Origin of the sequence: Mesorhizobium sp. M0954, assembly GCF_040319155.1 — a bacterium.
Classification (GTDB): domain Bacteria; phylum Pseudomonadota; class Alphaproteobacteria; order Rhizobiales; family Rhizobiaceae; genus Mesorhizobium.
Map to the genome: position 1 here is coordinate 1 of NZ_JAMYNR010000009.1, position 228054 is coordinate 228054.

Genomic DNA, 228054 nt, shown 5'->3' on the forward strand with positions numbered 1-228054 from the left:
CCCAATGTTGTGGGCCCCCCCCCCGGCCCCTCGGGGGGTGGTGGGGCCCGCCCCGCGCCCGGAGAGGGGGCTTTCGTAGAGCGCGGTTCCCCTCTCCGTCTCGGCTTCGCCGAGCCACCTCTCCCCACTTTCGTGGGGCGAGGAACCCAAGCTGGAACTAAGCTGCGAACCTTCAAGGCTGAAGGCGCCTTATTTTGTTCTTGCTTTGTGCCGGCAGCTATGCTACTAATTTCGGTATGGTGCTAATTGGCTCCAACGACCCGCCGCATGGTGGGTTTTTTGTTTCCGCTCGATCTCGAGCGCAGATCACGCCAAGATAACAACCATCGCGACCACGCCGAATAGCGCGATCAGCAGTAAGTCGGCGACACGGTAGAGTTTGAGGGCCCGTCGGATGTCGGTGCTCTCGACATCATCGCGCCGGCCGCCTTCGCCCATCAACGCGTCTTCGACCATGACGCCATCGTAGGAACGGGGGCCGGCGAGCGCCAGGCCGAGCGCGCCGGCCATCGCTGCCTCCGGCCAGCCGGCATTGGGCGAGCGGTGTTTTTTCGCATCGCGCCGCACGGCGTGCCAGGCGCCCTTGGCGTCGGCGCCCTTGACCAGGAAAGCGGCGAGTACGATCAGCAGCGCCGTCAGCCGCGACGCCGGCAGATTGATCCAGTCGTCGAAGCGCGCAGCCGTCCAGCCGAAGGCTTCGTGGCGCGGGGTGCGATGGCCGATCATCGAATCGGCGGTGTTGGCGGCCTTGTAGGCGACGCCGCCGGCGAGCCCGCCGATACCGAGCCAGAAGGCCGGAGCGACGACGCCGTCGGAGAAATTCTCGGCCAGGCTTTCGATCGCGGCGCGGCAGACAGCGGCCCTGTCGAGCTTTTCCGGGTCGCGACCGACGATCCGCGAGACGGCAATTCGGCCCATGTCCAGTCCGCCGCTGTCGAGGGCATCGGCGACCGCTTCGACATGCTCGGCCAGGCTCTTCTGCGACAGCAGCGACGTCGCCAGGATTGCGGTGACCAACCAGCCGAGGGGAATGCTCCAAAGCAAGGTTTCGAGCCAGAGGGCGAGGGCGGCCGGCACCAGCACGATCACCAGCAGCGCGAAGACGCCCCAGCCGCCACGATGGGCGTCGGAATCAGTGGCGCGGTTGAGCCTGCGGTCGAGAAAGGATATCAGCCTGCCGAACCAGGTGACGGGATGGCCAATGGCATCGAAGAGCCGGGCCGGGTAGCCGAGTACAAGTTCGATGGCCAGCGACAGGAAAGTGATCAGGATCGGCATGAAGTCTCTTGATGGAGTGACGGCGGCAGTGGACCACGGCGGAAGCCTTGGCCGGGCGAGGGCGCTTTTCCCTCGCGCGCCGCTGCCTTTCGTCGACCTCTCGACCGGGATCAATCCGCACTCCTACCCGCTTTTCGATTTGCCCGCCACCGCCCTGTCGCGATTGCCGGAAACAGCGCGCAGCCGCGACTTGGCTGAACGCGCGGCAAGCGCCTATGGCGCCCCGTCGGCGGCGAATGTCGCAGCGGCGCCCGGCACGCAGATCCTGTTGCCGCGCGTCGCTTCCCTGGTCAGCCCGGGCACGGCGCTGGTGCTCGGGCCGACTTATGCCGAGCATCGGCGGGCAGCGGCGATCGCCGGCCATGCGGCGGCTGAAGTCGATGATTTCGAAGCCCTGGCGGCGGCCGACCTTGCCGTCGTCGTCAATCCCAACAACCCGGACGGGCGCGTCGTCGAGCGCGAAAGATTGCTTCGACTTGCCGGGACATTGCGCGCCAGAGGTGGGCTGCTGGTGGTCGACGAGGCCTTCATGGATGTCGGCCCGCGCAGCGAAAGCCTGGCCGGCGACGTCGACCAGGGCGGCATCGTCGTGCTGCGTTCGTTCGGCAAGTTCTTCGGCCTGGCCGGCCTGCGGCTTGGCTTTGCACTGGCCGATGCGCTGACGGTCGAGCGGCTGGAGGCGCAATTCGGGCCATGGGCGGTTGCCGGGCCGGCGCTCGAATATGGCATAAGGGCGCTTGCCGATACCGGCTGGCAGGCCGGGATGCGGCGCCGTCTGGCCGAGGATGCCGCACGGCTCGATACGCTGTTCGGCCGCTTCGGCGTGCCTGTCGCCGGTGGCACCACGCTGTTCCGCTATATCAGGCTGGCGGGCGCCGCCGGCCTGTTTTCGGTGCTCGGCCAGCGCGGCATCCTGCTTCGGCATTTCGCCGGCCGGCCGGATGTGCTGCGCGCCGGCCTGCCGGGAGCCGACGAAGAATGGCGGCGGCTCGAATCGGCACTTGCCGGCTGGGCCTCGCGGCGCGACGATGGGTCCAAGGAGACTTCGCGATGATCCATGTTTGTTCCCTGGCAAAAATCGAGGAAACGGTGGCAAGGACCGGGGCCGGGCGGCTGCTTTCGCTGCTTGCCGCCGGAACGGAGGTGATGCGACCGGCCTCGATCACCAGGGAAAACCATCTGCATCTGGTCATGCATGACATTGCGGTGGCGCAAGAGGGCATGACCATGCCGGGCGAGGAGCATGTTCTGAACCTGCTCGATTTCGCACGGCAATGGAATCGGTCGCGGCCGCTGGTGGTGCATTGCTATGCCGGCATCAGCCGCTCGACCGCCTCGGCCTACATCATCGCGGCAGCGCTGGCGCCGAAGCGCGACGAGGCCGAGTTGGCCGAGACGCTGCGCGCGCTGTCGCCCACGGCGACACCCAATCCTCGGCTGATCGCAATTGCCGACGCACTGCTCGATCGCAGAGGCCGGATGATCGAAGCGATCCAGGCGATCGGGCGCGGCGCGGATGCTTTCGAAGGCACGCCGTTCGAATTGAAAATCTGAGCCTAAAAACAAATTCCAGGAAAAGTGCGCAGGAGTTCTAGCACACGGCCAAGGGGCGAATGATGATCGGGAGAATTTTGGCCATGGTTGTTGGCGTGGTCTGCGCGACAGGCAGCGCCATGGCCGCGTCCGTGCCGGCTCTCAAGTCGATCGACCTGGCAGCGCTCCAAGCCACTGTCGAGGGTTTGGCCAAGGAACTTATGCTGCCCGGTGCCATGGTTTTGCTCAAGACTCCGCGGGGCAACCTCGTCTTCGGCTACGGTACGACTGAACTGGGTGCCACGAACCCGCCGCGCGCCGATACCCACTTCCGTGCGGCCTCGAACACCAAGACGATGACCGCCGCTGTCATCGTGCAACTGGTGCAGGAGGGGAAACTGAGCTTCGCCGATCTGATCTCGAAATACGTCCAGCGCGTTCCCAACGGCGACGAGATAACCATTCGGCAGCTCATAACAATGCGGAGCGGCCTCCCTAACTTCACCAATGCGCCGGAACTTGCCGAAAGCCTGGACAAGTATCCTTACAGGGTATGGACCGCTGATGAAGTACTCGGCATGGCGTTCAAACGGCCGCCGGACTTCGCGCCGGGTGCCGAATTCGAGTACAACAACACCAACTACTATCTGCTCGGCCTTGTTGCCGAGAAGATCGACGGCAAGCCGCTCTCGACCATCTTCCGGGACCGCCTGTTCGGGCCGCTCGGCATGAAGAACACCGCGTTGCCGCCGAGCACGTCGAACGCCATCCCTGAGCCATACTCAAACGGCTATCTCTATGGCAGTACTTCGTACGCCCTGGCTGATGCGCCCTATCCGGACGACCTCCAGGCTGCGGCCAGGGCGGGAACGCTCAAGCCCAACGACGACACATGGCAGAACCCGTCCGCCTACTTTGCGGCTGGCGGAGTCATCTCCACCGCGGATGACCTCGCGACCTGGATGCGCGCGCTGGTCGGGGGCAAGCTCTTCAATGCCGACTTCCAGCGGCAGTGGCTTGCAAGCCCTGAGGCGCCGGAGCCGGGCGAACCCGCCATGCAAAAATACGGCTATGGCATCCTAACGCTGACTTTCGGGCCTAACGAAATCTACTATCACGAAGGCGAGATGCCCGGTTACCAGTCCTTCATGGGCTACGATCCGGCCAATGATGTCACCCTGGTCATATGGACCAACCTGACTCTCGCGCTCGACGGCCAGGCGACCGCCAACACCTTGATGGTGAAGATACTCGACGAAATCTACACGGTGTCGCCGCTTCAAGACGTGAAGTGAGGATCCTCGCGCCCGAATGGAATCGCCCCTCGTGAGCGAGGCCTGAGGTGGTGGGATCAAACACCTACGCCAACCAATCCGCCAGCTTTGCCTTGCCCACGTCCCTCAGCAGGCCGATGAAGCCGTCGGCCTGATGTTCGGCGGTCAGCCGGCCTTTTTCGGCGGTGGCAATGCTGGCGTCGCCGACCACGCCATTCGGGTTGAGGTCGCTGGCGATCCAGGCGAAGGCGTGCGTTCCGGTGTGGCGCAGCAGCGAAAATTCCTTTTCGGCGCGGGCGACCTTGGACACGAAATTGTCGGCCTTGGCCATGTCGACGAGGTCGGGCCGGAAATGCAGCATCAGCGAGGTCTCGACGTCGCCGCCATGAATGCCGTGGCGGTCCTCGAGCTCGGTGTACATGCCGGCCGGCCGGCCAAAACGCTGCCAGCTGGTCTTTACCGCCAGCATCTTTGCCCGCACGCGCAATTCGCGGGTGATGATGCCCATGATCTCCTCATTGCCGCCATGCGAGTTCACGACAATCAGTTTTCGGACGCCGGCGCGCGCGACCGACAGGCCAAGTTCGGTCCACGCCTCGACCAAGGTCGTCGCCGGCAGGGTGAGGGTGCCCGGCGCATGCAAATGCTCGTTCGACTTGCCTACCGCCTGGACCGGCAGGATGCGGATGTCGAGATCGCCGGGCAGGCGCGCGATCACCGTTTCCAGCATGCCGTTCATGATCGAGGTGTCGGTCGAGACCGGCAGATGCGGGCCGTGCTGCTCAATCGCCGCCAGCGGCAGAACGGCAATGGTCGCCTCAGGATCGACGGTCGCGTATTCGGTGGTCCGGTAGTCACCCCACCATACGCGTTTTTTTGCAGCGGTCATGTCATGCCCTCTTGAACCGACAAGCCCAGACCTAACGCGGGAACGATCGGCTGTCGATCATCCCGCCGCAATGACCTCGATCTCGACCTTGAATTCCGGCCGGGCAAAACCGGACACGATCATCAGCGTCGAGGCCGGCGCCGGGCTGGCAAACAGCCGGTCGCGAACCTCCATATAGGGCCGCAGGAAGGCGCGGTCGGTGACGTAGGTGTTGATGCGGACGATGTCGGACAGGCCGAGCCCGGCCTCGCCGAGAATCGCCGCTATGTTCTGGAAACAAAGCTCGGCCTGTGCGCCGGCCTCCTCGGGGATCTGGTCGTCCGGGGTGATTGCGACTTGGCCCGAACACAGCACCAGCCGCTTGCCGGGCGGCAGTTCGACACCATGGCTGTAGCGGGCGAAGGGCGGCTTGATCGACTTCGGCGTGAGAAATTTGAACATGGCAATCTCCGTTCACGGCAGCCTAAAGCGGGATCGATGCGGGCATCAAGATGGCGGTGCATGTCACGAGGGCGATTGTGGACAGGCGATCAAAAAATAGGCACGATGCCTTTCGTACAGCATGACCCGTCCGGCCTTCGCGCCGCCATTGCTCAGGCGGGCATTGCACAAGCGGGCGGTCCCGGCGCAACGCGCCGGTGGCATGTGTCTTGCTTCTTGAAACAATGGTGTCGAGCCCGACGCGTGACGCGCCGGAGCGAACAAAGGGTGGTGTGGATGTACGGAAAACTCAAGATTTCGGCGGGCGTGATCGTGCTGCTTGGCGCAGGCACGCTTGCCGCGGCAGCGAACGAAAAAGTCACCTTCGGCACCAACTGGCTGGCCGAGCCGGAGCATGGCGGTTACTACCAGGCCGTGGTGGACGGCACCTATGCCGCCTGCGGCATCGACGTGACGATCATGCAGGGCGGCCCACAGGTCAGCGGCCGGCCGCTGCTGCTGGCCGGCAAGATCGATTTTTACATGGGCGGCAACCTGCTGTCGGCCTTCGATGCCGTGCAGCAAGGCATACCGATGCGCGTCGTGGCGGCCGACTTCCAGAAGGACCCGCAGGTCATCATGTCCCATCCCGGGCAGGGGCTGGATAAATGGGAAGACCTGAAGAACGCCGACCAGTACATCCTCGGCGACGAAGGTGCGCAGACCTTCTTCCAGTGGATGGTCACCGACCTCGGCTTCGATGCCGCCAAGCGCGTGCCCTACACCTTCAACCCGGCGCCGTTCATCGCCAACAAGAAGTCGATCCAGCAGGGTTACGTCACCTCGGAGCCATTCGCCGTCCAGAAGCAGGGCGGTTTCACGCCGAACCAGTTTCTGCTGGCCGACTATGGCTGGGACACATATGCAACGACGGTCGAGACCATGCAGGAGACGATCGACAAGCGTCCCGAGGTGGTCCAGTGCTTCGTCGATGGCTCGGCCAAAGGCTGGTACAATTATCTCTACGGTGACAACAAGGCCGCCAACGAGATGATCAAAAAGGAAAATCCGGACATGACGGATGAGCAGATCGCCTTCTCGATCGAGCAGCTGAAGAAGTTCGGCGTGGTCGATTCCGGCGACAGCGAAAAGCTCGGCATCGGCGCCATGACCGATGCGCGCATCCAGAGTTTCTACGACAAGATGATCAAGGCCAAGGTCACGCCGGCGGGCATCGACATCAAGAAGGCCTACACGCTGGCCTTCGTCAACAAGAGCGTCGGGCTCGACCTGAAGAAGTAGGCCGTGAAGCTGGAGAAAGTGGCGCAACAGCCAGGAAGCATACCAGGGCCGACGCTGTTGGCGCTGCGCGGTGTCGGCAAGGTGTTTTCCAACGGCGTCACCGCGCTCAGCAATGTCGAGCTGACGATCCGGGAAGGCGATTTCCTCAGCCTGCTCGGACCGTCCGGCTGCGGCAAGTCGACGGCGCTGCGGCTGATTGCCGGCCTGTCGACGCCGACCTCGGGCGTGCTCGACTGGCGCGGCAGCGGTGCCCTCGAGCGTTCGAATATCGGCGACCGTTCAAATATCGGCTTCGTCTTCCAGGAACCGACGCTGCTGCCCTGGGCCGACGTCTTCGACAATGTCTGGCTGCCGCTGCGGCTGAAGGGCGTGTCGCGTGCCAAGGCGGCGCCGGCGGTGATGGAGATGCTGGCGCGGGTTCACCTGACCGGCTTCGAGAAGGCCGTGCCGCGCGAACTGTCGGGCGGCATGAAGATGCGCGTCTCGATCGCCCGCGCCATGGTAACCAAGCCGCGCATTCTGTTGATGGACGAGCCGTTCGCCGCACTCGACGAGATCACCCGCTTCAAGCTCAACAACGACCTTCTCGAGCTATGGCAGGATGAGCGTTTTACCGTCGTTTTCGTCACCCACAGCGTCTTCGAAAGCGTATTCCTCTCCAACCGCATCGTCGTCATGGCGGCGCGGCCGGGCCGGGTGTTTGCCGAGCTTGCCGTCGATGCATCCTATCCGCGCGACGAGGCGTTTCGCACCTCGCCCGACTATGCCGCGCTCTGCCGCCAGGCATCCGACGTGCTGATCGGCGCCATCAACTCAACTGCCGGACCGCATTATGACGGCCATTGAAGAACCAGTCCTGGCGCTCGACCCGGAGGAGGCGCGCCGCGTCCGCCAGGAGCGCTTCGAGCGCATCGGCAGATGGCTGCTGCCGCTGGCGATCATGATCCTGGCCATCTGGCTGTGGGACCGCATCTGTGTCTGGAACGACATTCCGAAATACATCCTGCCGCGCCCCGGCGTGGTGTTGCAGACGCTGCACGACGATGCCGGGCTGCTGTTCTCCTCGCTGCTGGTGACACTCAGGATCACCTTCTTGAGCCTGCTTCTCGCCGTGGTCGGCGGTGTCGGGCTGGCGGTGCTGTTCGCTCAGTCGAAATGGGTGGAGATGTCGTTCTTTCCGTTCGCCATCGTGCTGCAGGTGACGCCGATCGTCGCGATCTTTCCGCTGATCAATATCTATGTCGACAACCAGACGACGAAGCTTTTGCTTTGCGCCTGGATCGTCGCCTTCTTCCCGATCCTCTCCAACACCACGCTCGGCCTCAATTCCGTCGATCGCAATTTGCGCGACATGTTCAAGCTCAACGGCGCGACCCGCTGGCAGCAATTGCGCTATCTGCGGCTGCCGGCGGCGATGCCTTATTTCCTCGGCGGGCTGAAGATCGCCGGCGGCCTGTCGCTGATCGGCGCGGTGGTGGCAGAGTTCGTCGCCGGGGCCACCGGCCAGTCGTCCGGCCTCGCCTCGCGCATCATCGAGGCCGGCTACCGGCTCAACGCGCCAAGGCTGTTCGCGGCGCTGATCCTGATCTCGCTCACCGGCATCCTGATCTTCCTGGTGCTGTCGCTGATTTCGCATCTCATTTTGCGGCGCTGGCACGAGAGCGCGCTGAGGCAGGAGCGGTGATGGTGAGCAGCGCCGCCTTGATACCGGCTTCTGGTTCCTACCATCTTTCCAACGTCCGGCTTCACGCGTCGCTGACGCCGGGGCTTGCGGCTGCCTTTGACGCCGACGGATTTGCGCTCGCGGACATTGCCGTCGCCGATGGCAAGATCTCCGGGATTACGGCGCATCGATCCAACGCACCGGCGGACGCCACCGACCTCGGCGGCCGCATCGTGCTGCCGTGCTTTGTCGACTGCCACGCCCATATCGACAAAGGCCATATCTGGCCTCGAAAGCCCAACCCGGACGGCACCTTCATGGGCGCGCTGAACGCAACGGGCGCCGACCGGGCGGCGCGCTGGAGCGCCGACGACGTTGCCCGCCGCATGGATTTTTCGCTGCGCTGCGCCTACGCGCACGGCACCAGGGCGCTGCGCACGCATCTCGACAGCGTCGCGCCGCAGGAAGAGATCTCCTGGCCGGTGTTCGAGACGATGCGGGAGAAATGGCGCAGCCGCATCGAGCTGCAGGCGGCCTGCCTGCTCGGCATCGAAGGCGTGCGCGACAGGAAATGGTTCGAGAGGCTGGCCAAGCGGGTGGCTGCCGCCAAGGGTGTCCTCGGGGTCGTCACCTACATGGTGCCGGATCTCGAAGAATTGCTCGACCAGGTGTTCGCGCAGGCGATCAAGCACGGCCTCGACCTCGATTTCCACGCCGACGAGACCGACGATATCGCGGCGATCTCGCTGAAGAAAATCGCCGAAGCCGCCCTTTGGAACGGTTTTGACGGGAACATCCTGGTCGGCCATTGCTGCTCGCTGGCGCGCCAGCCCGATCTCGACGTGCTCGACACCCTGGACAAGGTCGCCAAGGCCGGCCTGGCGGTGGTGTCGCTGCCGATGTGCAATCTCTATCTGCAGGACCGGCGAGGCGACAGGACAACGCCGCGCTGGCGCGGGGTGACGCTGCTGCACGAGATGAAGGCGCGCGGCATTGCCGTCGCCGTCGCCTCCGACAATACGCGCGACCCGTTCTACGCCTATGGCGATCTCGACATGCTGGAGGTCTATCGCATGGCGACGCGCATCCTGCATCTAGACCATCCCGTCGCGGACTGGCCGCAAGCTGTCACCGCAACGCCGGCCAAGGTGATGCGGCTCGATGGTTTCGGCACGCTTGCCGCCGGAGCGCCGGCCGATTTCGTCGTCTTCAGGGGGCGAAGCTGGACGGAATTGCTGTCGCGACCCGAATCGGACCGCATCGTGGTGCGCGACGGCCAGGCGATCGAGCGCCAGCTGCCCGATTATGCCGAACTCGATGATCTGATGGTGGAATGATGGATATTGCGGCGCTCAAGCGCGACCTGGACGGTTTGAAGATCGACGACCATCCGGCGATCGTCCAGCAGAAGAGCCGCGACTTCTACTGGTACAGCCCGGTGCTGAAGCAGCAGCTCGAGCACGTCACCGGCGACCTGATCGTGACGCCGAAAACCGAAGACGAGGTCGTCCGCATTCTCGCCGCCTGCCACCGGCACGGCGTCCCGGTGACGCCGCGCGGCAGTGGCACCGGCAATTACGGGCAGGCGATGCCGCTGTCCGGCGGCGTGGTGCTCAATCTCGCCGAAATGAACGCGGTCAAGACGATCGCCCCCGGCCGTGTCGTCACCGGCCCCGGCGCCGTGCTCGCCGACATCGACAGAGCGACGCGGGCGCATTCCGGCCAGGAGCTCCGCATGTCGCCGTCGACCTACAACACCGCATCGATCGGCGGCTTCGTCGCCGGCGGCTCCGGCGGTATCGGCTCGATCCGCTGGGGCGGACTGCGCGACCTCGGCAACGTCATCCGGCTGAGGACCGTGACGATGGAGGCACAGCCGCGGGTCATGGAGCTCACCGGCGAGGACGTGCTGAAGGTGATGCACGCCTACGGCACCAACGGCATCATCACCGAAGTCGAGATGCCGCTGACCGCCAGCTATGACTGGATCGACGTCATCGTCGGCTTCGACGATTTCATGGATGCGGCCGGCTTCGGCAACGATCTCGCCATCCAGGACGGCATCCTGGCGAAACTGATCACACCGATCGCAGCACCCATCCCCTACGATTACTTCAAGCGCCACCAGCGGTTTTTCCGGCGCGGCCAAAGCATCGTCGTCCTGATGATCGCGCCGCATGCGATGGATGCCTTCCTCGCCTTCACGGCGCGCAGCAAGGGCGAGATCGTCTTCCGCGCCGACAAGGAGGCCGATCTCAAGGGATTGCCGCCGGCCTATGAGGTGACCTGGAACCACACGACGCTGCGTGCCATCCGGGTCGATCCGACGATCACCTATCTGCAGACCCGCTATCCGTCGCCGGACCACCTCGGCCACGTCAAGGCGATGGTCGACCGCTTCGGCGACGAGGTGCCGGCGCATCTCGAATTCATCCGCTTCGACGGCGCAATCGGCATTGCAGGGCTGCCGCTGGTGCGCTTCACCACGGCGGAGCGGCTCGACGAGATCATCCGCATCCACGAGGACAATGGCTGCTGGATCTTCAACCCGCACCGCTACACGCTGGAAGAAGGCGGCATGAAGCGCACCGACGAGGTGCAGCTCGCCTTCAAGCGCGAAACCGACCCGCAAGGGCTGCTCAATCCGGGCAAGATGATCGCCTGGGAAAACCCGGACTATGATTATCGCTCGGGCAAGTCGTTCCTGTTCAAGGGGCTGGAGAAGGCGGGTTGAAAATCCTCGTCCTCTACGCTCATCCGGTGGAGACCAGCTTCAACGCCGATCTGCACCGGACGATCGTCGAGCGGCTGAAAGCGGCCGGCCATGTGGTCGACGATTGCGATCTCTATGCCGAGGGTTTCGATCCCAGGCTGACGCGGGCCGAGCGGCTGTCCTATCACGACGCGCGCAGTGCCGGCGATCCGGCGGCGCCTTATGTCGAGCGCCTGTTGCGGGCCGAGGCGCTGGTGCTGTCGTTTCCGGTGTGGAACTTCGGCTATCCGGCCATTCTGAAAGGCTTTTTCGATCGCGTCTTCCTGCCCGGCGTGTCGTTCAAGCTGGTCGACGGCAAGGTGCAGCCGTCATTGCACAACATCCGCAAGGTGGTCGCGGTCACGACCTATGGCGGCAGCCGGTTCCGAGCCATGCTGATGGGTGACCCGCCGCGCAAGCTGGTCAAGCGGGTGCTGCGTGCGACGATCAAGCCCGGCGGGTCGGTTTCCTACCTTGCGCATTACTCGATGAACCTGTCGACAGAGGGCAGTCGGACGAGGTTCGTGGCGAAGGTCGCGGCCAGGATCGACGCGTTCTGAGGTGCGCTACATCCGCACCCGTTCCGACTTCGGATCGTACATCGGCTTGAGCGAGGCCTCGGCGGCAAAGCGCTCGCCGGCGATCTCGATCTCGTAGGACGACGACAGGACATCCGCCTCGCTCTCGCCCTTGCAAGGCACGTAGCCAAGCCCGATTGCGCCGCCGAGATGATGACCGTAATTGCCCGAGGTGATCGGACCAACGATCTTGCCGTCGCGCAGGATCGCCTCGTTGTGGAAGAGCAGCGGCTCGGTGTCGTTCAGGCGGAACTGCACCAGCCGGCGTGACAGGCCGGTTTCTTTCTTCTTCAGCACCGCATCGCGGCCGAGGAAGTCTCTCTTGGCAGTCTTCACCGCGAAACCCAGCCCGGCCTCCAGCACATTGTCCTCGTCGGTGATGTCGTGGCCGAAATGCCTGAACGCCTTTTCGATTCGGCAGGAATCCAGTGTGTGCAGGCCGCATAGCTTCAGGCCGACGTCGGCGCCGGCTTCTTCTATCGCCTCGAAGACGTGGGCGGCCTGGTCGGTCGAGACATAAAGCTCCCAGCCGAGCTCGCCGACATAGGTGACGCGGTGGGCGCGGGCCAGGCCCATGCCGATTTCGATCTCCTGAAACGTGCCGAACGGATTGTTCCCGTTGGAGAAATCGTTGGGGCTGACCTTTTGGATCAGCTTCCTCGAATCCGGGCCCATCAGGCAAAGCACGGCTTCGGCAGCGGTCACATCGGTGATGACGACGAACTCGTCGGCAAGGTGTTTTCGCAGCCAGGCCAGGTCGCGCTGCAGCGTGGCGCCGGGCACGACGAGCAAGAAGGCTGTTTCGGATAGCCGCGAGACGGTGAGGTCGCTCTCTATGCCGCCGCGCTGGTTGAGCATCTGGGTGTAGACGATCTTGCCCGGCGCCACGTCGATGTCGTTGGCGCAGAGCCTTTGCAGGAAAGCGCAGGCGTCGCGGCCCTCGACGCGGATCTTGCCGAACGAGGTCATGTCGAACAGGCCGACGCCGTTTCGGACCGCCAGATGCTCCTCGCGCTGGTTGTCGAACCAGTTCTGCCGTTTCCAGGAATAGCGGTATTCGCGCTCCTGGCCCTCCCGCGCAAACCAGTTGGCGCGCTCCCAGCCGGCGACCTCGCCGAACACCGCGCCGCGCGCCTTCAGATGTTCGTGCAGCGGCGAACGGCGGACGTTTCGCGAGGTTGCCATCTGCCGGTACGGAAAATGATCGGCATAGAGCAGGCCGAGCGTTTCGGAGACGCGCTCCTTGAGATAGCGGCGGTTCTTCTGGAACGGCTGGGCGCGGCGGATGTCGACCTCCCAGAGGTCGAAGGGCGCCTCGCCGTCATTGATCCATTGCGCCAGCGCCATGCCGGCGCCACCGGAGGAGACGATGCCGATCGAATTGTAGCCGGTCGCCATCCAGTAGCCGGAAAGCTCCGGCGCCTCGCCGAGATAATAGCGATCGTCGGGGGTAAAACTCTCGGGGCCGTTGAAGAAGGTGTGGATGCCGGCGGTGGCCAGCATCGGCATGCGGTTGACGCCCATTTCCAGGATCGGCTCGAAATGGTCCATGTCCTGCGGCAACTGGTCGAAGCAGAAATCCTCGCTTATGCCGTTCATGCCCCAGGGCTTGGCCACCGGCTCGAAAGCGCCGAGCATCATCTTGCCGGCATCTTCCTTGTAGTAGGCGCACTCGTCCGGCACGCGCAGCACCGGCAAGCGGGAAAGCCCGGGGATCGGTTCCGTGACGAGATAGAAATGTTCGCAGGCGTGCAACGGGATGGTGACGCCGTTCCGGGCGCCAAGTTCGCGTGCCCACATGCCGGCGCAGTTGACGACGATATCGGCCTCGATCAGGCCTTGCTCGTCGCCCTGCGCCCAGGAAACGCCGGTGACGCGGCCGGCCCTGGTATGCACCTTGGTCACCTTGACGTTCTCGACGATCGTCGCCCCGCGCTGGCGCGCGCCCTTGGCCAACGCCATGGCGATATTGGCCGGGTCGCACTGACCGTCGAGCGGCAGATGCACGGCGCCGACCACATCGGAAACATTGAGATGCGGGTACATCTGCTTGACTTCGTTGGGCGAAATCTCGCGCACGTCGACATCGAAGGCGCGGGCGAGAGATGCCTGCCGATAGATCTCGTGCTTGCGCTCCTCGGTCAACGCCACCGTGATCGAGCCGACCTGGCGCATGCCGGTGCCGACATCGGTCTCGGCCTCCAGCTTGACGTAGAGGTCGGCCGAGTATTTCGCCAGCCGCGTCATGTTCTGCGAGCCGCGCAGCTGGCCGATCAGGCCGGCGGCGTGCCATGTCGTGCCCGACGTCAGCTGCTTGCGCTCGAGCAGCACGATATCGGTCCAGCCGAGCTTGGCCAGATGATAGGCGACCGAGCAGCCGGAGACGCCGCCACCGATGATGACCGCCCGCGCTTTGGGAGGAATGGCCTTGGTCGGAATGGTTTTGGTGGGCGGGGCGTTCATGCGGCCTCGCGACCATAGCTGGAGGCGAAGCGGCGCAGGCGCGTGGCAGCCTCCATCAGCACCGGCTCAGGCTGGCAGAGGCTGAAGCGGACGTGGCCGGCTGCAGCCTCGCCGAAGCTCGAGCCGGGCATGACGCCGACCTTTTCCTGGTCGAGGAAGGCCCAGGCGAATTTTTCGTCGTCCGGCTCGATCGCCGATATGTCGAGCATGACGTACATGCCGCCTTCGGAGCCGCGCACGGTGATGTTGTTCATACCGCGCATGGCATCGAGGACGACGGTGCGCCTCGCGGCGTAGCGCTCGGCGATCTCCTTGACGCCGTAGCCATTTTCGAGCGCCTCGGCGCAGGCGAGGCTGATGAAGGCCGGCAGGCCGTAGGTCATCACCAGATTGAGGTCGGTCAGCAGCGAGACCATCGGTTCCGGCCCGGTCAGCCAGCCCATGCGCCAGCCGGTCATGCCGTGGCTCTTGGACATCGAATTGATGACCAGCGTGCGTTCCGCCATGCCGGGCAGCGAGCGTGGTGAGACGTGCTCGCCGCCGCCCAGCGTCCAGTAGACCTCGTCCGACAGCAGCCAGAGGTCATGTTCGCGGCAGATCTGCGCCAGCTCTTCCAGGCGCTCGCGCGAATAGACGGCGCCCGTGGGATTGTTCGGCGTGTTGATCAGGATGGCGCGGGTGTTCGGCCGAAGGGCGGCGCGAATGTCGGCGGCGCGCGGCTGAAAGCCATCCTCGGCGGGGGTCTCGACGACGCTGAACTCGGCGCCCGCCGCACTGAAGGTGTTGGGATAGGTGGCGTAATAGGGCGCGACGACGATGGCATGGTCGCCCTGGTCGAGAACCGCTTGTATGGCCGCGTAAAGCGCGGCCTGCCCGCCCGGGGTGGCGATGACCTGGTCGGGATTTGTCGCAACCCCGGTGCACCGCGTCGAGGCCGCCGCCATCGCCTTGCGCAGGCGCGGAACGCCGGCAAGCGGGGTGTAGTGGTGATTGCTGGCGCGAACCGCCGTCACGCAGGCTTCGATCGTCTCGCTCGGCGTGTCGAAATCATGGTCGCCGACCGACAGCATGATGATGTCCTCGCCGGCCTGCTTGCGCGCCCAGGCAGCGGAATGAACCTCCCAGCCATCCTTGCCCGAAGGCACGATGCCGGAAATGCGCGAAGATGGCTTGGGCATTATGCTGCTCCCGAAATTTCATAACCGGCCTGTTCGAGCCGGTCGCGCAGCGCGGCGATGTGGGCCGGTCCGACTTCGCAGCAGCCGCCGACGATGCCGGCGCCGGCCTCGACCCAATCGACCGCCTGGCCGGCATAGGCATCCGGATCGAGGTCGTGGCGGGCGTGCAGCACTTCCACCGTACCGCCATGCTTGAGCGCCTCAATCGAGGTGAAGCCGTTGGCATAAGCGCCGACCGGACCGCCGAGAGCGATCAGTTCGGGCAGCGCTGCAGCGATCGCTTCGGGCCGGCAGCAATTGATCAGCCGGGCCGCGACGGGCAGGCCGGCAAGAGCGCCCGCCGCCGCCGCAATGGCTTCGCCGCTGCGCAGGCGCGGCGTGCCGTGGTCGGCAAGCGTCCACGACACCCATACGGGCTTGCCGCTTTCCGACGCCGCGGTGACGGCGGCGCGCGCCTCTTCGGCCGACGCCATGGTTTCGCACAGAAACAGATCGACGCCGCCCGCCTGCTCGGCAACGATACGGCGATAGATGTCGAGCGTATCCTGGAAGGATATCGTCAGCGCCGGCGCATAGCTGCCGAACAGCGGCGACAGGCAGCCGGCGATCGCCGCGTCGCCAGCCTGGTCGCGGGCTTGCCTTGCCAGTTCGATGCCGCGCTTCTGCAGGGGCTTGAACAGCTCTTGCGCGCCTTCGCGTGCCAGCCGCTCCGGCGTGGCTGAATAGGTGTTGATGGTGATGACGCGGGCGCCGGCGCGGATGAATTCCGCATGCAGGTCGCGCACCAGATCCGGTTCGTCGATCAGAACCCTGGCCGACCACAGCGGCGTCGGCTCGGAGCTGCTGCGGCGGACCAGCTCCTGGCCCATGCCGCCATCGGTTAGGATGACAGTCTTCATGCTCTGAGCCTTTCGTTCTTCGGATCCCATAACGGCTCATCCTTCTGCACGATCGCCCGAAAACGTTCGCCGAAGATCTCGACCTCGACCGCGGTTCCCGGCTCGGTGAGGTCGGCGCGCAGCATGCCGAGCGCGATCGACTTGTCGATGCGATGACCCCAACCGCCGGATGTCGTCTCGCCGACGATCCGGCCGTCATGCCACAGCGTCGACATGTAGGGCGCATCGCAGTCGCCGGGGTTTTCGACGACCAGCGTGACGAAGCGCCTCTTGATGCCCTGCTGCTTCTCGTTCTGCAGCGCCGCCTTGCCGCGGAAGTCGGGCTTATCCCATCTGACGAAGCGCTCCAGCCCGCCCTGCAGGATCGAATAGTCGGTCGACAGGTCGCCCTTCCAGGTGCGGTAACCTTTTTCGAGCCGCAGCGAATCCAGCGCGTACATGCCGAACGGTTTCAGGCTGTGCTTCTGGCCGGCTGCCCAGAGGGCGTCGAAGATGGCTGCGGTATCGTCGACCTTGCTGTGGACTTCCCAGCCGAGCTCGCCCGCGAAGGATACGCGCACCAGCTTTGCCCAACGTCCGGCGATACTGGTTTCCTGATGCGTCAGCCAGGGCAGGGTGAGGTCGGCCGCGCAGAGTTCGGCGAGGATTTTTCGCGAGTTGGGGCCGGCGAGGATCTGGGTGGAGTATTCCTCCGTCCGGTCGACCAGCTTGAAAGTGGCGTCCTTCGGGATGCGCGATTTCAGCCATTCGAAATCATGCCACTGAGCCACCGCGGCGGTGATCAGCGTCATCAGGTTCTCGTCGTGGCGGACCACCGACATTTCGGTGACGATGCGGCCCTTGTCGTCGGCAAAATAGACGAGGCCGATGCGGCCGGGTTTCGGCACCAGGCCTGTCACCTGGAGGCTCAGCCATTCGGCGGCACCCGGACCATCGAGATTGAAACGGGAAAACCCCGGCAGGTCCAGAATGCCGGCGGCATCGCGCACGGCGAGGCATTCCTCGCGCGCACGATGCTGCCACGGCCCGTCGCGGCGGAAGGTCAGCGTGGATTGTTCGGAGATGTCGTCGCCTGGCTTCGCATACCAGGTGGCGCGTTCCCAGCCATTATAGGCGTCGAACCGGGCGCCGAGTGCCTTGATGCGGTCGTGGAGCGGCGACAGCTTGCGGTCGCGCCCGGCCGGCCAGGCATGGCGCGGGAACTGGATGGCATATTCGTTGTCATAGATCTCCATGCCCTTGGCGACGCAATAATCCGGGGCCGAGGCAAAGGCGGTGAAACGGCGCGGATCGCACGACCACATGTCCCATTCGGTCTGGCCCTCGGTCACCCATTCGGCCAGCACCTTGCCGGCGCCGCCGCCCTGGGCGATGCCGAAGGTGAAGACGCAGGCCTCGAAGGCGTTGGGCGCGCCGGGCATCGGGCCGATCAGCGGGTTGCCGTCCGGCGCATAGGGGATCGGCCCGTTGATGACCTTGGACAGGCCGGCGGTGCCGAGGATCGGCACGCGGGCGACAGCATCGGCCAGGTAATGTTCCAGCCGGTCGAGATCGTCGGGAAACAGCTGGAACGAAAAGTCGTCGGGCATTGGGTCGTTGTGGCCGACCCAGTGGGCGCGGCAATTGCGCTCATAGGGGCCGAGATTCATGCCGTTCTTTTCCTGGCGCAGATAATAGGACGTATCGACGTCGCGCAGCAGCGGCAGCTTCTTGCCCTGCTCCTTCGACCATGCGGCCAGTTCGGGGATTTCCTCAAACAGGATGTATTGATGGCTCATCACCATCATCGGCACCTCGCGGCCGAACATCCTGCCGACCTCGGCGGCGCGGTAGCCGGCGGCGTTGACGACGATCTCGCAGCGGATCTCGCCTTGCGTTGTCTCGACCACCCACTCGTCGTTGTCGCGGCGCACGCCGGTGACCGGACAGAAGCGGATGATCTTCGCGCCCATGTCACGCGCGCCCTTGGCCAGTGCCTGGGTCAATTGCGCTGGATCGATATCGCCATCATTCGGATCGTAGAGCGCGCCTTTCAGCTCATGCGTCTCGATGAAGGGGTAACGGCGCTTGATCTCGTCGAGCCCGACCACGTCGATATCCATGCCCTGGTAACGGCCCATGCCCTTGGCGCGCTGGAATTCCTGCATGCGCTCCGCGCTATGGGCTAGCCTGAGCGAGCCGGTGACGTGGTAGTTCATGGGATAGCCGACCTCGTCGGCCAGCCGGCGATAGAGCTCGGTCGAATAACGCTGCATGTTCATCAGCGACCATGACGAGGAGAAAGTCGGCACGTTGCCGGCGGCATGCCAGGTCGAGCCGGAAGTCAGCTCGTTCTTCTCCAGAAGCACGCAGTCGGTCCAGCCCGCTTTGGCGAGATGATAGAGCGAGGAGGCGCCGACGGCACCGCCTCCGATGATCACCACGCGTGCCGTGGTCGGCAAACCGGCCATGTTCTTCTCCGACTATTTGTTTTGATGCATGTCGTTGTCCCAAAACCGCCACGCACTTTTGGGCGACATGCATTCGTTCAATAGACGGGCGGCGAAACCACCCAGATCACCACAGCCGGTTCCGCTCCAGGATTGCGCCAGCGGAACGGCTTGCCGTCGAAGCGGAAGGAATCGCCTTCGCCAAGCCGGTGCCACACGCCGGCAATTTCGATGTCGAAACTGCCGGAAGCGACGTAGCCGGCTTCCTCGGTCGGCCGGCGCGACTCGGTCTGCAGCTCGGCACCCGGGGCGAAGACCGAACGCAGCATCTCGAAGCTACCGCCGAGATCGGGCGACAGAAGCTCCTCCACCAGGCCGGAATCGCTTGTGCCAAGCGTGCGCCGGTTGCCGGCGCGCACGACCACGCCGCGCTCGGTCTCGACAGGTACGTCATGGCTGAAGAACAGGCTGACCGGCACGCCGAACAATTCGGCGAAGGCCCTGAGATCGCCGAGCGACGGGACCGACAGACCGCGCTCGACCTGGCTGACCCAGCCGACGGAACGGCCGAGCTTCAGTGCGATTTCGGCAAGCGTCAGGCCGCGCGCCTTGCGCAACGCGCGAATGTCGCCGGCCAGCAGCCGTTCGCCGCTGTCCTGTTCCGATCTGGCGGCGGTTGAGGGCAAAGCCATCCCTGTCTTGGTGAAAAATTCCCAGCAAATTTCATTTGATGGCGGGTTCATGAAAAAATCAAGAGGATTTTCACGAAATCACAAGATTTACTTGCGCCATTTTGACGGTTCGGGCAAAGGCTCGGCGCACGAGCGGCGAGTGGGGCGTCCGGTCGAGGCGGGTAGGCTATCGGGCGTTCAAAAAGACGCGCAAGGATGCTCCATCACTTCTAGTCGGCGCATGATCCTTCCGGAAAATCGGGTTCGGGATCATACGCAAAAGGACGGCCCATGCTGGAAAACAACTCCCGGATTGCGGCGGCGATCGTCGATGACGCGATCACCTCGCGGCGGTCGGTACGCGCCTTCTTGCCCGATATGGTCGACGACGAGACCATCCGCGATATTCTCGCCGTTTCCGCGCGCGCGCCCTCAGGCACCAATATGCAACCCTGGAAGGTCTATGTGACCAAGGGCGAGGTCAAGCAGCGCATCACCGACGCCATCCTCAGCTCGGGCATCCGCGCCGAAAAGGCCGAGTGGGACGAGTACCGCTACTATCCCGACCAGTTCTTCGAACCCTATCTGACGCGACGGCGCGCCAACGGCTTCGGCCTCTACGGCGTGCTCGGCATTGGCCGGCGCGAGGTCGACAGGATGCGTGCGCAGCACGACCGCAACTTCGTCTTCTTCGATGCGCCTGTCGGCATGATCTTCACCGTCGACCGGCGGCTGAACAAGGGGTCGTGGATCGACTACGGCATGTTCCTGCAAAACATCATGGTCGCCGCGCGGGGCAGGGGCCTGCACACCTGTCCGCAAGCCGCCTTCGCGCCCTATCACCGGCAGATCAGGCCGGTGCTCAACATTCCCGACGAGGAGATCGTCGTCTGCGGCATGGCGCTCGGCCATGAGGATACGTCCAAGCCCGAAAATGCCTTCCGCACCGACCGCGCGCCGCTGGAAGAGTGGGTGACGTTCGCGGAGTGACGTGAAGCGCCGTCCGGCTCTACTGCACTTCGTAGCCGACTTCCTCGCTCGCATGGCAGAGCGCTTTCCAGAACGAGCGGGCAAACGAGCGGAACACATAGATGTCGAACTGATCGGCGCCGGTGCGCTGGATTTGCGCGAAGATGTCGTGATGCATGGTCGAGCGGCCGGCGCCGATCGGGAAGGCCGGCAGCGCGAAGTCGATTGCGAAGAATTTCGCCAGCACCCACTCGGCCTTCGGCCCGGCGATACGGATCGCGGTGCGGCCGTGCGAAAGGTCGGTCACCGTACCGATGGCCGAAGTGACGACATCGGCAAAGGCCGGCGCCAATCCCTCGGCTTCATCGACCACAGTGAACTTTCCCGGCGCAAAGCCGAACACCGACCTGGCGCCGTTCGTCACACCGCCACCGGCGCCGTCGGGCAAAGCCAGGCCGGTGACCGCATGGATGCCGGCCATCAACGTCTTCTCCTCGCCGGGCCAGGCGGCGAGCTGCAGGATCGAACCCGGCCTGGTTTCGGAGAGGATGATTTCGACACCATGCTCGAAATTGCCATGCGAGCCCGGATGCAGCACCGGCTCAAGCGGTGATTGGCGTTCAACCATGCATGCGGCTCCCGTCCGGATCGAAGAAATGGTTGGAGACGATCTCGACCGGCCCGAACCGGTTGCGCAACGGATCGGAAACGTAGGCACGCGAGCCGCGCCGCGCCTTGCCGCCCTTGACCAGGGCAAGCGCGATATATTTGCCGAGCGCCGGCGAATAGCAGCAGGCGGTGATGTGGCCAAGCGAGCCGTGTGGATTGGCTTCGTCAAGCTCCTCCACGATATGTGCGCCCCCATTGAGCGGCTGGTTGTCGAGCGAAACAATACCGACGAGTTCCAGGCGGTCGGGTGCGATCAGCCCCTCGCGATCCATCATCGCCGAGCCGATGAACGACTTCTTCTTCGACAGCATCCAGTCGAGATGCAGGTCGCGTGCCGTGGTACGGCCGTCGATCTCGGCACCGGTGACGTGGCCTTTCTCGATGCGCATGGTGCCCAGCGCCTCCAGCCCGTAGGTCACCAGCCCGAACGGCTTGCCGGCTTCGATCAGCGCCTCCCAAACATGGGTGCCGTAGCCGGCGCCGGAATAGACCTCGAAGGCCATTTCGCCGGAGAAGGACAGCCGGCAGATCATCACCGGCACGCCGGCGATTTCGCCGTGGACGATGCCCATGAAGGGCAGGGCGGCATTGTCGACGGCGGTGCCGCTGACGCAAGCAGCCAGTATCTGCCTTGCCTTCGGCCCACCGATGGCGGCACCGGCCCATTGGTCGGTGACCGAGGCGACGTGGACTTTCAGCTCCGGCCAGATCACGTCGAGGAAATATTCCAGATGCTGCATCACCTTGCCGGCATTGGCGGTGGTGGTGGTCATCAGGAAATCCTGCTCGCCGAGCCGCCATGTGGTGCCGTCGTCAAAGGCGAGACCGTCCTCGCGCAGCATCAGCCCATAACGCGCCTTGCCGACGGCCAGCGTCGAAAACACGTTGGTGTAGACGCGGTCGAGGAATTCCGCCGCGTCGGGGCCTTGCACCGCGATCTTGCCCAGTGTCGAGACATCGACGATGCCGGCGCTCTCGCGCGTGGCTCTCGCTTCGCGCACATAGGCCTGCTCGATCGTCTCGCCGGGATGGCCGTAGATCATCGGCCGATACCACAGGCCGGCGGAATACATGGTGGCGCCGTTGGCGACGTGCCAGTCATGCATCGGCGTCAGCCGCTCGGGCTTCAGATCGCCGAAGCGTTCGGCGGCTAGCGAGCCGATCGACACCGCCGAAAAGGGCGGGCGAAAGCGCGTCGTGCCGACCTCTGGGATCGGCTTGCCGAGCGCCTCGGCCATGATGGCGAGGCCGGGTATGTTGGAGCTCTTGCCCTGGTCGGTTGCCATGCCGAGCGTGGTGTAGCGCTTCAGATGCTCGACCGAGACGAAGCCTTCGCGATGCGCCAGCCGCACGTCATCCGCCGTCACGTCATGCTGGAAGTCGACGAAACTCTTTCCCTTGGCCTTGATCTCGAGCACCGGCGCCGGATCGGGATCGCCAGGTGCTGCCTCGACGGCAGGCAAGGCCGCCGGCGTGGCGGTTGCGCCCGCTGCGGAAAGGCCGGCGGCGCGGCCTTCGGCGATCGCCTCGGCGGTGGAGAAACTGCCGGTGAAGGCGCCGGCGCCGATCCATTGCCGCGTCGTCGGCTTGGGCGGCAGGAACGCTTGCAATGCTTCGTTCCATTCCGCTCTCGCGCCGGCCTGGCTGGCCAGATGAATGGTCGGCGACCATCCGCCCGACATCAGCAGGCAATCGGCGTGGATGCTGCGCGCTTCGCCGGAAAGCGCGCCGTTGACCATGTCGAAGCGCTGCACCTTGAAGCCGGAAAGCGCCTTGCCGCCCTCGGTGGCGATTACCGCGTGGCCAGAAAGGATCTCGGCCTCCGCTTCGCCGGCCAGCTTGCGCATTTCGCTCGAAAGTTCTGGGCGCACGTCGACGATGGCGACGACGACGGCGCCGGCCTTCTTCAGCGCAAGCGCGGAGCGATAGGCGCTGTCATTGTTGGTGAACAGCGCGACCCTGTCGCCCGGCAGCACGCCATATTCATTGGCAAAACGCTCGGCAGCATGCGCCAGCATCACGCCTGGCCGATCGTTGCCCGGAAAGACCAGCGGACGCTCCAGGGAGCCGGTGGCCAGCACCACCGACTTGGCGCGGATCGTCCAATAGCGATGGCGCGGCTCGCCCTTGCCGGCCTTTTCCTTGTGGTCGGTGACACGTTCGAGCGCGGCAAGCGTGTTGCCGTCATAATAACCCCAGACAGTAGTGCGCGGCAAAAGGCGGATATTATCACGGCCTTCAAGCTGACCGGCGGCGCGCGCTGCCCAGTCGGCGGCCGGCATGCCATCGATCGTCTCGCGCGACCAATTGGCCGAGCCGCCGAAATGCGGCTCGAGCTCGGCCAGGATGACGCGTGCACCCTGATCGGCAGCCGCCCTGGCGGCCATCAGCCCCGCCGGGCCGGAGCCGACCACCAGCACATCGCAAAACGCGTTCATACGTTCGTAGCGCGCCGTATCGGGAGCCGTGCCTGCCTTGCCCAGGCCGGCGGCACGGCGGATGAAATGCTCACAGAACATCCAGAAGCGAGTGCCCTTCAGCGGACCGATCACCGGTCCCATGAAGGTTTTGTAGTAGAAGCCGGCCGACAAAAGCTTGCCGCCGAGCTGGTTCACGGCACTGACGTCCCAGGCAAGCGAAGGGAAGCGGTTCTGGCTGACTGCGGCCAGCCCGTCATAAATTTCGACCATTGTGGCGGGGATGTTCGGCTCGCGAACCTCGCCCCTCAACACTGTGACCAGCGCGTTCGGTTCCTCGACGCCGGCGGTCAGCACGCCGCGCGGGCGGTGATATTTGAACGAACGCCCAAACAGGGTGACGCCGTTGGCCAGCAGCGCCGAAGCCAGCGTGTCCCCGGCATGGCCGGTATAAGGCGCGCCGTCGAAGGTGAAACGGATGGTCCGCAGCCGGTCGATGCGGCCGCCGGCCTCGGTACGGCGCGGGCTCATGGCTTGTCCTCGGCCCGGTGCCGCGCAACCGAGTTGTGGTCGCCGCGCGCGAACGCGGTGCTGGAGATCTCGTGCGTCAGCGTGTTGCGCACGACCCTGAGATGGGCGCGGCAGCCGCCGGAATGCTGCCAGATCTCATTGTGGTCGCCGGCCGGGTTAAGCCGGTCGTAGACATAGGCGTTCCAGGCGTCGAGGTTCTGCGAGGCGGGCTGTGGGCGCTGGCGGTTGCCGTCGCCCTGATAGGTGAATTCGATCACGTCGCGGGGGCCGCAATAGGGGCAGGTGATGAGCATGGATCTCTTAAACTTCTCGTTTGACCATGATCTTGTCCGAAAACCGGTTTCCACTTTTCGGGATCATGGCCTAATGCAGCCGGGGCGTGGCGCCCTGGCCCTTGTCGTCGATCACCATGCCACGGTAAAAGCGGTCGAGCGTGAAGGCCGCGTTGAGACCGTGCGGCTCGTCCTTGGCAATGGTCCAGGCAAAGCACCAGCCGGAAGCCGGCGTCGCCTTGAAGCCGCCATAGCACCAGCCGCAGTTGAGATACATGCCCGGCAGCGGACCGGTGGTGATGATTGGCGAGCCGTCCATCGACATGTCGCAGACGCCGCCCCATGAGCGCAGCATGCGGACACGGGCCAGCCCAGGGAACAGCGCCAGCATCTCGCTCATCACCTCATCGACGATAGGCAGGCTGCCGCGTTGGGCGTAGCTGTTGTAGCCGTCGAGATCGCCGCCATAGACAAGCCCGCCCTTGTCAGATTGCGACATATAAAAATGGCCCATGCCGAAGGTCAGGACCGTATCGATGAACGGTTTTAGCGATTCCGTGACGAAGGCCTGCAGCACGTGGCTCTCGATCGGCATCGTCTCGATGCCGGCAAGCCGCATGACCCGCCCGGTGCTGCCGGCAACCGCGACCGCTACCTTTTTTGCGCGGATTTCGCCGCGCGTTGTCGTGACGCCGATGATGCGGTCGCCGTCGCGCAGGAAGCCGGTGACCTCGCAATTTTCGATGATGTCGACGCCGCGGCGATCTGCGCCGCGCGCATAGCCCCAGGCGACGGCGTCGTGGCGGGCGGTGCCGGCGCGCCGCTGCATCAGGCCACCGACGATCGGGAAACGCGCGGTGGCCGAGACGTCGAGCGCCGGCACCAGGCGCGCGATTTCGGCCGTGGTCATCAGTTCGGCGTCAACGCCGAGATGGCGCATGGCGTTTCCGCGCCGGGCATAGTCGTCGAGCTGAGCAGGTGTGTGGGCGAGGTTCAGGCAGCCGCGCTGCGAGAACATGACGTTGTAGTTGAGGTCATGGGCCAGGTTCTCCCACAGCTTCATCGAATGTTCGTAGAAACGCGTGTTGGCCGGCAGGAGATAGTTGGAACGGACCGCCGTGGTGTTGCGGCCGACATTGCCGGAGCCGAGCCAGCCCTTCTCCAGCACCGCGACATTTGTGATGCCGTGCTCCTTGGCGAGATAGTAGGCGGTCGACAGGCCATGGCCGCCGCCGCCGATCACGATCACGTCGTAGGACGCTTTCGGGTCGGGCTTGCGCCAGGCCGGCCTCCAGTCCTTGTTTCCGGTCAGCGCGTTCTTGAGAAGCGAAAAGGCCGAATATTCCGCCATTCTTATTGTCATCCATTTCAGGCTTTACGGCAGAGTATAGAGCAGGCTGCAAACGCAAAGCCAAGATTGCGCCATCGCTTTTCGACTCCCCGACTTCGATTGGATTTGGCCGACTTCGATTGGATTGGCCGACTTCGATTGGCGGGACTTCGAAAAACGAGACGCCTGGGATGACTTGCCCCGTGATATGAGCCTCTTTATCAAGGACGTGCTTCAAAACTGCCGATGCCGCCCGCGAGTCGCCAGAAAAATCATGTTCTTTCGTTTATTCCGCCTGGTCTTGATTCTTGCGCTTGTTGTCTCGGCGCCGCCGTCGCTCGTTGCTATGGCGCAGGCACTCGGGCAGGGCGCCGCCGGGTTGATCGCAGACCAGCAGAAGGTCATCCAGAGTCTGACGGCCAAAACCGACGGTCTCGAGAAGAAGATACAGCAGGACGGCCAAGACGATGCCACCCTCGTGGAAATCCGTCTGCAATTGGAGGATCTGTCGCGGGCGGCGCTCACCAGCGCGCTAGCGTTCCGATCGCGTCTCGGCGATATCAACGATCGGATTGAGATGCTGGGACCTCCGCCGGCCGCGGGCCAGCCGGCCGAGCCAGACATCGTAACCGGTGAACGCCAGGCCTTGGCTTCCGAAAAAGCCGAGATCAACGCCGTTATTGCCAGCGCGCAGAACCTGTCGATCCGCATCAGTGGGCTGATCGAGAAGATCGGCAACATGCGCAGCGAGCTGTTCCGCAATGTGCTTACCAAACGCTACGTGCTGTCCGATGCGCTTAGCCCCGAAGTCTTTTCCGACGCCAACGCTGAGTTTTCCGGCTTCTATAAGGCGGTCTCGTCCTGGCTGAGTTTCGCCTTCAAGTTCAAGTTCCAGGCCATTCTTGCCGCGACTTTGATGGCGCTCGCATTCGCTGCAGTGCTTTTTATCGGCGGCCGACGCCTGTTCGGCCGCGTCTTCGAAGCGGATCCCTCCGTCGAGGACCCCTCTTATCTCAGCCGCCTGTCGGTGGCGTTCTGGTCGACGTTGCTGCCGACGCTGGCGGTCGGCGCCTTCCTTGTCTCGACGATCTTCTTCTTCGATTATTACAATGTTTTACGCGGTGACATCGGCATCTTCCTGAATTCGCTGGTTGCCGTTATCGCGGTGGTGTTCTGCGTCAACCGCCTGACCAACGCAGCGCTCGAGCCCCGACTGCCGAACTGGCGTTTGATCCCGGTCGAAACCGGCCCGGCGCGCTGGCTGGTGCGGCTGACGACCGCCATGGCTGTCGTCATCGGCAGCAACAACTTCCTGTCTGTCGTCAACGACAAGATGGGCTCGCCACTGTCGCTGACCATCGCCAGAAGCTTCATCGCCACCATCGTCGTCGGCATCATCCTGATCCTTATGGGCCTGCTGAAGCCGTTCAAGGCCCCCGACGGAAGCTGGCGCCCGTGGCCGGCGTGGCTGCGCTACACCGCCGTCGCGCTAGGCCTATTCACCATCGCATCGGCACTGCTTGGCTATATCGGCCTTGCAATTTTCGTCTCGCTGCAGGTCGTGGTCACCGGCACCATCCTGGTCACCGCCTATATCGGCTTCCTGTCGGCGCGAGCGATCGGCGAGGAAGGCGGTTTCGCCAAAACTTCGATCGGGCGCTGGCTAGCGGCCAATTCAAGCTACGAAGAGACCGCCCTCGACCAGCTCGGGCTTGTCGTCAGCGCCGCCATCAACATCATGATTGTGCTGGTGTTCCTGCCGCTGATCCTGTTGATGTGGGGCTTCCAGCCCGGCGACATCCAGGCCTGGGCCTACAAGCTGGCGACCGGCCTCACCATCGGCTCGGTGACGATCTCGGTCACCGGCATTCTCACCGGCGTCGTCGTCTTCATCATTGGCTATTTCCTGACGCGCTGGTTCCAGGGCTGGCTCGACGGCTCGGTGATGGCGCGCGGCCGGGTTGACACCGGCGTGCGCAATTCGATCCGGCTGGCGGTCGGTTATGCCGGTGTCGCGGTCGCGGCACTGGTCGGCATCTCGGCGGCCGGTATCGACCTCTCCAATCTCGCGCTGGTCGCCGGCGCCCTGTCCCTCGGCATCGGTTTCGGCTTGCAGAATGTCGTCTCGAATTTCGTGTCGGGCCTGATCCTGTTGGCCGAGCGGCCGTTCAAGGTCGGCGACTGGATCGTCGCCGGCGACATCAGCGGCACGGTCAAGAAGATCAGCGTGCGCGCCACCGAGATCGAGACGTTCCAACGGCAATCGGTGATCCTGCCCAATTCAAACCTGATCAACAATGCGGTCGGCAACTGGACGCACCGCAACAAGCTCGGCCGCGTCGACATCAAGGTCGGCGTTGCCTATGGCAGCGACGTCAAGCACGTGCATGGCGTTCTGTTGGAGATCGCACGCAGCCATCCGCTGGTGCTGAAGAACCCGGAACCCTTTGTGCTGTTTTCCAATTTCGGCCCGGCCGCGCTCGAATTCGAGATCCGCGTATTCCTGGCAGACGTTCTTAGTGGCAATATCGTCCAGAACGACATCCGCTTTTCCATCTTCGATGTGTTCGCCGACCAGCATATCGAAATTCCGTCGACACCGCGCGCCGTCGTCGAGATCAAAAAGCACGAGGCGTGGCCGATCGACGACGACAAGATCGAAGTCGAATTCGCCGAGCGGGAACAAGCAAAAGCCCTAGCGGCGGTCGAGGCGAAACGTCTCGCCAAGTCGGGACGCAAGGTACGGAAGCCCGATCCTGACTAGCTGATTGGAGCTTGCCTTCAAGCCTTCGGAAACCAATTGCGGCATGAATGCGGCATTCAGTTGCCGTTCAGCTTGCATTGCATATAAGCTCACCTGCAAACGGCGAGAATGCCTTGCGAAATGCAACAGAGGCGGTGGCAACACCGATACTGCAAAATGTGGAAGTCTCTCGTCGCCGCCGTCGCTTTTCTGGCCGTGGGCGGCTCGGCCCATGCCGCCAGCGCGGTTAACAAGGACGCCGAGACCCGCACGCTGATCGTGACGGAAGGCGGCGGCAAGACCGAGCTGGCGCTGGCCGCTGGCGAAACCGTGGAATTTTGCCCGAGCGGCTGTTTTGTTACCTTGCCGAATGGCGACCTCGAGGCGCTGACCGGTTCGGAGACGATCGAGATCTCGGGCGGCGTCGCGCGCATCAAGTAAAGTCGACGCCATGATTTTTGAAGGCCGGGCAAACACCCGGCCTTTTATTTGCTTCCGGTAATCGGCGATGAAGGTATGCATTTTTCTTCGAAGCTGCGCAGGACGGGCTCTAGCAGCGTCTTCGTACCGAGCAGGGCGAAGGCGTAGGTCTAACTGCATTCGACGGGCTGGTGGCGCGGGCTTTTTTGGCGATGTCGCAAACAGGCTGCAAGCGCGGCGCCGCGCCGCCCTATAGTCTGCTCGCAATAGCATCTTGGAGTCGCGGGCAATGGCAGGGTTTCCGGAAAAGGCGAAGGTCGTCATCGTCGGGCTGGGCGGCATCGTCGGCGCATCGGTCGCCCATCACCTGATCGAGCGCGGATGGGACGATATTGTCGGCATCGACAAATCGGGCATCCCGACGGATATCGGCTCGACGGCGCACGCTTCCGACTTCTGCTACACGACCAGCCATGATTTCCTGTCGTGCTGGACGACGCTCTATTCCATCGATTTCTACGAAAAGATGGGTCACTACGCGCGGATCGGCGGCCTCGAGGTCGCCCGCGTCGGCGACGACGCCCGCATGGCGGAGATCAAGCGCAAGATCGCCTCGGCGAAGGCCTTCGGCACACGCGCCCGCCTGATCGATCCCGCCGAGATCAAGGAAAAATTCCCGCTGATCGAAGAACAGATGGTACAGGGCGGCCTGTGGGATCCCGACGCCGGCCTCGTCATCCCGCGCTCGCAGACCGTCGCCGGCAAGCTTGTCGATCAGGCGGAAGCTTCCGGCAAACTCAGGGCGTTTGCCAATACGTCGGCCAGGTCGCTCGTCATCGAGAACGGCCGCATCAAGGGCGTGGTGACCGACCGCGGCACCATCGAGGCCGACTATGTCGTGGTCTGCACCGGCATCTGGGGACGGCTGATCGCGGAAATGGCGGGCGAGGACCTGCCGGTCATGCCGATCGACCATCCGCTTACCTTCTTCGGGCCGTACACCGAGTTCGCCGGCACCGGCAAGGAGATCGGCTGGCCGCTGCTGCGCGACCAGGGCAACTCGGCTTACATGCGCGATACCGGCGACCCCAAGACCGCCGAAGGCGGGCAGATCGAATGGGGTTATTACGAAGAGACCAATCCGCGCCTTTGCCATCCGCGCGATATTCTCGAGAAAAACGAGGCGCGGCTTTCGCCGTCGCAACGCGATCTCGACATGGAACAAATCCTGGCGCCGCTCGAGCGCGCCATGGAACTGACGCCGATCCTGGGCGAGCTGGGCTACAATGAGAGCCATTCCTTCAACGGCCTATTGCAGGTGACGGCGGACGGCGGCCCCTCGATGGGCGAAAGCCAGAAGGTCAGGGGCCTATGGTATGCCGTTGCGATCTGGGTCAAGGACGGCCCCGGCATGGGCAAGCTCATCGCCGACTGGATGACGGACGGCCGCACGGCGATCGACCACCACGCCATCGACTATTCGCGTTTCTATCCGCACCAGACGAAAGAACAGTTCATCTGGGATCGCTGCACCGAAACCGCGATGAAGGTCTACAACCCGGCGGTCCATCCGCGCGAGCCCTTCTCCAAGGCTCGCAATGTCCGCCGCTCGCCCTTCTGGGAGCGCGAGAAGGAACTCGGCGGCTATTTCATGGAGCTCGGCGGCTGGGAGCGCGCCCATGGCTACGCCGCCAACGAGCATCTGCTCGAGAAATACGGCAACCGGGTGCCGGTGCGCCAAAACGAATGGGATAACCGCCACTTCTGGCGCGTCTCGAACGCCGAGCATCTCGCGATGAGCGAGGATTGCGGCATTGTCAATCTGTCGCATTTCGCCATGTACGACGTGGAAGGCCCGGACCATGTCGCGCTGATGGAATGGCTGTGCGCGGCAAAGATCGGCGGTGACGGCAATATCGGCAAGGGCATCTATACCCATTTCCTCGACGAGGAAGGCATGGTGCGCGCCGACCTGACCGTCATCCGCATGGCCGACCGCTGCCGCGTCATCGACGGCGCCGATGCCGGGCCGCGCGACTTCCAGTACATGCGCCGGACGGCAGAGGACAAAGGCTTCGACGTTAGCGTCACCGATGTGACCGAGAGATATGTGACCGTCGGCATCTGGGGTCCGAACGCGCGGGCGACATTGAGCAAGTGCGTGGAAAACCCCGACGGGCTGACGCCGGAGAATTTTCCCTTTGCCGCGATCAAGCCCGTCAGGATCGCCGGCAAGGACGTGACCGCCTTCCGCATCTCCTATGTCGGCGAGCAAGGCTGGGAACTACATATGCGCTACGAGGACGGTCTGGCTGTCTGGGACGCGCTGCGGTCGACCGGCGTGATGGCCTTTGGCGTCGAGACCTATGCAAACAGCCGCCGCATGGAGAAGAGCCTGCGCCTGCAGAATGCGGACCTGTTGACCGAATACAATCTGCTGGAAGCCGACCTTGCCCGTCCGAAAGTCAAGGAGGCCGATTTCTGCGGCAAGGCAAAGCATCTGGAATATCGCGCCCGGGTGCATCAGCCGGCCATGCTTTGCACGCTTATCATGACGGACAATACCGATTCCGATGGCGTTCTCCGCTATCCGGTCGGCACGATGCCGGTGATGGACCCGCAAACCGGTGAGACGCTCGTCGACGAGCTCGGCCGACGCTCCTTCACGACCTCGGTGGCCTATGGTCCGACCCTCGGCAAGAACATCGCGCTCGCCTACCTGCCCTGGGCGTATTGCCAGGAGGGCCGCAAGCTGAGCGTCGAATATTTCGGCGAGAAGTACCCGGTCGAAGTGGCCGCCGTCGGTTACAGGCCGCTCTACGACCCGGAGAACGTCAATCCGCGCAGCTAAACGTTGCTTGCCTGCCGATTCTCCACACAGGCAAGCCGAGCAGGACCTGAATGCAGAAGCCCGATTCATCGTCGGGTTTTTCGCTTTGTGGAGCGATGATTCTCGCTTACCGTCGCGCTGCGATTGGGGGGTGCCTTTGCGGCGGATCGGCTGGGACAGAAAAAACGATGCGCTTGTGTTTCAGCTGAACCGGAATATCCCGGTTCGCGTCAGCTGGACCTTCGCAATTCCCATTGTGCTGCCCTTCCTGAACGAGTGGGCGAGCCGACCCAAGGATGCACTGATCCATACCTCTATCTTTGCAGCGCTTCTGTTTGCGTCGATATTTCTGCACGAACTGGCACACGCCTGGATCGGACGCCGACAAGGCGTCGCCACCGACAGGATAGAATTATATCTCTTCGGCGGGCTCACGCGTTTCAAACGCGCCGCAGCGCCATCGCCTGCCTGGGCGCGGATTGCGATAGCGGGTCCCCTGGCGAACGTCGCGCTCGCCGCGTTTTTCGATGCGGCCTATTATCTGGTTTTTGGAGAACTCATCCCAGTTGCGCCCGAAAGGCCATTCGGGTGGCTGCCGTCAAGGTCGGCCGGTCCTCTGGAATGGACGCTTTGGATTGGCGCATTATTGAACATGTCACTTATCATTCTCAACATCCTGCCCGCCTACGATCTGGATGGCGGCGTGATTGCAAGACATTTGTTCCTGAGACGCTTCGGCGTCCGCCGGGCCGCGCAGATCGTCGGCATGTGCGGCATCGTACTTTCAATTCTGCGTTTTGCGATCATCTTGCCTGCCGCGGTTGCAGGTATTCTGTTGTGGCTTCCGCCGTCATTCAAGCCGAACTGGAGGGCAGCGCGCGGAGTCGGTGCTAGAAAACCGAAGCCGGACCCATTCTCCGAGACGGATGTCGAGAAGGCCGTGGAGTGGCGGGGACGGGGCGGGCACCGCATCTACAAATGAAATTCGCTTTCCGGCGGTTCGCAAGAATGTGACCGGATGAGCCCGGCTCTTCACCGGGCTTTTCTCTTTGTCGATCGGCGATTTTCGCTTACCGTGCGGCATGTCTGGTTTTGCCCGTGCAAGACATCTCGTCTCGGGTGCCGCCGCGCTGGCGTCGGTGCTATGGCTGACTGCAAACTCCCGCGCCGCCGAGCCGGTCGACGTCGAACTGGTGCTGGCAGTCGACGTTTCGCTGTCCATGTCGCCGGACGAGCTCGAAATCCAGCGTCATGGCTACGCGGCGGCGCTGACGCATGACTATGTCCTGCAGGCAATCGGCGAAGGCGCTCATGGCAAGATTGCCGTCACCTATGTCGAATGGGCTGGCGCGACCTGGCAGCAGGTCGTGGTGCCGTGGACGGTGATCGCCAATCGTGCCGACGCCGAGCGGCTGGCAGCGCAGCTTTCCGCTCATCCGCCGGCCAGTGCCAGGCGCACCTCGATCTCCGGCGCGCTGGAATTCGCCAGCGATCTCTTTGCTGAAAGCGGCTTCCAGGGCGTCAAGCGGGTGATCGACATTTCGGGTGACGGCCCCAACAACCAGGGCGCACCTGTCGATATCACCCGCGACGCCGTGATCAAGCAAGGCATCACCGTCAACGGCCTGCCGCTGATGACCAGGGGCGGGTTCAGCAGCGCTTACGATGTCAACAATCTCGACCGCTACTACAGCGACTGCGTCATCGGCGGGCCGGGCTCCTTCATGATCCCGGTCAATGACTGGACGCAGTTTCCGGAGGCCATCCGTCGCAAGCTGGTGCTGGAGCTTGCCGGTCCGGCCTCGCCGCAGCGAGCGGCGGAAGAGGCGGCGCATCCGCCATTGGTGCTGGCACAGGACATCCCCGTCACCGACTGCCTAGTCGGCGAAAAAATGTGGCGCGACCGCAGCTGGATGTACGACAGCCGCTGATGGCGGAGTTTGCTGTCGATGGTGACATACCGCAGTGCAGCATCTGCTTCATTGACAAGCCTGCGGGCGTCTGTGACACAATTCCGCATCCGAACACATTAAAGGGGAACCGACATGAACAGGATTGGAATTCTTGCCGCAAGCTTGACGCTTGCCGTCGGATTGTCCGCGCCGGCGATGGCCGCCACATCGGTCAGCATCGGCATCAGTGGGTGGACCGGCTTTGCGCCGCTGACGCTCGCCAAGCAGGCCGGCATCTTCGAAAAGCACGGCCTCGACGTCACCTTGAAGAAGGTGCCGCAAGCCAGCCGGCCGCTCGCCATCGCCAGCGGCGACCTGCAATGCGCCGCCACCACGGTCGAGACCTGGCTGGTCTGGAACGCCAATGGCGTGACGACCAAGCAAATATTCCAGCTCGACAAATCCTACGGCGCCGACGGCATCGTCGCCCGCAACGACATCAAGACCGTCGCCGATCTCAAAGGTAAGTCGGTCGCGTCTTCGGCGCCGGGCACCTCGCCCTATTTCATGCTGGCCTGGGTGCTCAACAAGAACGGCATGTCGACCAAGGACGTGACGGTCGTCAACCTGGAGCCGGATGCGGCGGCGCAGGCGTTTCTCGCCGGCCAGAACGATGCGGCGGTCACCTATGAGCCGTTCATCTCGGCGGTGCGCGAAAAGTCCGACCAGGGCCATATCCTTGTCACCACTCTCGACTATCCGATGGTGCTCGATACGGTCGGCTGCACGCCGGAGTTCCTCAAGGCCAATCCGGATGCGGGCAAGGCGCTTGCCGACAGCTATTTCGAGGCACTCGACCTGATCAAGAGCGATCCGGCGAAATCCTATGAGACGATGGGTGCCGACGTGAAGCAGTCGGCCAAGGAATTCGAAGAGTCGGCCAAATACCTGAAATGGGCCGACAAGGCTGAAAACAAGCAGTTCTTCACCAAGGAATTCCAGGACTTTTCCAAGACCGCTGGCGAGCTTCTGCTGCAGATGGGTTTGATCAAGGAAGCGCCTGACGTCTCGACGTTGGCCGACACCAGCGCCGTCGCCGACTAACCGCCAGGATTGTCGCCCGGCGGCGGCGCGTGCGCCGCCGCTTTTTCATTCAGATCAGAGGACGGTCGAAGATGCCGCGCCCCTTGCATCCGGTCTCGCCGGGCATTCGAACCGTGCTCGGCATTTCGTTCTTCGTGCTGTTCGTGGCGTTCTGGGCATGGATCACGCTTGGCGGCCACGTCAATCGCATTTTCCTTGCCGATCCGCTGTCGATGGTGAGAGACGGCTGGCGGCTGCTGGTCGAGGACCGCTTCTGGCTCGACATCCTTATCACCATCTGGCGCGTCTTCGGCGGGTTCCTGATGGCGGCCATCGTTGCCGTGCCGCTCGGCATCTTGATGGGTGCCTGGAAGCCCGTGGAGGCGTTCCTGGAGCCGTTCGTCTCCTTCGCCCGCTATCTGCCGGCATCGGCCTTCATCCCGCTGCTCATCCTGTGGGCGGGCGTTGGCGAGCTCGAAAAACTGCTGGTGATCTTCGTCGGCTCGGTGTTCCAGATCATCCTGATCATCGCGGTCAAGGTCGGCGGCACACGGCGCGACCTAGTCGAGGCGGCCTACACGCTTGGCTCGTCCGACAACGGCATCGTGCGGCGCGTGATCATGCCGGCCAATGCGCCGGAGATTGCCGAGACCCTGCGGCTGGTGCTCGGCTGGGCCTGGACCTATGTCATCGTCGCCGAGCTGATCGGCTCGTCGTCGGGCATCGGCTACATGATCATCAACAGCCAGTCGCGGCTGGCGACAGGGCAGATCATCTTCGGCATCATCGTCATCGGCCTGATCGGGTTGTTGTCCGATTTCGCCTTCAAGGCGCTCAACCGTTGGCTGTTTCCATGGAGCCTGGCGTGAGCAAGCTGCTCATCGAAGGCGTCTCGCGCACCTTCGCCGGTGTCGGCGGTGGACAGCCGGTCAAGGCGCTGATGCCGATCGATCTGGCGGTCGCCGCCAACGACTTCATCACCATCCTGGGGCCATCCGGCTGTGGAAAGTCGACGCTGCTCAGGATCGTCGCCGGCCTCGAAGCGCCGAGTGGGGGACGTGTTCTGCTCGACGGCAGGGTGGTGGACCGGCCCGGTCCAGACCGCGGCATGGTTTTCCAGTCCTATACGCTGTTTCCGTGGCTGACGGTCGCCGAGAACATCGCCTTCGGCCTGCGCGAACGTGGAATGGCCGAGCACGAGCGCAGCGAGATCGTCGCTTCTTACGTCGATCTCGTCGGGCTGAGAGGTTTTGAAAACCATTGGCCGAAGCAGCTTTCCGGCGGCATGCAGCAGCGCACCGCGATTGCCCGGGCACTGGCCAACGATCCGGAGATCCTGCTGCTCGACGAGCCGTTCGGCGCGCTCGACAACCAGACCCGCGGGCTGATGCAGGAACTGCTTCTCGGCATCTGGGAGCGCCGGCAAAAAACGGTGCTGTTCGTCACCCACGACATCGAGGAGGCGATCTTCATGGCGTCGCGCGTGGTCGTGATGACGGCACGGCCAGGCCGCATCAAATCGGACGTTGCCGTCGACCTGCCGCATCCGCGCCACTACACGCTGAAGACCAGCCCGGAGTTTTCGGCACTGAAGGCGCGGCTGACGGAAGATATCCGCGTCGAGGCGATGCGCACGGCGCAGGTATAGTCGCCGCAACCTACACTCGACCGCGACCGGAAAAGATGCTCGGTTCGCTCAACAGGCGCTTTAGGCGTGGAAGGTCGCGCGTAGGGGGCGTCCAGTACCGCCATGAACGCGGCCCATTTTTCTGCATCGAGGCGGAAGCTGTGCGGGTCGGCCGGTTTTTCGGATAGGCTCGAACTCGTGGTCATGGGACATCTCTCGATGCGAAATATCACACTTCGCCGGTCCTCTGCTGATTTGCCAGATCAAGCCGCCAGAAGCTGCTTGCGATCGACGCGTTCCTGTTGCGGCGAGCGGGCGTACAACTCGCGATAGCATTTGGAGAAATGCGAGGCGGAAACAAAGCCGCAGGCGACCGCCACTTCGACCACCGGCAACGACGACTGGATCAGCAGGTGCCGGGCGCGGTCGAGGCGGATCTCCAGATAGTAACGGGCAGGGGAGCGCCCCATCTCGGTGCGGAACAGGCGCTCAATCTGCCGGCGCGACAGGTCGACATGATCAGCGACCTCGATCAGCGAGAGCGGCTCGGAGAGATTGGCTTCCATCAGCTCGATAATGGCCAGAACCTTGGAATTCTGCACGCCAAGGCGGGCGCGCAGCGGCAGGCGCTGGCGGTCGGTCGGGCTGCGCACGCGATCAGTCAGCACCTGCTCGCAGACGCGGTTGACGAGGCTTTCGTCGAAATCGTCGCCGATCAGCTTCAGCATCATATCGAGCGCGGCGGTGCCGCCGGCGCAGGTGTAGATGTTCTGGTCGATCTCGAAGAGGTCGGCGAAGACATTGGCCTTGGGGAACGCCTCGGAAAAGCCCGGCAGGTTCTCCCAATGGATGGCGCAGCGCTTGTTGGACAGCAGGCCTGCGGCGGCCAGGATATGCGCGCCAGTGCACAGGCCGCCGACGGCAACGCCGCGATTGTACTCCTCGCGCAACCAGGCAAAGGCCGATTTGTTCTGGTAGCGCTCGACATTGATGCCGCTGCAGACGATGGCCATGTTCGGCCGGTCCGGTCCGGACATTTTCTTGCGCTCTTCCTCTAGCGAGGTGTTGACGGCGCATTCGACGCCGTTCGAGGCGCGCACCGGCTTGCCGTCGATGCTGGCGAGCCGCCAGCGATAGGCTTCATAGCCGAGCATGCGGTTGGCCGAACGCAACGGGTCGAGCGCCGTCGCGAAGGCGATCATGGTGAAATCGGGGACCAGGAAGAATACGAACGATCGCCGGATCGGGTGCTTTACGACATTCACGGGTAGATCCTCACGCTGCAATGGCGCGAACAGGATGTCGCGATTAGCACAGCGACATCAGGAAAGACGTTTCCTGTCAATTGGCTAGATGGCAACGGAGCGACTTTATTTGCGACACGGGTCGCAAATGGGCGATCGCTATGCGGCGAAGGACGCGACATGCCGCCGGATCGACCAACCGAGCCTACGCAGTCTGCGCACACGAAAACGCCGCCTCGGCAAAACCGAAGCGGCGCTGGATCGACTTCGAAGCAGCGCTAGGCTGCTTCCGCCGGGATTGCCGCGTCTCAGGCGACGAAGCCGAGGCGCGCGGCAGCCATGGCACCGGTCTGGCCAGGCATGGTGTTGGCCAGGCGCTGGCGCTCGAGTGCGGTCGTCAGGTTCATTTCGCGACGGGCAAAGAGGCGGGCAAAAAGCTTCATGATCATCTCCATTCGGTTGCTCAGACGGGTCGCCTTCGCTTGATGGAGTGGGGCAGCTCGTTTGTTGATGATGATATAGGCTTACGTGAGGGGAAACTAAATCGCAAAAGCGAAGCACTTGATATGAAAAGCGACACGGAATGCGACAAATTTGGGCATTCTGCCCAGGATTTTCGATTATTTACAATGCGTTGATTGCCAGTGCGGGCTGCTATGCGACTTGCTCATATGCGGCATGCGACGGCGACATGGCTCGGGAAAATCATTGGAGTACAAACAAAAAAGCCTGCCGGGCTGATCTGCGCGGCAGGCCTTCAGCTGTTGATACACACGGTTTACTTTGCTCCAGCCCACGATCCCACACCATGGCGAGTGCCGGCCTTGGCATCGGCAGCTTCGGGCCAGCCGATATCCTTCTGCAGTTCAATCGGCAGCGCGCGGATGGCGCGTTCCGTCTGGTAGCGGGCACGGGCCTCGCTGAACTCGGTCGCGATCCGACCGATGGATGACAGGATAGACATCTCATTCTCCTTCGCGTTGGGCCGGGTCGTCCCGGCGCTTGCAGCGTCAGGCGGTACACCGGCTTTGTTTCAGCTTCATTTCGTGTCGATTGCAGGTCCGTGTCATGGTTGTTTCGGGACCACTTCGATGCGTCCTGCCTCCGACCGAGTTGACTATCCTCCCAAACTGATGTTCAATCAAACGAAATGGAATGATGGTTTGCATCAGAAAAATTGAAGGCCGCTTGCCATGAACGCCCCACTCAATCATCCGCTGCCGCTGCTCGATCTCGATGTTCTGCGCACTTTCGTCGCAATCGCCGAGACCGGCAGCTTCACCACTGCGGCCAATGCGGTCTTCCGCACGCCGTCGGCCGTCTCGATGCAGATCAAGAAGCTGGAGGACATTCTCGGCCGCTCGGTGTTCGCGCGCGACGCCCGTTCGGTGACGCTGACCACCGATGGCGAGATGCTGCTCGGCTATGCGCGCCGGCTGCTGTCGATCAATCGCGAGGTGGTGTCGAAGTTCATCATTCCAGACATTGTCGGGGTGGTGCGGCTCGGCTCGCCGGACGATTACGGCGAACGTGTGCTGCCGCATGTGCTGAAGCGGTTCGCACAATCGCATCCATCGATCGCGGTCGACGTCACCATCGACCAGAGCGTCAATCTGCGCCGGCGCATGGACGACCGGGCGCTCGACATCACGCTGCTCACCAACTCCTACAAGACCAGCGCGATCGGCGCCGAAGTGCTGCTCACCGAGCCGATCGTCTGGGCCGGTGCCAAGGGCGGTTGCGCGCATCTGCGCGAGCCGCTGCCGGTCTCATTGTGGGAAGAGGGCTGTGCCTGGCGGGCAGGGGCATTGGAGGCGCTTGGCCGCGAGGGCCGCAACTACCGTATCGCCTATATGAGCGCACACACGGCCGGCCAGCGCGCCGCGATCATGGCGGATCTTGCAGTCGCGCCGCTGCCGAAATCGTTCCTCGGCAGCGATATGGTCGAGCTGTGCCCGAAGGACGGCATGCCTGACATCGGCACCTACAATCTGGCCATGGTGGTGACGCCGGACGCCAGCGCTCCAGTGAAGGCAGTCGCCGACCATATCCGCGCGACGTTTGAGATGTTCAGGGAAACTGGGAAGTTCTGAGCCAAACTACGACCTGAGCGGCGCAACCAGATTGCGAGGCGTTCCGTCGCGGTCTGCCCTTTGCAGCGACAACTCTCCTGCCTTGGCATGATAACTGTCAGTTTCGTTGGTCAAGAAGGCCACTATGCTGTCCCGCGCGCGACGCGCCTCCGGCATGTCGATCAACGGCCAGACATGGAACATGCCTTGCTCGTGGACGACCTCAATTTCGACGCCGGCCGCGCGTGCCTTTTCCGCGAAAATCAGATTGTCGGGGGTGAGCAGATCGCGTGAACCGGTCAGCAGCAGCGTTTTGGGCAGCACCGACAGGTCGCCGTAAACCGGGCTGATGCGCCAGTCGGTGGGATCGATGCCGGCGCTGTAAAGCCGGATCGCCTCGCGGCCGCCGGCAATGCCCAGCCACGGATCGTTGCGTTCGGCCTCATACATTTCTGGGTTGGCGAGCGACACGTCGAGACCGGGCGAAATCAGCACGTGGCGTGATGGCAAGGGCAGGCCGTCTTGCGCAGCCATCATGGTCAGCACGACGGCCATGTTTCCGCCGGCGGAATCGCCCATGAAGATGATATCATTCGCCCTGGTTTCGCCGAACATCTGGCGGTAGACGGCGCAGACCATGCCGAACATGGCGTGAAAATCGTGTTCGGGAGCAATGGGATAGATCGGCACGGTGATACCGAACCCGAGGCGGTCGGCCATGTCGGCGATCAGCCGCCAATGATAGGGTGTGATTTCAAAGACGTAAGCGCCGCCGTGCAGGTAGAGAATCCGCCTCCGCTCACCAGCCTGGGGAGCGATCTCGTAGACGGGAAAGCCGTTGATCGTGCGGGTTGTGATCTCCAGGCGTGACCACAGCGACGCAGGCGGCTGATGGTTTTCCGTCCTGCGCGCATAGGCGATCCAGCGCTGCAGGTTCTCGGGGCTGGAAAACGCCTTCTTGCGGCTGTACCTGAGGACGAACGACACGACGTGGCTTTTGAGACTGGGCATGCAGATACACGGACTTCGGCTGAGCCGACTAAGAGAACCCCCGACTATTTCGAAGATTGTGTCGCCACCAAGAAAGTCAAGATTGATGCAATCTCAACACGGTCGTTTGATCCCAGCTGTCGACAAAGCGTCCGGCCATGAAGTCTCTGGCCTACCGGTGCAGCTCAACGCCGCGGCAGCAACGCGGCGCGCAGCCAATTGTTGGGTGCAGCCGGAGCCGCATTGCGGCTCCGGCGAATACCGAGCAGCTTGCATTTGTCGATGAATTTCATCCGCGCTGCGTGCCCCATCCGACCGAAAGCTGCCTTTCGCTCGAACGCGGCGACACCGGCCAGCCAATGTCCTTTTGGATCTCAGGCGGCAAGCTGTTGAGGATGCGCAGCGACTTGCGCGCTTCGCGTGTTTTCTTGAAGGCCGCACCATAGCGGCCGAAGCTTTCGAACATCGACATCTTGATCTCCTTGGAGCGTTGCGGTGGCCGAAAACTGTTTCCGCCGGCCGTTCGATGCCGGTTAAATGCTCCGCCTATGTATCTGGCGGATTTCACGAAAACGCGATTTCGTTTCCAGATCGGCGCGATCTGGAAACATTTGCATACAAATGAAAATGGAAGTTCTGACAGCCTGGCGGAGGCGAGTCATCCCCGCCCGCGCCGCGCGGCATGGCCTTCGCGCGAACGCCGCCGCGGGGCAGCGTCGCCGGCAATGCCGTCTTCGCTCACCGTCTTGCGCGGCGGCAGTTTCACCGCCGCCGACAGCTTGGGAAACGGGTCGATCTTGTTCGGGAGCGCCATGGCATAAACGAAATGTTCCTGGAATTTCGGCTCCAGCGCCGTCTCGATCTTCTCGATCTTGCTAACGGTTTCCTCGATCTCGCGGCGATAGCCACGGTTCAACAGCGCCATGCGGGCGCCGGCGCCGGCCGCATTGCCAACGGCCGAGACCTTGTCGAGGTCGCAATCCGGAATCAGGCCCAGCACCATTGCGTATTTCGGGTCGATGAACGAGCCGAATGCGCCGGCGAAGTGGATGCGGTCGACATGATCGGTGTGCTGTTTTTCCATCAAAAGCTTGGTGCCGGCATAAAGGGCGGCCTTGGCAAGCTGGATAGCGCGCACATCAGTCTGGGTGATGGTGATCTTGGGCTCGCCTTCCTTCAGCACATAGGAGAAGGTGCGGCCATTGGCGACGACGCGGGGCGAGTGGCCGCTCAGCGATCCATCGACGACGCCGTCCTCGGAGATGATGCCGGCGAGATACATCTCGGCGACCACCTCGATGATGCCGGAGCCGCAAATACCGGTGACGCCGGTCGCCTGCACACTGTCGAGGAAGCCCGGCTCGTCGGACCAGAGTTCCGAGCCGATGACGCGGTATTTCGGTTCCAGCGTTTCAGGATCGATGCGGACGCGCTCGATGGCACCCGGTGCGGCGCGCTGGCCACCGGAGATTTCCGCACCTTCGAAGGCCGGGCCAGTTGGCGATGAGGCCGCCACGACCCGCTGGCGATTGCCGAGCACGATCTCGGCATTGGTGCCGACATCGACGATCAGCATCATCTCGTCCTGGCGGTGCGGCCCTTCCGACAGCGTCACTGCGGCAGCGTCCGCGCCGACATGGCCGGCAATGCAAGGAAGCATATAGAGCCTGGCGCCCTGGTTGAGCTTCAAACCGATATCCGATGCCTTGATGTGCACGGCGCCGGAGACGGCTAGCGCGAAGGGGGCGCCGCCGAGCTCGGTCGGATCGATGCCGAGGAACAGATGATGCATGATCGGATTGCCGACGAACACGGAATCCAGGATGTCGTTGCGTTGGACGTTGCCTTCGGTGCAGACCTTCTCCACAAGCCCCGAAATGGCCTCGCGCACGGCGACCGTCATGCCTTCGCGGCCGTCCGGGTTCATCATCACGTACGAGACACGGCTCATCAGATCCTCGCCGAAGCGGATCTGCGGATTGGATGTGCCCGACGAGGCGGCGACGCGGCCCGACAGCAACGACACCAGATGCATGGCGATCGTGGTCGAGCCGATATCGCAGGCAAGTCCGTACGCCTCGTTCTTGAGGCCGGGCCACAAAGCGATGACCCGTGCGGTCTCGCTGTCGGTGTCCTTGTGGATGGCGGCGGTCGCGGTCCAGTTGCCTTTGCGCAAAATGCCTTGCACCTGCGGCAACAGATGGAAATCGAAATCGAGGCTCTTGAGGCCCCAGTCCTTCATCAGCGCGATCTTCAGACGGTCGAGGTCGCCGAGCGGCTTGTGCATGTCGGGTTCTTCGATCTCGACATAGCACATGCGGATTGCCGCATCGCGGGCGATGACCCTGGTGTCGGCGTCCTTGCGGATGGTCTGCGCGTTGATGACGGTGTCCTGCGGCACGTCGACGACGAGATCGCCGAGAATCTGCGCCGAGCAGGACAGCCGGCGGCGCTCGGGCAGGCCGCGTACGCGTTCGTAGCGCTCTTCCTTAGCGCCCTTGGGCGAGAGGTGATCGTTGGAGGAAACGATCTTGTGCTTGGCGAAATTGCCTTCCTGCACCTCGATCTGGCAACGCCCGCAAGTGGCACGCCCGCCGCACACGCTCTCGACATAGACACCGAGCTGGCGCGCGGCGTCCAGAACCGGCGTGCCGACCGGAAACCGCCCGCGCTTGCCCGACGGCATGAACAGCACGAGCGGATCGGTGATGTTGACGGGAGAGTTCATACGTTCCAGACTTTACTTTCTACGCAGCTCGGGTCTTGGCTACGGCAGCGATGCCGCTATGTCTCGGTTCCTCCCCAGTCCTAGGCCCCATATCGTGTCGGCCAAGACCTGGCTCAACCCCGGGCCATACGCGCTTCGCGGCCGCCGCGCCTGCGTCCGCCATTGCCATTGCCATCGCCCGGCGCGTTGACCTGCGTCCGGGCGGCAACGGCCTGGCCGCCTTCAGCAGGCTTGTAGTCCTTGTAGGTCCTGATCCAGTTGGTGCAGTTCTCGTCGGTGCCGTTCAGCACGTTGGCGCCACGCACCGCTTCCATTTCCTGCGGCCGCACCGGGTTCATGATCGCCGAGGTCATGCCGGCGCCGATCACCATCGGGATGAAGGCGGCGTTGATGCCATGACGGTGCGGCAGGCCGAACGAGATGTTGGAGAGGCCGCAGGTGGTGTTGACCTTGAGCTCCTCGCGCAGCCGGCGTAGCAGGGCAAATACCTGGCGGCCGGCATCGCCCAGCGCGCCGATCGGCATGACCAGCGGGTCGACGACCACATCATGCGCCGGAATGCCGAAGTCGGCACAGCGCTGAACGATCTTCTTGGCGACGGCGAAGCGCACATCGGGGTCCATCGAAATACCGGTCTCGTCGTTGGAAATGGCCACGACAGGAACGTTGTATTTCTTGATCAACGGCAGGATGGCTTCGAGCTTTTCCTCCTCGCCGGTGACGGAATTGACCAGCGGCCGGCCCTTGGCGACCTTCAGCGCCGCTTCGATTGCCGCAGTCACGGAGGAGTCGATCGACAACGGCAGGTCGACCAGGCCTTGCACGATCTCCAGCGTCTGCACCAGCAGCGCCGGCTCGGTGGCGTTGGGATCGACTGCAGTGACGCCGGCATTGACGTCGAGCATGGTGGCCCCACAGGCGGCCTGCTCCAGCGCATCCTTGATGACGGTCTCAAAATTGCCGGCGATCATTTCGGCGGCCAGCTTTTTGCGGCCGGTCGGATTGATGCGCTCGCCGATCACGCAGAAGGGCTGATCGAAGCCGATGATGATTTCTCGTGTCGCCGAGGCGACGATGGTGCGGGTCATGAAATCTCTCCATCGTGATATAAAGAGTTCTTTATATCGTTATCTGTTTCTGATCAAGCGAATGCTGACGATTCGCGCTGTCAATGCGCGGTCTTGACCATGTCGACCTGGGTTTCGGTGAGGTCGTCATGCAGTATGTGGTCGAGCCGGTCGGCAACGAGCTGGTCGTCGCGGCGGATTTCGCGTTTCCACGGCCGGCGACCCTTCAGCACGCCAGATTCGTCGACGATCTCAGCGACGTATTCTTCCTGGCGATAGGCCATCACATGGACGCCGGACACACCGGGAATTTCCTTCACCTCATTGATGATGTCGATGCAGAGCTGCTTGCCTTCCTTCTTCTGATCCTGAGCGCCTTCCAGGCGCTTGACGATCTGATCGGGAATGTGAATGCCCGGTACGTTGGAGCGGATCCATTTGGCCGTCTTGGCCGAGGCCAGCGGCCCGACGCCGCACAGGATGAAACATTTCTCGGTATAGCCGAGATCGCGGACCTTCTGCATGTAGGTGCGGAACATCGGTACGTCGAAGCAGTACTGGCTCTGCACGAACTGTGCCCCGGCGGCGATCTTCTTGCCCAGCCGATAGGGCCGGAAATCGATCGGCGGCGCAAACGGGTTGATCGCCGCGCCAAGGAAAAGCTGCGGCGGGGTCGTGAGTTTGCGGCCGGACAGGAATTTGCCGTTATCGCGCATAACGCGGCAGGTTTCGAGCAGCGACATGCAGTCGAGATCGAACACCGGCTTGGCGCCGGGCTGGTCGCCGGCCTGCACGCCGTCGCCGGTCAGGCACAGCATGTTGGCGACGCCCATCGCAGCACCCCCAAGCACGTCGCCCTGGATGGCGATGCGGTTCCGGTCGCGGCAGGCGATCTGCATGATCGGGGCATAGCCCATGCGGGTCAGCAGCGCGCAGATGCCGACCGACGACATGTGGCAGTTGGCGCCGGAAGCGTCGACGGCATTGATGGCGTCGACCCAGCCGTCGAAAATCCTGGCGCGGTTGTAGACGTCTTCCGGATCGGCGCTGTCGGGCGGATTGAGCTCGGTCGTCACTGCGAACTCGCCGCGCCTGAGGACGCGTTCCAGCCGGCCACGCGAGGTGTGGCCGGGCAGGGGATCGAGCGGCAAATGGATGCCGGCCGGATTCTCGTCTGGCTGACGGCCGATCATGCCGATGCTCCGGTCTTCGTAGTATTCCGGGCCGCATTGCGGGCGGCCGCGGCCTGCGCGGTGACCCGCAGCCAGGCGGAAGTTTCGCGCAAGGACTGATCCACCGGCTTCTGCACTTCCAAAATCTTGTCGCCATGCACCATGTTCCGCGAGCCTTCCCAGGCTTTGACCCAGACGCAAGGCATGTCAGGCTCGACCTCGCAATTGCCGTTGGCGCGGACACCGCCGCAAGGGCCGTTGCGCAATTGCTTGGGGCAGTTCATTGGGCACGACATGCCGGTCGAGGAAAGGATGCACTGGCCGCACATGCGGCAGTCGAACATGAATCCCTTGACGCGCTTTTCGACGAATTTCACAGGCCCTTCGACACGGCTGTAGCCGATGCCCTTCCACAGCGGATGGAGGAGCAGGAACATGTCGGCGAATTTGCCGTAGAACCATTCGAGCAGCCGCGAATGCCGCACAGACCAAAGGCGCACCGCGAAAGAGCGCTGCACACGCCGCTGCGGCGACACGTCGGCCGGCTTGTAGTCGGATTTCGGCGCCGCCTTCTTGACGATGGTCGCCTGGGTCACGCCGGCTTGAGCCGTCGTCGCCGGCATTGATTGGGGATCAGACATTCTCTTTGCCCCCCGCCTTGACCAGAGCGACCAGCCGCTCACGGTCGTATTTCGCATCAAGTTCCTGAAGAGCCTTCTCGGCCTCGGCTTCAAGATCGTCACTGACCGGGAGGGGTTCTGCCTTGTGCCATTCGGCAAGATAGTCGTCGGTGCCGCCAGCGCCGGTGCGCATGGCGCACATGTCGATCGCCTCGGTGAAGCGCAGCGGCAGTTCGCGCTTGGCGTTCTGCCGGCCCTTCTTGACGATGACCTGGGCGGGGATGTCGCGCCAGTAGACGACGATCAGATCGGCCATAATTTCCTGCTCCTGCAGAGCGCCGTGCGTCCAATCGGACGCACAAACGATGCTCTACCATTTAACTCCGCTGCATCGTGCTCTCCGAAGATCGATTCCGATCTTTTGGCCAATGCAGTGGTTTCGAGCATTGCCGGAAGCGCTGTTGGGCTGCTTGTTATGGGACGACGCGGGGGCCTTCAAAAGCGACGCAATCGACGGCCGCGGTTGAAAGCGGAGTTTCTTCCAGCACTGGTCAGCCGGCGCGGCCATCGTAGCTGCCGACCAGCTTCCTGTGGAAGCGCACGTAACCTCGTTCGGTCGTGCGTAAATGCTCCGCGACGATGTCATGGAAGCGCGGCAGGCGGTGGAAGGGAACGGCCGGATAGGAATGGTGCTCGGAATGGTACGGCATATTCCAAGCCACGAAGCGCACCAGCCTTGTGGTGAAGGTGGTGCGGGTGTTCTCGAGCATGTTGGCGACATGTGGGCACAACGCGTGCTCGGCCAGCAGGTAGGCACGCAAAAACGGCTGTCCGACCAGCACCGGCACGATCCAGACCCACAACAGCAGCGCCGACTGCGCGGCGAGCGATGCGGCCAGCAATGCCGCATAGCCGATCAGGAACTGCCGTGCTTCGGCAACCACCTTGCCGCGGCGCTTTTCCGGCACAAAGCCGTCGCGGTTGCGGCCCGCCGCATTGGTTGCGATCACACGGCCCATGGCGATCCAATAGGGGCCGCCTGACAGATAGCGCAGATATTGGCTGATGGTCTCCGGCTTCGGGGCCATCAGTTCGGGGTCGTTGTCCGGGTCGTGCGTATGGCGGTGATGGGCGAAATGGAAATAGCGGAACCATGCCGGCGGCAGCAGGATAAGGAAGCCGGCCACGGCGGCGATGGTGCGATTGAGCCGCGCCGTTCTGAACGCAGTTTCATGGATGGTCTCGTGCAACGGCGTGAAGAAGAAGACGATCAGGATTCCCTGCGGCAAGACGAGCGCGGGCCAGAACGGGATGCGAGCGGCGATCAGCGCGCCTAGCAGGATAACCAGCCCGGCATGGACCGCCAGCCGGACAATGCCTGGCCGGTCAACCCTGGCGGTGAGGTCGCGACGGTCCTCGACCGAAAGGCCGGCAATGATGGTGCGGTGGTCGATGTCGCTCATGATGCAATGTTAGTGGCGGGTGGCTGTCCGGTAAATCGGCGCGTCACCAGACGCCGTTCCTTATCCCCGTCCAGAGATAAAACCATATCGTCGGATGATACCATTGTGTCGAAGGTAGGCCGGGATCCACCGTGCCGAGCTTGCCGGCCAGCGCATCCCTGACCGCTTCGACGCAGATGTCGCGCGAGAAGGCCGCCTGCCGCAACGCGTAGCTCGAAACTGTGTCGCCGGGCTGCGGTTTGCCACGCGTCTGCCGCAGCACGCCGCCAGTGTCGACGCCGGCGTCGACCAGATGCACGGTGGTGCCGAAGTTCTCCGCATCGCCTGAAGCCAGCGCCCAGTAACCGCCGTTCATGCCACGATATTTCGGGGCGATGCCGGCATGGTAGTTGAGGACCGGGCAAGGGATTTTCGCCAGCGTCTGCCGCGACAGCAAGCGGCAGCCGGCGAGCAGCACCACACCCGGCTGGATTTCCGCAATCGCCTGCAGGCACTCCGGCGCGTTGGCCGACGAGACATAAATGATCTTTTGCCCAGGCTTCGGTTCGGTTTGCAGCTTCTGCCCGGCGGCAAGCCGTGCTGCGTGGCCGGCGAAGAAGCGCTTGCCGAGGCGCGTCAGCACCATCGTGCCGAGTTGACCGATGGCCGAGGTCCAGCCTTGCCGCCGCGCCCGCGCGAGGAGCAATTGCTTTTTGGATTCAGGAGCTTCGAGGATGACGCTGACCGGGCCGAGTTGATCGGCGAGGGCGTTGACGATCGCCCAGATATGCGGGCCGCCTTCGGTGACGACGACGATCGGCCGTTGGTTTGTTTTCGACAGTGCCATGCTCTGCGACTCCCCGCAAAGAACCTGTTCTTTGCGCGCGAATGCTAGGCTGACCGGGTTAACCCCTGGTGATCGGGCTCAGCGCTTGAATTCGAGGATATCGAGCTTCGATTCGTAATAGGGCGCCGGGAACTCGATGCGCCATTCACTGGCGCTGTTGCGGAAGGCATAGCCGACCTGATCGCTTTCCGGGCCGCTGCCGTAGGGCTTTGCCGGATCGTCGTTGACGTGGAAGGAACCGAGATAGATCGCGCGTTTCTCGCCATCGTCGAAGAAGCGGCCCTTCGTGCGTTGCGAGCCGGTGATCTTTTCCAGTCTCCAGCCAGAACCGTCGTCGCTCACCTCGCATTTGAACCAGCCATAGATGACGAGCGGGCTCAATCCGCCGGCCTTGATGGTGCGGCATTGCCATTTGCCGGTCAGGTCCCTGTCAGAGAAGGGAACCAGCGGCTTTGCCAGCAAAGCGTCGAGCTGCTTGACCTCGGCGGGATCGCCGGCCTTCGCCTCGTCAAGCGCTGCCTTGCGCGTCTCGCCATATTTGTTGAGCCGCGCCTTGTCGGCAGCCGTTATCAGCGTCTGCACCTCGCCATCGGCGAACGCGGGCATGGTCAAGCAGAGGACAGTTGCTGCGGCAAACATGAGGCGAGCGATCATCGGTGGCGTTTCCTTTTTGATGGCTGGAGCAGGCTGTTTTCTTGTCTGGCGCATACCTTAATGTTTCGCCGCGTTCTGTCATCCGTGCCTGAGCATCGACAGCAGAAACGAGGTGGAAAGAATGCGGATCTTGCTGACGGGATCGTCCGGTTGGCTGGGCAGCGCCTTGGCGCCGCGCCTGCGGGCTCTTGGCCATGACGTCACCGGCCTCGATCCCGTTCCGTCTTCGGAAACGCCGATCGTCGGCTCAGTGGCCGATCGCGACCTGGTCATGAGGGCGGTCGAGGGGAACCGCGTCGAGGCCATCATCCATAGCGGCGCGCTGCACAAGCCTGACATCGAACGTTATCGCAACGAGGATTTCGTCGAGACGAATGTGCGCGGCACGCTCAACCTGCTCGACGCGGCGGCAGCATTCGGCGTTCAGCGTTTCGTGTTCACGTCGACGACGTCGCTGATGATTTCCCAAACCATTCGCGCCGGCTTCACCGGCGGGACGCGCAAGGCGGCATGGCTGACGGAAGACATGTCGCCTGAACCGCGCAACATCTACGGCGTCACCAAGCTTTCAGCCGAACAGCTCTGCCGGCTCTATCATTTGCAGTTCGGCCTGCCGGTGATCGTGTTGCGCACCGCCCGGTTTTTTCCCGAGGCGGACGACATGGCGCACGTGATCGAACAGTCGGATGCCAACACCAAGGCCAATGAGCTGTTGTTCCGCCGGCTGACGGTGGAGGACGCAGCCGACGCCCACATCGCTGCCCTGGAGAAAGCGCCGCAATTGGGCTTCGACACTTTCATCATCTCGGCACCGACGCCTTTCCAGCCCGAAGATTGCGCGGCCTTGATCGCCGACGCGCCGTCGGTCGTGGCGCGCTATTTTCCGGATTATCCGGCGCTCTACGCGAAGAAAGGCTGGACGATGTTTTCGTCGATCGACCGGGTCTATGATGCGTCGCGGGCGAGGAAGCGGCTGGGCTTCATCTGCAAGACGAGCTTTGCCGATGTGCTCGCCCGGCTTGTGGCGGAATAAGAGCGCGGGTATTCGTCAGGAATGCGCGTCACTGGGAGAGGTAGTTGGGAGTAACAATCTACTTTGAAGGACAGTTACGGGGTCACGAGCAATATGCTGCTTTGCTGCACGAAGCCAAGGCGTTCGCCATTGCGCGAGACTGGCCGGTGCGCGAGATCGATGAGCGCGAGAAGACGCTCAATCGAGTCATTGATGAACGAAACGTGGACTATATTGGCCCTGTGTTTGGAATAGAGCTTCAACCGCATCCCAATTCGGAACCGCTGCGGCTTGAGTTCGACAATCACCTCTTCGTTCAACAACATTGTAAAACTCAGTTTTCAGGTGCAGGCGCTCATATCGAGATCATCAGGTTTCTTCGCGAAATTACTCGCTTGTTCTCCAGTCTCAATGTCGTCGATGAAGGGGAGTATTGGGAGCTAAGTGATCCGTCAATTCTGCAAAGTAATTTCGACAATGTCGATGCAATGCTTGCCGAAATATTGCTTAAAGATCCAACCGCGCGGGGGCCGATCCGCCTTGAAACCGGGCGCATTATCGATGTCATATCGGATCGGTGAATCGGTGGGCGAAAATGAACGGCAGCCTCCGGCAAACGCTTAGAGGACGCTATTTCTTTTACGAATGTGCTGAGGCGCTGGCCAGTTCCTTCGTCAGGTCACCATAGCCGGTCGAGCGGCGCTCATAGGCGAGGCCGAGCATTTTCGCCGCCTTTTCGGCGACCTTGTCGAGTTCCGGGTCGTTGGTCTGAGCGATATAGATCAGCTTCTCGTAGTTGCCGAAATAGTCCTTGATCAGCTCCGGGTGCTTGTCGAGGCCGAGCGGCTTCATGAAGAAGGCATCGAATTGCCGGCAGAGGAAGTCAGTCATGTAGAACGACATCATGTCGTCATCGGCGACCTTCGCATAGGCATCCATGCCCTGGTAGAAAGCAAAGCAATGCGGCCCGGCCATGCGCTCGACGCCATGCTTCTCGCAGATCCGATCGAGCAGGCCACCCGTGCCGCAATCGGCATAGCCGACGAAGATGTGTCTGTAGCCGTCGGTCTTGGCCTTCTCGATAGCCCTGTCCATGGCCGGCGCGATGCGGTCCGGATAGAAATGGAACTCCGCCGGCAGGCAGGTCAGGTCGAGATGGTCGAGCCCGAGCTGCTCCTTGACCGCCAAAACTTCGCGCGCGATCATCCCGCAGGCGATGACGAGCAGCCTGTCGCCTTGATCGGATTGTTGTTTTCGCGCGGTAGTCATGGAACCAGTCTAATCGATCTTCGTTGCTGTCCAGCGAATTTATATGCTGAGGGAGACACCAATCATGAAATTGTTCCGCGTCGCGCCAATCGCTATTCTCGCCTGCGCCTTGGCTGTTTCGGCCTGCGCCAACACGGTGCGCGGCGTCGGTAAGGATATCAAATCCACTGCGAAGGCAGTTGACGATACCGTCAAGAAACCCTGATCCGCACGGCTCTCAACATTTGGGAATAAAAAAGCCGCACTGCAAGGCGCGGCTTTTCTTGTTCGTGCCGGACTTATTGGCTCAGGCCGAAGCGCGGACGTTGTGCTTGCGCTTCATGAAGTCCTTGGCGGTCTCGACTGCCACCGCGGCGTCGCGGCAATAGGCGTCGGCGCCGACGGCTTTGCCGAATTCCTCGTTGAGCGGTGCGCCGCCGACCAGTACGACATAGTCGTCGCGAATGCCTTTTTCCTTCATCGTATCGATGACGACCTTCATGTAAGGCATGGTCGTCGTCAGCAGGGCCGACATGCCGATGATGTCGGGCTGGTGCTTTTCGATGGCATCGAGATATTTTTCGACCGCATTGTTGATGCCGAGGTCGATGACATCGAAGCCGGCGCCTTCCATCATCATGCCGACCAGGTTCTTGCCGATGTCGTGGATGTCGCCCTTGACGGTGCCGATCACCATCTTGCCCTGCTTCGGCGCGCCTGTGGCGACAAGCAGCGGACGCAGGATGAACATGCCGGCCTTCATCGCGTTGGCCGACAGCAGCACTTCGGGAACGAACAGGATGCCGTCGCGGAAATCCTCGCCGACGATACGCATGCCCTCGACCAGAGCCTCGGTCAACACCTTGTAAGGCGCCCAGCCGCGCTCGAGAAGGATATTGGTGCCTTCCTCGATTTCTTCCTTCAACCCGTCATAAAGATCGTCGTGCATCTGCTGCACCAACTCGTCGTCGGAGAGTTCCGAAAGGATGATCTCGTCGTCGGCCATTTTTTCTCAGGCTCCTTGCCGGCTACAACTATCGCGGCAGCTTAAAAATATCGCGTCAATACCTAACCCGCACGGGCCGGTTGTCCATAGCTGATTTGCGACTTCCCGCAAAACGAAAGCGACCGTAAATCTCTTGGAATTCTTGTCGATTTTGCGACAGGCGTTGGCGCTGGCGGGCCGTTTCGAATAGGGTGCATGGCTACGATCCGGCCAGAGACCGCAATATGCGGCCGCAAACGGATTTCAGGCCGGTACAACAGCCCGGCCGGAGTAAATCAGGCCAGAACGAAAGCCAGGGAAGAACGATTATGAGTGAGAACGCGCCGGTCGATCAGGAAGCGTCAAACGCACGGCGCGGGCGCGCTGCCAGCGGTGGCGCCGCAGCCCGACGGGCCGCGCGTTCGGGCGGCGGCCCCGGCACACAGCTCACCTATATCAAGCGCAAGATCAACGTCTATGAAGTGCTGGACGAGGAAGGGCTGGCGCTGATCGAAAAGAACACCGACACGGTGCTGGAGGAGATCGGCATCATCTTCCGCGACGACGCCGAGGCGCTGCAGCTTTGGAAAGAGGCGGGCGCCGACGTCAAGGGCGAGCGGGTGCATTTCCCCAAGGGCCTCTGCCGCTCGCTGTTGAAGACCGCTCCGTCCGTCTATACCCAGCACGCCCGCAACGGCGAGCGCTCGGTGCAGATCGGCGGCAACGCGACAGTGTTCGCGCCGGTCTATGGACCGCCCTTCGTGCGCGATCTCGACGGCGTCAGGCGCTATGCGACGATCGAGGATTTCCGGAATTTCGTGAAACTCGCCTATATGGCGCCGTCGATCCACCATTCGGGCGGCACGGTTTGCGAGCCGGTCGACGTGCCGGTCAACAAACGGCATCTCGACATGGTCTACAGCCATATCAAATATTCGGACAAGCCGTTCATGGGCTCGGTGACCGCGCCCGAGCGCGCGGAAGATACGGTGGCGATGGCCAAGATCGTGTTCGGTGACGATTTCGTCGAGAACAACACGGTGCTGACCAGCCTGATCAACGCCAACTCGCCGATGGTCTTCGACGAGACCATGCTGGGAGCGCTGAAGGTCTATTCGCGCCACAATCAGGCCTGTATCGTCACGCCGTTCATCCTTGCCGGTGCGATGAGCCCGGTGACGGTCGCCGGCACGCTGACCCAGGTTTTAGCCGAGGTTCTGGCGGGAGCGTCGTTCACCCAGCTGATCCGGCCGGGTGCGCCGGTGCTGTTCGGCACCTTCGCCTCGTCGATCTCGATGCAGTCGGGCGCGCCGACCTTCGGCACGCCGGAGCCGTCGCTGGTCTCGTATGGCGCCGCACAGCTTGCCCGTCGGCTCGGCCTGCCGTTTCGCACCGGCGGTTCGCTCTGTGCTTCAAAAATCCCCGATGCGCAGGCCGCCTACGAGAGCGCCAACACGCTGAACTCGACGATCCTCGCCGGCACCAACTTCGTGCTGCATTCGGCCGGCTGGCTCGAGGGCGGTCTCGCCTCCTGCTACGAAAAGTTCATGATGGATATCGACCAGCTCGGCATGACGCAGAAGTTCTCCGAGGGTGTCGACCTGTCGGAAAACGGCCAGGCGATGGACGCCATCCGCCAGGTCGGCCCGGGCAGCCACTATCTCGGCTGCGATCACACCCAGGCCAATTTCCAGACCGCGTTCTACCGTTCCAACATCGCCGATAACAATTCCTACGAGCAATGGCTGGCCGAAGGCGAAAAGACCGCGCCGCAGCGCGCCAACGAGCTCGCCCGCCGCTGGCTGGAGAGCTACGAGGCGCCGTATCTCGACCCGGGCATCGACGACGGGCTGAAGGACTTCATCGCCAGGAAGAAGGCGTCGATGGCCGACGCCTTCACCTGAAAGGAGCCCGAATCAGGCGGGGCTAAAGTCGCCAATATCATCCACAAGGAAGTCTGGCGGAGCGCCTTCTCCGACCCGGACAAGAAGGGGTGATCCCGAGCGCGGCATGACTCAAACAATCGCGGCGGCACTTTCCGTCCATGGCCTTATGCTTCGCGGCGGCTTCAATTTTGCAGGTGCTGAGGAGACACCTTCCGGTCTCTCCGGCGCTGCCGCCAGATCCGTTCTGCTGGTGGGGCAGGCGGGTGCCGCACCTTGGCCGCACTTCCTGCGCTGGTTGGAGAAACAGTCACAGCCGATCGACGATCCGCTCGACAGATGGTCTCGCGAAGTGATCGGCGCGGTGGCCGGAAAATTCGGGGCGCGCGCGGTTTCGCCCTCCGATAGGCCATATCTGCCTTTCCAGCAATGGGCGGTGCGGGCGGAGGGCTTGCGGCCGTCGCCGCTCGGCATCCTCATGCATCCGCAATACGGGCTCTGGCACGCCTATCGCGGCGCGCTGCTGTTCGAAAATGAGATTGCGCTCCAACAACCCCACGAGGTGGTTCACCTTTGCGATACATGTTTGGAAAAACCTTGCCTGAAATCCTGTCCGGTCGAGGCTTATTCTGCGAATGGTTTTGCACATGAAACCTGTCTGGCCCATGTGCGCGGGCAAAACGGCGCGTCCTGCCGGACCGGCGGCTGCCTTGATCGCAACGCCTGTCCTTACGGCACCGATTATCGCTATCCGGCCGAGGTTCAGGCCTTTCACATGGCAGCATTCGCGCGTCTGTAGCGTCGCCGAATGCCGCACGAAATCTTGAAGCAGATCGCCTCATTACAGCTTGCGGCGACGGTCAGCGCGGATATCTATCGCACGACACGTCAACGGAGCGGGCGATGGCCAAGCAAGCGATCCAGATTAAGACGAGTGACGGCATGGCCAAAGCCGGGCTGTTCCGCTCGGCAGCCCCAGCCAAGGCAGCGATCATCCTCTACATGGACGCTTTTGGCCCGCGACCGGCGCTAGACCAGATGGCGGAAAGGCTTACCGACGAAGGCTATGCGGTGCTGGTGCCGGACCTTTTTTACCGCAACGCGCCCTACGGCCCTTTCGAAGCCAAGACTGCGTTCAGTGACGAGAGGAGCAAGGCCGCAATCACAGGTCTCGTCGGCGGCACGACCCAGGAGATGACGATCCGCGACAGCGGCGCGTTCCTCGATGCGCTCGCTGCGCAAGGCCTGACCGGGCCGGTCGGCATTGTCGGCTACTGCATGGGCGGAGCGCGGGCGCTGAACGCCGCGGCCACCTATTCCGACCGCATCGCCGCTGCTGCCAGTTTCCACGGTGGCAATCTGGCCGGTGACGCCGCCGACAGTCCGCACCGGAAGGCCGCCTCACTCCAGGCAAGGGTCTATATCGGCACTGCCGGTGTCGACCGCAGCTTTCCGCCGGAGCAATCGGCGCGGCTCGCCGAAACACTGCGCGCCGCCGAGGTTGATCATGTCATAGAGAACTATGCCGGCATGGCGCATGGCTGGTGCATGCCGGACCATAGTGCCTTCGATGCAGCCGGCGCCGAACGCCACTGGAAGCGGCTGACGACGCTGTTTGCGGAGACGCTCGGCCAAGTCACGCCAACCATTACGACGTGACCGCCCACCAAAAAATTCTTTCCATCGCCCCAAGGAACCGCCATTAGCCTTCGTCCAACAGGCAAATGATGGCGATGATGCTGGACGAAAGCGAAGCCTCCGACGCCGAACTGATCGGACGGGCGAAGGGCGGAGACCGGGGTGCTTTCGGCAAGTTGCTCGAAAGGCACTATGGTTTCGTCTATCGCGCCGCCTATCGTTGGTGCGGGAAAAAGGCCGACGCCGAGGACATCGCCCAGGAAGTCTGCGTCCGGCTCGGCCGGGCGATCCGCGACTATCACGGCAGCGGTGCCTTCACGACGTGGCTCTACACCATGACGCTGAATGCGGCGCGCGACATGATGCGCAAGACCGCCCGCGAGACGGTCAAGACCGAGGCCTATGGCGCCTATGCGCTGATTTCGGGGGAAATCTCGGCTGAGCCGGAAGACCCGGCCGAGGCGCTCTGGGCAGCGGTGCGCAAGCTGCCGGACAAGCAGCGCGATGCGGTGCTGCTGGTTTATGGCGAAGGGCTGAGCCACGCCGCCGCCGCCGAGGCGATGGCGATCTCGGAGACGACGGTTTCCTGGCACATCCATGAAGCGAAGAAACGGCTGAAGACGCTGATGCGTTCAGCCGGGGAAGTGTGACCATGGTCGACGACAACGAACTCAACAGACTACGCGACATCGCAGCACCGGCGCCGGACTCGGACGCAAAGGCGCGTGCCCTCCAGGCTGCGCTGCGCGCCTATGACATGGAAGAAAAAACTTTGCCGGCCGCCCAAGGATCGGTGAGCGGGCTTCGTCTCACAGAGCGAGCACAAAGGCTCTGGAGCGAAATCATGCAAAAGAAACTCTTCGCCACGCCGGCCATTGCCGGGCTCGTTGCCCTGCCGATCGCCGGATACGCTACCATCTACATGCTTGGGGAATCCAAATTCGGCGGGCCCGAATTCGGCGGGGATAAGATCACCGAAACGCTGGCTGACAAGCCGGCGACCGTCAAACCGCCGGTCGTTGCCGAAGCGGACAAGCAGAAGAAGGCGGACGCCGACAGTGAAAGCCGTAACGCCGGCGAGGCGCTTGTGGCGCCGACATCGCCGCCGAAGGCGGAATCGACCGCAGTCGGCGGGCTGACGCAGCAGGATGTGCTCAGCCGCAATGCACCCGAACCGCAGCCGAGCAGCGAGCTTGCGTTGAACGGCGACGCAAGCTCCGCGGCCCCTTCAGCCGATGGCGGCGCGCGGGTCGGCCGCATGCCTGGCACGGTTGCCGAGCCCAAGCTGATGGCACAGCAGCCCGCCGCTGCGCCGGCCGACCAGATGCTGCCGCAAGAGGAAAACCGCGACCGCGTCGAGAATTTCAAGACCAACCCGGTGCATGCCGCACTTGAAGACCCGGTCTCGACCTTCTCGATCGATGTCGACACCGCTTCCTATTCCTTCGTCCGGCGCTCGCTGAAGGAAGGCTTTATCCCGCAGGCCGACACGGTTCGCGTCGAGGAGATGGTTAACTACTTCCCCTATGACTGGAAAGGCCCGGACTCCGCCTCGACGCCGTTCAACTCGACCGTCAGCGTCATGCCGTCGCCGTGGAACGAGCACACCAGGCTGATGCATGTCGCCATCAAGGGTTTCGACGTGAAGCCGGCCGAGCAGCCCAGGGCCAATCTGGTCTTCCTGATCGATGTGTCGGGGTCGATGAACGAGCAGGACAAGCTTCCGCTCCTGCAGTCGGCCTTCCGACTGCTGGTCAACAAGCTGAGACCTGACGACACCGTCTCGATCGTCACCTATGCGGGCGATGCCGGTACCGTGCTGGAGCCCACCAAGGCTTCGGAAAAGGACAAGATCCTCGCTGCCATCGACAATCTGACATCCGGCGGCTCGACGGCAGGCGAGGCCGGCATCAAGGAAGCCTACAGGCTGGCGCAGAAATCCTTCGTCAAGGACGGCATCAATCGGGTGATGCTCGCCACCGATGGCGACTTCAATGTCGGCCAGACCGACGACGACGACCTGAAGCGGCTGATCGAAAAGGAGCGCAAGACAGGCGTATTCCTGTCGGTGTTCGGCTTCGGCCGCGACAATCTGAACGACCAGATGATGCAGACCATCGCCCAGAACGGCAATGGCACTGCTGCCTACATCGATACGTTGGCGGAGGCCGAGAAGGTGCTGGTCGAGGATGCCTCCTCGACGCTGTTCACCATCGCCAAGGACGTGAAGATCCAGGTCGAGTTCAACCCGAACAAGGTCTCGGAGTACCGGCTGATTGGCTACGAAACCCGCGCCTTGAATCGAGAGGATTTCAACAATGACCGGGTCGATGCCGGCGAGATCGGCTCAGGTCATTCAGTCACCGCAATCTACGAGATCACGCCTAAGGGCAGCGGCGGCGAACAGATCGACCAGCTGCGCTACGGCCAGGCCTCGGTGAACAATGGCGGTGTCGCCAATGCCGACGAATATGCTTTCGTCAAGATCCGCTACAAACTGCCGAACGAGGACACCTCGAAGCTGATCACCACGCCGGTAACGTCAGCCAACGAGGTGGCGTCGTTCGACCAGGCCAGCACCGACCAGCGTTTCTCCGTTGCCGTTGCTGCGTTCGGCCAGAAGCTGCGCGACGAGGATGCGACCGCGAAGTTCGGCTACGACAAGATCATGGAGATTGCCACCGCTGCCAGGGGAGCCGACCTATTTGGGTACAGGTCCGAGTTCCTCTCGCTCGTGCGCCTTGCCTCGGCGCTCGGCGGTAACCGGTAGTGGCAATGACGGCCGGTTTCTTTCAGATGGGATCGTTCTGATAGGGGGAGCCGGCCTACGGGCGGGTGAGGCAGGCCGGCGAGGGAAACCTTGCCGGCCTTTTTTCGCGGCCGCACTGCTTCGCGCGGACCATGTCGCAGACGAAAGCGTCAGGCGCGTCCGCGGCGCCGCTCGCGGCGGGCTTCGCTGGTCTCGGCGACATTGACCGTAGCCTGCTTGTTGCGCATCGGGCCGATGCGTTCGACGATCTGCTCGACGGTCGGGCGATCCGACTTGGTGTGCGCATCGAGCGCCTTGCGCATTGCGGCGAGGTGCTGGAACGAGGTGCCGCAGCAGCCGCCGACGATTTTGGCGCCGGCATCGACGGCGAGGCGCACATAGTCGGCCATCAGCTCGGGTGTGCCGGAATAGTAGATCTCGGCACCGCGAAATTCGGGAATGCCGCAATTGCCCTTGACGATCACCGTTGCTTCCGGCTTCGCCTCGGTCATGTCGAGCAGCGACGCGAGAATGTCGGAGGCGCCGACACCGCAATTGGCGCCGACACCGAGCGGTGTCTGCGACAGGCCATCGACGACGCCGTGGATGTCCTTCGGCAGCAGTCCCATCATGGTGCGGCCGGCGGTGTCGAAGGAGCCGGTATAGGTATAGGGCAGGCCGACGCGGATGGCGGCTTCGGCGGCGGCGCGGATTTCGTCAGGCGCCGACATGGTTTCGATCCAGGCGACTTCGGCGCCGCCGGCCTTCAGCCCCTCAATCTGCTCGGCAAAGGCTTCGACCGCCTCGTCATAGGTCATGGCGCCGAGCGGCACCAGCAGCTCGCCGGTCGGGCCGACGGAGCCGGCCACGATCACCTTGCGGCCGGCGTTGCCGGCGACGGCGCTTGCGATCTCGGCCGCGCGCTTGTTCAGCGCATAGACCCGGTCCTGCGCGTGGTGCAGCTTGAGCCGATGGCGGGTGCCGCCAAAAGAGTTGGTCAGGATGATGTCGGCGCCGGCATCGACAAAGTTCTGGTGCAGGCTGGTGATGGTGTCGGGCGCGGTCTCGTTCAAGAGCTCGGGAGCCTCTCCGGCCTCAAGGCCCATGGCGAACAGATTCGTGCCGGTGGCGCCATCGGCGAGCAGGACGCCCTTTTCGGCAAGCAGAGCGTCGATCGGATTGGTCATGTGAAATACGCCTTCCCGGAAGAATAACTGAGATAAGGATATAAAGAATTCTTTATGTGCCGTCAATGTCGGCACGTAGAGCAACCGGTCAAAATCGCATCTCCGCCAGCTTTCGTGTGAAGCTGGCCGCTTCATGCGCGTTGACGTCCGCGGCACGGATCAGATTGTCGAAATGGCTGGTCAGGATGCGGATCGGCTGCGTGGCGTTCAGCACCAGATACATGTCGCCGACGTAAATGGCGGCGCGATAGGGCCCGAAGATGGTGTAGGGGATCGAATAGCGCATCCGCCCGTCATAGAGAAACAGGCGGAAGGTGGGATAGAGGTCGTCGAGCAGCGTCGCCATGTGCAGGAGCTGCTGGTGGCGGTCGGCCTCCGGAAAGCGGTCCCACACGCCCAGCCCGCGCGCGAAGATCTCCAGCGTGTGGCGCGGCATACAGACTTCCATGTCGGTTTCGGGCCGTCGGTTGTAGTCGATGCGGTACTGCGTCTCGCCGGCCTGTGCCTCGCGGCTCTTGTTGGCGATGACAGCTTCGTAGTCGACAAGCGCCTCGGTGCGCAGAAGATCGGGAATGCCGGCCGGCACATAGCGGATTTTCGTTCCCGCCGCCTCGGCATGCCAGCGAGCCAGCAGCGTGCGGTCGAAGCCGTCCGGCGCCTCCTCGATCTCAAGGCTCTCGCGGATTTCACCGGTGACGCCCTCATCGTGACTGAGGCCGAGCAGCCAGTCGAGCGAGACTTTGAATTCGGCGGCGATGTTGAGCAGCGTTTCAGCACGGGGAAGGCGGGTCGAGGCGCCGGAGAGCAGCTGCGACAGTGCCGAACGGTCAATGCCAACCGCGGCGGCGAAGGCTGATTGGTTCAAATCGGACCTTGTCAAGAGCATTTTCAGGCGCTCGCGAAAGATCGTCGACAGGTCGCGCTTGTCCAAATCGCTACCCCATTCAATAGGAGGAAAAATTTGCGCTTAAAGCCGCGAACGCGGGCTTCAGGCGCAAATGAATCCTGTTGGCTGTTTACAATACATAACATATGCAGCTGAAAATGCGCAATCGCAACAGTTTGTGCGCTTTATCGCGTTGCGCCGACGCAACGCTCCTGACACAATGTTGTCAGGAATCAAACGGGTTCCGGCGACTGGAAGGCAGTGGTCGATAGCATGACGAGCATGGGCAACAGGCGACACGGCGCAATGGCCATCGAATGGCCGACAGCATTTCTCGCACTTCTCTGCTACGGCGGCTGGCTCGCTACCGGCTTCCTGCTCTGGCCCTCTTACCCGCTGCTGGCACTCGCCTTTCTGACCCTGATTGCGGCGCTGCAATCCTCGCTGATGCACGAGGTCCTGCACGGCCACCCAACCCGGAATGCGCGGCTCAACGAAGCCTTTGTGTTCCTGCCGATTGGCCTTGTCTGGCCGTTTCGCCGGTTCAAGACCATTCATCTGCGCCACCATGCAGACGAGCGCCTGACCGATCCGCTCGATGATCCCGAAAGCTATTACAAGGCTCTCTGGCAGCACGAGGAGCTGCCGTCGGCGATGAAATTCCTGCTGAAGGTCAACAACACGATGATCGGGCGTTTGGTGCTAGGCCCGTGGCTTTCCTGCATCGGCTTTTTCATCGACGACGCCAAGCAGGTTGCCGCGGGCGACAAGTCCATCCGCAAGGCATGGCTGCTGCATGCGATCGGCCTCGTCGTGGTGCTGCCTGTCGTGCAGTTCGGCTTCGGCATGCCGTTATGGCTCTACATACTGGTGCCGGTGTGGCTTGGGCAGTCGCTGATTTCGATCCGCACCTACGCCGAGCACCAATGGTCTGAACATCCGGAAGGCCGCACGATCATCGTCGAGCGCTCGCCGCTGTCCTTCCTGTTCCTCAACAACAATCTGCATTTCGTCCATCACAAGAGCCCGACGGTGGCCTGGTACAGGCTGCCGAAGCTGTTCGCCGACCGCCGCGACGAATGGCTGCGGATGAACAATGGCTACGCCTATCCGAACTATTTCGCGCTGCTCAAGGCCTATGCCTTCAAGGCGAAGGAGCCGGTCGTCCATCCCGTGCTGCGGCGCATGCCGGAACCAGGACGCGCATTCAAGCCGCGCGTCAGGGCACGCAGCCTCAATGGGCTTGGCAGCGCACCGGTACCCGCCGAGCCGCCGAAAGAATGATTCTTGCGTTGTTGCAGGCGGTGCCGCGCGGACGACGCTTTCCTGACCTTGTCAATTTCCCCGCATAACGGTCAAATCCCGGCATGAGCGAATTCATTGCGGCTTTGCCGATGTACGACTGGCCGGAAGCGCGGGACGATGTCGACGCGCAATGGGCGCGGCTGCGCGATGCTTTCAGGCAAAAAGGCATCGATGCGCCGGAGACGATCATCCGCCGCACCGGCGATTTGCCCCCCGTACCTGGCGGTATTCGCGATGATCAGGGAAAACCCATCGCGCCCGATCCGGCGACATTGCCGCCGGACGAACTGGATTTTCACCAGCTCTGGCTGCATCCGGCGCTGCTCTTTGCACAAACCTGCTGGGGACCGATGGAACTCGGCCTGTCGCAGCGTGTCCAGCTCATCGGCCAGCCGCGTTACGACGCCTTCAAGGGTGGACAGGGCGAACTCTATTCGAGCGCCATCGTCATGAGGGCGGGCGAGGCACCGCCGGCAAGGGCGCCGGCCGACGGCGGTGCCGTCATTCCGCTCGATCAGCTTCGCAGCAAGCGCTTCACCTTCAACAGCCTCGATTCCATGTCGGGCATCATCGCGCCAGCCCGCGACCTGCAAGCATTGGGCGAGAGTTTGGATATCTTTTCCGGGCTGAGCGAAAGCTGTGGGCACCGTGCTTCGATCGTTGCCGTTGCCGAGGGCAGGGCGGACGTCGCGGCGATCGATTGCGAGAGCTGGGCGCTGGCGCAGCGTTTCGAGCCGGCGGCGCAGAAGGTGACGGTCGTCGGCTGGACAAGGCGGCGCAAAGGCTTGCCGTTCATCACCGCCAGGACGACGCCGGAAACGATCGTCGCCGCGATGCGCGAGGCGATCGCGGCGCTCACGTAAAGCGCGTCGCGTTCGGTCGGCCTCATGCGACGCGCTTTAGATTCTTGTTTTATGCATGTCGTTATCGCAAAGCCGCTGCACAGTTTTGCGCGACATGCATTAGCATCGCTCAGCCGCCAAGCAGCCGATTGTCGAGCGGGTAGGTCGAAAGCTTCTCGTAGCCGGTTTCAGTGATCAGGATCTGTTCTTCGATCTTGACGCCTTCGTAGCCGCCAAGCCGACCGATATAGCTCTCGACGCACAGCACCATGCCAGGTTCGAGCACTCCGTCCGGTGTGTCGTCGGTCCAGTCGCCAGCATGCGGCAAAGTCGGGTATTCGTCGGCAAGGCCGACGCCGTGATAGAGCACCCCGTAACGGGCCGGGAAGCAGTCTCCCGGTGGCACTGACGAGCCCTCGACGAGGTCGCGGAACGATATGCCCGGCCGCATCAGCTCCGTGTTGTGGGCGATCTGGTCGGCGGCGATGCGGAACAGGTCGCGCTGCTCCTGCGACGGCGGCGCGTCACCGCAAAGCCAGGTGCGCGAAAGGTCGGCGCAGAAGCCGTAAGGACCGATCAGGTCGGTGTCGAAAGCGACGAGCTCGCCGGCCTTGATCGTCCGCGACGAACACTCCTGGAACCATGGATTGGTGCGCGGACCCGACGACAGGAGCCGGGTTTCGATCCATTCGCCGCCGCGCGCGATGTTGCCGCGATGGAGTTCGGCCCACAATTCGTTCTCGGAGATGCCAGGCCTCAACGCCTTCTCCATCTCGCCCATTGCCGCCTCGCAAGCGGCGATCGCCCGGCGCATGGCAAGGATTTCGTCGGGCGATTTGATCAGCCGCGCATTTTCCATCACCGCCTCGCCATTGCCGGTCGAGATGCCGAGGCGGGCGAGCTCTTCGATGCCCTCGGGATTGATGTGGTCGACTGCGATGCGGCGATTGCCGCCGCCATGTTCCAATACCAGGTCGGCGATGCCGGCTGCCCAGCGGCGGGCTTTTTGGCCGGTCAGCTCGCCGCTGTACAGATAAGCCCACGACACCGCCGGCCGCACCTCGTCGACGACGCCGGAATGATCGGAAAGGTGCTCGCAGGAGAAATAGTCGAACAGCACCACCGGGCCATCGGTGGCAACGAAACAATGCCTGGTCCGATTGTGTGCGACCCAGAGCTGCATGTTGGTTGCGTCGGTGGCATAGCGGATATTGACCGGATCGTAGAGCAGGGCTCCCGCATAGTCGCGGCGCTTCAGCTCGGCGCGGATGCGCTCGAGCCGATATCGGCGCATGGCGGGCAGGTCAGGAGCAGCAATGCCCGCCGCCTGCCATTCGACTTCCGCCAGCGCTCCATAGCCCAGCGCATGCTGGTTGAGTTCAGCGGCCTTCAGCCGCGATTTTTTGTGCAGCACATCGTTCGAGCCGTCCGGCTCGAACGGCATGATCTTGCGGTGATGACGGGGCCGGTCAGTCGGGTTCCTGTCCACCCTCGGCTCCTCCGCTAACGCCTTCCTTGGGCGCCGTGGTTTCTCCCACCGCCATTCTCTTCAATCTTACATAGGCGCCGGCCCGGGCGGACTTGCCGGTGCCGCGCAACAGCGGAACCATCATTTGCCGTGGTTGGCCGTCCGGCTCATAGCCGGCCGCTTTGAGCTGCTCCAAAATGACCGGACGCGGATCGTCTCGGTCAAGCCAGACGAGTACGGCCGGCTCCTGCATCAGCGTTTCGAAATTAGGCACTTCCTGGTCAAGTGCGACCAGGTTTTCATCGACCAACCGCAGGTTTCCGACCCATGCACCATCAGATATTGCGGTTTTGACCGGTCCGTCCGCAGTCAGTTGGCGATAGAGGGCGGGGTAATCCACGCGGATCATCCGCGAGAGGCCACTGGTCCCGTTTATCTGGACGTACCAGGTGGCGGGCGCGAGCAGCACGGCGATGATCGCTCCAGCCGCGATCACCAGGAGCTGCGCATTCCTGCCGCGCGGCGCCAGCCGTTCCATAGTGGCGACGATGGCCATCGGCAACATGAACAGGACCGGTAGCAGCCAGCGGTCCTTGACCACCGTCACGCCGGTGGCAAGTACAAGTACTGCAAGCATGGCCAAGCCGAGCGCCAAGGTACGCCACAACAGAATTTCCCTTGCCGGACCTTTCGGGTGCCGCTCGGAGAAACGGAACTTCGCCAGCCAGAACGTGAGGGCGGAAACGAGCACCGGCAAGACCGCGAAATTGAAGGTGCCCATGATAAACTTGCCGGCGCCGACAAAGGCCGCCGCCACGCGCCCTTGTTGCGCGTCTATTCCGAACTTCTCGCCTCTCGACAATAAATCGGCGGGATGCATGAGGCTCCAATAGGTGGTTGGCGCCAGCACCAATATCGCGACCGCTATGCTGATGGCGAACTTCGGATCGAGAATCGCGCGGCGCCATTCGCGCAGCGACAGCACGGCCGCAACAAGGGCCACCACGAGGAAGACATCATTATATTTGGCAAGAATTGCCGCCGCCGTGGCCAGGCCAAACGCCGCATAGGCGATCATGCTTCGCCGCTCGAGAAGATAGGCCATGGCCAGCAGGAGCAGCGAGCAGAAGCCGACGACGGCGACGGAATGCGACAAGGCGCGCTGCGATTCCCAGACGATCTGCGGGATGGTAAACAGGCCGAACATGGCCGCCGCCGCTGTCGCTTTGGTGTAGCTGAACCGCCGCATGGCGGCGAACACGCTGCAGGCGGCAAGGAACAGCACGGAGTATTTGACGAGCTTCAGCGTGAAGATACTGGTGCCGAAAACATGCGCGGCCAGCCAGTTGATCCAGGTGTACAGGGGTGGTTGCGAGCCGCCATATCCAGCCCAGAGATACGGAACATAGATCAGCTGCTCCGCATCATCGATGCCGACGCCGGTTCCCGCCCAAGAGCTCAACAGGGACAGTATGATGGTCTGCAAGGCAAAGTAAGCCGCGACCATGACGATCGCCGCCGGGAAGGGGCCGATCCGTCCCTCGGCCAGCCACTCGGCCCATCTCAGATTGTACTTCAATGAAATCTCATCGCCCTTGCCAGCAGTGTGTTGCCGGCTGCGCTAGCATGAAGAGTATGCTCCGCACAATGCGACCGGCTGGCTGCGCCTACGTCCTCATCTTTTCGCCGCTCGGGTCGAAAGGCGGTTCGACATTGATGCGTGCGGGACGCCGGTGCCCGAGGATTTCGATCTCGAACAGGCCGGCGCTCTCGTTCTCGGCAAGCGCCGCCGGTACATATCCCTGCGCCATCGACTTCTCGACATAATGCGCATAGCCGCCGGAGGTGACCCAGCCGACCACGCGCCAGTTGCCGTCGACAATGCCGCGCACGGCAGACGCGCCTTCGGCGGCGTTCGAGCCGCGCACTTCCTTGCCGCCCGCGTCGAAGCGCGGCGCGCCATAGCCATGCGGCTTTTCCACGGTGCCGTAATCCTTGCCGCCGACCTTGGCCCAGATCGGCTCATCGCCCATGACGTCTGCATCCGCGGCATCGACGATGAAGGAGACACGGCGCAGTTTCGGCCCTTCTGCCTGTTCCTTGGCCGCTGCTTCCCGGCCGATGAAGTCGTTCTTCTCTAGCTTGATGAAGCGGTCCATCGAGCCTTCGAACGGTCCGTAGATCGGACGTAGCTCGCGGAACCAGGTCGGGAAGTTCTTCTCAAGGCGCATAGAGAGCAAAGCCCGCATGCCGAAATCGACAAGCCCAAACTCTTCGCCAGCCTCCTTGATCGCCTTGTAGACAAGGCGCTGGTAGGCAGGCGCCATCCAGATCTCGTAGCCGAGGTCGCCGGTGTAGGTGATGCGATTGACCATGCAAGGCGCGCCGCCGACCGCCATTTCGCGGAAATCCATAAAGCGGAAGGCCTTGGTCGAGATGTCGACATCGACCAGTTTCTGCAGCAGGTCGCGGGATTTCGGCCCGGCGATGGAGAGACCGACCAGCGTCTGGTCGAAGCGGTGGATGCGGATGCTTCCATCCTTTGGCAGATGCTTCTCGAACCAGCGCATGTGGTATTTTTGCGCTGCCGAAGAACCCCATATCATGAAGCGTTCTTCCCCACCCCTTGGGCCCGCCTTGGCGATGGTGAAGTCCCCGATCAGCCGGCCGAACTCGTTCAGCATGGGCGTCAGCACGATGCGGCCGGTCTTCGGCATGCGATTGGTCATCAGACGGTTGAGGAAGTCCTCGGCCCCTGGCCCGGAGACTTCGTATTTGGCGAAGTTGGCGATCTCGGTGACGCCGACCCTCGCGCGGGTGGCGCGCACCTCCTCGCCGATCGGGCGGAAATCATTGGAGCGGTGGAAGGACACGACGTCCTTCGGCTCCGAGCCTCTCGGCGCGAACCAGAGCGGGGTTTCGAGACCCCAGCTGTCGCCCATGACGGCGTTGTTGGCGAGCATGGTGTCGTAAAGGGGGGTCGTCTGCGCTGGTCTTGCCGCCGGTAATTCCTCGTTGGGAAAGCGGATGGAGAAACGGCGCGAATAATTTTCGCGGACCTTTGCGTTGGTATAGCGCAGCGTTGCCCATTCGCCGAAGCGCGCAACGTCCATGCCCCAGACGTCGAAGCCGGGGTCGCCATGGACCATCCAGTTCGACAGCGCCAGGCCGACGCCGCCGCCCTGGCTGAAGCCGGCCATGACGGCGCAGGCGCACCAGAAATTGGTCAGGCCCTGCACCGGGCCGACCAGCGGGTTGCCGTCCAGCGCGAAGGTGAAGGGGCCGTTGATGATCTGCTTGATGCCGGCCTTTTCGATGCCGGGGAAATGCTTGAAGCCGATCTCGAGCGACGGCGCGATGCGGTCGATGTCTGGCTGCAGCAGCTCGTGGCCGAAATCCCAGGGCGTGCTGACCGGCGACCACGGCTTGCAGGCCTTTTCATAGGTGCCGAGCAGGATGCCGTTGCGCTCCTGGCGGGTATAGATCTCGCCCTTGAAATCGAGCACGCCAATCATCTCGCGGCCGGTCGACTTGTTGAATTCCTCGACCTCCGGCATCGGCTCGGTCAGGAGATACATATGCTCCATGGCCAGCACTGGCAGTTCGACGCCGACCATGCGACCGATCTCGCGCGCCCACAGGCCGCCGCAGTTGACCACATGCTCGGCTTTGACTGTGCCTCGCTCAGTGACGACGTTCCAGGTGCCGTCGACCTCCTGCGTCAGTTCCACGACGCGGTTGCGCAGTACGATCTCGGCGCCTAGCTTCCTGGCGGCCTTGGCATAGGCATGGGTGGTGCCGGAAGGGTCGAGATGGCCCTCGACTGGATCCCACATGGCGCCGACGAAATTAGTCTCGTCCATCAGCGGGAACATCGCCTTGGCTTCGGACGGCGTGATCAGTTCGGTGTCCATGCCGAGATAGCGGCCCTTGGCGTGGGCGAGCCGCAGGAAGTCCATGCGCTCGGGCGTGTCGGCCATCATCACGCCGCCGGTCAGGTGCAGCGAGCAGGATTGGCCGGAAATCTCCTCGATCTCCTTGTAAAGCTGCACCGTATAGGCCTGCAGCTTGGCGACGTTGGGATCGCCGTTCAGCGTATGGAAGCCGCCCGCCGCATGCCAGGACGAGCCGGAAGTGAGCTCCGAACGCTCGATCAGCATGATGTCGGTCCAGCCAGACTTGGCCAGATGATAGAGCACCGAGCAGCCAACGACGCCGCCGCCGATGACAACCGCTTTTGCATGAGATTTCATGAAGATAGATCCGTTTTTGAAGAGATTGAATCGAGTGAGCGGGGCGCGAAAACAAAGCGGAGATCGGATACAGCGATGTTTCGGGCCAGCCTGCCATCAAGACGGAGTGGGGGTCGACTACTCATCAGATGATCAAAAATCGGTCGGCGCGCCGCCTTCGGCCCGGCGCTTGTCGACGAAGGCGTTGAGCTCCTCCCGGATTGCCGGATCCATGTAAGGCTCTTCATAGGAGGCCAGCCGTTCCTTCCAGACGCGATTGGCCTTTTCGAGCGCCGTCGGCGATCCGGCCTCCGCCCAACTCTCGAAATTGCGCCAGTCCGAGATAATAGGCGCATAGAACGCGGTCTTGTAGCGGTCTTGCGTGTGCTGGGTGCCGAAGAAATGACCGCCGGGGCCGACCGACTGTATGGCGTCGAACCCGAGCGCTTCCTCGGAAAGATCGAGCGGCGTCAGGAACTCGGCGACCATCTGCAACAGGTCTATATCGAGGATGGTCTTCTCGTAGGAGCAGCGCAGGCCGCCTTCGAGCCAGCCGGCGGCATGCATCATCAGGTTGCCGCCGCCCTGGATGGCGCCCCACAGCGAGAACACGCTTTCATAGGCGGCCTGCGCGTCGACCGTGTTGGCGGCGCAGGTGTTGGAGGTGCGGTAGGGGATGTTGTAGCGGCGGGCGAGCTGCCCGCCGACCAGCTGCGCCTTCATATATTCCGGCGTACCGAAGGCCGGCGCGCCGGACTTCATATCGACGTTCGAGGTGAAGCCGCCGTAGCCGACAGGCGCGCCCTTGCGCACCATCTGCGCGAAGGCGATGCCTGACAGCGCCTCGGCATTCTGTTGCACCAGCGCGCCGGCAATCGTCACCGGCGCCATGGCGCCGGACAGGGTGAACGGCGTCACGATGACCACCTGGCCCTTGCTCGACATCTGGATGATGCCTTCCATCATCGGTACGTCGAGCTTGAGCGGTGAATTGGTGTTGATGATGGTGAATACCGACGGCTCCGCAAGCAACTGCTCATGGCTGATGCCACGTGCGATCCTGGTGATCTCGATGCCGTCGACGTTGCGCTCCTTACCGAGCGAATAGATGTGGAACATCTTGTCGGTCAGCGTGGCGAGATCACGGATGCATTCAAGGTGGCGGACGGACGGATGGACGTCGATCGGCTCGACCGGATAGCCGCCTGTGCAGTTCAATATGTTGTGCATCTGCGCAAGCTTGAGGAAGTTGCGGTAGTCCTGCTGGTTGCCCGGCCGGCGGCCGCGGTCGACGTCGGAGCAATTGGGCGCCGACGCCATCATCGAGATGATCAGATTATCGCCGCCGAAGCGCACGTTGTGCGCCGGGTTGCGGGCGTGGATGGTGAATTCCGGCGGGCAGTGCGCAACCAGTTCCAGGATCATGTCACTGTCGAAGCGCACCCGCTCGCCGCCTTCGCGTACATCGGCGCCATGCGCCTTCATGATGCGCCGGGCTTCGTCATGCAGCACGTCGACGCCGATTTCCCGCAGCACGCGCAGAGAGGCGAGGTGGATAGATTCCAGCTCGTCGTCGGAAACCAGCCGGGTCGGCGCCAGCGGGTTCTTCAACTGCCGAAACGGCGGCTGCTCGAACGCCGCCGATCCGCCGGCACGCTTTCCCGCGCGGCCGCCGCGACGGGCGCGGTCGTTTGCCAATGCAGGTTCGGCGGGCTGAATGGCGGCGGTCATGATAGTCCTCGTACGCTGCGGCAATGCGGCGGCATAATGGACTGCCGGCCGGCCAGCCATTGCGGAGGCGGCGACCACTAGGACGAGGGAAGCGACATGCCTGAAGGGCAGCCGGAGGGATCGTCAGGCTCTTATTCTCTTCCGGCTGGCGCAAGCGGTTTTCGTTGCCGGTGCTTACCGCGATGAAAGCGAAACGCTAGTCCTGCATCATGGACCGGGCGGAACAGGACAGCGGCGAGACAGTGCAATGGGCGGCGATCACCGGCGTGATCGCCACCGTCTCGGTGTTCGCCATCGCGCAAGGGCTGAGCTATCCGCTGTTGAGCTTCATCCTGCAGCGCCAGGGCGTCTCGCCGGCCATGATCGGCCTGTCGGCGGCAATGACGCCGATCGGCTTCATCGTCTCGTCGCCGCTGGTTCCGGCGCTGGCGGGGCGTTTCGGGGCAGGGCGCACCGCGCTTACTTGCGCGGCACTTTCCGCGCTGGTGCTGGCGCTGATCGGCTGGACGCAAAATGTCTATCTGTGGGTTCCTCTGCGCTTTTTGATCGGCGCCGTCACCAACCCGCTCTACGTGCTGAGCGAAGTCTGGGTGATCGCACTGGCGCCGCCGACACGCCGCGGCCGCGTCATGGGCATCTATTCGACCATCATTTCGGCGGGCTTTGCGGCGGGGCCGCTGTGCCTGCTTGCGGTCGGCACCGAGGGGTGGCCACCGTTCGTCGTCGGCATTGCCGCATTCCTGTTTTGCGGCGCCTGCCTCGCCTCGGTGCTGGCACGGCTGCCCAAGGTCGACGAGAGCGGGCACCGCGTTTCGGTGCTGGGGTTCGTGCCGCAGGCTTGGCTGTTGTTATCGGCCGTCGTCGTGGCCGCCGGTTTCGAACAGGCGGTGCTCGCCTTGCTGCCGGTCTACGGAACACATTATGGCATTGCGGAAGCGCGCATGTCGGCGCTGCTGTCGGTGATGATCGCCGGCAACATCGCTATGCAGGTGCCGCTCGGCCTGCTGGCGGAACGACTGACAGCGCGGCTGGTGCGGTTCATCTGTGTTTCGATGACGGTGCTCGGATGCGTTCTGTTGCCGGTTCTCATCGAGACGCCGCTGATCTGGCCGTGCGTCTTCATCTGGGGCGCGGTTTCCTACGGCATTTACACGATGTCGATCATTGAACTCGGCGAGCGGTTCACCGGCTCGGCACTGGTCGCCGGCAACGCCGCCTTCTCGCTGATGTGGGGCGTCGGCGGCATCGCCGTGCCGCCGCTGGCGGGCAGCGCCATGGATGTTGTTGGCGCCGGCGGCCTGCCAATGACGCTCGGTGCCATTTGCCTGGCGCTGGCAGTTGTAACGGTCATTCGAAGACGGATGGTGTGAATGCCAGAAAGCCGCCGTTTCTGACGAATGACTTGAATGTAAGCGGCCCCATGTCGATCTTGGCTATGTCGCCACCCGACTCAACCGGAGACCTCATGAGCAAATCGAATACCAAGGGCCAGCCGGGTTCGGCGGCCGAAGACCCGTTTCTCTGGCTTGAGGACAGGAGGGGCAAGCAGGCGCTCGACTGGGTGCATCACCAAAATGCAGTTACGGTCGGGGAGCTGCAGGGTGATCCGTCCTATCAGATGTCGTTCGAGACGGCGCTCGACCTGATGACAGCCGAGGATAACATCGCCGTTGGGGCCGCTATCAACGGCTATGTCTATAATTTCTGGCAGGACCGGACGAACGTACTCGGCCTTTGGCGGCGCACCACCGTCGCCTCCTACAAGACCGACAAGCCGGAATGGCAGACGATCATCGACTTCGACAGTCTGGCGGCGAAAGAGGGGGTGAAATGGGTGTTCAGCGGCGCCAGTCGGCTCTACCCCGACTTCAGCCGCTGCCTGCTCAACCTGTCGCCGGATGGCGGCGATGCCAGCGAGATGCGCGAATTCGATATCGAAAGCAGATCGTTCGTCGATGGCGGCTTTCGCGCTCCTGCCTCGAAGTCGAGCTTTAGCTGGCTGGACGAGGACACGGTTATCGTTTCCGCCGCCTTCGAGGAGGACGACAAGACCCAGTCCGGTTATCCGCGCGTGGTCAAGCTTTGGCGGCGCGGCACGCCACTGGAAGCGGCGATGCCGATCTTCGAGGCGCTGAAGCAGGATCTTGCCGCCGGCGGGTCCGTCGAATTCGACGGCGACAAGCGTCATGTCTTCCTCGCCCGGACCATCGACTTCTTCGCCTCGCACAGTTTCCTGCGGCTGCCTTCCGGCGAGAACAGGCGCATCCCGTTGCCGGACGACGTCACCGATACAGCGCTGTTCAAGGGCCAGCTCGTCTTCGGCGTGCGTACCCCGTGGACTGCGCCGGACGGCACGCTGTGTAAGCCCGACGGACTCTATTCACTCGATTTCGAGCGCTGGATCGAAACCGGGCTATTCAGATCCCTCGATACCGTGCTCGAGCCGGCGCACCGTGTCTCGATCGCCGGTATTGCCCGCACGCAGGACCGGCTGTTCATCAATTTGATGGACAATGTGCGCGGCAAGGTCGTCGCCGGCAAGCGCAGCGACAGCGGCTGGGAGTTCAAGCCCGTGGCGTTGCCCGAAAACGGCAATGTCGGCATCAGCCATGCCGAGCATTTCGGTTCCAGCGTCTCCTTCTCCTTCACCGATTTCCTGACGCCGAGCTCGATCATCTGGTCGGACGACAATGCTGCCACGTTGGCACCGGTGAAATCGCAGCCGGCGCGTTTCGACGCGTCGTCCCTGCTCTCCGAACAGTTCGAGGCGCGCTCGAAGGATGGCACGATGATCCCGTACTTCGTCGTCAGGAGGCGCGACTTGCATGGACCCGTGCCGACATTGCTTTACGGCTATGGCGGCTTCGAAGTGCCGCTGCTGCCCGGCTATGCCGGCGTGCGCGGCAGGCTGTGGCTGGAGAAAGGCAATGCCTATGTGCAGGCCAACATCCGCGGCGGCGGCGAGTTCGGCCCGAACTGGCACCAGGCGGCGCTCAAGGCCAATCGCCAGAATGCCTTCGACGATTTCGCTGCCGTCGCGCAAGATCTGATCAAACGCGGCATCGCTACGCCCGCCACGCTGGGCATCCAGGGCGGATCGAATGGTGGCTTGCTGACCGGCGTCTCGCTGACCCAGCACCCGGAATTGTTCGGTGCAGTGATCATCGACGTGCCGCTGCTCGATATGCTGCGTTACACCGAGCTGCCGCCCGGCGCGTCATGGATGGCCGAGTATGGCGATCCGGCGAAGCCGGAAGAGGCAGCCTGGCTCGCCGCCTATTCGCCCTACCAGCATGTAGACACGGATGCAGCCTATCCGCCGGTGTTGCTGACGACCTCGACCGCCGACGATCGCGTCCATCCCGGGCATGCCCGCAAGATGGCGGCACGGCTGCAGGCGGCCGGCCATGGCAAGACGCTGTTCTTCGAGGAGACCGAGGGCGGCCATGGTGGACGCGGCGACCGGCGGCCGCAGGCCGCACAGGCGGCGATGAAGTACGTCTTCCTGCAGCGGGCCCTGACTGGCACCAATTGACTGGCACCAATTGACCGGCGTCGCTTGACCGGCACGGCTTGAACTGAGGGCTCGAGGCAGCCTAAGGTACATGCATGGCTCGGCTGGCGAAATCGGGTTGCGCATTTAGGGTGGCGGTGACGCCGTCGTCGCGCACGCTACGCGCCGAGCTGTTGCGGCTGTGCGCTCGCATCGGCTATTCGCCGCCCGCTGTCCTCTGACGAATCCGCCCCGGCGCGAAAGCTGCCGGATTGGTTCAAGAGGAAAGACCAGACATGACCTACCAGAATTATTCGCTGAAGCAGCTTCAGCAGATCGATGCCGCGCATCACCTTCATCCGTTCACCGACCACAAAGAGATGCGCGAGACCGGCTCGCGCATCATCACCCACGCCAACGGGCCGTTCATCTATGATGCCGAAGGGACGGAAATCCTTGACGGCATGGCTGGGCTGTGGTGCGTCAATGTCGGCTATGGCCGCGACGAGCTCGCCGACGCCGCCTACGCCCAGATGAAGGAATTGCCCTACTACAACTCTTTCTTCAAATGCTCGACGCCGACGCCGGTTCTGCTGTCGAAAAAGCTGGCGGAGATCGCGCCAAGGCACATCAACCAGGTGTTTTACGGCTCGTCCGGTTCGGAGGCCAATGACACGGCGCTGCGCCTGGTCCGTCACTATTGGGTGCTGGAAGGCAGGCCCGAGAAGAACCGCATCATCTCACGCAAGATGGGCTACCACGGCTCGACCATCGCCGGCGCCTCGCTCGGCGGCATGGATTTGATGCACAAGCAGCTCGGCGGCGCCGTGCCCAACATCGTCCATGTGATGATGCCCTATGCCTATGAGCTCGCACTGCCCGGCGAAAGCGACCATGATTTCGGCCAGCGCGCGGCAAAAGCGGTCGAGGACGCCATCCTCGAAGCCGGCGCCGACAAGGTGGCCGCCTTCATCGGCGAGCCGGTGATGGGGGCAGGCGGGGTGAAGATCCCGCCGATGAGCTATTGGCCGGAGGTGCAGCGCATCTGCCGCAAATACGATGTCCTGCTGATGCTGGACGAGGTCATCACCGGATATGGCCGCACAGGCGAGTGGTTCGCCGCACAAGCCTTCGATGTCGAGCCCGACACCATCACCACGGCCAAGGCGCTGACCTCTGGCTATCAGCCGCTGTCGGCGCTGCTGGTCGGCGACCGCATCGCGGCGACGCTGGTCGAAAAGGGCGGCGAATTCTATCACGGCTACACCTATGCCGGGCATCCGGTGGCCTGCGCGGTGGCGCTGAAGAACCTCGAGATCATCGAGCGTGAAGGCCTGGTCGAGCGCGTCAGGAACGACACGGGGCCTTACTTCGCCAGGGCCCTGCAGGAACGTCTCGGTGGGCACGATCTGGTCGGCGAGGTGCGCTCGTTCGGGCTGATGGGGGCGATCGAGATCGTCAAGGACAAGGTGACCAAGGAGCGCTTCCTGCCTGCCGGCAGCGCGGCGGTGATGGTTCGCGACCACGCGATTGTCCAGGGCATGATGCTGCGCGCTACCGGCGACACGATGATCCTGTCGCCGCCGCTGATCTGGACGCGCGAGACGATCGACATGGCCTGCGACCGCATCGCCACGGCGCTCGATCTGGCGCAAGCGGATTTGCGCAAGGGGTAAGGTAGAACCATCGCCGGGCGACCTGCAGTCGGACGCTCGGCGATCGCTGCGTCGATCGCCGAGCAGATGGTCGAGGACGTGGACAAAGTCAGTTCGAATTCGGCTGCGGGTGGAAACGCGCCCTTTGGCGCGCCAAGCCTACCTCACTCCCCGGCTGGCAAAACTCGTCCATGCCGAGCGCGGCAGGCGTGCGAACGGCGCCCGTCTTGTCACCTGCCGCCGATCAGCGTGACTTCCGTAAGCCATCCGTAAGTCCGGTCCTGTCAACGTCGCCTGATCGACTTCAGCAAGGGATCATTCGTTCAAGGAGACCAAAATGGGCGACTAGCTGTCCTTAGCGCCACGTCGCAACGAATAGCGCCACGTTGAAGAGCGAACAAGTCGAGCGGTGTGCAAATTGAAGCATGCTTGCTTTCCCAATTGAGGCATTTGGCGAATCCAAATCTGAGGGAGTGACACATGTTTAAATATCTGTCTCGGGAGGGTCTCACGCGCGAACAATCGGAAGCCCTGGAAAAGGCCGCGTTCTTGATCATCAGCGCGCGGAGAGAAGCCGCGGCGCTACTGGCGCGGGCGGGAGTAACTTTACTGATGATGGGTTTGGGTTCGGGAACCCTTGCAACGCGCATATAGAGGCGCACAGCAACTGCCCGTGCAACGATTACACGGGCGATGGTGGGCCATGTTTGACGCAGACTACCCTCGATACGGCCTTCCCCCCGTCCCGGAGTTGCGGCCATCCACCATCAAAACATCTCTCCACGTAAGGCGTATTGGAGACAGTTGATGCGCACCATTTCTTTGATCCTAGCCTTGGTTATGCAATCGGTCATCACTGTATCTCTTGCGCAGGACGCCAAAACACCTTTCAAAAGGCCGGTTCCAGAAGAGCACAAGGGCTTCGTGGCGGAAATTGAGAGTGTTTTCAGGAAATATCCAAAGGCGATCGCTCGCTACAAACTCGTGGATATCGGCCTCGTAAATATTGGCGAGATGCCGCGCGTGGAGTGCACAGTAGAATGCGAGTTTGATTCTACTTGGGGCGGATGGTGCAAAGACCGTTGTGATACGGAACGCGAAGAATAGCACCCTGCCGGTTTCCATTGCCCGGTTGCTAGTCGACAGACACGCGCTTTATGATGGCTGCTGAAGCGCCGATCGGGCCCGTTGCCCGAGATCGTTGTGCGGGAGGGACACTATGGCCCAGCAGGAGCAGTGGCAGCTGGAAGGCAGCGCCGCGGACCTCTACGAGCGCTACCTGGTCCCGGCAATCACAGCCCTGTGGGCTGCGGACCTGATGGATCGTGCTGCGCCTCAATCTGGTGAGCGGATTTTGGACGTAGCTTGCGGCACCGGCGTGGTGGCACGCTCGGCGGCCGAGCGTATGGGAAGTGGGCAGGTCGTCGGCCTCGACATCAATACGGGCATGCTCGCCGTTGCTCGGTCGCTCCCGAGAGGCGCTGGAGCGCGTATCGACTGGCACGAGGGAAGCGCGCTCGAAATGCCGTTCCCTGACTCCGCCTTCGATCTGGTTCTTTGCCAGCTCGGACTGCAGTTTTTTCCGGATCGATCTAGTGCGCTCCGTTAGATGTTCCGGGTTCTGGTGCCTGACGGCCGACTGGCTTTAAACGTTTTCAGCGCTATTGAGCACACTCCTGCGGCGAAGGCGCTGGCGGATGCCTTGGATCGACACCTCGGTCCAGGCGCTTCGGCAACGAAAAGTCTGAGCATTCACTCGCCGATGCGGACGAGCTTTACCGATTGGTGGCCGAGGCGGGATTTCGTCAGGTGACCATCCACACGACGACACAAAACATCCGATTTCCCTCGTCTAGGGAATATGTGCGACTACAGCTGGCAGCGACTCCGCAGGCCGGGCTGGTCAGCAGAATTGATGCCGGGCATCGGGAAGCAGTCATCGCAGCGATCACCGGTGATCTAGATTTTTCGCTGGCAATCTATTCAACTGAAGGGGAGCTGATGTTCCCCCAAGAGGCCCACGTCGTGCTCGCACGCAAGTAGCGTAGCTGACCGATGAGCCATGGCACCGACGCGCTGGGGGATTGGGGCGCGACCACCTGTGGGTCGACGTAGCTCAGGACAGCAGCCACGACGCCGACGATCATCTGGAGACACGCCAGGGCGATCGCCTCATTGTCCTTGAAGAATGCGAAACGCAAAAACCGCGCTCCATCGGAACGCGGCTTTGCCAGATACGCATGGCGCTTCGCCAACAATACACTTGCGAAACTTACGGCGAAACTTACGGGCTCCGGTACGCGAGACCTGATCCGGAGCGCCGGGCGGATGTCCGCCTCGCAATCCGTTTTAAACGCATATCGTTACTGCAGGGTTAGCAAGAGCTTAAGCAAACCTAAATTTGCCGGCTTTCCGCTTTGGGCAGATCGAAAACCTGTGAACCTGGAGCTTACGCCGGGTCACCACGGAGGAAATTAATGATGCCGGAAAAATCCGCGCCGGCATTCCCTTGTGCGTTGAACAGCGCATAAAGCTGGGCTGCCTCGGCGCCGAGCGGCGTTGCTGCACCGACGCTCTGTGCGGCCTCCTGCGACAGTTTCAGGTCCTTCAGCATCAGTGCCGCCGCGAAGCCAGGCTTATAGCCATTGTTGGCGGGCGATGTCGGCACCGGGCCGGGCACCGGGCAATAGGTGGTCAGCGACCAGCACTGGCCGGACGAGGTCGAGGCGACGTCGAACAGCGCCTGGTGCGACAGGCCGAGCTTTTCTGCCAGCACGAAGGCCTCGGCAACGCCGATCATCGAAATGCCCAAAATCATGTTGTTGCAGATCTTCGCCGCCTGTCCGGCGCCGTCGTCGCCGCAATGAACGATGCGGCCGGCCATCGGCTTGAGGATTGGTTCGGCCTTGGCGAAGGCATCCTTCGAACCGCCGGCCATGAAGGTCAGCGTGCCGGCCGCCGCACCGCCCGTGCCGCCGGAGACCGGCGCGTCGATCGACAGCAACCCGTGCTTGGCGGCGATGGCATGGGCCTTTCGAGCCGACTCGACATCGATGGTAGAGGAATCGATGAACAGCGCGCCTTTTTTTGCCCTGGATACTATGTCTGCGTAAACCGACAGAACATGCTTACCGGCTGGCAGCATGGTGATGACCGCATCGGCGTCTTTCACCGCCGCAACGGCGTTGGCCATGATGACGACGCCGTGTTCCCTGGCGATGACGAGATTCTCCGGCACCAGGTCGAAGCCGTGCACGGCGTACCCGGCCTTGACCAGGTTGGAGGCCATCGGATTGCCCATATTGCCGAGGCCGATGAAGGCGATGGTGGTCATAATGGCGCTCCGTGGTTTGGGTAGGCAGTAGGCAGTAAGCGACCTATTCGGGCGCAAGTTTGCTAATAAGTTGGCGAAGCATTTTCCCGATGCCCTCGGTCGCTAAAAGCACGTGATAAGCTTGATCATACGTAGCAAGGCCAATGCGTTCGGCGATCTGGAGGTGTGTCTCGAACTCCTTCAGCGATCCCTGGGCAATCCTGAGAAATTGCTGATAGGAGCCTCTGTTGTCTCGGCCGTAACCTTCCGCGATGTTTGCGGGAATAGAGGTTGCTGAGCGGCGGATTTGGCTGGTCAACCCATACAATTCCTCTTTTGGCCATGCCTTGGTCAGGGAGTAGGTGGTGACGGCCAGATCCATCGCCTGCTGCCATACGATAAGATCCTTGTACGAATTGATCTTGCCGGTCATCTTTCTGCCTACTGCCTACTGCCTACTGCCTTACCGTCCGATCAGGGCGCGAGCGATGATGACGCGCATGATCTCGTTGGTGCCTTCGAGAATTTGGTGGACACGCAGGTCGCGCACCAGCTTCTCGATGCCGTAGTCGTGCAGATAACCATAGCCGCCGTGCAGCTGCAGGGCGTCGTTGGCGACATTGAAGCCGGCGTCGGTAACGAAGCGCTTGGCCATCGCCGACCATTTCGAGGCCTCCGGCGCGTTGCGGTCGAGCTTCGAGGCGGCGGTATAGAGGAAGACGCGCGCTGCCTGCAGTTCGGTCTCCATGTCGGCAAGCTTGAACTGCAGCGCCTGGAACTGGTTGATCCTCGAGCCGAAAGCCTTGCGCTCGGCGGTGTAGGCGAGCGCCTTGTCGAGTGCCGATTGCGCGCCGCCGAGCGAGCAGGCGGCGATGTTCAACCGGCCGCCGTCCAACCCGGCCATGGCGATGCCGAAGCCGGCGCCCTCGACCGACAGCAGGTTTTCGGCCGGCACCTTGCAGTCCTCGAAGACGACCTGGCGCGTCGACTGCATGTGCCAGCCCATCTTGTGCTCGTTGGCGCCGAAGGAAAGGCCGGGCGCATCGTTCGGCACGACGAAGGTGGAAATGCCTTTCGGCCCGTCGGCGCCGGTGCGCGCCATGACGACATAGAGGTCGCTGTCGCCGGCACCGGAGATAAACTGCTTGGCGCCGTTCAGCACATAGTCGCCGCCGCTTTTGACCGCACGCGTCTTCAGCGCCGCGGCATCGGAGCCCGAGCCGGGCTCGGTCAGGCAGTAGCTTGCCAGCCATTCCATCGAGGTCAGCTTCGGCAGGAAACGCCGGCGCTGCTCGTCGCTGCCGAAGCGGTCGATCATCGATGCCGCCATGTTGTGGATCGAGATGAAGGCGGAAAACGCCGGATCGGCCCGCGAAAGCGCCTCGAAGATCAGCACGGCGTCGAGCCGGCCGAGCCCCGAGCCGCCGACGTCGTCGCGGACATAGATGCCGCCAAGGCCGAGCGGACCTGTCTCGCGGATCACATCGGCGGGGAAATACTTGTTGCGATCCCAGTCGAGTGCGTTCGGCGCCACACGGTCGGCGGCGAAGGCTTGCGCCATCTCCTGGATGGCGCGCTGGTCCTCGTTGAGTTCGAACTGGCTGGTGCTCGCATCGACAGCGGCGTCCATGACGTGCTCCCTGATGTTTCCGGCCTGCTGGCCTGATCGTTTTTGGCTTTGCGCGCCGTCCAATCTAGACCAATGATGCCGCCGCGCAACCCGATCGTCTCCATCCAACCATCTGGGCAGCGGCTGTGTGCGAATGCGCTTTGGAGCAAAGTGTGACGACAACTTTCGACGAACTGCTTGGATGCTTCCATGCCTATCTCCAGACGTTCGATGATGCGCTGGTGCGCGACGCCATGGCCCGAATCGACTGGGACATGCCGGGCCGGCCGCTCGAACCGCATGCACTGCCTTGTCTCGTCCAACTCGGCCGGATCGTCGAACTCGCTCCCGCTGCGGCCAAGTCGCTGGCGCGGCTGGTTGCGGAGCGTCGCGGCGATCTGCACTGGGGCCAGACCTATGGCGAGGCGGATTTCGGCACGGTTTTCATCGACAATTACGGCTGGCTGGAGGTGTTCGGCACACGCGGCCATTTCGTCAATGACGAGGTCGCGGGCGGCCTGCTGATCCTTGGGCCCGACATTGTCTACCCCGATCACCACCATGTCGCGGAGGAGATCTACATCCCGCTGACCGGCGGCACCGAATGGCGCATGGGCGACGGCGGTTTTCGCCTTCGAGCGGCGGGCGAAGTGATCCACCATGCCTCTGACATCAACCACGCCATGCGCACCGGCAAGGAGCCGCTGCTGGCGCTCTATCTCTGGCGTGGCGGGCCACTGGCGGCCAAGTCGACGATCACCGCAACCGTTGCGCAGGGCAGGGACTGATATGGCCAAGGCGATCATGCTGCAGGGCACGGGTTCGGATGTCGGCAAGACGGTGCTCGTCGCCGGTCTGTGCCGCGCGGCGAAGAAGCGCGGCTTGAAAGTGCGGCCGTTCAAGCCGCAGAACATGTCGAACAACGCCGCTGTCGCCGATATTCCAGGCGATTCAGGCGGCGGCGAGATCGGCCGCGCCCAATGGCTGCAGGCGATCGCCTGCGGCGCAGCGCCGACCATCCACATGAACCCGGTGCTGCTCAAGCCGCAGACCGATGTCGGCGCTCAAGTCGTCGTGCAGGGCAAGGTGTTCGGCGAGGCGCGGGCGCGCGACTACCAGGCGCTGAAGGGCCGGCTGATGGATGCGGTACTGGACTCCTGGGCAAAGGTCGGCGAGGGCGCCGATCTGGTCATTGTCGAGGGCGCCGGCTCGCCGGCCGAGATCAATCTCAGGAGCCGCGACATTGCCAATATGGGCTTTGCGACGCGCGCCGGCGTGCCGGTGATCCTGGTCGGCGATATCGATCGCGGCGGCGTCATCGCCTCGGTCGCCGGCACCCATCTGATCCTGCCGGAGGAGGACCGGCGCATGATCGTCGGCTACCTCATCAACAAGTTCCGTGGCGACGTCTCGCTGTTCGAAGACGGCATCAAGGCGATCGAAAAATTCACCGGCTGGCGCTGTTTTGGCGTCGTGCCGTGGCTGAAGGCGGCGGCGAGGCTGCCATCGGAAGATTCCGTCGTGCTCGAGCGACTGGCGTCCGGCGAGAAGCGCGCGCTGAAGATCGCCGTGCCGGTGCTCTCGCGCATCGCCAATTTCGACGATCTCGACCCGCTCAAGGCCGAACCGCAGGTCGAGGTGGTGTTCGTGCCGCCTGGTGAGCGCTTGCCCGAAGATGCGGGTCTGGTGGTCATTCCCGGCTCGAAGTCGACGATCGGCGATCTCCTGAAATTGCGCGAGAACGGCTGGGACCGCGACCTTGCCGCGCATAGGAAACGCGGTGGTCATATCGTCGGCATTTGCGGCGGCTTCCAGATGCTTGGTCATACCGTGCGCGATCCCGACGGCATCGAGGGCAGCGTTACAGAAACGCAAGGGCTTGGCCTGCTCGACGTCGAAACGGTGATGGAGCCGGAAAAGACGGTGCGCAATGTCAGCGCGCGCTCGGTGCAATTCGATCTGCCGCTCGAGGGCTACGAGATCCATCTCGGCCGCACCACAGGTCCGGACACGCTGCGGCCGTCCGCCGTTATCAACGGTATCGATGACGGCGCTATCTCGGCCGACGGCAAGGTGGTGGGCACCTATATGCACGGGCTGTTTTCCGCCGATGCCTTCCGGGCGAAATTCCTCGAAAGCCTCGGCGTCAAGGGCGGCGGCATCGACTACCGCGCCGAGGTCGAACGGGCACTGGACGAGATCGCAGCCGAACTGGAAACCCACCTCGACTGCGACACGATTTTTGGGCTGGCGCGTTAGATACTTTGCCTGAGCATGATCTTGTCCGAAAACCGGTCTCCACTTTTCGGGATCATGCTTTCTCGTCAGCCTTCGGCCAGTAGGTGCCGAACGACCAGACGTTGCCTTCCGGATCGCGGCAGATGAATTCGCGGCTGCCATAGTCGCGGTCGGTGAGTTCTTCCAGAATCTCGGCGCCGGCGGTCTTTGCCCGCGCGTATGCCGCGTCTGCGTCAGCGACCGCAACGTAGATCGACTTGCCGCCACCCGAACCCGGCGCGCCGACCATCTTGCCATAGGCGTCGTCGCGCGCCGCGCCGAGCATGACGATCGAAGAGCCGAAAGCGAGTTCGGCGTGGTGCACCACGTCGCCTTCGCCATAGCGGGCGCGAACGCTGAAGCCGAAGGCCTCGCACAGCCAATCGATCATCTTGCCGGCATTCCTGTAGCGCAGCGCCGGATAAAGCCGAGGTGGTTCGGTGGTGTTCGGCATGGCTGATCTCCTTCAGCGGGTTGGTCGATCAACCCAGTCTGCGCGACGGCCGGTTGCGCGTCTTGAAGAAATGTTACCTCGCGGCAAGCGCCGTCGGCGCGAGGCCTGCGAGGTCGCGAAACTCGCGTACCAGATGCGCCTGGTCGGCATAGCCGCAGTCGGCGGCGATGTCGGCCCAATCGCTGTCGGCCTGTCTTGACAGCCCAAGCGCATGGTTGAAGCGGACGATGCGCGAGAGCGTTTTTGGGCCGGTGCCGATAGCGTCCGAAAATTTTCCGGTAAGATGCTTGCGGCTCCAGCCAAGCTTTTCGGCCAGCGTCGAGATGCGGGTCCGCCCGCCTGTGGTGACGATCGTCTCATAAGCCCAGACTATTTCTGCTTGAGTGCCGCTCGCGGCTGCCAACCGGTGGGCGACGAAGGCTTCGGCGATGGCAAAGCGTGAGCTCCAATCCGGCGCATTGCCAAGCCTTTCGCGAAGCGCGATGCCGTCAAAGCCAAGCACGTCATCCAGGCCGACCATGCGGTCGGTCAGTTCGCTCATCGGGCGGCCGAAGAAGCGACGAGCGCCGAGCGGGGTGAAATTGATCTGCACACAGCAGGTGCCGCCGCAGGATTCGATCACCACCGGCCCGGCATAAAGGCCGGCGGCAAAACTGGTCAAGCGGTCATTGTCGCCCGGGTCCTGGCCGAGCCCGATGGCAAAGGGTTCGGCAAAGCTGATGACCAGCGGCACGGTCAGCGAGGCATATTCGACGGCGCGGAAATGGCCTGGCATGGTTTCGCGAAAGCCGCATATGTCGGTGACGGCGCCCTGAAGCCGATGGCTCGGCGCGCGCCGCACCATCTCGAACCGATCGAGCCCTGGGCTGTCGTGGCGGCTGCCGTCTTCGCTGTCGGGCATGCGCTTTCCTTCCGCCACGCGACTTTAACAGACCATCCGCCGGAATCAAAAGCGCCCGGTTTTGGCCGGGCGCTCCGAGTTGCCTGAGATTCGGAGTTGTCTGGACGTGTTTAAGCGCCGCGCATCAGGCAGCCGGCGGCCAGCACGATGTAAGCGATGACGACAATCCACACAGCAGCCAAAGGGATGAACGCAAGGACGCCAAGCGCGGCGAGAACGCCGATAATGGCGATAACAAGGGATATAATGAAAATAAGCTGGGTAGGCGCACTGAGATTCATGTTCGGTCCCTCCTCAACATGATTCGTACAACGACATAGTATCAGGCGCGCGGTCACACACCAATGAGCGCACGCAGGCGGCTTTTCCACCATCGCACCCCGTTTGCGCCAGGCCGATTCCGCGCTACCTTCCGAACGAATCGGAAGGGGCTGATGGCGATGGGATTGCTGGACCAGATACGCTCGATTTTCGACGGCGACCCCGGCGTGCGCAAGGTGGCGGACGATCCGGTGCTGTCGGCGGAGCTGCTCATGTTGTTCCGCATGATCCTGGCCGACGGTTCGGTCAGCGAAAGCGAAATGACCGCCTTCAGGCGTATCTGCCGGGACGCCTTTGGCATTCCCGAAACCAGCATCGACAGCGTCATCGAATATCTCAACGATTTCGGCTACGAGACCAACAGCTCGCAGGCCGTCGCCCAATTCCGCGATCTCGACGTCGAACGGCGCAAGCTGCTCGCCCGCCACATGGCCGAGATCGCCAAGGCCGATTCGCAACTCGCCGGGAGCGAAATGCAGCTGCTGCGCCGCACGCTCGACCTGCTCGACATCAGCCCTGCCGATGTGGTGAAGCAGGAAGGCTGAAGCATCGGCTGACTATGATTGCTGACGTTCTGAACGTCATCTTGTCTGTCATAGGCTATCCCTTGGGATAACCTGTAACCGAAATTATCGTGTCTCACTCAAGGGGTGCAGTCCAGCCGGACGAACACGATAAAAGTGCACTGTCACCGCAATTCGACGACACGTTGCGCGTGAGGATGGCGTTGCCCTTGGTTGGCGGTGTGTCGGCCGCACCCGTGTTCGGGCGTGAAAAACACTTTGGCGTGTCCGTCACCTCGTTGAGTCACGTGGTGCGGCGCAACGACAACGCGGGCAAGTTGAGCCGTGTCGTCAACACACAACGCCAGTCGGGCGAACATGGCAAAAAATGCACGGTCACCACAGCCCCAGGCGAAAATTCGCGTGTCTATATTTTTTTGAAAAACACTGCGCCAAGATAAAATATTCCAGATTTTCCATAAAAATGAAGACCGTATCCACCGTCTAGGAGAATCCCACGGTCAGTATCGCTGTCAAGCGTTTTGTCGTAGTTGAATGCAACGGAGTTGAGCATCAGATATTCTAAAACGCTACTCATCCGTAACAGCTTCCTGGAGATCCTTTCGCTATCATGCTTTGGTAACCTGATTTCCCCCTTACTCGTTTTCCCCGGATATAAACCGTAGTACCGAACAGTCTTCAATTCGTTTGCTTCGTCTAGTCCGACCTCAAGGTCGTCGAAGCACATTATATTCTCTCCTTTCTCCCAAAAAGGGTCAGGACCAAGCGCTCGATTTATGTCTTCCGGCACTGACGTTTGATCAAGTTGGTACACAGCCTCTCCTCGAAGAATCCGCCAAAAGGGAGATGTATAGTGTCCAACTTTTTTGTTATTGCGGTTCACCGCCATCTTCATTGCCCTCCTGTTCACCCGCAGCGTCGTTCTCGGAATTACGGTGACAGTGCACCATTTTCTTTTGCCTGCCGCGTTTTCCCGATTTCACGGCTTTTCCGGTTTGCTCGGCAATCGGCCTGGCCGTCCAGATGCCGACATCGGCGACGCGGCAATGCTCGACCAGCAGTATGTCTTGGAGAGCCCATAGTCTTCGGCGTGAAAAACGCTTTGGCTCGCTCGTTACCCGGTTGCGTCACGTGATACGGGACACCGGGACAATGCGAGCAAGGCGAGCCATATGGACAATCTAGACACAAATGAGAGCCGGGCGAACGTAATTCCGATAAAAGTGCACTGTCACCGTATTCCGGCGGAACCCGATTGGGCTCCGGCCCTTCGCACCTTTCAAAACTGTTGGCTGTCAATGGCCATTCACCGCCCGTACGCACGAATAAGCCGTGCCACGAGGCCGCTCATCCCTGTTCCTGCAGCCTTTTCGCAATCGCCCGGTGCAGGTCTGGAGCAGCAGTGACCAGCGCCTTGGCCGCCTCGGATCGCGGGTGGTCGAGCACTTCGCTCGTCCTGCCGCGTTCGACGATCTTGCCGTCATGCATGACCAGCACCTCGTCGGTGATGGCGCGGGCGACGGTCAGATCATGGGTGATGAAGAGATAGGCGATGCCGAGCTTCTGGTTGAGTTCGGCGAACAGATCGAGGATCTGGGCGCGGATCGAGACGTCGAGCGCCGAGACCGGCTCGTCGGCGACGACCAGCTTCGGCCGGGTGATGATGGCGCGGGCGATCGACAGGCGCTGACGCTGGCCACCCGAAAACTCGTGCGGATATTTGTCCATGTCGCGCGGCGAGAGGCCGACCTCGTGCAGCGCATGCGCCACCATCTCGCGCCGCTCGGCGGGCGCCGGCTTCTTCTCCAGCACATGAAGCGGCTCGGCCACCAATCTTTCGACCTTCTGACGCGGGTCGAAGGAACCGTACGGGTCCTGGAACACGACCTGCATGTCGCGCCGTGCCGGCTTGAGCTCCGCCTCGCTCTTGCCGGTGATGGTCTCGCCGCGGAAGCGGATCGTTCCCGATGTCGGCCGGTCCAGCGCCAGGACCATGCGGGCAAGCGTCGACTTGCCGCAACCGGAGCGGCCGACCAGCGCCACCGACTGGCCCGGCGCCATCGAGAAGGAAACATCGTCGACGGCGCGGATCGGCGCCGCGCGCTTGAACAGCGACGTGCGACGTCCCGGATAGTCCCGCGTTACGTTCTCTACCTGAAGCAGCGGTTTGCCTTGGCCGCTGTCGTGCGTCTTGGCACGCGCGGGCACATGCATCGAGGCCTGCGCCAGCTGGCGCGTATAGGGATGAAGCTGTCCGGACAGAATGCGCGCCGTGTCGCCGGCCTCCATCACCTCGCCATGTCGCAGGATGGTGATGCGGTCCGCCATCTCGGTCACCACGGCGAGGTCGTGCGAGATCAGCAGCAGGCCCATGCGGTTTTCCGCTACGAGGTCGCGCAAAAGGTCGAGGATCTGCGCCTGCAGCACCACGTCGAGCGCGGTCGTCGGTTCGTCGGCGATCAGCAGCTTGGGCTTCAGCGCACAGGCGATGGCGATGACGACGCGCTGGCGCTGGCCTCCGGACAGCTCATGCGGATAACGCGACAGCGGGAACTGCGCCGCCGGCAAGCCGACCCGGTCGAGCATTTTTCGCGCCCGTTCCTCGGCGTCGGCGCGGCTCGCCCTGGTGTGCCAGCGAATACCCTCGGCAACCTGCTCGCCGATGGTCTTGACCGGGTTGAGCGCCGTCATCGGCTCCTGGAACACCATGCCGATGTCGTCGCCGCGCATTGCGCACATCTGGTCCTCGCTCGCCGCCAGGATGTCGATGCCGTCGAAGGTAACGCGTCCGGTTGCGCGTGCCGCCCACGGCAGGAGCTGCATCACGGTGAGCGCCGTCATCGACTTGCCGGAGCCGGATTCGCCGACCAGCCCCATGACTTCGCCGGGCGCGACGGACAGCTCGATGTCCCTGAGGATGGGCGTGCCGCCGATGGTCAGCGACAGCTTCTCGATTTCGAGCAGGCTCATCGCTGCCGCCGCGATTTCGGATCGAGAATGTCGGCAATGCCGTCGCCAAGCAGGTTCAGGCCAAGCACGGTGATGACGATCGCCATGCCCGGAAAGATCGCCATCCACGGCGCCACCACCATGCGGGTCTGGGCGTCGAACAGCATGCGGCCCCAGCTCGGCATCGGCGGCTGGGTGCCCAGCCCGACGTAGGACAAGCCCGCTTCGGCCAGTATGCCCAGCGCGAACTGGATGGTGCCTTGCACCAGCAGCAGCGTGGCGATGTTGGGCAGCACATGTTCGATGCTGATCAGCGTCCTGCTTTTGCCGGCGGCGCGGGCGGCGAGGATGAATTCGCGCGGCCAGATCGCCAGGGCGCCGGCGCGGGCGACGCGCGCGAACACCGGGATGTTGAAGATGCCGATGGCAATGATGGCGTTGAACGCGCCGGGCCCGAAGATGGCGGTGATCATGATTGCCGAAAGCAGCGCCGGAAAGGCGAAGACCAGGTCGTTCAGCCGCATCAGCACGTCGTCGACGAAGCCGCCACGCGCCGCGGCAAAGGCGCCGAGCGGCACGCCGACGCCCATGCCGATGCCGACCGCCACCAGCGCCACGGCAATCGAGTTGCGGGCGCCAACCATGATCATCGACAGGATGTCGCGACCGAAATGGTCGGTGCCGAACCAGTGCGCCAGCGACGGCGCCTGGGTCTTGTCGGAAATGACCAGCCTGGTGACGTCGTAAGGCGTCCACACGAAGGAGAGGATCGCGACCGCAGCCACCAGTGCGGTGACGACGAAGCCGGCGAGGAACGAACGGTTTCGAAACGCCTTGGCCAGGATGCCGGCAAGGTTCTCGTCGGGGATGTCGATGTGCAGCGTCATTGCCTGCCTCTCAGGCGCGGATCGACCACCGCATAGGAGAGATCGACAACGAAATTGACGATGATGACGGCGGCAACCAGCAGCATGACGACGCTCTCGACCACGATCAGGTCACGCTGGTTGATTGCCTGGAACACCAGCCGGCCGAGGCCGGGCAAATAGAAGACGTTCTCGATGATGATGGTGCCGGCAAGCAGGAAGGCGAATTGCAGGCCTAGAATGGTGACCACCGGGATCAAGGCGTTGCGCAGCGCATGCCGCCACAAGACAAGACGATAGGGCAGGCCCTTGGCGCGGGCGGTGCGGATGTAATCCTCATTCAGCACTTCAATCAGCGCCGAGCGGGTGACCCGGGCGAGGATCGCCGCCTGCGGCAGAGCGAGGGCGACCGCCGGCAGGAGCAGCGACTTCAGCGCCGGCCAGACGCCGGCGCCCCAGCCGGGAAAACCGCCGCCCGGCACCAGCCGCAGCCAGACGGCGAACAGATAGATCAGTATCAGCGCAAACCAGAAATTGGGCACGGCGACGCCAAGCTGGGCGGCGCCCATCGCAACCGTGTCGCCGGCCCGGCCGCGCCGGCTGGCGGAAAACAGCCCGACCGGGATGGCAATGACTGTGGACAGCGCCAGCGCCATCAGCGCCAGCGGCAGCGAGACGACGAGACGCTCACGGACCAGATCGATGACCGGCACCGAATAGGTATAGGAACGGCCGAAATCGAGGCTCAGCAAGCCGCCGGCCCAATGCAGATAGCGCAGCACGACGGGAGCGTTGAGACCCATCTGGTTGCGCAGCAATTCGATCTGGTCGGCGCTGGCGTTCAGGCCAAGCATCAGCCGCGCCGGGTCGCCGGGAATGATCTCCAGCACGGCAAAGACCACCATCGAGGCCAGAACCAGCGTGACGACGGCGATGGCGAGGCGCTTGAGGAGGTAGGCGGTCATGAGCTGCCTGATGCAAGCACTGGGCGAAGCTTGCGTTCCCGCCCACCCCCCTCTGTCCTGCCGGACATCTCCCCCTCAGGGGGGGAGATTGTGCCCTCATCGCCGCTTTCGCTAATCACTAGCGTTGCAAGGACAGTGCCAGCGTGGAAACTGCCAATCCCCCCCCTTGAGGGGGAGATGCCCGGCAGGGCAGAGGGGGGTGGGACGGAGTGCAACTTTCGCCCTTCTGTCAGCGACCCGCTCAATCCGTCCACTTCACCTTGGTCAGGTCGTTGGCCTGGATCGGGGCATTTTCCCACAGGCCCTGCAGTTTGGCGTCCCAGACGCCGACCTTCGGCAATTCGTAGAGGAAGCCGACCACGGCGTCATCGGCCAGGACCTTCTGCGCCTCGCCGAGCAGCGTCATGCGCTTGGCCTCGTCGGAGGTAAGGTTCAGCTCGTCGATGATCTTGTCGAAGGCCGGGTTGTCGTAGTTGAAGTAATAGTCCTTGCGCGAATAGATATCGATGTCGTTGGGCTCGGTGTGGGAAACGATGGTCAGGTCGTAGTCCTTCTTGGTGAAGACCTGGTCCAGCCATTGCGCCCATTCGACCGGGATGATCTCGAGATCGATGCCGATTTCGCGAAGCTCCGAGGCGATGATCTCGCCACCAAGCCGCGCATAGGAGGGCGGCGGCAGCTTCAGCGTCGCCTTGAAGCCATTCTCCAGGCCGGCTTCCTTCAGCAATTCCTTGGCCTTCTCCACATTGTGCGGATAGAGGCCGGTCAAGTCGACATAGGCCTTGCTGGCGGGCGACATGTGCGAGCCGATCGGCACGCCGAGGCCGGCCGAGGCGCCGTCGATGATCGCCTTGCGATCGAGCGCAAAGGAAATCGCCTGCCTGACCTGCAGCTTGTCGAAGGGCGGCTTCTTGTTGTTGATCGACAGGATGGTTTCACCCTCGGTCGAGCCGATCACCACCTTGAAGCGCGGGTCGTCCTTGACCTGGGCGACGCTGTCGGGGTCGAAGAACGGAAAGGCCTGGACGTCGCCGGAAAGCAGCGCCGGAACGGCGGCGGCGGCATCCGGAATGATGCGGAACTCGGCCTTGTCGAGGAACACCGGGGCGCCCCAGTAATTATCCGACTTGACCAGCGTGATCGATGAGCCCTTGGCCCAGTTCTGGAACTTGAACGGGCCGGTGCCGATCGGTTTTTCCTTGTTGGTGCCGGCTGTCTCAGGCGCCACGATCACCGCGTCGCCCCAGCCCATATTGTAGAGGAACGAGCCTTGCGGGTTCTTCAGCGTGACCTTCACCGTCGCGGGATCGACGACCTCGACCCTGTCGATGGCGGCAAACAGGGCCTTTTGCGCGTTGACGGAATTGTCGGCGCGGGCACGGTCGAGCGAGAATTTCACGTCGTCGGCGTTGAAGTCGGTGCCGTCATGGAATTTCACGCCTGTATGCAGCTTGAAAGTGTAGACCTTGCCGTCGTCGGAAATGCTCCAGCTTTGCGCGAGATCGGGCAGCACCTCGCCGTTCGGGCCGATGCGGGTCAGGCCCTCGAAGACATTGGCATAGAGTACCTCGTCGATTGCCGCGGCGGCACCCGCGGTCGGGTCGAGATGCGGGGGTTCGAGCGTAATGCCGATGACCAGGTCGGTGCGCGCGGCCATCGCCGAGGTCCCGGCGGCCAACGCCAGCGCCGCGGCGGCCAGAATGGTTTTCCACAATTTCATCGTGCAACTCCCCATGACTAAAACACGTGCTCAAACCCGGGCGGATAGAAGCGTGAATTCGCCGCCGAGTAAATTGCGTTTCGTACCGTGTGCCGACGCCGGGAGGAATGTTTTTCCGCCCATGGCCGGATCATGGCGGGCCGGCGCCCCTCAGCAGCACGCCGAGGCCGATCGCCATCACCTTTGCCGAGTCCAGCATGTCGGCAATGCCGACCCATTCGTCGGGCCGGTGGGCGAGATCGAGAATGCCCGGGCCATAGGCGATGCAGTCATAGATGTGGCCGATACGGGCGATGTGCTTCTGGTCGTAGGTGCCGGGCGAAATCACGTAGTCCGGTTCGCGGTCGAATATCTCCATGATGCCTTGCGCGACCGCCTTAACCACCGGCGCGTCGCGCTCGGTCATCAGCGGCAGCACCTCCATCAGATCGCGGATTTCGTAGTCGAACTTTTTGCGCTCGCGCTTCAGCCGTTCGAGGATATCGGTCACCTCGCTCTTGACCGCAGCGAGATCCTCTTCGAGCAGGAAGCGGCGGTCGATGGTCAGCCGGCAGGAATCGGGCACGTTGGGCGAGGGCAGGCCGGGCCGGAAATCCTCCGTCTGGCCGCCATGGATCGAGTTGATGTTCATGGTCGAGCGTTTTGCGCCTTCGGGCACGACCGGCATGCGCGTCATCTTGCGGTCGAGCGCCGGAAACAATTCGTCTTCGAAGGCCCGCAGCACGGCGCCCATATGGCGCACCGCATTGTCGCCGAGGAACGGCATCGAGCCGTGCGCGATCTCGCCCTTGGTCTCGATCTCGGCCCACCAGACGCCGCGATGGCCAAGGCAGATGCGGTCCTTGTTGAGCGGCTCGGGAATGATGACGTGGTCGACCTTCGGCCTCGAGAAATAGCCGAGCTTGGCCAGATGCGCGACGCCGCCAAAGCCGCCGGACTCCTCGTCGACCGTGCCTGAAATCTCGATGGCGCCGGGAAAATCGGGAAACACCTCCATGAAGGCTTCAGCGGCGATGATCGAGGCGGCAAGCCCGCCTTTCATGTCGCATGCGCCGCGGCCATAGACCTTGCCATCCCTGACGATGCCGGCGAACGGATCGAGGCTCCAGCCGTCGCCGGGCTCGACGACGTCGATATGCGAATTGAAGTGCACGCAAGCACCCGGCGCCCGGCCATCGAAGCGGGCGACGACGTTGACGCGCGGGTAACGGTCAGTGTCGCCGGGCGTGCCCTCGGCACGGATGAATTCGATCTCAAAACCACGCTTCTTCAGCCGCGCGCCGATATATTCGGCACATGGCCGATAGGCTTCGCCGGGCGGATTGATGGTCGGAAAGCGGATCAGATCCGCAGTCAGTGCAACCAGATCATCGGCTCGGTCATCGATAGCCTTGAGGAGCCGTTCGTTCGGTTCATTCATTCGGCGAATTGAGCAGCGGATGAGGGGGTTTTGCAAGCCCGATGGCGAATTGCGAGGCGATTGCGTGTCGTTACGGCAACTATTGCGGGAAATCGTTCAAATTCGCTGCTTTGGATTGGTGAAATCGTCAGGGAGTAGGTGTTAGCTCGCTGGCTTGCCATCAAAACGCTGGAGAACAGCGTGACGGCAGGCAGGCAAGGGGCATCAAAGGGGTTTGATTGCATGAAAAACACTGTTCTCATGGCAGCGGCATTAGTAGCGATGCTGTTCGGTTCGTCGTTCGAGAGCCGTGCGGCCAGCCTGGTCGCGAACATCGATATTTCCTCACAGACGATGACGGTAAGATACGGGCTTTCGTATTATCGGTGGAGCGTTTCCACCGCCCGCAAGGGCTACATCACGCCGCGCGGCAGTTACCGGCCACAGCGGACGGCCCGGATGTGGTATTCGCGCAAATACGACATGTCGCCGATGCCCTATTCGGTGTTCTTCCGCGGCGGCTATGCCATCCACGGCACCGGCGCGATCCGGCAATTGGGGCGCCCGGCATCGCATGGCTGTGTGCGCCTCCACCCCAGCAACGCCGCCGCGTTCTATTCGATGGTGCGCGAAGCCGGCTTCGGCAATACGCGGATTCTCGTGACGAATTAGGGCCTGCTCCTCGGCCCGCAATAAAAAACCCGCCGGAGCGGCGGGTTCGTTGGGGCCAAATAGCACCATATCGAAATTAGTAGCATAGCTGCCGGCACAAAGCAAGAACAAAATAAGGCTTGCACCCAAAAAAGATGGTGCGCTCAGGCGGGTTTGTCGCGCATTGTCGCTGGCCGACGCTTTTTGCGGCCGCTGATCTCCCAGCGCTTGTGGAACCACATCCACTGGCCGGGGTCTTCGCGCACCCAGCGCTCGACCACGTCGTTGAGAAGCTGGGTGGTGGCGGGGACGTCGACACTGCCGCCGGCGGTGCGCGGCAAGGTGAGTTTGTCCTCGATCTCGAGCCGGAAACGGTTGTTCGGCAGGCGTACGCAGCGCGCCGGGTAGACATCGCAATCGTAGTGCCGCGCCAGGGTGCCGAGGACCCGGTTGCTCTCGCAGGGGCGGCCGAAGAATGTCGTCTCGAGCCCGCCGGTGAATTTTTGGTCGACCAGCACGCCGATATTGCCGCCTTTCTCGAGGATGGCCGCAAGTGCGAACGAGGCACCGGTCGAAGACGGCAGCAGCGATCCCATGCTCGAGCGGCGGGTCGAGAGGATGTACTCGGCGAGGTAAGGGTTGTTGGGCGGGCGAAACAGCGCCGTGATGTTCATGCCGAAGGTCGCCGCAGCCACCGGCAGCAGCTCGAAATTGCCGAGATGCCCGGTGAAGACGATATGCGGCTTGTCCTCGCCCGCGATGCGCACGAAATGCTCCACGCCCTTGACCTCGACACGGCCCGGCTTCGTCGCAGCGGGATCGTAGTCGAACAAAGCATCGAGAAAGATGTATTCGGCGGCCAGGCGGGCCATGTTGCCCCACATGTCGGAAGCGATCGCCTCGATCTCGGCATCGCTCTTTTCCGGATAGGCCTTGCGCAGATTGTCGACGGCAACCTGATGGCGCGCTACCCAGGGGCCGATGCGGCGGGCAGCGCGGTCGGCGAAATTGAGCGCCCTGTCGGGCGGCAGCAGGCGCAGCGCGGAGATGATGATCATCGCGACGCGCGCGACCAGCCAGTAGTTGAACTGGCGAAGCCGCCTGCCATAGCGGAATCCCACGTCCCTGCGGATCTTCCTGAAGGCGTTGCCGATCATTTCAGCCGACGCGCAGGATGATCTTGCCGAAGACGTCGCGGCCTTCCATGCGCTTCAGCGCCGCATCGATGCCGTCGAAGCCGACCTCGGTGTCGATCACCGGCGCGACCAGGCCCGCGGCCATCTTCTGCATGGCGTCGGCCATATTTTCCATGCGGCAGCCGAACGAGCCGAGCAGCTTCAACTGCTGCTGGAACAACTGCATCAAATTGATCTGTGTCGACACGCCGGAGGTCGAGCCGCAGGTGACCAGCCGGCCGCCGCGCTTCAGGCACAGCATCGAGGCGGCAAAGGTGTCGGCGCCGACATGCTCGAACACCACGTCGACGCCCTTCTTCTTGGTCAGCTTGCGCACGATGCCTTCGAAGCGGTCGTCGCGATAATTGATTACGTGGTCGGCGCCGAGCGCCTTGGCCTTGTCGATCTTGTCGTTCGAGCCGACGGTGGTGATGACCATGCAGCCCATCTTCTTGGCCAGTTGAATAGCGGCGGAGCCGATGCCGGAGCCGCCGGCATGGACCAGTATCGTCTCGCCGGGTTGCAGCCGGGCATTGTCGAACAGCATGTGCTCGACCGTGCCGAAGGTGACAGGCGCCACCGCCGCGCCGATTTCGCTCACGCCTGGCGGGGCGGGGACCAGAAGGCGCGCCGGCAGGTTGATCTTTTCCTGCGCAAAGCCGTCGAGATGGAAGCCGTGAACGCCCGAGACATGCTCGCAGAGATTGTCACGGCCTTCGCGGCAGGCGCGGCAAAGACCGCAGGTGCGGGCGCCATAGATCGACACCAACTGTCCGGGCAGGAGGCTGGAAACGCCGGGGCCGACCGCCTCGACCTCGCCGGAGGCCTCGGCGCCGACGACCAGCGGCAGCTTGCGCTTGGCGAAGGCCATGCCGCGCCAGCCCCAGACGTCGATATGGTTCAGCGCCACGGCCTTGATGCGCAGCGTCACCTCGCCGAGCGACGGCGGCGGCGGTGGCGGCAGGTCCACCGTTTCAAGCCGGCGATCCTCGATAAGTTGCAATGCGCGCATGCCAGATCCCAGGTTGCGCATGACCGAGAACCGTTTCGGAAAGGACCATGCGCACGACAACAGTGCTAGAGCGGAACGGTCGCTTAGACCGGTTCCCGCGCCATGACAAGGCAGGTGTTCTGGCCGCCAAAGCCGAAGGAGTTCGACAGGACGGTGCCGACCTCGGCGTTGCGCTTGGTGTTCGGCACCACGTCGAGCACGATTGCCGGGTCGGGATTGTCGTAGTTGATGGTCGGCGGAATGATGCTTTCGCGCATCGTCATCAGCGAAAATGCGGCCTCGACAGCACCGGCAGCCGATAGGGTATGGCCGATCATCGACTTGTTCGACGAGACCGGCATTGACGAGATCCGCTCGCCGAACACCGTCGACAGCGACAAATGCTCCATCTTGTCGTTTTCGGGCGTCGAGGTGCCATGGGCGTTGACATAATCGATCCCGTCCTCGCTCAGGCCGGCATCGGCAAGAGCGGCGCGCACCGCCGCGATCGCCGGCGAACCGTCCGGCTTGGAGCGGGTGCGATGGAAGTCGTCGGCCTTTTCGCCGCAGCCGCGCAATATGCCGAGAACGGTGGCGCCGCGGGCAAGTGCTGCCTCCAGCGATTCCAGCACAAGGGCGCCCGAACCTTCGGCCAGCACGAAGCCGTCGCGATCCTTGGAGAAGGGTTTTGAGGCCTTTTCGGGGATGTCGTTATGGGTGGAGAGCGCCGACAGAAGCGAGAAGCGGATCAGCGCCTCGGCGGTCGCCGAGCCGTCGGCGCCGATCGACAGCGCCCTGTCGCATTCGCCGCGGCGGATCGCCTCGACGCCGAGCTGGATCGCGGTGGCGCCCGAAGCGCAGGCTGTCGACAGCGTGATCGGCAGGCCGCGTGTGCCGAAACGGTCGGCAAGCCGGTCGGCAATCGAGCCGAACTGGGTGGTCTCGAAGATGTCGAGTTCCCTGAGGCCGCGCGCTACCCGCAGCAGCCTCTCGGCACCGGTGTCGTGCCTGTCTGAATTATTGGGCGCGTCGAAATTGTAGAGCGAAAAGCGCTCGCTCCAGTCGAGCTCGACCGGCGGCGAAGCGAGGAACAGCGGTCCGCCGAAATCGCCGGCATCGAGGCCGGCCTCCGACATCGCTTCCTGGGCGGCGGTTTCGGCAAGCTCATAGGTGAGGAGACTGGCGCCCTTGGAACTCGACGGCAGGAAATCGACCATGCCGGAGATGCGGGTGTTGAGATGATCGACCGGGAAGCGGGTGATCGGATGGATGCCGGACTTGCCTGAGGTAAGTGCCGCCCAATTGTCGGTTTTGCCAACACCGAGCGACGTCACCACGCCGATGCCGGTGACGGCGACGATGGGCCTGCCCATGTGGTCGTTCAGATTGGCCATTTGTTGTCCAAAAACCTGTTTCTCTTGGAGCGTCGGATCGCCCGAAACCGCGCCACACTTTTCGGTCCGATGCTCTAGGCGGCTTTGATCAGCGCCATGCCCTCGAATTGGTGATAGCCGATCGCCGTTGCAAGGACGGTCTTCGGGACACCGGCAAACGGTTTTTCGACTGTGGCGTCGAAGACAGGATAGGCGGCCTTGCGGTCGACAGCCAGCGCCGCCAGCGCCACGGCAAAGGGGAACTGCGCTTCCTTCATGTGGCCAGTCAGCGTCGAAAAGCCGCGTGCGGCGATCGCCGGATTGGCGTCGAGCGCCGATTTCTCGGCGGCGGTCGCGGCATGGGCGCCCGAAGCGCCGGAGATCGCGAGCAGCTCGCCATTCGGCAATGCGGCTTGCTTCAACAGCACGGCGATCTCGCCGTCGAGTTCGTCCCGCCGGCGCCTGGCGCGACCGGACAGGACCGGGCCGAGTTCCGCATAGATCTTCCGGCCACGGCTTTCCGCATGCTCGCGCTGCTCCAGGACGAGAAACGCGCCGCCGGATCCGGTCACCACGCCGCCGCCTTCGGCACCTTGCCTCTGCCAGACCGGCCGCCACGGACCGCGATGCAGGTAGCCGGCCAGTTCATAGCCGAGCAGCATGTCGGAATGTTCGGTCTGGAAAGCGCCGCCGACCAGTATATGCGTCGACTGGCCGGAGCGGATGCGCGCGGCCGCGGTCTCGACAGCGGCAACGCCGGCACCTTCCTCGCCCATGAAGGTGCGCGACGACCCCGTCACCTTGTGGACGATCGAGATGTTGCCGGCGAGCAGGTTGGAAAGCTGTGCCAGAAACAGCGTCGGACGCAATTCGGTGGTCAGCTTCTCGTTGAGCAGCACGTCGCGGTCATTGCGGCTTTCCGATGCCGCGAGAATGGCCGCATCGACCGCCTCGTCGCGCTCGCCGCCGCCGGCGGCCACCACCATGTCCATGGTCGCGCAGAGTTCGTCATTACCCTTGATGCCGGCATCGTCGAGCGCAAGGCCGGCCGCATAGGTGCCGAGCCTCTGCCAGGTTTCCATCTGCCGCTGGTCGCCACGCTTGGCGATCTGCAGGTTCCAGTCGATCTCGGGCAGAGGATGGACCGTATAGGGCGAGAAGCGCGAGGCCTCCAGAACCGGCTCAAGCCGTGGCTGGAGGAGCTTTTGCCAATGCGCATCCGGACCCTCGCCCAGTGACGAGACAAGGCCGATGCCTGATATGACGACGTCGTGGGGGTTCATGGGAGGCTGTTGTGGGTCGGGCGCGTCAGGCGCTGTGTTCACGTGGCGTTCTTGGCGGCGACGAGCGCGTCGATCTTGGCGCACAGGTTCTTCATGACGAAATAGTCGTCGGTCGAAGCCTTGCCGTCATTGACTTCCTGCGTCCACTTTTCCAACGGCACCTTGATGCCGAATTCCTTGTCGATGGCAAAGACGATGTCGAGGAAGTCGAGGCTGTCGATGCCGAGATCGTCGATGGTGTGGCTTTCGGGCGTGATCGTCTCGATGTCGATCTCGCTGGTGTCGGCGATGATCTTGGCGACTTTGTCGAACGTGGTGGACAAGGGCTTTTCCTTCGATTGCGGGCGGAATCTGTCCGCATGTGTTTTGGGCTGTCTAATCGGTTTTTCCGGGCAGGAAAAGGCCTGATACGCCGCGCGCAGATGGGATTGCTGCCCAGGCAGAGCAATAGGGGTCGCTGGTAACCCCCGGCGATATGCCGAAACCGCCCCATCTCTGACCATTGGGTGTACCAATGTACCATGGTACAAAGATCTATGACCATAGAACGCGTGCAGACCGGGGTGCGCCTGGAAAAACGATTGGTGAAGGTGCTCAAGGCCTTGGCTGAGCATCGCGACATGAGCCTGGGTGACCTCATCGAGGGCATCCTGCTGCATGCTTTCGAAGGCCGGACACCGTTCTCCGCGGCGACCCTGGAAACAATCGGCCAATTGAAGCGCATCTACGAAATGGAGCTTGCCGCAGCGGACAGCCACGGTCTGGCGGAAACCGGCGGGGAGGGCGGATGACGAGCCATCTTGAGCGCAGCCACAGCATCGTGCTTTCGGGGCCGATCGACCGCGGCTTCCCGCTGTTCACGCCGATCGGAGAGACCCTGTGGGTGGACGGCTGGCGTATCGCATCCGCTATGTTCGCGTTACGCGGATTCGCGTTTCGGATTTGTCGAGGTGGCCTGCCGACCGACCACTAACGGAGGCACGGAGGCGTCGATTACCTATGCGTTCACGGCCTTGGAGCCCGGCAGGAGCATCCTATCTGTCCGAACTTACAGAGGACGCGTTCGCGGACATGATCGAGGGATGGAAGCTCCGTGTCGACGCTTGGCTGGTAGCGGTGAAAATCTGACGCCAAGTAACTTAAACGAATTGCCACTAAGGGTGGAATGTTACCTTCGTCTCGTAGATGGGAACGAGCAAGTAGCGGACAAAGCGGTCGCTCAGTGAGGTTTCCTGCGTTCTGTGCCTTGATGATGGGGACAATTCTTCGCCGCTGATCGGAGCAACACCCGTGGCCATGCATTCCTTCCACATCCACATCCCGGATGAACAGATCGAGTACCTACGGCGTCGTATCCAATCGACAAGATGGCCGTCGTCGATCTTCGCATACGGATGGGACGACGGTACTGACGTTGATTTCCTCAGAAAGCTTTCACGTTACTGGGAGTACGATTTCAGGTGGCGCGATCACGAAAAACGTCTGAACCTGTTGCCTCAGTTTAGGGTCACGATTGACGGGTGCGACATCCATTTCGTTCACCAGAAAGGAAAGGGGTCAGCACCCTTGCCGTTGATCCTCACTCATGGCTGGCCCGGCTCCTTCGCCGAGTTCGAGCACGTCATCCCGCTGCTCACGGATCCTGCCAAATACGGCGGGGATGCCGAGGACGCCTTCGATGTCGTCGCACCGTCGCTTCCGGGTTTCGGCTTCTCGTCCCCGCCGCATCAGGCCGGCGTTAGCTCAAAGCGTGTCGCGAAGCTGTGGCGGGGGCTGATGCGCGAACTGGGATATGATCGCTTCGCCGCACAAGGTGGCGACATCGGCGCAGGCGTCTCGACCTGGCTCGCTCGGCTTTACCCGGACGACCTTATCGGATTGCACCTGAATTACATTCCAGGCAGTTTCCGCCCGACCCTCGGTCGCGACGACCCACCTGTCACGCCGGAGGAGAAGGCATTCCTCGACAGTGCGGCGAATTTCGCCGCAACGGAGGGGGCCTACGCTTTTCTGCAGGGGACCAAGCCCCAGACGCTAGCCTTTGCACTGACAGATTCCCCAATCGGGCTAGCCGCATGGATTGCCGAGAAGTTCCGCAGTTGGAGCGACTGCGAAGGCGAACTCGAACGCGCCATCCCTCTAGACACGCTGCTTACAGACATCTCGCTCTACTGGTTCGGTAACACGATCGAGGCCTCGCTCCGGATTTACAAAGAGAACCGGCTCTGCCCCCTGATCTTCGGGCCAAGGGAGCGAATAACACCGCCCCTCGGCGTTGCAGTCTTCCCTCGAGAGCTTCCTATGCCACCTCGCTCCTGGGTCGAGCGAGTCTTCCGTGTCGAGCGCTGGACCGACATGCCGAAAGGCGGACATTTCGCGGCGATTGAGCAACCCGAACTCCTGGTCGAGGACATCCGGGCCTTTTTTCGGCCGCTGAGGCTCCGGCCGGCAAAGTAAGGACGAAAACCTGCCCGTTGTCACGGCTCGGAAGTCCTGATGAGACGGTGGCATCGCATTCGCTTTCGTTAAAAGCGCTCGTTGCTCCTGACTAAGGTCAATGTCGACCTTGGACTCGACCAAGACCTCATCGCGGGTCGGAACCGGTATTCCGCTTAAGGTACCAAGCGCTAGATTTTCACTTCAACCGGCTCCGGCCCGGTCAGAAGGTAACGCGGCCGAGTACCCGCAGGCCGTCGCCTTGCGGCTCGACGACCACGGCTTCGCCTTCACGCGGCGAGATGCCGGTCAATTCCTTGATGTCTTCGAGATGCGTGACCATGACCAGATTGTCGGAGCCGGAATAGCCGCGGATCTCGGCCAGGATCGCAGCGATCTGGGCGGCCTTCTCCTTTTCGTCGGTCTTCAGCAGGTCAAGCGGTGCGAACGGCTCCGGCTCGCTTTCGAAAGCAATGCGGGCGGTCTCGAGGCAGCGGCAATAGCGGCTGGACAGCACGCGCTCGACCGGTGCGGCGCGGGCGCCAAACAGCGCGCCGATCTTGCGCGCCTGTTGCTTGCCGCGCTCCGAGAGATTGACCTGGGTGGCGCATTTGCCGAGGTCGAAATTGGCCGCATCGGTGGTGCCTGTGACCATGGCATGGCGAAGCAGGACCACATGCCCGCCGTCGCGCAGCAGCGCCCAGCCGGCTTCCGTCGCATGGGCTGTGGCGGAAACGGCAAGCAACAGCAGCGCCAGCACAAATCGAAGCATCAGACATCCTTTTCGGGTGACCGGCAGGCAGGTCCCCGGTGACCGGCATATAGGGACGGCAAAGCCGGCTGAAAGACAAGCCGAGTGCAACCTGCGGCCGAAACGCCTATTTCTTCGCTATCTGCTTCTTCACCAGATCGATCTTGCGGTCGGTCAGCGGGATCGGGAGTGTGTAGCCGGCTTCGGTAAAGCCCTGCTTGGCGTTTTCGAAGAATTCGATCGCCTTTTGGTATTCGGCATTGCCACCGCCATAGCTGCCGCGGTTCCAGTGGACGTCGCCGAGATTGTTCTGCTCGAAGGCCCATTGCATCGGCTGGCTTTCGCGGGTGAAGACCTTGAGTGTCGCCTCGAAGGCGGCTTCGGCTTCATCCAGATATTTGCCGGTGCGTTCGAGATTGCCGAGATTGGTCAGGCTCATGCCGATGCCGTTCTGCGCGTTTGCCCAGTCGACGGGCGAGGTCTCGAAGGTCAGCACCTCCAGCGCCGCCCGGCGCGCGGCGATCGATGCGGCCAGTTTGCCGGGGTCGGCCTCGCTCATGCTCAGCCATTGCAGCGCCGAGCCGAGGCCGGCCTGCGCCAGTGCCCATTGCCGCGGCGTCGTCTCGCGCTTGTATTCGCGCAGTGCATCGCGATAGGCCTCGATCGCCGCCTCGTAATGCACCGGCTTGTCGGTCACGCCGCCGAGCAGTTGCAGCGTGTTGCCGAGATTGTAGTGGGTCATCGCCCAGTCGAGCGGAAACTCCTTTTTGGTATAGACGCGCCGTGCCGCCCGGTATGCAGCAGCCGATTGCTCAAGCCTGGCAGGATCGCGCGTGCGCTGGCCGAGCGTCTGGTAGATCGAGCCGAGATTGTTCTCCGCCGAAGCCCAATCCGTCGGAAAACGCTGGCGTGTGAATATGGTCAGCGCGTCGCCATAGGCGGCAGCCGCCTCTTCGAGCAGGCCGGTGCCGAGATCGAAACGGGCAGCACTGCTCAGCGCGTTACCCAGATTGAGACGGCTGCTCGCCCAGGAGAGCGGGAAGGTATCGCGTGTGCGGATTTCGAGCGCGGCGCGGAAGGCGTCGGCTGCCTCGTCGATTTTTGCCTTGTCGTTGCGTTGCGTGCCCAGAGACACCAGCGTATTGCCGAGGTTGTTCTGGACCATCGCCCACTGAACGGGCGCCTTTTCGCGCGTATATTCTTCAAGCGCCAGCCGGTAGGCGGCCTCGGCCTCGGCCAGGCGCTCGCCGTCCGGTTCGCGCTCCGAAAGCGCGTAAAGCGCAAGGCCAAGGTTGCTTTGCGAGGCGGCCCAATCCAGCGGGACTTTGTCGCGCGGCCGCTTCTCCAGCGTGGCGCGCATCGCCACCACCGCCTCGTTCAGGCGTTTCGGGTCGCTCTCGCGTTCGCCGATCTTCAACAGCACATTGGCCAGGTTATTCTGGGCGGCCGCCCAGTTGAGATCATCCTTCTCGCGCTCGAACACGGCAAGCGAATCGCGAAAGATGTTCGCTGCCTCTTCCAGCCGGTCGATTTGGCGCTCGCGCTCGCCGATCGTCTGCAGCACCACCGCCATGTTGTTGCGGGTGATCGCCCAGTCGCGGTTCTGCTCGCCGTTGGGGATGAAGTTCAGGATGACGCGGTAGGCGTCGATGGCGTGCTGCAGCGCTTGCCTGTCGCCGGTGGCGTTGCCATGCGCGTTAAGCGCTTCCGCCTCCTGGTTCTTGTAGTTCCAGCGCAGCCTGTCGTCCCATTTCTCGACCAGCGAGAAGGCCTTGCCGTAATCGTTGGCGGCCGACAGATAGTCGAAGACCAGCGCCGAAGCGTCGGCGCGCCTGGCATAGATCGCCGCGTCGGCAAGACGCTTCTGCCTGACCAGATCCTCTGCCCGATCGACCACGCCGCTGGCCTGCTCGACCCGGCCCACCGCCTGGTCGAGGAAGTTGCGCGCGGTGACGATGGCGCCCTGGCCGATCGCCTTGTCGGCCGAGGCGACGAGGCGGCTGATCTCGGGGTCGTCGGTGCGCAGGGCGTTGCGTTCGGTGATCAACTTCTTCAGGCGCTCGGCCTGGGCGTCGAGCAGCTTTTGCAGGTCGGTGGGGTCCTCCGGCATGTTTTCGGTGCCGAGCGCCTTCAGCACGCCATAAAGCGCGTCGAGCGGCACGCCGTCCTGCAGCGAGGCCAGTTCGACCTGTACCCGCTTGGGGTCAGGCAACTCGGCGATCGTCAGCAGCAATTGCCGCCGCTCGCCGGTGATCAGGCCGTCGTCGCCGGTCGGCTCCTGCGGTGCAACGCCGAAATAGAGCAGCCGGCGCAGGCTTTCATTGACCCATGGCCGCTGCTTTGCCTTGGTGTCGAGATAGACCTCCTCTGTCACCATGCGCATGACCGAGCCGAACTCGGTGCCCTTCATCGCCGCGAGATGGCGCAGAAGTGCCGCTGCGTAGGGGCTGTTTTCGCCGACGATGCCATCGAGTGCCGGCCGCCCCGGCTCGGCGGCAAAGCCGATCACCGTTCCCAGATTTTCCGTCGCGGTCGCGTTTGCCAGTGCCCTGGCACCGCGCACCGGCTCCAGGCCACCGGCGCCAATCGGCGAGGCCGAGGCCGTGGGCGCCCGGCGCAGCACCGCATCCGCCGGAAACGGGTTGGTGCGGCAGGCATCGAGCAGCATGATCGTTACCGGCACGGTCGTCTTCAATTCGTCCATGACGGTGGAGATCGGCACCAGGGCCTGATCGGCGTCCTTCAATGAAGAAACATCGGCGTCGACCGGCACCAGATAGTTTTCGCCGCCGGCCTCGATGCCGTGGCCGGAATAGTAGATCAAGGCGACGTCGGCGTCCTCTGCATCCTCGGCGAAACGCTCGAGGTCGCGCTTCAGCTTTGCCGTGTCGCGGTCGGTGACGCTGCGCGCCTCGAAGCCGAGATCGGTCAGCATCTTGGCGATGTCGCGGGCGTCGTTGGCGGGGTTGGGGAGCGCCGCTATGTGCTGGTATTTCGACTGGCCGACAATCAGCGCCACGCCCTTGAGGCTCGCCGGCTCCGCGGCATGAGCCGAGGTCACCACGAGGCAAAGCATGGCGCCGACGAAAGCCGTCAGCCACGCCTGCTTGAAGAAGTGCTGATTTCCGACAGCGCCCATTCGCCGCGTCCCCCCAACAACCCTGTATAGCGCTGGCATCCAACCATGAGCAAATTCGGGCAAGATCCGAGCGGCCGGATTGTTGGCCGGTACATTCGCGAGGGAAGGGCGATTGCGCCGCCGCCGAGCCTCGCCTATCACGGGAAAAATGTCTCCGCTTACCGAAACCGTCCTCTTCGTTTTCAGTCTTGTCGGGCTCGGCTATCTTGCCGGGTTCACCGGCTATTTGAAGCCGGCGAGCGGCGAGGGCGTATCCGAATTCGCCATCAACGTGGCAATGCCGCTTTTACTGTTCCAGACCATGGTAAAGGCTGATTTCCACGGCGTGGCGCCGTGGTCGCTGTGGGGCGCCTATTTCGCAGCAGTGGCGCTTACCTGGGCTGCCGGCCATCTGGTCATTACGCGCATCTTCGGGCGGGACGCCCGCGCTGGCGTCGTCGGCGGCGTGTCGTCGTCCTACTCCAACGTTGTCCTCCTCGGCGCGCCCTTCATCATCGGCGTGTTCGGGCCGGCCGGGTTCGAAGTGCTGTCACTGCTCGTTTCCATTCACCTGCCGGTGATGATGATGGCCTCGATCATCCTTTTCGAGATGTTCGGCCGCGGCGGCAGCGAGCCTGTGCATCCGCTCCGCGTCGTCAGGAGCTTTCTCAGGCGGGTATTCATCAATCCGCTGATCATCGGCATACTGGCCGGGCTGGCGTGGCGCTTCACCGGTGCGCCGCTGCCGGTGCTTGCGACGCGGCTGAGCGACGCGCTGGCCGGCACGGCCGCCCCGGTGGCGCTGTTCGCCATGGGTCTCAGCCTGCGCCGTTTCGGCATTTCTGGCAATGTAAGGCCGGCGCTGGCGCTGTCGGCGCTGAAACTGTTCCTGATGCCGGCGCTGGTTCTCGGCCTGGTCTGGCTGATCGGCCTGCCGCCATTGACGGCCAAGGTGGCGGTCATGGTTGCGGCGTTGCCGTCCGGCATCAATTCCTATCTCATCGCGGTGCAGTTCAACACCGGCCAGGCGCTGGCGTCGAACCAGATGACCATCGCCACCGCCTGTGCGGTCGTGACCACTGCGTTTTGGCTGACAGTGGTCGTCCATATTTTTGGATAAGAACCCGGTTTTTGGATAAGAACCCGGCTGCATCGCCTCTCGCTTTGGCTGGCCCAAACCCTATATGCCATCTTGTGATTGCTTGCGGGGCTTGCCCTGGGCTAAGAGCAGTGGCTCTAGCGATGCTATCGCGCACGTCCATTCACGAAATCAGCGACCGGCCCGCCAGGTGCCGAACGGAGGCGAGATCATGCTTCAGAAGACCAGCCATTTCATGCGGCAGGCCAATCTCATCAATGGCGAATGGGTGCAGGCCGATTCAGGCCAGACGGTCGACGTCAACAATCCTGCCACCGGCCTCAAGATAGGCACGGTGCCGAAGTCGGGCAAGGCCGAGACCCGCCGCGCCATCGAAGCCGCCGATGCGGCCTTCCAGACATGGCGCAAGACCACCGCGCTCGAACGCTCGAAGCTGTTGCGCAAGCTGCACGACGCGATGATGGATAATCAGGACGTGTTGGCCGAACTGCTGACCATCGAACAGGGCAAGTCGCTGTTCGAATCGAAGGGCGAGATCGGCTCGGCCGCGTCCTACATATTGTGGTTCGCCGAAGAAGGCCGCCGCACCTATGGCGACGTCGTGCCGTCGCCCTGGGCGGACCGCCGTATCCTGGTGACCAAGGAACCGGTCGGCGTCATCGCCGCCATCACACCGTGGAATTTCCCATCCTCGATGCTGGCCCGCAAGCTTGGCCCGGCGCTTGCCGCCGGCTGTACCGCCGTGGTCAAGCCGGCGTCGCAGACGCCTTATTCCGGCCTTGCCTGGGGCGCGCTTGCCGAGGAAGTCGGCTTCCCTAAAGGCGTAATCAATATCCTGACCGGCGCCGCCGGTGAGATCGGCGACGAGATCTGCGCCAACCCGCTGGTCAAGAAGATCACCTTCACCGGCTCGACGGAGGTCGGCAAGATCCTGATCCAGAAGTCGTCGGTGACGGTCAAGAAAGTGTCGATGGAGCTCGGCGGCAACGCCCCGTTCATCGTCTTCGATGACGCCGATCTCGAGCGGGCCGTCGCCGGCGCCATCACCGCCAAGTACCGCAATTCCGGCCAGACCTGCGTCTGCACCAACCGCTTCCTGGTGCAGGCCGGCATCTACGACCGGTTTGTCGAAAAGCTGGCTGCTGCGAGCAACGGGCTGAAGGTCGGTTCCGGCCTCGAGGAAGGCGTCCAGCAGGGACCGCTGATCGACGAAAAGGCGGTGGAGAAGGTCGAGGAGCTGATTGCCGACGCTACCGCCAAGGGCGGCAAGGTCGTCGCCGGCGGCAAGCGCCACGCGCTCGGCGGCTCGTTCTTCCAGCCGACGGTGATCGCCAATGCGACGCCGAAGATGCGCTTCATGAAGGAAGAAATCTTCGGCCCGGTGGCGCCGGTATTCAAGTTCGAAACCGAGGAAGAGGCCGTGGCACTCGCCAACGACACCGAGTTCGGGCTGGCCTGCTACTTCTACACCGGCGATCTCGGCCGCGCCTTCCGGGTCATGGAAGGGCTGAAATACGGCATGGTCGGCGTCAATGAAGGGCTCATCACCACCCCTGAAGCGCCGTTCGGCGGCGTCAAGGAATCGGGCCTCGGCAAGGAAGGCGGCCATCAGGGCATCGAGGATTATCTCGACACCAAATATGTCTGCATCGGCGGACTTGGTCTCTAGAAGCCTGATGCGGTAATACCGAAAACGATCCTGGGCCGCTTCGAAAGGCCAGGCTGGCATCGATCAATGAACTTGCGAGCATGGCAATGAAGGACGGCGAGGTTTTCGGCACGACGCAGGCGGGCGAGGCCGTCCGCCGCTTCACCATCCGTGGAGGCGGCCTCACCGCCAACATCATCGGGCTGGGTGCGATCATCCAGGATCTGCGTCTGGCCGGGCACGACGCGCCGCTGGTGCTCGGCTATGATCGTTTCGAGCACTATGAGACGGACACCGCCTTCTTCGGCACCGTCGTCGGGCGCTATGCCAACCGTATCCGCGACGGCCGCTTCACGCTTGCCGGCAAACGCTATCAGACCGAGCGCAATTTCCTCGAAAAGCACACGCTGCATGGCGGTTCGCAAGGTTTTTCGCGCCGGGCCTGGGCGGTTTCGCTGCATGGCAGGGATTTTGTCACGCTGACCCTGCACGACCCCGACGGCACGATGGGCTTTCCCGGCGCGCTCGACGTGACCTGCACCTACCGGCTCAAGATCCCCGGCACGCTCAGCGTCGAACTGACCGCCACCTGCGAGGAGCCGACGCTCTGCAACCTCACCCAGCATTCCTATTTCAACCTGGATGACGGCGGCGCCGGCGACATTCTCGATCACCGGCTGATGCTGAATGCCGGCGCCTATCTGCCGGTCGACGCGGATCTCATTCCGACAGGCACGGTAAAGCCGGTCGACGGCACGCCTTTCGACTTTCGCCAGGCGCGGCCGCTGCGCATGGAGACCGAGGGCGAACAGCTCCCCTATGACCAGAATTTCTGCCTCGCCTCAACGCGCGGGCCGCTGAAGCAGGCGTCGTGGGCGCAAGGCGCGAATTCCGGCGTCGAGATGGAGCTCTGGACGACCGAGCCGGGCGTCCAGCTCTATACCGGCCAGTATCTGGCGCCGTCCTCGCCTGGACTGGGCGGACGCCATTACAAGGCGTTTTCGGGCTTTTGCCTGGAGCCGCAAATCTGGCCGGATGCGCCGAACCGGCCGTATTTCCCGCAAGCCACGCTGTGGCCCGGGCAGATCTACCATCACGTGACCGAATACCGGTTCAGGCTGCCTTAGGGCGGGACCCCCCGGAAACCGGCATGGTTTTGCTGCGCTGACCTCCGGTTCGGAAAGGGTCATGCAAAATTCAAAGTGTTATAGCGTCCTTTGCGCGTCCAATGACGCGCGGCGCACTGGAGTCAAAACGCAATCACTCTGAACGACCGACTTCGAACTCTCTTGGACCTTTGACGCCGAGAGCCCTGACGACGCAAGTTGACCCTTATCCGACATTCGGGCTCTCATGCAGCAAAGTACACAGACCTGAAAAGCTGTCTTTCAGGGGCGGCGGCAATGGCATCAACCTGCGACCTGCTGTAAGCTTGGAAAGCGGGTAACAATCCGCGAAGGATTGGGGGATGGAACGTCATCTCGCAGCCGTCCTGATTGCCGATGTCGTCGGCTATGGCCGCTTGAGCCAGATCGACGACGAGGGTACGCGTGCGCTTTTCCGAACCGACCTGAACGAAGTATTCAAGCCAAGGATCGCTGCGCACCATGGTCGACTGGTGAAAACCATGGGAGATGGGATGTTGGTCGAGTTCCACAGTGTGGTCGACGCCCTACGCTGCGCGGTCGAAATCCAGCAACAGAAGGCGGAGGTGAACGTTTTCACGCAGCCAGAACGGCGGCTTGATTTCCGCATCGGCATCAATCTGGGCGATGTTATCGTTGAGGGTGACGACATCCACGGTGACGCGGTGAACATCGCCGATCGGCTGCAAGGGCTGGCGGAACCTGGAGGAATCGCGATTTCCGCCACCGCCTGCGACCATGTGAGGGGAAAGGTGCCGATCGGCTTTGCCTCACTCGGCGTGCAGAAAATGAAAAGTATCGCCGAACCGGTTCGCGTGTACCGCGTCTTGATCGACCCTGCTACTGCGGGCAAGATCGTCGGTGCCAAACCACGCCTTTCTTCCGGCGACGACAGTAAGCCGCCGGTAATTGCGGTTTTGCCGTTCGAAAACCTGAGCGCCGACGACGGCTGGACGCGGCTGGCAGACGGCCTGTCGGCCGACATGATCGGCGACCTAGCGCGCTATCCCGACCTTGCGGTCATTTCGCGCCAGACCATGCAGTCCTATCGGGGACGGGCGAGCGACACACGCTCGGTCGGACGGGAACTGAACGCCGATTACCTGCTGGAAGGCACCCTCCAGGCGATCGGACAGCGTGTCCGCGTCGCGGTGCAGCTGGTCGACACCCGGACCGGAGCCAACCTTTGGTCGGCGCGGTTCGACGAGTCGACCGATGATTTTTTTCTCATGCAGGACAGCATCACACAGAACGTTTTCAACGCCCTGGCAGGCACTTTCGGCAAGCTCGCCAATCTCGGGCGTGAGGTGGCTCGGCGGAAGCCTCCCTCGAGCCTGGGTGCTTACGACTGCTATCTACTCGGGGTGGAACTGCACGACAGATTCACGACCGATGCGAGGGCAGAAGCCATACGCATGCTGTCCCGCGCCGTGGAACTCGACCCCGGCTTCGCGCGGGCCTGGATGACGTTGGGATTGGCACATGCGGTCGATGCCTTCAATGCCTTCACGCCAGATTCAGCCGCTTCGGTCGAGCGCTGGCGAGAATGCGTGGAAAAGGCTCTGGCGCTCGACCCTACCGATCCGATGACGCGCCTTTACATGGGCGCTCTCCGCGCCATTGACGGCGATATCAGCGGGGCCGCAGAGGAATACGACCGGGCGCTGGCCCTGGCACCCAATGACGCCGATGTGCTGTCGATGCTCGCCTCAAGCCGAGCTCTCGTGTGTGGAAATCCGGAAGAAGGCTGTGCTCTCGCCGAACGGGCGTTTCGCCTCAATCCGCAGGCTCCGAGTTGGTACTACGCGCAGCTCGCCCGGGCGCGGTTCGTCGCCGGTCGCTATGCCGACAGTCTGTCGTCGCTGTGCCAAAGTCCGCCGGATATTCCCGTCACTCTGATGTTCCGTGCCCTGTGCCACGCGCTGCTCGAAGAGTCGGCGCAGGCGCAGTCGATCGCCAGGCGGATTGCCGTCGAGTTTCCAAGGTTCACCGTCGAGAACTTCATCCGAACCTATCCCGTCACCAATCCTCTGGCCCTCGCTGCGATTAAGGAAGGGGCTCGTCGCGCAGGCATAGCGTAGAGCCGAAAACGGTGCCTAGCTGAGGAGGGGGACGCGCTTCCTGGATATGCCACTTGGTAAGCCGGGCCTCGCTTCCGGCACAGGCTGAAGGTCTGCTTCGTAGCGTTAACTGGGCGCTGGCGTGACCCCTGCTAAGCTTCCGCTCATGGCGCTCTGTGCTGATTCCCGCCGACTAATTCAAACGGCAAGTTCCGCCCATCTGGGCCATTGGCGGCAGCCAGTCTGATTGAGTTTTGACCCTAATCCTCAAACGCCGCCCTCAACGTTTCGAACGTCGCAAACACGCCCAATGCAGCGCCCTCGGGATTGTTGGTCGGTGGCAGAGCTTCAGCTATCCGGCGCACCAAGGTCGTCTCAGAACCGGCTGGAGCGTTCTTTCGGCTGAGGCGACTTCAAGCCGTGACAGGAGCATTCCGGATCAGCGGGAAGTCGCGCGGCGGTCTCCAGCGCGACCCGCGAGGCTGTCATGGAGAGACTGGGCAGCACGTCCTCCTGCAGCAATTTCTGGCGATTGCGATCCATGTAGTCGTTGAAGCCCGCCGTCACGAACGCGCAAGGCACGAAACACGCGCCGATCTCGCGCGACAAGGTCGCCTCAGGGGCGATGGAATGGTTGAGTACATCCGCCCCCATGCCCCGATACGCCAAGGCTTCGGCAGGCGTTGTCAGCCGCGGCCCATAACAATGGGCAGCCACCAACTGCTGTTCGATGCCATAAACGCGGCATTCGGCTGGCCAATGACGGCGGGCCGTTTCGACCAGAACCGCCGCACATCTTGGACACACGATTTGCTTGCCCGAACAGTCAAAGCTCTGGCGGTCAGGAAGCAGTGAAAACGGGGTCTGCGTCAGTTCGATGATATCGGCAGTCACCACCATGTCGCCCGGCTGGATCGCCTTGTTGACGGCGCCTACGGTCGAGCAGGCGAGAACTTGCCGTACACCCGCCCGCATCAATACCCAGAACGCGCGGCGATGGCAGGAATGGTCGATACGGTCGCGGGGATTGCCGTGCGAATACATGCACAGCGCGCGTTTTGCTCTCCCTTCGGCTGTGATCGACGCATCGAACTCGAGCAGCTTCCAGTTGTCGGTGCGACCGAAAGGTGTTTCAAAACTCATGTCGCGCCGCAAGGTGCGCACACCATCGAATTCGATATCTTCCGGGAAGGCAAGCCCCCAGTTTGCCGATCCGGTGATGATGGCCAACCCTACCTGAGGGATGTCCGTCGAATGATCCGTCAGATCGTCGGCCGCGTGGTGATTGGTGGGCATGTTTCCAGTCTCGGTCAGGATTTTTGGCGAAGGGTCACAATCAGGACCACGGCCACGACGATGACGGTCCACAATGTCGAGATCGCCGCAATGGTCGGATCGATCTGATCGCGCAGCGACAGGAACATAAGCTTCGGCATCGTGCTGTTGCGACCGCTTGCGATGAAGATCGAAATCACAGACTCGTCGAGCGAAGTCAGGAACGCCATCAATGTCGCTGACAGCAAGCTGATCCGAAGTTGCGGAACGATTATTCCGCCAATGGCCCTGGCCCAGTTTGCACCGAGGCTGCGCGCCGCCTGAACCTGGTTCCAGTCAAAGCGAGCGAGAGCGGGTAGCAACACGATGCAGGCGACCGGAACGGCCAGCACCACATGTCCGACCAGCACACCGAATAGCGTTCCGATCAGATGTTGTGCGGCCAACACGAAGAAGAGACCGATCGCAAGCAGGATTCCTGGGGTGATCGAGGGGGTCAGCAGGACGCTCTGGATGGCCGCAGCGGTCTTTCCGCCCAGCCGATTCATTGAAATGCAGGCGAGCAGCGCAAATGGCACCGCGATCAACGCCGTTAATGTGCCAAGGATCAAACTCGTTCTGAGCGCGGCCATCCACGTTGCCGAGCCGAAGAAGTTCTCGTACCAGCGCAACGAGTAGGCGTGCGGCGGAAACTCAAGGAGATTCGACGCCGAAAAGGAAAGCGGCACCACCACGAGCGTCGGCAGCATCAGAAATGCCATGACAAGAGCGGCAAAGCTCCAGAGCAAGATGCGGGCGAGCCTGTTTTGCGGATAGGCTTCAAGCATGGGAGGCTTCCACGGTGTTCTGGGCCACCAGGCGGCGTGCCGCCAGCAACATCACACCGATCAGCGCCATAAGAACGAGGAGCAGAATGCCCAGGACGCTCGCCGACCCCCAGTCCTGAAAGGTCGATAGTGTACGCTCGATCCGGGTAGAGAGAGGATTTACCTTGCCGCCGCCAAGCACCGCCGGCGTGATGAAAAAACCTATGGCGTAGATGAGGACGATAATCGAACCCGAGAAGATGCCGCCCGCCGAAAGCGGCATAATGACTGTGCGGACGACCTGCCTGAGAGTGGCCCCCATGCTCGCTGCCGCGCGAATGAGATTTGGGTCGATATCGCGCATCGCAGCATAAACAGGCAGCAGAAAGAGCGGCAGCATGTAGTGAACCATGCCAATGAGCGTTCCCGTGAAGTTGTAGACCAGCGGCAATGGCTCCGCCGTCAGGCCTGAACCGGTCAAAGCCGCGTTGATCAGGCCGTCGCGCCGCAAGAGAACGAGCCAACCATAGGTACGCACCAGAATGGAGGTCCACAGCGGCAGCATGACGAACGCCATGAGCACGTTGGCCAGCCTTGGTCTGACGCTGGCCAGAGCCAGCGCCAGAGGGGTGCCGAGAACAATGCAGGCCGCCAGCGTACCCAAGGACAGTTCGAGGGTCGTGACGAGGGCCGACCATGTCAGTCCGCTCGAAAGGACCTTCTCGTAGTTGCCGACGGTGTACTCGCCCCCGGTGGTTAGGAAGGACTGCCGGATGATCCAAAGGATGGGCAGTATCGCCGCCAACCCAACGATGAACAGCGCCGGGAGCGAAAGTGAAAGAAAAAACCGCCGCTCGCGCCGCGCATCCGCCGCGAGCGCCGGGTCCCGGACGACGGTCACGCCATCGCTCCCGGTATCGCGTGAACCTTCGCTGCTGGTGCATATGCGGTCATCCGCTGACCGGCGGCAAGCTCGGCGCAGCCGCCGGCCAGCGCTGCCGGAATGCAGACAAGAACCTCTTGCCCGCCGTCAAGCGCCAGCGTCAAAAGCCAGTTCTCGCCGCGGAACGCTTTGGCGCGCAGTATTCCTTCGAGAGCCACTCCGTCTCCGCCGACGAGTTTCGCATCGAGATGGAAGCTTTCGGCGCGGATCATCAGAGTTTCGCGTGATGCTTCGGCGCCGTCGATTCTGCGCGCTGAGCCTGGGGCAACAATGTTAGCCTCGCCCATGAACTCAGCGACGAAGCGGGTCGATGGACGATCATAAATCCGCTGCGGCGTATCTATCTGCTGGATGCGGCCAGAGTTCATCACCGCAATCCGGTCAGACATAATCAGCGCTTCGCGCTGGTCGTGCGTCACATAGATCGTGGTGATCCGTAGATGATCATGCAGACGCCGGATCTCATACTGCATGGTCTCGCGCAGATTCTTGTCGAGCGCCGACAGCGGCTCGTCCATCAACATCACGCGCGGTTCGAAGACGATAGCCCGCGCCAACGCCACCCGTTGACGTTGGCCGCCGGATAGTGCGGCAACATTGCGCTCCGCCAGGCCATCCAGCTTCACCCGGGCCAAGGTATCGAGCGCCCGCTGACGTGCCTCCGCTCTCGGTACCTTGCGCAGCACCAGCGGATACGCGACGTTCGCCAGGACATTCATGTGGGGAAACAAGGCGTAATTCTGGAATACTATGCCGATGTCTCGTTTGTTGGGCGGCAGGCGGGTGATGTCTCGATCGCCCAAGAAAAGTTTACCGGAATCCGGCCGGACAAAACCAGCCAGAGCCATGAGTAACGTGGTCTTGCCCGATCCCGATGGCCCTAGCAGCGTGAGGAATTCGCCAGCCTGAATGTCGAGCGAAACATCATCCAGTGCGACGTAGGACCCATAAGCCTTGTGCACGCTTTCGACGGTGATCGCGAGCGACTTCATCATGTGCTCCAGCCTTAAAGCGCGTCGCGTTCGACTGGCTTCACGCGACGCGCTTTAGGTTTCTTGTTTTCATGCATGTCGTTGTCGCGCTGCACATTTTTGCGCGACATGCGTCAGAGCTGAGAGTCAGCGAGCCATCATTTCATCGAAGGCTCTTTGGGCAGCCTCGCCATTCTTGACCCACCATTCTGAATTGGAAAACACCGAAGTGCCAGCATTTTCAGGCGCGGTCGCAAGGGTCTTCAGACGGTCCTCGGGAATAAGGCCACCCTCATATGCCGCAGGATTGACTGGGCCGTAGGCAATGAAATCGGTCAGCTTGGCAACCCGCGCGGGCTGCGTCATCGCTGCGATGAGCTTCATCGCGGCTTCCTTGTTCGGCGCTCCCTTCGGCACCCCAAGACAGTCCGTGCCGATGACCGAACCCTTGAACGTGTAGTCAGCCGCGCCGCCATCTGCTTTCACGGTTTGGGCGCGTCCGTTCCAGGTAATGACCAAATCCGCCTCACCGTCTTTCAGCAACTGCGCGGACTGGGCGCCCGAGGTCCACCACACGGCGACATCTGGTTTGATCGCTTCAAGCCGCTTGATGGCGCGCTCTAGCCCTTCCGGGGTGCTGAGCACGGAATAGACGTCCGCCGGTGCCACGCCATCGGAGAGCAGCGCGATCTCGATCGAGTCTTGCGCATTGGCGCGCAACGCGCGACGGCCAGAAAATTTGGCAACATCCCAGAATTCCGCCCACGTCTTCGGCGGGTTCTCGCCATAGGTCTTGGTGTTCCACGACATGACGGTGCCATAGGAGTCAAACGGATAGCAGTAGTCGGACTTTGCACCCTCCGGCACGGATTTCGGATCGATGATCTTGTAGTCGAGTGGCTCCAGCAGCGATTGTGCGGCCGCCTGGGCACCTTCCGGTGAGCCCAGGTGAATGACGTCGGTCGTGACCGCACCCGAGGTGACCTGCATCTTCAAGGCGGCCAGGCCGTCGCTTAGGGTCTCCTCGCGGACGTCATAGCCAAGCTCTTTTGCAGCCGGGCCCCACATGGCCTCCTTCATGGCGTTACCATAATCGCCACCTGCGGTCGTGATGGTGACCGTCTGCGCATGAACGGGCAGGGCAGCCGAGATTGCGAATGCTGTTAAGGAAATGCGTAGCCAGGACATAGGTTCTCCTCCCCAACTTTATCAAACATCGCTCAAAAGAGCCATTATTTTGTAATCGTAACGTTACGATTGCATCTCAATGCACTGGAGTCAAGCTGCTTCCTACGGGAGTTTCGATTGACCGGGATGTCGAATTCGGTAACGTTATGGCGGTCAGCAAATCAGCCGGCGCTTTCGCAAATGAAGTCGGGCGAACAATGGCCAATCTAAAGCAGATCGCCGCGGAACTTTCCCTCTCGGTGACCACGGTTTCCCGCGCTCTGAAAGATGGACCGGAAGTGCAGCCCTCGACCATAGCCCGCGTCAAGGAGGCGGCTAAGCGGGTCGGCTATTTACCAAATCATCATGGTCGCGCGCTCAAAACCGGTCGAACGCAGACGCTGACGGCAGTACTCCCGATGGAAACACGAGACCATCTGTCCGATCTGTTGAAGCTTCCTTTAATCGAAGGCATGACGCTGGCGGCGCGGCAAGCCGGTTATAGTCTGTCCATCTATTCCACCACTCCCGACGACGATCCCGTTGAGAGTGTGCAGCGGCAGCTTCAGGCGCACAGCGCAGACGGCCTGGTCATCACGCGCCTGGTGTCGGCTGATCCGCGCGTCAAGCTGCTTCTGGATAAACGCATGCCGTTCGTCGCGTTTGGAAGAACCGACCTGGATATCGCGTATCCTTATGTCGATGTCGACAATGAACAGATTGCCTACGAGGCGACCCGGCGGCTCATGGATAAGGGTTGTCGACGCATTGCGCTGCAACTTCTCGTTCCGGAGGACCAGGCGAGTGCCACGCGTCTTTCCGGGTATGGAAGGGCAATGGCCGAGGCTGGTATTCCGATCGACCAGTCGTTGATCGGTCATGGCATGTTCACCATGGAATCGAGCGCAGGCTGGTTCGATCGCTTGCTGGCGTCATCAGATCCGCCAACGGGCTTGGCGTGCGCCAACGAACTGGGCCTTCTGGGAGCGTTGCACGCTCTCGGCAAGCGGGGTCTCACACCAGGCCGCGACGTTCACATTGTCACCCGTGACAGCACGCGGCTGGCACGCTTCCTGCCGGCAAAGATCGGAGTTCATTCCGTGGATATGGCGGGTGTTGGACGCAAACTTATCGAAGTCCTGGAGAGCCGGATCATCAATCCGCTTGGGCCGGTGGAGACAGTCTTGGTGCAAGGCAGATTCGAGCCGGCCGAATAGTCCGGGCTGCCCTCAGGAGGCCACCTCGTCTTGAACCGGCCGGATCAGCGCCTTTGCGGCAGCTGCTCCCGCCGCCAGGATACGATCCGATAATTCCGTTCCTTCCACGGCGCGCGCGAGTTGAAGCGCGCCGATGAGCGTTGCAAACATGCCCAACGCAGCGCCCTCGGGATCGTTCGTCTGCGGCAGAGCTTCAGCTATCTGGCGCACCAGGGATTGAGCGCGCTCGGCATAGAGGGCTCGCGTTTCAGGCGGCTGCCGCGCGATTTCCGGCAACAACGCGGCCGAAGCGCAACCCTTTCCAGGATTGTCCCGGTGCTCGGCCGATAGATACGTCTCTATGGCCATTTCCGGACCGCCGGCGGCCAATGCTTCCTGCACTTCATGCGACTGCGCGTCCAAGGCCGCCGCCACGCTTTCACGGACGAGCTCCGCCTTCGACTGGAAGTGCGGATAGAAGGCGCCGTTCGTCAGCCCGGCGTCGCTCATGATGGTTGCCAGCCCGGACGCCGCGATGCCGTCAGATCGAAAACGTTCGGCGGCGACCTCCATGATCCGGCTGCGTGACGCGTCTTTTCGGCCCTTTTCATAGCGCATGGTCTTTCTTTCCTGTCCTGCTATTGCATTATGCTCATAATCTGATATTACGATCATAAGTCAATTCGTGGAAATAAGCTAGACCTCTCGAACCTGGAACATCAAAAATGAACGGGAATTCTGAAAAGACCGCAATCGTGACCGGAGCCTCCTCGGGCATCGGCCGCGCCAGCGCCGAGGCCTTGGCGCGGGCGGGTTTCACTGTCTTCGGGACAAGTCGCCGCAAGACCAGTAACGGTCCGGGCGGAGTGACCATGCTGGCATGCGACGTGACCGATGATGCGGCCGTCAATGCGCTCGTTGCCAACGTGCTCGCGCAGACCGGCCGGATCGACCTCCTGGTCAACAATGCCGGTGTCGGTCTGCTAGGCGGCGCCGAGGAATCCTCGGTCGCCCAGGTACAAGCCCTGTTCGACGTCAATCTGTTCGGCGTCATGCGAATGACCAATGCGGTGTTGCCGTCGATGCGGCGGCGCGGCGAAGGGCGCATCATCAATATCGGCTCCATTCTGGGACTGGTACCCGCGCCATACTCAGCTCATTACTCGGCGGTCAAGCACGCGCTCGAAGGCTATTCGGAATCGCTCGACCACGAGGTGCGCGCCTTCAACGTCCGCGTTTCCGTCATCGAGCCGGCATTCGTCCGCACCGTCTTCGACCAGAACGGCATCGAGCCGGATTCGCTGTTGAAGGAATACGATCGGGCTCGAGCCGGGCTCAAGGCGCTGCTGGGCGATGTGATGCCCAAAGCCGATCGGCCGGAAGTGGTGGCGGATGTGGTTGTCAAGGCAGCGACCGATGCCCGCCCGCGACGGCGCTATACCGCTGGCAACGCAGCGCGCCAGGTCAGCCTGCTGCGCCGCTTTGCCCCCGCGGGGATTTTCGACAAGAGCCTGCGCAAGCAGTTCCGACTGCCGGTCTGAACAACGGCGAGCCAGAGGATTTCACGCACATGCGACTAGCAACCACAACACATTTGGCCAGGCCCTACGAAACGGAGACGCCAAGCATGACACATAGATCCAATCGGTCGCCGCGTTCACCGGCATTGTTCCAGGACGCGCCAACGCTCTCGATCGATGTCGGGGGCATAGCTTTTGCGTACAGGGAACTCGGGCCCAGGACGGGCGTGCCAGTGATCCTGCTCAACCATCTGGCTGCTCAGCTGGACAATTTTGATCCGCGCATCGTCGATGGCCTCGCTGCGACCCGGCGGGTAATTGCCTTCGACAATCGCGGAGTCGGTGCTTCGGGTGGCAAAACTCCGTCGACCATTTCCGGCATGGCGCGGGATGCGGTCGCCTTTGTCCGGGCGCTGGGGTTCGAAGAAGTCGATCTCTTCGGCTTTTCACTCGGCGGCTTCGTGGCGCAAGAGATTGTGCTGACCGAGCCCAAGCTTGTGCGCAAACTCATCCTGGCTGGCACGGGGCCGGCCGGTGGGCAAGGCATCGACAAGGTGACGCCGCTGACGATCGTGGACATGATCAAGGGCGCGCTGACTTTTCGGGATCCGAAGTACTATCTCTTCTTCACAAGAACGCCGAATGGGCGCCGCGCCGCAAACGCATTTCTGCAACGGCTGAAAGAGCGCCGGAATAACCGGGACAAGGCGATATCGCTGAGCGCGTTCGGCGCGCAACTCAAGGCGATCAAGGCCTACGGACTCCAGGCGCCACAAGACCTGAGCACCATCCGCATTCCCACTTTGGTTGCGAATGGCGACCAGGACAGGATGGTGCCGAGCAGCAATACCTACGATCTCGCCGGGCGTATCCCGGGGGCGCATCTGGTCATCTATCCGGATGCCGGGCATGGCGGGGTATTTCAGAACCACGCCGCTTTTGTCCCGAAGGCGCTGTCCTTCCTCGAGGCTGAGGCCTTGCCGCAGGGCGGCCATGCAGCTGAAAACGTTCGGCTTGTTTCGTCCCGAACAGCAACAGACATTCTTGGAAAGTAACTGCCATGAAGGCATTCGTTGTCGATAAGTATAATAAAAAGGGCGCCCTGCGGCTGGCCGAAATGCCGGAGCCGGAGCTCCAGGACAGCGATGTCTTGGTCGAGGTCCATGCCGCAGGGGTGAACCTGCTCGATTCCAAGGTCAAAACCGGAGAATTCAAGCTCATCCTGCCCTACCGCCGGCCCTTCATCCTGGGCCACGACGTGGCTGGGAAGGTTATCCGCGTAGGATCGCAAGTCAGCAAGTTCAAGGCCGGCGACGAGGTCTATGCGCGGCCGCGCGACGGCCGGATTGGGACATTCGCCGAATTCATTGCCGTGAATGAGGCCGACGTAGCCTTGAAGCCCGAGAATCTCAGTATGGAAGAGGCGGCGTCGATTCCCCTGGTCGGTCTCACCGCCTGGCAGACGCTCATCGAACGGGCAAACCTGAAGAAGGGACAGAAGGTCTTCATTCAGGCTGGCTCCGGCGGCGTCGGGACATTTGCTATTCAGTTGGCCAAGCACCTCGGCGCGACCGTTGCGACAACCGCGAGCGCGGCAAGTGCCGATCTGGTCAAAAGTCTCGGCGCCGATGTCGTCGTCGACTACAGGAAAGACGACTTCGAGAAAGTTCTGTCGGGCTACGATGTCGTCTTGAACAGCCAGGACGCCAAGACACTGGAAAAATCCCTGAGGGTGCTGAAACCGGGTGGCAAGCTCATCTCCATCTCCGGTCCACCGGATGCCGAATTTGCCAGGGAAAAGGGACTGAACTTGATGCTGAGGCTGGTGCTGCGCTTCCTGAGTCGCGGAATTCGGGCCAAAGCCAAGCGCCGCGGCGTGCAGTTTTCGTTCCTGTTCATGTGGGCGCAGGGCGATCAGCTGAGCAAAATCACCGCTCTCATCGAAGCCGGCGCGATCCGCCCGGTTGTGGATCGGGTCTTTCCATTCGAAGCGACCAATGACGCCCTGGCCTATGTCGAAACAGGACGCGCCAAGGGCAAGGTCGTCATCAAGGTCAGATAGCGGGTGCCTCGAACGCACCCTTGAGCGTCTCGAACGGCGCCAGGGCGCCGCGCACCTGCACGACGGCGGCGGCGACGCGATGAGCGCGCAGCACGGCTTCTGCCGGGGCATGGCCGGCAAGGCGGGCGGCGAGGTAGGCGCCGTTGAAGGAGTCGCCGGCGCCGGTGGTGTCGACCGGGGTGGCGACGTGCACCGCCGGAACCGATTGCAAGGTTCCGTTTTGCGCGATCAGCGCCGGTTCCTCACCGTTCTTGACGACGACTTCGCCGGCCAGCTTTCGCAGCCGTTCGGCTGTTTTCTGCGGTGTCGTATCACCAAACAGCATCTGCTCGTCGGGAAAGGTCGGGAGCGCGATGTCGGCGACGGCGAGCGCCTCGAGGATCGCGGCCTGCGCTTCCTCGCTTTGGCGCCACAGCCTCGGCCGGTAATTGGGGTCGAAGGCAATCAGCGAGCCGGCCGCGCGCGCCTTGGCCACGGCCGTCAGCAGTACCTTGCGTGGAGCCTCGTCGAGGATTGCCAAAGTTATACCGGAAAAATAGACAAGCGCTTGGTTTTCAAGGCTTTTCTGCAATGCGGCTGGGTCCGAAGCCAACTGCCTTGCGGCCGCATCGGCCCGCCAATAGGTGAAAGAACGTTCGGCGCCGGTCAGCGTGATCGCATAGAGGCCGGGGCGGGCGCCCGCTATCACCGGGCTGGCGCCGATGCCGATGCCGTTCTCGGCCAGGAACTTGATCTGGTCGCGTGAGAACGGGTCGTCGCCGAAGGCCGACACATAGGTCGCCGGCCGCTCGCCGCTCAAAGCATGCAGCGCCCACAAAGTGTTGAACGTGTCGCCGGCAAAGCCCATGCGCCAGTTCGGCCCGGCCTGGCCCGAAAGCTCGAGCATGCACTCGCCGATCGAGGCGATGCCGATTCCTGCCATGAAGCACTCCTCCATCCTGCAATTGCGGTGCTGTAGCTTTTTGCTGCCGGCAGCGCCATGCTTGGCGACGGCGGATTCTTGCACTGGGCGCGATTTCCCACAGGGGCGTGGGACGCGATCTGCCCAGCGAAACGTTATCCGCAGAACAGGAATGGGTTTGGCATCGTTATGGCGTTATCTTCTTGGAGGCCTCGGCTTGGCTGCCTTGCTCGCCGGCGTGCTGGCAATCGTCTATCTGACGGCGCCGCATGCACCGCAACCAAGCTCGGACGTCGGCCGTTCCAAGACGACGGCGAACAAGCTGTTCGCGGCGACTTTCGAGCCCGAGAAAGGCGTCATCCGGCAGGGCGAACTGGAATCCTGGCTGCTGACGCTGAAAACCGTCGAGGGTGCGCCGGTGGAAGGTGCTGCGATAACGATTTCCGGCGGCATGCCGCAGCACAAGCACGGTCTGCCGACCAGCCCGCAGGCGACCGATTACCTCGGCGCGGGGCGCTATCGCATCGACGGCGTCAAATTCACGATGAGCGGGTGGTGGCAATTGCATTTTGCCATTTCCGCTGCGGCCGGTTCGGACACTGTCGTCTTCAATGTGGTGCTGTGAGCCACTGATGAGCCGGTTTCCCAGTCTTCTCGCGTTGGTGGTGGTGGCCCTGCTTGCCGGCTGCGGCAGACCGGAGTTTTCCGATGCCGAAAAGCAGACCATCGCCTCGCTGGCACTATCCAAGCTGCCGCCGCTGAAGCCCGACACCACCAATCGCTTCGCCGATGTGCCGGCCGCCGCGGCACTCGGCTCGACGCTGTTCTTCGACACCGGGATGAGCGGCGACGGCACGGTATCGTGCTCGACCTGCCACAAGATCGACCGCCAATTCCAGGACGACTTGCCGCAAGCGGTCGCCGTCGGCCGCACCAACCGTCGTACCATGCCGTTGGCCGGCGTCGCGCATGATCCCTGGTTCTTCTGGGACGGGCGGCGCGACAGCCTGTGGGCGCAAGCGCTGACACCGCTCGAAAATCCGCTGGAGCAGGCCGGCAACCGCGCCGCCTTCGCGCATTACATCAAGGCCCGCTTCGGCGAGCGCTACGAGCGCATCTTCGGGCCGCTGCCGGACCTTTCGGGCGTGCCGGCCAATGCCGGCCCGCTCGGCACCGATGCCGAGAAGGCGGCCTGGAACGCCATGCCCGCCAGTCAAGCCGAGGAGGTCAACCGCGTCTTTGCCAACATCGGCAAGGCGATCGCCGCCTTCGAGCGCTCGATCGCGCCGCCGCAGACACGCTTCGACCGCTTCGCCATCGACCTGGCTGCGGGCGCCGAGCCGAAAGGCGACGCCGCCTTTTCGCCGGAGGAAATCCTCGGCCTGAAGCTGTTCATCGGCAAGGCCAATTGCGTGACCTGCCACAACGGCCCGCGTTTTACCGACGGCAGCTTCCACAACACCGGCGTGCCGCCGGTCGCGGGCCTGCCGCCGGATCGCGGCCGCGTCGACGCGGTGGCGCAGGTCGAGGCCGATCCGTTCAACTGTTTCGGCGCCTTTCGCGACGGCGATGCCAGCGCCTGCCGCGAGTTGCGCTTCATGGTCAAGACCGGGCCGGAACTCGTCCGCGCCTACAAGACGCCGTCGCTGCGGGGTGCCGCCACCCGGCCGCCCTACATGCACGCCGGGCAGTTTTCCTCCCTCGACGAGGTGGTGGCGCATTATTCGAAGGCACCGGCAAGCGTCGAGGGCACATCCGAGATCCACCCGCTGCAGCTTTCGGACCGCGAACGCGCGGCGCTGGTGGCGTTTTTGAAGACACTGGCGGAGTGAGGGCGGGACAACAACAGCGCTCTCCTACCGATCCTTCACCGTCTCCATCGCGACAAACGTCGAGGTCTGGGCAACGTGCGGCAGGGCGGAGATACGCTCGCCGAGTACGCGGCGGTAGGCGGCGATGTCGGTGGTGCGGACCTTCAGCAGATAGTCGAAGTTCGATGCCATCATGTGGCACTGCTCGATCTCCGGCACCGCCTGCACGGCGCGGTTGAAGGCGTCGAGCGCGGCCGAGCGGGTGTCGGACAGTTTCACCTGGACGAAGGCGACATGGCCTTCGCCCATGCGCTCACGGTCGATGATCGCCTGGTAGCCCCTGATGAAGCCGTCCTTCTCCAGCCGTTTGACTCGTGCCTGCACCGGCGTCTTCGACAGGCCGACTTTCGCCGCCAGTTCCGACATGGAAAGCCGGCCATTGCTGCCCAGAGCCGACAGGATGTTCCTGTCGATGCGGTCCAATTGGTCTTCCGTCACTGAATTCCTGGTCGAATTGGAGGTGATCAGTCCTAATGATAGATCGATCGATCTGTTCTGTCGACTTCTTTGGACCGACTGCAATCCCTACATATGTTAGCTTGCGCCGTTCGGTCCGGTGACCGCCGGCCCGCTCCCTTATGCTCGCTCTACAGGACCGCCATGCCAGCGCTCGATACCATCCGCCAGCAGATCCGTGCCAATTATTTGCCCGACGAAGACCAGGCGGTGAAGCGGCTGGCCGAGGCGGCCGGGCTGTCCGCGCAAGACCGCAAGGCGATTTCGGCGCGTGCCGCCGATCTGGTGCGGGCGGTGCGCGGCTCGTCCGATCCGCGGCTGATGGAGGTGTTCCTGTCCGCCTATGGCCTGTCGACCAAGGAGGGCGTGGCGCTGATGTGCCTGGCCGAGGCGCTGCTGCGGGTGCCAGACACCGAGACGATGGACGACCTTATCGCCGACAAGATCGCGCCGCACGACTGGTCGGCGCATGCGGGCGGCTCGAGCTCGATCTTCATCAATGCGTCGACCTGGGCGCTGATGCTGACCGGCCGCGTGCTCGACGAGGGCGAGGGCGGCATCGAAGGCACGCTGCGCGCCATGGTGCGCCGGCTTGGCGAGCCGGTCATCCGCAAGGCCGTCGCCGCCGCCATGCGCGAAATGGGCGAGCAGTTCGTGCTCGGCCGCACCATTGCCGAGGCGGTCAGGCGCGGCCGACCGATGACGCAGAAGGGCTATCTCTATTCTTTCGACATGCTGGGCGAGGCGGCCCGCACCGAGGCCGACGCGCTGCGCTACCTCAAGGCATATGCCGATGCCATCTCTTCGCTCGATGCCGGCGCCAACGGCCCCGACATCCGCCAGAACCACGGCATCTCGGTAAAACTGTCTGCGCTGCATCCGCGTTATGAAGTGACGCAGAAGGAAAAGATGCTGCCCGTCATGGCCGAGCGGCTGTTGTCGCTGGCGCTGGCGGCGCGCCATTCGCGCATGGGCCTCAACATCGACGCCGAGGAAGCCGACCGCCTCGATTTGTCGCTCGACGTCATCGAGCGGGTGCTGGCCGAACCGGAGCTTGCCGGCTGGAACGGTTTTGGCGTCGTCGTGCAGGCCTATGGCCCGCGCGCGGCCTTCGTCATCGACTGGCTCTACGAGCTGGCGAGGAAATACGACCGCAGCATCATGGTGCGGCTGGTCAAGGGTGCCTATTGGGACACCGAGATCAAGCGGGCGCAGACGCTCGGGCTCGACGGCTATCCGGTTTTTACCCGCAAGGCCAACACCGACGTCTCCTACCTGGCCTGCGCGAAGAAGCTGTTGGCGATGACCGACCGCATCTACCCGCAATTTGCCACCCACAACGCCCACACCGTCGCCGCGATTCTGTCGATGACGACGGAGCGCGATACGTTCGAGTTCCAGCGGCTGCATGGCATGGGCGAGGCGCTGCATGAGACGGTGCGGCGGGCCGAAGGCACTCGCTGCCGCATCTATGCGCCGGTCGGTGCTCATTCCGACCTGCTCGCCTATCTGGTCCGCCGGCTGCTCGAAAACGGCGCCAATTCCTCCTTTGTCCACCAGCTCACCGACGAGGAAGTCGAGCCCGAGGACATTGCCCGCGACCCGCTCGAAACGGTGGAGAAACAAGGTCCCGCCGCCAATCCAGCGATCGTGCCGCCGTCGGCGATCTTCGGTCCCGGCCGGCGCAACTCCAAGGGTTTCGATATCACCGACACGCTGACGCTGGCTGCGATCGACAAGGCGAGGGCCGAGTTCGCCGGGCCGGAGCGCTGGCACGCCAAGCCGGTCAGCCGCGCTGCCGGCTATGGCAAGCAGCGTCCGGTGGTCAATCCTGCGAAACCTTCGGAAGTGGTCGGCACGGTCAGCGAGGCCGGCGCCAAGCAGGTCGAGACCGCCGTTCGCATCGCCGTCGAGGCACAACCGGCATGGGCAAGACGCCCGGTCGCCGAGCGCGCCGCCATCCTCAACCGCACGGCCGATCTCTACGAGGCGAACGCCGTCGAGTTCTTTGCGCTGGCCGCCCGCGAGGCTGGCAAATCGCTGGCCGACGGCGTTGCCGAGGTGCGCGAGGCGGTCGATTTCCTGCGCTACTATGCGGCTGAGGCCGCCAATGCCGAGGCGGGCACCGAGGCGCGCGGCGCCATCGCCTGCATCTCGCCGTGGAACTTTCCGCTGGCCATCTTCACCGGCCAGATTGCGGCGGCGCTCGTCACCGGCAATTCGGTGATTGCCAAGCCGGCCGAACAGACGCCGCTGATCGCCTTCCGCGCTGTCCAGCTGCTGCGCGAGGCCGGCGTGCCGGAAGACATCATCCAGCTTCTGCCCGGCGACGGCCCCTCGGTCGGCGGCCCGCTGACCGCCGATCCGCGCATTGCCGGCGTCTGCTTCACCGGCTCGACCGAGGTCGCCAAGCTGATCGAAAAGCAGCTCGCCGACACCGCCGCGCCTGACGCCATGCTGATTGCCGAGACCGGCGGCCTCAACGCCATGATCGTCGATTCCACCGCACTTCCCGAACAGGCGGTGCGCGATATCCTGGCCTCCGCCTTCCAGAGCGCCGGCCAGCGCTGCTCGGCATTGCGCATTCTCTACGTGCAGAAGGACGTCGAGAAGAAGATGCTTGAGATGCTGAAAGGCGCGATGGAAGCGCTTAGCCTCGGCGACCCGTGGCGGATATCGACCGATGTCGGCCCGGTCATCGATGACGAGGCGCAAGCGTCGATCCGTGGCTATTGCACCAAAATGGGCCTGCAGGGCCGGCTGATCGCCAAGCTCGAAGCGCCGATGGACGGCCGCTTCGTTGCGCCGCACGTCTTTCGGGTCAAGGGCATCGAGGAGTTGGAGCGCGAGGTGTTCGGGCCGGTGCTGCATGTCGCCACCTTCGATGCCGACGAGATCGATGCGGTGATCGCTGCGATCAACCGCAAAGGCTATGGCCTGACCTTTGGCCTGCACACCCGCATCGAAGGCCGCGCCCAGCATTTCGTCGATGGCATCCATGCCGGCAACATCTACGTCAACCGCAACCAGATCGGCGCCGTCGTCGGCGCGCAGCCGTTCGGCGGCGAGGGGCTTTCCGGCACCGGGCCGAAGGCCGGCGGGCCACATTATCTCCGGCGCTTCCGCAAGGGGCCGGAAGCCGGCACCCATCTTGCCGAAGGCCGCAAGGTGACGGCGACCGAGCTCGCCGACAATCTGCCGGACCCGGCCTTTGGCGGCTGGTCGACGCGGCCGGATCGCGTCGCCATCCTGAGGAAACATCTGCGCGGCAAGGGTGCCGCGGCTATCGGCACTGCCGCCGGCATCGATTTCGGCCAGGTCGACCTGCCCGGGCCGACCGGCGAGGCCAACACGCTGTCGCTGTCGCCGCGCGGCCGTGTGCTCTGCCTCGGTCCCGACGCGGGTACGCTGCTTGCCCAGACGATCCAGGCGCTGGCCGCCGGCAATGCCGTGCTCGCCGTCGCCCCCGGCGCGCCGGCGGCGCTATCAGCGCTGACCGGCAAGGGCCTGCCGCTGGCGGCGATCGACGGCCGGCCGGACCCGGTCGAAGCGCGCTCGCTGCGGGTCGATGTCGTGGCCTTTTCCGGTACGCCCGAGGCCGCGCGCATCGTGCGCAAGGTCATCGCCGAGCGCGCCGGCCCGATCGTGCCGCTGGTCAGCGAAGTCTATTATCCGGCCGCCTATGCCCACGAGCGCGCCGTCTGCGTCGACACCACGGCGGCGGGCGGCAATGCCAGCCTGCTGGCCGCTGCGTAGGTTTCGCCAGGGTTCGCTCATCGCTGGCAGGGGCGGCGCCGACTTTGGTGCCCGCATGAGGACGATCGTTACCTGATACCGAGCGGCACTTCGAACTGCCAAGCCGAGCGACCGGCTCCTTCCGGAATGGGAGGAAACGGAGAAGCCCGGCGGACTGCGTCGAGTGCGGCTTTGTCCAGCGCGGCAACACCCGAACTGCCCGTCAGCCTGGCCGACCGGACGCTGCCGTTCGAGCCGACGGTAAAGGCAACGGTTGCTGTGCCGGTGGCGCGCGTGCGTGTCGAATTGAAGGCCCGCACCAGTTTTGACCTGATCTTGCCGGGATAGTTCGTGACGGCTGCATTGCCGATGCCTGATTTGCCGCCTCTGCTGGCGGTCAGGATCTTGCCGTCCTTCCTGCCGTCGGCCATGCCGCGCGCGACATCCGTTTCGTCACGGCCGCCGGAGCCGGCTTTTTTCTTCTTGGTGTCGGCTTTGGCCGCAGCCTTGCCCGCCTTCTTGCGCAGGGGCGGCTTTTCGGTTTCAGTCGGTTCGGCTTTTTTGACCGGCTTGTTCTTTGCGGTTGCCTTCTTCGGCTGCTTGGGCTCCGGCCTGTCCGGCTTCGGTTCGTCCGCCGCGCCGACTGTCTCGGTCGTCTGAACCGTTTCGGCCGGCGCCGGGTCGGCTGGTGCCGGCGCACTCGTCTCGGCAGGTTCGGCCGTTTCGACCGCGCTGACTGGCGGCGGCACGGCATTGTCGTCGGCAGGCACCAGCCTGTCGGTTGCAAGAACGTCGGGCGATGGGTCCTGGCGCGCCGGCTGCGCAGGTGCTGGCTCGGTGCGATCGGCAGGCACAGCGATTTCCGTGGCGGCCTCGTTGACCGGCTCAACCACTTCTTTGTCCGATGTCTCCGCCGCATCGGTGACCGGCTGGGGCGTCTCCTCTGCCGCGGCCGCCTGCGCCTCGACCGTTTCGACCGGCTTGGCGTCCAGCATGGTCACCATCGTCACGTTGGCCACTTCCGGATCGTCTCCGACATCGCCGGCCGCCTGCTGTGGGTCGGCGCCGAGCAGCATTTCGCCTTGCTGGTCGGCACCTTCGATGCTTGGCCGGTCGTCCGGCAGCGTGAGAAAGGCCAGCGCCACGGCTACGTGGAATGCGCAAGAGCAGGCGATCGCCACCGTCCAGTTGCGGCGCCGCCGCGTCTGTCGTGCCTGCCGCAATGGCTCCGCAGGCACCGTCGGCAAGTCGCCGTCGGCATCGGCGATGTAACTGTCTTCCGGCCTGTCGCGCAGCGAAACACGCAGCGCCTCGCGCGGGATGGCGAAGTCCGGATCGTCCGGCTCCGGCGGCAGGAAACCGGCTAGTGGCCACGCCACGGCGTTTCGCGCGAATGCGGGTTCCGGTCCCAAAATTCAGACCCCGAAGGCGATGCCGGTCCTGGTCTGCGTCTTCAGCCCGCGCATGCAGGCATTCGGCTCGGCGCCGGCGCATTCCGTGGCGCTGTTGATCAACACGCGGCTGACCTTGCCGCAATCCGTGCCGGCAAGATCGAAACGCGTCACCTTGGTCTTGCCTGCCGGCAGCTCCTTGAAGTCGAGCACGGTCAGCCGGTCGACGACGCCGGCCTCGTTGAACAATGCGATCTCGAATGCCGCCTTGGAAAGGTCGGCGCCGAGATTGTTGGTGACCACGAAGGTCAGGCGGCAGCCCTTGTCGGAAGGCTGCGCGCCGTTGAGCTCGAGGATCAGCGCCGGTGCTTGCTGTTGTGTCCACGCCGGAGCCGCAACAAGCGACATTGCCAGCACCGCGGCGAACAGACGAAGGGATGCTGTGATGCCTGTCATTGTTGTCAGCCTCCAAACCTCATCGTCGCCGCCAGCTTCAGGGTGACGCCTGGCTCGTAGACAACACTGGTGGTCGATGCGTTCAGCGGGTTGGCGTATTTGACGTCGAACAGATTGTCGGCGCGGAAATCGACCTTGAAATTGTCGGTTGCCTGGTAGCTGGCGAAGGCATTGACCAGCGTGTAGTCCTTGGCGACGGCGTTGCCCTGCGGCTTGCCGTTGTATTGCACCTCGCCGCCGACGGTCAGCCTGTCCTCGAGGAAGCGAAAGCCGAGTTGCCCGGTGACCTGGGAGGAAGGGACGGTGACAAGGTCCGCCCGTTCGCCTTCATAGGAAATCGTATGGCCGTCGGTGAACGACGCCGAAAGCCCGGCAAAGCCCCAGGCGGCATCATAGACGCCCTCCATCTCGAAACCGTGGATCTTGGCCTTGGCGAAGTTCTGATACTGGAAGCAGATCGGGATGCCCGGGCCGAACGGGCAGCCGCTGGTCGGGTCGAACGGTGATAGCGTTACGCCATCAATGTAGTCGTCGACGTTGTTGTTGAAATAGGCCGCCTTCAGCCGCAGCGCGTCATCAGCCTCGATGACGCCGTTGGTGCTGTAATTGACGCCAAACTCCACGGTCTTGCCGGTTTCGGGCTTGAGATTGGGATTGGGGAGGAACGGGAAGCTGACGCCGGCTGGATGGTTGCCGCTGATCAGGGTCTCCGACAGCGACGGAGAACGATAGCCTTCAGCGTAGGTGCCGTAGAATTGCAGCCCGGAAAGGCTGGCGCTCTCGAAGGGCGAAATGCCCACTGTGATGCGTGGCGACAGCCGGTCGCCAGAGGTTTCGCCGACATCGCTGTCAAGCTTGTAGCTGTCGTAGCGCAGCCCGGCGATGATCTCGAGCCAGTCCCAGGTGAGCTTGTCCTGAACGTAAGCGCCGGAGACGTTCCTGTTGCCCGAGGGCGTATAGAAGCTGTCGCCGCCCGCCGTGCCGCCTGTCTCGACATCGTCGCCAACCCAGTCGCCGCCATAGGTCAGCTCATGCGCAATGCCGACGGTCTCGAATCTCGACGTGTTCCAAATGTCGATGCCGGAGGTGCCGATGTCGAACGTCGATTTCGAACCCGCCGGCAAAACCACGGGCAGACCGGTGACCGGATCAAACCGGTTTTGCGCGACAAGGGTCGTCAGATCGAGCTTGGTCTTGTTGTAGGATGCGTTGATGTGGAGGTCGAGCCAGCTCTTGTCTTGGTCGGTGATGTTGTAGCGGGCCGTGAAGGTATTCGCCTTCAGGTCGGCGTCGTTCACCGGCGCGCTGCCGCTGGTCTCGGTCCATCCGTCGTTCGAGCCGATCCAGCCCAGCTTCAGCTCGCTGTTTTCGCTGGGGCGGATGGTCGTCTTGAGGAGGCCGCTCAAGACGTCGAAGCCGGTGCCCGCTACAGTGTCGCCGCCGCCATGCTCGTAGTCGTCATAGTCGCGGTAGAGGATATTGCCAAGCACGTCCCAGTTCTCGTTGATCCGATAGGCGCCGGTGGCGCTGGTGGTCCAGCCTTCGCCGTTGGTTTCGTAGCGCCCGGTCGCGGATGCCGCCCAGGTCTCGTCGGGCTTGAGGAAATCCTGCGCATCCTTGGTGTCGAAAAATACGACGCCGCCGATCGCCCCGGAGCCATAGGTGTTGGCGACCGGACCGCGGATCACATCGACGGATTTGATCAATTCGGGATCGATGTAGAAGGTCGATTGCGTGCCATGATCCGAGCGCTGGAAATTCTGGCGGGCGCCGTCGACGATGACGGAGACGCGGCCGAAGTCCTGCAGGCCGCGGATGTTGATGCTGGAACTGACACGCCTTGCGTCGGCCTGGACGGCGACACCCGGCACACCGAACAGCATTTCGTTGGGCGTCGTCGCCATGCGGCGCTCGAGCTGTTCCTCGTCGACATGGCTGGCTGAAGCAAGCGACTCGATCGCCGTCTCGCCGGTACGGCTGAGGATCAGGATCTTGTCGAGCAGTGTGGTACCCGCCGGGGCCGGCTTTACCTTTTCGGGCTGTTGAGACGGGTCAGTCTGCTGCTGGTCGGCTGCCGCTTGGGCGGCCTGCTGGGCGCCGGCCGGTGTGGCGAGCAGCGGGATCGCCGCCGCGCCGGCCAGCAACGCGGCCATTTTGCTTGTCATAGAACAATGTGTCAGGCCGCTGCCCGCCAGCCGTCCCCAATTCGCCAACCCCATGCTGCAACTCCAAGAATCCATGTTCGATGCTGGCTGGCTTGGGGCTCGCTGGCATTTTTCATCGCGTCCGGCGTCTTAAATGTTGACTCATTTACTCCGGTATTGCACTGCTAGATAACATGATCATTCGAGTCAAGAATTGAATCGGCATTTCACGCAGGCCCCGAGCCAGATGCCAGGCACAGGAAAGGGATCGAACCCATGAACACGCACAATCCCAGCGACTTTCGCTATCGCGTCCGCCGTTCCGACGAAAATTCCGTCCGTTTCGACCGGGTCCAATCGGCCGTGAGAACGCTGTCCAGCAACACGCTGTTCCAGGGCGAGCACGAGATCGGCATCGAGCATCATGGTGCGCTGTACCGGCTGAAGATCACCCGGCAGGGCAAGCTCATCCTCAACAAGTAGGTGGCAGAAATGGACCAGCGCGTAAAACCCGCCCCGCACGAGATCCGGCGGGCACGGGCAGACAATCCGAAAATGCGCGAGCGCGACCTCGCCGCCCAGCTCGGTATTTCGGAGGCCGAACTGGTCGCCGCGCATTGCGGCGACGGCGTCGTGCGCGTCGAGCCGCGTGTCAACGACCTTTTGACTGGCCTCGAAGCTGTCGGTGAGGTGATGGCGCTGACCCGCAACGAAAGCGCGGTGCACGAGAAGATCGGCGTCTACGACAAGGTCGTCACCGGCAATCACAATGCCATGGTGCTCGGTGACAATATCGACCTGCGCATTTTCCCAAAAGTCTGGGCACACGGCTTTGCCGTGGAAAAGCGCGACGGCGCCGACATCCGCCGCAGCCTGCAGTTCTTCGACACCGCAGGCGAGGCGGTACACAAGGTGCACCTCAGGCCAGCCTCCAACCTTTATGCCTATCAGAAACTGGTGGCCGGGCTGGAATCGCCGAACCAGGAGCCGACGGTGGCGATTTCAGCGGGCACCACCGACGAGACCGAGACTGCGGACAATTCGGCGAGCATCGACGATCTGCGCGACCGCTGGAGCCAGCTGACCGACGTGCACCAGTTCTTCGGCATGCTGAAGACACTGAAGATCAGCCGCCGACAGGCGGTGCGCATGGTCGGCCAGGATTACGCCTGGCTGGTCGACAAGGATGCGGTGAACGCCATGTTCAACCACGCCGCTGCCGGCGCCATGCCGATCATGTGCTTTGTCGGCAATCGCGGCTGCATCCAGATCCATTCCGGCCCCGTCGCCTCGATCAAGCCGATGGGACCATGGCTCAACGTGCTCGACGAGACCTTCCATCTGCACCTGCGGACCGACCACATCGATGAGGTCTGGGCCGTGCGCAAGCCGACCAGGGACGGCCATGTCACGTCGCTCGAAGTCTATGGCGCCGACGGCAAGATGATCATCCAGTTCTTCGGTAAGCGGCATGAAGGCGAAAGCGAGCGCGAAGACTGGCGCTTTCTGGCCGAAAACCTGCCGCGTATCCCAAGCCCGACCGCAGCCTGAGGAAAACGACGATGGTTCTTGTCTCCAGGCTGGCATCGGTCTCCAGGTCGGCGCTTGGTCCTGCGGCCGCCGTTTTCCTGGGGTTCGCCACGCTGATGACGGCTCAAGCCGCCGAGGGCATCGCGACTTTCGCCGATCGCTCGAGGATCGTGGCCATCGGCGGCTCGATCACCGAGATCGTCTACGCGCTCGGTGAACAGGATCGCCTTGTCGCACGCGATTCGACCAGCCGATATCCGCAAGCGGCGGTGGAACTGCCGGATGTCGGCTACATGCGCCAGCTGTCGCCGGAGGGTGTGCTGTCGGTCAATCCGTCGGGCATACTGGCGTTGCACGGCAGCGGACCGAAGGAAGCCGTCGACGTGCTGAAGAAATCAAGCATCCCGTTCATCGAGGTGCCCGAGCGCTATGATAATCAAGGCATTCTCGAAAAGATCCACATCGTCGGCAAGGCGCTCGGCACCGAGGCCAAGGCCGATGCGCTGGCGGCCCAGATAGACGCCAAGCTGAAGGTAGCCGAAAAGCAGGCCGCCTCGATCAAGGATCGCGAGCGCATCCTGTTCGTGCTGTCGATGCAGGGCGGCAAGCTGCTTGCCGCCGGCAGCGACACCGCCGCCGACGGCATCATCAAGCTTTCGGGCGGCATCAACGCCATCGACGGCTTTGCCGGCTACAAGCAATTGTCGGACGAGGCAGTCATCACCGCCAGGCCCGACGTGATCCTGATGATGAACAATGCCGGACCGGCCACCGCGGATGACGAATTGTTTTCGAACCCTGCCGTGGCTTCGACGCCGGCGGGTGCCGCCCGCAGGCTGATCCGCATGGACGGCGGCTACCTGCTCGGCTTCGGCCCGCGCACGGCCGACGCCATCCACGACCTCGCCGTCTCGCTCTATGGCGGCCAGGTCACGGATTGAGCGCGATGGCCGATCATTCGATCGCCGGTGCGGCGGGCATCATGGCGACGGCAGCCGAGGGTGATCGTTCGCGGCGCGCCCGCCTCGTCATCGTGCTGCTCTGCGTCGGGCTGGCTATCGCCGTGCTGTTGTCGCTGACCTCCGGCGCATCCGATGCCTCGGCCATCGGCGTCATGCATGATTGGCTGTTCGGCGCGTTGCCCGGCGACGCGGCATTGAGCGCCCGCGACCGCCTGATCATCCATGACATCCGTCTGCCGCGCGTTGTTCTGGGCGTGCTGATCGGCGCATCGCTTGCAGTCTCCGGTGCCGTCATGCAGGGGTTGTTCCGCAATCCGCTGGCCGACCCCGGCCTGATCGGCGTTTCGGCCGGATCGAGCCTCGGTGCGGTCGCCGTCATCGTGCTTGGCTCGACCATGCTGGCGCCGCTGACTTCGGCGCTCGGCACGATGGCTTTGCCGCTGGCTGCGTTCTGCGGCGGGCTGGCTACGACATTGCTGCTCTATCGGGTCGCGACACGGCAAGGCCAGACCTCCGTCGCCACCATGCTGCTCGCCGGCATCGCGCTGGCCGCGCTTGCCATGGCGATGACTGGCATCCTGATCTTCATGGCCGACGACCGGCAATTGCGCGACCTGACCTTCTGGCAGCTCGGCTCGCTGGGCGGCGCAACCTGGCAGAAGATCGGCTCGGTCGGGCCGGTCATCGTGCTGGCGCTGGCGGCAATGCCGTTCCTGGCGCGCGGCCTCAACGCGCTGGCGCTCGGCGAGGCCACGGCCGGCCATCTCGGCATTCCGGTGCAGCGGCTGAAATACTCCGCGATTGTCGGCGTCTCGGCAGCGGTCGGCGCGTCGGTCGCCGTCAGCGGCGGCATCGGCTTCGTCGGCATCGTCGTGCCGCATTTGCTGCGCCTGCTGATCGGCCCCGACAACCGCTATTTGCTGCCGGCATCGGCACTGCTTGGTGCCGCGCTGCTGCTGTTGGCCGACGCCGTCGCCCGCACCATCGTTGCCCCGGCCGAATTGCCGATCGGCATCGTCACCGCGGTCGCCGGTGCGCCGTTCTTCCTGTGGATCCTGCTGCGCAAGCGCGGCGTCATCGACTTGTGAGGGTTTGCCTATGATCGAAGCGCGCGATGTCTCGGTGGCGATTGGCGGCAAGCGCATTGTCGCCAATGTCGATTTCGAGGCGCGGCCCGGCGAAATCGCGGCCATCGTCGGCCCCAACGGTTCGGGCAAGACGACCTTCCTCAGAGCACTGTCCGGCGATCTTGGCTATTCGGGAGAGGTCACCGTCAACGGCCGCAATCTATCCGCGATGAAGCCTCTCGAAGCGGCGACGCTGCGCGCCGTGCTGCCGCAGGCGACGACGCTGTCCTTCCCGTTCACAGTGCGTGAGATCGTCAGGCTGGGCCTGGTCGGCGGGCGCTCCGGCGCGCTGTCCGGCGAGGACCAGCGCCTGCCCGAACGGGCGCTGGCTCGCGTCGACCTCGACGGTTTCGCCGGCCGCTTCTACCAGGAGCTGTCCGGCGGCGAGCAGCAGCGCGTGCAGCTTGCCCGCGTACTCTGCCAGGTCTGGGCGCCGGTGCTCGATGGCAAGCCGCGCTATTTGTTCCTCGATGAGCCGGTGTCCAGCCTCGATATCAAGCACCAGCTGATCATCATGGACATCGCGCGCGATTTCGCCAGACGGGGAGGCGGCGTGGTCGCCATCCTGCACGACCTCAATTTGACGGCGATGTATGCCGACCGGATTTTCGTCATGCATCGCGGCAGGCTCGCCGCGACAGGTTCGCCGCAACAGGTGCTCAGCGACGAGCTGATCGAAAAGGTCTTCGATTGCCGGCTGAAGGTCGGCGTGTTGCCGGCGGCAAACATGCCGTTCGTATTGCCGCAGTCGGTCTGTTGATATCCAGGTGATGCCGGCCTGCAAATGGCGGTTTCCTGCGCTTCCGGTACTCACGTACCCAAACGTACTCCGTTCGGGTTCTCGGAACCCACCATTTTGGTCGCTTCGCGCCCGTCTTCGACTCCGGCTCGGCCTGACCTGAATCTCAACAGACCTCACCAATTGAGATGCGACCAGAAATCAGGCGGCCGGCGCCCTTTGCACCAGCATGTCGATGCCGAGCAGGTGGCGCACATTCGGGCGCGCCGCCACTAGGTCAGCGATCGTGTAGCGCGACAGCACGGCGAAGAAGGCGTTGAGCGCTTCGCGCAATGCCGAATTCAGTGCGCAGCTGTCAACCAGCGGACATTCGGCGGCGTCGTTCTCGAAGCACTCGGCCATGGCAAAGCTTTCCTCCGTCACCCGCACGACATCGAACAGGCTGATTGATTCGGCCGTGCGGCCGAGCCTGACGCCGCCATTCCTGCCGCGCACCGTTTCGATCAGGCCGTTTTCGACCAGCGGCTGCAGGATCTTGAACAGGAAAAGTTCCGATACCGAATAGGCGGCGGCGATCTCGGGGATGCGGCTCAACCGCTCGGTGTTGGCGGCGCAATACATCAGAATGCGCATGGCGTAGTTGGTCTGACGGGTAAGCCGCATTGTGTCCTCACATAACAGTGGTTGGCGTCAATATGGCCTATAGTTTGGAACAATTCCAGACTGGCGCTGCATAATAGATGAATTCCGGCGTCAAGTTTGCGTGCACGATTGCGCGCACCGGAACCAGCGGCGCGCTTTCTGAGGCAGGCGACACTAGATAAGTTCGCATACACGATCAGGAGCGGCCCATCATGTCACGACCAGCCCCGGCATTTGCATCCGTCGCGTCCGTCCGGTTCGACGCCGATGCCGACGCCAAGCTTTCGGCGCTCAGGCGCACCAAGTTCGTCGCCGCCGCAGCACTCGCGTTTTGCCTGCTGATCTTCGCGGTGGCGAAATCGCTCGAGAGCCGGCATGCGTGGCTGGGCTTCGTCGCCGCTTTCGCCGAGGCGGCGACGATCGGCGGGCTGGCCGACTGGTATGCGGTGGTGGCGCTGTTTCGGCGGCCGCTTGGCCTGCCGATCCCGCATACGGCCATCATCCCGGAAAACCAGAACCGCATCGCCGACAATCTCGGCCGCTTCATCGAGGTGAATTTCCTGGCGCCGGAACCGGTGCGCGAAAAGCTCGCCGAGGTGGACTTTTCCGCGCTGGTCGCGGACTGGCTGGCCGACCCGAACCGCGCCGCCGATTTGTCGCGCTTCGTCGGCCGGCTGGTGCCGCAGATGCTGGCGGCGGTCGAGCAATCCGGGCTGCGCGGCTTCGTCACCAGCCGTATGCTGGAGCAGATCGAAAAGGTGCCGCTGGCGCCGCTCGCCGCCGAACTGTTGTCGGCACTGACTGATGATCGTCGCCACCAGAAATTATTCGACGAGTTCACCAAGGTGGTCGGCCGCTTCCTGAGCGACGAGCAGGCGCTGGCGACGATGCGCGAGAAGATCCGCGAGGAACTGCCGTCGCTGTTCAACCTGTTTCGCGCCGACGCCTATCTGTTGAAGAAGATCATTGCGTCGGCCGGCTCGCTGCTCGATGAGGTGCGGGCCGATCCGCACCATCCGATGCGAGTCGAATTCGACCTTTTCGTCGAAACCTTCGTCGAGCGGCTGAGGACATCCAAACAATATGCCAGGCGCGCCGAAAAGCTGAAGCGCGATTTCCTTGCCCGGCCGGAGCTCAGCGCGCTGGCCGGCGATATGTGGGACAGCCTGCGGCTGTTCATCGAACAGGACGCCAAGGCGCCGAATTCGATGATCCGCGACCATCTCGCCACCATGTTCGTCGAGGTCGGCCGCCATCTTGCCGACGACGCGCAGATCAGGGCCGACATGAACCAGGGGTTCATCGTGGCGCTGGCCTCCTTCGTCGAAAGCCAGAAGAGCGGCGTGTCGAAGTTCATCGCCGACCAGGTCAAGCGCTGGGACCTCGCGCAACTGACAAGGCTTATCGAAATGAACATCGGCAAGGACCTGCAATATATCCGCTTCAACGGCATGATCATCGGTGGCCTTGCCGGCGTCGTGCTCTACACTGCCGAACGGGTGTTTCTTGTCGGCTGACTAGTCCGAATGGACCGCTGAGCTTCGCTGCACTATCTTCCGTGCAGTGGCGGCGTTCGCGGCAACAGGGGAGAGAACCAGCATGGCAAAACGACCGGAGTCCGAGTCCTTCATCGACATGTTCGGCAAATTCGGCCGCGACCTGAAGCTGCCGAATGTCGATGTCGAGGCGATCCTCGCCTACCACGCCAGGAACCTGGAAGCGCTGGAGAAGTCGGCACGGGCGAGCGCCGCCGGAGCGTCGGCGCTGTTGTCAAGGCAACGCGAGATGCTGCAGGACACGCTGCGCGAAATCACCCACATGGCACAAAGCTACAGAGCACCCGGCAATCCGCAGGAAATGATGCAGAAGCAGGCGGCGTTCGCCAGGAAATCCTTCGAGACCGCGCTGAAGAATGCCGGCGAGATGGCCGAACTGGCAAGGGCGTCCGGCACCGAATCAATTGAAATCCTGCGCAGCCGCATCAAGGAGGCGATGGAGGAGATCCGCGCCGGCGACGACAAGAGGTAAGCTGTTCCCCGGCAGCACGCTTGCCGGCAGCGAAGACCGGCGGTTCGCGGCCGAAGATTATGGGCTGGAATCGCACTGGCGAATTGACAGGGGCGGCCCGTCGTGGTCCGGAACAGGCAAGCGATCGGGAAAGCAGGAATGACGCAGATACGGCCGAGGACGCCGCCGACCTTCGAGCAACTCAGGGCGATGGCCGGGCAGGAGTTGGGCGTTTCGGACTGGACGCTGGTCGATCAGCACCGCATCGACCAGTTTGCCGAATGCACGGGCGATCATCAATGGATCCATGTCGATCCCGAGCGGGCGAAGCGGCAAAGCCCGTTCCGCACCACGATCGCGCATGGCTATCTGACTCTGTCGATCATCGGCGCGCTGGCGCTCGAGATGGGGATCGTACCTGAAAACACGCAGGCCGCGTTCAACTACGGTTTCGACAAAGTGCGCTTCGTGGCGCCGGTCAGGGTCGGCTCGCGAATCAGGCTGCGCACCACGCTGTTGTCGATGGAAGACAAAGGTCCGGGGCAATATCTGATGAAGGCCGCCAATACGGTCGAGATCGAAGGCGAGCAGAGGCCGGCGCTGACCGCCGAGACGCTCGTCATGCTTTATGCACGCCGCAAGCGGGCAGGGGCCTGAGAGTTCAGCCTCAGTTTTGCGGCAGCGCAATCAACGCGACATCGCCTGTTCAAGCGCCCTGAAAACCCGGTCGTCTCCCGATTGGGCGACGTTGAAGCGCATGTAACGGCTGGCCGAACGGGACAGGCTGAACGCATTGCCGGGCGCAAGCACGACATTGGCCGACAGAGCATGGCGGGCGACGTCCGCGGCATCTATCCCCTCCGGCAGCCTGCACCATAGAAACATGCCGGCGGGCTGATCTATCCATGGCACGATGCCGATCGCCCTGAGGCGGGTGCCGGTTTCTTCCATGGCGCGCGAGAGCCGCGCGCGCAGCAGATCGACGTGCTTGCGATAGAGGCCGTCCTTCAGCAGCGTCAGTACCAGTTCGGATGCAAGCCGACCGCTGCCAAACGACGTGGCGATCTTGAGATCGGTCAATCCTTCCATCCAGTCGCGAGGAGCGGCGATGAAGCCGCAGCGCACCGATGCCGACAGGGTCTTGGAAAAGCTTCCGATGTGGATGACCCGGCTGAGGCCGTCGAAGGCAGCCAGCCGGGGCGCGGGCGTGTGTTCGAAATCGGCGAAGATATCGTCCTCGATGATGGTCAGCCCTGACTGGTCGGCGAGCTTCAGCACCCGATGGGCAACGACCGGGGACAATATGGCGCCGGTCGGATTGTGGAGCGCCGAATTGGTGATGTAGAGGCGCGGCCGATGCTCGTTCAGTGCCTGCGCGAACAGCTCGATGTCCGGACCCGAGCGCGTGTAGGGGACGCTGATCACCTTGGCCCGATGGGCGCGCAACAGGGCATGGAAGTTGAAGTAGCAGGGATCGTCGACCAACACCGTGTCACCCGGTTCGAGCAGGAACCGGCACAGCAGGTCGATCGCCTGAGTGCCCGATTCCGCCAGCATGATCTGGTCCGGGGAGGCTTCGATACCGTGCTCGGCCATGCGCCGCGCCAGCAGATGGCGTAGCGCCGGCAAGCCGAGCGGCGTGCCGTAATCGGTCAGCGCTGCGTCGTCGGCGCGGGCCATCGTCCGCAGCGCGCGACGCAATCCGGCCTCGGGCATCCATGACGCCGGCAACCAGCCGCAACCCGGTTTCAGGACGCCGTCGCCGGCTTCCAGCGATTGGCGCGAGACCCAGAGCGGGTCGACAGCACGGTCAAGCCTGGGGCCGATCTCGGCCAGCGACAGCGGAGCCAGCGGTCCGGCGGCATAGAAGCCCGAGCCTGGCCGCGAGCGGATCATGCCTTCCGCCGCCAGACGCTCATAGGCTTCGACCACGGTGGATTTGGAAACCTGCATGGCCTTGGCGAACGCCCGGATCGAAGGCAGCCGCGTTCCCGGTGTGAGGCTGCGCGCGGCGATCCTGTGCCTGATCGTCGCCATGACGCTTTCGACAAGCGTTCGGCTGCGCTCATCTGTTGTCGTCTGCTCATCCATCCGTACTGCTCGCCCTACCATGACGGTTTTGTCAAACTGTACCTGATTGTCTCTGGCGGAGCCAGACCGCCCGGCCCGATAGAGGGCGAAAACGAGCGGGGCATCGATGAACAAGGCGGCGAGTAGTTGGGCGGCGAGTGGCTGGGTTAACGGGTTCATAGGCGTGCTGATCTTCAGCGGTTCGCTTCCGGCGACGCGCGTGGCGGTGATGGATTTCGATCCGGTGTTCGTAACGGTCGCCCGTGCGGCTTCGGCGGGCATCCTCGGCCTGGCGCTGCTGCTCATTTTTCGTCAGAAGCGTCCGGAGCGGCGAGATCTGTTCCCGCTGGCGATCGTGGCGCTTGGCGTCGTGGTCGGCTTTCCCCTGCTGACGGCGCTGGCGCTCAAGCACATCACGTCGGCTCACTCCATCATCTTCGTCGGCCTGTTGCCGTTGGCGACCGCGATCTTCGGTGTGGTTCGAGGCGGTGATCGCCCGAAGCCGGCGTTCTGGCTGTTCTCGTGCCTCGGCAGCGCCCTTGTCGCCGGTTTCGCAGTCACCCAAGGCCTGTCGGTCTCGCCGCTCGGCGACATCTTGATGCTGGCCGCCATCATCGTGTGTGGATTGGGCTACGCCGAAGGAGCGGCGCTGTCGCGCAAACTCGGCGGTTGGCAGGTGATTTCGTGGGCGCTGGTGCTGTCGCTGCCCCTCATGCTGGCGCTGACGTTCATCACTTTGCCGCCGTCGCTCGAAAGTGCCGGCAGGGGCGCCTGGATCGGTTTGGCCTATGTTTCGCTGTTCAGCATGCTGATCGGTTTCGTGTTCTGGTATCGCGGCCTGGCGCAAGGCGGCATCGCCGCCGTCGGGCAGTTGCAACTGCTGCAGCCCTTCTTCGGCCTCGGGCTGGCGGCAGCGCTGCTGCATGAGCAGGTCAGTCCCGCCATGATCGCCGTCACCGCCGCCGTCGTACTTTGCGTCGTCGGTGCCAAGAGATATGCGAGATAGGTGCGCCAGTTGCCGGAGTTGCATGCGAACCGGGTGGAAACCCTCAAGGATGCTTGGCAACGATATCAGTTCGCCCGGCCGTGGCGCGGGCTGAAAATACCGCAAGGATCAGCGCCATCAGCACCAGGCCCGTTGCCACCTGGAAAGTGACCTGCATCCCTCGTGCCGCTGCCGCAGGTGCCAACACTGCCAAGCCAGTCCCTTCCCCAGCCGATGCGAAGGCGAACACCGCGCCCATCACCGACGCACCGGTGATCAGGCCGAGATTGCGCGACAGATTGAGCAGGCCGGAGACGACGCCACGCTGGTCGGATGCGACGCCCGTCATCACGGCCGAATTGTTGGAGGTCTGAAACAGGCTGTAGCCGGTGCAGACGATGATGATTGGTGCGACATAGCCGGCAATACCGAATTCCGCCCGCGACAGAGCAAAGGTGCCAATAGCGAGATCGAACAGGCCGACGATCGTCATCCGGTGCGCCCCGAAACGATCGACCAGGCGTCCGGCCGGCAGCGCCGCCAATGCGGTAATCAGAGGGCCGGTCGACAGAACCAGCCCGACCATGGCTGCGTCTAGCCCGAGCGCGCGCGACAGATAGAATGGTGCGACCACCAGCGTCGCCATCATCACAGTGGCGACGATCAGGTTCATGGCGAGGCTTGCGTTCAACGCCTGGTCGCGGAACCTCGCAGGTTGAATCAAAGGGTTCTGGACCCTTGTCTGCGCAATGACAAACAGCAGGCCAGCCACGGTGGCGGCAATCAGCAAGCCGACATTGAGAGAACCGAAACTGCCACGCCCAAGGGTCATGGCGAGCGCATAAGCGGCTAGCGTCAGCGCGAGCAAGGCCGTGCCGATGCCGTCGAAACCGCGCCGATCTGGCGTCTTTTTTCCGGCCGGCAGGAAGCGCCAGGCAAGCGCAAAGGCCAGCACCCCCAACGGCAGATTGATGAGGAAGATCGCGCGCCAGCCGAGGCTGGCAATCAACAGTCCGCCAAGGGAGGGGCCAAGCGTGGTGCCGATCGCCGACATGGCGCCGAGCAGGCCCATGGCGCTGCCGGTTTTATCCCGGGGAACCGCGTCGGCAACAAAGGCCAGCGTCAGAGCCATCATGACGGCCGCGCCGAGCCCCTGTGCCGCCCGTGCGGCGATCAGCAGCCAGAGCGTCGGCGCGAGCCCGCAAAGCACCGATGCGAAGGTGAACAGGGCAATGCCGCCGAGCAATAGCGGTCGGCGGCCGAATATGTCGGCGAGCCGCCCGACGCTGACGATCAAGGTGGTGATGGCGAGCAGATAGGCCAGGACGACCCATTGCACGAGCTGGAACGATGCGTCGAACGCCTGCATCAGCGATGGCAGCCCGACGCTGGCGATGCTGGTGGCGAGCGACGACAGCAGCGTTGAAAGCGACAGGCTTGCCAATGCCCATCGGGTCGAGCGTGCGCCGCTCACCGGGGCAACTTCGTCCCAGGTCTTTTCAGCGGTCAATGCCAAGGTGAACTCCTTTGCCGGCAGCCCCCAATCGGAGCTGTCGGACGCTATTCCCTCGCCTGATGTGGCGGAAGGCGCAGTATTTGCATCTTATTCGTGCATGAAACGCCACATCGCGGCCGAGCTGTGCTACGGTCCGTCGATGTCGTCGCCAGATCTCAATCTGCTTGTCGCCCTCGATGTGCTGCTGACCGAGGGCAGTGTGGCGCGCGCGGCCGGGCGGCTGCGCCTCAGTCCCTCGGCGATGAGCCGGACGTTGGCGCGGTTGCGCCAGGCGACAGGCGACCCATTGTTGGTCCGGGCCGGCCGTGGCCTGGTTGCGACGCCGCGCGCGCTCGAGTTGCAGCAACAGGTAGGCCGCGTCGTTCAGGATGCGGAAGCGCTGCTGCGCCCGGCCAAGCTCCTCGACCTCTCTGCTCTCGACAAGGTCTTCACGCTGCGCGCCAACGAAAGTTTCGTCGAGGAGTTCGCACCGCGTCTTCTGACCCGTGTCGAAGCGGATGCGCCTGGCGTGCGGCTGCGTTTTGCGCCGAAATCCGACAAGAACGACATGTCGTTGCGTGGCGCGGCGGTTGACCTCGAAATCGGGGTTGCCAGTGAAACGAACCCTGAAATGCGCATTCAGGCGCTGTTTCGCGACCGCTTCATCGGTGCGGTGCGAACGGGTCACAGCCTGGGCGAGGGCCCAATGACGCCGGAACGCTATGCGGCCGGCCGCCACATCAGCGTTTCGCGGCGTGGCCGCGAAAAGGGCCCGATCGACGAGGCCTTGAAACTGCTCGGTCTCCAGCGGACGATCGTGTGCATGGTTTCCAGCTTCTCGGCCACGCTCGCCATGGCGCGCGCCTCCGATCTGATCGCCAGCGTCCCCGAACGGCACACGCTGGGCGCGCGCACGGGCATGTACAGCTTCCCGTTGCCGGTCGATATCGAGGAGGTCACCATTTCGATGCTGTGGCATCCGCGACTCGATGCCGATCCAGCACAACGCTGGCTGCGAGCCTGCGTGCGGGAGGTCTGCGCGTCGTTTCGCTGATCCAGGCTCAGGGCGTGATCTAGAATCTGGTCACCACGCCGATGCCTATGCCTTCGAAGCCGCCCATCGCCATCAATGCGGCCGGCGCCTCTTCGAGGCTGATCTTCTTGCCGACCAGCAGTTCGGGTTTCAGCTTGCCGGTACGGATCATCTCCATCATCGCCTGGTAGCGAAACGCCTGCATGCCGTGGCTGCCGCGGATTTCGAGCTCGAATGCGATCACCTTGTCCATCGGTATCTGCGGCCTGGCATGGTCGCCGAGCATCAGGCCGACCTGCACGTGGCGGCCGCGACGGCGCAGGTTCGCGATCGAGTTGAAAGAGGTTGTGGGGTGGCCGAGCGCGTCCATCGACATATGCGCGCCGCCATTGGTGATCTGCTTGACCGCCTTGACCACGTTCGGCGTCTTTGCCGCGTTGATCGTCGCCACCGCGCCGATCTTTTTGGCAAAGTCCAGCTTCTCGTCCGTGAGGTCGATGGCGACGACATTGGCGCCCATGGCGCTGGCGATCATGATCGCCGACAGGCCGACGCCGCCGCAGCCATGCACGGCAACCCATTCGCCGGGCGTCACCCGGCCCTGATCGACGATGGCGCGGAACGAGGTGACGAAGCGGCAGCCGAGGCTAGCGGCGGTGGCGAATTCCATCTCGTCGGGCAAGCGTACGAGATTGGTGTCGGCATGGTCGATGGCGACATATTCGGCGAACGAACCCCAGGCGCTGAAGCCGGGCTGGAACTGATGTTCGCAGACCTGGTGGTTGCCCGACGTGCATTCGAAGCAGCGGCCGCAGCCGACGGCAAACGGCACAGTGACGCGCTCGCCGCCCTTCCAGCGGGTCACCTGGTTGCCCACCGCGGCCACGACGCCGGCAAGCTCGTGGCCAGGCACATGCGGCAGGCGGATACCGTCGTCGTGCCCCATCCAGCCATGCCAGTCGCTGCGGCAGAGGCCGGTGGCCTCAACCTTGATGACGACGCCTTCCGGCGCCGGCGTCGGATCCGGCACGGTCTGGATCGTCGGCGCCTCGCCGAATTTTTCGAAGACGACGGCTTTCATCGGCTGTTCCTCATGACTTCTGCGATTTGCGGTCTATTCGGCATCGATCTGGTTCTCAGGCGCGGCCTTCTGGAACGCCGGCAGCGCCGTGCAGGCGGCATTGATGCGCGAGATCGTCGGGTAGGGCGTCATGTCGACGCCGAAGCGGGCATTGCTGGTGACCTGTGCGACCAGGCAGATGTCGGCCAGCCCCGGCGTGTCGCCATGGCAGAATGTCTTGGTCTCGGGCGAGGAAGCCAGAATCTTTTCAAGCGGCTGGAAGCCTTCGTTGACCCAGTGCCGGAACCAGTTGACGACATCCTGGTCGCCGGCGCCGAACAGTGTGCGCAGCGAGGTCAGCACGCGCAGATTGTTCACCGGATGGATGTCGCAGGCGATCATCTGCGCCAGCATCCTGACGCGGGCGCGGCCAGGCGCATCCGTGGGCAGCAGCGGTGGCTCAGGCGTGGTCTCGTCGAGATATTCGATGATCGCCAGCGATTGCGTCAGTAGCCTGCCGTCGTCTAGGACCAGTGCCGGCACCAGCCCTTGCGGATTGACCGCGAGGTAGGCGGGTTCGAGATGCTCGCCGTGGCGCAAATGATGCGGCACGTAGTCGTAGGACAGGCCCTTCATCTCCAGCGCGATCCGCACCCGGTAAGAGGTCGAGGAGCGGTAGTAGTTATGGAGGACGATGTCGCTCATCGGATCGGTTGGCCGATGGTCAGTTCGATTTCGCCGATGCCGTCGACGCCACCGGTGATCTTTTCGCCCGGCCCGACGGCGCCGACGCCAGCCGGTGTTCCGGTGAAGATCAGGTCGCCGGGCTTAAGCTCTAGCGCCTCGCTGCAAATCGAGACGATGTCGGGAACCGGCCAGATCAGTTCGGCGAGGTCGCCGTCCTGCCTGATCTCGCCGTCGACCGCGAGCCAGATGCGGCCCTTGTCGGGATGACCGGATTTTTGCGCCGGAACCAGCGGGCCGCAGGGCGCTGAACGGTCGAAGGCTTTCGACCAGTCCCACGGCCTTGCCGCCTTTTTTGCCTCGTCCTGAAGGTCGCGGCGAGTCAGGTCGACGCCGACGCCGTAGCCCCAGACATGGTCCAGCGCGCGCTCGCGCCGGATGCGGAAGCCGGCTCCGCCGATCGCGACGACCAGCTCGATTTCGTGATGCAGGTTTTGGGTCAGCGGCGGGTAGGGGATAATCGTGCCCGAACCGACCGCCGCATCGACCACTGCGTCGCCTGGCTTGGTGAAGAAGAAGGGCGGGTCGCGCTCGTCATTGCCGAGCTCGCGGGCATGAGCGGCGTAGTTGCGGCCGACGCAGAAGATCCGGCGCACGGCAAAACGCTCCGGCGAGCCGGCCACGGCCACCGACGGGGTCGCGGGCAGGGGAAGGACGAGGCCGGTCATGCACTATCTCTGTTCAGTGGATCTGTCCCCGGCACATTCGGCCGATTTGGGCAAACGGGCAAGGCATTGGATGGCGGAAGAGCAGGCCTGCCGCACGGTGCCGCGGAAATCACCGGTACATTTTGCTCTGCCGGCCAAGATGGAGATGTACCATTTGCCGTTAGGCTGGCCATGGCGCGCAGCGCCTGCCGCCAACGCCTGAGACTGTCGACCGTTGGTTTCGGGGAACGGACGTGACAGCCCCTTTCGGTCCGCCCCCGTACTTCGGGCGTGTCGTTATCTCGCACTTGCACAAAGCTCTGGTGCGCTGCAATATAGCTGGAGGAATGCGGCCTCCAGCCCACCTTTCGCAGGTTCAATGAAGGGACCGGCATGACGGACATCTCCGCGACGCGTCTTGTCGTGTCCAGGCCTGTCGCCGATAGCTCGGCAAGAACCAGGCTTGCCTATCTCGACGGCTGGCGCGGCCTGTCGATCGCGCTGGTGCTGATCGGCCATTTCTTCCCCGTTCCCGGCATCAATCTCGGCGTCCTGGGCGTCGAATTCTTCTTCGTGCTCAGCGGCCGGCTGATGGCCGAGATCCTGTTTGTCGAATACTATCCGCTGAAGAAATTCTTCAAGCGCCGGTTCTCCCGCATCTACCCGGCACTGCTGATTTTTGTCGTCGCCGCGATGGTTGCCCTGTCCGGCACATTCATCGCCTTCAAGTGGAAGGCGGCGCTGACGGCGCTGACGTTCACCTACAACTATGCCGGAATTCTCGTCACCCGCGCCGGCGCGCTCGACCATATCTGGTCGCTCTGCGTCGAAGAGCACGCCTATATCATCCTGGCGCTGATCAGCGTCGTCGTCTCGGGGCGGTCCCGGGTCATCACGTTGCTCGGTGCATTGTCGGTGCTGGCCATGGCAAACGGCGCCATCTCCTACTGGGTGCTCGCAATAGGCTACGAGGGCACCTATTGGCGCACCGACGTGCACATCGCCTCGATCCTGCTGTCGGCGGTGATATGCCTGCTCAAGGCCGACGACAGGCTGCCGGCGCTGTTCAAGGGGCCACATGTCGCCCTGGCGGCCTCAGTACTGGCTGTGCTCCTTTTCATGGCTGCCGTGCCAACCCCGATCCATTATCTGGTCGCGGTGCCGCTGCTGGCACTCGCCGTCAATTCGCTCGACTTCGGCAGCCGGTATCTGACCGGGTTTCTATCGTCCCTGCCGATGACGATGCTGGGGCTGTGGTCGTATTCGCTCTATCTTTGGCAGCAGCCCTTTTATCAATTCGTCGACATAAAAGGCAGTTCGCCGTGGTTGATGCTTACGGCGGCGTTCGCTTGCGCGCTGTGCAGCTACTACATCATCGAAAAGCCGGCCCGCTCCTGGCTGAACCGCAATTGGTAGGGCGAACGGCGCCCGCCGTTCAGCCGGCGATCCGTCTTGCATAATACCGCACGACTTTCCTGCCGCCGTGGATTACCGCGTCGCCCACTTCCGCAAAGCCGAGTGCGGCATGGAAGGCGTCCGAAGCCGGATTGGGTGGCTCGGCATTGACTTCGCAGGTGACGATCGCCTGGCCCGCGCGTGACGCCTGCTCGAACAGATCCTCGTACAGCCGGCGGGCATGGCCGCGCCCGCGCGCTGCGGCGGCGACCACGACGCGATCGACATAGACGAACCGCGGGTAACGCTGGCGAAACCACAGGAAGTTCGGGCTGTCGTAGCTGGCGTCCTGGTCGAAGGTCATGATGAAGGCTTCGAGCGTACCGATGCGGCGCGTGTAAAACGCTTCGGCGAGCAGGAAGGACAGGCGCTCGGGTTCGAGCCACGACAATTCGGCGGCATGCTCGTTGTTGAGCGCGAGGATTGCGGACTCATCACGCGGCGAAACCCGTTCGATCGGCAAACGCACTTCGATCATGTTGTTCGATCTTCCAGGATCACAGCCGGGCGGCTGCGATGGTCGCCGCCACCAGCGCCTCGTCGGTCATGGTGTTGCGGTATTCGCGGTCGAGGTCGGTGCCGCCCATGCCGACTTTCGGGTTGCGGTAACGCATGGCACTCTGCACGTCCTTGAGCGCGGCGAAGTGCATTTCGCTCAACCCGGTTTTCCTCCGCACCTTGCCGATGTTCTCGGGATCAAGCCCGCCGCAGCCGAGGATGATGATGCGGTCGCCGGCCTGCCTGACAAGATCGGCGAGCAGGTCAGCGCCCTCGAGCGCCGTGTCGCGCTGGCCGCTGGTCAGCACGCGGCCGACCTTGCAGCGGATCAGCGCTTCCAGCGCCTCTGTCGGATCGCGGGTCATGTCGAAAGCGCGGTGGCAGGTGACGTTCAAGCTTCCCGCCGCCTTAACCAATTCGCTCATGCGCTGTTCGTCGATGGTGCCGTCGGCAGTGAGGCAACCGACGACGACACCGGCGACGCCGAGCTCGGCAAGCGCGCCGACATCGGCGAGCATCGAACGATATTCGGCTTCGCCATAGAGAAAATCGCCGCCGCGCGGCCGCACGATGACGTGGAAGGGGATCGTCGCCAGCTCGAGCGCCGTGCGCACCGTGCCGAAGCTCGGTGTGATGCCGCCCTCGATCAGGCTGGCACAGAGCTCGACACGGTCGGCGCCGGCGGCTTGCGCGGCCAGCAGGCCGTCTATGCCTTCGACGCAGATCTCGATCAGCGGCAGGCGAGGGCGTTCGGTCTCGATCATAGGCGATCCGTCGATGATTTCAGCTGCCCAGCGGTAGCATCGGGCATGGTGCGATGAAAGCCGGAACTGTTGGCTCAACACGCGACAGGGCGGCCGGCGGTGCTCCAATTTTGCCGCTTGACACATCCATAACCGTTCAGCTATATGTCGATTCATAGCCAGCGAGTTATTGATTGATTAACAGCACAGCCGACCGAAAGCTAAATGTGCGGCCGGCAGAAACACGCCTAAGGAGACCACCATGCAAGCACGGTTGAAAAACCCGGTGATGCTCATTCCCGGCGCCTTGCAGGCACTGCTCGCGCTGGACAAGTCGACGGAGACGGCCGACCTGTCCTATGTGACGCGCAAGCTCGTCCATTTACGCGTCAGCCAGATCAACGGATGCAGCCTCTGCGTCGATATGCATGCGCGCGAATTGAAGAAGGCCGGCGAAAAGGACGAGCGCATCTTTGCCGTGTCCGCATGGCGGGAGACACCCTACTTCACCGACGCCGAACGCGCCGCGCTGGCACTGACCGAGGCGGCAACCCGGTTGGCCGATCGGCCGGATCCGGTGCCGGATGCAGTCTGGGACGAGGCCGCCCGGCACTATGACGAAAATGCGCTTGCCGCCCTGGTCGTCCAGATTGCCCTGATCAACGCATTCAACCGGCTCAACGCAACCACCAGGCAGATTGTCGGCGCCTGGGGCTGAACGGGGCTCGCTTTTCGCAACGGCACGTCAGATCCGCAACTCGTGAGCGTTCGCGCGGACGAAGTCGATGAAGGCCCGCAGCTTCGGCGGTACGAGGCGGCGGCTCGGATAATAGAGGTGGAGCGGCTCGTAAGCGGGACAGAAAGGCTCCAGCACCTTGACCAGCGCGCCTGAGGCGAGAAGCGGCGCGGCGAGGCCCTCGACCGCGAAGGCGAGGCCCAGCCCTTGCGCGGCGGCGGTAATGCACAGCGGAAGTGTGTTCACGACCAGACATGCGTCCGGCGTGAATGCGACTTCGCGTCCATCCACGGTGAACTCCCAGGGCGAAATCGCGCGCGTGCGGGTGAGGGCGAATGCGATGCAGCGATGGGCGGCGAGGTCGGCCGGCCGCTTCGGTGTGCCTTTGCGCGCCAGATAATCGGGGCTGCCCACCACGACCATCTGCAGTGGCCCGCCCAGACGCGCGCCGATCATGTCTTTCTCGAGAAGCTCGCCGATGCGCAGGCCGGCATCGAAGCCCTCGGCGGCGATGTCGACGAAGCTGTCGTCGAAAATTAGACTAAGCCGCACTTCGGGATAAGCATCCATGAACGGCCGCATCAGTGGCTCTATCAGCAGCGGCGCGGCGATCCACGGCAGGCTGAGGCGCAGCGTGCCGGCGGGACGGTCGCGAGCTTCGCGCAGTGCCGCGCCAGCCGCCCAGATATCTTCGGCTGCCGGGCGCACGTGGTCGAGGTATTCAGCGCCAGCTTCGGTCAAGCCAACGCTGCGGGTCGTCCGGTTGAGCAGCCGCACCCCCAGGCGCTCCTCGAGCCCCTTGATCGCCTCGCTTAACGAGGCCGGAGCGACGCCGAGCTCGGCGGCGGCGCGGGTGAAGCTTTTGGCCTCGGCGACTTTGATGAAGGCGACGATGCCGCTGAACTGGTCGAGGCGCATTGTAAGGATTTTCCAAATAGCCCTATCGAATTCTACCGGTTTTTCCGGCGAACGAAAGGCGTCATGTTGGGTCTGACGAACGGGCCTCGGTGTTGGGAACGGCTCGAACAGGCAAGGAGACAGGACCGATGACCAGGCTTGCTTTACTCGCCGCCGGCACTCTTCTGGCGGTGTCTGCCGCCCCGGCGCACAGCGGGCCACTGGAAGACCGCAATATCCAGCTCATCAAAGGCTATTACGCAGCTTACGCGACCGGTAATCCCGAGGCCGTGCGGCCCTTCCTCGCGCCTGATATCGTGTGGCGCATTCCCGGCCATCATCCGCTCGCCGGCGACAAGCGCGGGCCGGACGAGGTGGTCGCCTTCTTCCGCGGCCTGGCCGATGGCAAGTTCAAGGCCGAGCCGATCTTCTTCCAGGCGCAAGGCGACCTCGTTGTCGACGTCCATCGCGGCTGGTCGAATGTCGGCTCAGGTCCCGAGATCGACCAGTTCTACGCGCTGATGTTCCGCATCAAGGACGGCAAGATCGCCGAGGCACAGAATTTTTTGACCGACATGTACCAGTCGGACGCTTTCTACTGGGCGCATTACCCGCTGAAGCCGCTGCCCGGCCGACTGGCTGGCGAGCGCTGAGACGGCGGTCTTTCTCGCAACGCGCAGCGCTTCTCACTCCAAGCCAAAGGAGACTTGCGATGTTTAAAACCCTGACACTTGCCGTAGCAACCACCGCCGCGCTTGCCGTCACCAATGCCGTCGCCGCACCGCGCGTCGAGCACGTCACATTCTCCTCGCATGGTGAGCAGCTTGTCGGCGAGCTCTATCTGCCGGAGGATATGGACGCGGCAAAACCTCGGCCGGCGCTGGTCGTGACCGGCGCCTGGATGACGGTGAAGGAACAGATGCCGGCCCGCTACGCCCGCGAGATGGCCGATCGTGGCTTCGTCGCCTTGACCTTCGATTTTCGCGGTTGGGGCGAAAGCGGCGGCCTACGCCGCCAGTACGAGGATCCTAGGGCCAAGATCGCCGACATCGAAGCGGCGGTCGCCTATCTCTCGAGCCGGCCCGAAGCCGATCAGGACCGCATCGGCGGGCTCGGCATTTGCGCCAGCTCCGGCTATATGGTCACCGCCGCCGCCGAAAACGCGGCGATCAAATCGGTCGCCCTCGTTGCGCCCTGGTTACAGGATGCCGAAGTGGTCGAGCAGGCCTATGGCGGCAGGCATGGCGTCGCCAGGCTTGAAGCCACGAGCGATGCGGCAGAGGCGGAATATCGCCGCACCGGCAGACAGGCATTCCTTCCGGCCGCGAGCCTGACCGACGAGCGCGCGATCATGTTCAAGGTGCCTTACTACACCGAACCCGATCGCGGCATGATCCCGGCCTGGCGCAACGAGGCCGATCCGGCGTTCTGGCGCGGCTGGCTGACGTTCGACGCCATCCAGGCTGCTCCGCGCCTGCGCCAGCCTTTTTTGATGGTGCACAGCGAGGCGGCTGCCATTCCGAAGGGGGCGCACAAATTCTACACGCGGCTGAACAGTTCCAGGCGGGAGCTGTGGCTCGACAACGTCACCCAATTCGATTTCTACGATCGTGCCGCGCCGGTGGAGGCCGCAAGCGATGCCGTCGCCGCGCACTTCCGCGCGACGCTGGGCAGTGCGGGGGAGGCGGGACAATGAGCCTCGTCACGCGCCGGCATGTCCTGGCCTCGGCGGTTTCCGCTGCGATGATTTCCGCCGTCTCGGCGCCCGCCTCGAGCGCTCCGGGAGATGCGCTGACGGTCAAAGACAGGATCGCAATCGCCGAGGCGATTGCCGGGATCGGCCTCTATGCCGATCTGCGTGAATGGAACCGGGTCAGATCCTATCTCGCAGCCCGTGTCACGACCGACTACACCAGCCTCTTCGGCGGCAAGGTCACGACTAGCGGCCGCGACGCGTTGATCGCGCAGTGGCAAGGGCTGCTGCCGGGCTTCGACGCCACCCAGCACCTCATCACCAACATCACCGTCGAGGGCGCGGGCAATGACGCGGTCGCACGCAGCCATGTCCGCGCAACCCACTGGATCGGCGGGCGGTTCTGGACGGTCGGTGGCAGCTACCTCCACCGGCTGGTGCGGACGCCGGAAGGTTGGCGCGTCAAGGCAATCTCCATCCGCCGCTTGTACGAAGAGGGGGATCGCGCCGTGCTGGCCGCCGCTGCCGGCCGGGTAAAGGCGGAGGCCAAATGAGTGTTCGGGTTTGCGCATGCCCAGTCGCGCGGCGAGGTTGCTCGGAGCATCGGCAACGTGAATATTGATCGAAATGTCGGGGCAGGCTTGGCGCATGCGGCATTAGTGCCGCCAACCGCGGAGACAGGACATGACCCTTTCATTGCAGGAGGTTTCCGATAGGCTTGAGATCGAACAGCTGCTTGTTCGCTATTGCTATGCGGTGGACGATCGCGACTGGGAAGCCTATCGCAAAATATTCACACCCGATGCCTTGCTTGACGACACTGTAACAGGTGGAATCAGGAGCGGTGTGGATGAGCATGTTGCTTACATGAAAGGCGCCCTTTCCAAGATATTGATCTCGCAGCACGCCATTTCGACAATCCTTCTGGATCTCCGAGGGGACGAGGCCAGCGCGCGCGTGCATTGTTCATGCCCGATGGTGGTAGACCTCGGCGAAGGCAAAAGGCAGGTCTTCTTCCAGGGGCTTTGGTATCGAGACCGCGTCGTACGCACGTCCGAGGGCTGGCGCATAAGTGAACTTGTCGAGGAAGGCTATTGGAATCACAATTTGCCGGAGGGGTTCGCGTTCTGACGTCTGTTACGCGCTGTGCTGGATCCGCCCCGGACGCCGTTCTCAGACCTGGCAGCTACTGGCGCAACACCGTGTTCTTGGTGCCTTCTTCGACCTGGTCGATGACCAGCAGCTTGACCGGGTCGGCGCCGACATTGGTCGCCTGATGCCATTGCCCGATCATCTCGATGATGAAATCACCTGTTTGATAGGTGTTGCTCTTGCCGGTCTCGACATTGGTGACCTGAAGCGTGCCGGCCTCGACATAGGCATAGCGCGGAAACGGATGCTTGTGGACCGGCAAGGTCGCGCCCGGCGCGATCTGATAGGCCGAGACCAGGACCTGGACGTTCTTCTGCGGCAGCGTGATCGGCTGGCCGGACGCGGTCTCGGTGCGAGAGGCAAGCGGGGTCACGACAACCGGCGTGCCGCTGGCATCGAGCGCCTGAGCGTTGTTTGCAAACAGTGCAGCAGCGAGCAGCGTCGATACCAAGATTTTTCGCATGATTCCCCCCGAGCTGCGCCAGCATTGCGCAGCGGGCATTGGCGCGCAAGCTTGTCCTGTCCAGCAGCGTTTATCCCGCTTTTCTGAACATGCCTGGCGTCATGCCATGCATGGCCCGGAATGTACGGGACAGATGGCTCTGGTCGGCGAAACCGGCCGCGATGGCGGCGTCGGCAAGGCCAAATCCCTGTTCGATCAGCGTGCTCGCCCGGCGCAATCGCCGGTCGCGGATATAGGCCGCCGGCGTCAGGCCAATTGCCTTGTTGAAGTCGCGGATGACCTGGAACCGGGTCACGCCAGCCGCGCCGGCAAGCCGCTTGAGATCGAGCCGTGAGCCAAGCTCGCTTTCGACAAGATCGCGGTAGATCGAAAATCTTCGCTGTGATCCGGAGCTTTCGATCTCTTCGGCCTGTCCGCTCGAATCGCCATGGCGAACGATCAGCCGTCGCAGCGCCACGAGCAGGGATGTCTCGGCCGTTATCGTGTCCGGGGATGTCGAGTCCTGGTGCGCTGCCGTCAATGCTGCGGCGAGACTGCTGTCTTCGATCGTCGCGCGCGAAAACACCGGAGCGCCGTCGCGGCCGAGTTCGCGGGCAAGCGCGCTCATCAGCGGCACCGAAGGATAAAACGTCCGGTAGGCCCAGCCTTCATCCGCCCCGCGTTCGCCGTCATGCCACTCCTCGGGATTGACGACGGCAATGGTGCCTGCCGGAGCGAGAACGCTTTTGCGGCCGATGCGAATGCGCTCGCAGCCAGAGGTGATCAGGGCGATCACATAGGTCGGGTGCGTGTGCAGGTCGTAGCGGTGCCGGGTGAAGCGCGCCTCGAGCAGGCCCAGGTCGGGAAAACACGGATGGCGCCAGTATTTCCCGGTCTCTGCCGCTTCGTTTGTCCTTGCCATGGTCAATCCGGTTCAAGACGCCTCTCGCCGGGCCTTCTATGGCTGGCAAACCAAGCCGCTTTTTGTCGGCGGAAAGGAGGCATCATGTTGCATAATGACCCCGTCGCTGCGCTGACACCAGAGGTTATAGGCTGGCGGCACCATCTCCATGCCAATCCGGAGCTCGCATTCAATGAATACGAAACGGCCCGTTTCGTTGCAGAGAAACTGCGCTCTTTCGGCGTCGACGAGGTGCATGAGGGGATCGGCGGCACCGGCGTCGTCGGTGTCCTGCGCAGCGGTGGCGGCGCACGCGCCATCGGCCTTCGCGCCGAGCTCGACGCGCTTCCGGTGCTGGAGAAAACCGGCTTGCCCTATGCTTCGAGGAGAGAGGGCGTGATGCACGCCTGTGGCCATGACGGCCACACCGCCATGCTGCTCGGCGCCGCCAAACTGCTCAGTCAATCGCGCGCCTTCGACGGCGCCGTCACTTTCATCTTCCAGCCGGCCGAGGAAAACGAGGGCGGCAGCATGCGCATGATCGAGGACGGCCTGTTCAAGCGCTTTCGGGTCGAAGCGGTCTATGCGGTCCACAACTGGCCGGGCATCAGGCTGGGGACGATCGCCGCCCGCGTCGGGCCGCAAATGGCGGCCGTCGATAATTTCGAGCTGACCTTCGAGGGTCTTGGCGCGCATGCCGCGATGCCGCAGCTCGGCGACGACCCGATCCTGGCCGCCAGCGCCTTCGTGCAAGCCGTCCAGCGCATCGTCAGCCGCTCGGTCGACCCGCAGAGCGCGCTTGTCGTCAGCATCACGCAGATCCATGGCGGCAATGTCGGCAACATCGTGCCGGGCAAGGTCTGGCTGCAAGGCACCTGCCGCTTCTTCGAGCACGGCCTTTCCGACCATTGCGAGAGGCTGATCGGCGAGATCGCACAAGGTATTGCCGCCGCGCATTCGCTCAAGGCCAGGCTCGACTACAGGAAGGGCTATCCGCCGCTGATCAATACGGCGGATGCGACGGCCCGCGCCGTCGAGGCCGCCGCTCCCGTCGTCGGCCGGGAGAATGTCTTGACCGAGTTCAGCCCCAGTCTCGGCTGCGAGGATTTCGCTTTCATGATCCGCGACGCCGGCGGCTGCTATGCCTGGATCGGCGCCGGCGAGGCTGGCCCGGGCAAAGGCCTGCATGGCGACCGCTACGTTTTCAACGACGAGGTCGTGCCGACGGTGATGCGCTATTACGTCAACCTGGTCGAGCAGACGCTTCCGCGGGCCGATCCTTCGACAGCAGTTTTTCCGGCGTGATCGGCAACTCCCGGATCCGCTTGCCTGTGGCGTCGAAGGCGGCGTTGGCAACAGCAGCGGCAACGCCGGTGGCGCCGAGTTCGCCGATGCCTTTGCCGCCGATCGGGCTGGCATGCTCGTCCACCTCATCGACGAAGTGGATTATGATGTCGCCGGGAATGTCGGCGTTGACCGGAATGGCGACCCCGGAAAGGTTCTTCGACAGGAACCGCCCAAGCACCGGTTCGTGCCTGCTCTGCTCCATGGCCGCCATGCCCCAGCCCCAGATGATGCCGCCCGTCATCTGGCTGCGTGCGGTGCGGGGATTGACGATGCGCCCGGCGCTGTAGCTGCCGACGGCGCGACGGAGCCTGAGCAGGCCGAGCCCCGGATCGACGCCGACCTCCATGAAAATCGCGCCGAAAGTGCGCATGGCGAGGCCTTTGCCATGCTGCGCCGGATCGAACGAGCCGGAGCCGACGATCTCGCCGATGTCGGTATGGCTCATCACATCGGCGATCGTCTGACCGCCGGCAGCGCCCCTGCGGCGAATCTTGCCGTCCTGCATCTCCACCTCGTCCGGCAGCAGATTGGCAAGACGGGCAAGCTGCGAACGCGCATCTTCGGCGGCGGCAAGCACCGCCGCGCCCACCCCCATGGTCGATGACGAGCCATAGGTCGGTCCCGCCTCCGGCAGCTGCGTATCGCCCATTTCCAACTCGATCTTCTCCATCGGCAGGCCCAGCACGTCGGCTGCGATCTGCGGAAAGATGGTGAGTGTTCCGGTCCCTATGTCCTGCGTGCCGGTGCGGATGAGCACCGTGCCGTCCCTGTGCAGCCTGACCTCGGCTGCAGGCGTCGGGTGGCGGAAACAACCCATGGTACAGGTCGCCATGCCGTAGCCGATCAGCCAATCGCCGTCGCGTTGCGGCTTGCGCGGGCGCTCGCGCCAGCCGAACAGGCGGGCGCCTTCCTCATAGGCCTCGCGCAGCTTCTTCGATGACCAGGGCTGGCCGGTGGCCGGATCCGTGTCCGCATGGTTGATCAGACGCAGGTCGAGCGGATCGACGCCCAGGCGGTGGGCGAGCTCGTCCATCGCGCTTTCGAGGGCCCAGGTGCCTGGACCCTCGACCGGCGCGCGCAGCGCCGTCGGCATGGCGACGTTCGCGCGCTCGACGCGCTGGCTGAGACGCATCGCCGGCGTGGCGTAGAGACCCTTCGAGGCTTCGGTGGCGAACTCGACGAAATCGTCGCTCACGGTGGTCAGGTTGATCACGTCCTGTTGCACGGCGGTCAGCTTGCCCGAGCTGTCCGCCGCCAGCACGATCTTCTGCGCCATGCGCGGCTGATAGCCGAGACAGGAATAGGCGTTGGCGCGGCTTAGCGCCAGCCTGACCGGGCGCTGCATGATGCGCGCAGCGGCGGCGGCCAGCACCTGATGCGGCCAGATCCAACCCTTGCCGCCGAAGCCGCCGCCGGTATGGCGGGAAATCACGCGGACCTTCTCGGCCGGGACATTCATGCGGGCGGCAAGCACCTGGCGGACACCGTAGACGTGCTGCGTGGCATCGTGCAGCGTCAGCTCTCCGTCATTCCACTCAGCGAGTGTCGCCGAGGGCTCCATGGCGTTGTGATGGCGCGACGGCTGCAAATAGACGGCTTCGACCGTGGCGGCGGCGTCGCTAAGCCCGCGGTCGACCTCGCCCTTCGTAAACGTCGGCTCCAGGAACAGGAAGCCGCTCTCCCTCGGCACGACCGCAGCCTTGTCGATGGCGGTCCACTCCGGCGGTGCCGGCAATTCCGGCTCGGCGAACTCGTAGCGCAATGCGACGCGGCGGGCGCCGGCCTCCGCCGCCTCCAGCGTCTCGCCCAGCACAATGGCAAGCGGCTGACCCTCGTGACGTATCTCGTCGCCCTGCATGGGCATGAAGCTCTGCGCGGCCGGCGGGCCTTCGGCCTGCTGCATCTGCGTATCGGGCTCGGCCCTCGGCGATGCGAACCGGCCGAATTTTGGCATGTCCTCATGCGTGAGCACACGCACGACGCCCTTCTCGGCGAGCGCGTCGTCGACCATGATCGACGTCACGCGGCCGGCCGGAACGGGCGCGGTCACGAGTACCGCATAGAGCAGGTCGGGGGCGAAATAGTCGGCCGCATAGCGGGCGCGGCCGGTCACCTTGGCGCCTCCGTCAGGGCGGGCAACAGGCTGGCTGATCATCATGACGGCATCCTCGCTGCTCTTTCGATCGCCCGCAAAGCGGCGGTCTTGGCCAGTTCGATCTTGTAGGCGTTCTGCGACAAGGGACGCGCTTCGGCGAAGGATTGCTCGATAGCGGTGCTCAACGCCTCGCGATCGCCGATTTCGGCACCGGCGAGCTGCTCCTCGGCGGCGCTCAGCCGCCACGGCCGCAGCGCGACGGACCCCAACGCCAGGGCCGCCCGACGGATAGTTTGGCCGTCCATCTCCAGCACAGCGGCGGCGGAGACGATGGCGTATTCGTAGGATTCGCGCTCGCGCACCTTGAGGTAAGCCGATCGCGGTGCCGCTGCCGGCAGCTCGATTGCCGTGATCAGTTCGCCTTGCTGCAACACATTGTCCGCCTCGGGCCGCGTATCGGGAAGCAGGTGGAATTCGGCTGCCGGAATGCGCCGGCCGCCGCTGCGGTGCGCGGTGACGATGACCGCATCAAGTGCTGCCAGCGCCACGGCCGGGTCGGATGGCTGGGTGGCGACGCAATCCTCGGTCCAGCCGAATATCGCGTGATTGTCGTTGATGCCATGCAATGCGGAGCACCCGGAGCCGAGCTGACGCTTGTTGCATGGCAGCTGCTCTTCGGCACGGAAATAGGCGCAGCGCGTCTTCTGCAGCAGATTGCCGCCTATCGTTGCGAGGTTTCTCAGCTGCGGCGACGCTGCGTTGAGGATCGCCTGGCTCAACACCGGATAATCGCGCATCACCAGCGCATGCTGCGCGACATCGTTGAGATGCATCAGCGCCCCGATCGTCAAGCCGCCGCCTGGCAGTGCCTCGATCTGATCCAGCCCATCGAGGCGGGAGATATCGATGATCCGCGCCGGCCCGGCAATTCCAAGGCGCAGCCAATTGAGCAATTCGGTGCCGCCGGCGAGAAAGGCGCTGTCCGGCGCGGCACCGGCCGCGATCGTGTCGCCCAGGCTATCGGCGCGCGCGTAGACGAATGGGGTCATTGGCTCACCCTCCCGGCCGCCGCGCGCACCGCCTCGGCGATTTGCGGATAGGCGGAGCAGCGGCACAGATTGCCGCTCATCCATTCGCGGATCTCGGCATCGGAGCCGGTATGTCCCTCCTCGATCAGCGCCGCCGCCGACATCACCTGGCCGGGCGTGCAGAATCCGCACTGGAAACCATCATGATCGATGAACGCCTGCTGCAAGGGATGAAGCGCGTCGCCGTCTGCCAGCCCTTCGATCGTCGTGACCTCGCGTCCCTCGCAGGACACGGCAAGTATCATGCAGGCATTCACACGCCGTTCGTCGAGATGCACGGTGCAGGCGCCGCACTCGCCGAAATTGCATCCCTTTTTCGTTCCGGTCAGATGAAGCCGCTCGCGCAGCAGGTCGAGCAGCGTGACGCGGGGATCGAGATCGGAAAGGCTGTGATCCTCTCCGTTCACCCGCAACCTCAATAGGTGCCGATCGTGGAAGTTCATGTGGGGGTACCTCGAAGCACATGCCGTACTCGCCGCAAGGGACTCGTCCAGCAAGCAGCCACCCACCTGTCGAGGCGAAATAGGGCGGTCAATTCCGGTGAAAAGGCGCTGCCGGTCAGGGAAGGCTAAAAAACGCGCATTTGAGATTTGCGGCGGAAACGCCCTGAATGCCGCCGCAAAAGTGTCACCGTAATTCCGTAATTCCGGTCATTCAGGTTGGCTTGGGCGGCCTACATTGGGAACATTGCCGCGCCGCTGTCCAATCTAGGGCAGGCGGCTTTCCAGGGCAGGGCGGCCTTGCGACTGGCAATGTCGTCCGGCAAATGAAAGATGAAGCTGAGAACTACGAGTTCGCAATCGGACGACGCCAGGATTCGCCGCAAGCGCACAGGAAACGAAACGTGACCGTGATCGCACTGAGGCGCTACTCGTTGCCGGCGGGCCGAGGAGGATTGCTCGTGAAGGTCGGCTAGGGACGGTATCGCGCGGCAGTGTTGAACGCGGCCTGGGGATCAGTACGATCACGAGGGAAATCAGGGAGCGGGTCGCCGCGGTGGCAAGGAGGTGCTCCATGCCGGTCGTGGCGTCTGTGACCGCAGGGGCAGGCGCTGTCGAAATCCGCACCCGGCTCATGCCGCTGTTTCCCGTGATGCCACCGCGCTGCACACGCCTCAGCCAGCACGTTCAATTCTCACCGTGACGGAACCGGGACGATCAAAGATCGAAACATCGCCGGCGACCTTCCCGAGCACAACGATGCCGGACGACGGGACGCGACCATTCCGATAGTAGATCACGAAATGATCGGAACTCCACAGCCCGAGCGTGCCGACCGAGAAGTCGCGCTGCCGTGTCTGTTCCGGAAATGGAACCGGTAGATTTGCCGGTCTTCTTCCTGGCGAAGGTGGTCGCTCATCTCAATGGCAAGCGGCAACATCTGAGCAAGAGATTTTGCGGCTTCGTTATCGGCAAGATCGGCCGTGACCTCGCCCCAGTCTGATGAAATGCCAATACGTTCTTGAGCCATCCTGGGTCCAACCATTCCAAATGCAATAGCGCCAGCGCTCAGCAGTGATTTCAGCACGGGTCATTCCTCCGTTTTCTAGGCAGATGGAGCCCGCCCCAGCAAACACAGGCTCCATCTCGTCAGTCACGCGGAGAGGTGCTGATTGAAGAAGCTGGTAAGCCTGTCGAACGGAATCAGGTCCACACGGTCGTAGAGATCGACGTGACCGGCGCCCTGGACCCAAACCAGTTCCTTGGGCTCGGCTGCCAGTCTGTAGGCTTCCTCGCTGAATTCCCTCGAATGCGCCTGATCGCCGCTGATGAACAGCATTGGGCGCGGCGAGATCGTCTCGATGTCATTGAACGGGTAGAAGTTCATGAATTTGACGTTGCTGGTCAGCGTCGGCTTAGTCGTTATCTGGTCGGAGACACCCGCCGGGGTAAACTCTCCGCGGGGTGTCCGATAGAAATCGTAGAACTCGCGCTGGATGGGATGCGTCGACGCGGTCAGTTCGAGATCAGTGCCGCCCGTATACTGGACTTGGCCGCCTTCGAATTCGGAGTAGCGCTGTTCGGCGGCCGCTGCGATGATCTGCTTCCGTTGCTCGACGCTTAGCGAGTGATTGAGTGCGTTTCGGTTCGCCGCGCCCATGTCATACATGCTGACCGTGGCGATGGCGCGCATGCGCGGGTCGATCTTGGCGGCGCTGATGACGAGGCTGCCGCTGCCGCAGACACCAATCGCGCCAATGCGGTTGCGGTCCACGAACGCGTGTGTCCCGAGGAAGTCCACCGCCGCGCTGAACGCCTCGGCGTAGACATCCGGTGAAACGATCTGTCGGGCTTCGCCCTCGCTCTCGCCCCAGAATGGCAGGTCGATCGCCATGGCGATGAAGCCCTGCTCGGCCATCTTGGTGGCATAGAGGGTCGCGCTTTGCTCTTTCACCGCGCCCATTGGATGGCCGACGACGATGGCCGGATGACGTGCATTGCGGTCGAGGTTCTTGGGAACGAGCAGATTTCCCGCAATATTCATCTGGTATTGGCTTTTGAAGGTCACTTTCTCCAGCGTCACCTGACCGCTTGTATAGAAATTGTTTGCACCGTTTGACATGTCTTGAGCCTTTGCGAAGGGAAAGTTGAAGAGTGACGCCCCACTGAAGGCGGCGATGCCGGAGCCGGTCAGCTTCAAAAGCTCCCGCCGGTGGATTTCACGCGCTGGTATTTTCGTATCAGGGGTATTCAAAGGCATTTCCGATCTCCTGTAAGTTTGGGTTGGAATTGAACCACTCGCCACTTTGGCCAGTCCTCTTCGAGTTTGAGCAGACGCCGACCGTTGCCGATCAGCGCGATTGCGAAGCCGGCCAGAACCAAGCTGCCGATGAAGATCGCGGAGATCGTCAGACCATACAGCAGCACCCCTCCGACTACCGCGCCCAGAAGGATCGAAGCCTGGATCGCCGCGACCATCAGGCTTGCCGGCGGCCTCGGCCGCATTTTGCGACATCCATGTCATCCAAATCACCGACATCGCGGTAATGCATTGTTGCAGTGCAAACCTAATGGTTTTGCCATAAAGCGATTACCCATATAAATCGGCATGAACCTATCGACTATATCGAATAATCCGCTGCAAGCGACGGAGAGAGAAACTTCATGGCCAGAACCGATCTCAACCAATTGACGTGGTTTCAGGCTGTCGCAGAAGAGCGCAGCTTCACCAAGGCGGCGGCAAAGCTCGGCGTCGCGCAATCGACGCTCAGTCACACGATCAAGCAGCTCGAAACACGCATGGGCATACGCCTTCTGACCCGCACGACGCGTAATGTCGCGACGACCTTTGCGGGCGAAAGGCTGCTACAGACGATCACCCCGCGCATTGGTGAAATCGAAGACGAGATCACAGCGCTGATGGCGCTCCGCGAAAAGCCGTCAGGCTCGATCAGGTTGACCCTGTCCGACCACGCGCTCGAAAGCGTCGTCTGGCCGAAGCTTAAGCCGGTCCTCAGCGGCTATCCCGACATCGGCGTCGAACTGATCCTGGACAGCACCTTCCGCAACATTGTCGAGGAAGGTTTTGATGCCGGTGTCCGGCTTGGAGAGAGCGTCGAGAAAGACATGATCGCGGTCCGCATCGGCCCGGACTGGCGCTTAGTCGCCGTGGCTTCGCCGCGATACTTCGCGGCGCACAGCGTGCCTGTGCATCCGCAGGATCTGGTCCGGCACGTCTGCATCAACATGCGTCACGAAACCGCCGGTGGTCTGTACGCATGGGAGTTCGAGAAGGATGGACAGGCGCTGCGTGTCCGTGTGGACGGTCAACTTACCTTCAACAACTCCTACGCCATGATCGACGCTGCAGTGAGTGGCTATGGCATCGCCTATGTTCCCGAGAACATCGTGGAGCGGCACGTCGTCTCAGGATTGCTGGTGAAGGTCCTCGACGACTGGTCACCCTTCTTCGATGGCTATTTTCTCTATTATCCGAGCCGCCGCCAAAACCTTCCTGCGTTCAAGATCATTGTCGACGCGTTGCGGCATCGGGATCCGTCGGGATCGTGATGTTCCCTTCGTCATATTGTACTCAGGGGCGTGGTCGATAGCGGCTCATTCCTGAATCTCGATAGGCGCAGCAGGAAAGGCATAGGTCGAGGTCCGGTATCCAACTCGAAGCGTTAGTTATAACCAGAACATCGCGTCGATGCTTGCGCGAAGGTTGGCCACAACTTTCTTCCCCATCGCGCCGGCTGGAGCGAAGCGCATGATCCTACAGGGAAATTGAATAGGTCCGCGGCCGCATCGCACCGCAGCGTAGATGTTGGCTCCCCGGGCCGGATTCGAACCAGCGACCAACCGGTTAACAGCCGGTTGCTCTACCACTGAGCTACCGGGGAACAGAGGCTCTTGCGTGAGTGGGGCAGCCTATAGCAAACCCGTTTCGGCTTTGCAAAGAAGCATTTCGCATTTTTTCGATGCTTTTTGGCGCAGGGCTTGCTGGCAATGGCCGGCGAGCGCCCTCATATGAGCTGTCCCTCGCCTGTCAAGGAACAGAAAAGGCCGTTGCGGCTTTCTCCGGCTGATGGTGCTACTGATGCAAACGGATCGACATTTCACATGACGGCAATGAGCGACGAACAGCCACCGGCCCGGAAAATCTCGGTCTTCGGCCGCCAGTTCACCATGCCGCGCTCGCGCGGCCTCAGGATTGCGATCGGCGTCGTGCTGATCATCGGCGGCATTCTCGGCTTCCTGCCGATCCTGGGTTTCTGGATGGTGCCGATCGGATTGCTGGTGCTCTCCTACGAATTCGCATTGGTGCGCCGTCACCGGCGCCGCTTCGTCGTCTGGTGGGAGCGACGGCGCCGGCCGGATTGAGACTGCCCTGCTGACAGGCCGGTATCCGGCAATTGTTTGAGAGCGGCGTGGTCCGTCCAGGCCTCACCGAGGCTGGTCGAAACAGCTTTCCAGGCGCTCGCAAAGCTCCTTGAGAACGGCGGTAGCCGATGCCAGCCGCGCCCGGTCGCGCGGCGGCAGGCTGTTTGCGCCTTCTATGCTGAGGCGGTCGATGGCATAGCGCACAAGCTCTGCAGGCTGCGACAATCCGCGCGGTGTCCGGTCTTTCGTCGCTGCTTGAGCCATGGCGGAGCCTCCTTTCTGCCCAACGTGGCCGCCGGGTTCGGGTTCCCGTCGCCGAGAATCATGCTTAACGATCAGCTAATATGTTATTGCTAGCATGGCGTTGCGTTGATAAGCAGTGCCTCGATGTCGGAAGAACCGTTGGGAATGCATGGTGGCCGCTTGACGGCATTTTCGCCGCAACCTATTGGAGCCGGGTGGAACGCCGGGAGCAATGAGGCCTCGTGGCGGAGTGGTTACGCAGAGGACTGCAAATCCTTGCACCCCGGTTCGATTCCGGGCGAGGCCTCCAATGCCCGAGCTCCCGCGCGTCAGCGCCAGGGGGCTTCAGTTCCGGTCGAAACAGCCGCGGCCTTTGCGCGGCAAGCGGATGGTTGGAACATGAGCGCTGATTTTGCCGAACGCCGGGTGAAGATGGTCGACGGCCAGATCCGCACCACCGACGTGACCAGCGCGCCGTTGCTCGAGGCGATGCTTGTGGTGCCGCGCGAGGCCTTTGTTGCCCCCGGCCAGCGCGATCTTGCCTATATCGACGAGGACATCCGCATTGCCGATACGGCCGATGGCCCGCGCTATCTGATGGAACCGTCGCCATTGGCCAAGCTGATGCAGCTGGCCGATATCGGCCCAAGCGATTCGGCACTCGATGTCGGCTGCGGCACCGGCTATGCGGCGGCGATCCTGTCGCGGCTGGCAAGGTCCGTGGTCGCGCTGGAAAGCGATGCGGCGCTGGCCGAGACCGCCACTTCGACGCTTGCGGCACTCGGTTGCGGCAATGTCACCGTGGTCCAGGGGCCGCTGCCGCAAGGCCACGCAGATAAGGCGCCTTACGACGTCATCCTGATCGGCGGCAGCGTCGGCGAGGTGCCGGCGGCGCTGTTCGACCAGCTTGCCGAAGGCGGCCGACTCGTCGCCGTGGAGGGGCAGGGCAATTCGGGCGTAGCCCGGCTTTTTTTTAAGACTGGAGGGGTTGTAACGGGAAGACGCGCATTTAATGCGGCAATTAAGCCACTACCGGGATTCGAACGCATTCCCGCCTTCGAATTCTGAGTGATTTTGCCTTGCAGCGAAGGCGCTGTCATGATCGCTTGCGTTTGAACAATCGTTGCTGATCTGCATAACCGGGTGTTTCTTGGGGGCTTTCAGCGGGGGAACGATAAAAAACGCGGCGCCGGCTGATCAGAAGGAGAAGCCAGCGTGGCGCAGTTCCCGTGCAAAACGAATGAGGGAATATAACGTGCCGTCTGTACGCAAGTTGCTTTTTACCGCTGTCCTCGTTTCGGCGACCGCGCTTTCTCCAATGGCCGCCTCGGCCGAAACCATTCTCGGGGCCCTTTCAAAAGCCTATCAGAACAATTCCTCGCTTAATTCGACACGCGCCGGCGTTCGCGTCACCGACGAGGGCGTTGCAATCGCAAAGTCCGGCTGGCGCCCGACCATCACCGGTTCCGCGGACATCGACTACACCAGCACCCATATCAATGGTACTAGTCGAACCGCGCGCATAACTACCGGCAACTTTGGCGTCCAGATCAATCAAACCCTGTTCGACGGCTTTCAGACCAGGAACAACGTCGCGGCCGCCGAAGCGCGGGTCAGCGCCTCGGTCGAGAGCCTGCGCAACACCGAAGAAAACACCCTTTTCAACGCGGCAAGTGCCTATATGGACGTCATCCGCGACCGCCAGATCGCGGTGCTGACCGAACAGAACCTGCAATTCCTGACCGAGCAGGCGCGTGCGGCGCGTTCGCGCTTCGAGGTCGGCGAAGGTACCCGCACCGACGTCGCGCAAGCCGACGCGCAGCGTGCCTCCGCGGTGGCGCAGTTGAGCGCCGCCCGCGCCACGGCGCTGGCAAGTGCCGCGACCTATCGCCAGATCGTCGGCGATGAGCCCGGCCGTCTCAGGCCGGCTTCGCCGCTGTCGAAGCTGTTGCCGTCGAGCCTCGATGCAGCGATCGCGATCGCATCGGCCGAACATCCGGCCATCCTCGCCACCGAGCACCTGGTCGACGCGGCGGCGTTTTCGGTTAAATCGGCCGAAGGCGCGCTGCTGCCGCAGCTTTCGGCTAGCGCCGGCGTTTCCGGCGACTATCGCAACACGGTTCCGGGCGTTCTTGGGGCATCGCAGGATGGCACAAGGACGTCGGCGAACATCGGCGCGACACTGACCGTGCCGATCTATTCCGGCGGACGGACCTCGGCGACCGTGCGCCAGAACAAGGAATCGCTCAGCCAGGCGCGGATCGAAGTCGACGTGAGTCGCGACCAGGTGCGCCAGGCCGTTACCTCGGCATGGTCGCAATACACCGCCGCGCAGCAAAGCGTCACGGCCAACCGGCAGGTGGTCGCCGCCGCGCAGCTTGCCCTGAACGGCGTCATCGAAGAGCGCAATGTCGGCCAGCGCACCACGCTCGACGTGCTCAACGCGCAGGCGACCCTCATCACCGCCAAGATCAATCTTGTCAGCGCCGAACGCGACGTGGTGGTGGCGAGCTATGCCATCCTCTCGGCGGTTGGCCATTTGTCGGCAGACCGCCTTGCGCTCAACGTGACGAAGTACAGGCCCGAAGAGCATTACAACGCCGTCAAGGACAAGTGGATCGGTCTGCGCACGCCGGACGGCCGCTGATCGCCAGGCCGTGTTTTCAGCCCGCGCTCGAACGACGCGCGGGCTTTCAACTCCCGACCCTAATCTGTTGAAATCCGAGATGTCGCCAGATTGGGGATTCTCGCAAGCCGTTCCGTCGGTTACGCTGTTGCCATGATTCGAATCCGGCATTGCCGGACAGGAAATCTGAGAACGAGTCACAAGGGCGGCGGATGTGACGATGGCGACGGCAAGCAGCGTACAGCGCGAACCTTCCATGGAAGAAATACTAGCTTCCATCAGAAGGATCATCGAGGACAGCGATACCGGCCGCAAGCAGCCGGGCGACGCCGACGAGCTGCGCCAGGATCTGCAACCGGCGCCGGCAGCCGGACTGGCAGCGGAGGGGGATGCGTTCCGCTCCGAACTGCGCGGCGGACTGGAGATCGCCAAGCCGGCCACGCGCGCCGAGGTGCAGCCAACGGCCGCGCCGGTCATTGAGCCCCTGGAAACGCCGCTGCGCGCCGGCCCGGAAAAGGCAGCGGTGACGCTGGCTGAGGTGAACACCGCTCCCGCAAAGCCGGATCGGCCTGCGACAGCCAAGGCTGCCGAGACGACCGACACCATCATCGCCGATTGGCGGCGCGAGATCGCGGCGGTCGGCGACGCGATGGCCAAGCCGGAGCGCGCCGAGCCACGCCGGACGCCGGACGCCGAGCCGAAAGCCGAGGTTTTCGAGAACGAGGCGACTGCTGAACCTGTGCCGGAGCCTTCGGAAATTGGGCCGGAGCCTTCGGAAAGCGGCCCGGAACGTTCTAAAATCGGCCCGGAATCTTCTAGAATCGGATTGGCGCGTCCGGCGGCCAGCGAGGCGCCGTCCCTTCGGCCAGCGATCCTTTCGGAGCATACGGGCCGGCAGGTTGCCGCCGCCTTCGGTGAGCTTTCAGACGCGTTTGCCAGCCGCAGCAAGAAGACCTTCGACGAGATGGCCGAGGAGATGCTGCGGCCGATGCTGCAGGACTGGCTGGACAACAACCTGCCGACGCTGGTCGAGCGGCTGGTGCGCGAGGAAATCGAGCGCGTCGCGCGCGGCGCGCAGTAGCAATTCGGAGAGCCGCCAATGGGCGGCGCTGGACCGGCGAATTGTCGAAGTCGGCGCTGCCCCTCATCCGCCTGCCGGCACCTTCTCCCCGTATAGTGACGGGGAGAAGGGGTTGACCGCAATTTAGGCGCCTTTTCCGCAACGTTCGTGACTGGCGAAAGCTTCAGTGCAGGCGTTTTTCTCCCCGTCACTATACGGGGAGAAATGCCCGGCAGCGGCATTCGCACAGTCAGCGCAAACCTGAAGCGATTGCCTTGCAACATTCAGTCCCGCGAGTTGCACCGAACCATCCCGGCGCTATCTATTGGCCATGCCGCCCTTGCGGTTGACTTGGCAACAACCTTCCGATTTACACCGGACCACAAATTCCGGACAGCGCGGACCGTTTTCCCATGCTCGAAAAGACCTACGACGCCAAAGCCGTCGAGCCGAAGATTGCCAGGATCTGGGAAGAGGCCGACGCGTTTCGGGCCGGTGCCGGGGCCGAGGAGGGGGCTGAAGCCTTCACCATCGTCATCCCGCCGCCGAACGTCACCGGCTCGCTGCATATGGGTCATGCGCTCAACAACACGCTGCAGGACATTCTGGTGCGCTTCGAGCGCATGCGCGGCAAGAACGTGCTGTGGCAGCCGGGGATGGACCATGCCGGCATCGCCACGCAGATGGTGGTCGAGCGCCAGCTTATAGAAAAGCAGATTCACCGCCGCGACCTGACGCGCGATGAGTTCATCGACAAGGTGTGGGAATGGAAGGCAGAATCCGGCGGCGCCATCCTCAACCAGCTGAAGCGGCTCGGGGCCTCGGCCGACTGGAGCCGGGAGCGCTTCACCATGGACGAGGGCCTGTCCAAGGCCGTGCTCGAAGTGTTCGTGACGCTCTACAAGGAAGGGCTGATCTACAAGGACAAGCGCCTTGTGAATTGGGACCCGAAGCTGTTGACCGCCATCTCGGATCTCGAGGTCGAGCAGCAGGAAGTCAACGGCAACCTCTGGCACTTCCGCTATCCGGTCGAAGGCATGACCTTCGATCCGGAAAATCCGAAGACCTTCATCACCGTTGCGACGACCCGCCCGGAGACGATGCTGGGTGATACGGCTGTCGCCGTCCACCCCGACGACGAACGTTTCCGGCATCTCGTCGGCAAGAACCTCATCCTGCCGATCGTCGGCCGCAGGATCCCGGTGGTGGCGGACGAGTATTCCGATCCCGAAAAAGGCAGTGGTGCGGTCAAGATCACGCCGGCGCATGACTTCAATGATTTCGAGGTCGGCAAGCGCCACCGGCTGCCGGCGGTCAACATCCTCACCGTCAATGCGGCGGTGAGCCTCAAGGACAATGAGGACTTTCTCGCCGGACTGGAAGTGACGCCGGAGCGCCAGGCCGTCTGGGACAGCCTCGACGGCCTCGACCGTTTCGATGCGCGCAAGAAGATCGTCGAGCTGATGCAGGCGGGCGGCTTTCTCGAGAAGGTCGAGCCGCATCGCCACACGGTGCCGCACGGCGACCGCGGCGGCGTGCCGATCGAGCCGTTTCTGACCGACCAGTGGTATGTCAATGCGGCGGAACTGGCCAAGCCGGCGATCGCCTCGGTGCGCGAGGGCCGTACCAATTTCGTGCCCAAAAACTGGGAAAAGACCTATTTCGACTGGATGGAAAACATCCAGCCCTGGTGCATTTCGCGCCAGCTCTGGTGGGGCCACCAGATCCCGGCCTGGTACGGGCCGGACGGGCATGTCTTTGTCGAAAAGACCGAGGAAGAGGCGCTCGGTGCCGCCGTCGAATACTATCTGGCGCTGGAAGGGCCGTGGAAGGCCTGGGTCGAGGACAAGCTTGAGAATTTCCAGCCTGGCGAGATCCTGACCCGCGACGAGGACGTGCTCGACACATGGTTCTCGTCGGCGCTGTGGCCGTTCTCGACGCTTGGCTGGCCGGACCAGACGCCGGAGCTGAAGACCTATTACCCGACCGACGTGCTGGTGACCGGTTTCGACATCATCTTCTTCTGGGTCGCCCGCATGATGATGATGGGCCTGCATTTTATGGACCAGGAGCCGTTCCATACGGTCTATGTCCACGCGCTGGTTCGTGACAAGAACGGGCAGAAGATGTCGAAGTCGAAAGGCAACGTCATCGATCCGCTCGAGCTCATCGACGAATACGGCGCCGATGCGCTGCGCTTCACCTTGACTGTGATGGCAGCGCAAGGCCGCGATGTTAAGCTCGATCCGGCCCGCATTGCCGGTTATCGCAATTTCGGCACCAAGCTGTGGAACGCGACGCGCTTCGCCGAGATGAACGAAGTGGCGCGCGACGACGATTTCTGGCTGCAGGACGCCAAGCTGGCGGTCAACCGCTGGATCTTGACGGAGCTGACGCGAGCCGCGCGGGACATAACGGACGGTATCACCTCATACCGCTTCAACGAGGCGGCGGGTGCCGCCTACCGGTTCGTCTGGAACCAGTTCTGCGACTGGTACCTGGAACTGCTGAAGCCGGTGTTCATGGGCACCGACGAGGCCGCCAAGGCCGAGAGCAGGGCATGCGTCGCCTTCGTACTCGACGAGATCTACAAGCTGCTGCATCCGATGATGCCGTTCATGACCGAGGAACTGTGGGCCGAAACCGCCGGCGAGGGCAGGCAACGGCAATCGCTGCTTTGTCATGCGGCATGGCCGTCGCCCGACTTCGAGGACGAGGCGGCCGCCGCCGATATCAACTGGCTGGTCGACCTTGTCTCCGGCATCCGCTCGGTGCGTTCGGAGATGAACGTGCCGCCGGCGGCTATCGCACCGCTCGTGGTGATCGGCGCCAACGACGCGACACACGAAAGGCTCGAGCGTCAGGGCTCGGCTATCAAGCGTCTGGCGCGGGTCGGCGACATCTCGCTCGCCGAGGCGCCACCGAGGGGATCCGCCCAGATCGTGGTCAACGAGGCGACGATCTGCCTGCCGCTCGGCAGCCTGATCGACCTTGCCGCCGAGGCAGCGCGCCTGCACAAGGAGCTTGCGAAGGTGACCGAGGAAATAGCGCGGCTCTACAAGAAGCTGTCCAACGAGAAATTCGTCGCCAACGCGCCGGAAGAGGTGGTGGAGGCCGAGCGTGAAAAACTCGCCGAATATCGCGAGGCGCAAGAGAAGCTTTCGGTGGCATTGGCGCGGGTGCGCGATGCCAGTTGATCGAACCAGATTGGGCCGGTTGATCGAACAGATTGGGCCGGCTGATCAAACAAATTGGGCCTGCTGGCCGCAATAGATTCGCCGGTCACGAATCTGCCTTCCAGACAGGCCGCCTGCCACGAAAAGAGGCATTCCGCAGCGTAAATCGTGAGGCAAACTGAATGTTTTTGCCCCATCGTTGCCATAATGTAACAATGGCTGACTGGGCACGCGAAATGCCCTGTTCTGTAGTGATTTAGGGGGTTTTCCCGAGTTTTCTCGTCGATCTGTATTGTGGCGGCCATTTTCCCCGCCTCGGTAACAAGGCCGACACCTTGTCGGAAATGCGTTCAGCCAAGGTGTACATGTACGCACGGCGAATTCCGTTGTTGCGCCGTTAACCTGAATTGGTTCTAGCTTGATGCAAGGATATTTCGGGGAGGAGATTCATGTGTTATTCGCGTCTGAAAGTGCTGCTGGGCGCGTGGGCTTTTTCGCTGGCTTTGGCTGGGACGGTGCAAGCCGGGGGCTTTGACCGGGGCGGCGTCAATATCGACCAGCTGTTCGACGCGGCGCCATATTCGTTCGACGCAGGCGTCACCTATGTTTCGCCACAGCGCAAACTCAAGAATGTGCAGCGTCTCGATGGCTCGGGATTGTCGACATCGGCGGTGGATGTTGGTGGCGACTATGCGGTGCCGCATGTCGGCATCAAAGCCAACATCTTTGAGCCCGTAGACTGTCTTGCCACCTATACGAGACCGTATGGTGCGGACGCGAATTTCGGCATGAACAACGCCTATTCGCCGACAGCGGTCAAATACGCCGTCGACACAGACGATTTCGGTCTCACCTGCTCTTACAAGGTGAACGTCGGCAAGGGCGCCATACGATTCATCGGCGGTGTCTCCTACCAGCAGGTCGACGCGTTTCTGTCCCGCCAGACACTGCTCGCCTTCGGCAATACCGGCCTCGGCGTATTCAAGCTATCGGACGAGGCATGGGGTTGGCGTGCGGGCGCAGCCTATGAGATCCCCGAGATCGCCCTGCGCGCCAGCCTGATGTACTCTTCAAGCTACAAATATGACGGGCTGTCGGGAACCGTCGACACGACCGGCTTCAGGGGCGCCTTTCCGGATCTGATTCCCGGCTCTACCGGCGTGTACCCAGTCTCGGCGTCAGCTGAGATACCTCAGGCTCTGGAATTCAAGCTGCAGAGCGGCATAGCTCCTGGCTGGCTGGCCTTTGGTTCCATCCGCTGGCAGGAGTGGAGCAAGCTTGGCGTCATTGCCATCAATGGCGTGCGCAGTCCGGTAACCGGTTTGCCCTCGCCCGTTTCATTCGACCTGCTGTATCGCGACGGCTGGACGGTCACGGGCGGTATCGGGCACAAGTTCACCGATCAATTGTCGGGCGTGGTTTCGCTGACCTGGGATCGCGGCACCTCGACGACCTCCGGCTATCAGTCGGATACCTGGGCCGTTGCCAGCGGCGTCTCCTATTCGCCGAACGACCAGATCGAGGTCAGGCTCGGCGGCTCGATCGGTGTGCTGACGAGCGGGTCATCGACTTTCAGCGGTGTCGGCGACGTGGCAAATGCCGTTACCTATACCTACGGCAACGACCTGCTTCTCGCTGGTTCGGCTTCCGTCAAGATCAAGTTCTAACTATTAAATTTTAAACGACAAAACGGCCGGGCACTGCCCGGCCGTTGGTTGGATGCGTGGCGTCCGGCATTCGGCCGGCGCAACAATTGTCCCCATGATGTTCGCTTCTGTAATTGTGACGTTTTGGCAACAGTTTCTGAACAACCCTCGCGTCGCCCGGCCGCCCGGGAACATTGCCTATTTCCCGCCATAAACCCGGCGCACCTCGAACCTGTCTCGGGACATGCGCCAAAAGGCTAGGCGAAGAGGCAGGCCGCACCGCCCGCGGCAAGGACGAGTATGGACGCCAGAGCGATCTCCAAGGCCAAGCTGCCGAGCCGCCACGTGACCGTTGGTCCCGAGCGGGCGCCGCATCGCTCCTACCTTTATGCTATGGGGCTGTCGGCGGCCGAGATCGCGCAGCCTCTGGTCGGTGTCGCCAGCTGCTGGAACGAGGCCGCGCCCTGCAACATCTCGCTGATGCGCCAGGCGCAAGTGGTCAAGAAGGGCGTGGCGGCCGCCAACGGCACGCCACGCGAATTCTGCACCATCACCGTCACCGACGGCATCGCCATGGGTCATCAGGGCATGAAGTCGTCGCTGGTGTCGCGCGAGGTCATCGCCGACTCGGTCGAGCTCACCATACGCGGCCATTGCTACGATGCGCTGGTTGGATTGGCCGGTTGCGACAAGTCGCTGCCCGGCATGATGATGGCCATGGTGCGCCTCAACGTACCGTCGATCTTCATCTATGGCGGCTCGATACTGCCCGGCAGCTACCGTGGCCGGCAGATCACCGTGCAGGACGTCTTCGAGGCGGTCGGCCAGCATTCGGTCGGCACGATCGGCGACGCCGAGCTGCTCGAGATCGAGCAAGCCGCCTGTCCGTCGGCCGGCTCCTGCGGCGCCCAGTTCACCGCCAATACCATGGCCACCGTCGCTGAGGCGATCGGCCTGGCGCTGCCCTATTCCTGCGGCGCGCCGGCACCCTACGAGATGCGCGACCGCTTCAATTTCGCTTCCGGCGAAAAGATCATGGAGCTGATCGCAAGGAACATCCGCCCGCGCGACATCGTTACTATAGAAGCGTTGGAAAATGCCGCGACCGTGGTTTCGGCCACCGGCGGCTCGACCAACGCGGCGCTGCATCTGCCGGCGATCGCGCACGAGGCCGGGATAAAGTTCGATCTTTTCGACGTGGCCAAGATATTCGAGAAAACACCCTACATCGCCGACCTCAAGCCGGGCGGCAAATACGTCGCCAAGGACATGTTCGAGGCCGGCGGCATTCCGCTCTTGATGAAGACGCTGCTCGACCATGGCTATCTTCATGGCGATTGCCTGACGGTGACCGGCCGCACTTTGGCCGAAAATATGGAACATGTTTCCTGGAATGACAGCCAGGATGTGGTCCGTCCCGCCAATAGGCCGATTACCCAGACCGGCGGGGTCGTGGGCTTGAAGGGTAACCTTGCCCCCGAAGGCGCGATCGTGAAGGTCGCAGGCATGGCGGAACTCAAATTCTCGGGTCCGGCACGCTGCTTCGATTCGGAAGAGGAATGTTTCGAGGCTGTTACGCACCGTAACTATAGCGAAGGCGAGGTTCTCGTCATCCGTTACGAGGGTCCGCGCGGCGGCCCGGGCATGCGCGAAATGCTGTCGACGACGGCGGCTCTCTACGGCCAGGGCATGGGCGGCAAGGTGGCGCTCATCACCGACGGGCGTTTTTCGGGCGCAACGCGCGGTTTCTGCATCGGCCATGTCGGGCCGGAAGCGGCTGTCGGCGGCCCGATCGGGCTGCTTAGGGATGGCGACTTGATCTCGATCGATGCGGTGAACGGCACGATCGAGGTTGCATTGTCCAAAGCCGAACTGGCAGCGAGGGCAAAAGCATGGAAGGCGCGCACGACCGACTATCAGTCGGGCGCGATCTGGAAATACGCACAGACGGTCGGATCTGCCCGCGACGGCGCAGTCACCCATCCCGGCGGTGCCAAAGAAACACACTGCTATGCGGACATCTGAGTTGTTGAGGTCGTCTGTCCTTTCGGCACTGGTTGCGCTCGCCACGTTTGGCGCGACCTTGGGCGCCGTCGGCCAGGCCATGGCCTTCGACGACAAGGTGTTCGACGACAAGACCGGCGTGAAGCCGCAGTCGAGCCCGTGGGCGGTGTTCCAGTTTGGCTTTTCCGCCTACAAGAACGGCCATAAGGAGCAGGCCGCGGAAGCCTATAAATATGCCGCGGAGAACGGCCAGATCGGCGCCACCTGGAAGCTTGCGCGCATGTATGCCGAAGGCGATGGCGTGGCGCGAGACGACTACGCGGCGTTCAAGTTCTTCAGCGAGATCGTCGACCAGGATGTCGAGCCCGGTTCGCCCGAGGAAAGCTATGTTTCGGACGCGCTGGTGGCGCTTGGCGACTATCTGAGGAAGGGCATTCCCGGCAGCCCCGTCGAGGAGAACGAGGTGGCGGCCCAGGAATATTACATGCGTGCCGCTGCCAACTACCGCAATCCGAACGCCCAGTTCGAGATGGGCCAGATGTTCCTCAAGGGTGAGGGCGGCGTCAAGGCCAGCGTCAAGCAGGCCGGACGCTGGTTCCAGCTGGCGGCCGAAAAGGGCCATGCGGGCGCGCAGGCGACGCTCGGCAACCTGCTTTTCCAAAGCGGCAAGATCGTGCGGGGGCTGGCGATGATGACCGCGGCGCTCGAACGGGCCTCACCTGCCGACCAGCCATGGATCCGCGGCATGCAGGAAGAAGCGTTTGCAGCCGCCGGCGAAGCCGATCGCCGCACCGCGATCTCGCTGGCCGACGACATCCTCACCAAGGGTGGCGGCGACCAGTAGGCCGGCAGAAATTCCGTTTTGAAATCAATTCTCGGTCGGTTCCGCCGGCATGCCGCTGGGCGCCGGTGTTGAGATCGGCGTGCCCTGCAGATGTGGGGCCAGCGTGTTCTCCGGGCAGCCATCCCGCTGCTTTGTCCAGGACGTGTTGTTGAGCACCATCTCGCAACGGGCGAGGTAGCTTTGGCCGGCAAGCGTCAGGCAGGCGACCCGGCCGATCTGGAATGATTTGCCGTTAGCCAGGCACTCTGCATCGGCAAAAGCCGGCGTCGCCACCGCCATCGCAAGCGCGCAGCCGATCGGGCAGAGTGCAAATCGAGTAGTCATGGGAACCCCAGCCACCATGATGATTTCTCATCAAGCGCGCGATTTGTGGCGATAAGAGGTCAACTTATCAATGTGCCGCCGGACAGCAGCTCCGGTCAGGCCGGCTGCAGCGCCAGATCGATCGCCACCGGCACGTGGTCGGAGGGTTTTTCCCAGGCGCGCACCTGTTTTTCGATCGAAGCCGAGGAAAACCAGTTGGCGGCTTCGGGCGACAGAAGCAGGTGGTCGATGCGGATGCCGTTGTTCTTCTGCCAGGCGCCGGCCTGATAGTCCCAGAACGTAAAAATGTCCGGGGCGTCGGTGACGGCACGCACGGCTTCGGTGAAGCCGAGATTCTTCAGCCGCCGGAACGCCTGCCGCGTCGCGGGCTGGAACAGCGCGTCGCTTAGCCAGTTTTCCGGATATTTCGCGTCGATCGGCTCGGGAATGACATTGTAGTCGCCGGCCAGAACCAGCGGCTCTTCCAGTGCAAGCCGCTCCTCGGCCCAGCGCTCAAGTCGCGCCATCCAGGAAAGCTTGTAGGAGAACTTCTTCTCGTCGTCGATCGGGTTGCCGTTCGGCAGATAGATCGAGGCAACGCGCAAGGCGCCCTTGTCGGTCGAGAACACGCCCTCGATAAAACGCGCCTGTTCGTCGGCATCGTCGCCCGGCAAGCCGCGATTGACCTCGTCGAAACGCAGCTTCGACAGGATGGCGACGCCGTTGAAGCCTTTTTGGCCGTAAGTCTCGACATTGTAGCCGAGCGCCTCGATCTCGGCGCGGGGAAACTGCTCGTCGACCGTCTTGATCTCCTGCAGGCAGGCGATGTCGGGCGCGCTTTCCGTCAGCCAATGGGTCAAATTGCCGATGCGGGCGCGAACGCCGTTGATGTTCCAGGTGACGATTTTCATGGCGGCCTCGATAGGCTGGTGATCCGGAGACTAGCTATCCGGTGGATGACGTTCGACAAGGCCGATCGTATTGCCTGCCGGGTCCTTTAGGAAGGCCATCCATTCGCTTTCCCCCGCCTGGCCGAACAGGCCTTCGGTGTCGCGATGGACGAGCGCCGGCGGCGCGGTGAAGGGAACACCGGCGGCCCTTGCCGAAGCGTGGAACTCGTCGAGGCCCGATATGTCGAGATAGATGGTGCCGGCGGGCAGGCCGTCGGTGAAAAGCAGGCGCACGTCACCGGCCATGATAAAGGCGATGCCCGGCGGATCGAAACGCGCATGCAGGTTCATGCCGAGCACTTCGCGCCAGAACGCCAGCGTCGCATCGAGGTCGCGCCCGGCGGAAAGCGCGACCTGACGGACCGCGCCGATGTCGGGCATTTCTAGATCGAGAAGCTGGTGCCGCAGCCGCAGGAGGCGACCGCATTGGGGTTTCTGATCTGGAACGACTGGCCCATCAGATCGTCAACGAAATCGATCACCGAGCCGCCCATATAGACCAGCGACAGGTCGTCGATCAGCACGGTGGCGCCGTCCTTTTCGATGGCGACGTCGTCGTCATTGCGCCTGTCGACCAGGTCGAACTTGTAGGAGAAGCCGGAACAGCCGCCGCCCTCGACCGAAACGCGCAGCGCCGTCTTACCGGCTTCGCTCGCCACAATCTTGGCGATTCGCCTGGCGGCGGCGTCGGTCATCTCGACTTTCATGGCGGTCTTGGCATCAGCGCCCATGGGCGTCACCTTGCTTTCGGTTTCGTATGATAGGTATGAAGCGCGACGGGGCAAGTCAACTGCGGCATACGCTATGACCAACGAGTTGGGCGACATCGGATTCGGCTATCGGCCGCGCGCGGCCTATGCCAGCGACCCGGCGAAGTCGCGCGGGCGGCTGTTCGACGAGGTGGAAAGCCCGACGCGTACGCCGTTCCAGCGCGACCGCGACCGCATCATCCATTCGACGGCGTTCCGCCGGCTCAAGCACAAGACGCAAGTGTTCGTCGCGCACGAAGGCGACCATTACCGCACGAGGCTGACGCATTCGATCGAGGTAGCGCAAATCGCACGCGCTCTGGCGCGGGCGCTGCGCGGCGACGAGGACCTGGCCGAGGCGGTCGCCCTGGTGCACGACTTCGGCCACACGCCCTTCGGCCATACCGGCGAGGACGCGCTGAACGAGAAGATGGCCGCCTGGGGCGGCTTCGACCACAATGCGCAGTCGCTGCGTGTGGTGACGCGGCTGGAGCGGCGCTATGCCGAGTTCGATGGACTGAACCTCACCTGGGAAACGCTGGAGGGGCTGGTCAAGCACAATGGCCCGCTGACCGATGCCAAGGGGAAAGGGCTGAAGGGGCCGGTGCCGCAGGCTATCCGCGACTATTCCGAACTGCACGACCTCGAGCTCGACCGCTTCGCTGGTATCGAGGCGCAGTGCGCGGCGATTGCCGACGACATCGCCTACAACACCCACGACATCGATGACGGCTTGAGGGCAGGGCTGTTGACGCTGGATATGCTGGAGGGCGTCTCGCTGCCGGGGTCGATCCTCAAGGGCGTGCGTCAGCGCTATCCGGCGCTCGATGACGTACGCACCGGCCACGAGCTGATGCGCCGGCAGATCACTATCATGGTCGAGGACGTGATCGTCTCGACGACAGCCAATCTGGCGCGCATCAAGCCCGGCAGCGCCGAAGCGGTAAGGGCGGCCGGCGAGCCGATGGTGAGCTTCTCCGCCGAGACGGCCGTATTGGAAAAGGAGCTGAAGGCCTTTCTCTACAAGCACCTCTACCGGCATGCGGAGGTCATGCGGGTGCGCGCCGATGCCGACCAGATCGTCAGGGACCTGTTCGACGTCTATTTCGCCGATCCGCGCGCTATGCCGGATGGCTGGCGCGAAGGGCTCGACCGGGCAGAGGACCGCGTCAAGGCGCGCAGTGTTGCCGATTTCCTGGCCGGCATGACGGACACTTATGCACTCAAGGAACACAGGCGTTTGTTTGACCATACGCCGGATTTGAGCTAGGGCGGGCGCGATTTTGCCGGCCAACGAGCCGGATCCCTGCAAAACCGTCAGAGCCACAGCAATGAACATCTTCGCCGATTTCAACGCGCGAATCATAAAGGCCGTCGAAGCGCTTGATTTGAAAGACAAGGATGGCGTCTCGCCGGACCTGTCGCGCATCGCCGTCGAGCCGCCGCGCGATGCCAGCCATGGCGATCTCGCGACCAACGCAGCCATGGTGTTGGCCAAGCCGACCGGCCAGAACCCGCGTGCGCTGGCCGAAAGGCTGGCCGAGGCGCTGCGCGCCGACGAGGATATCGCGGCCGCCGAGATCGCCGGCCCGGGCTTCGTCAATCTCAGGCTCAAGGACGGCTTCTGGCAGGCGCATCTGACGGCGCTGCTCGGCGAAGGCCGCAACTATGGCCGCTCGATTATCGGCGGCGGCAAGAAAACCAATGTCGAATATGTCTCGGCCAACCCGACCGGCCCGATGCATGTCGGCCATTGCCGGGGTGCCGTAGTCGGCGACGCGCTGGCCAATCTGATGGCCTTCGCCGGTTACGACGTGACCAAGGAATACGTCATCAACGATGCCGGTTCGCAGATCGACGTGCTCGGACGCTCAGTCATGCTGCGCTACCGCGAAGCGCTCGGCGATGAGATCGGCGACATTCCGGCCGGGCTTTATCCAGGCGACTATCTGATCCCCGTTGGTCAGGCGCTGGCCAGCGAATTCGGCCGCTCCCTGCTGCAGATGCCGGACGAAGAGGCGCTTGCCATCGTCAAGGACAGGACGATCGATGCGATGATGGCGATGATCCGTGAGGATCTGGCGCTGCTCAACGTGCATCACGACGTCTTTTTCTCAGAGCGCACATTGCATGCCAACAATGCCAAGAAGATTCGCTCCGCGATCAGCGACCTGACGCTGAAGGGCCACATCTACAAGGGCAAGCTGCCGCCGCCCAAGGGCGAGAAGCCGGACGACTGGGAGGATCGCGAGCAGACGCTGTTCCGTTCGACCGCGGTCGGCGACGACATGGACCGGGCGCTGGTCAAGTCGGACGGCACCTTCACCTATTTCGCCGCCGATGTCGCCTACCTCAAGGACAAGGTCGATCGCGGCTTCGTCGACCTGATCTATGTGCTTGGCGCCGATCATGGCGGCTACGTGAAGCGGCTGGAAGCGCTTGCCCGGGCGATTGCCGGCGATGAGGTCAAGCTTACCGTGCTGCTTTGCCAGTTGGTGAGGCTGTTTCGTGCCGGCGAGCCGGTACGTATGTCGAAGCGGTCGGGCGAGTTCGTGACCTTGCGCGAAGTGGTGGAGGAGGTCGGCCGCGACCCGATCCGCTTCATGATGCTCTACCGCAAGAACGACGCGCCGCTCGACTTCGACTTCGCCAAGGTGACCGAGCAGTCGAAGGACAATCCGGTGTTCTACGTGCAGTACGCCTCGGCGCGCTGCCATTCGGTGTTCCGGCAGGCGAGCGAGCAATTGGGCGAGGCCATGTTCGACCGCAACCAGCTGGCCGCCGAAGTGGCTTTGCTGACCGACGAGGGCGAGATCGGCCTGATCAGGAAGCTCGCCGAATATCCTCGGCTGATCGAAGCCGCGGCGCTCGCGCTCGAGCCCCACCGGCTGGCATTTTACCTTTACGAACTCGCTTCCAGCTTCCACGGACACTGGAACCGGGGCACCGATAATCCCGACTTACGTTTTGTTAAGGTTAACGACCGACAATTGACGCATGCCAGACTAGGGCTGGTGCAGGCTGTTTCGGACGTTTTGACGTCCGGCCTGACGCTGATCGGAGCCAATGCGCCCACCGAAATGCGTTAGGTTTGAGTAAAAAACCTGTCACCTTTTGCCCACATTGCGCTGGTAAGGGCCAACCCTACGCGACGTCCATGGCGTCCGAATGAGTGCGAGTTCGGGAACAATAATGGCAGACAGAACCCAGCTGAGAGCAGCCGACCACAACGACATCGCCAACGATGATCCGTTCGCGGAACTGACCAGGATCATGGGGTTCGACCCGCGCCAGCCGGTCAAACCGCAAACGCCGGCACAGCCGAAAACCGCTGCCGCCGAACCGTCGGTGGACGAGGGCGATTTCGAGATCGATCTCGAGAAGGAGTTGATGGGCGAATTCGGCGCCGACGCCAATGACAATGCTTCCCCTGCCAAGCTTCGCGAGCCGACACCCGAACCGGCCGCCGCCGACGAAATGGAGGACGCGCTTGCTGCCTCGTTCGAACAGGATTTCGCGTTCGACGACAGTGCGGCGGATGATGCTGCTCCTGTTGCAGCCACTTCTGTTGCCGCCGACGAAATTGCCTCCGCCCCCGAAAGGGCGTTCGCTCCCGCCGTCGAGTCGGAGCTCGACGACGATTTCGATAACGCTGTCGCCGGCTCGCTCGAAGACGTGCCGCCGTTCGAGGACGACCTTTCGAGTGACGACGAACTTGCCGCCTCGCTCGACCAGGATTTTCGGCACGACGACGATGTGACGGCCAAGATCGCGGTGACCGGTGAGGATGAACCCAGGGCCGCAGCCGAGGCGATCGAGCCGGTCGACGAGCCCGCCTTCGACGATGAGTTCGACAATGCCGTGGCAAGTTCGCTCGAAGACGAGATGATGCTCGAAGAGCATGAGCCGATGGAGCAGACCGTCGCCGTTGAAACCGCCGCGCAAGCGGCCGCGCCTGCGTTCGACAACGAGTACGACGATGCCGTTGCAAGCTCGCTAGAAGACGAGCTGATGTTCGACAAGCATGAGCCGATGGAGCAGACCGTCGCCGTTGAAACCGCCGCGCAAGCGGCCGCGCCTGCGTTCGATGACGAGTTCGACGATGCCGTGGCAAGTTCGCTCGAAGACGAGCTGATGTTCGACGAGCATGAGCCGGCGGAAAACGTCGCCGCCCCGGCATCGCCGGTTGAGGCGGTTTCGGCCGATGAGGATCTTGCCGGCCATTTCGATGATGCCATGGCCGATGTCGACATGGACTTCGACGTTCGCTCGGACGGGCCTGCCGAAATCGAAGAACCAGAGTTTATCGAAGAGCAGTCGATCGAAGAGCCAGATGCCGCCCGGCTTTCCGGCACGGCCGCTGAAGCGGCGTTCGACGACGATTTCGATCTGAGCTTCGACGATGCGCCTGCCGAGGAAGCCGAAGAGCCCCTGGCGCAGGTTGCGGCCGAACCAGTGGCGCCGGCCGCTGTCGTCCCGACGGCCCCAGTGGCTGAGGAACGCAGCCTGGAGGACGAACTGAACGCGCTGCTCGGTGCGATGAGCACACGGCCGGCACAAGCGGTCAACGAACCTCAGACAAGCCCGCAGCCTGCCCAGAAGCCCGTGATGGCTGTTCAGCAGCCTATCGCGCCGGTAGTTCAGAAGCCAGCAGTGGCCGCTGAACAGCCAATGGCGGCGGTCAAAGACGTCGCCAACGAACCGGTGCATGCTGTCGACGAGCTGGATTGGGAACTCGACGAGCACGAGCCCGCTGAGCCGCAGCAGTCCAGTGCCGCCGATGACGCCGATCTTGGCAGTGTCCTCCTCGATGAGCTTGAAGGCGAGGATTTCGGTGTTGAAGCCGCTGCCGGACCCGCGGATGATCTCGACAGCGATGCGCTCGATGCCGACTTCGCCAGGAACATCGGCCTGGATCATGACTCGGCCGACAAGAGTGCGGCAGCTGCTGCCGAAGAAGACCCGCTCGATGCGCTGAACTGGCTGACGACACGCGCCACGCCGCCCGAGCCGGCCCGCTCGTGGAGCCGCGTGACGCCGGTCGCACAGCCTCAGCCCGCTTTTGCAAGCCAGCCGGTAGCTTCGGCGCGTCCGGCACCACCGCCGCAGCCGGCTGCAACGCCGTCCTACCGGGCCGCACCGGTCGAAGAGAGGCCGTCCTATGAAGGCCAGGCATCCCGTGAAGATAGGTCATCCTATGAAGATCGGCCCGCCTACATGGAAGCTGCACCAAGCTCGCATCAACAGCCTTCCGCCTATGACGAGATGCCCGATGTCGAGACGGTCGACGTGCCCGAGCGCGTCGTGGCGCTGGCGGACGATCTCGACATTCCGGAGCTCAACTTCGACGATGACGAGCCGGTGGCGCCCGCCTACGACGATCTCGATGCCGATTTTGCCAGCCTTCTCACCGAAATGAATGCCACGGATATAGCGCCTGCCCCGGTGCGCAGCGCTGGCTATGACGATGAATACGATGCCGGCTTCGTGTCTGGCTATAAGCAGGATCGTAGCGAGACGCGCGCCTATGGCGCCAAGCCTGCGGAAGCCCCCGTCAGCGCGGCGGCCGCTTCCTATGCGGATGCAGCGGACGGTTTCGATCTGGGCCCATTGCCCGGCGGCCAGCCGGTTTCGCAGGCCGACGATTTCACCTTCGATGAGCTCGACTACGATCCCGAACTGGACGAGGAGATGTCGGTTCCGGGCCTCGCTGAACGCGAGGCCGAAAGGCAGCCGCGCAGGCGCGGGCTGCTGATAGGAGCGGTGGTCGGCGCCGTGGCGATCGCCGGAGGCCTTGGGGCCTTTGCGTTGACCCTCGGCGGCAAGAGTGGCGGCGATGCGCCGGTCATCGTCAAGGCCGACAACAGGCCGATCAAGATCAAGCCGGAAAATCCAGGCGGCACCGTCGTGCCGAACCAGGACAACAAGGTTTATGACGCTGTGGTCAAGGGTGCCAAGCCCGCCGAGCCGGTTCAGCAGAAGCTGGTCACCAACACCGAAGAGCCTGTGGACCTGAAGGCCGACGAACCGGAGAGCCGCGTCGTCGATCTTTCGCCCAATGACCCCGATGCCGCAGACGATATCGACGCGCCCGGCACCGCGGCGTCCGACACCGACGGGTCTGGCACCAATGCGCCCGGCACTAACGCGTCTGACTCCAGCGCGCTTGGCGCCAATGCGGCTGGCGCTACCGAAACCGCCGCCGCACCGGCGCCCAAGTCCGAGGATCGCATCGCGCAGGTTCTGCAGGAGGCCGAGAAGGGTGCAACCCCCGAGATCGTCGCCGTTGCGCCGCGCAAGGTACGGACCATGGTCGTGAAACCTGACGGTTCGCTGGTGGCGCGCGAGGATCCGGCGCCTGCCGCCCCGCAGATGGCTGCTGCCGAGCCGGCCGATCCGGCGCCGCAGCACGTCGCTCCGTCGGCCCAGGCCGACGCCGCCGCGCAGACCGGCACCGTACCCCTGATCGACCAAATCACAAGTGATCCGAAGATTGGCGACCAGCCGAGTGGCGACCAGGCGAGCGGCGATCAGGCCGAAACCTCCAAGCTGCAGCCGGCGCCCAAGCCCGACACAAAGGCTGAAGCTAAGCCGTCAGCCAGCAAGCAGTCCGCCAGCACCCCGGCCACGGTTCCGGTGGCGCCGCAGCGTCCGTCCGACCAACCGGTCGATGTGGTTGGCGAGGTCAAGCCCGATCAGGTTGCTTCCATCGATCCGGCCGCGGCCGGGGCTGGTTCGTGGTCGATACAGATCGCTTCGCAGCCGACAGTCGAAAGCGCCCAGGCGACTTACCAGGATCTGCAGCGCCGCTACGGCAGCGTGCTTTCCGGCCGCACCGCCAACATCGTCAAGGCCGAGATCGCCGGCAAGGGCACCTTCTACCGCGTCCGCGTTCCGGCGCAGTCTCGCAACGAGGCGATCAAACTGTGCACCAGCTACAAGGCTGCCGGCGGCAATTGCTTCGTGTCCCACTAGGCACCAAAACCTCTCGAAAAGTCGGCGTCCGCGCCGGCTTTTTTGCGTGAACGGAAACCTCTGAAGGCAATTGCGGGCGATTCCCTTTGTCGGCGCGAAGCTCTAAACTGTTCCGCATGACCGAATCAAAATCCATGATCCTCGGCTGCGCCGGGAAATCACTGACCCGCGACGAGATCCGTTTCTATCGCAACGAATGCCCGTGGGGCTTCATCCTGTTTGCGCGCAATATCGGCGAGACCGAGCAGATCCGCGATCTGGTGGCCGCCATGCGCGACTGCGTCGGGCGTGCGGATGCGCCGGTGTTCATCGACCAGGAGGGCGGCCGGGTGCAGCGCCTACGGCCGCCGCTGGCGCCGAACTATCCGGCTGCCGGTGCACTCGGCGCCTTGTGGCGCGACGACCATGACGCCGGCACCCGTGCCGCATGGCTGATGGCGCGGCTGCATGCCTTCGACCTGCTGCGCTACGGCATCACGGCGGATTGCCTGCCGGTGCTCGATGTGCCGATCGAGGGCGCCAGCGACGTCATCGGCGCGCGCGCCTATGGCAAGGAGCCGCGCGCCGTCATCGAATTGGGTCGCGCCGCGGCGGAAGGCCTGATGGCGGGCGGCGTGCTGCCGGTGATGAAGCATATTCCCGGTCATGGAAGGGCCTTCGCCGATACGCATTTCGAACTGCCGACCGTCGACGCCTCGATCGGCGACTTGCAGCGGCATGATTTTGCCCCGTTCAGGGAGCTCAACCATTTGCCGATGGCGATGACGGCGCATGTCGTCTATAGCGCGATCGACCCGAAGAACCCGGCCACGACTTCCGGCAAGGTCATCGAAAAGATCATCCGAGGCGAAATCGGCTTCGACGGCCTGTTGATGAGCGACGACACCTCGATGAAGGCACTTTCTGGGGATTTCCCGTCAAAGGCGGCCGCTATCCTTGCGGCGGGCTGCGATCTGGTCCTTCACTGCAACGGCGTGTTCGAGGAGATGGCCGGCATTGCGTCGCGCACGACCGGGCTGGAAGGCAAGTCGTTTGAGCGCGCGGAGCGGGCGCTGACCTATATCAGGAACCGCGACGTGGCGGACGAGACCGAGATTCGGGCCGAATTTGCCAGTTATTTCGACGCGGTGGCCTAGCATCAAAGGAAGCGAAGTGGCGGAAACATTGGACTTGAAGGCCGGCAAGGCCGCACCGATGGACCGCTTGTGGGCCGAGAACGACGATTCCCGGCTGACCGGCGATCCGGCGTTGGTCGTCGATGTGGCCGGCTTCGAAGGTCCTCTCGATCTTCTGCTGCATCTTGCCCGCAATCAGAAGGTCGACCTGTCGCGCATCTCGATCCTGGCGCTGGCCGAACAGTATCTGGCCTTCGTCGAGAAGGTGAGGGCGCTGAGGCTGGAGCTTGCCGCCGACTATCTGGTGATGGCGGCGTGGCTGGCGTTTCTCAAGTCGAAGCTCCTGATCCCCAAGCAGCCCGGCGACGAAGGCGAAAGCGGCGAGGAACTGGCGGCGGTGCTGCAGTTCCGGCTGAAGCGGCTGGAGGCGATGCGCGACGCGGCGGCACGGCTGGTCAACCGCAACCGGCTCGGACGCGACGTGTTTGCACGCGGCATGCCGGAGATGGTCATCGTCGAGAAGCGCAATGCCTATTCGGCCTCGCTCTACGACCTGTTGACCGCCTATGCCCAGCAGCGCCAGAAGCAGGCAATAACCAATGTGACGATCGCCAGGCGCGGCGTGTGGTCGCTCAAGGATGCGCGCGACGTGCTGACCAGGCTGATCGGGTCGCTGCGCGACTGGACGGCGCTCGACAGTTTCCTGGTCGAATATCTGGCCGGCCCGGAAGAGCGGCGCACCGCGGTTGCCAGCTCGTTTGCGGCGACGCTGGAACTGGTGCGCGAAGGCAAGATGGAAATGCGGCAGGACCAGGTGTTCGCGCCGCTTTATCTGCGCGGCCGCGCCCAGGCCATCAAGATAGTCGAGGTAACACCATGAACGAACGCGCCAACGCTTCGGTCATTCCGTTCAAGGTCGACGACGACGCCGAGCAAGGCGCGGTCGCCGAAAACCCGGCACAAAATCAGGGGCAGAATTTGTCGCGGAATCCCGGCGAGCGGCTGCATATGGCGGAGGCCGTACGGATGGCCGAGGCGATCGTATTCGCCAGCGCCGAGCCGGTCAGCGAAAAACAGCTCACTTCGCGACTGCCCGACGGCATCAACATTGCCGCGGCAATGGCCGAACTGCAGCAGATCTATGCGCGGCGCGGCGTCAATCTGGTGCGCGTCGGCGATGCCTGGGCGTTTCGCACCGCCGGCGACCTCGCCTTCCTGATGAGCCGTGACACGGTGCAGCAGCGCAAGCTGTCCCGCGCCGCCCTCGAAGTGCTGGCGATCATCGCCTACCACCAGCCGGTAACGCGCGCCGAGATCGAGGACATCCGCGGCGTCGAGACGTCAAAGGGGACGCTCGACACGCTGATGGAGACCGAATGGGTGAGGATGCGCGGCCGGCGTCGCACGCCCGGCCGTCCCGTCACTTACGGCACGACCGACATTTTCCTCGACCATTTCGCACTGGAGGAGATACGCGATCTCCCCGGCATGGAGGAATTGAAGGGTGCCGGGCTGCTGTCCGGCCGCATGCCGTCGAATTTCTCGGTGCCGCTGCCGCCGGCCGACCCCGATGCGCTTACCGACGACGAGGATCCGCTGACCGACATCGACCTCGAAGAACTCGGCCTTTTGACGCCGCGCGTCACGGAAGATTGAGCCGAGCGCCATCTTAAAGCCACAGGCAGGATGGAACTGCGCCGATTGGTAGCGGGCCACCGTGCCGAAAGTGCGTGACTTCGGCGACTCATTCATGAACTCTGTCGCAGTTCTGTTTGAATCCGAACCCGAAAGCGCATAGATCAGCGTCTGGGAAACCGTTCGAGAGAGATTTGCTATGGGTTCATTTTCGATTTGGCACTGGATGATCGTTCTGGTGATCGTGCTGCTGGTGTTCGGCCGCGGCAAGATCCCCGAGTTGATGGGCGACATGGCCAAGGGCATCAAGAGCTTCAAGAAGGGCATGGCGGACGACGAGACTGCCGAGGACAAGCGTACCGTCGAACACCGTTCCGACGAAACCGTTTCGGTACCGAAGGAAAAGGCCAGCAAAAGCTGAGCCCAAAACTTTAGTCGGCCAAAACTTGAGTCGGAACGTATAGCCATGTTCGAAGTCGGCTGGACCGAGATGCTGGTGATCGCGATCGTCATGATCGTGGTCGTCGGGCCCAAGGATTTGCCCAACATGCTGCGCACCTTCGGCCGCACGACGGCGAAGCTGCGCGCCATGGCGTCCGATTTCCAGCGGCAGTTCAACGAAGCGTTGAAGGAAGCCGAGCTCGACGACGTCAAGAAGTCGGTCGATTCGCTGAGAAGCCTCAATCCGGCAGCCGAGATCAGGAAGCAGCTCAATCCATTCGAGCAGGCCGCCGCCGACGTCCGTTCCGGCGTCGACGCAGTGATGAAACCCAAGCCGGCCGTCGATGCCGCCGCTTCGACGGAGCAGGCGGCCGAGCCGCTTAAGAACGGCGCAACGACGATGCCGGGCGTCAGCCCGCCGGAGCCGACGCCGGCCACGCCGATCTTTCCGGCGATGACGGACCAGTCCGTCGTAGCGCCGGCAGTGCAGGCGCAAACGGCTGCAGCGGCCGTGCCGAAAAAAGCACCTGCGGCAAAGAAGAAGCCAGCGCCCGCAAAAGCCGCGGCCGCCGCGCCGGCCAAGCCGGCAAAGACTGCTGCGCCAAAGGCTGCCGCAAAAGCTGAGCAAAAAGCGCAGTCGTCAGCAGCGAAGAAGCCTGCGTCAGCAGCGAAGAAGCCGGCCGCCAGGAAAACGGCGGGAGCCGCCAAGTGAGCGTTTCGGACAAGGAAAAGGACGAGATAGAAAAATCGTCGGCTCCGCTGATGGAGCACCTGATCGAGTTGCGCCGGCGGCTGATCTGGTCGATCGGCGGTTTTTTTGTTGCCTTCCTGGTCTGCTTCTTTTTCGCCAAGCGGCTGTTCAACCTTCTGGTCGTTCCGTTCAGATGGGCGACCCAATGGGCCGGGCTCGACCCGCACAAGGTCGAGCTGATCTATACGGCGCCACAGGAGTTCTTCTTTACCCAGGTCAAGCTCGCCATGTTCGGCGGTATGGTCATCGCCTTTCCGCTGATCGCCACGCAGATCTACAAATTCATCGCGCCCGGCCTCTACAAAAACGAGCGCAACGCCTTCCTGCCGTTCCTGATCGCCTCGCCGATCCTGTTCCTGATGGGCGCATCGCTGGTCTATTTCTTCTTCACGCCGATGGTGATGTGGTTCTTCCTCGCCATGCAGCAGACCGGCACCAACGACCAGGTGCAGATTTCGCTGCTGCCGAAAGTGTCCGAATATCTCAGCCTGATCATGACGCTGATCTTCTCCTTCGGCCTGGTGTTCCAGCTGCCGGTGGTGACAAGCCTGATGACGCGGGTCGGCATGCTGTCGTCCACGGCCCTGGCCGAGAAGCGCAAATGGGCGATCGTCATCGCCTTCGTCGTGGCGGCGGTGCTGACGCCGCCCGACCCGATGAGCCAGATCGGCCTCGCCATTCCGACGATCCTGCTCTACGAGGTCTCGATCTGGTCGGCCCGGCTGATCGAACGCAGCAAGGAGCGCGACCGTGTGGCCCGCGAAAAGCAGGACGCCACCGAAGAGGTGGCCGAAAAGCCGGCGGACGCGTCTTCGACATAGGTTCGGTTGAAACGGGCAGCATTTTTTGCCGGCCATAGCAACTTTGTTCTTGCTTTGTGCCGGCAGCTATGCTACTAATTTAGGTATGGTGCCAATTGGCTCCAAAAACCCGCCTCTCGAGGCGGGTTTTTGTTTCCAGGGTTCTTTCGATCGAACGTTGCGCGTGCTGCCTACCTGAGGTCGGCGCGAAGGAACTCTGCCTTGACGTCTTGTATCGATGCGGTTTACGCCCTCTGGTCTTTGTTTTGGGCATTTCCTTGCCCCGAAACCGCCGTGCCGAGGACGAACAGACCATGCTTGACATCAAATGGATTCGCGACAACCCGAGGGCCCTTGTCGAAGCGCTCCAGAAGCGCTCGTGGTCGGCCGGGGATGCGCAGTCCACGGTCGACGACCTGATCGCCGCGGATGAGGCGCGGCGCGAGCATCTGACCGAGCTGCAGACCAGGCAGGAACGCCGCAACGCCGCATCGAAGGAGATCGGCAATGCCATGCGCTCGGGCGATGCAGCTCTTGCCGAAAGGCTGAAGGCCGAGGTCGGCGAGATCAAGGCCTTCATCCAGAATGGCGAGGCGCGCGAGCGCGAGCTCGACAAGGCGCTGAACGATGCGTTGGCAGTGCTGCCAAACGTGCCGTTCGACGATGTGCCGGTCGGCAAGGACGAGCACGACAACGTCGTCAAACGCGTCGTCGGCGAGGTGCCGACGCGGCCGAATTGGGTGAAGGAGCATTTCGAGATCGGCGAAGCGCTCGGCATGATGGATTTCGAGCGGGCAGCACGGCTTTCCGGCTCGCGCTTCATCGTGCTCAAAAGCGGCCTGGCGCGGATGGAACGCGCGCTCGGCCAGTTCATGCTGGATCTGCACACCACCGAGCACGGCTATGTAGAGATCCAGCCGCCGTTGATGGTGCGCGACGAGGTGCTTTTCGGGACCGGGCAACTGCCGAAATTCGAGGAGGATTTGTTCTTCGTTCGGCACGGGGACGGCAGGCTTGGCCTAATCCCAACCGCCGAAGTGCCGCTCACCAATCTCGTTCGCGACGAGATCACGCCGCACGAACAACTGCCGCTGCGCTATACGGCGCTGACGCCGTGCTTCCGCTCCGAGGCGGGCTCGGCCGGGCGCGACACGCGCGGCATGCTGCGCCAGCACCAGTTCTACAAGGTCGAGCTGGTGTCGATCACCGACCAGGAGACTTCGGTTGCCGAGCATGAGCGCATGACCGAATGCGCCGAGGAGGTGCTGAAGCGGCTCGGCCTGCCGTTCCGCACCATGACGCTGTGCACCGGCGACATGGGCTTTGGCGCGCGCAAGACCTACGACATCGAGGTCTGGCTGCCCGGCCAGAATGCCTATCGCGAGATATCGTCGTGCTCGGTATGCGGCGATTTCCAGGCGCGGCGCATGGACGCCCGCTACAAGGACAAGGACGGCAAGGGCAACCGCTTCGTCCACACGCTGAACGGTTCGGGCACCGCCGTCGGCCGTGCGCTCATTGCCGTCATCGAAAATTATCAGAACGAGGACGGCAGCGTAACCATTCCTGAAGCGCTTCGGCCTTACATGGGCGGTCTGGAAAAGATCGAATCGAAATAATGCGCATCCTTCTGACCAACGACGACGGCATCCATGCCGAGGGCCTTGCATCACTCGAACGCATCGCGCGCACGCTGTCGGACGACGTCTGGGTGGTGGCACCGGAACAGGATCAGTCCGGCTATGCGCATTCGCTGTCGATCTCGGAGCCGCTGCGGCTCAGGAAAATCGGCGAAAAGCACTTTGCGGTGCGCGGAACGCCGACCGACTGTGTCATCATGGGCGTGAAGAAGATCCTGCCCGCAGCGCCTGACCTGATCCTGTCCGGCGTCAATTCCGGCGCCAACATCGCCGACGACGTCACCTATTCGGGCACGGTCGCCGGCGCCATGGAAGGCGCGCTGCTCGGCGTGCGATCGATCGCCATCAGCCAGGCCTATTCCTATGTCGGCGAGGACCGCGTCGTTCCCTACGAGACCACCGAAGCGCTGGCGCCGGCCCTGCTCGAAAAGCTCGTCGCCATGCCGTTGCCGGACGGCGTGCTGCTCAACGTCAATTTTCCGAACTGTGCGCCGGAAGAGATCGCCGGAACTGTAGTCACTTCGCAGGGCAAGCTGGTCCACAGCCTGTGGGTCGACGAGCGGCGCGACGGGCGCGGCCTGCCTTACTACTGGCTGCGCTTCGGCCGCGAGCCAGTCGAGGGCAAGCAAGGCACCGACCTCAATGCCTTGCGCAATCGGCTGGTGTCGGTGACGCCGCTGCAGCTCGATCTCACCGCGCATGAAATCCGCGATCAACTGGCCAAGGCGCTCGCATGAACTTGAACCACGCTGCAACGGTCGACGAGCGCGAAGGTTTCGCTGCCTTCCTGCTTCGCCTGCGCGGCAGGGGGACGGTGCCGAAGGCGCTTATCGCCGCCTTCGAGGCGACGCCGCGGCGCGGCTTTCTGTCTCCGCATTTCCACTCGATAGCCTGGTCGGACCGTATGCTGCCGATCGAATGCGGCGAGGCCATCGAAGGCGCCGACCTGCAGGCGGCGGTGATCGCGGCACTTGCCATCGAGCCGGGCAACCGGGTGCTCGAGATCGGCACCGGGTCCGGCTACACGGCGGCGGTGATGTCGCGGCTTGCCGCGCGGATCGTCACCATCGACCGTTACAAGACGCTGGCCGAACAAGCCCGGCAGCGGCTCGAGGCGCTCGCCATCGGCAATGTCATCGTGCGCCAGGCGGACGGTTCCAACGGGCTGGCCAACGAAGCGCCGTTCGACCGCATCGTCGCCTGGGCGGCCTTCGACAGCCTACCGCGCTTCCTGCTCGACCAATTGTCGAGCGGCGGCATCGTCATCGCGCCGATCGGACCCGACGAAGGCGAGCAGGTGCTGGCCAAGCTGACCAAGGTCGGCAGCCGCTTCGAACGCGAGGATATCGGCCTGGTGCGCCTGCAGCCGATCCTGCACGGTGTCGCCGCGGTGATCTGATTCCGGGTACATCGCGCCGCTTGGGGATCAGCCGAAGCCTGTCGTTTCGTCATCCTAGGACGACGAAGTTGAGAGCCTTCCTCGAATATTTTAAGAAAATTTGCGTCTGATTCTACAGGTTTAACCGACCGGTAACATTAACGCGCTTTAATCACACTCAGTTGTACCGGGTCTGTGCGGGTTAGTGCGATGCAATTCAGTGTTTTGAAGGCAAACGGACGCAATCTGGCGCGTGGCTGCGCCGTCCTCATGATCGCAGGCGCTGCGACGGGGTGTAGTTCCCAGGTGGCGCGGTTCAACAGCGTCGATGACGTGTTCACCGCCTCGACCAACAACCAGCGCGCCATCATCGACAAGCAGGATGCTGCCCAGCCCTATCCGGGCGATGTTGCGGCCGCGCCGGTCGACGGCAGCCACACCCAGTCGGTCAGCCGCTCAAGCCTCGAACCGGTTACGGCGCAGCAGTTGCCACCGCCGGCTCCCGCCCTGGCACCCGCCGCCCGCCCGGTGCGTACCGCTGCCGCGCCGGCGATGGCGCCTGCCGCTCCTCGTGTCGACAGGACGGCAACCGGCACCGTCGCTCCGGCGGCAAGGCCGTTCAAGAACGCCGAGCCCGACGCGCCGCGCATGGCGACGGCCGCCGGCGCACCGCATGCAACCGAGATCGTCGTCAAGGACGGCGAGACCATTTCCGGCCTGTCTCGGCGCTACGGCGTGCCGGCCGATGCCATCATGAAAGTCAACGGGCTGAGCGCGACCAAGGGGCTGAAGACCGGCCAGAAGCTCGTCATCCCGGCCTATGCGTATTCGAGTAACGGCGCCACGCCGAAAGTCGCCGACGCCAAGCCCGCGAACGGCACCAGGCACGACCAGCCGGCCGACGCGCCGGAGAAGGTGGCCGTGCTGCCGCAGCAACCGAAGCTCAGGGAAGGCAAGTCTGCCGCGCAGGTGGACGCCTCGGCTGCCGCGAGCCAGCCGAAGGATGGAAAGGCCGCGCCCAAAGTGGCTTCGGCGACGGCCAAGCCAGCCGGTGCCGGCGGCACCTACACGGTTCAGCAAGGCGATACGCTGTCGGCCATCGCCAGAAAGACCGGCGTCGGCGTCGTCGCGTTGAAGCAGGCGAACGGCATGCAGGATGGACTGCTCAAGATCGGCCAGACCCTGAAAGTGCCGGCAGGCGGAACCGCTGTTGTCGCCGGTGCGAAGCCGGCAAAGGTCGATCCGGTGACGACGGCCACCACCCAGCCGCCTGCCAAGGCCACGCCGACGCAGACGCTCGCCTCCTACACGCCGCCAAAGAAGGACGCGAAAGTCATCCAGCAGGCCGAGGACGACGATGCGGTGGCGCCGGACGCAACGGGCATCGGCAAGATGCGCTGGCCGGTGCGCGGCCGCGTGATCTCAAGCTTCGGCGGCGGCAAGGACGGCGTCGACATTGCCGTGCCCGAGGGGACGCCGGTCAAGGCAGCTGAAAACGGCGTCGTCATCTATGCCGGTGACGGCCTCAAGGAATTCGGCAACACAGTGCTGGTGCGTCACGAAAACGGCCTGGTCACCGTCTACGGCCACACCAGCTCGATCGAGGTGCAGCGCGGCCAGAAGGTCAAGCGCGGCCAGGAAATCGCCCTGTCCGGCATGAGCGGCACCACCGACTCGCCGAAACTGCATTTCGAAGTGCGCAAGAACTCGGCGCCGGTCGATCCTTCGACCTATCTCGAATAGATGACGAAAGCGATTTGCGGGCCACCTGACCTTCAGCCCGCCGAGGAAGTCCGCTCCGCAAGGTGCGGGCTTCTTCTGCTGTTAGTCGTTGAGCGGCTAATCCTTGAGCGGCTTGCCGAGCCGGCCTGCCAGATCCTGGGTGAACTGCCAGGCGACGCGGCCCGAACGGCTGCCCCGCGTCGTCGCCCATTCCAGCGCCTCGGCGCGCAGCGTCTCGGGATCGATGGCGAGATCGTGATGGCGGACATAGCCGTCGATCATATCGAGATATTCGTCCTGCGAACATTTGTGGAAGCCAAGCCACAGGCCGAAACGGTCCGACAGCGAAACCTTTTCCTCGACCGCTTCGGACGGATTGATCGCCGTCGAGCGCTCATTATCGATCATGTCGCGCGGCAACAGATGCCGCCGGTTCGAGGTGGCGTAGAAGATGACGTTGGCCGGGCGGCCCTCGACGCCGCCTTCAAGCGCTGCCTTCAGCGATTTATAGGACGTGTCGTCATGGTCGAATGACAGGTCGTCGCAGAACAGGATGAAGCGGAAGGGTGCTGCCTTCAGCAGGCCCATCAGCTTCGGCAGCGTGTCGATGTCTTCGCGATGGATCTCGATAAGCTTGAGCGGCAGATCGAGGTTGGCCGAAGCGTTGACCGCGGCGTGCACCGCCTTGACCAGCGACGATTTGCCCATGCCGCGCGCGCCCCACAACAGCACGTTGTTGGCGGCATAGCCTGACGCGAAGCGCTCGGTGTTGTCGACCAATATGTCGCGGACGCGGTCGACCCCGCGGATCAGGCCGATGTCGACGCGGTTGACCTTGAGCACCGGCTCCAGATAGCCGGGATCGGCCTGCCAGACGAAGCAATCGGCCTCGCCCAGGTCGGTTTGCGGCACCGGCGGCGGGGCGAGGCGAGCGACCGCCTCGATCAGGCGGTCGAGCTTCTGGCTCAGGGTATCGATGGTGCTGTCGGTCATCTCTTGTCTTTTTTGTTTCGCTTTCGGGATGGTGCGGCAGGCCAACCTACCTGATTTCAGCGGTTTCGAAACTCGTCCCAAGCATTTGTTCGGGCATGATCTTTTGCGGAAACCGAGCGTCGCTTTTCGGGATCACCCTCTAACACGGCTCACCAGGCCGGAAAAGCAGCCGATTTGCCCGGCGGCGCAGTTGCATTGGCAACGTTACCGACTATATTCCGGCCAAATTTGGCGGGGCCGTCAAATTCCCAGAACGGTTAAGGCGGCTGTTTTTAAAATTCAGGAGTACCTCGATGTTCGTGACACCGGCATACGCCCAAGGCATCGGCGGGGACTCGTCCGCAATGTTTATCCAGATCGTGCCGTTTGCTCTGATTTTCGTGATCATGTATTTTCTGATCATCCGGCCGCAGCGCACGCAGCTAAAGAAGCGCGGCGAGATGCTGGCGGCGGTTCGTCGCGGCGATACCGTTGTCACCGGCGGCGGCTTGGTCGGCAAGGTGACCAAGGTGATCGACGATAACGAGCTGGAGATCGACCTTGGCGGCGGCACCAAGGTGACGGCGCTGCGCTCGACGATCGCCGACGTGCGCGTCAAGGGCGAGCCGGTGGCAAACCAGAACGCCAAGAAATAACCGAATTGAAGGCGGAACGCAGCCGCTGTACGCCTGAACGGACGATAACCAATGCTCTATTTTTCGCGCTTCAAGATGATCCTGATCTGGCTGGCCGTAGCCGCCACGGTGGTCCTCGCTGCGCCCAACCTTTTCTCGGCAAGCACCTTGGCCCAACTGCCCAGTTGGGTGCCGAAGCGGCAGATGACGCTCGGCCTCGACCTGCAGGGCGGCTCGCACATCCTGCTTAGGATGGATCCGAACGATCTGATCAAGGATCGGCTGGAGACGACGCGCGACGAAATCAGGACGCTGCTGCGCGATGCCAAGATCGGCTATACCGGCCTTGCCGGGTCGGGGCGCACGGTGCAAGTCCGCATCACCGATCCCGCACAGATCGACGCCGCCAAGAACGCACTGAAGCCGTTGACCAATCCGGTGGCGGCCGGCCTGTTCAGCGGCGGCTCCATCCAGGAGATGACCCTGGATGATTCCGAGGCCGGCCTGCTTAAATTCACCGTCACCGATGCCGGCATCAAATACCGTACGTCGACGGCGCTGACCCAGTCGATCGAGGTCGTCAGCCGTCGTGTCAACGAACTGGGAACGACCGAGCCGATCGTGCAGCGGCAAGGCGACGACCGCATCCTTGTGCAGGTGCCTGGTTTGCAGGACCCGCAACGGCTGAAGGAAATTCTCGGCCAGACCGCCAAGCTGACCTTCCAGATGGTCGACCAATCGATGCCGGTGCAGGATGCGCTGAACGGCCGTCCGCCGCCGGGGTCCTCGGTGCTGTATTCGCAGGACGATCCTCCGGTTCCGTATCTGATCGAGAACCGCGTCATCGTTTCGGGTGAAAACCTCGTCGATGCCCAGGCGACGTTCAACTCGCAGACCAATGAGCCGGTGGTTTCGTTCCGCTTCGATTCCAAGGGGGCGCAGCGGTTCGGCCAGGCGACAGCGCAGAATGTCGGCAAGCTGTTTGCCATCATCCTCGACAACCAGGTGATTTCGGCGCCGCGGATCAACGAACCGATTCCTGGCGGCTCCGGCCAGATATCGGGGAATTTCACCGCCGAGAGCGCCAACGATCTCGCCGTGCTGCTGCGCGCCGGCGCCTTGCCGGCGACGCTCACAGTGATCGAGGAGCGCACCGTGGGGCCTGGCCTCGGCCAGGACTCCATCCATGCCGGCAAGGTCGCCGGCATCATCGGCTCGATCCTGGTCGTGGCGTTCATGTTCGTCGCCTACGGTTTCCTCGGCTTCCTCGCCAACATCGCGCTGGCGGTGCATGTCGCGATGATCGTCGGGCTGCTGTCGCTGCTTGGCGCGACGCTGACCTTGCCGGGTATCGCCGGTATCGTGCTGACCATCGGCATGGCGGTCGATTCGAACGTGCTGATCTATGAGCGTATTCGCGAGGAGCGACGTGCCGGCCGCTCGGTGATCCAGGCGATCGATACCGGCTTCAGCAAGGCGCTGGCGACCATCGTCGATTCCAACGTCACTTCGCTGATTGCCACCGTGGTGCTGTTCTACCTCGGCACCGGGCCGGTGAAGGGTTTTGCCGTCACCTATGCCATCGGCATCCTGACCACGGTCTTCACCGCCTTCACCTTCACCCGCCTGCTGGTGTCGATCTGGCTTCGCCGGGCCCGTCCGAAGGAGTTGCCACGCGCGCCGGTGACCTTCATTCCGCCGGGAACGAAAATTCCGTTCATGGGCATCCGCCGCTGGACGTTCACGCTGTCGAGCGTGCTTTCGGTGCTGTCGGTCATCGGCTTCATGACCATCGACATCAATTACGGCATCGATTTCAAGGGCGGCTCGCTGATCGAGGTGCAGTCCAAGGCCGGCAATGCCGATCTGGCCGACATCCGCGGCAGGCTGACGGAACTCAATATCGGCGAGGTGCAGGTTCAGCAATTCGGCGAGCCGAACGACGTTCTGATCCGCGTCGGTACCCAGGAGGGCGGCGAGAATGCCGAGCAGACCGTCATCGACAAGGTGCGCGGCGAGCTGCAGGACCAGTATGATTTCCGCCGCGTCGAAGTGGTCGGGCCGACGGTCTCGGGCGAGCTTGCCAAGCAAGGCACCATTGCCATGCTGGTCGCGCTGCTCGGCATCCTGATCTATGTCTGGTTCCGCTTCGAATGGCAGTTCGCGGTCGGCGCCATCGTTGCGACCGTTCACGACGTGGTCATGACGATCGGCTTCTTCGTCCTCACCGGCCTCGAATTCAACCAGTCGTCGCTGGCGGCGATCCTTACCATCATCGGTTATTCGCTCAACGACACGATTGTCGTCTATGACCGTGTTCGCGAGGATCTGCGAAAATACAAGCGAATGCCGCTGCCGCAACTGCTGAACAATGCCATCAACGAGACGCTGTCGAGGACGACGCTGACCTCGGTGACGACGATCCTGGCGCTGCTGGCCCTGGTGCTGTTCGGCGGCGAGGTGATCCGCTCGTTCACCATGGCCATGCTGTTCGGCGTCGTGTTCGGCACCTATTCGTCGATCTTTATCGCCGCGCCACTGCTTATCCTGTTCAAGCTGCGGCCGCAGGCCACAGCGTCGGACGAGGAAAAGCCGGTGGGCGGCGGCAAAGCCATAGCCACCTGACGGCTTGCCTCAAAAGTGGCCAAGGGTATCGTCATCCGCGAGGCGCATTTCCCCGGCCGCGCACCGATCGAGGCTTACGGCAATGGCGGTTTCCGCTTTGCCGACATGTCGCATCGCGGCTCGCTGCTGTGCCTGCCTTCGGGCATCTATGGCTGGGAGCCGGCCGATCCGCTGGCGCTGACGGCAGCGGATTTCGCCAAGCTGTTCAACGAGGGAGACAAGGTCGAGATCCTGCTGGTCGGCAGCGGCAAGGATTTGAGGCCGTTGCCGGCCGCGCTGCGTGCCGCGCTGAAGGATGCCGGCATTTCCGCCGATCCGATGTCGACCGGGGCGGCTGTGCGGACCTACAATGTGCTGCTGGCTGAAGACCGCGCGGTGGCCGCAGCACTCATCGCCGTCGACTGACGTGGCCGAAAACACCAAACTCGTCATGGAGACGGTGCGCGCCGCTGATCATGACCGCTACCTGACCGCGCTCTACGCGCCCGAAGACAAGCGGGACGCGCTGTTTTCGCTCTATGCCTTCAACGCCGAAATTGCCGGCATACGCGACCGCATCCACGAGGCGCTGCCGGGCGAGGTGCGGCTGCAATGGTGGCGCGACGTCATCGCAGTCGAAGAGGATGGGGCTGAGGTCGGCCACCCCGTGGCGGACGCGCTGAAGGCGACTATTTCCGCCCACCATCTGCCCAAGGCCGCTTTCGAAAACATGCTCGAAGCGCGCATCTTCGATCTCTATGACGACCCGATGCCGTCGCGCACCGACCTCGAAGGCTATTGCGGCGAGACTGCCGCAGCACTTATCCAGCTTGCGGCGATGGTGCTCGATCCGGTCGAAGCACCGCGCTTTGCCGAGCTTGCCGGCAGGGCAGGTTGTGCGCAGGCGATGACCGGTCTGCTGCTTCTGCTGCCGCTGCATCGCGAGCGGGGACAGTGCTTTGTGCCGGCCGATATTTTGGCGGCGGCGGGATCCTCGCCGGAAGAATTCGTTACAGGTGACGGCGGGCCGGGCGCGGAACGCGCCGCTGCCGCGATAATCGCGCTGGCACGGGAACATCTTTCCGCCTTCGAGCAGGGGGCGTCCGCTCTACCGGTTTCGCTGCGCCCGGCGTTTCTGCCGCTGGCTCTTTCGGGCGCCTATCTCGACAAAATGGAGCGCGCCCGCCGCTCGCCTGTCAAGGAGGTGGCGCGGCTCTCTGTCCTGCGCCGGCATTGGCTCTTGTTCCGGCGCGCGACGCGGGGCTGGCCGGTCGCATGAAGGCTGCCGCGTAGCCAACCCGACCGTTATTCCGCAGCTTCCGCCTGGGAAGGCAGCCCCAGCCATTCGCGGCAGGCGGCGAGCGCGCGCGACGTTACCGCGTGCCGCTTGGCGACCGTCTTGTCCTTGCCACGCAGACGCTTGCCTTCGATCTTCGGCGCGTCCACCGGCGGGAACAGGCCGAAATTGACGTTCATCGGCTGGAAGGAGCGCTTTCCCGGCTCATCGTCTGAAACGATATGGCCGCCGGTGATGTGGTTGAGCAAGGCGCCGAAGGCGGTGGTCAAGGGCGGCAGCGACGGCGCATGGCCAAGCCTTTCGGCGGCTGCAAAGCGCCCGGCGAGCAGGCCGATGGCGGCGCTCTCGACGTAGCCCTCGCAGCCAGTGATCTGGCCGGCAAAGCGCAGGCCGGGCCGCGACTTCAACTGCAGCGACGCGTCGAGCAGCGTCGGCGAATTGATGTAGGTGTTGCGGTGCAGGCCGCCTAGGCGGGCAAATTCGGCGTGTTCCAGCCCGGGGATGGTGCGGAATATGCGCACCTGCTCGGCGTGCTTCAGCTTGGTCTGGAAGCCGACCATGTTGTAGAGCGTACCCAGCGCGTTGTCCTGCCGGAGCTGGACGACGGCATACGCCTTTACAGACGGATTATGCGCATTGGTCAGCCCCATCGGCTTCATCGGCCCGTAGCGCAATGTCTCGACGCCGCGCTCGGCCATCACCTCAATCGGCAGGCAGCCGTCGAAATAGGGCGTGCCTTCCCATTGCTTGAATTCGGTCTTCTGGCCGTCGACCAGCGCCTGCACGAAGGCAAGGTACTGCTCCTTGTCCATCGGGCAGTTGATGTAATCCTTGCCGGTGCCGCCGGGACCGACCTTGTCGTAGCGCGACTGGAACCAGCAGATATCCATGTCGATCGTGTCGAAATGGACGATCGGCGCGATGGCATCGAAAAAGGCGAGCGCGTCGGCGCCGGTTGCTTCCGCAATCGATTGAGCGAGCGAAGGCGCCGTCAGCGGGCCGGTGGCAACGATCGCCTGGTCCCAGTCCGCCGACGGCAGGCCGGGCACTTCCTCGCGACGAATGGTGATGAGCGGGTGCGCTTCGAGCTTTCTGGTGACCGCTTCGGAAAATCCGTCGCGGTCGACGGCCAGCGCTCCGCCGGCCGGCACCTGATGCGCGTCGCCGGCGCTCATGATCAGCGAACCGGCCAGCCGCATTTCGGCGTGCAGCAGGCCGACGGCATTGGTTTGCGCATCGTCGGAGCGGAAGGAGTTGGAACAGACGAGCTCGGCCAGCCCGTCGGTCTTGTGCGCGTCGGTACCGCGGACGGGACGCATTTCATGCAGGACAACTGGAACGCCGGCTTCGGCCGCCTGCCAGGCGGCTTCGGAGCCGGCGAGACCGCCGCCGATAACGTGAATGGGGTTCTTGTCCATGAGCGCCGAAATAGTCGCTTGGCGCGGGGATTGCAATTGCCACTCGGGAGAATGGCTGACGGGGGAAGCCGCCCCAAAACAACAACACCCGCCGGGGGAGGAGGTCCGGCGGGTGTCGTTTTGTTGGTCGATCCTCGGGAGGAGGTGAAGATCGACCGTATTCGTCATCGCCGGGGAGGAGGTCGGCTTTGACGAAATTCCTTTCGCCATTTGAAAGGGCGCGAAACCCTTTTTAGAAACAGCGCCCGCCGGGGGAGGAGGTCCGGCGGGCGCCGTTTTTGTGGTCAACCCTCGGGAGGAGGTGAAGGCTGACCGTATCCGTCAGGGTCGGGGAGGAGGTCGACCCTGGCGAAATTCTTGTTGTTAGATCGCCCTGCGAGCGACCATCTTGATCTCGTCGCGGACGATGCCGAGATCGTTGAGCTGGCGGTTCGACAGGCGACCCAGCTCGGTAACCGTCTCGCGGTACACGCGCCAGTTACGATAGTTGCGGATCAGGTTCATTGTCGTTCTCTTTTCAAAACTGGTTCGGGCCATTTGCGGCCCGAAGGATTAGACCGCCTTGCGGGCGACGTAGTGAATGTCGCTGCGGCTGATGCCGAGATCGGTCAGTTCACGGGTGCTCAGGCGGCTCAGCTCGGACACGGTGTCCCTATAGCGGCGCCAGTTGCGATAGTTGCGGATCAGGTTCATGGTAGTCTCGTTTCGTCTTTCTTTCGGATCATTCCGTCTTTGTGTGCACCGTGAAAATAGGTGGGGTCATATCGATTTAAAAGCGCTATTGGTGCATGGCAGCAATGCAAATTGTGCAATGCAGCATTAACGCGCGTCCAGTTTTCCGCCCAGATCGGAAAATGCCGTTAGGTCAAACGCTTGGCCGGACGAGCTAAAAGAACCAAGGAAAGGGGGAGGGGCATGGCGAGCTATTCGTCACGGGTCAGGTCGGATATCGCGCGATGGCAGCAGGCTGGCCTGATCGACGCGCCGACAGCCGAGGTTCTAACGCGCGACGTCGAGGCAAACGAACGCAAATCGCTGAGTTTCGGCTCGATCCTGGCGATGATGGCGGCGCTGCTGTTCGGCGCGGCTATCCTGATCTTCATCGCCGCCAACTGGGAAGTCATCCCGCGGCTGGTGCGGGTCGCGGCACTTTTTGCCGTTATCCTTGCCGGCTATGTCGGCGGCGCGGTGCTGAAGATGCGCGACCATGCGGCGATCGGCGAAGCGCTGTGGATCATCGCGGCGGCGGCATTCGGCGGTTCGATCGCGCTGATCGGCCAGATGTATCATTTGTCGGGCGACGAGGCCTCGGCCTTGATCACCTGGGGGGCCGGCACGGCGCTGGCGGCGGTGGCGCTGCGCTCAAACCCACTGACTGTCGCTGCCGTCGGCATCGCCGATACCTGGCTGTTCCTGAGAGGGTTCGACTACTTCCGGCGCACGGAATTTCCGCATCTCTTCGTGGTCATGGCGCTAATACTGTTCGCCGTTTCGTTCTGGACGCGCAGCCAGGCGGCGCGCCACCTGATCATCCTGTCGGTCCTTTTCTACCTCGTGCTGTTGGCCATGGAATACGACACGCTGCAAGTCGCCATCCCGCTCGTTGCCGCGTCGGTGCTGCTTTTTACCGCTGCGATCTTTGCTGCCGGGCCGGTCGAGAGGGTTTTGCAACTCGGCGGCAGGTTGCCCTTGCACGCGCTGATCGGCTTTCTCACCGGACTGGCGATGATCCAATTCGAACTGGCGGATGAAAGCAGCTACAATAGCGGCTTCGCCATTGCCTCGGCTGTTGCGCTGGCCGGCATCATCGCGGCGATCGTGCTGGGCGGCCGCGAGAGCCGGGGACTGCGCTGGGTTGCCTATGCGGGCTTCGCCTTCGAACTCGCCATCATCTATGTGGTGATGCTGCAATCAATGCTCGACACGGCAGGCTTCTTCCTTGCGGCGGCGGTGCTGCTCGCCGTTCTTGCTTTCATTATCATCCGCATAGAAAGGCGCATGAACGCCTCGAACATGACAGGAGCGGCGGCATGATGACCGGCAAAAGACTGATCATCTCGGCGCTGGTCCTGGCGCTCGTCCAGATCGGCTTTCTGAGCTGGATCATCGCCGGACGCGCGGCGATCCTGCGCGATGGCAAGCAGGTCCTGCTCAAGGTCGAGCCGATCGATCCGCGCGATCTCTTGCGCGGTGACTACATTCTGCTCGGCTACGATATTTCGCGCATACCGGTGAAACTGATCGGCAACATTCCGGCCGGCAAGCTTTCCAGCGAGGAAACGTCGATCGTGGTCAGGCTGAAGCAGGGCGCCGATGGCTATTGGGGCCCGACCGCGGCCTGGTTCGGGCAAGCGCCGGCGCCGGCAGCATCCGATGAAGCCGATATCGTCGGACACGTCTCCGAGGGCTGGAATATCGGCCAGGGAGCAACGACGATCGCGCCGGAGTACGGCATCGAGCGCTTCTATCTGCCGGAAGGCGAGGGGATGGCGATCCAGAACGATATGCGGGTGCGGCCGTTCGGCATCCGGGTGGCGATTGCGGCCAACGGCACGGCGCAGATCAAGGCGCTGGTGGATGGCGACAAGACACTGTTCGAGGAGCCGCTTTACTAGATCGCGCCACGGCCTTGGCAATGATCTCCTGCGCCAAGGCTTCGGAGGAGCTTCGAGTGGCCTGCCACCCCAAGCTCGAAGAGCGAAGGGTGGTGCGGATGAAGGGACTCGAACCCCCACGCCTTTCGGCACTGGAACCTAAATCCAGGGCGTCTACCAATTCCGCCACATCCGCATTGCCCGGCCAATCCCATGTAGCCATCATTCTGTCAATGTCAGAGCCCACATCGGCATCATTGGCCGGAATGCAAAGATGGTTGAAAATCGGCCGCGCCTGTGACAAAAGGCGTGTCGAATGTGACGGGACGCGACGATCCGCTTCTGCAGAATGTGATAAGAAGTAGGAAAAACAAAGACTTATTCACATTTTGGAGCGTATTTCTGGAGGATTTGTGCCGCGTTGAGCGGACAGATCGCCAAGTCCCGCACCAAAAGCCATTCCCGGCAAGATCATACCGGCAGGCTGTAAACGGCAGGGGCCGTTTGACGGCCTCATTGGTGGAAACAAAGGTTTTATGATGCAGGTCACCGAAACGCTCAACTCCGGTCTCAAGCGCGAGATCAAGATCACCGTGCCGGCCGGTGACATGGAAGCCAAGCTGATGGCGCGGCTCTCCGATGCCAGGAACAAGGTCCGCATCAACGGCTTCCGCCCCGGCAAGGTGCCGGTGCAGCATCTGCGCAAGGTCTACGGCAAGTCGTTCATGGCCGAAGTGGTCAACGAGATCCTCAATGATTCGACCCGTTCGATCATCACCGGGCGCGGCGAAAAGGCCGCCATGCAGCCCGAAGTGATCATGACCGAGGACGAGAAGGAAGCCGAGAAGATCCTGGCAGGCGGTGCCGATTTCGAGTTCCGTCTGAACTATGAGGTCATTCCGCCGATCGAGATCAAGGATTTCTCCGACATCAAGGTGACGCGCCAGGTGTTCGACGTGCCGGATGAAGAGATCGACGAGCAGGTCAAGCGTGTCGCTGAATCCGCCCGCACTTACGAGCCGAAAACCGGCAAGGCCGCCGAAGGCGACCGTGTGACCATCGATTATGTCGGCAAGATCGACGGCGAAGCCTTCGGCGGCGGCGCCGGCACCGATCAGCCGCTGGTGCTCGGCTCGAAAGAATTCATCCCCGGCTTCGAGGACCAGCTGGTCGGCAGCAAGGCCGGCGACGAGAAGCAGGTCACGGTTACCTTCCCGGAAAACTACCAGGGGGCGCATCTGGCCGGCAAGGAAGCCACTTTTGACGTGACGGTCAAGGAAGTGTCGAAGCCCGGCGCGCTTGAGATCAACGACGAGATGGCCAAAAATCTCGGCCTTGAATCGCTGGAGCGCCTGCGCGAGGTGGTGCGCGGTCAGATCGAGAACCAGTTCGGCTCGATAACGCGCCAGAAAGTCAAGCGGCAGTTGCTCGACCAGCTCGACGCTGCCTACTCGTTCGAGGCGCCGTCCAAGCTAGTCGAGGCCGAGTTCAACAACATCTGGAACCAGGTCAATCGCGATCTCGAAGCTGCCGGGCGGACCTTTGCCGACGAAGAGACGACGGAAGAAGAAGCGCGTGCAGAATACATGCGGCTTGCCGAGCGCCGCGTGCGTCTCGGCCTGGTTCTCGCCGAAATCGGCGAGAAGGCCGGCGTCACGGTGACGGACGAGGAATTGCAGCGCGGCCTCTTCGAGCAGGTGCGTCGCTATCCGGCCAACCAGCAGCAGGAGGCCTTCGAATTCTATCGCAACAATCCCGAAGCGCTGAACACGTTGCGCGCGCCGATGTTCGAAGAGAAGGTGGTCGACCATCTGCTCGGCCAGATTTCGGTCACCGACGTCAAGGTCAGCAAGGAAGAGCTGCTGGCCGACGAGGAGGATACGGAGACAACCAAGGCCAAGCCGGCGAAGAAGGCGGCTGCGAAAAAAGCGGACACCAAGAAGGCCGACGACGACGCTGAAGAGCCGAAGAAAAAGGCCGCGCCGAAGAAGAAGGCCGCCAAGGACGCTGAATAACGTCTCTGCTGAATTCCGAAAGGCCGCCTTCTCGAGGCGGCCTTTTTCGTTGTGGCGCAGACGCAACGGATTTCACGCATCTGGCGCTCGAGGTAGCGATATGAAGCTTTGATGATTATCTGCGCTGGGTTGCTGACCGCAGCGGTTGTTGGAGGCATCGTTGAGACAGTTCTTCGGTATCGGAAGCGTGGCGGCGGCGTTCCTGCTTGCGTCGGTCTGTGGCATTGCCCAGGCTGATACGGTTCTCGACAACTGGCGGTTCGACAAGAGCAGCGATGGCCTTGTCACCGCCTCGCTTTACGCGACCAACAAGCTCATCACCGGCGGCGGCGCATTGAGCTACAGCCCGGTTTTGACGATCGCGTGCCGGACCGCCGGCGAACCGCGTTGGAGCGAATGGCTGCAGCTGAGCGACACCGTTTCCGCGAGCCGAACCATCGCCATGTCGGTGACTGTCGGCCAATCCGGCAAGCTCAACGAAAGCTGGTCGGTCGGCCCGCGCAGCAGGATGCTGGTCCGCGACGGTGCCGACGGCATCAGGCGACTGATTGCCGCGGACCGGCTGCTGCTGTCCTGGCGGTTCGGGCTGCTGTCGGGGCGCGGCAAAGCCGAGTTTGACCTCACCGGAGTTGAAGAGGCGATCGGCCGGATCGCCGCCAGCTGCAACACCAAATTGCCTTGAGCAGATTGTCCGCATTAAACCTTGGCACGGCCGAACTCTATCTGCCGGCCGGGTTCCGTGGTATGTAGGTGCCGCAACCCCAGGCAGTGGATATCCGTTCTGCCATTCAAGAGCGCATGCCAGCGGACTAAATGTCGGCCTGTGCAGGTCAGCCAGGGCAAATTGGCGATCAGGGAGGAAATGCCATGCGTGCCTTTGTGTTTTTTGTCATCATGTCCGTCGCCACCGTCATTGCCGGCCCCTCGCGGGCACAGGATGCCGCGGCGGGTGAGAAGGTCTTCGCCAAATGCAAGGTCTGCCATATCGCGGACAAGGATCAGAACAAGGTCGGCCCGTCCTTGAACGGCGTCATCGGCCGAACGGCCGGCACGCATCCAGGGTTCAGCTATTCCAAGGCCATGACCGAGGCCGGCAAGTCCGGCGTCAAATGGGATGAGGCCACGCTGACGACCTACCTTCACGATCCCAAGGCGATGGTCAAAGGAACCAAGATGGCATTCCCCGGCCTCAAGAAGGACGAGGACGTCGCCAATGTCATTGCTTATCTGAAGCAATTCTCCAAATAGCCCGGCTCTTCCGCCGGATCTTGGTATAGCAAACAGGTCGAGGCATAGCCTCGGCCGCAATCTGCCGGCAGTGTCGGTGGGAAGGGCGACTCGTTGCAAAAAAGACATTGGCCGGCTAGGCTGCCATTCCCATCGGTGGTCGTCTGAATGTCGACTGAAGAAAGCCGTCTCAAGGATACCGGCATCCGCCTCTCGGAGGCGACGGCGGGTGATTTCTTTGCGCTTTTGAAACCACGCGTCATGGCACTTGCCGTGTTTACGGCCTTCGTCGGCCTGATGATGGCGCCCGGCGTGATGAATCCAGTTATCGCCTTAATTGCCATCGGCGCAATCGCGGTTGGAGCGGGAGCCGCCGGCGCGCTCAATATGTGGTACGACGCAGACATAGACGCCTTGATGTCTCGCACGTCCAAGCGACCGATTCCGTCCGGTCGCGTCACGCCTGGCGAAGCTCTCAGCTTCGGTCTGGTGCTTTCCGCACTGTCGGTCATGACGCTCGGCGTGCTGGTGGGGTGGCTCGCCGCATCGTTGTTGGCGTTCACCATCTTTTTCTATGTCGTTATCTACACGATGTGGCTGAAGCGCTCGACGCCACAGAATATCGTCATAGGCGGCGCGGCAGGCGCCCTTCCTCCGGTGATCGGGTGGGTTGCTGCAACCGGCGCAATCGGCATTGAAAGTCTCATCCTGTTTCTGATCATTTTCCTCTGGACGCCGCCTCATTTCTGGGCGCTGGCCCTTTTCAAGGTCGGTGACTATGCCGCGGCTGGGGTCCCGATGATGCCGAATGTGGCCGGCCAGCACTCGACCAGAAAACAAATCTTCGCCTATTCGCTGCTCTTGGCGCCAATCGGCGTGCTCCCTTGGGGCCTCGGCTTCGCGAGCGGATATTACGGCACTGCTTCAGCCGCGTTGGGTGCAGGTTTCATTTGGCAGGCCTGGAAGGTTCTCGTCGCCGACAAGGAGATGAAGCCGGCAAAGGCGCTGTTTGCGTATTCGATTGTCTATCTTTTCGCAATATTTGCAGCGTTGCTTGCCGACACCATTGTAATGCGAGTGATCGCTTCAGCCGACTATTGACCCGGCTCAAAACATCACATTGGCAGAGCACAAAATCCCAGCAACAGCAGAATAACGACGCCAAGGCCGAGTATGAGAACTGTCCTTCCGTCCATGACCTTCACCTTCGACTAGAAGAGCATATCGAAGAACGGCGTCCGTAGCTAGTCAGGCTACCCGGGACCTCTTACTCCCGGGCCTTCCTACAAAGCGCGACAAGTCCCCCGCATGAGAGTATATTGATCATGGTGCAGGTCGCGGTTTGCGTGGGCCAATCATGCGGAACGGCAGCACCGTAAAACGCGACCTTACCGGACCTGGTCTGGAGGAATGGTCATGGCAAGCTTTCACGTAATAGCAGGCGCCAGCGAGACGCTGGAACACACCAGAATTCGAAAAATCGGTGTCTCCGATCTTTTTGATGCGCTCAGGCGTGGCGTCGATGATTTCATGGTCAAGCCGTCGCACATCGTTTTTCTCTGCCTGATCTATCCGATTGCGGGTGTCGTGCTTGCTGTCTGGACATCAGGTAACAACACGCTGCCATTGCTGTTTCCGCTTGTGTCCGGCTTTGCACTGATTGGTCCGTTCGCGGCGATCGGCCTCTATGAGATCAGCCGGCGACGGGAAGCCGGGCTCGACGCCTCGTGGAGGCACGCCTTTGAGGTCAGGAGTTCTCCAGCACTGCCGGCTATTGCAGCGGTCGGCGTCATGCTGCTTGCGATCTTCATCGCCTGGCTTTTGACGGCCCAGATATTCTACCAGACCCTGTTCGGCCCGGCGCCGCCGCAATCGCTGTCCAGTTTCATCGGTGAAATATTTGCCACGGGACGCGGCTGGACGCTCATCATCCTGGGTCACGCCATCGGCTTCGTGTTCGCCGCGGTTGTGTTGTGCACCACGGTCGTCGCATTCCCGTTGTTGCTCGACCGCGATGTCGGCGCCTACGAAGCCATCCACACCTCGGTGCGCGTTGTCCTGGCCAACCCGATCGTGATGGCCGTGTGGGGCCTTATCGTCGCCGTCGCCCTGATCGTCGGCTCGCTGCCAGTGTTCGCCGGGTTGGCAGTCGTGCTGCCGATCCTTGGTCATGCGACCTGGCATGTCTATCGGAAAGTTGTAGAATCGCCGCCGGCCACCAGACCGTGAGCTGAAAAAAACCTGCCCTGCGCGCACCGGTGAAAGTGCCGGTGCGGGCAGGGTGGGGCAGAGCTTTCAATAGGCCGGGTGGCTGAAACGGGCCTGGCGTGCGTCCTTTGTCAGGTCGCGGAAATCCTTGCCGCTCACATGCACCAGCGTCCTATGGTCACCGCCCTCGAAATAGATTTCGGGAGCGTCGCCGAGGCTTTCATCGAGGACCACTGGCACATCATAGGCAGCGCCGATCGGCGGCACAGCGCCGACATCGCAATCGCCGAACAACGAGACCACCTCGTCTTCGGAGGCAAGTCCAAGAGGCTTCTCCATGACATCCTGCAATGTCGCGAGTTCTATCCTGTGCGTGCTTGGAACCACGGCGAGCGCGTAGCCACGGTCGTGGTGAACGACCACCGATTTGGCCATTATGCTGCCAGGCACATGTGCCGCAATGGCGGATTGTCTGCTTGTCGCCGTGCGGTGATGCTCGACGGTGTCGTAGGAAATTCCTTTCCTATCGATGAAGTCCTTCAGTCTGTTTGCGATGGTCATCTTGGGCGCCCCTTGCTGGTGTTCGCGACGCATGTGGAAACGCCGGCATCGCCTGTCGTTTCCGATACCAACAGAAATGGACCAGCCGTGGATTGTTTCAAGGCGAAGGCTCCAGGACCGGACGGCCCGGATCCGGATTGCATGTCAGGGCCCGGCCCCGAAAAACGCCATTCGGGTGAGAAGCGTGTAGTCCGCTTCGAAGACCATCATCGTCACGAACACCAGAACCAGCACCGGCGGCAGAATAATTGCATATGCCAGTGCCAGCCGTTCCCAGGCCATGTGCATGAAGATGGCGACGATCAGTCCTGCCTTGAGGATCATGAAGATCAGGATCAGCGACCATCTGAGATAGCCGTGGAGACCGAAATAGTCGACCAGATAGGAGCAGGTGCTGAGGATGAACAACCACGCCCAGACCACCAGATAGAGCTTGATCGGGTGCTCCTGATGAACCTCCGCCGGGGTAACGCCGGTCGTCGTCGCATCATGGGTACGGGCGCTGTCCAGTGCGTGTTGTCCCAGGCCGTTTGCGGTTGCTTCAGCCATGTCCTGCCTCTCACCAAAGATAGAAAAATGCGAAAATGAACACCCAGACCAGGTCGACGAAATGCCAGTAAAGCCCCATGATTTCGACGTTCTCGTAGCGGCCCCTTCGGCTGGTGAAGAAGCCGGGCCGTCCGACATCGTAATCCCCGCGCCAGACCTTTCGCGCCACGATGATCAGGAAGATCACCCCGATCGTCACGTGCGTGCCGTGGAAGCCGGTGATCATGAAAAAGGATGCGCCGAACTGGGCAGCGCCCCAGGGATTGCCCCAAGGCCGCACGCCCTCGGTGATCAGCTTGGTCCATTCGAAGGCCTGCATGCCGACAAAGGTCGCGCCGAGTGCTGCGGTCAAGAGCATCAGCACTGCCGTTTTGCGGCGGTCGCGGCGGTAGCCGAAATTGACCGCCATGGCCATCGTTCCGCTGCTCGAGATCAGCACGAAGGTCATGATGGCGATAAGGATCAGTGGAATGTCGGAGCCACCGATGCGCAGGGCGAAGACCTCGCTCGGATTGGGCCACGGCACACGTGTTGAGATACGCGCGGTCATGTAGGAGAGCAGGAAGCAGCCGAAGATGAACGTGTCGCTGAGCAGGAAGATCCACATCATGGCCTTGCCCCAGGACACGTTTTTGAACGCCCGCTGATCCGAGGACCAGTCGGCGGCGATGCCTTGCCAGCCTGCGGGCCGCGGCTCTGTTCGGCCGATGTGGGCCAGTGTCGTCTCTGCCATCCGCCCGTTCCTCCTAGGTCAGCAACCCTCGGCAAATGTCGATTAAAGTCGAAGCCCAGCCGGCCAGAAGCGCAAAGATGGCGAGCCAGACGAAAAGCAGGAAATGCCAGTACATGGCGCACAGCTCGACACTGAGGCGAAGCCGCTGCGGCTGCGCTCCGTTCCAGGCGCCGACGCTCGTTCTGCCCAGCCCGACCAGTCCTCCCAGTATATGCAGGCCATGCATTCCCGTTAGCAGGTAGAAGAAGCTGTTGGCCGGATTGGATGCCAGAAAATAGCCATCCGCACTCAGTTCCCGCCATGCCACAAGCTGTCCAATCAGGAAGACGAGTGCCGTGAGTCCAGCGGTGGCGAGGCCGAGCCTGACCATATCCACTTGACCCTTGCGCACCGCGAGCGAAGCGCACTGTATCGCGATGCTGCTCAAGACCAGTACGCCGGTGTTAAGCCAGAGCAGGGGCGGGATGGGCAGCGGCCGCCAATCCGACAGCGCCATGCGCATGAAGTAAGCACTGGTGAACAGCGCGAACAGGCAGCCGACGACGGCAAGGAAGACGCCGAGACCGATCTTTGCGGTCGGCAGCGCCGATCGGTCCAGAGCGACAAAATCCCCGATCATACCTTGCTCGAGCCACGGCTTCGTCATTAGCCGCTGATGGGAAAGCCACCACCCGGCAATACCGGCGATCACGAGCAGGAAGACCAGGATTACGCTCATGCCGGCTCCCTGGAGGGCGCGAAGGAGCCCGGAACGTTTTGCGGTATGAAGTCCTCCTTGGCTCCCGGTACGCTGTAGTCATAGGCCCAGCGATAGACGATCGGCAGATCCTTGCCGAAATTGCCGTGGGCGGGCGGTGTTTCGGGCGTCTGCCACTCGAGCGTCGTTGCCCGCCACGGATTGCCGCCAGCCTCACGGCCATGGCGGATGCTCCAGATGAGATTAAACAGAAACACAATCTGAGCAAAACCGACTATAAAAGCCATGATGCTGATAAACGAGTTCAGGTGGTGGGCCGATTCCGTCATGATCGTCATGTCGGTCAATTCGTTGTACCGCCGCGGCACGCCCATCAAGCCGAGATAGTGCATGGGAAAGAAGATCAGATAGGCGCCGAGGAAGGTGACCCAGAAATGGAACCGGCCCAGTGTCTCGTTCAGCATCCGGCCGGTGACCTTCGGATACCAGTGATAGATCGCGCCGAAGATTACGATGATCGGGGCAACCCCCATGACCATATGGAAATGGGCGACGACGAACATCGTGTCCGAAAGCGGAACGTCGACGACGACATTGCCAAGAAATAGCCCAGTCAACCCGCCATTGACGAAGGTGACGATGAAGGCCAAGGCAAAAAGCATCGGTATGGTGAGGTGGATGTCGCCGCGCCACAGCGTCAGCACCCAATTGTAGACCTTGATGGCTGTTGGGACGGCGATGATCAATGTCGTTGTGGCGAAGAAAAAGCCGAAATAGGGATGCATGCCACTGACATACATGTGGTGCGCCCAGACCACGAAGCTCAGCGCGCCGATGCCGACGATGGCCCAGACCATCATGCGGTAGCCGAAGATGTTCTTGCGCGCATGGGTGCTGATCAGGTCGGATACGATGCCGAAGGCCGGAAGCGCCACGATGTAGACCTCCGGATGGCCGAAGAACCAGAACAGATGCTGGAACAGGATCGGGCTGCCGCCGCCGTGCTGCAACTGTTCGCCCATCTCGACGATCGCCGGCATGAAGAAGCTGGTGCCGAGCGCCCGGTCGAGCAGCATCATCACGCAGGCGACGAACAGCGCCGGGAAGGCGAGCAGTGCCATGACGGTGGCGGTGAAAATACCCCAGACAGTAAGCGGAAGGCGCATCAGCGTCATGCCGCGCGTGCGCCCCTGCAGCACCGTCACGACATAGTTCAAGCCGCCCATGGTAAAGCCGACGATGAACAGGATCAGCGAGACAAGCATCAGGATGATGCCCCAGTCCTGGCCGCCTGGCGTACCGGTCATGATCGCCTGCGGCGGATAGAGCGTCCAGCCGGCACCCGTCGGTCCGCCGGGCGCAAAGAAGCTCGACACCAGGACCAGCACGGCGAGCAGATAGATCCAGTAGCTCAGCATGTTGACATAGGGAAAGACCATGTCGCGAGCACCAACCATCAACGGGATCAGATAGTTGCCGAAGCCGCCCAGGAAGAGTGCCGTGAGCAGGTAGATCACCATGATCATGCCGTGCATGGTGATGAACTGGTAGTAGGCTTCCGGGGTGATGAAGTCGAATGTGCCGGGGAAGCCGAGTTGCAGCCGCATCAGCCAGGATAGCACCAGCGCGACCATGCCGATCGCTGTCGCCGTCGCCGAATACTGGATGGCGATGACCTTGGCGTCCTGCGAGAAAACGTATTTCGTCCACCAGCTGTGCGGATGGTAGAGTTCCATTTCCGCGACTTCGGCCGGCGGTACCGCATCTGCAGGTGTGATATCGACCATAGGAACACCTCCGTGCCCTTCTCGGCCAGCCCGACAGTTCGGACTTGCCGCATTAACTTCAATCCCGACGGCGCGCCGTCGTTCCGGTTTCCTACTCTGCCGAGCCCATCTGCTGGGGCGCGGACAGCTGCGCAAAAGTCTGCTGCTGGCCAAGCCACGCCAGATAGTCTTCCTGAGTATCGACCATGACCACGCCATGCATCATCGGATGTCCCTGGCCGCAGAGTTCGGCACACAGGACCTGGAAGGTTCCGGTCTTGGTAGGAGTGAACCAGAAATAGGTGACCGAGCCCGGGATCATGTCCATCTTGGCGCGGAATTCCGGCACGTAGAAATCGTGCAGCACATCGATCGAGCGGAGCAGCATCTTGACCGGTTTGCCTACCGGGAGGTGCAGGTCGGCCGCTTCCACTACGACATCGTCCTGACCGTTGGCATCGGTGGCGATGACGCCGAGTGGATTTTCAGCGTTGACGTCGCGAGTGTCGGATGTGCCGAGCTTGCCGTCCTTGCCGGGGAGGCGGAAACTCCATTGCCACTGCTGGCCGACGACTTCGACCTCGGTTGCGTCGCTTGGAACGGTAACGAACCGGCTCCAGACGAACAGGCCTGGAACGAGCAAAGCGGTGACACCAACCGCGGTGACGACCGTCAGCCAGGATTCGAGCCGCCTGTTCTCAGGTTCGTATGCCGCCTGATTGCCTTCCCGATGACGGAAGCGGAAGACGCAATAGGCCATGAAAAGAACCACGGCGGCGAAGACGACACCGGTGATCCAGAAAGTTATGATGATGGTGTTGTCGATATAGTCCCAGTTCGAGGCAATCGGCGTCCACCACCATGGGCTCAGGAAGTGGAACAACACCGAGCCCACGACTATCAGAACGAGTACAAGCGCAACGGCCATGTCCCGGTTCCTCCCGGTATTCCAAGCGGCGCAAGCCGTCCCGGGAAATACCAAGTGCATCATAACTTGATTTGCGATGAAAATTCTAGAGCCGGCTGTGGGAAGGGCAAAAATACCCATTTCGCGGCGCTGGCGGTCCTTCGGTTCGGCGGTGATCAGCGGCAGGCCCTCATCTATTTCCAGCTCACCCGCCCGATGCGGCCACGCGGCAAACATCGTCAGCGTGGAGTAGCCGGCAATGGCGGGCACGCCGAATGCGCCTAGCAGAACCACCGGAACGGCGATCGTCGGGGATCCCTCCACCTGCTCGACCGACAGCTCGACGAAGGGAGTGGAGCCACTTTATTGGCCGGCAGATGTCACCCGCCAAACTGTGTTGCCGACGTCGTCGGCGATGAGCAGGGCCCCGGTTTTGTCGACAGCCAGGCCGACAGGCCGGCCGCGCGCCTTGTTGTCCTTGTCCAGGAAGTCAGTCACCACGTCGGTAGCGACGCCGCTCGGACGGCCGCCGCTGAATGGTACGAAAACTACCTTGTAGCCATTGAAGCGCGTGCGGTTCCAGCTGCCATGCTCGCCAACGAAGGCGCCGCCGCGATATGCCTCGGGAAGGCTGGTTGCCGCATAGAAGGCCAGCCCCAGAGGGGCGACGTGGGAACTCAGTGCATAATCCGGAACGATCGCTTTTGCGACCAGGTCCGGACGTTGGGGCATGACGCGGGGATCGAGATGCTGGCCGTAATAGCTGTATGGCCATCCGTAGAAGCCGCCATCCTTTACCGAGGTCAGATAATCCGGCACGAGATTGGGGCCGAGCTCGTCGCGTTCATTGATCACTGCCCAGAGCGCCCCGGTCTGCGGCTCCCAGCTCAGGCCGTTTGGATTGCGCAAACCGCTGGCGAAAATGCGCGACCGGCCGGTGGCCCTGTCTACCTGCCAGATGGCGGCGCGGTTCTTCTCCGCCTCGATGCCGTTTTCGGCGACGTTGCTGTTCGAGCCGATGCCGACATAGAGCAGCGAGCCGTCGGGGCTTGCCACCAGGCTCTTCGTCCAATGGTGGTCGATCGGGCCGCCGGGCAGGGCGGTTAGCGGCGTCCCGGGCGCGGTGATCTTTGTGTCACCGGTGTTGTAGGGATAGCGGACGATGGAGTCGGTATTGGCGACGTAGAGATCGCTTCCCACCAGCGCCACGCCAAAGGGGGAGCTCAGGTGGTCGAGGAATACGCTGGTCAGCTCCGGCTTGCCATCGCCATCGGCGTCGCGCAGCAGCGTAATGCGGTTGCTTGGGCCGCTGTCGCCGCCCGAGGTGACCCAGGATTCGATCCAGCCCATCACCAAATCCTTGGGCCGTTTGATCGGTTCGCCACCCGGCGCCTTGGACTCGACCACCAGCACGTCGCCATTGGGCAGCACATAAAGCGACCGCGGATGCTGCAAGCCGTGGGCAAAAGCCTGGATCTGCAGCCCCTGCGCGACTGTCGGCTTCTCATCGCTCTTCCATCCGACCACGGAAGCGAGATGCATCGGCGGGAAGAAATATTGGATCGGCTCCGGCAGTTTTGGATTCGGCCCTATCTGACTGCTGGGATCCGGGTCGTTGCCGCTGCACGCTGCAAGAGTGATCGCCGCAGTGCAAACGAGGACGGACACCGCGATGCGCCTGGTCTGACCGATGGAGCTTGCTATGCGCATCAATCCGCGACTCCGACGTGATGCCGGTACACCATGGACCAGCCCAGCCAACCAGTGAAGATGAGGACGAGCACGACAACCGCCGAGAGGATCAAGCCTGTAGGAACGATGGAGGTCCATGCATCGCGGGTGTGCACGAGCATGTTGATGATGGATAACGCCAGCGCCAGAAGATTGCCGAGCACGTGCGGCCAGGCGGGGGGCTGTGCCCTTATCAGCGGATTGGCCAGGAAATCGATCAGCCCCGCGATCGCTGCCAGGCAGCCCATGATCACGCCGACGGTAACCAGCCAAGCGGAGAAGTCAGCCCACATCATCTCCGCTGTTCGCCAATAGGCTAGATCCGTCAGCAGGGTGCCGACGAAGCAGGCGATCGGAAATGGCACGAGCATCGGATGAATAGGATGTCCCGCAATCCTGGCCGTCGAACGCGGATTGTCACCGACCATAATGCGCCATCCTTCCTATTCTCGTCCAAACAAACGCCGCCTACCCGGCCTCCGGCGGCTGTTGCCGAGAGACCGGCAGACGACCGATAGATCCGTCAGGCCCAAAAAAGGGCGCTGGCTGGCTGCGCCTGTTAGGCGGCGGACTGGGTCGGCGGGTTCTGATACATCATCCAGAGCTCGATCGCCGCCAGCACGGCGACCAGAATGCCGATCACGACATGCACGGTCATCGCCGTGGTCGCCTGGAATCCAAGCACCCAGGGCGATGCGAGAACCCACAGTCCGACGACCAGGTTCACCCACTCTTCCCACACGGCAAATGCTGCGAGGGCGGCAACCGAAAGCACGACAATCAAGATTCCGCTGCCGAGGGCGTTCTGCGTCTGCGGGCCTGCCGCAAAGGTGAAGATCCAGGGGGAGAAGAACAGAATTGCCCCAAGGATCAGGTTGGCTACGTCACAGAGCCTGGCGTTTGTCCACTGGTTCATGGCATCCTCCATAGGGAGCGTTTATGGCTCCCGAGTTCGGCAAGGTGGTGCCTGAGTTCGGCGAGATGCGCCCGAAGCCGCTCACTCCGTGTCACGGTAGTGCCCTGCCCGGCTGGAATTCCGCATCTGGCGGTACTCCAGCCAAATCCAGCTATCTAACTGAATTCCGGGCTTTATGTTCCATTCGGCACCGGCACGCCTGGATCAATTGGTGGTGATCGAGCGATCCAAAGGCTGCCTGTCAGGGGCGGCGGGGCGGCGGCGCGTAGCTCATTCTGTCTTTTTATCGAGCCGGTGAAACATTTCTCGTGGATCGCAGTTCTTGGATGCAGAGGAGTTGAATAAGGGAAACCTGATTGCACGGGAGGAGCACGGACGGCACAACTATAAATGCGCTCTGCATAGAATACTTCGCAACGGGAAGCTCTCGCTTGTCTTGGTTGCCGCCGAAGCTTGTTTGAAAGACGGCGATCGCCGCCGAAAAGATTTTCTAGATGAAAATAGCCCAGATCGCACCGCTAACCGAATCCGTGCCGCCCCGAACCTACGGTGGAACCGAGCGAATTGTTTCGTATCTGACCGAAGAACTTGTCCGACAGGGCCACGAGGTGACGCTGTTCGCCAGCGCCGATTCTCGTACCTCAGCCGAGCTGGTGCCGTGTTGCGACGTCGCGCTGCGCCTGAACCCCAGGGTCCAGGACGGTGGTCCGCACCATGTGATGATGCTTGAACGGGTGCGCCGGCGAGCCGGTGAATTCGACGTTTTGCATTTCCACGTCGATGTTCTGCACTTCCCCATAATTCGGGATTTTGCCAGACGAACGGTTACCACGCTTCACGGCAGGCTCGACCTGCCCGATCTGGCGCAGCTTTATGCGATGTTCGACGACGTTCCCCTGGTCTCGATTTCCTTCGACCAGCGCCGGCCCATGCCGCCCGTCAATTGGGTTGGAACCGTGCATCATGGCCTACCCCGCGATCTTCTGCCATTCCACCCGAACACCTCTGGCTATCTTGCGTTTCTCGGTCGCATCTCGCCGGAAAAGGGGCCGGAAGCCGCCATACAAATAGCAGCGCGGGCCGGGTTTCCCCTGAAGATCGCCGCCAAAATCGACAAGGTGGACCAGTCGTTCTGGAAGGAAAGGGTCGAGCCGCAAGTGCTGCGGCATTCGAACGTGGAGTTCATTGGCGAGATCGATGAGCGGCAAAAGGCGGATTTTCTGGGCAATGCGAAAGCGCTTTTGTTTCCGATCGACTGGCCGGAACCCTTCGGTCTCGTAACGATCGAAGCAATGGCCTGCGGTACGCCGGTGGTTGCGTTCCGGCGTGGCGCCGTCCCGGAGATCATCGATGACGGTGTGTCCGGATGGATCGTGGATACGGTGGAGGAAGCCGTGGGCGCGCTCCGGCGCATAGACAGCCTCGATCGCGCACGAGTGCGGCAGACGTTCGAGAAGCGGTTCACGGTCGAGCGCATGTGCAGCGATTATCTGGCACTCTACCGAGCACTCACGAGCGGCACGGCAGACGCAGTTGCCCCCACAAACGAGCTCTCCAGAAATATCGCGATGGTGGCTGTGCCGGGCTGAGGAACCGACTGATCCACATACAGACCACGACGGCGGAGTCCGGGAGCGCCTGCGGGGTCTTGTCGCCGGGCGCGGCGATCGCGCCAGAAGCCTTTGATCAGCAGCAAGCCTTCCCGGGACTAATGCTTTCGCGAGCGGCGTCGTACTGCCGCCCGGTCCGGATTGACGCGCGCTACTTTCGCTGCAAAGGTGCTTTAACGACTTGTTTACCATGCGTCGGTCAGGGGTGGGGGAATTTGGAACGGTTTCTGGGCGCGAACCGCCTTAATTGGGATGATCGGGCCGAACTGCACTCGACCGACACAACGGGCAGCTACCACATCGAGAATGTGCTGGCCGGCGGATCCAATCTCTATGAGCTGGAAACGCGCGAGCTCGGCGATATCGCCGGCAAGGATATCGTCCACCTGCAGTGTCACATCGGTCTTGACACGATCAGCCTGAAGAATCTCGGCGCAGGCAGCGTGACCGGGCTCGACTTTTCACCGACGGCGATCGTGGCGGCGCGGGATTTTGCTGCGAAGGCAGGCACCGACGTGCGCTTCGTGGAAGCGCCACTGTTCGAGGCGGTGGAAGCGCTCGGCCGGACCTTTGATATCGCTTACGTTACCTGGGGTTCGGTAAACTGGCTGGACGACGTGTTCCGTTGGGCGCGGGTGGTTGCCGATCTTCTGCGACCCGGCGGCCGCCTCTACATGGCCGAGGGCCATCCATTGCTGTTTCAGTGCGATCGAAAGGCCGCGGCCCTGGAATTGAAGCACGACTGGCGAACGCCGATAGCTCGGCCGCTCGCCTGGAACGAGGAACTGACCTACACCGGCGATGATCGCATCTTGAAGCATCCTCGCTATTATGAATGGATCCACCCGATCAGTGACGTGGTGAATGCGCTGATTTCAGCTGGTCTGACGCTCGATTTTCTCAATGAGCATGACACGGTTTCGTGGCAGCACTTTTCATTTGCCGTGCGGGCCGGCAAGGATATGTACGGCTTGCCGGAGAACTCTCCCAAGATACCGATGGCTTATTCCATTGGCGCGACGAAGCGCAGCGTCGGCAAGATACCATACCTTGTGTCTCCCAAGGCGATTGAGGGGCACTAGTCCAGGTCAACGCTCCAGAGTACCCGGGTCGGAGCGTCGACTTGTGCAATCGCGCTCGCGCTCCTCGATCTTCCGAGCAAGCCAGGTCTAGCCGGCCTCTCTCTCGGTCCGCTTCCACAGACGAGCGCCTTGAGATGAGCAGATCTCCTCGCGAATGGTCGACAGACGCTGGATCGCCGGCGCCAGCGCATCTCAATCAGTGGGACCATGGCAGTGGAAGTCGGCAGCTGGCTCCAACCGCTCGGGCCTGCAACATCAGCAACGGTCGGAAGTGCAAAAGCTCTAAGGAGCGTGAAGGTCAAATTAAACATTGAAAGCTAATGTTCCTCATCGGGTCGACCCGAAAACCTGAAATGGCACTTGAGGAATCGCCTATTGGCTTTTTTCCGCGCTAGGTTCGGCGGCATCAAGGAGGTCGTCTTTTCGTCGGCAAATATTCCGGCGGCGATCGCGCTTGTCGTCATACTTATCAGCGCTGCGTTCGCGGAGCACCAGAACAAAGTCGTCTCGGACCAGGCCGTCCGTTCGGACGTGCTGACCAAGGTCAACCTCATCCGCGCCAAGCTCGAAGGCAATATCAACGGAAACCTTCAACTCGTGCGTGGATTGGTCTCCGCGGTCGTGACCGAGCCCTATATGGGACAGCAACGCTTCGCCTCACTCGCGAGCAATCTGTTTGGCGCCGACTCGCAATTGAACAATATTGCCGGCGCGCCCGATCTGGTCGTTTCCCTGATGTACCCGATGGAGGGTAACGAGCAGGCGATGGGCCTGGACTACCGCAAGAACGAACGACAGCGTGCGGCTGCGCTAAGGGCGCGAGACGAACGCAAGCTGGTGCTTGCCGGCCCCGTCGAGCTGAAGCAGGGAGGACAAGGCTTCATCGGCCGCTTTCCGGTTTTCGTGCGGAGCGCGGGCAATACGGAAAGGTTCTGGGGCATCATTTCCGCCGTTGTCGACGTGCAGCGTCTTTATCGGGCGAGCGGGCTGCTTGACGACGATCTCGGGATTGACATAGCGCTGATCGGCAGGGACGCTCTCGGCCAAAATGGAGACCAATTCTACGGTAGTGAGCGGATCAGCAAAAGCGATCCGGTGACAGCCGACGTTGTGCTCCCGTCCGGTTCGTGGCAAATCGCGGCCATTCCCAAAAATGGCTGGCCTTCGACGCCAAGCAACGCATGGTTGTTGCGCGCTATCATGGCGACGGCCGGAGCCTTGGTTGTGTTCCCTTTCCTGGTCACAGGCCGCCTGATTGGCGAAAGACAGCGCAATTATGCGGAATTGCGTCGATTGTCACGACGCTTGGAACTCGCCCTGGAAGCTTCGGCTATTGGGGTTTGGGAACACGATCTCGCGACCAACGAGCTTACGTGGGATGATCGCGTCAACGAAATATATGGCAAACCAACCGGCGAGCACCGGGGCTATCCAGACTGGGCGGGAGCAATCCACCCAGATGATTTGGCTGGCGCCAACGCGGACTTCGACAGGGCGGTGGCCAGCGGACGACCATATTTGTCGGAGTACCGGATTGTGCGTCAGGATGGCGAGATCCGTCATGTCCGGTCCAAGGCGATCGTTTACCGGGTCGCAAACGACACCCCAAAAATGATCGGCGCGGAATGGGACGTGACTGCCGACGTCCTGCTGAACAAGGATCTGGTTCGTGCAAAACAGCTGTCCGAGTCGAAAAATGCAGAACTCGAGTCAGCCAAAGCGCGCATAGAGCACATCGCGCTTCATGATTCGCTGACCGGCTTGCCCAACCGGCGTTACCTCGACCAGGTACTGGAACATTACGCGGCAAACGCCAGGCGCTCAGGCGGGCACGCGGCACTGCTTCACATAGATCTGGATCGGTTCAAGCACATCAACGATACGCTGGGCCACGCCGCCGGTGACGCGATGTTGGTTCACGCGTCAACCGTGCTCAGGTCGAAGGTCGGCGACGAGGGATTCGTCGCCCGTATCGGGGGAGACGAATTCATCGTTCTGTGCGTGGTGCGCGACGATACCAAGCAGCTGGCGCTGCTCGCCGACCGCGTCATCAGCCAGATGCGCGAACCGGTCTACTATCAGGGTCATCGATGCCGTTTTGGTGTCAGCGTGGGAATCGCTGTCGATAACGGAAAAGATGTCGAAGCCAAACACCTGCTGGTGAACGCCGATATCGCGCTTTACCGAGCAAAGGGGCGGGGGCGCAATCGATACGAATTCTTCACCGACGCGATGCAAAGCGAAATCGTCGATACCAAGCGGATTGCCGACGAAATTCTCGGCGGCCTTGAGCGCAACGAGTTCATCCCGTTCTACCAGCCCCAATTTGACGCAAAGACGCTCGAAATCGTTGGGGTTGAGGCGCTAGCGAGGTGGAAACATCCAATAAAGGGTATTTTGGCGCCCGACGTCTTCCTGAGAATTGCAGAAGAACTGAACGTTGTCTCGATCATCGACCAAGCCATATTGAAGCAATCGCTTTCGGATTTCGAAGCGTGGTCCGCTGCAAAACTTCACATTCCGCGGGTGTCGGTCAATGTCTCGGCCAGGCGCCTTCAGGATGAGGAGCTCATCAAGAGCCTGCGAGAGCTAAATATCAAGAAGGGAACAGTTTCGTTTGAGCTTGTTGAGTCGATTTTCCTGGACGAGAACGACGACCTTGTCACGTGGAACATCGAGCAGATAAAAGAGCTGGGGATTGACGTCGAAATAGACGATTTTGGTACCGGCTACGCTTCGATGGTCAGTCTGCTGAAGTTGCAGCCGCGCCGGCTGAAGATTGATCGGCAGCTGGTCACCCCAATCGTCAAATCTCCGCAGAGAAGGCAGGTTGTCTCGTCGATCATTGAAATCGGCAAGTCGCTGGGTATCGAGGTCGTGGCGGAAGGCGTTGAGACGATGCAGCATGCACGGCTACTCAAGGGCCTGGGCTGCGACATATTGCAGGGTTATGCCTTCGGCCACGCGTTCGACTCCGAGGGACTTAAGACCTTTGTCCGATCGCGGCGCCTGCGCACGGCCAGCTGAGCCTCGGCGCCAGAATTTATCGAGCCGACCGCCTTCACGTTGCGGTACATAGGCGTACAGCGGACAAAGCTGAAAACAACGCCAAACCTCAGATCAGCAGCAGCCCCTTCATGCTGGAGTGGCCTTTCCTGCCGATGATGATGTGGTCGTGAACGGCAATACCAAGCGGTTTGGCCGTCTCGATGATCAGCTTGGTCATCTCGATGTCGGCGCGCGACGGCGTCGGGTCTCCCGACGGATGGTTATGCGCCAGAATGATCGCCGTGGCGGAGAGCTCCAAGGCGCGCCTGACCACCTCGCGCGGATAGACCGGTGTGTGGTCGACGGTGCCGACCTGCTGGACTTCGTCGGCGATCAGCGCGTTTTTCTTGTCGAGGAACAGGATGCGGAACTGCTCGCGCTCCTCGAAGGCCATCACCGACCGGCAGTATTCGAGAACCTGCGTCCAGGTCGACAACAGCTCGCGGCCGGCGATCTCGCCGCGCGCCATGCGCTGCGCCGTTGCCGCAACCACCTTGAGGTCGAGCGCCACCGCCGGGCCGATGCCCTTCACCTCCTGCAGGCGCTCGACGGACGCACCGAGGACCTCGGCCAATGTACCGAAGCGTGCCAGCAATGCCTTGGCGACCGGCTTGGTGTCGGCGCGCGGGATCAGCCGAAACAATAAAAGCTCGAGCAGTTCGTAGTCGGGGAGGGTGTTGGCACCGGCGGCGAAGCGCTCGCGCAGGCGGTCGCGATGGCCGAGATAATGCGGCTTGTCGGCGGCCACCGCCTTCGCGGGCGATCGCACTGGCCTTTCGGGAAAGAAGGCCCGCTCGTCGTCGTTATTGTTCATGGCTGCCCCACCCAGCATTTGCCGGGCAAGGTAACGCCCGATCTGCCAGACACTAGGCCCGCAGGCCGGGGCGGTCGAGGTTTTTTGGCGACAGCGTGAAGATCTCGCAGCCGGTCTCGGTGACGCCGATCGTGTGCTCGTACTGCGCCGACAGCGAACGGTCGCGCGTCACCGCGGTCCAGCCGTCCGACAGCACTTTCACATGCGGCCGGCCGAGATTGATCATCGGCTCGACGGTGAAGATCATGCCCGGCCGCATCTCGACGCCTTCGCTGGCGCTGCCGTAATGCAGGATATTCGGCGCGTCGTGAAACAGCCGGCCAACCCCGTGGCCGCAGAAATCGCGCACCACCGAGCAACGCTCGGCTTCGGCATAGGTCTGGATGGCGGCGCCGATGGCGCCGGTTCGGGCGCCCGGCTTGATTGCCGCGATGCCGCGCATCAGGCACTCATACGTGACTTCGAGCAGCCGCTCTGCGGCACGCTTGATCGTGCCCACCGGATACATGCGCGAGGAGTCGCCATGCCAGCCGTCGAGGATATAGGTGACGTCGATATTGACGATGTCGCCATCCTTCAACGGCTTGTTGTCGGGTATGCCGTGACAGACGACGTGGTTGATCGAGGTGCAGGATGATTTCGTATAGCCACGGTAGTTGAGCGTCGCCGGAAGCGCGCCATGGTCCATCCCGAACTCGAAGACGAAGCGATCAATCGCTTCGGTGGTGACGCCGGGCGCCACAATCGGTACCAGTTCGTCGAGGCAGCGCGCGGTGAGATCGCAAGCCTTGCGCATGCCGACAAAACCTTCCTCGTCGTAAAGACGGATCTGGCCGGTGTTTCTGAGCGGTGCCGTGGCGGCGTCGAGATAGGTGACCATTTTATCCGTCTTGCAGGGATGCGGGGCTGGATGAGCCTCCGCGAGAGAAACCTTCCCAGATTTGGCACTGGAAAGCGCAAGGTTCAAGGACGAACTGCCGGCGACCGCCGAAGACCGGCGATATTCACGCCTGGGGGCATTCTCTTTGCCTCTAACGGCCCATGCTTCGCCAGGTTCATTGACCACCGTAGTGACGACACATTTCTAGGTGAGAAGCGGCCCAAGCATTAAGCCGCCACGGCAATTTTTTGCGACGAACGGCGTTACTGCGGGGGTGTCAGTTCGGGAGAGATCGAATGGACAGACTGCAATTCGAGGTGCCGGTGCGGATCGCGCCTGTGCCCGGCCAGCCGGTCGAGGAAATCTACAGTGTCGAGCAGGCGCTCGATTTCCTGCAAACGTGGCCGGTTCGCCGGAAGGGACCAACCTATCAGGCCGCGTTCAATGCCTGTTTTGGCGCCACGGTGGACATCGTCGAGACCGAAGACGCATGGCGGGCCTTCATGGCCTTTTGCCGGGTGAGCGGCCTGCTTGCCAGGGACATGATGGTTCCGCGCAAGCGCGGCGGCGAGGCGAGGGGACTGCGGGCTTAGACAGCCTTCGACGTAGTCCTCAGTCGTCTTCGCCTCTTCTTGCCGACATCCCTATCAGAGTGGCGGGTCCAGCAAAGCTTGCGCAGCATCACGCTGGCGATAGACATGCCAAGTTGAAATGCTGGTACGCCCAAGGGGAATCGAACCCCTGTTACCGCCGTGAAAGGGCGGTGTCCTGACCGCTAGACGATGGGCGCGCTCAGATGTGAGCGCTTATAGTTGCGTCGCGACAAACCGGCAACCCGTCTGCCGCCGGCTGCGACAACTTTTTTCCTTTGGCTCCAAACCGCGTGTTTTTGCCGGCGAAGCTGGTTGCGGCAAAGTACAACGTCGCCGGGGAAGGGGCGTCGCGGCGCCGGAAAGAACCTAGCCGCGCCTGCGGCAGCGCCAGTTCCAGTCGCGCTCGGGGCCGACATCGACATGGACGGATTCGGTGTGGCAGTAGGTGCCGACGCCGCCGCGGCCCGGCATGGTGCGGATATAGCTCGCCAGTTCCCATTTCGAGACGCCGGGAACCTGAATGTCGGCGGCGGCGCAGTACATGTGCAGCGAATTCTTTGCGCCGTTGGCGCGGCGGTTGCGGGCCGGATCGCGATAGCCGGAGGTGACCGTCATCTTGCGGCCGTAGTGGCCTTCGATCGTCTTCAGCACGCGAACCAGCGACGGCTTCAAGCAGGCGACATCGACGCTTTCGTTCTGTTTCAGGAGGCCGTTGGGCGCCAGCCGGGCAAGGCCGGCGGCGGAGGCGACCTGGTAGGCGCCACCCGAACCTTCGTCTTCGTTGAGATCGACGTCACTCTCATCGTCGAGGCCGGATTTGCGCTTGATCTCGAACAGCGCCGTCTGTCGCACGCCGGGCAGCGCATCGGCCGTGAAGTGACTGGTATCGCCCGTCGACACCAGCTGCACCGGCTTTTCAGCCGGATTGGCCGAGGCCAGGGTGACGGTAGGTTTTGCCGCAGGCGTCGCCTTGGCCTGCATGACCGTTGGCTGCCCGCCCGCTCTGCTGTTGGCCGGCGAAGAAGGTGCCGCCGAAGCAGGCGTGGCGCTGAACAGTGAGGCCAGGAAGTTTTTCTTCGGCGCGTAGGCCTGTGGCTGCGGCATCTCGCCGGCGGTCACATAAACCGGGTTGGTCATCGCCGGTGCGGCGGCCTTGGCGTCGGGCTTCGATGCATCAGCACTGTTCTGCGCCACGGCCTGTTCGGCTGTCTGGGCGTGTGGTTGCAGCGGTTGCGGCGTGTGTCCCGCGATCGTCTCGGCTGCCGTGGGGACGGCGATCGGGAATCCAGCGTCGAGCTTGGCCCCTGGCTTGGCCACCGGCACATAGGCGACCTGCTCGGGAAGGTTGGCGTCGCCGTCGGCATTCATCGTCATTTGTGCGCTTGTCATCTGCGACGATGATGCGGCCGTGCTGGCCTGGGGCGCACCGGCGGCCGTGCTGATTTCGGTAGCCGAGGTATTGTAGCCTGGCATGCCGACCGACATGGTCGGGTCGCCGGCCGAGGTGCAGGACGCCAGGAGCACCGAGAAAAGCGCCGCCACAATGGCGCGGCTTTCTCCCTTCGCGAGGCGCGATCCTGCTGATCTCAAAACAAAATTCCCCCTCGATATCCGACCGGTTCGTCATTGGCGCGGCGTCCAAACGTCTCGTCGAAATGACCCTTGTTCCCCGAACCGGAAACGAGACCTGTGTCAAATCTGCAAGCCTCAAAGTAATTTGGCGGCTAGAGGATGAATCAAGGCTGCTCAGGGTTGACGGCACCATTTCGCCCGCTTTTGGCGGCGCGTCAACTCACCACACATTACAGATGGTTACACGCGCACCTTGACATAGGTGCCGGGGGCTTCGCCTAGAACTTGCATATGCTCGCCCGGTTTGCGGGCCGGTACGCGGGTATTGTCCTTGGCTTCGATCCAGCGTTGCCAGTGCGGCCACCAGGAACCGGGATGGTCGGTGGCCCCGGCGAGCCACTGGTCGAAGTCGCCGGCCGGCTTGCCGCCGGTCCAGTAGTGATATTTCTGCGCCGCCGGCGGATTGACGACCCCGGCGATGTGGCCGGAGCCGGCCATGACGTAATCGACCTCGCCGCCGAAATATTTCGAGCCGAGGAAGACCGAAAGCGCCGGCGCGATATGGTCCTCCTTAGAGGCGAGGTTGTAGACCGGAATGGTAACGTCCTTCAGCGAAACCGTGCGGCCCGCCAGTTCCATCATGCCTTGCGAAAGCCTGTTCTCGAGATAGCAATTGCGCAAATAGAAGGAATGGTTGGCAGCGCCCATGCGGGTCGAATCGGAATTCCAGTACAGCAGGTCGAAAGGCAGGGGATCCTTGCCGCGCATGTAGTTGTTGACGACATAGGGCCAGATCAGGTCGCCCGAGCGCAGCATGTTGAAGGCGGTCGCCATCTTGGTACCGTCGAGATAGCCTTTCTCGTTCATCGCCTTTTCGACGGCCGCGACCTGCTCCTCGTCGACGAACACTTTTAGATCGCCGGCATAGGTAAAATCGACCTGGGTGGTGAAGAAGGTGGCGGATTTGATGCGGTTGTCGCCTTCCTGCGCCATCAGTGCCAGGGCCGCCGCCAGAAGCGTGCCGCCGACGCAATAGCCGATGGCGTTGACTTGCCTTTCGCCGGTGGCCTTCTCGATCGTGTCGAGGCCGTATTGCAGGCCCTCCCTGATATAGGCCTCCCAGCTCTTGGCGCCGTGCCGCTCGTCCGGGTTGATCCAGGAGATGACAAAGACGGTGTGGCCTTGCTCGACTGCCCAGCGAATGAAGGATTTTTGCGGGTTGAGGTCGAGGATGTAGTATTTGTTGATCCATGGCGGGCAGATCAGCAGCGGCCGCTTGAGCACGGTGTCGGTAGTCGGTTCGTATTGCAGGATTTCGGCGACGTCGCTGCGGCCGACCACCTTGCCGGGAGTGGTGGCGAGATTCTTACCGATCTCGAAAAGCGAATAATCGGCCTGCCGCAGCTTCAGGTCGCCCTTGCCGGCGGCAATGTCCTCGGCCAGCATCTTCATGCCGCGCACCAGGTTTTCGC

Annotated in this window: 211 protein-coding genes and 4 tRNA genes (1 of these 215 only partly in view); 109 read left to right on the top strand and 106 right to left on the bottom strand. The window is 62.7% G+C overall.

Annotated features, from left to right (window positions below; genetic code table 11):
• Positions 1 to 306: 306 nt before the first annotated feature.
• Positions 307 to 1278 (bottom strand): adenosylcobinamide-phosphate synthase CbiB, encoded by a 972-nt coding sequence (cbiB, locus tag NKH93_RS14130; protein ID WP_352970636.1) that lies wholly within the window; start codon positions 1276 to 1278, stop codon positions 307 to 309.
• Here cbiB and cobD point away from each other — a divergent pair.
• The 3 genes from cobD (at position 1277) to NKH93_RS14145 (ending at position 4106) form a co-directional block, all read left to right on the top strand.
• Positions 1277 to 2332: a threonine-phosphate decarboxylase CobD gene (gene cobD, locus NKH93_RS14135; protein WP_352470258.1), complete on the top strand. Its 1056-nt coding sequence runs from the start codon at positions 1277 to 1279 to the stop codon at positions 2330 to 2332. The two genes, cbiB and cobD, sit on opposite strands and share 2 nt — an antisense overlap.
• Positions 2329 to 2832, top strand: a complete 504-nt coding sequence (locus tag NKH93_RS14140; RefSeq protein WP_352970639.1) for a tyrosine phosphatase family protein — start codon at positions 2329 to 2331, stop codon at positions 2830 to 2832. The genes cobD and NKH93_RS14140 overlap by 4 nt, the downstream gene beginning before the upstream one ends.
• Before the next feature lie 119 nt (positions 2833 to 2951).
• Positions 2952 to 4106: a serine hydrolase domain-containing protein gene (locus NKH93_RS14145; protein WP_352970640.1), complete on the top strand. Its 1155-nt coding sequence runs from the start codon at positions 2952 to 2954 to the stop codon at positions 4104 to 4106.
• A gap of 64 nt (positions 4107 to 4170) precedes the next feature.
• Here the strand turns inward: NKH93_RS14145 and NKH93_RS14150 are convergent, their stop codons facing one another.
• Positions 4171 to 4974 carry a creatininase family protein gene (locus NKH93_RS14150; RefSeq protein ID WP_352539639.1) on the bottom strand — a complete coding sequence of 268 codons (804 nt, stop codon included), beginning with the start codon at positions 4972 to 4974 and terminating at the stop codon, positions 4171 to 4173.
• A 57-nt stretch (positions 4975 to 5031) separates the two neighbouring features.
• Positions 5032 to 5415 (bottom strand): RidA family protein, encoded by a 384-nt coding sequence (locus NKH93_RS14155; protein WP_352470263.1) that lies wholly within the window; start codon positions 5413 to 5415, stop codon positions 5032 to 5034.
• Between the two features lie 276 nt (positions 5416 to 5691).
• On the opposite strand from NKH93_RS14155, the gene NKH93_RS14160 reads away from it, so the two are divergent.
• The 6 genes from NKH93_RS14160 to NKH93_RS14185 are packed head-to-tail and all read left to right on the top strand — an operon-like array spanning position 5692 to position 11671.
• On the top strand, positions 5692 to 6696 hold the full coding sequence (locus NKH93_RS14160) for an ABC transporter substrate-binding protein (protein ID WP_352470264.1): 1005 nt from the start codon (positions 5692 to 5694) through the stop codon (positions 6694 to 6696).
• Between the two features lie 3 nt (positions 6697 to 6699).
• Positions 6700 to 7542 (top strand): ABC transporter ATP-binding protein, encoded by an 843-nt coding sequence (locus tag NKH93_RS14165; RefSeq protein ID WP_352817066.1) that lies wholly within the window; start codon positions 6700 to 6702, stop codon positions 7540 to 7542.
• The gene (locus NKH93_RS14170) at positions 7529 to 8380 is read left to right on the top strand and encodes an ABC transporter permease (RefSeq protein WP_352490743.1); all 852 of its coding nucleotides are present in this window, start codon (positions 7529 to 7531) and stop codon (positions 8378 to 8380) included. The genes NKH93_RS14165 and NKH93_RS14170 overlap by 14 nt, the downstream gene beginning before the upstream one ends.
• 17 nt (positions 8381 to 8397) lie before the next feature.
• Positions 8398 to 9696, top strand: coding sequence for a cytosine deaminase (locus NKH93_RS14175; RefSeq protein WP_352817191.1), 1299 nt, complete (start codon positions 8398 to 8400; stop codon positions 9694 to 9696).
• Positions 9693 to 11093, top strand: a complete 1401-nt coding sequence (locus NKH93_RS14180) for an FAD-binding oxidoreductase (protein WP_502896451.1) — start codon at positions 9693 to 9695, stop codon at positions 11091 to 11093. Before NKH93_RS14175 ends, NKH93_RS14180 begins: the two co-directional genes overlap by 4 nt.
• Positions 11090 to 11671 (top strand): NAD(P)H-dependent oxidoreductase, encoded by a 582-nt coding sequence (locus tag NKH93_RS14185; RefSeq protein ID WP_352817064.1) that lies wholly within the window; start codon positions 11090 to 11092, stop codon positions 11669 to 11671. The genes NKH93_RS14180 and NKH93_RS14185 overlap by 4 nt, the downstream gene beginning before the upstream one ends.
• 6 nt (positions 11672 to 11677) lie before the next feature.
• On the opposite strand, the gene NKH93_RS14190 is transcribed toward NKH93_RS14185, so the two are convergent.
• The 5 genes from NKH93_RS14190 to NKH93_RS14210 all read right to left on the bottom strand — a co-directional run bounded on the left by NKH93_RS14190 (position 11678) and on the right by NKH93_RS14210 (position 19350).
• Positions 11678 to 14152 carry a GcvT family protein gene (locus NKH93_RS14190; RefSeq protein WP_352817062.1) on the bottom strand — a complete coding sequence of 825 codons (2475 nt, stop codon included), beginning with the start codon at positions 14150 to 14152 and terminating at the stop codon, positions 11678 to 11680.
• Positions 14149 to 15330 carry a pyridoxal phosphate-dependent aminotransferase gene (locus tag NKH93_RS14195; RefSeq protein ID WP_352817059.1) on the bottom strand — a complete coding sequence of 394 codons (1182 nt, stop codon included), beginning with the start codon at positions 15328 to 15330 and terminating at the stop codon, positions 14149 to 14151. The genes NKH93_RS14190 and NKH93_RS14195 overlap by 4 nt, the downstream gene beginning before the upstream one ends.
• Positions 15330 to 16229: a homocysteine S-methyltransferase family protein gene (locus NKH93_RS14200; RefSeq protein WP_352470270.1), complete on the bottom strand. Its 900-nt coding sequence runs from the start codon at positions 16227 to 16229 to the stop codon at positions 15330 to 15332. Before NKH93_RS14200 ends, NKH93_RS14195 begins: the two co-directional genes overlap by 1 nt.
• Entirely contained in the window at positions 16226 to 18679 is a 2454-nt protein-coding gene (locus NKH93_RS14205; RefSeq protein ID WP_352970643.1) for a GcvT family protein, read from the bottom strand. The genes NKH93_RS14200 and NKH93_RS14205 overlap by 4 nt, the downstream gene beginning before the upstream one ends.
• A 77-nt stretch (positions 18680 to 18756) precedes the next feature.
• The gene (locus NKH93_RS14210) at positions 18757 to 19350 is read right to left on the bottom strand and encodes a helix-turn-helix domain-containing protein (protein ID WP_352500968.1); all 594 of its coding nucleotides are present in this window, start codon (positions 19348 to 19350) and stop codon (positions 18757 to 18759) included.
• Between the two features lie 270 nt (positions 19351 to 19620).
• On the opposite strand from NKH93_RS14210, the gene NKH93_RS14215 reads away from it, so the two are divergent.
• On the top strand, positions 19621 to 20319 hold the full coding sequence (locus tag NKH93_RS14215; RefSeq protein ID WP_352500967.1) for a nitroreductase: 699 nt from the start codon (positions 19621 to 19623) through the stop codon (positions 20317 to 20319).
• Between the two features lie 19 nt (positions 20320 to 20338).
• Here NKH93_RS14215 and NKH93_RS14220 read toward each other — a convergent pair whose 3' ends face one another.
• The 4 genes from NKH93_RS14220 to NKH93_RS14235 form a co-directional block, all read right to left on the bottom strand.
• A complete protein-coding gene (locus NKH93_RS14220; RefSeq protein WP_352452120.1) occupies positions 20339 to 20926 on the bottom strand; it encodes a sarcosine oxidase subunit gamma in 588 nt (195 codons plus the stop codon).
• Positions 20919 to 23915, bottom strand: coding sequence for a sarcosine oxidase subunit alpha (locus NKH93_RS14225; protein ID WP_352970645.1), 2997 nt, complete (start codon positions 23913 to 23915; stop codon positions 20919 to 20921). The genes NKH93_RS14220 and NKH93_RS14225 overlap by 8 nt, the downstream gene beginning before the upstream one ends.
• Entirely contained in the window at positions 23912 to 24208 is a 297-nt protein-coding gene (locus NKH93_RS14230; protein WP_023676536.1) for a sarcosine oxidase subunit delta, read from the bottom strand. The genes NKH93_RS14225 and NKH93_RS14230 overlap by 4 nt, the downstream gene beginning before the upstream one ends.
• Before the next feature lie 70 nt (positions 24209 to 24278).
• Positions 24279 to 25538: a sarcosine oxidase subunit beta gene (locus NKH93_RS14235; RefSeq protein ID WP_352815802.1), complete on the bottom strand. Its 1260-nt coding sequence runs from the start codon at positions 25536 to 25538 to the stop codon at positions 24279 to 24281.
• A gap of 253 nt (positions 25539 to 25791) precedes the next feature.
• Here NKH93_RS14235 and NKH93_RS14240 point away from each other — a divergent pair, with 253 nt between their 5' ends.
• From NKH93_RS14240 to NKH93_RS14275, 8 genes are all read left to right on the top strand, one after another.
• Positions 25792 to 28281, top strand: coding sequence for a mechanosensitive ion channel family protein (locus tag NKH93_RS14240; protein WP_352970648.1), 2490 nt, complete (start codon positions 25792 to 25794; stop codon positions 28279 to 28281).
• Between the two features lie 156 nt (positions 28282 to 28437).
• Positions 28438 to 28701, top strand: a complete 264-nt coding sequence (locus NKH93_RS14245) for a hypothetical protein (protein ID WP_352452117.1) — start codon at positions 28438 to 28440, stop codon at positions 28699 to 28701.
• 268 nt (positions 28702 to 28969) lie between these two features.
• Positions 28970 to 31531: a GcvT family protein gene (locus tag NKH93_RS14250; RefSeq protein WP_352500962.1), complete on the top strand. Its 2562-nt coding sequence runs from the start codon at positions 28970 to 28972 to the stop codon at positions 31529 to 31531.
• Positions 31532 to 31538: 7 nt separating this feature from the next.
• Complete coding sequence (locus NKH93_RS14255; protein WP_352970651.1) at positions 31539 to 32492, top strand: site-2 protease family protein; 954 nt, start codon at positions 31539 to 31541, stop codon at positions 32490 to 32492.
• A 100-nt stretch (positions 32493 to 32592) separates the two neighbouring features.
• On the top strand, positions 32593 to 33441 hold the full coding sequence (locus NKH93_RS14260; protein WP_352970653.1) for a DUF1194 domain-containing protein: 849 nt from the start codon (positions 32593 to 32595) through the stop codon (positions 33439 to 33441).
• A 114-nt stretch (positions 33442 to 33555) separates the two neighbouring features.
• Entirely contained in the window at positions 33556 to 34506 is a 951-nt protein-coding gene (locus tag NKH93_RS14265) for an ABC transporter substrate-binding protein (RefSeq protein ID WP_352452114.1), read from the top strand.
• Positions 34507 to 34577: 71 nt separating this feature from the next.
• Complete coding sequence (locus NKH93_RS14270; RefSeq protein ID WP_352539653.1) at positions 34578 to 35354, top strand: ABC transporter permease; 777 nt, start codon at positions 34578 to 34580, stop codon at positions 35352 to 35354.
• A complete protein-coding gene (locus NKH93_RS14275; RefSeq protein ID WP_352500960.1) occupies positions 35351 to 36133 on the top strand; it encodes an ABC transporter ATP-binding protein in 783 nt (260 codons plus the stop codon). The genes NKH93_RS14270 and NKH93_RS14275 overlap by 4 nt, the downstream gene beginning before the upstream one ends.
• Positions 36134 to 36375: 242 nt before the next feature.
• On the opposite strand, the gene NKH93_RS14280 is transcribed toward NKH93_RS14275, so the two are convergent.
• The 3 genes from NKH93_RS14280 to NKH93_RS14290 all read right to left on the bottom strand — a co-directional run bounded on the left by NKH93_RS14280 (position 36376) and on the right by NKH93_RS14290 (position 38320).
• Entirely contained in the window at positions 36376 to 37314 is a 939-nt protein-coding gene (locus tag NKH93_RS14280; protein WP_352501106.1) for a GlxA family transcriptional regulator, read from the bottom strand.
• A 350-nt stretch (positions 37315 to 37664) separates the two neighbouring features.
• Positions 37665 to 37799 carry a hypothetical protein gene (locus NKH93_RS14285; protein ID WP_013894968.1) on the bottom strand — a complete coding sequence of 45 codons (135 nt, stop codon included), beginning with the start codon at positions 37797 to 37799 and terminating at the stop codon, positions 37665 to 37667.
• 335 nt (positions 37800 to 38134) lie between these two features.
• Positions 38135 to 38320, bottom strand: a complete 186-nt coding sequence (locus NKH93_RS14290; protein ID WP_352452109.1) for a hypothetical protein — start codon at positions 38318 to 38320, stop codon at positions 38135 to 38137.
• Positions 38321 to 38549: 229 nt separating this feature from the next.
• Between NKH93_RS14290 and NKH93_RS14295 the strand changes: the two genes are divergently transcribed.
• Positions 38550 to 39449: a LysR substrate-binding domain-containing protein gene (locus tag NKH93_RS14295; protein ID WP_023676521.1), complete on the top strand. Its 900-nt coding sequence runs from the start codon at positions 38550 to 38552 to the stop codon at positions 39447 to 39449.
• A gap of 6 nt (positions 39450 to 39455) precedes the next feature.
• On the opposite strand, the gene NKH93_RS14300 is transcribed toward NKH93_RS14295, so the two are convergent.
• The 10 genes from NKH93_RS14300 to NKH93_RS14345 form a co-directional block, all read right to left on the bottom strand.
• Positions 39456 to 40439: an alpha/beta hydrolase gene (locus NKH93_RS14300; RefSeq protein WP_352817034.1), complete on the bottom strand. Its 984-nt coding sequence runs from the start codon at positions 40437 to 40439 to the stop codon at positions 39456 to 39458.
• 268 nt (positions 40440 to 40707) lie between these two features.
• Positions 40708 to 40890, bottom strand: coding sequence for a hypothetical protein (locus NKH93_RS14305; RefSeq protein ID WP_352470285.1), 183 nt, complete (start codon positions 40888 to 40890; stop codon positions 40708 to 40710).
• A 186-nt stretch (positions 40891 to 41076) separates the two neighbouring features.
• Positions 41077 to 43146, bottom strand: coding sequence for an ASKHA domain-containing protein (locus NKH93_RS14310; RefSeq protein WP_352970655.1), 2070 nt, complete (start codon positions 43144 to 43146; stop codon positions 41077 to 41079).
• A gap of 113 nt (positions 43147 to 43259) precedes the next feature.
• The gene (locus NKH93_RS14315; RefSeq protein ID WP_023676516.1) at positions 43260 to 44234 is read right to left on the bottom strand and encodes a methyltetrahydrofolate cobalamin methyltransferase; all 975 of its coding nucleotides are present in this window, start codon (positions 44232 to 44234) and stop codon (positions 43260 to 43262) included.
• A gap of 80 nt (positions 44235 to 44314) precedes the next feature.
• Positions 44315 to 45406, bottom strand: a complete 1092-nt coding sequence (locus NKH93_RS14320) for a methylenetetrahydrofolate reductase (protein WP_023676515.1) — start codon at positions 45404 to 45406, stop codon at positions 44315 to 44317.
• Positions 45403 to 46026, bottom strand: a complete 624-nt coding sequence (locus NKH93_RS14325) for a methylenetetrahydrofolate reductase C-terminal domain-containing protein (protein WP_352454616.1) — start codon at positions 46024 to 46026, stop codon at positions 45403 to 45405. Before NKH93_RS14325 ends, NKH93_RS14320 begins: the two co-directional genes overlap by 4 nt.
• Positions 46019 to 46321, bottom strand: a complete 303-nt coding sequence (locus NKH93_RS14330; RefSeq protein ID WP_352470289.1) for a virulence factor — start codon at positions 46319 to 46321, stop codon at positions 46019 to 46021. Before NKH93_RS14330 ends, NKH93_RS14325 begins: the two co-directional genes overlap by 8 nt.
• A 235-nt stretch (positions 46322 to 46556) precedes the next feature.
• A complete protein-coding gene (locus tag NKH93_RS14335) occupies positions 46557 to 47468 on the bottom strand; it encodes a fatty acid desaturase (RefSeq protein ID WP_352679959.1) in 912 nt (303 codons plus the stop codon).
• Between the two features lie 43 nt (positions 47469 to 47511).
• On the bottom strand, positions 47512 to 48294 hold the full coding sequence (locus NKH93_RS14340; RefSeq protein WP_352679962.1) for a formyl transferase: 783 nt from the start codon (positions 48292 to 48294) through the stop codon (positions 47512 to 47514).
• Positions 48295 to 48372: 78 nt separating this feature from the next.
• A complete protein-coding gene (locus NKH93_RS14345; RefSeq protein ID WP_352470292.1) occupies positions 48373 to 48948 on the bottom strand; it encodes a DUF4893 domain-containing protein in 576 nt (191 codons plus the stop codon).
• A gap of 121 nt (positions 48949 to 49069) precedes the next feature.
• On the opposite strand from NKH93_RS14345, the gene NKH93_RS14350 reads away from it, so the two are divergent.
• Both NKH93_RS14350 and NKH93_RS14355 read left to right on the top strand, forming a co-directional pair.
• Entirely contained in the window at positions 49070 to 49981 is a 912-nt protein-coding gene (locus NKH93_RS14350) for an NAD-dependent epimerase/dehydratase family protein (protein ID WP_352500951.1), read from the top strand.
• 44 nt (positions 49982 to 50025) lie between these two features.
• Positions 50026 to 50541 carry a hypothetical protein gene (locus tag NKH93_RS14355; protein WP_352500950.1) on the top strand — a complete coding sequence of 172 codons (516 nt, stop codon included), beginning with the start codon at positions 50026 to 50028 and terminating at the stop codon, positions 50539 to 50541.
• Between the two features lie 58 nt (positions 50542 to 50599).
• Here the strand turns inward: NKH93_RS14355 and NKH93_RS14360 are convergent, their stop codons facing one another.
• Positions 50600 to 51229 carry a DUF1638 domain-containing protein gene (locus NKH93_RS14360; protein WP_352500949.1) on the bottom strand — a complete coding sequence of 210 codons (630 nt, stop codon included), beginning with the start codon at positions 51227 to 51229 and terminating at the stop codon, positions 50600 to 50602.
• A gap of 64 nt (positions 51230 to 51293) precedes the next feature.
• Here NKH93_RS14360 and NKH93_RS14365 point away from each other — a divergent pair, with 64 nt between their 5' ends.
• Positions 51294 to 51434: an entericidin A/B family lipoprotein gene (locus NKH93_RS14365; RefSeq protein WP_023676507.1), complete on the top strand. Its 141-nt coding sequence runs from the start codon at positions 51294 to 51296 to the stop codon at positions 51432 to 51434.
• 81 nt (positions 51435 to 51515) lie between these two features.
• Here the strand turns inward: NKH93_RS14365 and NKH93_RS14370 are convergent, their stop codons facing one another.
• Positions 51516 to 52214, bottom strand: a complete 699-nt coding sequence (locus NKH93_RS14370; RefSeq protein WP_023676506.1) for a cobalamin B12-binding domain-containing protein — start codon at positions 52212 to 52214, stop codon at positions 51516 to 51518.
• Positions 52215 to 52522: 308 nt separating this feature from the next.
• Here NKH93_RS14370 and NKH93_RS14375 point away from each other — a divergent pair, with 308 nt between their 5' ends.
• The 5 genes from NKH93_RS14375 (at position 52523) to NKH93_RS14395 (ending at position 58484) form a co-directional block, all read left to right on the top strand.
• Entirely contained in the window at positions 52523 to 54097 is a 1575-nt protein-coding gene (locus NKH93_RS14375) for a trimethylamine methyltransferase family protein (protein WP_292654762.1), read from the top strand.
• Positions 54098 to 54245: 148 nt separating this feature from the next.
• Positions 54246 to 54875 carry a hypothetical protein gene (locus NKH93_RS14380; RefSeq protein ID WP_352817022.1) on the top strand — a complete coding sequence of 210 codons (630 nt, stop codon included), beginning with the start codon at positions 54246 to 54248 and terminating at the stop codon, positions 54873 to 54875.
• A gap of 104 nt (positions 54876 to 54979) precedes the next feature.
• Positions 54980 to 55735, top strand: coding sequence for a dienelactone hydrolase family protein (locus tag NKH93_RS14385; protein WP_352817020.1), 756 nt, complete (start codon positions 54980 to 54982; stop codon positions 55733 to 55735).
• A 68-nt stretch (positions 55736 to 55803) separates the two neighbouring features.
• The gene (locus NKH93_RS14390; protein ID WP_352452095.1) at positions 55804 to 56364 is read left to right on the top strand and encodes an RNA polymerase sigma factor; all 561 of its coding nucleotides are present in this window, start codon (positions 55804 to 55806) and stop codon (positions 56362 to 56364) included.
• A 2-nt stretch (positions 56365 to 56366) separates the two neighbouring features.
• Entirely contained in the window at positions 56367 to 58484 is a 2118-nt protein-coding gene (locus NKH93_RS14395; RefSeq protein ID WP_352817017.1) for a vWA domain-containing protein, read from the top strand.
• Between the two features lie 149 nt (positions 58485 to 58633).
• Here the strand turns inward: NKH93_RS14395 and bmt are convergent, their stop codons facing one another.
• Both bmt and NKH93_RS14405 read right to left on the bottom strand, forming a co-directional pair.
• Positions 58634 to 59650 carry a betaine--homocysteine S-methyltransferase gene (bmt, locus tag NKH93_RS14400; protein ID WP_352454606.1) on the bottom strand — a complete coding sequence of 339 codons (1017 nt, stop codon included), beginning with the start codon at positions 59648 to 59650 and terminating at the stop codon, positions 58634 to 58636.
• An 88-nt stretch (positions 59651 to 59738) separates the two neighbouring features.
• On the bottom strand, positions 59739 to 60581 hold the full coding sequence (locus tag NKH93_RS14405; protein WP_352539665.1) for a helix-turn-helix domain-containing protein: 843 nt from the start codon (positions 60579 to 60581) through the stop codon (positions 59739 to 59741).
• 228 nt (positions 60582 to 60809) lie between these two features.
• Here NKH93_RS14405 and NKH93_RS14410 point away from each other — a divergent pair, with 228 nt between their 5' ends.
• Positions 60810 to 61820, top strand: coding sequence for a fatty acid desaturase (locus NKH93_RS14410; RefSeq protein WP_352539666.1), 1011 nt, complete (start codon positions 60810 to 60812; stop codon positions 61818 to 61820).
• An 83-nt stretch (positions 61821 to 61903) separates the two neighbouring features.
• The gene (locus tag NKH93_RS14415; protein ID WP_352539667.1) at positions 61904 to 62704 is read left to right on the top strand and encodes a phosphate/phosphite/phosphonate ABC transporter substrate-binding protein; all 801 of its coding nucleotides are present in this window, start codon (positions 61904 to 61906) and stop codon (positions 62702 to 62704) included.
• A gap of 109 nt (positions 62705 to 62813) precedes the next feature.
• Here NKH93_RS14415 and NKH93_RS14420 read toward each other — a convergent pair whose 3' ends face one another.
• From NKH93_RS14420 to NKH93_RS14435, 4 genes are all read right to left on the bottom strand, one after another.
• Positions 62814 to 64127 (bottom strand): M24 family metallopeptidase, encoded by a 1314-nt coding sequence (locus NKH93_RS14420; protein WP_352614063.1) that lies wholly within the window; start codon positions 64125 to 64127, stop codon positions 62814 to 62816.
• A gap of 25 nt (positions 64128 to 64152) precedes the next feature.
• Positions 64153 to 65730, bottom strand: a complete 1578-nt coding sequence (locus NKH93_RS14425) for an ArnT family glycosyltransferase (protein WP_352970660.1) — start codon at positions 65728 to 65730, stop codon at positions 64153 to 64155.
• 88 nt (positions 65731 to 65818) lie between these two features.
• On the bottom strand, positions 65819 to 68404 hold the full coding sequence (locus tag NKH93_RS14430) for a GcvT family protein (protein ID WP_352970662.1): 2586 nt from the start codon (positions 68402 to 68404) through the stop codon (positions 65819 to 65821).
• A 132-nt stretch (positions 68405 to 68536) separates the two neighbouring features.
• Positions 68537 to 70114 (bottom strand): trimethylamine methyltransferase family protein, encoded by a 1578-nt coding sequence (locus tag NKH93_RS14435; RefSeq protein WP_352970664.1) that lies wholly within the window; start codon positions 70112 to 70114, stop codon positions 68537 to 68539.
• A gap of 209 nt (positions 70115 to 70323) precedes the next feature.
• Between NKH93_RS14435 and NKH93_RS14440 the strand changes: the two genes are divergently transcribed.
• From NKH93_RS14440 to NKH93_RS14470, 7 genes are all read left to right on the top strand, one after another.
• Entirely contained in the window at positions 70324 to 71484 is a 1161-nt protein-coding gene (locus NKH93_RS14440) for an MFS transporter (RefSeq protein ID WP_352970666.1), read from the top strand.
• Between the two features lie 95 nt (positions 71485 to 71579).
• Positions 71580 to 73649 carry a prolyl oligopeptidase family serine peptidase gene (locus tag NKH93_RS14445; RefSeq protein WP_352970668.1) on the top strand — a complete coding sequence of 690 codons (2070 nt, stop codon included), beginning with the start codon at positions 71580 to 71582 and terminating at the stop codon, positions 73647 to 73649.
• 254 nt (positions 73650 to 73903) lie between these two features.
• A complete protein-coding gene (locus NKH93_RS14450; protein WP_352970670.1) occupies positions 73904 to 75283 on the top strand; it encodes an aspartate aminotransferase family protein in 1380 nt (459 codons plus the stop codon).
• A gap of 500 nt (positions 75284 to 75783) precedes the next feature.
• Positions 75784 to 76050, top strand: a complete 267-nt coding sequence (locus tag NKH93_RS14455; RefSeq protein WP_352970800.1) for a DUF6422 family protein — start codon at positions 75784 to 75786, stop codon at positions 76048 to 76050.
• Positions 76051 to 76069: 19 nt separating this feature from the next.
• Positions 76070 to 76369 carry a hypothetical protein gene (locus NKH93_RS14460; RefSeq protein WP_352470307.1) on the top strand — a complete coding sequence of 100 codons (300 nt, stop codon included), beginning with the start codon at positions 76070 to 76072 and terminating at the stop codon, positions 76367 to 76369.
• 112 nt (positions 76370 to 76481) lie between these two features.
• Positions 76482 to 76871, top strand: a complete 390-nt coding sequence (locus NKH93_RS14465) for a methyltransferase domain-containing protein (protein ID WP_352970672.1) — start codon at positions 76482 to 76484, stop codon at positions 76869 to 76871.
• A gap of 200 nt (positions 76872 to 77071) precedes the next feature.
• Positions 77072 to 77305 carry a hypothetical protein gene (locus tag NKH93_RS14470; RefSeq protein ID WP_352970674.1) on the top strand — a complete coding sequence of 78 codons (234 nt, stop codon included), beginning with the start codon at positions 77072 to 77074 and terminating at the stop codon, positions 77303 to 77305.
• Positions 77306 to 77711: 406 nt separating this feature from the next.
• Here NKH93_RS14470 and mmsB read toward each other — a convergent pair whose 3' ends face one another.
• From mmsB to NKH93_RS14485, 3 genes are read right to left on the bottom strand one after another with little or no spacing between them, the layout of a single operon-like run.
• Positions 77712 to 78596: a 3-hydroxyisobutyrate dehydrogenase gene (gene mmsB / locus NKH93_RS14475; protein ID WP_352539672.1), complete on the bottom strand. Its 885-nt coding sequence runs from the start codon at positions 78594 to 78596 to the stop codon at positions 77712 to 77714.
• Positions 78597 to 78639: 43 nt separating this feature from the next.
• Positions 78640 to 79008 (bottom strand): four helix bundle protein, encoded by a 369-nt coding sequence (locus NKH93_RS14480; protein ID WP_352613985.1) that lies wholly within the window; start codon positions 79006 to 79008, stop codon positions 78640 to 78642.
• Positions 79009 to 79038: 30 nt separating this feature from the next.
• Positions 79039 to 80205: an isobutyryl-CoA dehydrogenase gene (locus tag NKH93_RS14485; protein ID WP_352613986.1), complete on the bottom strand. Its 1167-nt coding sequence runs from the start codon at positions 80203 to 80205 to the stop codon at positions 79039 to 79041.
• 152 nt (positions 80206 to 80357) lie between these two features.
• Here NKH93_RS14485 and NKH93_RS14490 point away from each other — a divergent pair, with 152 nt between their 5' ends.
• On the top strand, positions 80358 to 80972 hold the full coding sequence (locus NKH93_RS14490) for a dimethylsulfonioproprionate lyase family protein (RefSeq protein WP_352539675.1): 615 nt from the start codon (positions 80358 to 80360) through the stop codon (positions 80970 to 80972).
• Between the two features lies 1 nt (position 80973).
• Positions 80974 to 82443: a cobyric acid synthase gene (locus NKH93_RS14495; protein ID WP_352970678.1), complete on the top strand. Its 1470-nt coding sequence runs from the start codon at positions 80974 to 80976 to the stop codon at positions 82441 to 82443.
• Positions 82444 to 82495: 52 nt separating this feature from the next.
• Here NKH93_RS14495 and NKH93_RS14500 read toward each other — a convergent pair whose 3' ends face one another.
• The 3 genes from NKH93_RS14500 to NKH93_RS14510 all read right to left on the bottom strand — a co-directional run bounded on the left by NKH93_RS14500 (position 82496) and on the right by NKH93_RS14510 (position 84097).
• The gene (locus tag NKH93_RS14500) at positions 82496 to 82915 is read right to left on the bottom strand and encodes a VOC family protein (RefSeq protein ID WP_352970681.1); all 420 of its coding nucleotides are present in this window, start codon (positions 82913 to 82915) and stop codon (positions 82496 to 82498) included.
• Positions 82916 to 82988: 73 nt separating this feature from the next.
• Positions 82989 to 83816, bottom strand: a complete 828-nt coding sequence (locus tag NKH93_RS14505; RefSeq protein WP_352970683.1) for a helix-turn-helix domain-containing protein — start codon at positions 83814 to 83816, stop codon at positions 82989 to 82991.
• A 110-nt stretch (positions 83817 to 83926) separates the two neighbouring features.
• Positions 83927 to 84097 carry a hypothetical protein gene (locus tag NKH93_RS14510; RefSeq protein WP_352451984.1) on the bottom strand — a complete coding sequence of 57 codons (171 nt, stop codon included), beginning with the start codon at positions 84095 to 84097 and terminating at the stop codon, positions 83927 to 83929.
• A 153-nt stretch (positions 84098 to 84250) separates the two neighbouring features.
• On the opposite strand from NKH93_RS14510, the gene NKH93_RS14515 reads away from it, so the two are divergent.
• Positions 84251 to 84682: a TerB family tellurite resistance protein gene (locus tag NKH93_RS14515; protein ID WP_352970685.1), complete on the top strand. Its 432-nt coding sequence runs from the start codon at positions 84251 to 84253 to the stop codon at positions 84680 to 84682.
• A 385-nt stretch (positions 84683 to 85067) separates the two neighbouring features.
• On the opposite strand, the gene NKH93_RS14520 is transcribed toward NKH93_RS14515, so the two are convergent.
• The 6 genes from NKH93_RS14520 to NKH93_RS14545 all read right to left on the bottom strand — a co-directional run bounded on the left by NKH93_RS14520 (position 85068) and on the right by NKH93_RS14545 (position 92581).
• On the bottom strand, positions 85068 to 85556 hold the full coding sequence (locus NKH93_RS14520) for a hypothetical protein (RefSeq protein ID WP_352970688.1): 489 nt from the start codon (positions 85554 to 85556) through the stop codon (positions 85068 to 85070).
• A 452-nt stretch (positions 85557 to 86008) separates the two neighbouring features.
• Positions 86009 to 87631: an ABC transporter ATP-binding protein gene (locus NKH93_RS14525; protein ID WP_352970690.1), complete on the bottom strand. Its 1623-nt coding sequence runs from the start codon at positions 87629 to 87631 to the stop codon at positions 86009 to 86011.
• Positions 87628 to 88497: an ABC transporter permease gene (locus tag NKH93_RS14530; protein WP_352709527.1), complete on the bottom strand. Its 870-nt coding sequence runs from the start codon at positions 88495 to 88497 to the stop codon at positions 87628 to 87630. The genes NKH93_RS14525 and NKH93_RS14530 overlap by 4 nt, the downstream gene beginning before the upstream one ends.
• The gene (locus NKH93_RS14535) at positions 88494 to 89441 is read right to left on the bottom strand and encodes an ABC transporter permease (RefSeq protein ID WP_352709528.1); all 948 of its coding nucleotides are present in this window, start codon (positions 89439 to 89441) and stop codon (positions 88494 to 88496) included. Before NKH93_RS14535 ends, NKH93_RS14530 begins: the two co-directional genes overlap by 4 nt.
• A 241-nt stretch (positions 89442 to 89682) precedes the next feature.
• Entirely contained in the window at positions 89683 to 91161 is a 1479-nt protein-coding gene (locus NKH93_RS14540; protein WP_352709530.1) for an ABC transporter substrate-binding protein, read from the bottom strand.
• Positions 91162 to 91291: 130 nt separating this feature from the next.
• The gene (locus NKH93_RS14545; protein ID WP_352709531.1) at positions 91292 to 92581 is read right to left on the bottom strand and encodes an acetylornithine deacetylase/succinyl-diaminopimelate desuccinylase family protein; all 1290 of its coding nucleotides are present in this window, start codon (positions 92579 to 92581) and stop codon (positions 91292 to 91294) included.
• A gap of 222 nt (positions 92582 to 92803) precedes the next feature.
• Between NKH93_RS14545 and NKH93_RS14550 the strand changes: the two genes are divergently transcribed.
• A complete protein-coding gene (locus NKH93_RS14550) occupies positions 92804 to 93232 on the top strand; it encodes a L,D-transpeptidase (RefSeq protein ID WP_352470461.1) in 429 nt (142 codons plus the stop codon).
• A 143-nt stretch (positions 93233 to 93375) separates the two neighbouring features.
• On the opposite strand, the gene NKH93_RS14555 is transcribed toward NKH93_RS14550, so the two are convergent.
• The 5 genes from NKH93_RS14555 to NKH93_RS14575 form a co-directional block, all read right to left on the bottom strand.
• Positions 93376 to 94368 (bottom strand): lipid A biosynthesis lauroyl acyltransferase, encoded by a 993-nt coding sequence (locus NKH93_RS14555; protein WP_352816968.1) that lies wholly within the window; start codon positions 94366 to 94368, stop codon positions 93376 to 93378.
• Between the two features lies 1 nt (position 94369).
• Positions 94370 to 95398 carry a zinc-binding dehydrogenase gene (locus tag NKH93_RS14560; RefSeq protein WP_352816965.1) on the bottom strand — a complete coding sequence of 343 codons (1029 nt, stop codon included), beginning with the start codon at positions 95396 to 95398 and terminating at the stop codon, positions 94370 to 94372.
• Between the two features lie 83 nt (positions 95399 to 95481).
• Positions 95482 to 96771, bottom strand: a complete 1290-nt coding sequence (locus tag NKH93_RS14565) for a beta-ketoacyl-ACP synthase (protein ID WP_352816962.1) — start codon at positions 96769 to 96771, stop codon at positions 95482 to 95484.
• Between the two features lie 74 nt (positions 96772 to 96845).
• Positions 96846 to 98033, bottom strand: a complete 1188-nt coding sequence (locus NKH93_RS14570) for a beta-ketoacyl-ACP synthase (protein WP_352816959.1) — start codon at positions 98031 to 98033, stop codon at positions 96846 to 96848.
• Between the two features lie 38 nt (positions 98034 to 98071).
• Complete coding sequence (locus NKH93_RS14575) at positions 98072 to 98356, bottom strand: acyl carrier protein (protein ID WP_023719977.1); 285 nt, start codon at positions 98354 to 98356, stop codon at positions 98072 to 98074.
• 213 nt (positions 98357 to 98569) lie between these two features.
• Here NKH93_RS14575 and NKH93_RS14580 point away from each other — a divergent pair, with 213 nt between their 5' ends.
• The 3 genes from NKH93_RS14580 to NKH93_RS14590 all read left to right on the top strand — a co-directional run bounded on the left by NKH93_RS14580 (position 98570) and on the right by NKH93_RS14590 (position 100490).
• Positions 98570 to 98824 (top strand): ribbon-helix-helix domain-containing protein, encoded by a 255-nt coding sequence (locus NKH93_RS14580; protein ID WP_352816957.1) that lies wholly within the window; start codon positions 98570 to 98572, stop codon positions 98822 to 98824.
• Positions 98821 to 99006 (top strand): hypothetical protein, encoded by a 186-nt coding sequence (locus NKH93_RS14585; RefSeq protein WP_352816954.1) that lies wholly within the window; start codon positions 98821 to 98823, stop codon positions 99004 to 99006. Before NKH93_RS14580 ends, NKH93_RS14585 begins: the two co-directional genes overlap by 4 nt.
• A 323-nt stretch (positions 99007 to 99329) precedes the next feature.
• A complete protein-coding gene (locus NKH93_RS14590) occupies positions 99330 to 100490 on the top strand; it encodes an epoxide hydrolase family protein (protein ID WP_352970802.1) in 1161 nt (386 codons plus the stop codon).
• A gap of 202 nt (positions 100491 to 100692) precedes the next feature.
• Here NKH93_RS14590 and NKH93_RS14595 read toward each other — a convergent pair whose 3' ends face one another.
• Both NKH93_RS14595 and NKH93_RS14600 read right to left on the bottom strand, forming a co-directional pair.
• Positions 100693 to 101241, bottom strand: a complete 549-nt coding sequence (locus NKH93_RS14595; RefSeq protein WP_352454578.1) for a histidine phosphatase family protein — start codon at positions 101239 to 101241, stop codon at positions 100693 to 100695.
• A 106-nt stretch (positions 101242 to 101347) separates the two neighbouring features.
• Positions 101348 to 104359 carry a caspase family protein gene (locus NKH93_RS14600; RefSeq protein WP_352970694.1) on the bottom strand — a complete coding sequence of 1004 codons (3012 nt, stop codon included), beginning with the start codon at positions 104357 to 104359 and terminating at the stop codon, positions 101348 to 101350.
• A 148-nt stretch (positions 104360 to 104507) separates the two neighbouring features.
• Between NKH93_RS14600 and NKH93_RS14605 the strand changes: the two genes are divergently transcribed.
• The 4 genes from NKH93_RS14605 to NKH93_RS14620 all read left to right on the top strand — a co-directional run bounded on the left by NKH93_RS14605 (position 104508) and on the right by NKH93_RS14620 (position 110311).
• A complete protein-coding gene (locus NKH93_RS14605; RefSeq protein ID WP_292659709.1) occupies positions 104508 to 105458 on the top strand; it encodes an AEC family transporter in 951 nt (316 codons plus the stop codon).
• Between the two features lie 190 nt (positions 105459 to 105648).
• The gene (locus NKH93_RS14610) at positions 105649 to 107106 is read left to right on the top strand and encodes an NAD-dependent succinate-semialdehyde dehydrogenase (RefSeq protein WP_352539695.1); all 1458 of its coding nucleotides are present in this window, start codon (positions 105649 to 105651) and stop codon (positions 107104 to 107106) included.
• An 80-nt stretch (positions 107107 to 107186) separates the two neighbouring features.
• Positions 107187 to 108212 (top strand): aldose epimerase family protein, encoded by a 1026-nt coding sequence (locus NKH93_RS14615; RefSeq protein WP_352816948.1) that lies wholly within the window; start codon positions 107187 to 107189, stop codon positions 108210 to 108212.
• Between the two features lie 341 nt (positions 108213 to 108553).
• A complete protein-coding gene (locus NKH93_RS14620) occupies positions 108554 to 110311 on the top strand; it encodes an adenylate/guanylate cyclase domain-containing protein (RefSeq protein ID WP_352816946.1) in 1758 nt (585 codons plus the stop codon).
• A gap of 354 nt (positions 110312 to 110665) precedes the next feature.
• Here the strand turns inward: NKH93_RS14620 and NKH93_RS14625 are convergent, their stop codons facing one another.
• The 5 genes from NKH93_RS14625 to NKH93_RS14645 all read right to left on the bottom strand — a co-directional run bounded on the left by NKH93_RS14625 (position 110666) and on the right by NKH93_RS14645 (position 115473).
• A complete protein-coding gene (locus tag NKH93_RS14625; protein ID WP_352970697.1) occupies positions 110666 to 111520 on the bottom strand; it encodes a phosphorylase family protein in 855 nt (284 codons plus the stop codon).
• 80 nt (positions 111521 to 111600) lie between these two features.
• Positions 111601 to 112392, bottom strand: a complete 792-nt coding sequence (locus NKH93_RS14630; protein WP_352804038.1) for an ABC transporter permease — start codon at positions 112390 to 112392, stop codon at positions 111601 to 111603.
• Positions 112385 to 113272: an ABC transporter permease gene (locus tag NKH93_RS14635; protein ID WP_352816942.1), complete on the bottom strand. Its 888-nt coding sequence runs from the start codon at positions 113270 to 113272 to the stop codon at positions 112385 to 112387. The genes NKH93_RS14630 and NKH93_RS14635 overlap by 8 nt, the downstream gene beginning before the upstream one ends.
• Positions 113269 to 114306 carry an ABC transporter ATP-binding protein gene (locus NKH93_RS14640; RefSeq protein ID WP_352816939.1) on the bottom strand — a complete coding sequence of 346 codons (1038 nt, stop codon included), beginning with the start codon at positions 114304 to 114306 and terminating at the stop codon, positions 113269 to 113271. The genes NKH93_RS14635 and NKH93_RS14640 overlap by 4 nt, the downstream gene beginning before the upstream one ends.
• Before the next feature lie 126 nt (positions 114307 to 114432).
• A complete protein-coding gene (locus NKH93_RS14645) occupies positions 114433 to 115473 on the bottom strand; it encodes an ABC transporter substrate-binding protein (protein ID WP_023676450.1) in 1041 nt (346 codons plus the stop codon).
• A gap of 146 nt (positions 115474 to 115619) precedes the next feature.
• Between NKH93_RS14645 and NKH93_RS14650 the strand changes: the two genes are divergently transcribed.
• Positions 115620 to 116669, top strand: coding sequence for a LacI family DNA-binding transcriptional regulator (locus NKH93_RS14650; protein WP_352816936.1), 1050 nt, complete (start codon positions 115620 to 115622; stop codon positions 116667 to 116669).
• A 12-nt stretch (positions 116670 to 116681) separates the two neighbouring features.
• Here NKH93_RS14650 and NKH93_RS14655 read toward each other — a convergent pair whose 3' ends face one another.
• Positions 116682 to 117266 carry a TetR/AcrR family transcriptional regulator gene (locus NKH93_RS14655; protein ID WP_352451959.1) on the bottom strand — a complete coding sequence of 195 codons (585 nt, stop codon included), beginning with the start codon at positions 117264 to 117266 and terminating at the stop codon, positions 116682 to 116684.
• A 107-nt stretch (positions 117267 to 117373) separates the two neighbouring features.
• On the opposite strand from NKH93_RS14655, the gene NKH93_RS14660 reads away from it, so the two are divergent.
• The 3 genes from NKH93_RS14660 (at position 117374) to NKH93_RS14670 (ending at position 120230) form a co-directional block, all read left to right on the top strand.
• Positions 117374 to 118189, top strand: coding sequence for an oxidoreductase (locus NKH93_RS14660; RefSeq protein ID WP_352470337.1), 816 nt, complete (start codon positions 117374 to 117376; stop codon positions 118187 to 118189).
• Between the two features lie 86 nt (positions 118190 to 118275).
• Positions 118276 to 119223 (top strand): alpha/beta fold hydrolase, encoded by a 948-nt coding sequence (locus tag NKH93_RS14665; RefSeq protein WP_352816932.1) that lies wholly within the window; start codon positions 118276 to 118278, stop codon positions 119221 to 119223.
• A 5-nt stretch (positions 119224 to 119228) separates the two neighbouring features.
• Positions 119229 to 120230: an NADP-dependent oxidoreductase gene (locus NKH93_RS14670; RefSeq protein ID WP_352685087.1), complete on the top strand. Its 1002-nt coding sequence runs from the start codon at positions 119229 to 119231 to the stop codon at positions 120228 to 120230.
• On the opposite strand, the gene NKH93_RS14675 is transcribed toward NKH93_RS14670, so the two are convergent.
• Positions 120223 to 121152, bottom strand: a complete 930-nt coding sequence (locus tag NKH93_RS14675) for a sugar kinase (protein ID WP_352816927.1) — start codon at positions 121150 to 121152, stop codon at positions 120223 to 120225. The genes NKH93_RS14670 and NKH93_RS14675 overlap by 8 nt on opposite strands.
• A gap of 157 nt (positions 121153 to 121309) precedes the next feature.
• Here NKH93_RS14675 and NKH93_RS14680 point away from each other — a divergent pair, with 157 nt between their 5' ends.
• Positions 121310 to 121756 carry a FixH family protein gene (locus NKH93_RS14680; RefSeq protein ID WP_352451991.1) on the top strand — a complete coding sequence of 149 codons (447 nt, stop codon included), beginning with the start codon at positions 121310 to 121312 and terminating at the stop codon, positions 121754 to 121756.
• Between the two features lie 7 nt (positions 121757 to 121763).
• The gene (locus NKH93_RS14685) at positions 121764 to 122963 is read left to right on the top strand and encodes a cytochrome-c peroxidase (protein ID WP_352816925.1); all 1200 of its coding nucleotides are present in this window, start codon (positions 121764 to 121766) and stop codon (positions 122961 to 122963) included.
• Between the two features lie 24 nt (positions 122964 to 122987).
• Here the strand turns inward: NKH93_RS14685 and NKH93_RS14690 are convergent, their stop codons facing one another.
• Positions 122988 to 123440, bottom strand: coding sequence for an Lrp/AsnC family transcriptional regulator (locus tag NKH93_RS14690; RefSeq protein WP_352816922.1), 453 nt, complete (start codon positions 123438 to 123440; stop codon positions 122988 to 122990).
• A 162-nt stretch (positions 123441 to 123602) separates the two neighbouring features.
• On the opposite strand from NKH93_RS14690, the gene putA reads away from it, so the two are divergent.
• Positions 123603 to 127214, top strand: coding sequence for a bifunctional proline dehydrogenase/L-glutamate gamma-semialdehyde dehydrogenase PutA (putA, locus tag NKH93_RS14695; RefSeq protein ID WP_352970701.1), 3612 nt, complete (start codon positions 123603 to 123605; stop codon positions 127212 to 127214).
• 68 nt (positions 127215 to 127282) lie between these two features.
• Here the strand turns inward: putA and NKH93_RS14700 are convergent, their stop codons facing one another.
• From NKH93_RS14700 to NKH93_RS14710, 3 genes are read right to left on the bottom strand one after another with little or no spacing between them, the layout of a single operon-like run.
• Positions 127283 to 128572, bottom strand: a complete 1290-nt coding sequence (locus NKH93_RS14700) for an energy transducer TonB family protein (protein ID WP_352816917.1) — start codon at positions 128570 to 128572, stop codon at positions 127283 to 127285.
• A 36-nt stretch (positions 128573 to 128608) separates the two neighbouring features.
• The gene (locus tag NKH93_RS14705; RefSeq protein WP_352470344.1) at positions 128609 to 129040 is read right to left on the bottom strand and encodes a hypothetical protein; all 432 of its coding nucleotides are present in this window, start codon (positions 129038 to 129040) and stop codon (positions 128609 to 128611) included.
• Positions 129041 to 129045: 5 nt separating this feature from the next.
• Positions 129046 to 131259 (bottom strand): TonB-dependent hemoglobin/transferrin/lactoferrin family receptor, encoded by a 2214-nt coding sequence (locus NKH93_RS14710; RefSeq protein ID WP_502896452.1) that lies wholly within the window; start codon positions 131257 to 131259, stop codon positions 129046 to 129048.
• 201 nt (positions 131260 to 131460) lie between these two features.
• Here NKH93_RS14710 and hemP point away from each other — a divergent pair, with 201 nt between their 5' ends.
• From hemP to NKH93_RS14735, 5 genes are read left to right on the top strand one after another with little or no spacing between them, the layout of a single operon-like run.
• The gene (gene hemP / locus NKH93_RS14715) at positions 131461 to 131667 is read left to right on the top strand and encodes a hemin uptake protein HemP (RefSeq protein ID WP_352451949.1); all 207 of its coding nucleotides are present in this window, start codon (positions 131461 to 131463) and stop codon (positions 131665 to 131667) included.
• A 9-nt stretch (positions 131668 to 131676) separates the two neighbouring features.
• On the top strand, positions 131677 to 132735 hold the full coding sequence (locus NKH93_RS14720) for a hemin-degrading factor (protein ID WP_352816911.1): 1059 nt from the start codon (positions 131677 to 131679) through the stop codon (positions 132733 to 132735).
• An 11-nt stretch (positions 132736 to 132746) separates the two neighbouring features.
• Positions 132747 to 133655 (top strand): heme/hemin ABC transporter substrate-binding protein, encoded by a 909-nt coding sequence (locus tag NKH93_RS14725; RefSeq protein WP_352816909.1) that lies wholly within the window; start codon positions 132747 to 132749, stop codon positions 133653 to 133655.
• Between the two features lie 5 nt (positions 133656 to 133660).
• Complete coding sequence (locus NKH93_RS14730; RefSeq protein WP_352970703.1) at positions 133661 to 134764, top strand: FecCD family ABC transporter permease; 1104 nt, start codon at positions 133661 to 133663, stop codon at positions 134762 to 134764.
• A gap of 10 nt (positions 134765 to 134774) precedes the next feature.
• Positions 134775 to 135563, top strand: a complete 789-nt coding sequence (locus NKH93_RS14735) for a heme ABC transporter ATP-binding protein (RefSeq protein ID WP_352470349.1) — start codon at positions 134775 to 134777, stop codon at positions 135561 to 135563.
• A gap of 180 nt (positions 135564 to 135743) precedes the next feature.
• On the opposite strand, the gene rirA is transcribed toward NKH93_RS14735, so the two are convergent.
• Positions 135744 to 136205 carry an iron-responsive transcriptional regulator RirA gene (gene rirA / locus NKH93_RS14740; protein ID WP_352771488.1) on the bottom strand — a complete coding sequence of 154 codons (462 nt, stop codon included), beginning with the start codon at positions 136203 to 136205 and terminating at the stop codon, positions 135744 to 135746.
• Between the two features lie 191 nt (positions 136206 to 136396).
• On the opposite strand from rirA, the gene NKH93_RS14745 reads away from it, so the two are divergent.
• The 3 genes from NKH93_RS14745 (at position 136397) to NKH93_RS14755 (ending at position 138848) form a co-directional block, all read left to right on the top strand.
• Positions 136397 to 137701: a DUF445 domain-containing protein gene (locus tag NKH93_RS14745; protein ID WP_352970705.1), complete on the top strand. Its 1305-nt coding sequence runs from the start codon at positions 136397 to 136399 to the stop codon at positions 137699 to 137701.
• Positions 137702 to 137783: 82 nt separating this feature from the next.
• Positions 137784 to 138212 (top strand): phasin family protein, encoded by a 429-nt coding sequence (locus NKH93_RS14750; protein WP_352970707.1) that lies wholly within the window; start codon positions 137784 to 137786, stop codon positions 138210 to 138212.
• A 138-nt stretch (positions 138213 to 138350) separates the two neighbouring features.
• Entirely contained in the window at positions 138351 to 138848 is a 498-nt protein-coding gene (locus NKH93_RS14755; RefSeq protein ID WP_023676428.1) for a MaoC family dehydratase, read from the top strand.
• 30 nt (positions 138849 to 138878) lie between these two features.
• Here the strand turns inward: NKH93_RS14755 and NKH93_RS14760 are convergent, their stop codons facing one another.
• Positions 138879 to 140282, bottom strand: coding sequence for an aminotransferase-like domain-containing protein (locus NKH93_RS14760; protein ID WP_352970709.1), 1404 nt, complete (start codon positions 140280 to 140282; stop codon positions 138879 to 138881).
• A gap of 106 nt (positions 140283 to 140388) precedes the next feature.
• On the opposite strand from NKH93_RS14760, the gene NKH93_RS14765 reads away from it, so the two are divergent.
• On the top strand, positions 140389 to 141267 hold the full coding sequence (locus NKH93_RS14765) for a DMT family transporter (RefSeq protein WP_352816897.1): 879 nt from the start codon (positions 140389 to 140391) through the stop codon (positions 141265 to 141267).
• A gap of 43 nt (positions 141268 to 141310) precedes the next feature.
• On the opposite strand, the gene NKH93_RS14770 is transcribed toward NKH93_RS14765, so the two are convergent.
• Positions 141311 to 142756 (bottom strand): MFS transporter, encoded by a 1446-nt coding sequence (locus tag NKH93_RS14770; RefSeq protein WP_352970804.1) that lies wholly within the window; start codon positions 142754 to 142756, stop codon positions 141311 to 141313.
• A gap of 145 nt (positions 142757 to 142901) precedes the next feature.
• Between NKH93_RS14770 and NKH93_RS14775 the strand changes: the two genes are divergently transcribed.
• A complete protein-coding gene (locus NKH93_RS14775) occupies positions 142902 to 143795 on the top strand; it encodes a LysR family transcriptional regulator (RefSeq protein ID WP_352614065.1) in 894 nt (297 codons plus the stop codon).
• A 19-nt stretch (positions 143796 to 143814) separates the two neighbouring features.
• Here the strand turns inward: NKH93_RS14775 and NKH93_RS14780 are convergent, their stop codons facing one another.
• The 3 genes from NKH93_RS14780 to NKH93_RS14790 are packed head-to-tail and all read right to left on the bottom strand — an operon-like array spanning position 143815 to position 146246.
• Positions 143815 to 144855, bottom strand: a complete 1041-nt coding sequence (locus tag NKH93_RS14780) for a zinc-dependent alcohol dehydrogenase family protein (RefSeq protein WP_352500893.1) — start codon at positions 144853 to 144855, stop codon at positions 143815 to 143817.
• Positions 144856 to 144888: 33 nt separating this feature from the next.
• The gene (maiA, locus tag NKH93_RS14785; RefSeq protein WP_352500892.1) at positions 144889 to 145539 is read right to left on the bottom strand and encodes a maleylacetoacetate isomerase; all 651 of its coding nucleotides are present in this window, start codon (positions 145537 to 145539) and stop codon (positions 144889 to 144891) included.
• Entirely contained in the window at positions 145536 to 146246 is a 711-nt protein-coding gene (locus tag NKH93_RS14790) for a fumarylacetoacetate hydrolase family protein (RefSeq protein ID WP_352816891.1), read from the bottom strand. Before NKH93_RS14790 ends, maiA begins: the two co-directional genes overlap by 4 nt.
• A gap of 372 nt (positions 146247 to 146618) precedes the next feature.
• Here NKH93_RS14790 and NKH93_RS14795 point away from each other — a divergent pair, with 372 nt between their 5' ends.
• Positions 146619 to 147641, top strand: coding sequence for an acyltransferase family protein (locus tag NKH93_RS14795; RefSeq protein WP_352970711.1), 1023 nt, complete (start codon positions 146619 to 146621; stop codon positions 147639 to 147641).
• Between the two features lie 19 nt (positions 147642 to 147660).
• Here the strand turns inward: NKH93_RS14795 and NKH93_RS14800 are convergent, their stop codons facing one another.
• Together NKH93_RS14800 and NKH93_RS14805 are read right to left on the bottom strand one after the other, a co-directional pair.
• Positions 147661 to 148158, bottom strand: coding sequence for a GNAT family N-acetyltransferase (locus tag NKH93_RS14800; RefSeq protein WP_352970713.1), 498 nt, complete (start codon positions 148156 to 148158; stop codon positions 147661 to 147663).
• A 19-nt stretch (positions 148159 to 148177) separates the two neighbouring features.
• On the bottom strand, positions 148178 to 148942 hold the full coding sequence (locus NKH93_RS14805; RefSeq protein WP_352970715.1) for a copper homeostasis protein CutC: 765 nt from the start codon (positions 148940 to 148942) through the stop codon (positions 148178 to 148180).
• 241 nt (positions 148943 to 149183) lie between these two features.
• Between NKH93_RS14805 and NKH93_RS14810 the strand changes: the two genes are divergently transcribed.
• The gene (locus tag NKH93_RS14810; protein ID WP_352970717.1) at positions 149184 to 149639 is read left to right on the top strand and encodes a carboxymuconolactone decarboxylase family protein; all 456 of its coding nucleotides are present in this window, start codon (positions 149184 to 149186) and stop codon (positions 149637 to 149639) included.
• A gap of 27 nt (positions 149640 to 149666) precedes the next feature.
• Here NKH93_RS14810 and NKH93_RS14815 read toward each other — a convergent pair whose 3' ends face one another.
• The gene (locus tag NKH93_RS14815) at positions 149667 to 150575 is read right to left on the bottom strand and encodes a LysR family transcriptional regulator (protein ID WP_352970719.1); all 909 of its coding nucleotides are present in this window, start codon (positions 150573 to 150575) and stop codon (positions 149667 to 149669) included.
• A gap of 128 nt (positions 150576 to 150703) precedes the next feature.
• On the opposite strand from NKH93_RS14815, the gene NKH93_RS14820 reads away from it, so the two are divergent.
• From NKH93_RS14820 to NKH93_RS14835, 4 genes are all read left to right on the top strand, one after another.
• The gene (locus NKH93_RS14820) at positions 150704 to 151207 is read left to right on the top strand and encodes a nuclear transport factor 2 family protein (RefSeq protein ID WP_352614021.1); all 504 of its coding nucleotides are present in this window, start codon (positions 150704 to 150706) and stop codon (positions 151205 to 151207) included.
• A 59-nt stretch (positions 151208 to 151266) separates the two neighbouring features.
• Positions 151267 to 152250 (top strand): alpha/beta hydrolase, encoded by a 984-nt coding sequence (locus NKH93_RS14825; RefSeq protein WP_352614022.1) that lies wholly within the window; start codon positions 151267 to 151269, stop codon positions 152248 to 152250.
• Positions 152247 to 152801, top strand: coding sequence for a nuclear transport factor 2 family protein (locus NKH93_RS14830; protein WP_352539717.1), 555 nt, complete (start codon positions 152247 to 152249; stop codon positions 152799 to 152801). The genes NKH93_RS14825 and NKH93_RS14830 overlap by 4 nt, the downstream gene beginning before the upstream one ends.
• A 130-nt stretch (positions 152802 to 152931) precedes the next feature.
• A complete protein-coding gene (locus tag NKH93_RS14835; RefSeq protein WP_352539721.1) occupies positions 152932 to 153378 on the top strand; it encodes a nuclear transport factor 2 family protein in 447 nt (148 codons plus the stop codon).
• Between the two features lie 55 nt (positions 153379 to 153433).
• Here NKH93_RS14835 and NKH93_RS14840 read toward each other — a convergent pair whose 3' ends face one another.
• Both NKH93_RS14840 and NKH93_RS14845 read right to left on the bottom strand, forming a co-directional pair.
• Entirely contained in the window at positions 153434 to 153862 is a 429-nt protein-coding gene (locus NKH93_RS14840; RefSeq protein ID WP_352906968.1) for a cupin domain-containing protein, read from the bottom strand.
• A gap of 70 nt (positions 153863 to 153932) precedes the next feature.
• A complete protein-coding gene (locus tag NKH93_RS14845) occupies positions 153933 to 154763 on the bottom strand; it encodes an AraC family transcriptional regulator (protein ID WP_352970722.1) in 831 nt (276 codons plus the stop codon).
• Between the two features lie 84 nt (positions 154764 to 154847).
• Between NKH93_RS14845 and NKH93_RS14850 the strand changes: the two genes are divergently transcribed.
• Positions 154848 to 156047: an amidohydrolase gene (locus NKH93_RS14850; protein WP_352970724.1), complete on the top strand. Its 1200-nt coding sequence runs from the start codon at positions 154848 to 154850 to the stop codon at positions 156045 to 156047.
• Here NKH93_RS14850 and NKH93_RS14855 read toward each other — a convergent pair.
• From NKH93_RS14855 to NKH93_RS14885, 7 genes are all read right to left on the bottom strand, one after another.
• Entirely contained in the window at positions 155986 to 158247 is a 2262-nt protein-coding gene (locus NKH93_RS14855; RefSeq protein WP_352970726.1) for a xanthine dehydrogenase family protein molybdopterin-binding subunit, read from the bottom strand. The genes NKH93_RS14850 and NKH93_RS14855 overlap by 62 nt on opposite strands.
• Positions 158244 to 159233, bottom strand: coding sequence for an FAD binding domain-containing protein (locus NKH93_RS14860; protein ID WP_352766811.1), 990 nt, complete (start codon positions 159231 to 159233; stop codon positions 158244 to 158246). Before NKH93_RS14860 ends, NKH93_RS14855 begins: the two co-directional genes overlap by 4 nt.
• Positions 159230 to 159715 carry a (2Fe-2S)-binding protein gene (locus NKH93_RS14865; protein WP_352970728.1) on the bottom strand — a complete coding sequence of 162 codons (486 nt, stop codon included), beginning with the start codon at positions 159713 to 159715 and terminating at the stop codon, positions 159230 to 159232. The genes NKH93_RS14860 and NKH93_RS14865 overlap by 4 nt, the downstream gene beginning before the upstream one ends.
• A gap of 671 nt (positions 159716 to 160386) precedes the next feature.
• Positions 160387 to 160533 carry a hypothetical protein gene (locus NKH93_RS14870; RefSeq protein WP_352766966.1) on the bottom strand — a complete coding sequence of 49 codons (147 nt, stop codon included), beginning with the start codon at positions 160531 to 160533 and terminating at the stop codon, positions 160387 to 160389.
• A complete protein-coding gene (locus NKH93_RS14875) occupies positions 160509 to 160799 on the bottom strand; it encodes a cyclophilin-like fold protein (protein ID WP_352766809.1) in 291 nt (96 codons plus the stop codon). Before NKH93_RS14875 ends, NKH93_RS14870 begins: the two co-directional genes overlap by 25 nt.
• Positions 160800 to 160865: 66 nt before the next feature.
• Positions 160866 to 161912, bottom strand: a complete 1047-nt coding sequence (locus tag NKH93_RS14880; RefSeq protein WP_352970730.1) for an alpha/beta hydrolase — start codon at positions 161910 to 161912, stop codon at positions 160866 to 160868.
• A 50-nt stretch (positions 161913 to 161962) separates the two neighbouring features.
• Positions 161963 to 162190 carry a hypothetical protein gene (locus NKH93_RS14885; RefSeq protein WP_352470377.1) on the bottom strand — a complete coding sequence of 76 codons (228 nt, stop codon included), beginning with the start codon at positions 162188 to 162190 and terminating at the stop codon, positions 161963 to 161965.
• Positions 162191 to 162376: 186 nt separating this feature from the next.
• Between NKH93_RS14885 and NKH93_RS14890 the strand changes: the two genes are divergently transcribed.
• Positions 162377 to 163282, top strand: coding sequence for a LysR family transcriptional regulator (locus NKH93_RS14890; RefSeq protein WP_352970734.1), 906 nt, complete (start codon positions 162377 to 162379; stop codon positions 163280 to 163282).
• 257 nt (positions 163283 to 163539) lie between these two features.
• On the opposite strand, the gene NKH93_RS14895 is transcribed toward NKH93_RS14890, so the two are convergent.
• Positions 163540 to 163614, bottom strand: a tRNA-Asn gene (locus NKH93_RS14895).
• 220 nt (positions 163615 to 163834) lie between these two features.
• Between NKH93_RS14895 and NKH93_RS14900 the strand changes: the two genes are divergently transcribed.
• Positions 163835 to 164095: a hypothetical protein gene (locus tag NKH93_RS14900; RefSeq protein ID WP_023676401.1), complete on the top strand. Its 261-nt coding sequence runs from the start codon at positions 163835 to 163837 to the stop codon at positions 164093 to 164095.
• Between the two features lie 63 nt (positions 164096 to 164158).
• On the opposite strand, the gene NKH93_RS14905 is transcribed toward NKH93_RS14900, so the two are convergent.
• Positions 164159 to 164359, bottom strand: a complete 201-nt coding sequence (locus NKH93_RS14905; RefSeq protein ID WP_352970736.1) for a hypothetical protein — start codon at positions 164357 to 164359, stop codon at positions 164159 to 164161.
• Between the two features lie 215 nt (positions 164360 to 164574).
• On the opposite strand from NKH93_RS14905, the gene NKH93_RS14910 reads away from it, so the two are divergent.
• From NKH93_RS14910 to NKH93_RS14945, 8 genes are all read left to right on the top strand, one after another.
• A tRNA-Cys gene (locus NKH93_RS14910) sits at positions 164575 to 164648 on the top strand.
• Between the two features lie 89 nt (positions 164649 to 164737).
• Positions 164738 to 165406 (top strand): protein-L-isoaspartate O-methyltransferase family protein, encoded by a 669-nt coding sequence (locus NKH93_RS14915; protein WP_352500882.1) that lies wholly within the window; start codon positions 164738 to 164740, stop codon positions 165404 to 165406.
• A 187-nt stretch (positions 165407 to 165593) separates the two neighbouring features.
• Positions 165594 to 166985 carry a TolC family outer membrane protein gene (locus NKH93_RS14920; protein ID WP_023676398.1) on the top strand — a complete coding sequence of 464 codons (1392 nt, stop codon included), beginning with the start codon at positions 165594 to 165596 and terminating at the stop codon, positions 166983 to 166985.
• A gap of 199 nt (positions 166986 to 167184) precedes the next feature.
• Positions 167185 to 168045: a DUF2497 domain-containing protein gene (locus NKH93_RS14925; protein WP_352831518.1), complete on the top strand. Its 861-nt coding sequence runs from the start codon at positions 167185 to 167187 to the stop codon at positions 168043 to 168045.
• 392 nt (positions 168046 to 168437) lie between these two features.
• Positions 168438 to 171221, top strand: a complete 2784-nt coding sequence (locus tag NKH93_RS14930) for a valine--tRNA ligase (protein ID WP_352970738.1) — start codon at positions 168438 to 168440, stop codon at positions 171219 to 171221.
• A 428-nt stretch (positions 171222 to 171649) separates the two neighbouring features.
• Complete coding sequence (locus NKH93_RS14935) at positions 171650 to 172867, top strand: OmpP1/FadL family transporter (RefSeq protein WP_352970741.1); 1218 nt, start codon at positions 171650 to 171652, stop codon at positions 172865 to 172867.
• Between the two features lie 279 nt (positions 172868 to 173146).
• Positions 173147 to 174871, top strand: coding sequence for a dihydroxy-acid dehydratase (gene ilvD / locus NKH93_RS14940; RefSeq protein ID WP_352970743.1), 1725 nt, complete (start codon positions 173147 to 173149; stop codon positions 174869 to 174871).
• Positions 174858 to 175694, top strand: coding sequence for a tetratricopeptide repeat protein (locus NKH93_RS14945; protein ID WP_023678939.1), 837 nt, complete (start codon positions 174858 to 174860; stop codon positions 175692 to 175694). Before ilvD ends, NKH93_RS14945 begins: the two co-directional genes overlap by 14 nt.
• A gap of 24 nt (positions 175695 to 175718) precedes the next feature.
• Here the strand turns inward: NKH93_RS14945 and NKH93_RS14950 are convergent, their stop codons facing one another.
• The 4 genes from NKH93_RS14950 to erpA form a co-directional block, all read right to left on the bottom strand.
• Positions 175719 to 176036, bottom strand: coding sequence for a hypothetical protein (locus NKH93_RS14950; RefSeq protein ID WP_352454507.1), 318 nt, complete (start codon positions 176034 to 176036; stop codon positions 175719 to 175721).
• A 77-nt stretch (positions 176037 to 176113) separates the two neighbouring features.
• Positions 176114 to 176908 carry an exodeoxyribonuclease III gene (gene xth / locus NKH93_RS14955; RefSeq protein WP_023678937.1) on the bottom strand — a complete coding sequence of 265 codons (795 nt, stop codon included), beginning with the start codon at positions 176906 to 176908 and terminating at the stop codon, positions 176114 to 176116.
• 30 nt (positions 176909 to 176938) lie between these two features.
• Positions 176939 to 177328 carry a VOC family protein gene (locus NKH93_RS14960; RefSeq protein WP_352970745.1) on the bottom strand — a complete coding sequence of 130 codons (390 nt, stop codon included), beginning with the start codon at positions 177326 to 177328 and terminating at the stop codon, positions 176939 to 176941.
• A 2-nt stretch (positions 177329 to 177330) separates the two neighbouring features.
• The gene (erpA, locus tag NKH93_RS14965) at positions 177331 to 177678 is read right to left on the bottom strand and encodes an iron-sulfur cluster insertion protein ErpA (RefSeq protein ID WP_254818314.1); all 348 of its coding nucleotides are present in this window, start codon (positions 177676 to 177678) and stop codon (positions 177331 to 177333) included.
• A gap of 73 nt (positions 177679 to 177751) precedes the next feature.
• On the opposite strand from erpA, the gene NKH93_RS14970 reads away from it, so the two are divergent.
• The 13 genes from NKH93_RS14970 (at position 177752) to NKH93_RS15030 (ending at position 194174) form a co-directional block, all read left to right on the top strand.
• On the top strand, positions 177752 to 178966 hold the full coding sequence (locus NKH93_RS14970) for a deoxyguanosinetriphosphate triphosphohydrolase (protein ID WP_352454504.1): 1215 nt from the start codon (positions 177752 to 177754) through the stop codon (positions 178964 to 178966).
• 61 nt (positions 178967 to 179027) lie between these two features.
• Positions 179028 to 180785 carry an arginine--tRNA ligase gene (gene argS, locus NKH93_RS14975; RefSeq protein ID WP_352970747.1) on the top strand — a complete coding sequence of 586 codons (1758 nt, stop codon included), beginning with the start codon at positions 179028 to 179030 and terminating at the stop codon, positions 180783 to 180785.
• 103 nt (positions 180786 to 180888) lie between these two features.
• Complete coding sequence (locus NKH93_RS14980; RefSeq protein WP_352970749.1) at positions 180889 to 184671, top strand: SPOR domain-containing protein; 3783 nt, start codon at positions 180889 to 180891, stop codon at positions 184669 to 184671.
• A gap of 116 nt (positions 184672 to 184787) precedes the next feature.
• Positions 184788 to 185807 (top strand): beta-N-acetylhexosaminidase, encoded by a 1020-nt coding sequence (gene nagZ / locus NKH93_RS14985; RefSeq protein ID WP_254818318.1) that lies wholly within the window; start codon positions 184788 to 184790, stop codon positions 185805 to 185807.
• 58 nt (positions 185808 to 185865) lie between these two features.
• A complete protein-coding gene (locus NKH93_RS14990; protein ID WP_023678931.1) occupies positions 185866 to 186666 on the top strand; it encodes a segregation and condensation protein A in 801 nt (266 codons plus the stop codon).
• Positions 186663 to 187442: an SMC-Scp complex subunit ScpB gene (gene scpB / locus NKH93_RS14995; RefSeq protein ID WP_352470421.1), complete on the top strand. Its 780-nt coding sequence runs from the start codon at positions 186663 to 186665 to the stop codon at positions 187440 to 187442. The genes NKH93_RS14990 and scpB overlap by 4 nt, the downstream gene beginning before the upstream one ends.
• Positions 187443 to 187620: 178 nt before the next feature.
• Positions 187621 to 187842 carry a twin-arginine translocase TatA/TatE family subunit gene (locus tag NKH93_RS15000; RefSeq protein ID WP_023678929.1) on the top strand — a complete coding sequence of 74 codons (222 nt, stop codon included), beginning with the start codon at positions 187621 to 187623 and terminating at the stop codon, positions 187840 to 187842.
• 45 nt (positions 187843 to 187887) lie between these two features.
• Positions 187888 to 188574 (top strand): Sec-independent protein translocase protein TatB, encoded by a 687-nt coding sequence (gene tatB / locus NKH93_RS15005; protein WP_352970751.1) that lies wholly within the window; start codon positions 187888 to 187890, stop codon positions 188572 to 188574.
• Positions 188571 to 189434 (top strand): twin-arginine translocase subunit TatC, encoded by an 864-nt coding sequence (gene tatC / locus NKH93_RS15010; RefSeq protein WP_352539741.1) that lies wholly within the window; start codon positions 188571 to 188573, stop codon positions 189432 to 189434. The genes tatB and tatC overlap by 4 nt, the downstream gene beginning before the upstream one ends.
• Before the next feature lie 293 nt (positions 189435 to 189727).
• Complete coding sequence (gene serS, locus NKH93_RS15015; protein WP_352539742.1) at positions 189728 to 191032, top strand: serine--tRNA ligase; 1305 nt, start codon at positions 189728 to 189730, stop codon at positions 191030 to 191032.
• The gene (surE, locus tag NKH93_RS15020) at positions 191032 to 191790 is read left to right on the top strand and encodes a 5'/3'-nucleotidase SurE (RefSeq protein WP_352539743.1); all 759 of its coding nucleotides are present in this window, start codon (positions 191032 to 191034) and stop codon (positions 191788 to 191790) included. The genes serS and surE overlap by 1 nt, the downstream gene beginning before the upstream one ends.
• Entirely contained in the window at positions 191787 to 192452 is a 666-nt protein-coding gene (locus NKH93_RS15025; RefSeq protein ID WP_352500868.1) for a protein-L-isoaspartate(D-aspartate) O-methyltransferase, read from the top strand. The genes surE and NKH93_RS15025 overlap by 4 nt, the downstream gene beginning before the upstream one ends.
• 189 nt (positions 192453 to 192641) lie before the next feature.
• Positions 192642 to 194174, top strand: coding sequence for a peptidoglycan DD-metalloendopeptidase family protein (locus NKH93_RS15030; RefSeq protein ID WP_352539744.1), 1533 nt, complete (start codon positions 192642 to 192644; stop codon positions 194172 to 194174).
• A 96-nt stretch (positions 194175 to 194270) separates the two neighbouring features.
• On the opposite strand, the gene NKH93_RS15035 is transcribed toward NKH93_RS15030, so the two are convergent.
• The gene (locus NKH93_RS15035) at positions 194271 to 195146 is read right to left on the bottom strand and encodes an ATP-binding protein (RefSeq protein WP_352970754.1); all 876 of its coding nucleotides are present in this window, start codon (positions 195144 to 195146) and stop codon (positions 194271 to 194273) included.
• Positions 195147 to 195439: 293 nt separating this feature from the next.
• On the opposite strand from NKH93_RS15035, the gene yajC reads away from it, so the two are divergent.
• Genes yajC through NKH93_RS15055 form a run of 4 tightly spaced genes read left to right on the top strand, consistent with a single transcriptional unit; the run spans position 195440 to position 199643 of the window.
• Positions 195440 to 195781, top strand: a complete 342-nt coding sequence (yajC, locus tag NKH93_RS15040; protein ID WP_352451381.1) for a preprotein translocase subunit YajC — start codon at positions 195440 to 195442, stop codon at positions 195779 to 195781.
• Positions 195782 to 195832: 51 nt separating this feature from the next.
• Positions 195833 to 198385 (top strand): protein translocase subunit SecDF, encoded by a 2553-nt coding sequence (secDF, locus tag NKH93_RS15045; protein ID WP_352470433.1) that lies wholly within the window; start codon positions 195833 to 195835, stop codon positions 198383 to 198385.
• A gap of 15 nt (positions 198386 to 198400) precedes the next feature.
• Entirely contained in the window at positions 198401 to 198790 is a 390-nt protein-coding gene (locus NKH93_RS15050; RefSeq protein ID WP_352970756.1) for an Mth938-like domain-containing protein, read from the top strand.
• A gap of 25 nt (positions 198791 to 198815) precedes the next feature.
• The gene (locus NKH93_RS15055) at positions 198816 to 199643 is read left to right on the top strand and encodes a phytoene/squalene synthase family protein (protein ID WP_502896454.1); all 828 of its coding nucleotides are present in this window, start codon (positions 198816 to 198818) and stop codon (positions 199641 to 199643) included.
• Positions 199644 to 199669: 26 nt separating this feature from the next.
• On the opposite strand, the gene trmFO is transcribed toward NKH93_RS15055, so the two are convergent.
• The 3 genes from trmFO to NKH93_RS15070 all read right to left on the bottom strand — a co-directional run bounded on the left by trmFO (position 199670) and on the right by NKH93_RS15070 (position 201772).
• A complete protein-coding gene (trmFO, locus tag NKH93_RS15060; RefSeq protein WP_352500862.1) occupies positions 199670 to 201079 on the bottom strand; it encodes a methylenetetrahydrofolate--tRNA-(uracil(54)-C(5))-methyltransferase (FADH(2)-oxidizing) TrmFO in 1410 nt (469 codons plus the stop codon).
• A 363-nt stretch (positions 201080 to 201442) separates the two neighbouring features.
• Complete coding sequence (locus NKH93_RS15065; RefSeq protein WP_023678914.1) at positions 201443 to 201583, bottom strand: DUF1127 domain-containing protein; 141 nt, start codon at positions 201581 to 201583, stop codon at positions 201443 to 201445.
• 48 nt (positions 201584 to 201631) lie between these two features.
• Positions 201632 to 201772 carry a DUF1127 domain-containing protein gene (locus NKH93_RS15070; protein ID WP_091596947.1) on the bottom strand — a complete coding sequence of 47 codons (141 nt, stop codon included), beginning with the start codon at positions 201770 to 201772 and terminating at the stop codon, positions 201632 to 201634.
• Positions 201773 to 201994: 222 nt separating this feature from the next.
• Here NKH93_RS15070 and NKH93_RS15075 point away from each other — a divergent pair, with 222 nt between their 5' ends.
• Together NKH93_RS15075 and NKH93_RS15080 are read left to right on the top strand one after the other, a co-directional pair.
• Positions 201995 to 203113 (top strand): DUF2157 domain-containing protein, encoded by a 1119-nt coding sequence (locus NKH93_RS15075; RefSeq protein WP_352970759.1) that lies wholly within the window; start codon positions 201995 to 201997, stop codon positions 203111 to 203113.
• The gene (locus NKH93_RS15080) at positions 203110 to 203694 is read left to right on the top strand and encodes a GDYXXLXY domain-containing protein (RefSeq protein ID WP_352614037.1); all 585 of its coding nucleotides are present in this window, start codon (positions 203110 to 203112) and stop codon (positions 203692 to 203694) included. Before NKH93_RS15075 ends, NKH93_RS15080 begins: the two co-directional genes overlap by 4 nt.
• A gap of 90 nt (positions 203695 to 203784) precedes the next feature.
• On the opposite strand, the gene NKH93_RS15085 is transcribed toward NKH93_RS15080, so the two are convergent.
• Positions 203785 to 203869: transfer RNA gene (locus tag NKH93_RS15085), tRNA-Leu, on the bottom strand.
• Between the two features lie 343 nt (positions 203870 to 204212).
• Between NKH93_RS15085 and tig the strand changes: the two genes are divergently transcribed.
• From tig to NKH93_RS15110, 5 genes are all read left to right on the top strand, one after another.
• Positions 204213 to 205688 (top strand): trigger factor, encoded by a 1476-nt coding sequence (gene tig, locus NKH93_RS15090; RefSeq protein ID WP_352685556.1) that lies wholly within the window; start codon positions 204213 to 204215, stop codon positions 205686 to 205688.
• Positions 205689 to 205848: 160 nt separating this feature from the next.
• Complete coding sequence (locus NKH93_RS15095; RefSeq protein ID WP_352470439.1) at positions 205849 to 206370, top strand: hypothetical protein; 522 nt, start codon at positions 205849 to 205851, stop codon at positions 206368 to 206370.
• A 212-nt stretch (positions 206371 to 206582) separates the two neighbouring features.
• Positions 206583 to 206936 carry a c-type cytochrome gene (locus NKH93_RS15100; RefSeq protein ID WP_502893720.1) on the top strand — a complete coding sequence of 118 codons (354 nt, stop codon included), beginning with the start codon at positions 206583 to 206585 and terminating at the stop codon, positions 206934 to 206936.
• A 147-nt stretch (positions 206937 to 207083) separates the two neighbouring features.
• The gene (locus NKH93_RS15105; protein WP_352500859.1) at positions 207084 to 208016 is read left to right on the top strand and encodes a heme o synthase; all 933 of its coding nucleotides are present in this window, start codon (positions 207084 to 207086) and stop codon (positions 208014 to 208016) included.
• Between the two features lie 315 nt (positions 208017 to 208331).
• Entirely contained in the window at positions 208332 to 209144 is an 813-nt protein-coding gene (locus NKH93_RS15110; RefSeq protein ID WP_352831546.1) for a DUF2189 domain-containing protein, read from the top strand.
• Positions 209145 to 209210: 66 nt separating this feature from the next.
• Here the strand turns inward: NKH93_RS15110 and NKH93_RS15115 are convergent, their stop codons facing one another.
• The 9 genes from NKH93_RS15115 to NKH93_RS15155 form a co-directional block, all read right to left on the bottom strand.
• Positions 209211 to 209684 (bottom strand): aminoacyl-tRNA deacylase, encoded by a 474-nt coding sequence (locus NKH93_RS15115; RefSeq protein WP_352577606.1) that lies wholly within the window; start codon positions 209682 to 209684, stop codon positions 209211 to 209213.
• Positions 209685 to 209828: 144 nt separating this feature from the next.
• Positions 209829 to 210233, bottom strand: a complete 405-nt coding sequence (locus NKH93_RS15120; protein WP_352470444.1) for a cytochrome C oxidase subunit IV family protein — start codon at positions 210231 to 210233, stop codon at positions 209829 to 209831.
• 10 nt (positions 210234 to 210243) lie between these two features.
• Positions 210244 to 210966, bottom strand: a complete 723-nt coding sequence (locus tag NKH93_RS15125) for a heme-copper oxidase subunit III family protein (protein WP_023678903.1) — start codon at positions 210964 to 210966, stop codon at positions 210244 to 210246.
• A gap of 13 nt (positions 210967 to 210979) precedes the next feature.
• Positions 210980 to 211684 carry a cytochrome c oxidase subunit 3 gene (locus NKH93_RS15130; RefSeq protein WP_352470446.1) on the bottom strand — a complete coding sequence of 235 codons (705 nt, stop codon included), beginning with the start codon at positions 211682 to 211684 and terminating at the stop codon, positions 210980 to 210982.
• Positions 211681 to 213450 (bottom strand): cytochrome c oxidase subunit I, encoded by a 1770-nt coding sequence (gene ctaD, locus NKH93_RS15135; RefSeq protein WP_352470447.1) that lies wholly within the window; start codon positions 213448 to 213450, stop codon positions 211681 to 211683. Before ctaD ends, NKH93_RS15130 begins: the two co-directional genes overlap by 4 nt.
• Before the next feature lie 91 nt (positions 213451 to 213541).
• Positions 213542 to 214357, bottom strand: a complete 816-nt coding sequence (gene coxB / locus NKH93_RS15140; protein ID WP_352500857.1) for a cytochrome c oxidase subunit II — start codon at positions 214355 to 214357, stop codon at positions 213542 to 213544.
• Positions 214358 to 214699: 342 nt separating this feature from the next.
• Positions 214700 to 216046 (bottom strand): PQQ-dependent sugar dehydrogenase, encoded by a 1347-nt coding sequence (locus NKH93_RS15145; protein WP_352766775.1) that lies wholly within the window; start codon positions 216044 to 216046, stop codon positions 214700 to 214702.
• Positions 216046 to 216495, bottom strand: a complete 450-nt coding sequence (locus NKH93_RS15150) for a DUF2231 domain-containing protein (RefSeq protein ID WP_352470450.1) — start codon at positions 216493 to 216495, stop codon at positions 216046 to 216048. The genes NKH93_RS15145 and NKH93_RS15150 overlap by 1 nt, the downstream gene beginning before the upstream one ends.
• Before the next feature lie 131 nt (positions 216496 to 216626).
• Positions 216627 to 216983 carry an SPW repeat protein gene (locus NKH93_RS15155; RefSeq protein ID WP_352451366.1) on the bottom strand — a complete coding sequence of 119 codons (357 nt, stop codon included), beginning with the start codon at positions 216981 to 216983 and terminating at the stop codon, positions 216627 to 216629.
• A 494-nt stretch (positions 216984 to 217477) separates the two neighbouring features.
• Between NKH93_RS15155 and NKH93_RS15160 the strand changes: the two genes are divergently transcribed.
• From NKH93_RS15160 to NKH93_RS15170, 3 genes are all read left to right on the top strand, one after another.
• Positions 217478 to 218572, top strand: coding sequence for a glycosyltransferase family 4 protein (locus tag NKH93_RS15160; protein WP_352685539.1), 1095 nt, complete (start codon positions 217478 to 217480; stop codon positions 218570 to 218572).
• 59 nt (positions 218573 to 218631) lie between these two features.
• Positions 218632 to 219675: a class I SAM-dependent methyltransferase gene (locus NKH93_RS15165; protein ID WP_352685540.1), complete on the top strand. Its 1044-nt coding sequence runs from the start codon at positions 218632 to 218634 to the stop codon at positions 219673 to 219675.
• Between the two features lie 447 nt (positions 219676 to 220122).
• Positions 220123 to 222702, top strand: coding sequence for a bifunctional diguanylate cyclase/phosphodiesterase (locus NKH93_RS15170; RefSeq protein ID WP_352970807.1), 2580 nt, complete (start codon positions 220123 to 220125; stop codon positions 222700 to 222702).
• Positions 222703 to 222790: 88 nt separating this feature from the next.
• On the opposite strand, the gene radC is transcribed toward NKH93_RS15170, so the two are convergent.
• Together radC and map are read right to left on the bottom strand one after the other, a co-directional pair.
• Complete coding sequence (gene radC / locus NKH93_RS15175; protein ID WP_352766770.1) at positions 222791 to 223537, bottom strand: RadC family protein; 747 nt, start codon at positions 223535 to 223537, stop codon at positions 222791 to 222793.
• 52 nt (positions 223538 to 223589) lie between these two features.
• Positions 223590 to 224417: a type I methionyl aminopeptidase gene (gene map / locus NKH93_RS15180; protein ID WP_352451363.1), complete on the bottom strand. Its 828-nt coding sequence runs from the start codon at positions 224415 to 224417 to the stop codon at positions 223590 to 223592.
• Between the two features lie 296 nt (positions 224418 to 224713).
• On the opposite strand from map, the gene NKH93_RS15185 reads away from it, so the two are divergent.
• Positions 224714 to 225010, top strand: coding sequence for a DUF982 domain-containing protein (locus NKH93_RS15185; protein WP_023678889.1), 297 nt, complete (start codon positions 224714 to 224716; stop codon positions 225008 to 225010).
• A gap of 122 nt (positions 225011 to 225132) precedes the next feature.
• Here the strand turns inward: NKH93_RS15185 and NKH93_RS15190 are convergent.
• The 3 genes from NKH93_RS15190 to phaC form a co-directional block, all read right to left on the bottom strand.
• A tRNA-Glu gene (locus NKH93_RS15190) sits at positions 225133 to 225207 on the bottom strand.
• Between the two features lie 169 nt (positions 225208 to 225376).
• Positions 225377 to 226552: a YcbK family protein gene (locus NKH93_RS15195; RefSeq protein WP_352970762.1), complete on the bottom strand. Its 1176-nt coding sequence runs from the start codon at positions 226550 to 226552 to the stop codon at positions 225377 to 225379.
• Between the two features lie 270 nt (positions 226553 to 226822).
• On the bottom strand, positions 226823 to 228054 hold the 3' portion of the coding sequence (phaC, locus tag NKH93_RS15200) for a class I poly(R)-hydroxyalkanoic acid synthase (RefSeq protein ID WP_352614041.1). 604 nt of this gene lie beyond the right edge of the window; only the last 1232 of its 1836 coding nucleotides appear in the window; its start codon lies off the right edge, out of view; it ends in the stop codon at positions 226823 to 226825.

Coding starts and splice junctions, on each gene's coding strand:
- cobD (WP_352470258.1), top strand. CDS start 1,277: ATGAAGTCTCTTGATGGAGTGACGGCGGCAGTGGACCACGGCGGAAGC.
- cbiB (WP_352970636.1), bottom strand. CDS start 1,278: ATGCCGATCCTGATCACTTTCCTGTCGCTGGCCATCGAACTTGTACTC.
- NKH93_RS14140 (WP_352970639.1), top strand. CDS start 2,329: ATGATCCATGTTTGTTCCCTGGCAAAAATCGAGGAAACGGTGGCAAGG.
- NKH93_RS14145 (WP_352970640.1), top strand. CDS start 2,952: ATGGCCGCGTCCGTGCCGGCTCTCAAGTCGATCGACCTGGCAGCGCTC.
- NKH93_RS14150 (WP_352539639.1), bottom strand. CDS start 4,974: ATGACCGCTGCAAAAAAACGCGTATGGTGGGGTGACTACCGGACCACC.
- NKH93_RS14155 (WP_352470263.1), bottom strand. CDS start 5,415: ATGTTCAAATTTCTCACGCCGAAGTCGATCAAGCCGCCCTTCGCCCGC.
- NKH93_RS14160 (WP_352470264.1), top strand. CDS start 5,692: ATGTACGGAAAACTCAAGATTTCGGCGGGCGTGATCGTGCTGCTTGGC.
- NKH93_RS14170 (WP_352490743.1), top strand. CDS start 7,529: ATGACGGCCATTGAAGAACCAGTCCTGGCGCTCGACCCGGAGGAGGCG.
- NKH93_RS14180 (WP_502896451.1), top strand. CDS start 9,693: ATGATGGATATTGCGGCGCTCAAGCGCGACCTGGACGGTTTGAAGATC.
- NKH93_RS14190 (WP_352817062.1), bottom strand. CDS start 14,152: ATGAACGCCCCGCCCACCAAAACCATTCCGACCAAGGCCATTCCTCCC.
- NKH93_RS14195 (WP_352817059.1), bottom strand. CDS start 15,330: ATGCCCAAGCCATCTTCGCGCATTTCCGGCATCGTGCCTTCGGGCAAG.
- NKH93_RS14200 (WP_352470270.1), bottom strand. CDS start 16,229: ATGAAGACTGTCATCCTAACCGATGGCGGCATGGGCCAGGAGCTGGTC.
- NKH93_RS14205 (WP_352970643.1), bottom strand. CDS start 18,679: ATGGCCGGTTTGCCGACCACGGCACGCGTGGTGATCATCGGAGGCGGT.
- NKH93_RS14210 (WP_352500968.1), bottom strand. CDS start 19,350: ATGGCTTTGCCCTCAACCGCCGCCAGATCGGAACAGGACAGCGGCGAA.
- NKH93_RS14215 (WP_352500967.1), top strand. CDS start 19,621: ATGCTGGAAAACAACTCCCGGATTGCGGCGGCGATCGTCGATGACGCG.
- NKH93_RS14220 (WP_352452120.1), bottom strand. CDS start 20,926: ATGGTTGAACGCCAATCACCGCTTGAGCCGGTGCTGCATCCGGGCTCG.
- NKH93_RS14225 (WP_352970645.1), bottom strand. CDS start 23,915: ATGAGCCCGCGCCGTACCGAGGCCGGCGGCCGCATCGACCGGCTGCGG.
- NKH93_RS14230 (WP_023676536.1), bottom strand. CDS start 24,208: ATGCTCATCACCTGCCCCTATTGCGGCCCCCGCGACGTGATCGAATTC.
- NKH93_RS14235 (WP_352815802.1), bottom strand. CDS start 25,538: ATGGCGGAATATTCGGCCTTTTCGCTTCTCAAGAACGCGCTGACCGGA.
- NKH93_RS14240 (WP_352970648.1), top strand. CDS start 25,792: ATGTTCTTTCGTTTATTCCGCCTGGTCTTGATTCTTGCGCTTGTTGTC.
- NKH93_RS14245 (WP_352452117.1), top strand. CDS start 28,438: ATGTGGAAGTCTCTCGTCGCCGCCGTCGCTTTTCTGGCCGTGGGCGGC.
- NKH93_RS14250 (WP_352500962.1), top strand. CDS start 28,970: ATGGCAGGGTTTCCGGAAAAGGCGAAGGTCGTCATCGTCGGGCTGGGC.
- NKH93_RS14260 (WP_352970653.1), top strand. CDS start 32,593: ATGTCTGGTTTTGCCCGTGCAAGACATCTCGTCTCGGGTGCCGCCGCG.
- NKH93_RS14265 (WP_352452114.1), top strand. CDS start 33,556: ATGAACAGGATTGGAATTCTTGCCGCAAGCTTGACGCTTGCCGTCGGA.
- NKH93_RS14270 (WP_352539653.1), top strand. CDS start 34,578: ATGCCGCGCCCCTTGCATCCGGTCTCGCCGGGCATTCGAACCGTGCTC.
- NKH93_RS14280 (WP_352501106.1), bottom strand. CDS start 37,314: ATGATCGCCTTCGCGACGGCGCTCGACCCGTTGCGTTCGGCCAACCGC.
- NKH93_RS14285 (WP_013894968.1), bottom strand. CDS start 37,799: ATGAAGCTTTTTGCCCGCCTCTTTGCCCGTCGCGAAATGAACCTGACG.
- NKH93_RS14290 (WP_352452109.1), bottom strand. CDS start 38,320: ATGTCTATCCTGTCATCCATCGGTCGGATCGCGACCGAGTTCAGCGAG.
- NKH93_RS14295 (WP_023676521.1), top strand. CDS start 38,550: ATGAACGCCCCACTCAATCATCCGCTGCCGCTGCTCGATCTCGATGTT.
- NKH93_RS14300 (WP_352817034.1), bottom strand. CDS start 40,439: ATGCCCAGTCTCAAAAGCCACGTCGTGTCGTTCGTCCTCAGGTACAGC.
- NKH93_RS14305 (WP_352470285.1), bottom strand. CDS start 40,890: ATGTCGATGTTCGAAAGCTTCGGCCGCTATGGTGCGGCCTTCAAGAAA.
- NKH93_RS14310 (WP_352970655.1), bottom strand. CDS start 43,146: ATGAACTCTCCCGTCAACATCACCGATCCGCTCGTGCTGTTCATGCCG.
- NKH93_RS14315 (WP_023676516.1), bottom strand. CDS start 44,234: ATGACCCGCACCATCGTCGCCTCGGCGACACGAGAAATCATCATCGGC.
- NKH93_RS14320 (WP_023676515.1), bottom strand. CDS start 45,406: ATGATCGGCCGTCAGCCAGACGAGAATCCGGCCGGCATCCATTTGCCG.
- NKH93_RS14325 (WP_352454616.1), bottom strand. CDS start 46,026: ATGTCTGATCCCCAATCAATGCCGGCGACGACGGCTCAAGCCGGCGTG.
- NKH93_RS14330 (WP_352470289.1), bottom strand. CDS start 46,321: ATGGCCGATCTGATCGTCGTCTACTGGCGCGACATCCCCGCCCAGGTC.
- NKH93_RS14335 (WP_352679959.1), bottom strand. CDS start 47,468: ATGAGCGACATCGACCACCGCACCATCATTGCCGGCCTTTCGGTCGAG.
- NKH93_RS14340 (WP_352679962.1), bottom strand. CDS start 48,294: ATGGCACTGTCGAAAACAAACCAACGGCCGATCGTCGTCGTCACCGAA.
- NKH93_RS14345 (WP_352470292.1), bottom strand. CDS start 48,948: ATGATCGCTCGCCTCATGTTTGCCGCAGCAACTGTCCTCTGCTTGACC.
- NKH93_RS14350 (WP_352500951.1), top strand. CDS start 49,070: ATGCGGATCTTGCTGACGGGATCGTCCGGTTGGCTGGGCAGCGCCTTG.
- NKH93_RS14360 (WP_352500949.1), bottom strand. CDS start 51,229: ATGACTACCGCGCGAAAACAACAATCCGATCAAGGCGACAGGCTGCTC.
- NKH93_RS14365 (WP_023676507.1), top strand. CDS start 51,294: ATGAAATTGTTCCGCGTCGCGCCAATCGCTATTCTCGCCTGCGCCTTG.
- NKH93_RS14370 (WP_023676506.1), bottom strand. CDS start 52,214: ATGGCCGACGACGAGATCATCCTTTCGGAACTCTCCGACGACGAGTTG.
- NKH93_RS14375 (WP_292654762.1), top strand. CDS start 52,523: ATGAGTGAGAACGCGCCGGTCGATCAGGAAGCGTCAAACGCACGGCGC.
- NKH93_RS14380 (WP_352817022.1), top strand. CDS start 54,246: ATGCTTCGCGGCGGCTTCAATTTTGCAGGTGCTGAGGAGACACCTTCC.
- NKH93_RS14385 (WP_352817020.1), top strand. CDS start 54,980: ATGGCCAAGCAAGCGATCCAGATTAAGACGAGTGACGGCATGGCCAAA.
- NKH93_RS14390 (WP_352452095.1), top strand. CDS start 55,804: ATGGCGATGATGCTGGACGAAAGCGAAGCCTCCGACGCCGAACTGATC.
- NKH93_RS14395 (WP_352817017.1), top strand. CDS start 56,367: ATGGTCGACGACAACGAACTCAACAGACTACGCGACATCGCAGCACCG.
- bmt (WP_352454606.1), bottom strand. CDS start 59,650: ATGACCAATCCGATCGACGCTCTGCTTGCCGAAAAGGGCGTCCTGCTC.
- NKH93_RS14410 (WP_352539666.1), top strand. CDS start 60,810: ATGACGAGCATGGGCAACAGGCGACACGGCGCAATGGCCATCGAATGG.
- NKH93_RS14415 (WP_352539667.1), top strand. CDS start 61,904: ATGAGCGAATTCATTGCGGCTTTGCCGATGTACGACTGGCCGGAAGCG.
- NKH93_RS14420 (WP_352614063.1), bottom strand. CDS start 64,127: ATGCCGTTCGAGCCGGACGGCTCGAACGATGTGCTGCACAAAAAATCG.
- NKH93_RS14430 (WP_352970662.1), bottom strand. CDS start 68,404: ATGAAATCTCATGCAAAAGCGGTTGTCATCGGCGGCGGCGTCGTTGGC.
- NKH93_RS14435 (WP_352970664.1), bottom strand. CDS start 70,114: ATGACCGCCGCCATTCAGCCCGCCGAACCTGCATTGGCAAACGACCGC.
- NKH93_RS14440 (WP_352970666.1), top strand. CDS start 70,324: ATGGACCGGGCGGAACAGGACAGCGGCGAGACAGTGCAATGGGCGGCG.
- NKH93_RS14445 (WP_352970668.1), top strand. CDS start 71,580: ATGAGCAAATCGAATACCAAGGGCCAGCCGGGTTCGGCGGCCGAAGAC.
- NKH93_RS14450 (WP_352970670.1), top strand. CDS start 73,904: ATGACCTACCAGAATTATTCGCTGAAGCAGCTTCAGCAGATCGATGCC.
- NKH93_RS14460 (WP_352470307.1), top strand. CDS start 76,070: ATGCGCACCATTTCTTTGATCCTAGCCTTGGTTATGCAATCGGTCATC.
- NKH93_RS14465 (WP_352970672.1), top strand. CDS start 76,482: ATGGCCCAGCAGGAGCAGTGGCAGCTGGAAGGCAGCGCCGCGGACCTC.
- mmsB (WP_352539672.1), bottom strand. CDS start 78,596: ATGACCACCATCGCCTTCATCGGCCTCGGCAATATGGGCAATCCGATG.
- NKH93_RS14480 (WP_352613985.1), bottom strand. CDS start 79,008: ATGACCGGCAAGATCAATTCGTACAAGGATCTTATCGTATGGCAGCAG.
- NKH93_RS14485 (WP_352613986.1), bottom strand. CDS start 80,205: ATGGACGCCGCTGTCGATGCGAGCACCAGCCAGTTCGAACTCAACGAG.
- NKH93_RS14495 (WP_352970678.1), top strand. CDS start 80,974: ATGGCCAAGGCGATCATGCTGCAGGGCACGGGTTCGGATGTCGGCAAG.
- NKH93_RS14500 (WP_352970681.1), bottom strand. CDS start 82,915: ATGCCGAACACCACCGAACCACCTCGGCTTTATCCGGCGCTGCGCTAC.
- NKH93_RS14505 (WP_352970683.1), bottom strand. CDS start 83,816: ATGCCCGACAGCGAAGACGGCAGCCGCCACGACAGCCCAGGGCTCGAT.
- NKH93_RS14510 (WP_352451984.1), bottom strand. CDS start 84,097: ATGAATCTCAGTGCGCCTACCCAGCTTATTTTCATTATATCCCTTGTT.
- NKH93_RS14515 (WP_352970685.1), top strand. CDS start 84,251: ATGGCGATGGGATTGCTGGACCAGATACGCTCGATTTTCGACGGCGAC.
- NKH93_RS14520 (WP_352970688.1), bottom strand. CDS start 85,556: ATGAAGATGGCGGTGAACCGCAATAACAAAAAAGTTGGACACTATACA.
- NKH93_RS14525 (WP_352970690.1), bottom strand. CDS start 87,631: ATGAGCCTGCTCGAAATCGAGAAGCTGTCGCTGACCATCGGCGGCACG.
- NKH93_RS14530 (WP_352709527.1), bottom strand. CDS start 88,497: ATGACGCTGCACATCGACATCCCCGACGAGAACCTTGCCGGCATCCTG.
- NKH93_RS14535 (WP_352709528.1), bottom strand. CDS start 89,441: ATGACCGCCTACCTCCTCAAGCGCCTCGCCATCGCCGTCGTCACGCTG.
- NKH93_RS14540 (WP_352709530.1), bottom strand. CDS start 91,161: ATGAAATTGTGGAAAACCATTCTGGCCGCCGCGGCGCTGGCGTTGGCC.
- NKH93_RS14545 (WP_352709531.1), bottom strand. CDS start 92,581: ATGAATGAACCGAACGAACGGCTCCTCAAGGCTATCGATGACCGAGCC.
- NKH93_RS14550 (WP_352470461.1), top strand. CDS start 92,804: ATGAAAAACACTGTTCTCATGGCAGCGGCATTAGTAGCGATGCTGTTC.
- NKH93_RS14555 (WP_352816968.1), bottom strand. CDS start 94,368: ATGATCGGCAACGCCTTCAGGAAGATCCGCAGGGACGTGGGATTCCGC.
- NKH93_RS14560 (WP_352816965.1), bottom strand. CDS start 95,398: ATGCGCGCATTGCAACTTATCGAGGATCGCCGGCTTGAAACGGTGGAC.
- NKH93_RS14565 (WP_352816962.1), bottom strand. CDS start 96,771: ATGGCCAATCTGAACGACCACATGGGCAGGCCCATCGTCGCCGTCACC.
- NKH93_RS14570 (WP_352816959.1), bottom strand. CDS start 98,033: ATGAACCCCCACGACGTCGTCATATCAGGCATCGGCCTTGTCTCGTCA.
- NKH93_RS14580 (WP_352816957.1), top strand. CDS start 98,570: ATGACCATAGAACGCGTGCAGACCGGGGTGCGCCTGGAAAAACGATTG.
- NKH93_RS14585 (WP_352816954.1), top strand. CDS start 98,821: ATGACGAGCCATCTTGAGCGCAGCCACAGCATCGTGCTTTCGGGGCCG.
- NKH93_RS14590 (WP_352970802.1), top strand. CDS start 99,330: ATGCATTCCTTCCACATCCACATCCCGGATGAACAGATCGAGTACCTA.
- NKH93_RS14595 (WP_352454578.1), bottom strand. CDS start 101,241: ATGCTTCGATTTGTGCTGGCGCTGCTGTTGCTTGCCGTTTCCGCCACA.
- NKH93_RS14600 (WP_352970694.1), bottom strand. CDS start 104,359: ATGGGCGCTGTCGGAAATCAGCACTTCTTCAAGCAGGCGTGGCTGACG.
- NKH93_RS14605 (WP_292659709.1), top strand. CDS start 104,508: ATGTCTCCGCTTACCGAAACCGTCCTCTTCGTTTTCAGTCTTGTCGGG.
- NKH93_RS14610 (WP_352539695.1), top strand. CDS start 105,649: ATGCTTCAGAAGACCAGCCATTTCATGCGGCAGGCCAATCTCATCAAT.
- NKH93_RS14615 (WP_352816948.1), top strand. CDS start 107,187: ATGGCAATGAAGGACGGCGAGGTTTTCGGCACGACGCAGGCGGGCGAG.
- NKH93_RS14620 (WP_352816946.1), top strand. CDS start 108,554: ATGGAACGTCATCTCGCAGCCGTCCTGATTGCCGATGTCGTCGGCTAT.
- NKH93_RS14630 (WP_352804038.1), bottom strand. CDS start 112,392: ATGCTTGAAGCCTATCCGCAAAACAGGCTCGCCCGCATCTTGCTCTGG.
- NKH93_RS14640 (WP_352816939.1), bottom strand. CDS start 114,306: ATGAAGTCGCTCGCGATCACCGTCGAAAGCGTGCACAAGGCTTATGGG.
- NKH93_RS14645 (WP_023676450.1), bottom strand. CDS start 115,473: ATGTCCTGGCTACGCATTTCCTTAACAGCATTCGCAATCTCGGCTGCC.
- NKH93_RS14650 (WP_352816936.1), top strand. CDS start 115,620: ATGGCGGTCAGCAAATCAGCCGGCGCTTTCGCAAATGAAGTCGGGCGA.
- NKH93_RS14655 (WP_352451959.1), bottom strand. CDS start 117,266: ATGCGCTATGAAAAGGGCCGAAAAGACGCGTCACGCAGCCGGATCATG.
- NKH93_RS14660 (WP_352470337.1), top strand. CDS start 117,374: ATGAACGGGAATTCTGAAAAGACCGCAATCGTGACCGGAGCCTCCTCG.
- NKH93_RS14665 (WP_352816932.1), top strand. CDS start 118,276: ATGACACATAGATCCAATCGGTCGCCGCGTTCACCGGCATTGTTCCAG.
- NKH93_RS14670 (WP_352685087.1), top strand. CDS start 119,229: ATGAAGGCATTCGTTGTCGATAAGTATAATAAAAAGGGCGCCCTGCGG.
- NKH93_RS14675 (WP_352816927.1), bottom strand. CDS start 121,152: ATGGCAGGAATCGGCATCGCCTCGATCGGCGAGTGCATGCTCGAGCTT.
- NKH93_RS14685 (WP_352816925.1), top strand. CDS start 121,764: ATGAGCCGGTTTCCCAGTCTTCTCGCGTTGGTGGTGGTGGCCCTGCTT.
- putA (WP_352970701.1), top strand. CDS start 123,603: ATGCCAGCGCTCGATACCATCCGCCAGCAGATCCGTGCCAATTATTTG.
- NKH93_RS14705 (WP_352470344.1), bottom strand. CDS start 129,040: ATGACAGGCATCACAGCATCCCTTCGTCTGTTCGCCGCGGTGCTGGCA.
- NKH93_RS14710 (WP_502896452.1), bottom strand. CDS start 131,259: ATGGGGTTGGCGAATTGGGGACGGCTGGCGGGCAGCGGCCTGACACAT.
- hemP (WP_352451949.1), top strand. CDS start 131,461: ATGAACACGCACAATCCCAGCGACTTTCGCTATCGCGTCCGCCGTTCC.
- NKH93_RS14720 (WP_352816911.1), top strand. CDS start 131,677: ATGGACCAGCGCGTAAAACCCGCCCCGCACGAGATCCGGCGGGCACGG.
- NKH93_RS14725 (WP_352816909.1), top strand. CDS start 132,747: ATGGTTCTTGTCTCCAGGCTGGCATCGGTCTCCAGGTCGGCGCTTGGT.
- NKH93_RS14730 (WP_352970703.1), top strand. CDS start 133,661: ATGGCCGATCATTCGATCGCCGGTGCGGCGGGCATCATGGCGACGGCA.
- NKH93_RS14735 (WP_352470349.1), top strand. CDS start 134,775: ATGATCGAAGCGCGCGATGTCTCGGTGGCGATTGGCGGCAAGCGCATT.
- rirA (WP_352771488.1), bottom strand. CDS start 136,205: ATGCGGCTTACCCGTCAGACCAACTACGCCATGCGCATTCTGATGTAT.
- NKH93_RS14745 (WP_352970705.1), top strand. CDS start 136,397: ATGTCACGACCAGCCCCGGCATTTGCATCCGTCGCGTCCGTCCGGTTC.
- NKH93_RS14750 (WP_352970707.1), top strand. CDS start 137,784: ATGGCAAAACGACCGGAGTCCGAGTCCTTCATCGACATGTTCGGCAAA.
- NKH93_RS14755 (WP_023676428.1), top strand. CDS start 138,351: ATGACGCAGATACGGCCGAGGACGCCGCCGACCTTCGAGCAACTCAGG.
- NKH93_RS14760 (WP_352970709.1), bottom strand. CDS start 140,282: ATGGATGAGCAGACGACAACAGATGAGCGCAGCCGAACGCTTGTCGAA.
- NKH93_RS14765 (WP_352816897.1), top strand. CDS start 140,389: ATGAACAAGGCGGCGAGTAGTTGGGCGGCGAGTGGCTGGGTTAACGGG.
- NKH93_RS14775 (WP_352614065.1), top strand. CDS start 142,902: ATGTCGTCGCCAGATCTCAATCTGCTTGTCGCCCTCGATGTGCTGCTG.
- NKH93_RS14780 (WP_352500893.1), bottom strand. CDS start 144,855: ATGAAAGCCGTCGTCTTCGAAAAATTCGGCGAGGCGCCGACGATCCAG.
- maiA (WP_352500892.1), bottom strand. CDS start 145,539: ATGAGCGACATCGTCCTCCATAACTACTACCGCTCCTCGACCTCTTAC.
- NKH93_RS14790 (WP_352816891.1), bottom strand. CDS start 146,246: ATGACCGGCCTCGTCCTTCCCCTGCCCGCGACCCCGTCGGTGGCCGTG.
- NKH93_RS14795 (WP_352970711.1), top strand. CDS start 146,619: ATGACGGACATCTCCGCGACGCGTCTTGTCGTGTCCAGGCCTGTCGCC.
- NKH93_RS14800 (WP_352970713.1), bottom strand. CDS start 148,158: ATGATCGAAGTGCGTTTGCCGATCGAACGGGTTTCGCCGCGTGATGAG.
- NKH93_RS14805 (WP_352970715.1), bottom strand. CDS start 148,942: ATGATCGAGACCGAACGCCCTCGCCTGCCGCTGATCGAGATCTGCGTC.
- NKH93_RS14810 (WP_352970717.1), top strand. CDS start 149,184: ATGCAAGCACGGTTGAAAAACCCGGTGATGCTCATTCCCGGCGCCTTG.
- NKH93_RS14815 (WP_352970719.1), bottom strand. CDS start 150,575: ATGCGCCTCGACCAGTTCAGCGGCATCGTCGCCTTCATCAAAGTCGCC.
- NKH93_RS14820 (WP_352614021.1), top strand. CDS start 150,704: ATGACCAGGCTTGCTTTACTCGCCGCCGGCACTCTTCTGGCGGTGTCT.
- NKH93_RS14825 (WP_352614022.1), top strand. CDS start 151,267: ATGTTTAAAACCCTGACACTTGCCGTAGCAACCACCGCCGCGCTTGCC.
- NKH93_RS14830 (WP_352539717.1), top strand. CDS start 152,247: ATGAGCCTCGTCACGCGCCGGCATGTCCTGGCCTCGGCGGTTTCCGCT.
- NKH93_RS14835 (WP_352539721.1), top strand. CDS start 152,932: ATGACCCTTTCATTGCAGGAGGTTTCCGATAGGCTTGAGATCGAACAG.
- NKH93_RS14840 (WP_352906968.1), bottom strand. CDS start 153,862: ATGCGAAAAATCTTGGTATCGACGCTGCTCGCTGCTGCACTGTTTGCA.
- NKH93_RS14845 (WP_352970722.1), bottom strand. CDS start 154,763: ATGGCAAGGACAAACGAAGCGGCAGAGACCGGGAAATACTGGCGCCAT.
- NKH93_RS14850 (WP_352970724.1), top strand. CDS start 154,848: ATGTTGCATAATGACCCCGTCGCTGCGCTGACACCAGAGGTTATAGGC.
- NKH93_RS14855 (WP_352970726.1), bottom strand. CDS start 158,247: ATGATGATCAGCCAGCCTGTTGCCCGCCCTGACGGAGGCGCCAAGGTG.
- NKH93_RS14860 (WP_352766811.1), bottom strand. CDS start 159,233: ATGACCCCATTCGTCTACGCGCGCGCCGATAGCCTGGGCGACACGATC.
- NKH93_RS14865 (WP_352970728.1), bottom strand. CDS start 159,715: ATGAACTTCCACGATCGGCACCTATTGAGGTTGCGGGTGAACGGAGAG.
- NKH93_RS14885 (WP_352470377.1), bottom strand. CDS start 162,190: ATGGTCGCGGCGATCCAGGCTTCGATCCTTCTGGGCGCGGTAGTCGGA.
- NKH93_RS14890 (WP_352970734.1), top strand. CDS start 162,377: ATGGCCAGAACCGATCTCAACCAATTGACGTGGTTTCAGGCTGTCGCA.
- NKH93_RS14900 (WP_023676401.1), top strand. CDS start 163,835: ATGACGGCAATGAGCGACGAACAGCCACCGGCCCGGAAAATCTCGGTC.
- NKH93_RS14905 (WP_352970736.1), bottom strand. CDS start 164,359: ATGGCTCAAGCAGCGACGAAAGACCGGACACCGCGCGGATTGTCGCAG.
- NKH93_RS14915 (WP_352500882.1), top strand. CDS start 164,738: ATGAGCGCTGATTTTGCCGAACGCCGGGTGAAGATGGTCGACGGCCAG.
- NKH93_RS14925 (WP_352831518.1), top strand. CDS start 167,185: ATGGCGACGGCAAGCAGCGTACAGCGCGAACCTTCCATGGAAGAAATA.
- NKH93_RS14930 (WP_352970738.1), top strand. CDS start 168,438: ATGCTCGAAAAGACCTACGACGCCAAAGCCGTCGAGCCGAAGATTGCC.
- NKH93_RS14935 (WP_352970741.1), top strand. CDS start 171,650: ATGTGTTATTCGCGTCTGAAAGTGCTGCTGGGCGCGTGGGCTTTTTCG.
- ilvD (WP_352970743.1), top strand. CDS start 173,147: ATGGACGCCAGAGCGATCTCCAAGGCCAAGCTGCCGAGCCGCCACGTG.
- NKH93_RS14945 (WP_023678939.1), top strand. CDS start 174,858: ATGCGGACATCTGAGTTGTTGAGGTCGTCTGTCCTTTCGGCACTGGTT.
- NKH93_RS14950 (WP_352454507.1), bottom strand. CDS start 176,036: ATGGTGGCTGGGGTTCCCATGACTACTCGATTTGCACTCTGCCCGATC.
- xth (WP_023678937.1), bottom strand. CDS start 176,908: ATGAAAATCGTCACCTGGAACATCAACGGCGTTCGCGCCCGCATCGGC.
- NKH93_RS14960 (WP_352970745.1), bottom strand. CDS start 177,328: ATGCCCGACATCGGCGCGGTCCGTCAGGTCGCGCTTTCCGCCGGGCGC.
- erpA (WP_254818314.1), bottom strand. CDS start 177,678: ATGGGCGCTGATGCCAAGACCGCCATGAAAGTCGAGATGACCGACGCC.
- NKH93_RS14970 (WP_352454504.1), top strand. CDS start 177,752: ATGACCAACGAGTTGGGCGACATCGGATTCGGCTATCGGCCGCGCGCG.
- argS (WP_352970747.1), top strand. CDS start 179,028: ATGAACATCTTCGCCGATTTCAACGCGCGAATCATAAAGGCCGTCGAA.
- NKH93_RS14980 (WP_352970749.1), top strand. CDS start 180,889: ATGGCAGACAGAACCCAGCTGAGAGCAGCCGACCACAACGACATCGCC.
- nagZ (WP_254818318.1), top strand. CDS start 184,788: ATGACCGAATCAAAATCCATGATCCTCGGCTGCGCCGGGAAATCACTG.
- NKH93_RS14990 (WP_023678931.1), top strand. CDS start 185,866: ATGGACCGCTTGTGGGCCGAGAACGACGATTCCCGGCTGACCGGCGAT.
- scpB (WP_352470421.1), top strand. CDS start 186,663: ATGAACGAACGCGCCAACGCTTCGGTCATTCCGTTCAAGGTCGACGAC.
- NKH93_RS15000 (WP_023678929.1), top strand. CDS start 187,621: ATGGGTTCATTTTCGATTTGGCACTGGATGATCGTTCTGGTGATCGTG.
- tatB (WP_352970751.1), top strand. CDS start 187,888: ATGTTCGAAGTCGGCTGGACCGAGATGCTGGTGATCGCGATCGTCATG.
- serS (WP_352539742.1), top strand. CDS start 189,728: ATGCTTGACATCAAATGGATTCGCGACAACCCGAGGGCCCTTGTCGAA.
- surE (WP_352539743.1), top strand. CDS start 191,032: ATGCGCATCCTTCTGACCAACGACGACGGCATCCATGCCGAGGGCCTT.
- NKH93_RS15025 (WP_352500868.1), top strand. CDS start 191,787: ATGAACTTGAACCACGCTGCAACGGTCGACGAGCGCGAAGGTTTCGCT.
- NKH93_RS15030 (WP_352539744.1), top strand. CDS start 192,642: ATGCAATTCAGTGTTTTGAAGGCAAACGGACGCAATCTGGCGCGTGGC.
- NKH93_RS15035 (WP_352970754.1), bottom strand. CDS start 195,146: ATGACCGACAGCACCATCGATACCCTGAGCCAGAAGCTCGACCGCCTG.
- yajC (WP_352451381.1), top strand. CDS start 195,440: ATGTTCGTGACACCGGCATACGCCCAAGGCATCGGCGGGGACTCGTCC.
- secDF (WP_352470433.1), top strand. CDS start 195,833: ATGCTCTATTTTTCGCGCTTCAAGATGATCCTGATCTGGCTGGCCGTA.
- NKH93_RS15055 (WP_502896454.1), top strand. CDS start 198,816: ATGGAGACGGTGCGCGCCGCTGATCATGACCGCTACCTGACCGCGCTC.
- trmFO (WP_352500862.1), bottom strand. CDS start 201,079: ATGGACAAGAACCCCATTCACGTTATCGGCGGCGGTCTCGCCGGCTCC.
- NKH93_RS15065 (WP_023678914.1), bottom strand. CDS start 201,583: ATGAACCTGATCCGCAACTATCGTAACTGGCGCGTGTACCGCGAGACG.
- NKH93_RS15070 (WP_091596947.1), bottom strand. CDS start 201,772: ATGAACCTGATCCGCAACTATCGCAACTGGCGCCGCTATAGGGACACC.
- NKH93_RS15075 (WP_352970759.1), top strand. CDS start 201,995: ATGGCGAGCTATTCGTCACGGGTCAGGTCGGATATCGCGCGATGGCAG.
- NKH93_RS15080 (WP_352614037.1), top strand. CDS start 203,110: ATGATGACCGGCAAAAGACTGATCATCTCGGCGCTGGTCCTGGCGCTC.
- tig (WP_352685556.1), top strand. CDS start 204,213: ATGCAGGTCACCGAAACGCTCAACTCCGGTCTCAAGCGCGAGATCAAG.
- NKH93_RS15100 (WP_502893720.1), top strand. CDS start 206,583: ATGTCCGTCGCCACCGTCATTGCCGGCCCCTCGCGGGCACAGGATGCC.
- NKH93_RS15105 (WP_352500859.1), top strand. CDS start 207,084: ATGTCGACTGAAGAAAGCCGTCTCAAGGATACCGGCATCCGCCTCTCG.
- NKH93_RS15110 (WP_352831546.1), top strand. CDS start 208,332: ATGGCAAGCTTTCACGTAATAGCAGGCGCCAGCGAGACGCTGGAACAC.
- NKH93_RS15115 (WP_352577606.1), bottom strand. CDS start 209,684: ATGACCATCGCAAACAGACTGAAGGACTTCATCGATAGGAAAGGAATT.
- NKH93_RS15120 (WP_352470444.1), bottom strand. CDS start 210,233: ATGGCTGAAGCAACCGCAAACGGCCTGGGACAACACGCACTGGACAGC.
- NKH93_RS15125 (WP_023678903.1), bottom strand. CDS start 210,966: ATGGCAGAGACGACACTGGCCCACATCGGCCGAACAGAGCCGCGGCCC.
- NKH93_RS15130 (WP_352470446.1), bottom strand. CDS start 211,684: ATGAGCGTAATCCTGGTCTTCCTGCTCGTGATCGCCGGTATTGCCGGG.
- ctaD (WP_352470447.1), bottom strand. CDS start 213,450: ATGGTCGATATCACACCTGCAGATGCGGTACCGCCGGCCGAAGTCGCG.
- coxB (WP_352500857.1), bottom strand. CDS start 214,357: ATGGCCGTTGCGCTTGTACTCGTTCTGATAGTCGTGGGCTCGGTGTTG.
- NKH93_RS15145 (WP_352766775.1), bottom strand. CDS start 216,046: ATGCGCATAGCAAGCTCCATCGGTCAGACCAGGCGCATCGCGGTGTCC.
- NKH93_RS15150 (WP_352470450.1), bottom strand. CDS start 216,495: ATGGTCGGTGACAATCCGCGTTCGACGGCCAGGATTGCGGGACATCCT.
- NKH93_RS15155 (WP_352451366.1), bottom strand. CDS start 216,983: ATGAACCAGTGGACAAACGCCAGGCTCTGTGACGTAGCCAACCTGATC.
- NKH93_RS15160 (WP_352685539.1), top strand. CDS start 217,478: ATGAAAATAGCCCAGATCGCACCGCTAACCGAATCCGTGCCGCCCCGA.
- radC (WP_352766770.1), bottom strand. CDS start 223,537: ATGAACAATAACGACGACGAGCGGGCCTTCTTTCCCGAAAGGCCAGTG.
- map (WP_352451363.1), bottom strand. CDS start 224,417: ATGGTCACCTATCTCGACGCCGCCACGGCACCGCTCAGAAACACCGGC.
- NKH93_RS15185 (WP_023678889.1), top strand. CDS start 224,714: ATGGACAGACTGCAATTCGAGGTGCCGGTGCGGATCGCGCCTGTGCCC.